The sequence below is a fragment of the Kerstersia gyiorum genome (assembly GCF_048595715.1).
In the GTDB taxonomy this organism is placed as follows: Bacteria; Pseudomonadota; Gammaproteobacteria; order Burkholderiales; family Burkholderiaceae_B; genus Kerstersia; species Kerstersia gyiorum.
The window spans coordinates 1,894,407-2,123,120 of the sequence record NZ_CP169556.1 but is presented as its reverse complement, the minus strand read 5'-3'; the positions used below and the strand labels follow the sequence as shown (position 1 = coordinate 2,123,120).

General features: G+C 61.6%; 201 protein-coding genes, 2 tRNA genes and 3 pseudogenes (1 of these 206 cut by a window edge). 99 read left to right on the top strand and 107 right to left on the bottom strand.

Features of this window, described 5'->3' with window-relative positions; all coding sequences use genetic code 11:
* Window positions 1–704, top strand: partial view of a glucose-6-phosphate isomerase gene (pgi, locus tag ACEW7X_RS09400; RefSeq protein WP_068369692.1) — the 3' portion only. Its footprint begins 913 nt before the window's first position; only the last 704 of its 1,617 coding nucleotides appear in the window; its start codon lies beyond the left edge, outside the window; its stop codon occupies window positions 702–704.
* A gap of 59 nt (window positions 705–763) precedes the next feature.
* On the opposite strand, the gene ACEW7X_RS09395 is transcribed toward pgi, so the two are convergent.
* On the bottom strand, window positions 764–2,368 hold the full coding sequence (locus ACEW7X_RS09395; protein ID WP_130487494.1) for a sensor domain-containing diguanylate cyclase: 1,605 nt from the start codon (window positions 2,366–2,368) through the stop codon (window positions 764–766).
* Between the two features lie 118 nt (window positions 2,369–2,486).
* Window positions 2,487–2,936: a Cd(II)/Pb(II)-responsive transcriptional regulator gene (gene cadR / locus ACEW7X_RS09390; protein ID WP_415358631.1), complete on the bottom strand. Its 450-nt coding sequence runs from the start codon at window positions 2,934–2,936 to the stop codon at window positions 2,487–2,489.
* Between the two features lie 184 nt (window positions 2,937–3,120).
* Here cadR and ACEW7X_RS09385 point away from each other — a divergent pair, with 184 nt between their 5' ends.
* Together ACEW7X_RS09385 and ACEW7X_RS09380 are read left to right on the top strand one after the other, a co-directional pair.
* Window positions 3,121–5,244, top strand: coding sequence for a heavy metal translocating P-type ATPase (locus tag ACEW7X_RS09385; protein ID WP_420177114.1), 2,124 nt, complete (start codon window positions 3,121–3,123; stop codon window positions 5,242–5,244).
* 465 nt (window positions 5,245–5,709) lie between these two features.
* Entirely contained in the window at window positions 5,710–6,180 is a 471-nt protein-coding gene (locus ACEW7X_RS09380; RefSeq protein WP_420177113.1) for a GNAT family N-acetyltransferase, read from the top strand.
* Window positions 6,181–6,245: 65 nt separating this feature from the next.
* Here ACEW7X_RS09380 and ACEW7X_RS09375 read toward each other — a convergent pair whose 3' ends face one another.
* The gene (locus ACEW7X_RS09375) at window positions 6,246–6,947 is read right to left on the bottom strand and encodes a DedA family protein (RefSeq protein WP_068369680.1); all 702 of its coding nucleotides are present in this window, start codon (window positions 6,945–6,947) and stop codon (window positions 6,246–6,248) included.
* A gap of 88 nt (window positions 6,948–7,035) precedes the next feature.
* Window positions 7,036–8,811 carry an NYN domain-containing protein gene (locus ACEW7X_RS09370; protein WP_420177112.1) on the bottom strand — a complete coding sequence of 592 codons (1,776 nt, stop codon included), beginning with the start codon at window positions 8,809–8,811 and terminating at the stop codon, window positions 7,036–7,038.
* A gap of 281 nt (window positions 8,812–9,092) precedes the next feature.
* On the opposite strand from ACEW7X_RS09370, the gene ACEW7X_RS09365 reads away from it, so the two are divergent.
* Window positions 9,093–11,342, top strand: a complete 2,250-nt coding sequence (locus tag ACEW7X_RS09365; protein ID WP_420177923.1) for an EAL domain-containing protein — start codon at window positions 9,093–9,095, stop codon at window positions 11,340–11,342.
* A gap of 186 nt (window positions 11,343–11,528) precedes the next feature.
* Here the strand turns inward: ACEW7X_RS09365 and ACEW7X_RS09360 are convergent, their stop codons facing one another.
* The 5 genes from ACEW7X_RS09360 to ACEW7X_RS09340 form a co-directional block, all read right to left on the bottom strand.
* Window positions 11,529–13,241: a Na+/H+ antiporter gene (locus ACEW7X_RS09360; RefSeq protein ID WP_068369666.1), complete on the bottom strand. Its 1,713-nt coding sequence runs from the start codon at window positions 13,239–13,241 to the stop codon at window positions 11,529–11,531.
* 216 nt (window positions 13,242–13,457) lie between these two features.
* A complete protein-coding gene (locus ACEW7X_RS09355; protein WP_420177111.1) occupies window positions 13,458–15,209 on the bottom strand; it encodes an ABC transporter ATP-binding protein in 1,752 nt (583 codons plus the stop codon).
* Window positions 15,206–17,077, bottom strand: a complete 1,872-nt coding sequence (locus tag ACEW7X_RS09350) for an ABC transporter ATP-binding protein (protein WP_420177110.1) — start codon at window positions 17,075–17,077, stop codon at window positions 15,206–15,208. The genes ACEW7X_RS09355 and ACEW7X_RS09350 overlap by 4 nt, the downstream gene beginning before the upstream one ends.
* A gap of 203 nt (window positions 17,078–17,280) precedes the next feature.
* Entirely contained in the window at window positions 17,281–18,240 is a 960-nt protein-coding gene (locus ACEW7X_RS09345; protein WP_420177109.1) for a helix-turn-helix transcriptional regulator, read from the bottom strand.
* A 280-nt stretch (window positions 18,241–18,520) separates the two neighbouring features.
* Window positions 18,521–19,066, bottom strand: coding sequence for a Dps family protein (locus ACEW7X_RS09340; RefSeq protein WP_068369659.1), 546 nt, complete (start codon window positions 19,064–19,066; stop codon window positions 18,521–18,523).
* A gap of 203 nt (window positions 19,067–19,269) precedes the next feature.
* Between ACEW7X_RS09340 and ACEW7X_RS09335 the strand changes: the two genes are divergently transcribed.
* Window positions 19,270–19,572 carry a hypothetical protein gene (locus ACEW7X_RS09335; RefSeq protein ID WP_420177108.1) on the top strand — a complete coding sequence of 101 codons (303 nt, stop codon included), beginning with the start codon at window positions 19,270–19,272 and terminating at the stop codon, window positions 19,570–19,572.
* Window positions 19,573–19,680: 108 nt separating this feature from the next.
* Here ACEW7X_RS09335 and ACEW7X_RS09330 read toward each other — a convergent pair whose 3' ends face one another.
* From ACEW7X_RS09330 to ACEW7X_RS09320, 3 genes are all read right to left on the bottom strand, one after another.
* Complete coding sequence (locus tag ACEW7X_RS09330; protein WP_068370047.1) at window positions 19,681–20,442, bottom strand: MipA/OmpV family protein; 762 nt, start codon at window positions 20,440–20,442, stop codon at window positions 19,681–19,683.
* 182 nt (window positions 20,443–20,624) lie between these two features.
* Window positions 20,625–21,641 carry an acyltransferase gene (locus ACEW7X_RS09325; protein WP_068369653.1) on the bottom strand — a complete coding sequence of 339 codons (1,017 nt, stop codon included), beginning with the start codon at window positions 21,639–21,641 and terminating at the stop codon, window positions 20,625–20,627.
* A gap of 189 nt (window positions 21,642–21,830) precedes the next feature.
* Window positions 21,831–21,915, bottom strand: a tRNA-Leu gene (locus ACEW7X_RS09320).
* Between the two features lie 262 nt (window positions 21,916–22,177).
* Here ACEW7X_RS09320 and rnr point away from each other — a divergent pair.
* From rnr to ACEW7X_RS09295, 5 genes are all read left to right on the top strand, one after another.
* On the top strand, window positions 22,178–24,592 hold the full coding sequence (rnr, locus tag ACEW7X_RS09315; RefSeq protein ID WP_420177922.1) for a ribonuclease R: 2,415 nt from the start codon (window positions 22,178–22,180) through the stop codon (window positions 24,590–24,592).
* A 1-nt stretch (window position 24,593) separates the two neighbouring features.
* Window positions 24,594–25,337, top strand: coding sequence for a 23S rRNA (guanosine(2251)-2'-O)-methyltransferase RlmB (rlmB, locus tag ACEW7X_RS09310; protein ID WP_068369651.1), 744 nt, complete (start codon window positions 24,594–24,596; stop codon window positions 25,335–25,337).
* Window positions 25,338–25,391: 54 nt separating this feature from the next.
* Complete coding sequence (locus ACEW7X_RS09305) at window positions 25,392–26,651, top strand: cystathionine gamma-synthase family protein (protein ID WP_420177107.1); 1,260 nt, start codon at window positions 25,392–25,394, stop codon at window positions 26,649–26,651.
* Between the two features lie 232 nt (window positions 26,652–26,883).
* On the top strand, window positions 26,884–27,156 hold the full coding sequence (locus ACEW7X_RS09300; RefSeq protein ID WP_068369645.1) for an HU family DNA-binding protein: 273 nt from the start codon (window positions 26,884–26,886) through the stop codon (window positions 27,154–27,156).
* A 105-nt stretch (window positions 27,157–27,261) separates the two neighbouring features.
* Window positions 27,262–27,337 (top strand) — tRNA-Val (locus ACEW7X_RS09295).
* A gap of 592 nt (window positions 27,338–27,929) precedes the next feature.
* On the opposite strand, the pseudogene ACEW7X_RS09290 reads toward ACEW7X_RS09295, so the two are convergent.
* Window positions 27,930–28,661 (bottom strand): annotated as a pseudogene (locus ACEW7X_RS09290) (LysR substrate-binding domain-containing protein); the annotation flags it as partial.
* 26 nt (window positions 28,662–28,687) lie between these two features.
* On the opposite strand from ACEW7X_RS09290, the gene ACEW7X_RS09285 reads away from it, so the two are divergent.
* A complete protein-coding gene (locus ACEW7X_RS09285) occupies window positions 28,688–29,077 on the top strand; it encodes a RidA family protein (protein ID WP_420177106.1) in 390 nt (129 codons plus the stop codon).
* Between the two features lie 39 nt (window positions 29,078–29,116).
* Here ACEW7X_RS09285 and ACEW7X_RS09280 read toward each other — a convergent pair whose 3' ends face one another.
* Window positions 29,117–29,530 carry a winged helix-turn-helix transcriptional regulator gene (locus tag ACEW7X_RS09280; protein ID WP_420177105.1) on the bottom strand — a complete coding sequence of 138 codons (414 nt, stop codon included), beginning with the start codon at window positions 29,528–29,530 and terminating at the stop codon, window positions 29,117–29,119.
* A 90-nt stretch (window positions 29,531–29,620) separates the two neighbouring features.
* Here ACEW7X_RS09280 and ACEW7X_RS09275 point away from each other — a divergent pair, with 90 nt between their 5' ends.
* Window positions 29,621–30,508 carry an NmrA/HSCARG family protein gene (locus ACEW7X_RS09275; protein WP_278858760.1) on the top strand — a complete coding sequence of 296 codons (888 nt, stop codon included), beginning with the start codon at window positions 29,621–29,623 and terminating at the stop codon, window positions 30,506–30,508.
* Window positions 30,509–30,660: 152 nt separating this feature from the next.
* On the opposite strand, the gene ACEW7X_RS09270 is transcribed toward ACEW7X_RS09275, so the two are convergent.
* From ACEW7X_RS09270 to ACEW7X_RS09260, 3 genes are all read right to left on the bottom strand, one after another.
* Window positions 30,661–31,209, bottom strand: coding sequence for a VOC family protein (locus ACEW7X_RS09270; RefSeq protein ID WP_420177104.1), 549 nt, complete (start codon window positions 31,207–31,209; stop codon window positions 30,661–30,663).
* A gap of 185 nt (window positions 31,210–31,394) precedes the next feature.
* Window positions 31,395–32,582: a sugar transporter gene (locus ACEW7X_RS09265; RefSeq protein WP_134838455.1), complete on the bottom strand. Its 1,188-nt coding sequence runs from the start codon at window positions 32,580–32,582 to the stop codon at window positions 31,395–31,397.
* 96 nt (window positions 32,583–32,678) lie between these two features.
* Complete coding sequence (locus tag ACEW7X_RS09260; protein ID WP_127774367.1) at window positions 32,679–33,596, bottom strand: LysR substrate-binding domain-containing protein; 918 nt, start codon at window positions 33,594–33,596, stop codon at window positions 32,679–32,681.
* 320 nt (window positions 33,597–33,916) lie between these two features.
* On the opposite strand from ACEW7X_RS09260, the gene ACEW7X_RS09255 reads away from it, so the two are divergent.
* Both ACEW7X_RS09255 and ACEW7X_RS09250 read left to right on the top strand, forming a co-directional pair.
* Entirely contained in the window at window positions 33,917–37,039 is a 3,123-nt protein-coding gene (locus tag ACEW7X_RS09255) for an FAD-binding and (Fe-S)-binding domain-containing protein (protein WP_420177103.1), read from the top strand.
* A gap of 134 nt (window positions 37,040–37,173) precedes the next feature.
* Window positions 37,174–37,491, top strand: coding sequence for an ArsR/SmtB family transcription factor (locus ACEW7X_RS09250; RefSeq protein WP_068370037.1), 318 nt, complete (start codon window positions 37,174–37,176; stop codon window positions 37,489–37,491).
* A gap of 33 nt (window positions 37,492–37,524) precedes the next feature.
* On the opposite strand, the gene ACEW7X_RS09245 is transcribed toward ACEW7X_RS09250, so the two are convergent.
* Both ACEW7X_RS09245 and ACEW7X_RS09240 read right to left on the bottom strand, forming a co-directional pair.
* Entirely contained in the window at window positions 37,525–38,886 is a 1,362-nt protein-coding gene (locus tag ACEW7X_RS09245) for a sigma-54-dependent transcriptional regulator (protein WP_420177102.1), read from the bottom strand.
* Window positions 38,883–40,742: a sensor histidine kinase gene (locus ACEW7X_RS09240; protein WP_420177101.1), complete on the bottom strand. Its 1,860-nt coding sequence runs from the start codon at window positions 40,740–40,742 to the stop codon at window positions 38,883–38,885. Before ACEW7X_RS09240 ends, ACEW7X_RS09245 begins: the two co-directional genes overlap by 4 nt.
* Before the next feature lie 345 nt (window positions 40,743–41,087).
* Between ACEW7X_RS09240 and ACEW7X_RS09235 the strand changes: the two genes are divergently transcribed.
* The 6 genes from ACEW7X_RS09235 to ACEW7X_RS09210 all read left to right on the top strand — a co-directional run bounded on the left by ACEW7X_RS09235 (window position 41,088) and on the right by ACEW7X_RS09210 (window position 47,322).
* The gene (locus ACEW7X_RS09235; RefSeq protein ID WP_068369602.1) at window positions 41,088–42,476 is read left to right on the top strand and encodes a dicarboxylate/amino acid:cation symporter; all 1,389 of its coding nucleotides are present in this window, start codon (window positions 41,088–41,090) and stop codon (window positions 42,474–42,476) included.
* Between the two features lie 336 nt (window positions 42,477–42,812).
* On the top strand, window positions 42,813–43,661 hold the full coding sequence (locus tag ACEW7X_RS09230) for an energy transducer TonB (protein WP_068369599.1): 849 nt from the start codon (window positions 42,813–42,815) through the stop codon (window positions 43,659–43,661).
* Window positions 43,662–43,822: 161 nt separating this feature from the next.
* Entirely contained in the window at window positions 43,823–44,890 is a 1,068-nt protein-coding gene (locus tag ACEW7X_RS09225; protein WP_415358763.1) for a MotA/TolQ/ExbB proton channel family protein, read from the top strand.
* Window positions 44,890–45,375, top strand: coding sequence for an ExbD/TolR family protein (locus ACEW7X_RS09220; protein ID WP_068369596.1), 486 nt, complete (start codon window positions 44,890–44,892; stop codon window positions 45,373–45,375). Before ACEW7X_RS09225 ends, ACEW7X_RS09220 begins: the two co-directional genes overlap by 1 nt.
* Before the next feature lie 160 nt (window positions 45,376–45,535).
* Window positions 45,536–46,207, top strand: coding sequence for a response regulator (locus ACEW7X_RS09215; protein ID WP_068369593.1), 672 nt, complete (start codon window positions 45,536–45,538; stop codon window positions 46,205–46,207).
* Window positions 46,195–47,322, top strand: a complete 1,128-nt coding sequence (locus ACEW7X_RS09210) for a sensor histidine kinase (protein WP_068369590.1) — start codon at window positions 46,195–46,197, stop codon at window positions 47,320–47,322. Before ACEW7X_RS09215 ends, ACEW7X_RS09210 begins: the two co-directional genes overlap by 13 nt.
* Window positions 47,323–47,393: 71 nt before the next feature.
* Here the strand turns inward: ACEW7X_RS09210 and argF are convergent, their stop codons facing one another.
* The gene (gene argF / locus ACEW7X_RS09205; protein WP_068369585.1) at window positions 47,394–48,332 is read right to left on the bottom strand and encodes an ornithine carbamoyltransferase; all 939 of its coding nucleotides are present in this window, start codon (window positions 48,330–48,332) and stop codon (window positions 47,394–47,396) included.
* Between the two features lie 343 nt (window positions 48,333–48,675).
* Between argF and ACEW7X_RS09200 the strand changes: the two genes are divergently transcribed.
* Window positions 48,676–48,966, top strand: coding sequence for a DUF3579 domain-containing protein (locus ACEW7X_RS09200; protein WP_068370031.1), 291 nt, complete (start codon window positions 48,676–48,678; stop codon window positions 48,964–48,966).
* 55 nt (window positions 48,967–49,021) lie between these two features.
* Here the strand turns inward: ACEW7X_RS09200 and ACEW7X_RS09195 are convergent, their stop codons facing one another.
* Together ACEW7X_RS09195 and ACEW7X_RS09190 are read right to left on the bottom strand one after the other, a co-directional pair.
* Window positions 49,022–49,975, bottom strand: a complete 954-nt coding sequence (locus tag ACEW7X_RS09195) for a 2-hydroxyacid dehydrogenase (protein ID WP_068370028.1) — start codon at window positions 49,973–49,975, stop codon at window positions 49,022–49,024.
* Between the two features lie 236 nt (window positions 49,976–50,211).
* Window positions 50,212–50,910, bottom strand: coding sequence for a PAS domain-containing protein (locus tag ACEW7X_RS09190; protein ID WP_167731879.1), 699 nt, complete (start codon window positions 50,908–50,910; stop codon window positions 50,212–50,214).
* 494 nt (window positions 50,911–51,404) lie between these two features.
* Between ACEW7X_RS09190 and ACEW7X_RS09185 the strand changes: the two genes are divergently transcribed.
* The 9 genes from ACEW7X_RS09185 (at window position 51,405) to ACEW7X_RS09145 (ending at window position 59,222) form a co-directional block, all read left to right on the top strand.
* Window positions 51,405–52,400: an LLM class flavin-dependent oxidoreductase gene (locus ACEW7X_RS09185; protein WP_068370025.1), complete on the top strand. Its 996-nt coding sequence runs from the start codon at window positions 51,405–51,407 to the stop codon at window positions 52,398–52,400.
* Between the two features lie 72 nt (window positions 52,401–52,472).
* Window positions 52,473–53,009 carry a serine protease inhibitor ecotin gene (eco, locus tag ACEW7X_RS09180; RefSeq protein WP_238591335.1) on the top strand — a complete coding sequence of 179 codons (537 nt, stop codon included), beginning with the start codon at window positions 52,473–52,475 and terminating at the stop codon, window positions 53,007–53,009.
* Window positions 53,010–53,011: 2 nt separating this feature from the next.
* Window positions 53,012–53,383, top strand: coding sequence for a CidA/LrgA family protein (locus ACEW7X_RS09175; protein WP_257740947.1), 372 nt, complete (start codon window positions 53,012–53,014; stop codon window positions 53,381–53,383).
* Window positions 53,376–54,110, top strand: a complete 735-nt coding sequence (locus ACEW7X_RS09170; RefSeq protein WP_068369572.1) for an LrgB family protein — start codon at window positions 53,376–53,378, stop codon at window positions 54,108–54,110. The genes ACEW7X_RS09175 and ACEW7X_RS09170 overlap by 8 nt, the downstream gene beginning before the upstream one ends.
* 74 nt (window positions 54,111–54,184) lie before the next feature.
* Window positions 54,185–54,646 (top strand): tRNA adenosine(34) deaminase TadA, encoded by a 462-nt coding sequence (tadA, locus tag ACEW7X_RS09165; RefSeq protein ID WP_420177921.1) that lies wholly within the window; start codon window positions 54,185–54,187, stop codon window positions 54,644–54,646.
* Complete coding sequence (locus ACEW7X_RS09160) at window positions 54,643–55,614, top strand: LD-carboxypeptidase (RefSeq protein ID WP_420177100.1); 972 nt, start codon at window positions 54,643–54,645, stop codon at window positions 55,612–55,614. The genes tadA and ACEW7X_RS09160 overlap by 4 nt, the downstream gene beginning before the upstream one ends.
* Window positions 55,615–55,849: 235 nt before the next feature.
* Window positions 55,850–57,451: an ABC-F family ATPase gene (locus tag ACEW7X_RS09155; protein WP_068369567.1), complete on the top strand. Its 1,602-nt coding sequence runs from the start codon at window positions 55,850–55,852 to the stop codon at window positions 57,449–57,451.
* A 14-nt stretch (window positions 57,452–57,465) separates the two neighbouring features.
* Entirely contained in the window at window positions 57,466–58,083 is a 618-nt protein-coding gene (locus tag ACEW7X_RS09150) for an IMPACT family protein (protein ID WP_240733214.1), read from the top strand.
* 365 nt (window positions 58,084–58,448) lie between these two features.
* A complete protein-coding gene (locus tag ACEW7X_RS09145) occupies window positions 58,449–59,222 on the top strand; it encodes a TorF family putative porin (protein ID WP_068369564.1) in 774 nt (257 codons plus the stop codon).
* A 106-nt stretch (window positions 59,223–59,328) separates the two neighbouring features.
* Here ACEW7X_RS09145 and ACEW7X_RS09140 read toward each other — a convergent pair whose 3' ends face one another.
* Window positions 59,329–60,621: an NCS2 family permease gene (locus ACEW7X_RS09140; protein ID WP_253102663.1), complete on the bottom strand. Its 1,293-nt coding sequence runs from the start codon at window positions 60,619–60,621 to the stop codon at window positions 59,329–59,331.
* A 223-nt stretch (window positions 60,622–60,844) separates the two neighbouring features.
* On the opposite strand from ACEW7X_RS09140, the gene tsaD reads away from it, so the two are divergent.
* A complete protein-coding gene (gene tsaD, locus ACEW7X_RS09135) occupies window positions 60,845–61,897 on the top strand; it encodes a tRNA (adenosine(37)-N6)-threonylcarbamoyltransferase complex transferase subunit TsaD (RefSeq protein WP_068370014.1) in 1,053 nt (350 codons plus the stop codon).
* Window positions 61,898–61,948: 51 nt separating this feature from the next.
* Here tsaD and plsY read toward each other — a convergent pair whose 3' ends face one another.
* Entirely contained in the window at window positions 61,949–62,656 is a 708-nt protein-coding gene (gene plsY, locus ACEW7X_RS09130) for a glycerol-3-phosphate 1-O-acyltransferase PlsY (RefSeq protein WP_068369558.1), read from the bottom strand.
* A 266-nt stretch (window positions 62,657–62,922) separates the two neighbouring features.
* Here plsY and surE point away from each other — a divergent pair, with 266 nt between their 5' ends.
* From surE to ACEW7X_RS09100, 6 genes and pseudogenes are all read left to right on the top strand, one after another.
* Complete coding sequence (gene surE / locus ACEW7X_RS09125) at window positions 62,923–63,663, top strand: 5'/3'-nucleotidase SurE (RefSeq protein WP_068369555.1); 741 nt, start codon at window positions 62,923–62,925, stop codon at window positions 63,661–63,663.
* 7 nt (window positions 63,664–63,670) lie between these two features.
* Entirely contained in the window at window positions 63,671–64,495 is an 825-nt protein-coding gene (locus tag ACEW7X_RS09120; protein WP_130487514.1) for a protein-L-isoaspartate(D-aspartate) O-methyltransferase, read from the top strand.
* Window positions 64,496–64,544: 49 nt separating this feature from the next.
* Window positions 64,545–65,408, top strand: coding sequence for a peptidoglycan DD-metalloendopeptidase family protein (locus ACEW7X_RS09115; RefSeq protein ID WP_068369551.1), 864 nt, complete (start codon window positions 64,545–64,547; stop codon window positions 65,406–65,408).
* Window positions 65,405–66,193 carry a 3'-5' exonuclease gene (locus tag ACEW7X_RS09110; RefSeq protein ID WP_068369550.1) on the top strand — a complete coding sequence of 263 codons (789 nt, stop codon included), beginning with the start codon at window positions 65,405–65,407 and terminating at the stop codon, window positions 66,191–66,193. Before ACEW7X_RS09115 ends, ACEW7X_RS09110 begins: the two co-directional genes overlap by 4 nt.
* Before the next feature lie 270 nt (window positions 66,194–66,463).
* Window positions 66,464–67,762 (top strand): annotated as a pseudogene (rlmD, locus tag ACEW7X_RS09105) (23S rRNA (uracil(1939)-C(5))-methyltransferase RlmD); the annotation flags it as partial.
* A 151-nt stretch (window positions 67,763–67,913) separates the two neighbouring features.
* Window positions 67,914–68,885 carry a DUF481 domain-containing protein gene (locus tag ACEW7X_RS09100; protein WP_420177099.1) on the top strand — a complete coding sequence of 324 codons (972 nt, stop codon included), beginning with the start codon at window positions 67,914–67,916 and terminating at the stop codon, window positions 68,883–68,885.
* 122 nt (window positions 68,886–69,007) lie between these two features.
* On the opposite strand, the gene argH is transcribed toward ACEW7X_RS09100, so the two are convergent.
* Window positions 69,008–70,432 (bottom strand): argininosuccinate lyase, encoded by a 1,425-nt coding sequence (gene argH / locus ACEW7X_RS09095; protein ID WP_420177098.1) that lies wholly within the window; start codon window positions 70,430–70,432, stop codon window positions 69,008–69,010.
* A gap of 64 nt (window positions 70,433–70,496) precedes the next feature.
* Between argH and ACEW7X_RS09090 the strand changes: the two genes are divergently transcribed.
* The 13 genes from ACEW7X_RS09090 to ACEW7X_RS09030 all read left to right on the top strand — a co-directional run bounded on the left by ACEW7X_RS09090 (window position 70,497) and on the right by ACEW7X_RS09030 (window position 81,258).
* Window positions 70,497–71,792 (top strand): mechanosensitive ion channel family protein, encoded by a 1,296-nt coding sequence (locus tag ACEW7X_RS09090; protein WP_130487515.1) that lies wholly within the window; start codon window positions 70,497–70,499, stop codon window positions 71,790–71,792.
* Between the two features lie 353 nt (window positions 71,793–72,145).
* The gene (locus tag ACEW7X_RS09085) at window positions 72,146–72,643 is read left to right on the top strand and encodes a cupin domain-containing protein (RefSeq protein WP_068369543.1); all 498 of its coding nucleotides are present in this window, start codon (window positions 72,146–72,148) and stop codon (window positions 72,641–72,643) included.
* Between the two features lie 126 nt (window positions 72,644–72,769).
* Window positions 72,770–73,084, top strand: coding sequence for an NIPSNAP family protein (locus ACEW7X_RS09080; RefSeq protein WP_068369540.1), 315 nt, complete (start codon window positions 72,770–72,772; stop codon window positions 73,082–73,084).
* 10 nt (window positions 73,085–73,094) lie between these two features.
* On the top strand, window positions 73,095–74,036 hold the full coding sequence (locus tag ACEW7X_RS09075) for a 3-hydroxyacyl-CoA dehydrogenase (RefSeq protein ID WP_134838446.1): 942 nt from the start codon (window positions 73,095–73,097) through the stop codon (window positions 74,034–74,036).
* Window positions 74,033–74,554 (top strand): TRAP transporter small permease, encoded by a 522-nt coding sequence (locus ACEW7X_RS09070; protein WP_068369530.1) that lies wholly within the window; start codon window positions 74,033–74,035, stop codon window positions 74,552–74,554. Before ACEW7X_RS09075 ends, ACEW7X_RS09070 begins: the two co-directional genes overlap by 4 nt.
* Window positions 74,555–74,560: 6 nt before the next feature.
* Window positions 74,561–75,829: a TRAP transporter large permease gene (locus tag ACEW7X_RS09065; RefSeq protein ID WP_420177097.1), complete on the top strand. Its 1,269-nt coding sequence runs from the start codon at window positions 74,561–74,563 to the stop codon at window positions 75,827–75,829.
* A gap of 35 nt (window positions 75,830–75,864) precedes the next feature.
* Window positions 75,865–76,848 carry a TRAP transporter substrate-binding protein gene (locus ACEW7X_RS09060; RefSeq protein WP_068369526.1) on the top strand — a complete coding sequence of 328 codons (984 nt, stop codon included), beginning with the start codon at window positions 75,865–75,867 and terminating at the stop codon, window positions 76,846–76,848.
* Window positions 76,848–77,663, top strand: coding sequence for an alpha/beta fold hydrolase (locus ACEW7X_RS09055; RefSeq protein ID WP_134838444.1), 816 nt, complete (start codon window positions 76,848–76,850; stop codon window positions 77,661–77,663). Before ACEW7X_RS09060 ends, ACEW7X_RS09055 begins: the two co-directional genes overlap by 1 nt.
* Complete coding sequence (locus ACEW7X_RS09050; protein WP_068369518.1) at window positions 77,660–78,460, top strand: aspartate dehydrogenase; 801 nt, start codon at window positions 77,660–77,662, stop codon at window positions 78,458–78,460. The genes ACEW7X_RS09055 and ACEW7X_RS09050 overlap by 4 nt, the downstream gene beginning before the upstream one ends.
* Window positions 78,461–78,545: 85 nt before the next feature.
* Entirely contained in the window at window positions 78,546–79,307 is a 762-nt protein-coding gene (locus ACEW7X_RS09045) for an SDR family oxidoreductase (RefSeq protein ID WP_068369515.1), read from the top strand.
* Between the two features lie 39 nt (window positions 79,308–79,346).
* Window positions 79,347–79,979, top strand: a complete 633-nt coding sequence (locus ACEW7X_RS09040) for a TetR/AcrR family transcriptional regulator (RefSeq protein ID WP_068369510.1) — start codon at window positions 79,347–79,349, stop codon at window positions 79,977–79,979.
* Window positions 79,980–80,161: 182 nt separating this feature from the next.
* On the top strand, window positions 80,162–80,500 hold the full coding sequence (locus tag ACEW7X_RS09035) for a P-II family nitrogen regulator (RefSeq protein WP_068369505.1): 339 nt from the start codon (window positions 80,162–80,164) through the stop codon (window positions 80,498–80,500).
* Window positions 80,501–80,502: 2 nt separating this feature from the next.
* Window positions 80,503–81,258 carry a pseudouridine synthase gene (locus tag ACEW7X_RS09030; RefSeq protein WP_068369504.1) on the top strand — a complete coding sequence of 252 codons (756 nt, stop codon included), beginning with the start codon at window positions 80,503–80,505 and terminating at the stop codon, window positions 81,256–81,258.
* A 143-nt stretch (window positions 81,259–81,401) separates the two neighbouring features.
* Here the strand turns inward: ACEW7X_RS09030 and ACEW7X_RS09025 are convergent, their stop codons facing one another.
* Window positions 81,402–82,262 carry a 23S rRNA (adenine(2030)-N(6))-methyltransferase RlmJ gene (locus ACEW7X_RS09025; protein ID WP_257740941.1) on the bottom strand — a complete coding sequence of 287 codons (861 nt, stop codon included), beginning with the start codon at window positions 82,260–82,262 and terminating at the stop codon, window positions 81,402–81,404.
* Between the two features lie 262 nt (window positions 82,263–82,524).
* Between ACEW7X_RS09025 and ACEW7X_RS09020 the strand changes: the two genes are divergently transcribed.
* Together ACEW7X_RS09020 and dinB are read left to right on the top strand one after the other, a co-directional pair.
* A complete protein-coding gene (locus tag ACEW7X_RS09020) occupies window positions 82,525–84,570 on the top strand; it encodes a SurA N-terminal domain-containing protein (protein WP_257740940.1) in 2,046 nt (681 codons plus the stop codon).
* Between the two features lie 7 nt (window positions 84,571–84,577).
* A complete protein-coding gene (gene dinB, locus ACEW7X_RS09015; protein WP_420177096.1) occupies window positions 84,578–85,795 on the top strand; it encodes a DNA polymerase IV in 1,218 nt (405 codons plus the stop codon).
* Window positions 85,796–85,861: 66 nt separating this feature from the next.
* Here dinB and ACEW7X_RS09010 read toward each other — a convergent pair whose 3' ends face one another.
* The 4 genes from ACEW7X_RS09010 to gmk form a co-directional block, all read right to left on the bottom strand.
* A complete protein-coding gene (locus tag ACEW7X_RS09010) occupies window positions 85,862–86,881 on the bottom strand; it encodes a C45 family autoproteolytic acyltransferase/hydolase (protein ID WP_068369489.1) in 1,020 nt (339 codons plus the stop codon).
* Between the two features lie 266 nt (window positions 86,882–87,147).
* Entirely contained in the window at window positions 87,148–89,427 is a 2,280-nt protein-coding gene (locus ACEW7X_RS09005) for a RelA/SpoT family protein (protein ID WP_068369486.1), read from the bottom strand.
* 18 nt (window positions 89,428–89,445) lie between these two features.
* The gene (rpoZ, locus tag ACEW7X_RS09000; RefSeq protein ID WP_068369484.1) at window positions 89,446–89,649 is read right to left on the bottom strand and encodes a DNA-directed RNA polymerase subunit omega; all 204 of its coding nucleotides are present in this window, start codon (window positions 89,647–89,649) and stop codon (window positions 89,446–89,448) included.
* 39 nt (window positions 89,650–89,688) lie between these two features.
* Window positions 89,689–90,321 (bottom strand): guanylate kinase, encoded by a 633-nt coding sequence (gmk, locus tag ACEW7X_RS08995; protein WP_068369479.1) that lies wholly within the window; start codon window positions 90,319–90,321, stop codon window positions 89,689–89,691.
* 240 nt (window positions 90,322–90,561) lie between these two features.
* On the opposite strand from gmk, the gene ACEW7X_RS08990 reads away from it, so the two are divergent.
* From ACEW7X_RS08990 to phnE (ACEW7X_RS08970), 5 genes are all read left to right on the top strand, one after another.
* Window positions 90,562–91,428, top strand: a complete 867-nt coding sequence (locus tag ACEW7X_RS08990; RefSeq protein WP_253102654.1) for a rhodanese-like domain-containing protein — start codon at window positions 90,562–90,564, stop codon at window positions 91,426–91,428.
* 142 nt (window positions 91,429–91,570) lie between these two features.
* Window positions 91,571–92,539, top strand: a complete 969-nt coding sequence (gene phnD / locus ACEW7X_RS08985; RefSeq protein ID WP_420177095.1) for a phosphate/phosphite/phosphonate ABC transporter substrate-binding protein — start codon at window positions 91,571–91,573, stop codon at window positions 92,537–92,539.
* A gap of 146 nt (window positions 92,540–92,685) precedes the next feature.
* Window positions 92,686–93,555 (top strand): phosphonate ABC transporter ATP-binding protein, encoded by an 870-nt coding sequence (gene phnC / locus ACEW7X_RS08980; RefSeq protein ID WP_083969516.1) that lies wholly within the window; start codon window positions 92,686–92,688, stop codon window positions 93,553–93,555.
* Window positions 93,552–94,394, top strand: coding sequence for a phosphonate ABC transporter, permease protein PhnE (gene phnE / locus ACEW7X_RS08975; protein WP_068369475.1), 843 nt, complete (start codon window positions 93,552–93,554; stop codon window positions 94,392–94,394). Before phnC ends, phnE (ACEW7X_RS08975) begins: the two co-directional genes overlap by 4 nt.
* On the top strand, window positions 94,391–95,224 hold the full coding sequence (gene phnE / locus ACEW7X_RS08970) for a phosphonate ABC transporter, permease protein PhnE (RefSeq protein WP_420177094.1): 834 nt from the start codon (window positions 94,391–94,393) through the stop codon (window positions 95,222–95,224). Before phnE (ACEW7X_RS08975) ends, phnE (ACEW7X_RS08970) begins: the two co-directional genes overlap by 4 nt.
* Window positions 95,225–95,325: 101 nt before the next feature.
* Here the strand turns inward: phnE (ACEW7X_RS08970) and ACEW7X_RS08965 are convergent, their stop codons facing one another.
* Window positions 95,326–96,774, bottom strand: coding sequence for a catalase (locus ACEW7X_RS08965; protein WP_420177093.1), 1,449 nt, complete (start codon window positions 96,772–96,774; stop codon window positions 95,326–95,328).
* Between the two features lie 469 nt (window positions 96,775–97,243).
* Between ACEW7X_RS08965 and ACEW7X_RS08960 the strand changes: the two genes are divergently transcribed.
* Window positions 97,244–98,359, top strand: coding sequence for a 5-methyltetrahydropteroyltriglutamate--homocysteine S-methyltransferase (locus tag ACEW7X_RS08960; RefSeq protein WP_420177920.1), 1,116 nt, complete (start codon window positions 97,244–97,246; stop codon window positions 98,357–98,359).
* A gap of 213 nt (window positions 98,360–98,572) precedes the next feature.
* Here ACEW7X_RS08960 and ACEW7X_RS08955 read toward each other — a convergent pair whose 3' ends face one another.
* Entirely contained in the window at window positions 98,573–99,061 is a 489-nt protein-coding gene (locus ACEW7X_RS08955) for a MarR family winged helix-turn-helix transcriptional regulator (protein WP_068372133.1), read from the bottom strand.
* A gap of 334 nt (window positions 99,062–99,395) precedes the next feature.
* On the opposite strand from ACEW7X_RS08955, the gene ACEW7X_RS08950 reads away from it, so the two are divergent.
* The 4 genes from ACEW7X_RS08950 (at window position 99,396) to ACEW7X_RS08935 (ending at window position 103,863) form a co-directional block, all read left to right on the top strand.
* A complete protein-coding gene (locus tag ACEW7X_RS08950; RefSeq protein ID WP_068372136.1) occupies window positions 99,396–100,349 on the top strand; it encodes a PDR/VanB family oxidoreductase in 954 nt (317 codons plus the stop codon).
* A 24-nt stretch (window positions 100,350–100,373) separates the two neighbouring features.
* Window positions 100,374–101,459, top strand: coding sequence for an aromatic ring-hydroxylating dioxygenase subunit alpha (locus tag ACEW7X_RS08945; protein ID WP_130487084.1), 1,086 nt, complete (start codon window positions 100,374–100,376; stop codon window positions 101,457–101,459).
* A gap of 171 nt (window positions 101,460–101,630) precedes the next feature.
* A complete protein-coding gene (locus ACEW7X_RS08940) occupies window positions 101,631–102,980 on the top strand; it encodes an MFS transporter (protein WP_068372144.1) in 1,350 nt (449 codons plus the stop codon).
* A gap of 277 nt (window positions 102,981–103,257) precedes the next feature.
* Entirely contained in the window at window positions 103,258–103,863 is a 606-nt protein-coding gene (locus ACEW7X_RS08935; RefSeq protein WP_083969644.1) for a nitroreductase family protein, read from the top strand.
* On the opposite strand, the gene cueR is transcribed toward ACEW7X_RS08935, so the two are convergent.
* Together cueR and ACEW7X_RS08925 are read right to left on the bottom strand one after the other, a co-directional pair.
* Window positions 103,832–104,230 carry a Cu(I)-responsive transcriptional regulator gene (cueR, locus tag ACEW7X_RS08930; RefSeq protein ID WP_068372150.1) on the bottom strand — a complete coding sequence of 133 codons (399 nt, stop codon included), beginning with the start codon at window positions 104,228–104,230 and terminating at the stop codon, window positions 103,832–103,834. The two genes, ACEW7X_RS08935 and cueR, sit on opposite strands and share 32 nt — an antisense overlap.
* Window positions 104,227–106,536, bottom strand: a complete 2,310-nt coding sequence (locus ACEW7X_RS08925; RefSeq protein WP_130487083.1) for a heavy metal translocating P-type ATPase — start codon at window positions 106,534–106,536, stop codon at window positions 104,227–104,229. Before ACEW7X_RS08925 ends, cueR begins: the two co-directional genes overlap by 4 nt.
* Window positions 106,537–106,781: 245 nt before the next feature.
* Between ACEW7X_RS08925 and ACEW7X_RS08920 the strand changes: the two genes are divergently transcribed.
* Together ACEW7X_RS08920 and ACEW7X_RS08915 are read left to right on the top strand one after the other, a co-directional pair.
* Window positions 106,782–106,991 carry a heavy-metal-associated domain-containing protein gene (locus tag ACEW7X_RS08920; protein WP_068372539.1) on the top strand — a complete coding sequence of 70 codons (210 nt, stop codon included), beginning with the start codon at window positions 106,782–106,784 and terminating at the stop codon, window positions 106,989–106,991.
* 2 nt (window positions 106,992–106,993) lie between these two features.
* Window positions 106,994–108,394 carry a dihydrolipoyl dehydrogenase gene (locus ACEW7X_RS08915; protein WP_130487082.1) on the top strand — a complete coding sequence of 467 codons (1,401 nt, stop codon included), beginning with the start codon at window positions 106,994–106,996 and terminating at the stop codon, window positions 108,392–108,394.
* Between the two features lie 134 nt (window positions 108,395–108,528).
* Here the strand turns inward: ACEW7X_RS08915 and ACEW7X_RS08910 are convergent, their stop codons facing one another.
* The 3 genes from ACEW7X_RS08910 to wrbA form a co-directional block, all read right to left on the bottom strand.
* On the bottom strand, window positions 108,529–108,777 hold the full coding sequence (locus ACEW7X_RS08910; protein ID WP_068372157.1) for a GlsB/YeaQ/YmgE family stress response membrane protein: 249 nt from the start codon (window positions 108,775–108,777) through the stop codon (window positions 108,529–108,531).
* A 136-nt stretch (window positions 108,778–108,913) separates the two neighbouring features.
* Entirely contained in the window at window positions 108,914–110,110 is a 1,197-nt protein-coding gene (locus tag ACEW7X_RS08905; RefSeq protein WP_420177092.1) for a CynX/NimT family MFS transporter, read from the bottom strand.
* On the bottom strand, window positions 110,107–110,736 hold the full coding sequence (gene wrbA / locus ACEW7X_RS08900) for an NAD(P)H:quinone oxidoreductase (RefSeq protein WP_420177091.1): 630 nt from the start codon (window positions 110,734–110,736) through the stop codon (window positions 110,107–110,109). The genes ACEW7X_RS08905 and wrbA overlap by 4 nt, the downstream gene beginning before the upstream one ends.
* 94 nt (window positions 110,737–110,830) lie before the next feature.
* On the opposite strand from wrbA, the gene ACEW7X_RS08895 reads away from it, so the two are divergent.
* The gene (locus tag ACEW7X_RS08895) at window positions 110,831–111,748 is read left to right on the top strand and encodes a LysR family transcriptional regulator (RefSeq protein WP_068372167.1); all 918 of its coding nucleotides are present in this window, start codon (window positions 110,831–110,833) and stop codon (window positions 111,746–111,748) included.
* 197 nt (window positions 111,749–111,945) lie between these two features.
* On the opposite strand, the gene ACEW7X_RS08890 is transcribed toward ACEW7X_RS08895, so the two are convergent.
* The 6 genes from ACEW7X_RS08890 to ACEW7X_RS08865 form a co-directional block, all read right to left on the bottom strand.
* On the bottom strand, window positions 111,946–112,410 hold the full coding sequence (locus ACEW7X_RS08890; RefSeq protein ID WP_068372170.1) for a carboxymuconolactone decarboxylase family protein: 465 nt from the start codon (window positions 112,408–112,410) through the stop codon (window positions 111,946–111,948).
* A gap of 30 nt (window positions 112,411–112,440) precedes the next feature.
* On the bottom strand, window positions 112,441–112,953 hold the full coding sequence (locus ACEW7X_RS08885; RefSeq protein WP_420177090.1) for an RrF2 family transcriptional regulator: 513 nt from the start codon (window positions 112,951–112,953) through the stop codon (window positions 112,441–112,443).
* Window positions 112,954–113,189: 236 nt separating this feature from the next.
* Window positions 113,190–115,259, bottom strand: a complete 2,070-nt coding sequence (locus ACEW7X_RS08880; RefSeq protein WP_134838434.1) for a M3 family metallopeptidase — start codon at window positions 115,257–115,259, stop codon at window positions 113,190–113,192.
* Window positions 115,256–116,122 carry a bifunctional methylenetetrahydrofolate dehydrogenase/methenyltetrahydrofolate cyclohydrolase FolD gene (gene folD / locus ACEW7X_RS08875; RefSeq protein WP_127774258.1) on the bottom strand — a complete coding sequence of 289 codons (867 nt, stop codon included), beginning with the start codon at window positions 116,120–116,122 and terminating at the stop codon, window positions 115,256–115,258. Before folD ends, ACEW7X_RS08880 begins: the two co-directional genes overlap by 4 nt.
* A 12-nt stretch (window positions 116,123–116,134) precedes the next feature.
* Entirely contained in the window at window positions 116,135–116,749 is a 615-nt protein-coding gene (locus ACEW7X_RS08870) for a response regulator transcription factor (protein WP_068372182.1), read from the bottom strand.
* Complete coding sequence (locus ACEW7X_RS08865; RefSeq protein WP_253103060.1) at window positions 116,746–118,500, bottom strand: PAS domain-containing sensor histidine kinase; 1,755 nt, start codon at window positions 118,498–118,500, stop codon at window positions 116,746–116,748. The genes ACEW7X_RS08870 and ACEW7X_RS08865 overlap by 4 nt, the downstream gene beginning before the upstream one ends.
* 571 nt (window positions 118,501–119,071) lie before the next feature.
* On the opposite strand from ACEW7X_RS08865, the gene aceE reads away from it, so the two are divergent.
* From aceE to lpdA, 3 genes are read left to right on the top strand one after another with little or no spacing between them, the layout of a single operon-like run.
* On the top strand, window positions 119,072–121,777 hold the full coding sequence (aceE, locus tag ACEW7X_RS08860; protein WP_253595770.1) for a pyruvate dehydrogenase (acetyl-transferring), homodimeric type: 2,706 nt from the start codon (window positions 119,072–119,074) through the stop codon (window positions 121,775–121,777).
* 14 nt (window positions 121,778–121,791) lie between these two features.
* Complete coding sequence (aceF, locus tag ACEW7X_RS08855) at window positions 121,792–123,135, top strand: dihydrolipoyllysine-residue acetyltransferase (protein WP_238591397.1); 1,344 nt, start codon at window positions 121,792–121,794, stop codon at window positions 123,133–123,135.
* A gap of 10 nt (window positions 123,136–123,145) precedes the next feature.
* Complete coding sequence (gene lpdA / locus ACEW7X_RS08850; RefSeq protein WP_068372542.1) at window positions 123,146–124,924, top strand: dihydrolipoyl dehydrogenase; 1,779 nt, start codon at window positions 123,146–123,148, stop codon at window positions 124,922–124,924.
* Window positions 124,925–125,135: 211 nt separating this feature from the next.
* Here lpdA and ACEW7X_RS08845 read toward each other — a convergent pair whose 3' ends face one another.
* Window positions 125,136–125,558 carry a hypothetical protein gene (locus ACEW7X_RS08845; RefSeq protein ID WP_420177089.1) on the bottom strand — a complete coding sequence of 141 codons (423 nt, stop codon included), beginning with the start codon at window positions 125,556–125,558 and terminating at the stop codon, window positions 125,136–125,138.
* 61 nt (window positions 125,559–125,619) lie between these two features.
* On the opposite strand from ACEW7X_RS08845, the gene folC reads away from it, so the two are divergent.
* From folC to ACEW7X_RS08820, 5 genes and pseudogenes are all read left to right on the top strand, one after another.
* A complete protein-coding gene (folC, locus tag ACEW7X_RS08840) occupies window positions 125,620–126,939 on the top strand; it encodes a bifunctional tetrahydrofolate synthase/dihydrofolate synthase (RefSeq protein ID WP_420177088.1) in 1,320 nt (439 codons plus the stop codon).
* Window positions 126,940–126,995: 56 nt separating this feature from the next.
* Window positions 126,996–127,856, top strand: a complete 861-nt coding sequence (locus ACEW7X_RS08835) for an SPOR domain-containing protein (protein WP_420177087.1) — start codon at window positions 126,996–126,998, stop codon at window positions 127,854–127,856.
* Between the two features lie 184 nt (window positions 127,857–128,040).
* A pseudogene (locus ACEW7X_RS08830) lies at window positions 128,041–128,523 on the top strand (CvpA family protein); the annotation flags it as partial.
* A 264-nt stretch (window positions 128,524–128,787) separates the two neighbouring features.
* On the top strand, window positions 128,788–130,302 hold the full coding sequence (gene purF, locus ACEW7X_RS08825; RefSeq protein ID WP_134838431.1) for an amidophosphoribosyltransferase: 1,515 nt from the start codon (window positions 128,788–128,790) through the stop codon (window positions 130,300–130,302).
* Between the two features lie 711 nt (window positions 130,303–131,013).
* Window positions 131,014–131,418: a DoxX family protein gene (locus ACEW7X_RS08820; protein ID WP_068372548.1), complete on the top strand. Its 405-nt coding sequence runs from the start codon at window positions 131,014–131,016 to the stop codon at window positions 131,416–131,418.
* Window positions 131,419–131,543: 125 nt separating this feature from the next.
* Here the strand turns inward: ACEW7X_RS08820 and arsC are convergent, their stop codons facing one another.
* Window positions 131,544–131,909, bottom strand: a complete 366-nt coding sequence (gene arsC / locus ACEW7X_RS08815) for an arsenate reductase (glutaredoxin) (protein ID WP_134838430.1) — start codon at window positions 131,907–131,909, stop codon at window positions 131,544–131,546.
* Window positions 131,906–132,232, bottom strand: a complete 327-nt coding sequence (locus ACEW7X_RS08810; protein ID WP_083969645.1) for a tetratricopeptide repeat protein — start codon at window positions 132,230–132,232, stop codon at window positions 131,906–131,908. The genes arsC and ACEW7X_RS08810 overlap by 4 nt, the downstream gene beginning before the upstream one ends.
* Before the next feature lie 159 nt (window positions 132,233–132,391).
* Between ACEW7X_RS08810 and ACEW7X_RS08805 the strand changes: the two genes are divergently transcribed.
* The 3 genes from ACEW7X_RS08805 to ACEW7X_RS08795 all read left to right on the top strand — a co-directional run bounded on the left by ACEW7X_RS08805 (window position 132,392) and on the right by ACEW7X_RS08795 (window position 135,065).
* Window positions 132,392–133,030, top strand: a complete 639-nt coding sequence (locus ACEW7X_RS08805; RefSeq protein WP_068372206.1) for a glutathione binding-like protein — start codon at window positions 132,392–132,394, stop codon at window positions 133,028–133,030.
* A gap of 72 nt (window positions 133,031–133,102) precedes the next feature.
* On the top strand, window positions 133,103–133,942 hold the full coding sequence (locus ACEW7X_RS08800; RefSeq protein ID WP_420177086.1) for an RsiV family protein: 840 nt from the start codon (window positions 133,103–133,105) through the stop codon (window positions 133,940–133,942).
* Window positions 133,943–134,252: 310 nt separating this feature from the next.
* Complete coding sequence (locus tag ACEW7X_RS08795) at window positions 134,253–135,065, top strand: alpha/beta fold hydrolase (RefSeq protein ID WP_167731876.1); 813 nt, start codon at window positions 134,253–134,255, stop codon at window positions 135,063–135,065.
* A 153-nt stretch (window positions 135,066–135,218) separates the two neighbouring features.
* Here ACEW7X_RS08795 and ACEW7X_RS08790 read toward each other — a convergent pair whose 3' ends face one another.
* The 6 genes from ACEW7X_RS08790 to mltG form a co-directional block, all read right to left on the bottom strand.
* Window positions 135,219–136,511: a Glu/Leu/Phe/Val family dehydrogenase gene (locus ACEW7X_RS08790; protein WP_068372212.1), complete on the bottom strand. Its 1,293-nt coding sequence runs from the start codon at window positions 136,509–136,511 to the stop codon at window positions 135,219–135,221.
* Window positions 136,512–136,794: 283 nt separating this feature from the next.
* Window positions 136,795–137,559: an ankyrin repeat domain-containing protein gene (locus ACEW7X_RS08785; protein ID WP_253103064.1), complete on the bottom strand. Its 765-nt coding sequence runs from the start codon at window positions 137,557–137,559 to the stop codon at window positions 136,795–136,797.
* Window positions 137,560–137,726: 167 nt separating this feature from the next.
* Window positions 137,727–138,497 (bottom strand): TatD family hydrolase, encoded by a 771-nt coding sequence (locus ACEW7X_RS08780; RefSeq protein WP_068372218.1) that lies wholly within the window; start codon window positions 138,495–138,497, stop codon window positions 137,727–137,729.
* Window positions 138,498–138,516: 19 nt separating this feature from the next.
* Window positions 138,517–139,581: a DNA polymerase III subunit delta' gene (holB, locus tag ACEW7X_RS08775; RefSeq protein WP_415358678.1), complete on the bottom strand. Its 1,065-nt coding sequence runs from the start codon at window positions 139,579–139,581 to the stop codon at window positions 138,517–138,519.
* Window positions 139,572–140,201, bottom strand: a complete 630-nt coding sequence (gene tmk, locus ACEW7X_RS08770; protein WP_415358680.1) for a dTMP kinase — start codon at window positions 140,199–140,201, stop codon at window positions 139,572–139,574. Before tmk ends, holB begins: the two co-directional genes overlap by 10 nt.
* A gap of 9 nt (window positions 140,202–140,210) precedes the next feature.
* Entirely contained in the window at window positions 140,211–141,215 is a 1,005-nt protein-coding gene (mltG, locus tag ACEW7X_RS08765) for an endolytic transglycosylase MltG (RefSeq protein WP_130487061.1), read from the bottom strand.
* Between the two features lie 258 nt (window positions 141,216–141,473).
* On the opposite strand from mltG, the gene ACEW7X_RS08760 reads away from it, so the two are divergent.
* Window positions 141,474–142,466 (top strand): YgfZ/GcvT domain-containing protein, encoded by a 993-nt coding sequence (locus tag ACEW7X_RS08760; protein WP_420177085.1) that lies wholly within the window; start codon window positions 141,474–141,476, stop codon window positions 142,464–142,466.
* A 93-nt stretch (window positions 142,467–142,559) separates the two neighbouring features.
* Here ACEW7X_RS08760 and ACEW7X_RS08755 read toward each other — a convergent pair whose 3' ends face one another.
* Window positions 142,560–142,904, bottom strand: coding sequence for an RnfH family protein (locus ACEW7X_RS08755; RefSeq protein WP_068372233.1), 345 nt, complete (start codon window positions 142,902–142,904; stop codon window positions 142,560–142,562).
* Entirely contained in the window at window positions 142,897–143,334 is a 438-nt protein-coding gene (locus ACEW7X_RS08750) for a type II toxin-antitoxin system RatA family toxin (protein WP_068372236.1), read from the bottom strand. Before ACEW7X_RS08750 ends, ACEW7X_RS08755 begins: the two co-directional genes overlap by 8 nt.
* A 79-nt stretch (window positions 143,335–143,413) precedes the next feature.
* Between ACEW7X_RS08750 and smpB the strand changes: the two genes are divergently transcribed.
* On the top strand, window positions 143,414–143,887 hold the full coding sequence (gene smpB, locus ACEW7X_RS08745) for an SsrA-binding protein SmpB (protein ID WP_068372239.1): 474 nt from the start codon (window positions 143,414–143,416) through the stop codon (window positions 143,885–143,887).
* A gap of 208 nt (window positions 143,888–144,095) precedes the next feature.
* Here the strand turns inward: smpB and ACEW7X_RS08740 are convergent, their stop codons facing one another.
* Both ACEW7X_RS08740 and ACEW7X_RS08735 read right to left on the bottom strand, forming a co-directional pair.
* Complete coding sequence (locus tag ACEW7X_RS08740; RefSeq protein WP_068372242.1) at window positions 144,096–145,037, bottom strand: SPFH domain-containing protein; 942 nt, start codon at window positions 145,035–145,037, stop codon at window positions 144,096–144,098.
* Between the two features lie 76 nt (window positions 145,038–145,113).
* Window positions 145,114–145,536, bottom strand: a complete 423-nt coding sequence (locus tag ACEW7X_RS08735; protein WP_068372245.1) for an NfeD family protein — start codon at window positions 145,534–145,536, stop codon at window positions 145,114–145,116.
* A 648-nt stretch (window positions 145,537–146,184) separates the two neighbouring features.
* Here ACEW7X_RS08735 and ACEW7X_RS08730 point away from each other — a divergent pair.
* Both ACEW7X_RS08730 and ACEW7X_RS08725 read left to right on the top strand, forming a co-directional pair.
* On the top strand, window positions 146,185–148,119 hold the full coding sequence (locus ACEW7X_RS08730) for a TonB-dependent receptor domain-containing protein (protein WP_420177084.1): 1,935 nt from the start codon (window positions 146,185–146,187) through the stop codon (window positions 148,117–148,119).
* Window positions 148,120–148,357: 238 nt separating this feature from the next.
* Window positions 148,358–149,743: a YncE family protein gene (locus tag ACEW7X_RS08725; protein WP_415358686.1), complete on the top strand. Its 1,386-nt coding sequence runs from the start codon at window positions 148,358–148,360 to the stop codon at window positions 149,741–149,743.
* A gap of 123 nt (window positions 149,744–149,866) precedes the next feature.
* On the opposite strand, the gene ACEW7X_RS08720 is transcribed toward ACEW7X_RS08725, so the two are convergent.
* The gene (locus tag ACEW7X_RS08720) at window positions 149,867–150,517 is read right to left on the bottom strand and encodes a TetR family transcriptional regulator (RefSeq protein ID WP_420177083.1); all 651 of its coding nucleotides are present in this window, start codon (window positions 150,515–150,517) and stop codon (window positions 149,867–149,869) included.
* A 455-nt stretch (window positions 150,518–150,972) separates the two neighbouring features.
* Between ACEW7X_RS08720 and ACEW7X_RS08715 the strand changes: the two genes are divergently transcribed.
* A complete protein-coding gene (locus ACEW7X_RS08715; RefSeq protein ID WP_127774223.1) occupies window positions 150,973–152,196 on the top strand; it encodes an arabinose transporter in 1,224 nt (407 codons plus the stop codon).
* A 127-nt stretch (window positions 152,197–152,323) separates the two neighbouring features.
* Here ACEW7X_RS08715 and ppsA read toward each other — a convergent pair whose 3' ends face one another.
* Window positions 152,324–154,696: a phosphoenolpyruvate synthase gene (gene ppsA, locus ACEW7X_RS08710; protein WP_068372257.1), complete on the bottom strand. Its 2,373-nt coding sequence runs from the start codon at window positions 154,694–154,696 to the stop codon at window positions 152,324–152,326.
* A 167-nt stretch (window positions 154,697–154,863) separates the two neighbouring features.
* On the opposite strand from ppsA, the gene ppsR reads away from it, so the two are divergent.
* Entirely contained in the window at window positions 154,864–155,700 is an 837-nt protein-coding gene (gene ppsR, locus ACEW7X_RS08705; protein ID WP_068372260.1) for a posphoenolpyruvate synthetase regulatory kinase/phosphorylase PpsR, read from the top strand.
* Between the two features lie 40 nt (window positions 155,701–155,740).
* Here the strand turns inward: ppsR and ACEW7X_RS08700 are convergent, their stop codons facing one another.
* The 22 genes from ACEW7X_RS08700 to ACEW7X_RS08595 all read right to left on the bottom strand — a co-directional run bounded on the left by ACEW7X_RS08700 (window position 155,741) and on the right by ACEW7X_RS08595 (window position 179,822).
* Window positions 155,741–156,205, bottom strand: coding sequence for a hypothetical protein (locus tag ACEW7X_RS08700; RefSeq protein WP_068372261.1), 465 nt, complete (start codon window positions 156,203–156,205; stop codon window positions 155,741–155,743).
* 78 nt (window positions 156,206–156,283) lie between these two features.
* Window positions 156,284–157,063: a TrmH family RNA methyltransferase gene (locus ACEW7X_RS08695; RefSeq protein ID WP_420177082.1), complete on the bottom strand. Its 780-nt coding sequence runs from the start codon at window positions 157,061–157,063 to the stop codon at window positions 156,284–156,286.
* A 53-nt stretch (window positions 157,064–157,116) separates the two neighbouring features.
* Window positions 157,117–157,725 carry a ribonuclease HII gene (rnhB, locus tag ACEW7X_RS08690; protein ID WP_068372267.1) on the bottom strand — a complete coding sequence of 203 codons (609 nt, stop codon included), beginning with the start codon at window positions 157,723–157,725 and terminating at the stop codon, window positions 157,117–157,119.
* Entirely contained in the window at window positions 157,712–158,947 is a 1,236-nt protein-coding gene (gene lpxB, locus ACEW7X_RS08685; RefSeq protein WP_068372270.1) for a lipid-A-disaccharide synthase, read from the bottom strand. The genes rnhB and lpxB overlap by 14 nt, the downstream gene beginning before the upstream one ends.
* On the bottom strand, window positions 158,944–159,738 hold the full coding sequence (lpxA, locus tag ACEW7X_RS08680) for an acyl-ACP--UDP-N-acetylglucosamine O-acyltransferase (protein ID WP_068372274.1): 795 nt from the start codon (window positions 159,736–159,738) through the stop codon (window positions 158,944–158,946). Before lpxA ends, lpxB begins: the two co-directional genes overlap by 4 nt.
* Before the next feature lie 2 nt (window positions 159,739–159,740).
* Window positions 159,741–160,202: a 3-hydroxyacyl-ACP dehydratase FabZ gene (gene fabZ / locus ACEW7X_RS08675; protein ID WP_068372276.1), complete on the bottom strand. Its 462-nt coding sequence runs from the start codon at window positions 160,200–160,202 to the stop codon at window positions 159,741–159,743.
* A 77-nt stretch (window positions 160,203–160,279) separates the two neighbouring features.
* Window positions 160,280–161,356 (bottom strand): UDP-3-O-(3-hydroxymyristoyl)glucosamine N-acyltransferase, encoded by a 1,077-nt coding sequence (lpxD, locus tag ACEW7X_RS08670; protein WP_420177081.1) that lies wholly within the window; start codon window positions 161,354–161,356, stop codon window positions 160,280–160,282.
* Window positions 161,357–161,365: 9 nt separating this feature from the next.
* Complete coding sequence (locus ACEW7X_RS08665) at window positions 161,366–161,932, bottom strand: OmpH family outer membrane protein (RefSeq protein WP_068372283.1); 567 nt, start codon at window positions 161,930–161,932, stop codon at window positions 161,366–161,368.
* Window positions 161,933–162,000: 68 nt separating this feature from the next.
* Window positions 162,001–164,316: an outer membrane protein assembly factor BamA gene (gene bamA / locus ACEW7X_RS08660; RefSeq protein ID WP_130487048.1), complete on the bottom strand. Its 2,316-nt coding sequence runs from the start codon at window positions 164,314–164,316 to the stop codon at window positions 162,001–162,003.
* Window positions 164,317–164,368: 52 nt separating this feature from the next.
* Window positions 164,369–165,718, bottom strand: a complete 1,350-nt coding sequence (gene rseP, locus ACEW7X_RS08655) for an RIP metalloprotease RseP (protein ID WP_068372289.1) — start codon at window positions 165,716–165,718, stop codon at window positions 164,369–164,371.
* Window positions 165,719–165,784: 66 nt separating this feature from the next.
* Window positions 165,785–167,071 (bottom strand): 1-deoxy-D-xylulose-5-phosphate reductoisomerase, encoded by a 1,287-nt coding sequence (locus ACEW7X_RS08650; protein ID WP_242611452.1) that lies wholly within the window; start codon window positions 167,069–167,071, stop codon window positions 165,785–165,787.
* Window positions 167,072–167,075: 4 nt separating this feature from the next.
* Window positions 167,076–167,972: a phosphatidate cytidylyltransferase gene (locus ACEW7X_RS08645; RefSeq protein WP_068372292.1), complete on the bottom strand. Its 897-nt coding sequence runs from the start codon at window positions 167,970–167,972 to the stop codon at window positions 167,076–167,078.
* A gap of 29 nt (window positions 167,973–168,001) precedes the next feature.
* Window positions 168,002–168,766, bottom strand: coding sequence for a polyprenyl diphosphate synthase (gene uppS / locus ACEW7X_RS08640; protein ID WP_420177080.1), 765 nt, complete (start codon window positions 168,764–168,766; stop codon window positions 168,002–168,004).
* Between the two features lie 114 nt (window positions 168,767–168,880).
* Window positions 168,881–169,441, bottom strand: coding sequence for a ribosome recycling factor (gene frr, locus ACEW7X_RS08635; RefSeq protein ID WP_068372298.1), 561 nt, complete (start codon window positions 169,439–169,441; stop codon window positions 168,881–168,883).
* Between the two features lie 147 nt (window positions 169,442–169,588).
* Complete coding sequence (pyrH, locus tag ACEW7X_RS08630) at window positions 169,589–170,305, bottom strand: UMP kinase (RefSeq protein WP_068372300.1); 717 nt, start codon at window positions 170,303–170,305, stop codon at window positions 169,589–169,591.
* A 237-nt stretch (window positions 170,306–170,542) separates the two neighbouring features.
* A complete protein-coding gene (gene tsf, locus ACEW7X_RS08625) occupies window positions 170,543–171,415 on the bottom strand; it encodes a translation elongation factor Ts (RefSeq protein WP_130487047.1) in 873 nt (290 codons plus the stop codon).
* A gap of 111 nt (window positions 171,416–171,526) precedes the next feature.
* A complete protein-coding gene (rpsB, locus tag ACEW7X_RS08620) occupies window positions 171,527–172,288 on the bottom strand; it encodes a 30S ribosomal protein S2 (RefSeq protein WP_068372306.1) in 762 nt (253 codons plus the stop codon).
* Window positions 172,289–172,534: 246 nt separating this feature from the next.
* Window positions 172,535–173,152 (bottom strand): hypothetical protein, encoded by a 618-nt coding sequence (locus ACEW7X_RS08615; protein WP_420177079.1) that lies wholly within the window; start codon window positions 173,150–173,152, stop codon window positions 172,535–172,537.
* The gene (locus ACEW7X_RS08610; protein WP_420177078.1) at window positions 173,113–173,688 is read right to left on the bottom strand and encodes a hypothetical protein; all 576 of its coding nucleotides are present in this window, start codon (window positions 173,686–173,688) and stop codon (window positions 173,113–173,115) included. The genes ACEW7X_RS08615 and ACEW7X_RS08610 overlap by 40 nt, the downstream gene beginning before the upstream one ends.
* Before the next feature lie 223 nt (window positions 173,689–173,911).
* Entirely contained in the window at window positions 173,912–175,426 is a 1,515-nt protein-coding gene (locus ACEW7X_RS08605) for a hypothetical protein (RefSeq protein ID WP_420177077.1), read from the bottom strand.
* A 312-nt stretch (window positions 175,427–175,738) separates the two neighbouring features.
* Entirely contained in the window at window positions 175,739–178,267 is a 2,529-nt protein-coding gene (locus ACEW7X_RS08600; RefSeq protein WP_420177076.1) for a hypothetical protein, read from the bottom strand.
* 289 nt (window positions 178,268–178,556) lie between these two features.
* Entirely contained in the window at window positions 178,557–179,822 is a 1,266-nt protein-coding gene (locus tag ACEW7X_RS08595; protein WP_420177075.1) for a hypothetical protein, read from the bottom strand.
* 318 nt (window positions 179,823–180,140) lie between these two features.
* Between ACEW7X_RS08595 and ACEW7X_RS08590 the strand changes: the two genes are divergently transcribed.
* Window positions 180,141–180,617 (top strand): hypothetical protein, encoded by a 477-nt coding sequence (locus ACEW7X_RS08590; protein ID WP_420177074.1) that lies wholly within the window; start codon window positions 180,141–180,143, stop codon window positions 180,615–180,617.
* 48 nt (window positions 180,618–180,665) lie between these two features.
* Here ACEW7X_RS08590 and ACEW7X_RS08585 read toward each other — a convergent pair whose 3' ends face one another.
* A complete protein-coding gene (locus ACEW7X_RS08585) occupies window positions 180,666–181,082 on the bottom strand; it encodes a helix-turn-helix domain-containing protein (RefSeq protein WP_420177902.1) in 417 nt (138 codons plus the stop codon).
* A gap of 140 nt (window positions 181,083–181,222) precedes the next feature.
* On the opposite strand from ACEW7X_RS08585, the gene ACEW7X_RS08580 reads away from it, so the two are divergent.
* The 3 genes from ACEW7X_RS08580 (at window position 181,223) to ACEW7X_RS08570 (ending at window position 187,242) form a co-directional block, all read left to right on the top strand.
* Window positions 181,223–183,877, top strand: a complete 2,655-nt coding sequence (locus ACEW7X_RS08580; protein ID WP_420177901.1) for a FepA family TonB-dependent siderophore receptor — start codon at window positions 181,223–181,225, stop codon at window positions 183,875–183,877.
* A gap of 154 nt (window positions 183,878–184,031) precedes the next feature.
* Window positions 184,032–186,668: a [protein-PII] uridylyltransferase gene (locus ACEW7X_RS08575; protein ID WP_420177900.1), complete on the top strand. Its 2,637-nt coding sequence runs from the start codon at window positions 184,032–184,034 to the stop codon at window positions 186,666–186,668.
* 94 nt (window positions 186,669–186,762) lie between these two features.
* On the top strand, window positions 186,763–187,242 hold the full coding sequence (locus tag ACEW7X_RS08570) for a disulfide bond formation protein B (protein WP_420177899.1): 480 nt from the start codon (window positions 186,763–186,765) through the stop codon (window positions 187,240–187,242).
* On the opposite strand, the gene ACEW7X_RS08565 is transcribed toward ACEW7X_RS08570, so the two are convergent.
* A complete protein-coding gene (locus tag ACEW7X_RS08565; RefSeq protein ID WP_134838415.1) occupies window positions 187,243–187,737 on the bottom strand; it encodes an Lrp/AsnC family transcriptional regulator in 495 nt (164 codons plus the stop codon).
* 129 nt (window positions 187,738–187,866) lie between these two features.
* Here ACEW7X_RS08565 and ACEW7X_RS08560 point away from each other — a divergent pair, with 129 nt between their 5' ends.
* On the top strand, window positions 187,867–188,784 hold the full coding sequence (locus ACEW7X_RS08560) for a DMT family transporter (protein WP_339137012.1): 918 nt from the start codon (window positions 187,867–187,869) through the stop codon (window positions 188,782–188,784).
* 67 nt (window positions 188,785–188,851) lie between these two features.
* Here the strand turns inward: ACEW7X_RS08560 and ACEW7X_RS08555 are convergent, their stop codons facing one another.
* From ACEW7X_RS08555 to ubiA, 8 genes are all read right to left on the bottom strand, one after another.
* Window positions 188,852–189,904 (bottom strand): hemin-degrading factor, encoded by a 1,053-nt coding sequence (locus tag ACEW7X_RS08555; RefSeq protein ID WP_130487040.1) that lies wholly within the window; start codon window positions 189,902–189,904, stop codon window positions 188,852–188,854.
* Window positions 189,905–190,070: 166 nt separating this feature from the next.
* The gene (epsC, locus tag ACEW7X_RS08550; RefSeq protein WP_068372345.1) at window positions 190,071–191,045 is read right to left on the bottom strand and encodes a serine O-acetyltransferase EpsC; all 975 of its coding nucleotides are present in this window, start codon (window positions 191,043–191,045) and stop codon (window positions 190,071–190,073) included.
* Window positions 191,046–191,258: 213 nt separating this feature from the next.
* Window positions 191,259–191,960, bottom strand: a complete 702-nt coding sequence (locus tag ACEW7X_RS08545) for an ABC transporter ATP-binding protein (protein ID WP_068372348.1) — start codon at window positions 191,958–191,960, stop codon at window positions 191,259–191,261.
* Window positions 191,960–192,727 (bottom strand): high-affinity branched-chain amino acid ABC transporter ATP-binding protein LivG, encoded by a 768-nt coding sequence (gene livG / locus ACEW7X_RS08540; RefSeq protein WP_420177898.1) that lies wholly within the window; start codon window positions 192,725–192,727, stop codon window positions 191,960–191,962. The genes ACEW7X_RS08545 and livG overlap by 1 nt, the downstream gene beginning before the upstream one ends.
* A complete protein-coding gene (locus ACEW7X_RS08535) occupies window positions 192,724–193,947 on the bottom strand; it encodes a high-affinity branched-chain amino acid ABC transporter permease LivM (protein ID WP_130487039.1) in 1,224 nt (407 codons plus the stop codon). Before ACEW7X_RS08535 ends, livG begins: the two co-directional genes overlap by 4 nt.
* The gene (livH, locus tag ACEW7X_RS08530; protein ID WP_420177897.1) at window positions 193,947–194,870 is read right to left on the bottom strand and encodes a high-affinity branched-chain amino acid ABC transporter permease LivH; all 924 of its coding nucleotides are present in this window, start codon (window positions 194,868–194,870) and stop codon (window positions 193,947–193,949) included. Before livH ends, ACEW7X_RS08535 begins: the two co-directional genes overlap by 1 nt.
* A 195-nt stretch (window positions 194,871–195,065) precedes the next feature.
* Window positions 195,066–195,893 (bottom strand): pyrroline-5-carboxylate reductase, encoded by an 828-nt coding sequence (gene proC / locus ACEW7X_RS08525; protein WP_130487114.1) that lies wholly within the window; start codon window positions 195,891–195,893, stop codon window positions 195,066–195,068.
* A 44-nt stretch (window positions 195,894–195,937) separates the two neighbouring features.
* Window positions 195,938–196,816 carry a 4-hydroxybenzoate octaprenyltransferase gene (gene ubiA, locus ACEW7X_RS08520; RefSeq protein WP_068372571.1) on the bottom strand — a complete coding sequence of 293 codons (879 nt, stop codon included), beginning with the start codon at window positions 196,814–196,816 and terminating at the stop codon, window positions 195,938–195,940.
* Window positions 196,817–197,094: 278 nt separating this feature from the next.
* On the opposite strand from ubiA, the gene ACEW7X_RS08515 reads away from it, so the two are divergent.
* Window positions 197,095–198,054, top strand: coding sequence for an NAD(P)H-dependent flavin oxidoreductase (locus ACEW7X_RS08515; RefSeq protein WP_130487037.1), 960 nt, complete (start codon window positions 197,095–197,097; stop codon window positions 198,052–198,054).
* A 206-nt stretch (window positions 198,055–198,260) separates the two neighbouring features.
* Here ACEW7X_RS08515 and ACEW7X_RS08510 read toward each other — a convergent pair whose 3' ends face one another.
* Window positions 198,261–199,373: a high-affinity branched-chain amino acid ABC transporter substrate-binding protein gene (locus ACEW7X_RS08510; RefSeq protein WP_068372366.1), complete on the bottom strand. Its 1,113-nt coding sequence runs from the start codon at window positions 199,371–199,373 to the stop codon at window positions 198,261–198,263.
* Between the two features lie 340 nt (window positions 199,374–199,713).
* On the opposite strand from ACEW7X_RS08510, the gene ACEW7X_RS08505 reads away from it, so the two are divergent.
* The 4 genes from ACEW7X_RS08505 (at window position 199,714) to cysW (ending at window position 203,156) form a co-directional block, all read left to right on the top strand.
* Window positions 199,714–200,313, top strand: a complete 600-nt coding sequence (locus ACEW7X_RS08505) for an RBBP9/YdeN family alpha/beta hydrolase (protein ID WP_068372370.1) — start codon at window positions 199,714–199,716, stop codon at window positions 200,311–200,313.
* A 78-nt stretch (window positions 200,314–200,391) separates the two neighbouring features.
* Window positions 200,392–201,408, top strand: a complete 1,017-nt coding sequence (gene cysP / locus ACEW7X_RS08500) for a thiosulfate ABC transporter substrate-binding protein CysP (RefSeq protein ID WP_127774190.1) — start codon at window positions 200,392–200,394, stop codon at window positions 201,406–201,408.
* Between the two features lie 65 nt (window positions 201,409–201,473).
* Window positions 201,474–202,316, top strand: a complete 843-nt coding sequence (gene cysT / locus ACEW7X_RS08495; RefSeq protein WP_068372376.1) for a sulfate ABC transporter permease subunit CysT — start codon at window positions 201,474–201,476, stop codon at window positions 202,314–202,316.
* 3 nt (window positions 202,317–202,319) lie between these two features.
* Entirely contained in the window at window positions 202,320–203,156 is an 837-nt protein-coding gene (gene cysW / locus ACEW7X_RS08490) for a sulfate ABC transporter permease subunit CysW (protein WP_068372379.1), read from the top strand.
* Between the two features lie 115 nt (window positions 203,157–203,271).
* On the opposite strand, the gene ACEW7X_RS08485 is transcribed toward cysW, so the two are convergent.
* From ACEW7X_RS08485 to ACEW7X_RS08465, 5 genes are all read right to left on the bottom strand, one after another.
* On the bottom strand, window positions 203,272–203,766 hold the full coding sequence (locus ACEW7X_RS08485) for a Dps family protein (protein WP_068372381.1): 495 nt from the start codon (window positions 203,764–203,766) through the stop codon (window positions 203,272–203,274).
* A 164-nt stretch (window positions 203,767–203,930) separates the two neighbouring features.
* A complete protein-coding gene (locus ACEW7X_RS08480) occupies window positions 203,931–204,878 on the bottom strand; it encodes a LysR substrate-binding domain-containing protein (protein ID WP_130487035.1) in 948 nt (315 codons plus the stop codon).
* Between the two features lie 253 nt (window positions 204,879–205,131).
* Entirely contained in the window at window positions 205,132–207,219 is a 2,088-nt protein-coding gene (gene recG, locus ACEW7X_RS08475; protein ID WP_420177896.1) for an ATP-dependent DNA helicase RecG, read from the bottom strand.
* Between the two features lie 21 nt (window positions 207,220–207,240).
* Window positions 207,241–207,627 carry a Rid family detoxifying hydrolase gene (locus ACEW7X_RS08470; RefSeq protein ID WP_068372391.1) on the bottom strand — a complete coding sequence of 129 codons (387 nt, stop codon included), beginning with the start codon at window positions 207,625–207,627 and terminating at the stop codon, window positions 207,241–207,243.
* A gap of 129 nt (window positions 207,628–207,756) precedes the next feature.
* Window positions 207,757–208,536, bottom strand: a complete 780-nt coding sequence (locus tag ACEW7X_RS08465; protein WP_068372394.1) for a ferredoxin--NADP reductase — start codon at window positions 208,534–208,536, stop codon at window positions 207,757–207,759.
* 235 nt (window positions 208,537–208,771) lie between these two features.
* On the opposite strand from ACEW7X_RS08465, the gene ACEW7X_RS08460 reads away from it, so the two are divergent.
* The 4 genes from ACEW7X_RS08460 to ACEW7X_RS08445 all read left to right on the top strand — a co-directional run bounded on the left by ACEW7X_RS08460 (window position 208,772) and on the right by ACEW7X_RS08445 (window position 213,881).
* Window positions 208,772–209,233, top strand: coding sequence for a GatB/YqeY domain-containing protein (locus ACEW7X_RS08460; RefSeq protein WP_130487033.1), 462 nt, complete (start codon window positions 208,772–208,774; stop codon window positions 209,231–209,233).
* A gap of 159 nt (window positions 209,234–209,392) precedes the next feature.
* Entirely contained in the window at window positions 209,393–209,905 is a 513-nt protein-coding gene (locus ACEW7X_RS08455) for a sigma-70 family RNA polymerase sigma factor (protein ID WP_130487032.1), read from the top strand.
* A gap of 18 nt (window positions 209,906–209,923) precedes the next feature.
* Window positions 209,924–210,901, top strand: a complete 978-nt coding sequence (locus ACEW7X_RS08450; protein WP_130487031.1) for a FecR domain-containing protein — start codon at window positions 209,924–209,926, stop codon at window positions 210,899–210,901.
* Between the two features lie 157 nt (window positions 210,902–211,058).
* Window positions 211,059–213,881, top strand: a complete 2,823-nt coding sequence (locus ACEW7X_RS08445) for a TonB-dependent siderophore receptor (RefSeq protein WP_420177895.1) — start codon at window positions 211,059–211,061, stop codon at window positions 213,879–213,881.
* 118 nt (window positions 213,882–213,999) lie between these two features.
* On the opposite strand, the gene ntrC is transcribed toward ACEW7X_RS08445, so the two are convergent.
* From ntrC to rph, 6 genes are all read right to left on the bottom strand, one after another.
* Window positions 214,000–215,520 (bottom strand): nitrogen regulation protein NR(I), encoded by a 1,521-nt coding sequence (gene ntrC, locus ACEW7X_RS08440; protein ID WP_130487112.1) that lies wholly within the window; start codon window positions 215,518–215,520, stop codon window positions 214,000–214,002.
* Window positions 215,520–216,578, bottom strand: a complete 1,059-nt coding sequence (glnL, locus tag ACEW7X_RS08435; protein ID WP_130487030.1) for a nitrogen regulation protein NR(II) — start codon at window positions 216,576–216,578, stop codon at window positions 215,520–215,522. Before glnL ends, ntrC begins: the two co-directional genes overlap by 1 nt.
* Before the next feature lie 58 nt (window positions 216,579–216,636).
* The gene (glnA, locus tag ACEW7X_RS08430; protein WP_068372402.1) at window positions 216,637–218,046 is read right to left on the bottom strand and encodes a type I glutamate--ammonia ligase; all 1,410 of its coding nucleotides are present in this window, start codon (window positions 218,044–218,046) and stop codon (window positions 216,637–216,639) included.
* 168 nt (window positions 218,047–218,214) lie between these two features.
* Complete coding sequence (gene hemW / locus ACEW7X_RS08425; RefSeq protein WP_068372405.1) at window positions 218,215–219,435, bottom strand: radical SAM family heme chaperone HemW; 1,221 nt, start codon at window positions 219,433–219,435, stop codon at window positions 218,215–218,217.
* A gap of 23 nt (window positions 219,436–219,458) precedes the next feature.
* Window positions 219,459–220,094: an RdgB/HAM1 family non-canonical purine NTP pyrophosphatase gene (rdgB, locus tag ACEW7X_RS08420; protein WP_068372408.1), complete on the bottom strand. Its 636-nt coding sequence runs from the start codon at window positions 220,092–220,094 to the stop codon at window positions 219,459–219,461.
* Complete coding sequence (rph, locus tag ACEW7X_RS08415) at window positions 220,091–220,831, bottom strand: ribonuclease PH (protein ID WP_068372577.1); 741 nt, start codon at window positions 220,829–220,831, stop codon at window positions 220,091–220,093. The genes rdgB and rph overlap by 4 nt, the downstream gene beginning before the upstream one ends.
* Before the next feature lie 110 nt (window positions 220,832–220,941).
* Between rph and ACEW7X_RS08410 the strand changes: the two genes are divergently transcribed.
* Entirely contained in the window at window positions 220,942–221,865 is a 924-nt protein-coding gene (locus ACEW7X_RS08410) for a YicC/YloC family endoribonuclease (RefSeq protein ID WP_068372411.1), read from the top strand.
* Window positions 221,866–222,241: 376 nt separating this feature from the next.
* Window positions 222,242–223,159, top strand: coding sequence for a lysine exporter LysO family protein (locus ACEW7X_RS08405; RefSeq protein ID WP_257740905.1), 918 nt, complete (start codon window positions 222,242–222,244; stop codon window positions 223,157–223,159).
* 65 nt (window positions 223,160–223,224) lie between these two features.
* Here the strand turns inward: ACEW7X_RS08405 and ACEW7X_RS08400 are convergent, their stop codons facing one another.
* Window positions 223,225–223,974, bottom strand: coding sequence for an SDR family oxidoreductase (locus tag ACEW7X_RS08400; protein ID WP_253102808.1), 750 nt, complete (start codon window positions 223,972–223,974; stop codon window positions 223,225–223,227).
* A 115-nt stretch (window positions 223,975–224,089) separates the two neighbouring features.
* On the opposite strand from ACEW7X_RS08400, the gene ACEW7X_RS08395 reads away from it, so the two are divergent.
* Window positions 224,090–224,476, top strand: a complete 387-nt coding sequence (locus ACEW7X_RS08395; RefSeq protein WP_068372420.1) for a winged helix-turn-helix transcriptional regulator — start codon at window positions 224,090–224,092, stop codon at window positions 224,474–224,476.
* 201 nt (window positions 224,477–224,677) lie between these two features.
* Here the strand turns inward: ACEW7X_RS08395 and ACEW7X_RS08390 are convergent, their stop codons facing one another.
* The 4 genes from ACEW7X_RS08390 to ACEW7X_RS08375 form a co-directional block, all read right to left on the bottom strand.
* Window positions 224,678–225,325, bottom strand: a complete 648-nt coding sequence (locus ACEW7X_RS08390) for an OmpA family protein (RefSeq protein WP_127774161.1) — start codon at window positions 225,323–225,325, stop codon at window positions 224,678–224,680.
* Between the two features lie 222 nt (window positions 225,326–225,547).
* Window positions 225,548–225,913, bottom strand: coding sequence for a pyrimidine dimer DNA glycosylase/endonuclease V (locus tag ACEW7X_RS08385; RefSeq protein ID WP_420177894.1), 366 nt, complete (start codon window positions 225,911–225,913; stop codon window positions 225,548–225,550).
* On the bottom strand, window positions 225,910–226,524 hold the full coding sequence (locus tag ACEW7X_RS08380; protein WP_240733345.1) for a response regulator transcription factor: 615 nt from the start codon (window positions 226,522–226,524) through the stop codon (window positions 225,910–225,912). The genes ACEW7X_RS08385 and ACEW7X_RS08380 overlap by 4 nt, the downstream gene beginning before the upstream one ends.
* 82 nt (window positions 226,525–226,606) lie before the next feature.
* Window positions 226,607–228,673, bottom strand: a complete 2,067-nt coding sequence (locus ACEW7X_RS08375) for a sensor histidine kinase (protein ID WP_339137036.1) — start codon at window positions 228,671–228,673, stop codon at window positions 226,607–226,609.
* Window positions 228,674–228,714 lie beyond the last annotated feature (41 nt).

Below are 228,714 nucleotides of genomic sequence, written 5' to 3'. Positions count from 1 at the left end.
ACCTGCCGGTGCTGATGGCCTTGATCGGTGTCTGGAATATCAATGCGCTGGGTGTGCATGCCCTGGCTGTCTTGCCTTACGACGGGCGTTTGCACCATTTGCCGGCTTATCTGGAACAGCTGGAAATGGAGTCCAACGGCAAGAGCATCGGCCGGGATGGCAAGCCCGTCAGCCGGGCGACTTGCCCCATTATCTGGGGGGGCGTGGGCCCCAATGCGCAGCACGCTTTTTATCAGCTGCTGCACCAGGGGACCGAAGCTGTGGCTTGCGATTTCATCGTGCCGGTAAGGCGCTATCGCGAACAGGCGTATACCGAGGCCATGCGCGAGCTGGTGGCGCAGCATGAGCTGGCACTGGCCAATTGCCTGGCACAGTCTCGCCTGCTGGCCCTGGGCGACGCCGCATTGCCGGGCGCGGTGACGGATTTGCCGGTGCACATGCGCTATCGCGGCAATCAGGCCTGCTCCACGCTGCTGCTCGATGAACTGTCGCCATACAGCCTCGGTGCACTGGTTGCCATGTATGAGCACAAGGTGTTCGTGCAATCAGTCATCTGGGGCATCAATCCGTTCGATCAGTGGGGCGTGGAAATGGGCAAGCGCATTGCCACTGAAACGCTGGCGCGCATCCGGGCCACGCAGGAAGATGCCAGTGGAACGGATGTTTCCACGGCGGGTCTGCTGCGGCAGATCCGTCAGGCCTGAAGGTCAGTCCCCACCTCCAGGTATCGGCGGCCCTTGCGGCGCAGGGCGGCCGGGCGGCCTCAGGAAACAATGCCTGTAGGATGCAATGCCGGCGCGGCCTGCCCATGCACTTCGACACGGTTGCGGCCATTGTGCTTGGCCTGATACAGCATGCGGTCGGCATACTTCAGGACTGCGCCGATATCGGCATCATCTTCCGGCCAACAGGCCACCCCCAGCGAAATCGTGATGTGGCCGACGGTGGTGAATTCAAGGGTTGCTATCCGCTGGCGCAGGCGCTCCGCCACCTGGCCCGCCAGCGCTTTGCTGGTATTGGGCAGGAAGATCAGGAATTCCTCACCGCCAACACGGCAGGGCAGGTCCATGTGCCGGGATGACTGCAGCATTTCGTGAGCCAGGGTTTGCAGCACGGCGTCGCCAGCATCGTGGCCATAGGTGTCATTGACCCGTTTGAAGTGGTCGATATCGACGGAAATGATGGAAAAACCCTGACCGGTCTGGCGGCTGCGCGCGAGCGCGGTATCGAGGCTGCGGCGATTGGGCAGCCGCGTCAGCGGGTCGGTTTCTGCATCTTCGCGCAACTTGTTGATTTTCTGGTTCAGCAGGGTGATGCCCAGCAGCATGACGCGTTTGAGTTCCTGGGCTTCGAAGTACCAGGATTGCACCCGCTTGATCTTGTTGCCGGTGTTCGGGTCTTCCATGTTCCCGGCTTCGTTGGCAAGCAGTTGCAGTGGCTGCGACACCTTGCTGGCGCACCACCAGATCACCAGGAAAATGATGATGGCGAAAGGAATGGTGCGAAACAGCATTTTGCGCATCAGCGCGTCGAGTGGAGCAAGCGTGGCCGTGAGCGGCCGCTGGGCGACGATCCCCCAATCGGTCAGCGGCATGACGGCGTAGCCGGTGATCATTTCCACGCCCCGGCTGTTGGTGATCACGGCGCTGCCGGATTGTTCCCGCAGCAGGTTTGCAACAGTGGCGTTGTGTTGGACGGTTTCGCCTACACGCACATTGTCCGGGTGATAAAGGATGGTGCCGTGCCGGTCAACGACATAGAGGTAGGAGCCATCCCGGTAATAATGCGTGCCCAGCAGGCGGTTCAGGATGCTGTCCTGTTTCAGGTAGATGGAGCCGCCCACGGTACCCAGGAAACTGCCGTCGCTTCCGAAAACCGGTTGTGATATGAAGACCAGGAAATTGCCGACAGTGGAAAGATAGGGTTCGCTGATGAGCGGTTGACGCAGTTCCAGGGCTTCGTGGATACCTGGTGTGTTGAGCCGGCGTCCGATGAGCCCCAGTGTGTTTGGCGAAGTCGCCAGTACATCGCCATCAGCGTCGGTAATGACGACGGAATTAAAGCTGTCGGTTTGCGTATGCAACCGGGTGGCTTCCACTCCCAGATAGGCGGGTTGTTCCATATGGGTGGCAAGCAGTTTGGCCGCGACATGCAATTGCTGCAGTGATGAAACCAGGAACTCATTGGTGCTGGTGGCCAGCTTGTTGGCGTACAGATAACTGCTTTCCAGCGTTTGGTCGATCAATTGCTGGCGCTGGACGGCATAACCGGAATGAAAGGTACTGACCAGTGCGGCAAAAGCGCTGATCAGGGAGAGAAACAGGATCAGGCGGCGAAGATTGATTCTGGGCGCAAGGGGATTGAGCATCCTTGGATTCCGGGCAAGGCGGGTTCAAGCGGCACTGGCACTGGGCTGGCGCGCAACGGTGGCATTATCCCGCGTATTGGCCGGGGCTGTCTGCGCAGACGAGGCAGCAACAGGGTATTTATGGATGTACGTGTACGGTTTGTTGACTATGCGCCCTTGGGTCGCCATCACATTGGGCGCAATGGGAAAGCCCTTGAATGATGGCGCATTCCTCTACCGGATGGTCGCCATTGCACTGACGCCGCAAACTGTCCAGGCGCGCGCGCAGATCACTCAGCGCCGCCATGCGCTGTTCGATTTCCTCTATGTGCCGGTCCAGTAGCGTGTTGACCTGCAGACACCCTTGGCGCGGCTCTTCGCGCAAATCCAGCAAGGCGCGGATTTCATCGAGCGACATATCCAGTGATCGGCAGTGGCGGATGAACAGCAGCCGTTCATGATGCTCCGCCCCATAGACCCGATAGTTGCTGCTGTTGCGCTGGGGCGGCGGCAGCAGACCGATTTGTTCGTAGTAGCGGATGGTTTCCACGCCACAGCCGGTGTGCTGGGCGAGCTGGCCGATTTTCATGACATCCTCCATGGCGTTAACACGCTTGGCAGTGGGGCTGCAGGGCAGCCGAGCGGCAGGCCGCCTGCATATATGGCCTGCTTTGCCGCCACCTTTTCCATGGTTCTCATTATAGCGCTTGACCCTGTAGCCACTACAGGGTTTGTAATGGGGGCAAGATCAAACTGCAAGCAGGATGCATGCTATGGACAAGATTCAAGCCCAGGCGGCCAGGCACGGCCAGCACGATCATTCTCACGATCATGGCCAAACCCATGAAGGGCATGCGCATGGCAAGGAGCAGCACGGCCACGGTGATGCCCATGCACACGCCGGTGCCTGCTGCGCGCCCGAGAGTGGCTTCGCAGGCGCGGCATGTGCAGCGGATGGCGGTGGCGATGCCTTGGCATGTTGCGACCATGGTGGCCACGGGCATGGCGCTGGTTTCGGCTGGCTGCTGTGGGTGGCCGGCGCGGCAGCGCTGGGTTCGGAAATCGCTCACTGGGCCTTGGGCGATGGCAACTGGCTGGTGTTGCTGCTGGCGGTAGTCGCCATCGTGTGCAGTGGTTTTTCAACTTACAAGGCAGGCCTGGCGGCACTGGTGCGCCTGGACCTGAACATGAACGCCCTGATGACAGTGGCCGTCACGGGCGCTGTTCTGATCGGCCAGTGGCCGGAAGCCGCCATGGTGATGTTCCTGTTCACATTGGCCGAACTGATCGAGGAACGTTCGCTGGAACGGGCCCGCAATGCCGTACGCACTTTGATGGATATTGCGCCGGAAACGGTGGATGTACAGCAGGCGGACGGCAGCTGGCTGTCGCGGGAGGCTGCGCAGGTGCCGGTGGGCAGCCTGGTGCGGGCCCGTCCGGGTGAGCGTATCGCGCTGGATGGCGAAATCGTCGAAGGCCAGGCCGCGCTGGATCAGTCACCCATTACCGGTGAGAGCCTGCCGGTGGAAAAAGGGCCGGGCGATAGCGTATTTGCCGGCAGCATCAATACATCAACGCTGGTGATCTACCGCAGCACGGCGCCCGCAGATGGCTCCAAGCTGGCACGCATTATCGCTGTGGTTGAAGGAGCACAGGCCAGCCGTGCGCCGACCCAGCGTTTTGTGGACCGCTTTGCCCGCATCTATACGCCGGCCGTGTTCGTCATTGCGCTGCTGGTTGCGATCCTGCCGCCCTTGCTGCTGGGCGGCGCCTGGATGGACTGGATCTACCGTGCGTTGGTGCTGCTGGTCATTGCCTGCCCGTGCGCGCTGGTGATTTCCACGCCGGTCACGATTGTCAGCGGCCTGGCGGCGGCGGCTCGCGTGGGGGTGCTGGTCAAGGGCGGCGTATTCCTGGAGCAGGGCCGCAAGCTGTCCTGGGTGGCGCTGGACAAGACCGGTACGCTGACCCACGGCAAGCCGGCGCTGACCGATATCCAGGTGCATGACGGCATGGCGATGTCTGCGCCTGCCGATGCTGCACAGAGTGATGGCATGTTGGCGCTGGCGGCCAGCCTGGCCAGCCTGTCGGATCACCCGGTGTCGCAGGCAGTGGCGCGTCATGCCGCGGAACGCGGCCTGGCGCTGCAACAGGTGGAAGGCTTTGAAGCGGTCAGCGGGCAAGGGACGCAAGGCATCATCGGTGGCCGGGGTTACCGACTGGGCAATTGGAAACTGATGGCTGCGGGCGGGGTGGTGGATATGGCGGCCCAGGGCGCCATGGATGCGCTGGCCAGCGAAGGCAAGACCGTTGTGGCGCTGGCCTCCGGCACGCAGATGCTGGCCCTGTTTGGCGTGGCCGATACCCTGCGCGCCACCAGCCGCGAGGCGATCGGGCAATTGCATGAATTGGGCGTTTCCACCCTGATGCTGAGCGGCGACAACCAGCATGTGGCGCAAGCCATCGCCCGGGAAGCCGGCATCGACGACGCCCGTGGCGACCAGCTGCCGGAAGATAAACTGAGCACGGTGCGCGGGTTGCAGGAACGTGGCATGGTGGTCGGCATGGTGGGCGACGGCATTAACGATGCGCCGGCCTTGGCCCAGGCAGACATCGGTTTCGCCATGGGGGCCGCAGGTTCCGATACCGCCATGGAAACGGCGGACGTGGCATTGATGGATGATGACTTGCGCAAATTGCCCTATTTCATCAGACTGGCACGCCGCACGGCCAGGGTGCTTTGGCAGAACATAGGCCTGGCCCTGGGCATCAAGGTGGTGTTCCTGGCGCTGGCCATTGCAGGTGAGGCCAGCATGTGGATGGCTGTCTTTGCCGACATGGGCGCCAGCCTGTTGGTGGTGTTCAACGGGCTGCGGCTGCTGCGTGCAACCCATTAAATACTGCGCCTTCCCGGCCCCGGGAGGCGCATGGCAGTGTCCTTGGCCTGGCCGTCATGTGCGGCTAGGCCAATTTGTTTGCTGGCCTGGCTTCATGGTGCTGCCGGCAGGTGGCAGCCAACTGGGCGCAATAGATAGAGGCAATGGCTGTCTATTTGGATGTTGATCCGTTTCTATTGCTTGTGTTTTGGCTGCGCGTTGGTTGCCAACAGAATGCCGATATGATGCCTATTGCTTGCGCATTGACGCTGTATTCTGCATGGGCCGCGATTCAGGCTTCTGCCAACAAGGTGGTCTGTATTAATCGTTGAAACTGGTACGGCTGCTCAGTCCGCTGCGACGTTATAAATCCTGTTCTTCATGTCGGCAAGCCGATAGCTGAAGAACACGGACAGGCACAGGCCGGTGCGATAGGGGTGCCGCCTGTTCCAGATGACAGCAAACAGCAACGAGGATTTTGCAGCGATGAGTGCAGCACAAACAGGGCTTACTGTCCGCCCGGCTACCCAGGACGACTACGAGCAGTGGCTTGCCTACTGGAACGGCTACCAGACTTTCTATGGTGTGCAGCTGGGCCTGGAAGTGACCCGAACGACCTGGAACCGGTTCTTTGACCCTGACGAGCCCGTGTACTGCGCCGTGGCTGCGCAAGGCGGGCGGATTCATGGCTTCGTCAACTTTCTTTATCACCGTTCGACCTGGGGGCAGAACGATTATTGCTACCTGGAAGACCTCTACGTCGATCCGAATGCTCGCGGACGGCAAATTGGCAAGGTGCTGATCGAGTATGTGCAAGCGCAAGCCAGGGCGCGGCAGTGTGAGCGGCTCTACTGGCATACGCAGGAAACCAACCGTACCGCGCAGCGTCTGTACGACTGGGTGGCCGATAAGCCAGGCATTATTGAGTACCGGATGGCGCTGGCCAACGCCGTCTGATCTCTTTGTCAGGAAATCAGGGTCTGCCTGCGAGCTGTTTGCCTGCAGGCAGCCTGTCCTGTGTTTCAGTCCGGCTGGTTGTTGGCCGCTTGCATCAGCTTGCGGCCGCGGCGGCGCTGGATCCAGACCTGGGCCATGGGCAGCAGGACGGAAATGGCGATGATGGCCAGTGCCAGCAAGGTCAGGTTGTCACGCACGATGGGCAAGTTGCCGAACAGGTAGCCCGCGTAGACGAACAGCACCACCCAGAGCACGGCGCCCAGCATGTTGAACAGCATGAAAGTGCGATAGTGCATGCGGCTCATGCCTGCCACGAAGGGGGCAAAGGTGCGCACGATGGGCGCGAAGCGCGCAATGATGATAGTGGAGCGGCCATGGCGCTGGTAGAACTGTTCTGCCAGCATGAGATGGCTGCGCTTGAACAGCCTGGAATCAGGGTTGCTGAACAGCTTGGCGCCGAAATATTTGCCGATGGTGTAGTTCACCGTATCGCCCAGGATGGCAGCGGCCAGTAGTAACAACGCAATACCGTGCACATTCAGCGGGGTATCCGGCAGTGCGGCGAAGGCGCCTGTCATGAACAACAGCGAATCGCCCGGCAGGAACGGGGTGACGACCAGGCCGGTTTCGCAAAAGATGATCAGGAACAGGATCAGGTAGACCCAAACACCGTAGTCGCGTATCAGCTCCGCCAGGTGTGCATCTATATGCAGGATGAAGTCGAAAAGATAGACGAAAAAATCGCTGATGTAGCTGAAGAATTCCATTACGGGTCGGATTCGGGTTCGGCGCCTGGCGCGGAGCTGAAAGCATAACGCGTCGCGTGATGCTGCGGGAGGACGAGAGGCCCAGGTTTCAATCCTGGGGGGTATGGCTGGCCGTCTTGGTAGCACGTGGCTTGCGCCGACTGGTTTTTTTCTCCGTGGCGGCCACAGCCGGGTCGCCTGCATTACCGGCGGTGGCGGCTGCCGCGTCTGCGGCCAGTGACACGCCCGCGCTTGTTCCCTGGGCAGGTTGCCTGGCTTCCTTCCCGGCGCCTGTGGCGCCGGAGGTCGCTGCCGTGGCATCCGTGCGGGTCCGGCTTGCCTGGGGCTTTTTGGCTGGCGCTTTTGATGTTCGATTGTCCGGTGCTGCCTCGGCCGCTTCTGTGGCAGCGCTTGCCTTGGCGGTTTTGGCGGCACTGCCTGCCCGGTGGGATCTGGCCGCAGGCCTGGACTTGACGGCATCGTCGGCCAGGCTTGCGGCCTGGGTTGCGTCGCTTGTGCGGCTGTCAGGGGCGGCGCCAGGTTCACTCAAACGTTGGGGGGTATCAGTGCCGCCAGGATGAGCACCAGCGCCCACGCTGCTGCTGTCACCAGGGTTCACGGCTGGCTGGCTGGCATGGTCGGGTGTCGGTTGGCCGACAAGGGAGGGGGCGACACCGCTGCTGGCCGTTGCCCTGTTAGCGGCATCTACCGCTGGGCTAGCCGATGCGCCTGCATCAGGCTGTGCCTCGTTGCCAGTCTTACCGCCGTTGCGGCGCCGGCCGGTTGCTTGGCGGCTGGACTGGCGGCCCGGTGCATGGGGGGGCGCCGGCTGTGGCGGGGTTTCCTGTGGAGCCGCGGTGGTGCTGGTCGAGCCTGCTGCAGACGTGCTTGCAGCGGGTGCCGGTATCGAGGCCTCTACCGTTGCCTGGGTGTCCGGATTGCCGGAATGGGCTGGGCGGTTTTTTGTCCGCGCTTGCTGGCGCTTGTCGCCTTCGTGTTTGCCTGTGTCGATGGCAGGCGCTTCCTCGCTGGCGGCATGGCGGTCAGTGCCGGCGGAACTGCCGTCACGCCAGATATAGGTGCCGGAGCGCTCGTCGCGGCCAACCCGCAGCAGGCCGCGCGCCTGCGCTTCTTCCAGCAGGTTGCCGAAGGCGCGGAAGCCATAATAGGATTCATTGAAATCCGGGCGGCGGCGCTTGATGGCGTCCTTCAGCACGGAAGCCCAGAGCTTGCTGCCGTCCCCGCGCTCCGAGGACAGCGCATCATAGGTTTCCATGGCGATTTCCAGCGCCTGGGCGCGCCGGGTTTCCAGGTCTTCGCGACGCGGGCGGGCGTCGTCCTGCCCGGTGCCGCGTTTGGCCTGGCTGCTGTCGCGTCCTCCCTGACGGCCGCTACGGCGTGCCTGTTCGCGCACCAGGTCGTCATAGAAAATGAATTCGTCGCAGTTGGCAATGAGCAGGTCGGAGGTGGATTGCTTCACGCCCACGCCGATTACCTGTTTGGCATTTTCCCGCAGCTTGGACACCAGTGGGGAAAAGTCAGAGTCGCCACTGATGATGACGAAGGTATCGACGTGCGATTTGGTATAGCAGAGGTCCAGGGCATCCACGACAAGCCGGATATCTGCCGAATTCTTGCCGGACTGGCGCACGTGGGGAATTTCGATCAATTCGAAATTGGCTTCGTGCATGGCGTTTTTGAAGCCCTTGTAGCGTTCCCAGTCACAGTAGGCCTTTTTCACCACGATGCTGCCTTTCACCAGCAGGCGCTCGAGCACCGGACGGATATCGAATTGCTCGTATTGGGCATCGCGCACGCCTAGGGCAACATTCTCGAAATCGCAGAAAACGGCCATGCTGATGCTGTCACTATTGCCTATAGCCATGCGTGAAAGTCCCGAAAAACTATACAAAAACTGCATATTAATGCGTTTCTATGCGAGAGACGTGCAAAAACTCGAATTGCTGCGATGGCTATCGCTGTAACACCTGGTGTATAAATCAGCCTAATCGCAGTACGGCTGAACCGCTAGGATGATTCTGGGTTCGCTCTAAGGTATTTCGCGGCTGGATTGCAAGAGAGAGCGTATCAATGGAAAAAGAAGAAGACTTTGGTACGTGCGATGAAAGACTTCCCCTGGCATGGCTGGAGGAGGCTGCGGTGTCCATGGTCTTCATAGACCAGGCGGGCCGTATTTATTTTTTCAATCGTGCGTCCGAGCGGCTCTGGGGCTATGAGCGCTCAGAAGTGATGGGGCGTGATGCCGGATTCCTGCTGCCGGGGGCATTGCGTTGTGGCAGCGCGGTGTTTAGCAGCCTGCAACCGGCGCAAATCGACAGCGAACAGGCCGATGCCATGTGCTCGGCACAAGGCCGGGATGTGCGTGTGGCGCGCAAGGACGGCAGCTACATCAATGCGGTGATGGCGCGCGTGCAGCTCGGTGACGGCAGCAGCCTGCTGATCAGCCTGTGCCGTGGCGTGCAGTGTGACGAAGCCAAACTGGAACCATGGAAAAAACTGCAAGGTGGCGACGGCTGCCAGCTCTGGTCGCCGCATGAGCAGGCGCGCCAGGCGCAGGAACAGAAGATCCGGGAACTTGAACGGGATATGCTGGCGGCGCTGACCAGCGGCATGTCCTTCGAAGAATTGGGGCGGTATCTGTGCCAGCTGGTGCATGGCATTGCGCCTGATGTCCTGCCGTCTTTGATGACCGTGGACCAGGAGGCTGGCACACTGCAGGACTGGTTCATGAGCTACCTGCCGCCAGGCTATACCGGCGCCATCGTCGGGCAAACCGTGGGAGAGGGCGCAGGCAGTTGCGGGACGGCCGCTGCCCGCGGCGTGCGGGTGCTGGCCTACGATATTTCCACGGATGCGCTCTGGAAGGAGTTCCGTGCAGTGGCGCTGGCTCATGGCCTGCATGCCTGCTGGTCGTATCCGATCAAGCGGCGCGACGGCAGCGTGGCGGCAGTGTTTTCGTTCTATTCGCGCGATGCACGCTGGCCTTCCGCATTGCACGAACGCATTATCAGTGCCTGCGTGCATTTGTGCGCGCTGGCTGTGGAGCGCGAGGAAAGCCGCCAGCAGATGGCCAGGCTGGTGCAGTCCGATTCACTGACGGGCCTGCCCAATCGCGGTCGGCTGCATGATTACGTCGATGCGCTGCTGCGCCGGTCGCCCGAGCAGGAAATGGGGTTCTTCTGCCTGGATATTGACCGCTTGCAGGATATCAACGGCACGCTGGGACATGTGGCCGGCGATCATGCCTTGATACAGATTGCCAATGCCCTGCAGCGCGTGTTGAAGTCAGGGGAGTTCCTGAGCCGTGCCGAAGGCGACCTGTTCGTTATCGTCATTCCCGGTTGCACCATCCGGCACGCGGCAGTGATGGCCGAGCGCCTGCTGGCCGCCGTGCGCGCACCCATCAATTTGGGCGGGCACCAGCTGAGCATGTCTGCCAGCATCGGCATTAGTCACTATCCGGACGGCAAGCTGGACCGCGATACGCTGTTCAATAATGCCAAGAATGCGATGTACCGCGCCAAGCAATCCGGCGGCGATGCTTATCAGTTCTTCAGCCCCGAAATGAATCAGCTGGCACGCAGCCGGTTGTTGCTGGGTGCCGCCTTGAAGCGGGCCATTGCCGATAACGCCCTGACGCTGGCGTATCAGCCGCAGGTTTATACCGCCAATGGCAAGCTGCATTGCATGGAAGCCCTGGCGCGCTGGCACGATCCCAAGCTAGGCGAAGTGCCACCAGGACGTTTCATCAATCTGGCCGAGGAAATCGGGCAGATTGATGCCATTGGCGCCTGGGCCTTGCGCGAAGCCTGCCGCCAACTGGCGCAGTGGCGCAGCGAGGGGTTGGCGGTGCCTGCGGTGGCTGTCAATCTGTCGCCATTCAATTTCCGCAATCGTGATCTGCCCGACATGCTGGCAGGTCTGTTGCACGAATACGGCCTGGCAGGCACGGACCTGACCATCGAAATCACCGAAAGCGCGATGATGGCGATGACGCCGGAGATGCAGGATCTGCTGCACCGTATCCGGCAGTTGGGCATCGGCTTGTCGGTGGACGATTTCGGCACCGGCTTTTCCAGCCTGTCCAACCTGGTCAACCTGCCGGTGACCGAGGTCAAAATAGACCGCAGTTTCATCAGCAAGAGCCAGGAGGATCCACGTTTCCAGGCGCTGGTTGCCGCAGTGATTGGTATTGGCCGCAGCCTGGGCCTGGCCGTGGTGGCCGAAGGGGTGGAAACCCGGGGCCAGTGCGAATTGTTGGTGGCGTACCGCTGTCCGGTATCGCAAGGTTATCTTTTCTCGCGCCCGTTGCCGCCGGCGCAGGTGCCGGTCTGGTTGAAGCAGCTGGAAAGCGATAGCGGCTTTATTTTCCAGCGCTGCCAGAACGGCGAGTGACGCAGGCGCCAGGCTTTCGGCTTGCCTGCCGGGAAAGCACTGACGACAAGCTCAGGGCATATTGTTTGCCCAGTGCCAGTGCAGAGTGATAACAGATGGATAGTGGCGCAGCCGCCGAATGCAGGATATGCATCCGGGGACTGCGAGGCAGATGCCGCCCAATACGTAGGGGGGGCTGCCCAGGCCTCAGGCGACCTGGCGGCGGTTGGCGGCAAGGCGCCGCTTCAGGCTGATTTCCGCCATGTCGATTTCCTGTACCAGGCCTCGCATGGTTTCATCGTTGATGAGGTTTTTGCGGCGTTGGGCATAGATGGCGCGCCGTTCCGCCTGCAGGCCACGCAGGCGCAGCTCCTGTTCGATGATGTAGCGTTGCTTGCGCTCGATGACCGCGCGCGAATCCGTCGTGCCGTCGGCATTGCTTTCGGCATCCTCCTCGCCTTCGGCCTGGTGGGCTTCCATCATTTCGATGCGGCGGCGGTATTCCTTGGTCAGCAGGCCGATGATTTCCTGGTGTTGCGTCAGCCATTTTTCATCGTGCGCCGCAATTTCGGCGTCGGTAATGGCCATGCTGCTGATGGCCTGCTGGCAGGCCTGGATACGAGCCAAGCGTTCTTCTTCTTCCGCATGGTCGGCGGTCGGCTTGGGCAGGCCGCGCAGTAGCAGCGGCAGGGCCACGCTGCCCAGAACCAGGGTGAAGAGGATGACGCCGGTAGAAAGAAATACCACCAGGTCACGCGCCGGGAACGGAGTCTTGGCGTTGAGCATCAAGGGGAAGGACAGCGCGGCCGCCAGCGTCACGGCGCCGCGGATGCCCGCGAACGTGGTCGCCACCAGCAAGCGTTGCGGCGGTTGCTCGGGCGGCTTGCCTGGCAAGTGGGTGCGGAAGAAGCGGCCATAAACCACGAAAGTCAGCCAAAGCCAGCGTACCAGCAACAGTGCGGCCCCGATGACGATGACAAAGCCGGTCAGTTCCCACCATGGGTAGTCACTGGACTCGATCATGGTGCGGGAAATCGTGGGCAATTGCAGGCCCAGCAGCAGGAAAATGGCACCGTTGAAAGCTGATTCCACCATGGACCAGGTACTGTCCGTCTGCAGGCGCTCATGGATGAATTCGCCGCGATCCAGGTCTGCCATATTGGTGGTGATGCCAGCCGCTACGGCGGCCAGGATGCCTGATGTGCCAATCACTTCCGCCAGCAGGTAGACGGCAAACGGCAGCAGCACCAGCAACAGGACCATCTGAGTGGCGGCCATGTCGCCCAGGCGGCGGGTGATGTTCTTGCGCGCCGTGCTGAAGCCCCAGCCCATCAGTGCGCCCAGCGTCAGGCCGCCTACGCACATCCAGACGAAGTCGCGTGCGGCGTCCAGGGCCGAGAACGAGCCGGTGATGGTCGCGGCCAGCGCAAATTTCAGTGCCACCAGGCCGGATGCATCGTTGAGCAGGGATTCGCCTTCCAGGATGTGCATGGTCTTGTGCGGCATGCCCAGATTGCGGGTAATGGCAGAGACCGCGACCGCATCGGTCGGCGAGACGACGGCAGCCAGGGCGAAGGCCACGGAAAGCGGGACGGAAGGCAGCAGCCAGTGGATCAGATAACCCAGGCCCAGCACGGTGATGAACACCAGGCCGAATGCCAGCAGCAGGACAGGACGATGCAGGCCGAACAACTCGCGCTTGGGAATGCGCCAGCCATCGGCGAACAGCAATGGCGGAATGAACAGCAGCAGGAACAGTTCAGGGTCGAATCCGATATGCAGGCCCGCCTGCGGCCATGATAGCAAGGCACCGATGGTGATCTGGATCAGGGGCAGGGGGATGGCCGTCAGGTAGCGCGAGGCTACGCCAGTGACGGCACCGAGCATCAATACCAGTAGGATGATCTCTACGGTGTGCATGGTGATATGGGCGTCGACAATAAGACAATGGGGAAATGCCAGGATGCCATTGTTACATGTCTGCTTTGTGCCGGCGCGCGAGATTGATTATTTTTGTCTGTCTAACGGTTTCTTTTTTCGGTGCGGGCCGTGGGCCAGTGTCCATTTGTGCCCATGCGGCGGGCGGCCGGCCGTGCCCGGCAGCGAAGCCGAGCACAGGCAGCAGCGTGGCTTGGGTCAGGCGGCCGGGCCCAGTGTCCAGCCCTGCGCCTGCTGTTGGCTGCGCCAGAGGCGGGCATAGATGCCATCCAGTGCCAGCAGCGAATCGTGCGTGCCTTGTTCCACCAGCCTGCCTGCGTCCACGACCAGAATATGGTCGGCATGGCGGATGCTGCGCAGCCGGTGTGCGATGGCGATGATGGTCCGTCCTCGTGCCAGCTCGGCAATGGCGCGCTGGATTTGTGCTTCCGCCGATGGGTCCACGCTTGCCGTTGCTTCATCCAGCAGCAGGACTGGCGCGTCTTTCAACAAGGCGCGGGCGATGGACAGCCGCTGACGCTCGCCGCCAGACAGCGAGGCGCCGCCTTCGTCCAGTTGCGTGTCGTAGCCCTGCGGCAGGGCCATGATGAAGTCATGGGCCTGCGCCCGGCGTGCCGCAGCGATTACCGTTTCGCGGGATGCGTCTGGCCGTCCGATGCGCAGATTGTCCAGCACGCTGCCCGAAAACAGGACGACATCCTGGAAAACCATGCCGATATGGCTGTGCAATTGTTCGGTGCCTATATCGCGCAGGTCCGTGCCGCCCATGCGGATGGCACCGGTATCGACATCCCAGAGCCGGCCGATCAGGTGCACCAGGGTGCTTTTCCCGGCGCCGCTGGGGCCGACGATGGCTGTCAGGCCATGCGCGGGAATGTGGCAGCTCAGCTGCACCAGGGCGGGCGTGGTTTCGCCGTCATAGGTAAAGCTTACCTGGTCGAAGGTGATGTCGCGCCCCGCAGGTTCCTGCGGAGCATCTGGTTCGGGCAGCGGTTGCTGTGCCATGATGTTCTCGATGCGCGCCAAGGCCCTGCTGGCAAAGCGCAGCAGCAGGGTCGAGAGGCCCAGCTCGTACAGCTGGCGGTAGACCGGCAGCGCCAGCACCAGAAATAGCACCAGAACGTCAGGGCGCAGGGTGTCGTCCAGCAGCAGCCAGGCGCCGGCCAGTATCAGCAGTGCGAAACCGGTTTCCAGAATGAACCCGTACAGCGCTATCCAGGGTGCGGGGCGGCATTCCACGGCCAGCGCAGCATCGAATTGCTGGTCCAGTGCACGACGCAGCTTGCGCCATGCGCTGCCAAAGCGGCCGAAGCCTCGGATGACAGCGATACCCTGGATGTAATCCAGCAGTTCGGATTGGGCCTGGGCATTGGCTGCCAGGAACTGCTCACCCGGACGGGCAGCGACACGCTGGCTCCACCACAGGGACACCAGGGCCAGTGGAATCATCGCCATCACCGCAATCGCCAGGCGCCAATCCAGCCAGAGCAAAAAGCCCAGCAGGAATGCCGGCATGGCCAGGCCAGCGATGAAAATCCCTAGAAAGTGCGACCACAGGTTTTCCACCAGTTCCAGGTCGGACGTCAGGCGGGCGCCCAGGTCGCCACCGCGCTGGCGGCCGAACCAGCCCATGGGCAAGCGCCGCAGGTGGTCGGCAATGCGCAGGCGCGCTTCGCCCATCATGGCGTAGGCGCCAGAAAAAATCAGCGGCATGCTGCGCGTGCCGGCAAAAATGCGCAGTGCGATACACAGCACCATGGCGGTTGCCTGCCAGGCGACGGACGCCGTGGTGGCGTTCCCGGCGAAAAGATCGCGCAGCAGCAGATAGAGAACAGGATAGGGGGCGGCAGCGAACAGCCCTTCCAGTACGGCCCAGGCTAGGCCCTGAGACAGGCGTGGGTCGCTGGTACCTGACAGGCGGAAACCGGATTGCACGAGTGCGCGAATCATGATTGCAGGCCTCCTTCAGCTTGCGGCAAGGCCGTGGCCAGCGTCCAGTCGCGGGCGGCTTCGTGGTCCAGCCAGAGCTGGTGATAAAGCGGGCATTCCCGCAGCAGCGCGGCATGGGTGCCCTGGCCGGCGATGCAGCCGTGATCCAGCACGACGATATGATCGGCATGCATGATGGTGTGCAGCCGATGAGCGATCATCAGCACCGTGCGTCCCTGGCACAGCGCGGCCATGGCTTCCTGCATCAGGACTTCGTTTTCCGCATCCGCGTAGGAAGTGGCTTCGTCCAGCACGAGGATGGGCGCGTCTTTCAGCAGGGCGCGGGCGATGGACAGCCGCTGGCGTTCCCCGCCAGACAGGCGCGCACCACGGTCGCCGAGCTGGGTATCGTAGCCCTGTGGCAGCGCCATGATGAAGTCATGTGCGCGCGCCGCCCTGGCGGCAGCGATCATGTCGGCGTCGCTGGCGCCGGGGCGTGCCAGCAGCAGGTTGTCGCGTACGCTGCCATGGAACAGGTACACCTCCTGGAAGACGATGGCGATGCGCGCCAGCAGTTCGTCCAGTGGCCAGTCGCGGATGCCCAGCCCGCCAACCTGGATCTGTCCCGATTCATATTCATACAACCGGGGCAGCAGGCGTGCGACGGTGCTTTTGCCGGAACCGCTGGGCCCTACCAGCGCGGTCAGGCCGCCGGCGGGCGCGGTGAAGCTGATGCCATCCAGGGCAAGGCGTGTTCCGTAGCGATGGTGTACATCGTGGAAGACCAGGGCCAGGGGGTTGCCGGGCAGCGGTGCGTCGCGGCTTGTATCCGCCAGGGCGGGGGCGCGCAGGATGGCGTCTATGCGGGCCAGGGCCTCGGCCCGCTGCATCTGTTCACCCATGGCGAACGTGAGCCGCAGTAGCGGCAGCAGCACCGACGGCGCCACCAGCAAGAACAGCAGATAGACCGGCATGCTGATGCTGCCGGCCAACAGCAGCCACGCGCCGACAGGCGCGACGACAGCGATATTGGCGGCCAGCAGGCCGGTGAACATCACCCAGCCTGTGGAACTGCTGCGGGAATAGTCGGCCACCCAATACACCGCGCCGCGTACGGCGTCGGCCAGTTCTGCGAACGAACGTGACGACAGGCCGAAGGATTTCACCACATGCACGCCGCGCACATATTCGCCCACGCGGTTGGCGATGCGTTTTTGCAGGGCGCTCCATTCGGCCATGCGTTCTCCGGCACGGCGCATCATCCAGGCCTGCGCCAGCACGGCCAGGGGCAGCGGTGCCAGCGCAGCCAGCGACAGGCGCCAGTCCACCGCGAAAAGCAGGGCCAGCGCAGCCAGGGGCGCAGCAGCAGCTGCTGCCGCGTCTGGCAGCATATGGGCAAGAAAGCCTTCCAGCGCGTTGACATCGTCGGACAAAGTGCGGCGCAGGCTGCCCGAGCCACGGTTGGCGAAAAATGAGAGCGGGACCTCCCCCAGGCGACGGGCCAGCGCAAGGCGCAACTGATGCTGGGCTGTGAAGGCGCCTTTATGGGCCAGCATGTGGCTGGCGGCCATCAAGGCCCAGCGCAGCGCCAGCAGCACCAGCATGCCGCCCAGGTTGAACCAGACTGTGCGCATGTCTGCAATGGGAGCCAGCAACTGTTCCAGTACGCGATACAGCAGCCAGAAGGGCAGGATGCTGAAGACGGCGGACAGGATGGCCAGTACAACTGCCACGCCCAGTGTGCCGGGTGCCATGCGGATCAATTGCTTGAAGCTCAGGGCTTCGCCGTCTGGGGTAAAGGGCTGGATTGCGCTGGCAGCGGGAGAAATTCCTGCGCCTGGCGTGTGGCCGACTGGATTGTCGGGGCGGGCACTGGGTTGCGTACTCATGAAGGCTTCTCTCGATCTTGAATGGATAGAGCAGCCTTTATTGTGATTGCGGCGGCTTGTCCGCGCCTGTGCGCGATGCCGGATAATCTTGGTGTGCTGCCAGAAATGACGGCTACAGGCGTTGCGCCCGTGTCGGAATGGGAAGAAACAGGGGTAATCTCAAGGGTTGGAATACGGCGGGTGCAGCGGTGTAGGCGGAACGCTCACCACAGGCTGGGCGCTACGCCGAAGCGGCGCCGGAAGGCGGCGGTAAAGCTGCTGGCATGGCGGTAGCCGGCACGTTCGGCTGCATACTCGATACTCCAGCCTTCCTGGCGCAGCCCCCGGCTGGCCAGCTGCAGCCGGCATTCGCGCAGGAAGCCGAAGACGGATTGCCCATAGGCAGCCTGGAATTTCTCGCGCAGGCTGCTGCTGCTCATGCAGGCCAGGCGCGCAAGTTCGGCCAGCGAGTGTTCTTGTTCGGGATAGGTCAGCAGATATTCTTTCACGCGTGCCAGGCGCTGCATATCACGGCTGGCGGGTACGGCGGGGGCGGCCAGCTCGCTGTCATCGGCGGCCAGTGCCGTGGCCAGGATCTGCAAGGCCACACCTTCCTGCCACAAGCGGCCCAGGCTGCCTTGCCAGCGTGGGTCGAACAGGCTGTTGGCGGCTTGCAGCAAGTTGGCGTCCGCCTGCCAGTGACGCAGCCGCAGGCGCGGGTCGTCGAGCCATTGTTCAAGCTCGGGAATGTGCGTAGCGGCCGAGTCGGCCAACTGCTCGCGCCGTGCCATCAGCGACACGCTGCGCAGGCGCTGGCCGGCGGGGTGGTGCCCGGTCATGGATTCGGTCTGGCAGTGGCTGGCGGTAATCGCGTGCTTGGCCGTGAGTGCAAGCGGCTTGCGGCCTGCACCCAGGTATGCTTCGGTACGTCCATCGAGCATCAACACGGCAGTGAACCCTGGCGATATGATGGAATTCGCGGTATAGCCGTAGTGATTGATGACGTCGGAGATAACCAGCGTGAAGCCGCTGCCGACTGGAATTTCCTCAATGAAGCCTTCCGCCAGGACGGTCGTTTCGAGCGGGCCCTCAGGTGTTTCCAGGGCTGGCCAATCATAGCGGAAGCCATGCCGCTCGCCGAAGCGGCGGTAGTCTGCCATGTTGAAGCGTTGGATCGCAGCCATAGTCCAGTAAAGACGGAAAGGAAACCTTCGGTCTGCCGTCGCTGGCTTGCGCGCGGGCCAGGCCAGCGTTGGGCGGTCAGGGACGCGGGCCCAAGGCCCGAGTCAGTCCCCAGGCCCTGGGCCGAAGGCATATAGTCATTATCGGCGGACAGGATATTCGCTACTGATAATCATTGTCAATACAGTGGCGTGCTGGATGCGGATTGACCACCGCCACGCAGGCGGCAGGCCGGCGTGGCGGTGGTCAATCCGGGGCGCCATCGGCGGCGCCGGAGGGATATCAGGCGGTCGGCGCCTGACGGCTGGCTTCGAACAGGAACCAGGTACGGCGTTCGGCTTCGTCGATCCAGTTTTCGATCAGGCTGGAGCTGGCGATGTCGTTGTACTCGTCGGTGACGGCGTGTGCGGCGCGCAGCGCAGCAGCCAGCGCCTTGTTGTCGTCGCGCAGTTCGGCCAGCATGTCTTGCGGATCGACGTAGTCGGCGTCGTTATCCAGCACGCGCTGGGTACGGGCAATGTGGCCGATGGAGCGCAGCGTGGTGCCGCCTACTTTGCGGATACGTTCGGCGATATCGTCGGTCATGGCAAACAGTTGTTCGCCTTGCTCGTCGAACATCAGGTGGTAGTCGCGGAAATGCGGGCCGCTGACATGCCAATGGAAATTCTTGGTCTTCAGGTACAGCGCGAAGACGTCTGCCAGGATCTGATTGAGTGCGCCGGAGATATCACGCGTGGCGTCTTTGCCCAGATCAGTGGGGGTGGCCAGGGGACGCTTGCGGCGTTGAGCTGCGGAACTAGCTTGCTTCGAATCCAGTTTTTTTGCCATGGCAAAACACTCCTGTTGGGTTAGGTTCTGTATGTACTGGCGCGCTCGGGCTGTTTTCCCGGGCGCGCTGCTATTCTCTGCACTGCTCACTATTGTTAGCCTAGCACTATTCAAATAACTTGGCAGTGCTGTGGATCAAGCAAAACTTAAAAATTCTTTTCCGCGCCGGGCGGCAGTGAGGTGACGCAAGGTGTGATGACGGCGTGGCATTCCGCCAGTGGCCATGGCGCTCGGTGGAAGCAGTCGCGGTGCAGGGACGCATCTTCGACGGGTTTTCTTTTTCCGGTCCAACCGGCCCCTTGCTGCGCAAACAAGTCACCCTTCAAGGCATAGGCGTAGGCCACAGGCGGGGCTTGGAAGATCTTGTGTACGCCATTGACAGCATAGGCATCAAGCCTGTTGTGGATAGCAGCTACCTGTTCGATGATCTGTATGGGGCGCTTGATCGCCTTGGGCGCGGCCTCTTTGGGAAAGTCGTGCTCGGATTGGCTTCCCACGGCGAGTGAGGCTGGGTGGCTATGTCACGTTGCGGTGGCGCCCGGCCTGTGCAGGCCGGGCGCCACCGCTGGCTGCCGATGATGCATAAGGCCGTGAATGCGCCCGAACGCTGGGTATCAGAAGCTGTAGATCGCGCCTATGCTGCCAAACAGATTGGTTTTCTGCGCGGTGAGGGGGCTGTCCTTGGCATCGCCGAACAGCCGGTTGACGCCGACTGTCGTCAAGGCGGACCAGTTGCTGCTCAGCCGGTAGCTCCAGACGGAAAACAGCGATGCTGATTTGAACCCTGCCGAGGGTGAGTAGGCCGGCAGGCCGGCCTGGCTACTCATGGCTTCTTCCTGGGTGACGCCGAACCAGGTCTTCATGGCGCTGCGGCTGCTCCATTGGGTATCGACGCCGATACGCACGCGGTGCGGACCGCTTTCCCAGGCAGCATAGGATGCGCGCAGTTCCACGACGCTGCCATAGCCGGTATGGGCCGCCTTGCGGAAGGCTGCACCCAGGGAGAGCGGGCCGGGTGTCCATTCCAGGTAGGCGCCATAGCTGGCATGGAAATGGATGTTGTCCAGACCTTTGGTGCGGGCGGTACGGCTGGCCTTGCGGCCGAGATCCAGCCCAAGGAACACGCCGGCTTCCAGGTCCTGGGCGAGGCTGGTCTTCAGGCCCAGGGCGGGCAGTCCAGCACGCGGGGTAATGAAGAAGTTGCCTGATTGATAGTTGATCAAGGGCAGCGGTACGGTCCGGTACGTGCTGGAGCCTTCATAGACGGGCACCACGGCGACGCCGGCGCCGATGAAATTTTGCGCCTGCGCAGCGGTGCTGGCCAGGGTGAAGCAGGCTAGAGTGCTGGCGCTCAGGGCCAGGCGGCGGAAATTCATGGGATGTCCTTCGATGCTGGGCCGGATGGCTGGGAAACCGGGCGATGGCCCATTGTATCCATGCCCAGGCGGCCTGTGCGCGCCAGCAGGCTGCCATTTGTGGCAGATGATGTCTGCCCGGCGCAAGGTGTTGCGCATCGGCCATGGCTCTGGGGGCGGGTGGCGGTACGGCGCGTGGCGCCTCAGGTGACTTGTCGTGCGGCAGGAATACGGCGCAGCAGCCAGGTGGCGGCCATGGAGAGGCCGAAGATGCCGGCCGTGGCCAGTGGAATTTGCCAGGCGGAATGTCTGCCGGGTGCATAGAGGCCCAGGGTTTTGGCCAGGTCGAGGAATACCGGATGCAGCAGGTAGATGCCGAAGGTCAGTGGTGCAAGCGCGCCCAGGCGGGGAATGGTGCGGGCTTGCAGCAGCCATTGGAAGGCCGCCAGGGACATCAGGATGACGGCAGGGTTGAAGGCATCGTAAAAATAGAAATCCAGGCTGGCCGGCTGCGACATGAGCGCAACCCCGAGGGTGGAGGCGGCGACGCTGGCGGCAAACAATCCGCCGGGCCAGGGCAGGCTCAGGGTGCGCTCATAAATCAGGCGGCCCGCCAGGAAGTAGCCGATATAGGGCAGGAAGGCGTTGAAGAAGAAGCCGGGGCGGCCGTCCGCGGAAAGGTGGCGGTGTGCGGCATCGGCAGCGGCGCAGGCCAGTATCGTGGCCAGTGCCAGCAGGCGGGCGCGTGGCGAGCATGCCTGGTACATGCGTTGCAGGAAAGGGGCGAACAGATACAGCCCGACAATCATGTACAGATACCAGAGATGGTAATAGGGGGCGCCTTTGAGCAGTTTGCCCAGCCACGCGCCCATGGCCAGCGGTTCCTGCTGCCAGGCGTGCATAAAGGCGCTCCAGCACAGGTAGAAGAGACTCCAGAAAACCAGCGCGGGCAGAATGCGCGCGGCACGGCGCTGGTAGAAAGCGGCAATGCCGCTGACCCGACCGGGTTCCAGCAGCAAGGCGCCGCTGATCATGACGAACACCGGTACGCACCAGCGTGCTGCGGCATCATAGAAATTCGACCAGTACCAGGCGGCGCTGCCGAACTCAGTTGTGCTTTGCAAAGGGTAGGCGGCGCAATGCACGAGTACCACGGCGACAGCAGCGGTCCAGCGGGCGCGGTCCAGGGATTGCAGGGAAAAACGGCGGTCGGCGGTCATGCGGCTCCTGATCTGCTTGCTTCTGGCCAAGATAACAGGAGGGCAGGGCGACAGACTGTTGCAGGCTGTGTCCTTTGCTGACTGGCGGGGGGATGAATGCGCGGCCAGAACAATCATGCGGGTGCTGATTGCGAGCCGGAAATGAAAAAGGCGGAAGATCTTGTGATCTTCCGCCTTTTGGGAATTAAGTGGTGCCCAGGAGAGGACTCGAACCTCCACACCCGAAGGCACTAGTACCTGAAACTAGCGCGTCTACCAATTCCGCCACCTGGGCACTGCATTGCTGTTATGCTTCCAGCAATTTCCTGCATGCTGCGCATATTACACTAGAAATCTTCCTAATGGAAGCCCGTCTAACCTTTTGCAGCTCGTTTAGCGACTGTCGTAGAACAGTGCGCTAAACTGCGGAAGCTGCGCATTATAGAAGAGAATTTTTTATTTTGGCAAATCGAACGCAAAAAAGTGGGCCAAGGCCCCGTAGAACGGCCGCGGATGCGGCGACACAGGCCGCTGTGCCGGCCACGACAGGCGTGCCGCTGCCTCCGGATTTCGATCCGGATGTACCCAGCCGCGAGAAATTATTGGCAGCGCTGCGCGCTGTCGGAGAACCCCTGACGCCGGATGAACTGGCGCGGCAAATGAACGTGGTGCGCGAAGCCACGCGCCGGGGTTTCGATCGTCGCCTGGCGGCGATGGAACGGGATGGCCAACTGCACACCAACCGCAAAGGGGTGCTGCTGCTGGCCAATAAATTGGATTTTGTTGCCGGGCGGGTGCAAGGCCATCGCGATGGCTTCGGCTTTCTGGTGCCTGACGCCGGCGGCCAGGACTTATTCCTCTCGCCGCGTGAAATGCGCAAGGTGCTGCATGGTGACCGTGTGCTGGTCAAACCCACGGGCGAATACCGGGGCAAGCCGGAAGGGGTGATTGTCGAGGTGCTCGAGCGCCGCACCAATCGCCTGGTGGGGCGCTTCCTGAATGAAAGCGGCGTGAATATCGTCGTGCCCGAGGATCAGCGCATCAAGCACGATATTCTCGTGCCGCCGGCGGAAACTGGGGGCGCGGAACCGGGCCAGGTGGTCACGGTTGAAATCATCGCGCAGCCCTCGCGCCACAGCCAGCCGCTGGGCCGGGTGGTGGAGGTGCTGGGGCAGGTGGACGATCCGGGCATGGAGATTGAAATTGCCGTGCGCAAGTTCGACGTACCTGTCGATTTTTCTGATGCCGGCGCGGCCCAGGCCGAGCGCACGCCGGACAGCGTGCGACGTACCGACTTGAAGGGACGCTTCGACCTGCGCGACGTGCCCTTCATTACGATTGACGGCGAAGACGCGCGCGACTTCGACGATGCTGTTTATGCGGAAGCCATAGAGCTGGGCACGGAAAAGCGCCGTCGTCCGGGCTGGCGGCTGCTGGTCGCGATTGCCGACGTCAGCCATTACGTGCGGGAAGGGGATGCGCTGGATGTGGACGCGCGTGAACGCGGTACCAGCGTGTATTTCCCGCGCCGCGTGATTCCCATGCTGCCCGAAGCGCTGTCCAACGGAATTTGCTCGCTGAACCCGGGCGTTGACCGCCTGGTGCTGGTTTGCGACATGGTGATTCCGGCCAGTGGCGCCAAGGCCGGCCAGGTGACGGCTTACCAGTTCTATAACGCGGTCATTCATTCGCACGCCCGTACGACCTATAACCAGGTCTGGGAAGGCTTGCAACATCCTGAAGGCCCGGCGGGCCGTGTGCTGGGCGATCGCCTGGCGGATGTCCAATCGCTGTATGAACTCTATCGCCTGCTGGCGCAGGCGCGCGTGAAGCGCGGCGCTATTGATTTCGATACTGTCGAAACCCGTATTGTCTGCAATGCACTGGGGCGTATCGAGCAAATCGTGCCGATGGTGCGCAATGATGCGCACAAGCTGATCGAAGAATGCATGCTGGCGGCCAATACCTGCGCGGCGGACTTCATGCAGCGCAGCAAGCATCCTGGGCTGTATCGTATCCACGAAGGCCCCAGCAACGAGCGCTTGCAGGCCCTGCGTGAATTCCTGCGCCTGCAGGGGCTGACACTGGGCGGTGGCGACGAACCACGTCCTGCGGATTATCTGGCCTTGCTGGAATCGGTGCGTTCGCGTCCTGATTATGGCCTGCTGCAGACCATGTGCCTGCGCTCCATGCAACAGGCGATCTACGGCCCGGACAACGTCGGGCACTTCGGTCTGGCGTATTCCTCGTATACCCACTTCACTTCGCCGATCCGGCGCTATCCCGACCTGCTGACGCACCGGGTGATCAAGAGCCTGCTGGAAGGCAAGCGCTACGTGCCGCATCTGGAAGGCAAGATGCCGGCAACCACGGTACGAGAGAAGCGTGCGCAAGAGCACGATACCTGGGAGCGCCTGGGGCTGATGCTGTCGGCGACGGAACGCCGCGCGGACGAAGCGTCACGCGACGTTGAGGCCTGGCTCAAGTGCTGGTTCGTCAAGGAGCGCGTCGGCGAAAGCTTCAGCGGCCGCGTGACGGGCGTGGCAAGCTTCGGCATCTTCGTAACGCTCGACGGCCTGCATGTGGAAGGGATGGTGCACGTATCGGAGCTGGGGACAGAGTACTTCCAGTTCAACGAAGCCCTGCACGAGTTGCGTGGCGAGCGCACCGGCATGCGCTACCGCCTGACGGATGCCGTGCAGGTTCAGGTGGCGCGGGTCGACCTGGAAGCCCGACGCATTGAGTTCCGCCTGGAAAAAAGCACCAGCTACGACGCCTTGCTCAAGGCGGCGCGCAAGAGTGGGGATGAAGAGCCCCGGCGCATCCGCAAGGCAGCGGCACCCAAGCCCGCAGAATTGAAAGGAACGGCTTCGCAACGCCGCGCCGCAGCCGCGAAAGCGCTGAGGGCGGAACGGGCGACGGGCCAGGCTAAGAAACAGTCCGCCAAACAGGCTGGACGCAAGAGGCGTTGATATGGCAGCAGATGTACAGGTTTTGGCAGGTTTCCATGCGGTGGCAGCGCGTCTGCGCCATGCGCCGGATTCGGTGAAAGAGGTGTATTACGACGCGCAGCGCCGCGACAAGCGGATGGCAGCGTTGCTGGAACAGGTGAAGCGGGCCGGCAGTGCCGCGCATGGCGTGCCGGCCGAACGGCTCGACGGCCTGGCCAAGGGCTTGCGTCACCAGGGCATCGTGGCCCTGGCTGACACTCGCGTGCTGGCCGTGGATATCGACGAAGTGCTGGACGAAATCGAAGGGCCGCCCTTGCTGCTGGTGCTCGATGGCGTCACTGATCCGCATAATCTGGGCGCTTGCCTGCGCACCGCAGATGCGGCGGGCGTGCATGCCGTGATCGCGCCCCGCGACCGCGCCGTTGGCCTGAATGCCACGGTCCAGCGCGTGGCCTGCGGCGCCGCCGATACGGTGCCGTACATCATGGTGACCAACCTGGCGCGCACCTTGCGAGGCCTGAAAGAGCGGGGCATCTGGGTCGTCGGCACCGATGACCAGGCCACGGATGCCATCCATGCTGTGGATGCGCGCCTGCCTACGGCCTGGGTCATGGGGGCGGAAGGCGAGGGTATGCGCCGCCTGACGCGTGAAACCTGCGATCATCTGGTGAACATTCCCATGCTGGGGGCGGTGGAAAGCCTGAATGTCAGCGTCGCCAGCGCGGTCTGCCTGTACGAGTCCGTGCGCCAGCGCCAGCAGGCGTAAACTATCGGCATATCTTCCCGTTTGACGGCCGCCGCAGGCGGCTCACTACCGAAAATGACCAAGCAGCAAGGCTTTACCACCACCATCCTGCATGCCGACAGGCGTTCCAATGTCGAGCATGGCGCGGTTCATAAACCCATGCATACGTCGTCGGAATATGCCTATGCCGACGCCAGGGAGCTGGCAGAGGTGTTCCAGGGCAAGTCCGGCTTTACGTATGCTCGCCAGGGGACGCCGACGACGCAGGCGCTGGAGGTGAAGCTCTCGGCCATGGAAGGCGGCCAGTCAACCGTGACGTTCTCGACCGGGATGGCGGCGCTGGCAGCCATCTTCACGACCTTGCTGCGCAAGGGTGACCATCTCGTTTCCAGCCGGCATATTTTTGGCAATACCAATAGCCTGTTCCTGACGCTCAACGAAATGGGCGTGGACGTGACTTTGGTGGATGCAACGGACGCTGCCAACGTGCAGGCGGCCTTGCGGCCGGAGACGCGCATGGTCTTCACGGAAACCATTGCCAACCCCGGTACGCAGATCGCCGACCTGCTGGCTATCGGTGAAATCTGCCGCGCACGCGGCCTGGTGTATGTCGTAGACAACACTTTGACTTCGCCCTGGCTGTTCCGTGGCAAGGATGCTGGCGCAGCGCTTGTGATGAATTCGTTGTCCAAGTACATCGGTGGCCACGGCCATGCGCTGGGCGGTTCAGTGACTGCCACGGGGTGCTACGACTGGAAGGATTACCCGAATATTTTCGACAGCTACCGCCAGGGAGATTCCCTGGGCTGGGGGCTGTTGCAGGTCAAGAAAAAAGGCCTGAGAGACATGGGCGGCACGCTGGCGGCCGAGCCGGCGCACCGCATCGCCGTGGGCGCGGAGACGCTCTCTCTGCGTATGGACAAGGCCTGCGCCAACGCACTGGCGTTGGCGCGCTTCCTTGAGCATCATCCGCTGGTGGCGCGGGTGCATTACCCTGGCCTGCCATCGCACCCGCAGCACGAACGCGCCCAGGCGCTGTTCAAGGGCCGTTTTGGGGCGCTGATGGGGGTCGAGCTGGCGCCGGGCCTGGATTGTTTTACATTCCTTAACCACTTGAGGGTTGTTGCCCTCTCGACTCACCTCGGTGATACCCGCACACTGGCACTACCGGCGGCCCATACCATTTATTATGAAATGGGCGCGGCGCGCCGTGCGGAGATGGGGATTGCGGACAGTTTGATCCGGGTTTCGGTCGGCATCGAGGAGGAAGAGGACCTGATTGCTGATTTCGACCAGGGGCTGGCGGCAGCACAAGCCGGTCTCCAGGACGTCTGAACGCAGTGCCGAAGGGCGTTGCGGGCCAGGGCTGGCGGCATTTTTTTTCTTGACAGTGCCGTCTGCCCCAAGGCCTAATACGCATCTGCGTCTGCGATAAGCTGGTATGCCGACTGGCGGCCCATCTAGACGGGACCGGCGGCCGGCTGCGCTGTAAAGGGAGCAGCTTCTGCCTACAGGATGCCTGCTTCGCGTAACGACAACTTCATACCTAATGAGGGGTAATTTCTAAATGAACAAGACCGAACTGATCGACCACATTGCCGGTGAAGCAGACATCTCCAAGGCTGCTGCCGGCCGTGCGCTTGACGCTTTCGTTGAGGCCGTGAAGGCTGCCCTCAAGCAAGGTGATTCGGTAACGCTGGTTGGCTTTGGCACGTTCGACGTGTCCGAGCGTTCCGAGCGTTCGGGCCGCAACCCGCGCACCGGCGAGGTCATCAAGATCGAATCCGCGAAGGTGCCCAAGTTCCGTCCGGGCAAGGCTCTGAAAGACGCCGTCAACTAAATCGCGCTTGGCGAGCACTATACTTACATGTATAATGCTCGCTTTCGCTGTGACGCGAAGGCTGTATGGAGTCACTACCTGCAAGCCATCGCATCCAGCGCGGATGGATGTTTAGCTCAGCTGGTAGAGCGGCGCCCTTACAAGGCGTAGGTCGGCGGTTCGAACCCGTCAACATCCACCAGAATTCAATACTGAAAGGCACCCGGAGTCTCCGGAGTGCCTTTTTTGTTTTATGCAGCAGGGGTGGCGTGGCAGCATGCGCTATGGCGGGGCTGCGGCAGGGGCTGGTGTGCTTTGCAGGTATGTGACTACGGCCATATTCCGTTGCAAGAACGTGGCGCAGAGCGGCGTCGTCCAACAAGACAATCTGCTATAAGTATCGCTGGTATCTTGTTGATGGAGTTGAATATGCATGTATCCCTGCGCTACGGCCGAGCCGCTGGATTGGCGTTTCTGGTCCTGTTGGCTTCCGGTTGCTCAGTCATCGGCCTGGGAAGCTCGGACCGCAGCAGCGATCGTGGTGGCAATTGCGAGGCGGACCCCAGCGCCTGCGCTTACGGGCCAGGCGAACGCGAATACGCGGAAAAAGAGGCCGCGCGCCTGAACAAGGAATCAGCTGCAAAGTTGCGCCGCGGTTCACGGCGATGACAGCGCGGGTTTTTTGCTGATAGCGCGGCAAATAGGACGGCAGCAAGGCGTTTCGCCGTAACAAGTCGGTGGCATTGCGACATGCGACAGATGCCGTTGCAGGAGGAGCGAATCAAGGGGCGAGGATACAGGGGCATGGGATTGAAACGCCATTGCTCAAATAACGGAATCAAGGCACCACGAGCTTGATGTGCGGCCGCCATATAGCGTGGCAGCGCAATCACGCCTAATCCAGCCAAGCCGGCTTCGAGGTAGGCATTGCCGTCATCCACTGCGAGTACATAGCTACTCTTGATTTCAATACGTTCACTCCCACAGTGCAGTGCCAGAGGGTCGACTCTTCCGGTACGTGAGGACAAGAATCCCACTATGCGATGGCCGGTGTTTTCCAGCTCTCGCGGATGCGCAGGGATGCCCAGGCGTTCGACATAACTCGGTGCCACGTAGGCGCCGATTGGCAAGTCGCCGACATGGCGTGCGATCAGCGATTGGTCCTTGATTTCGCCTCCGCGCAAGACACAGTCCACGTTGTCGCCGATCAGGTCCACGACACGGTCGCTCACGCCCATGTCGAACTGGATATCAGGGTAGCGTGTGTGGAAGGTCGGTAGCGCTGGCACCAAGACGAGGCGCGCCAGCGGGCTGGGCACATCCACGCGCAGCCGTCCTCTGGGCGTAATTGCTGCATTGGACAAACTGGTTTCAGCATCGTCCATGTCCGCCAGAAGGCGGATGACGCGCTCGTAGTAGACCGCTCCATCGGGAGTCACACCGAGCTTGCGGGTAGTGCGATGGAGCAACTTGACGCGCAGGCGAGCTTCCAGCTGCTGCACGAGTTGCGTCACTGTGGTTCTGGCCTGCCCCCCATTGCAGAGGTACAGACATGACAGCACGTGAAGCCGTTTTTCCCCCAGGTCGGCAGGCGCTCTATGAACGTAATCGGTATTCACCGGCCATCAAGTCCAACGGCTTCCTATTTGTCTCGGGGCAGGTTGGAAGCCGCGCGGGTGGCTCGTGTGAGCAAGATCTAAAAGCACAGGTCAGGTTGGCATTCGATAACCTTAATGCCGTTCTCATGGCTGCGGGCTGCACGTTCAGCGACGTGGTCGACGTGACCCTCTTTGTTGTCGATCCCGAGTCGAACCTTGAGGCTATCTGGAGTGTTTTTCCAGAATATTGGGGGGAGGCGCCTTACCCCGCTCTGACCGGGATCGGCGTGACGTGGCTTTACGGATTCCAGTTTGAGATCAAGGTGATTGCCAAGCTGCCCTAGCTACCCTGGTTCTCGTAAGGGCTGCCAGTCCGATATATATCAGCATTGGTTGGCATCGTAAGTTTGGCGTAATTGCTCGACACGAGGAAGGTTTTCTCTAACCCACGAGTTGATGCCTTCCAGCGCACGAAGCATGCTCTGGCCCAGCTCCGTGATTTCATACTCGACGCGTGGAGGCACTTCGGGAAAATAGTGGCGTTCTACCAAGCCATCTCGTTCAAGGTTCCTCAGGGTCAGCGTCAGCATGCGCTGGGTGATGCCTTCCACCTCACGCTTTATCTCGGAAAATCGCAGCCGATGATCGCCCGCGATGGCAAGGCGCCAGATGACCTGTACGGTCCATTTGTCACCGAGTCGCGTGCAGATTCCATTGGAGGGAATAGGCTGGAAGGATGAATAACCTGCGTGTTTCCCGTTGATGCCGTCTGATCCTGCGTGATTCCTAAGTTTCATTTTTGTGCCCGAGGTTCAAAAAAGTGCCGTCTTCCGCAATTCAGGGATAGGGGAAAGAATACGACATTCCCCTTTTTTGTGAACGGCATCATGAACGACGTCCATCGCCCCATCCTGGTTCTCGGCGCCACCGGTCGGCAAGGCGGATCAGTGGCCAAGGCGCTGCTGAAGGCCCGCTGGCCAGTGCGCGCTTTTGTGCAAGACCCATCCGAGCCTGCGTCAATCGCGTTGCGCGAAGCAGGAGCCGAACTCGTGCAAGGGGCATTGCAAGAGACAGATGTCATCGCGTCGGCAATGAAAGATATACATGGCGTCTTCTGCGTGATGCCAGCCAATCTGTCGGCAGAAGATGAAGTCCGTTATGGAACGCGTGTCGCGGATCTTGCGGCAAAGTTTCGCGTCGATCATTTCATCTACTCTTCAGGCGCTAGCGCTGGAGACGAACTGACAGGTGTGCCGCGCTTCGACGCCAAGCCTCGTATCGAAGCGCATGTCCGTAAACTGCCGCTCGCGGCAACCATCGTCCGCCCCATGATTTTCATGGAGATGCTGGTGCGTCCAGGCTTTGGCCTTGATGAAGGGCGGCTGGTTTCCTTGATCCAACGCGATCATTCGATCCAGCTGACCGCCGTGCAAGACATAGGGAAAATCGTTGCCGCCATGTTCGCGGACAAGGCCCGGTTTGCAAGGATGACGCTGAAGATCGCCAGCGACCGCGTGACAGGCCGCGAGCTGGAAGCTGCCTTTTCCGAGGCCGCTGGCCGGCCTATTAGCTATACCCGATTCCCTGATGAGGTGCTGGCAGCCAATGCCGATCTGGCGCACATGGCATCCAGCCTGGAAGATGGTCCTCTTGCGGAGCGGGTAGACCTGGATCTGATGCGAGAAATCAACCCTGAACTCGTCTCGTTGCGTTCGTGGTTGATGAATGGTGGACGTGAAAAACTTGAACAGGCGCTACGCAGGAAACAACCGTAGGTAGGATACGCAACGGAAGAACGGGCGAGGTGCGCACATGGCGTTTCGTCATTTCGCCGTTTCCTGGCTGCCGCCGAAGCGCCTATTTCGCCTGTGCCGCCGGGCGGCCACAGCGAAGTGACTGCCTGGCGAAGTGTCAGGACGATGCGGCGTCAGCGGTTGCGGGCGTACAAGGCAGCTGTCGTCGCGTCCATGAATGGCAGGTGCCCGTATTCGACCAATTCCAGCTGGTTGCCGAAGGGGTCCAGGAAATACTGCACGCGCAGGCCCGCGCACGGGCCGTCACTGATGACTATCGGTCCTTCCATGAGAGGCAACCCGCGTTGTCGCAGGAATTCAATGGCCGCATCCAGGTCACGGACCTTGAAGGCGATATGACCGAAACCTGGATCGCAGTTGCGCGGAAGGTGGGTGGCGCGGTCGTCGGGGCGAGTGAAGCTGAACAGCTCCAGCATCAGGTTGGGGCCCAGCGCCAGCATGGCGATCTGGAAGCGGGCATCGGCAACATTCTGATATGCCAGTGTCCAGTCCCGGCCGTCGGGCTGTCGGGGGAATTCACGCGCGTCGAAGGGACCGAGCCGGTAGAGTTCGATGCCACCGAAGGTGCTGCAATAAAAGGCAGAAGCGGCATCCATATCGGTCACGGTAAGGCTGACATGATCGACATGCTGCAAGCCTGGTAGGCTGTTCTGTGTGTTCATTCTCGGTTTGTCTCCTGGTGGCATTCGTGGTGGCCGGATTTATTTCTGTTTGGATAAATATAGTCCTTAATTATTTCGCCGGCCAGTTGGTCATGCCGTTCCTCGGCGCAGATGAATTCTCGCGGCAATGAAAATGCCGGCCAGGGCCGGCGTGTTGATGCTGCATCCGGCACCCGGCCAGGGGCTCAGGCGGGCTTGGTTTGCCAGTAGCGGCGCCAGACGAAAATCGTCATGGTCAGTGCAAAGGCAATGAACAGGCCGCCGACCGTGCCCAGGCTGTTGATGTCGTAGTGCAGCAATACCGTGCTGCCCATGAGCGCGCCACCGCCGATACCGATATTGAATATTCCGGAGTAGATCGAAGTGGCGACATCGGCGGAATCCGGTGCGCTGGCAAGCACTTTGGATTGCAGGCCCAGGTAAACGATGGTCATGGATGCGCCCCACACCATGCAGAGTAGCGTGGTGGTGACGGCCGTGGCAGCGGCGAAGTTCAGGGCAAGCAGGCAGAGCAGCAAGACGGCCAGGGGACCGGCAAAGGCTTCGAAGGGGTGGCGCGGCGCATGGCGCGTGAAGATCAGCGTGCCGAGAATACCGGCACCGCCGATAACTAGCAGCATGGATACCACGAAGTTTTCGCTGAACCCGCCGACACGGGTCATGAACGGTGTGAAATAGGTATAGGCGGTGAAGTGGCCGGTCACGATGATAAGCGTGAGCAGGTACGCTTGCAGCAGCGCCGGGCGCTTGAGCACGGTGGGCAGGTTTTTCAGCGGGGCCGGGTTGGTGCTGGGCAGTGGCGGCAGTAGGCGACGCAGCGTGAGCATGACAAGCAGGCTGATGCCGGCGATGCACATGAAGGTGATACGCCAGCCGGTCTGGTGGCCCAGCAGCGTGCCCAGGGGCACGCCCAGCACCGTGGCCAGCGAGCTTCCTGTCACGATGAGGCCCAGGCCTTTGGCCTGTTTGCCTTCAGGGGCAAGGCGCACCGCCAGTGGAATGGATATCGACCAGAAGATGGCGTGGCTACAGGCAATGCCGATGCGTGCCGCCATCAGCGAGGAAAAACTCCATGCAAAGCCTGCCAGGATATGGCTGGCGATGAAGATGGCAAACAGGACGAGCAGCAGGCGGCGCCGTTCCTGCGCGGCAGTCAGAAGTGTCAGCGGCAGCGACAGGATGGCGACCGTCCAGGCGTAGCCTGTCAGCAGCAGGCCTGTGTGGGCCACGTCCATGTCGAAGCTGCGTGCGATATCCGGCAGCAGGCCGATCGGGACGAATTCCGTGGTGTTGAAGATGAAAGCGGCCAAGGCCAGGCTGACGACCGGCAGCCAGTCACGCCAGCCGGGAGTTGGAGGAGAGGTGGTTTCCATATGTGCGCAAGGAGGAGGGAGCCTGGGAATTATAAAAGCGCCCAAGGGTTTTCACTGATATGGCCGCCATTATTCTATGAGTGCCTGGATTGCGGTCTATGCCGGATTCCGGTTGTCGTGGGCGGCGAAATCCTGCAACAGCCAATTGCGGAATGTCTGCAGCGAAGGCAGGTGTTCATTTCGCGGTGGGTACACAAGAAAGTAGTTGCGTTTGCTTTGCACCGGCTCGAACAGTTGCACGAGCTGTCCGCTGGCCAGTTCCTCGGTGACCAGCACCTGTGGCACCAGCCCGATACCCAGGCCAGCCGTCACGGCCTGTATCAAGTGTCCGGTCAGCTCAAAGCTCGGGCCCATGCGCATGCGCCGGTGCTCCAGGCCGTGCTTGTCGAACCATTCGCTCCAGGCTTCTGGTCGAGTAGTAATACTGAGCAAGGGATAGGCAACGATATCCTCAGGCCTGGCCTGGCCGGCAGAAGGAACGGTGTCAGGGCTGGCAATGACGACAAAGTGCTCGGCTTGCAGCGCATGGGCGCGCAGGTCGGGCCAGGGGGATGCGCCGCTACCGGCGCAGATGGCGGCGTCCAGCTCGCTGGCATTGAAGTCGGGCGGCGCAATGCGTGAATGCAGGTGGATCATGATGCCGGGATGCTGGGCATGGAAATCCGCCAGGCGCGGCATCAGCCACTTGGAGCCGAAGGTAGGCAGTACGGCCAGGTGCAGTGAGCCTTGCCCGGATTCGTGCGCGAGCGCCTGCAGGGTGGCGCTGCGGATGCGGCCAAGGCCGGCGGCCAGCTCGCGCAGGTAGAGGGCGCCGACGGCCGTCAATTCGATTTGCCGGCCATGGCGCGTCAGCAGGTTGATGCCCAGGGTTTGCTCGAGCGCCTGCACTTGCCGGCTGACGGCGCTTTGTGTCAGCCCCAATTCTTCGGCGGCGCGGGTGAAGCTCAGGTGGCGGCCGGATGCCTCAAAGGCCGTCAACAGCGACATGGATGGTGTCAGTTTACGAGGATTCATTCATAAAACTCATGCAAATCGGGCATAAAATCCATTTTGCATTCTATCCGCGACGCCGCACAATAGCGCGCATATCCCCTGTCTTGCCTGATGTTTTTCTCAGCGACCCAGTGGATGGCAAAGGATTGCGGCCGATGGCGGGGAATCCCTTCCGCTCAGTTGCGATTCATTCACATTTATCATTCATTATTGTCCGGATGCGCTGCCCAGGCACGCGCGCACGCCCCGCCCGGGCCGGTGTGCCGGTTGCGGAAGATTGCATCGTGGCGCCGGCGTCCGCCTGACGATGGCTGGGCTCGCGCATCCGGTAGGTCAAGCCCATGATTGCTACCCTCCCTGTAGAGCGCAAGCTCGCTCACCATTGCCATGCTTTCCTCGATGCGCTGGCTCGCAGCGGCTTCGAAGGGGATATTGCTCGTGATGACGCCATGCTGACGGTGCTGTCCACGGATAACTCCGTGTATCAGCGCTTTCCCCAGGCCGCCGTCTTCCCGCGCCATGCGGAGGATGTGCAGCGGCTGGCGCGCCTGGCGGACCAGGCGGAATTCCAGCAGGTGGTGCTGACGCCCCGTGGTGGCGGCACCGGCACCAACGGTCAGTCGCTGACGGACGGGATCGTGGTGGATATTTCGCGCCACATGAACCAGATCCTCGATATTGATGTCGCTAACCGGCGCGTGCGCGTGCAGGCCGGCGTTGTAAAAGACCAGTTGAACGCGGCGCTCAAGCCGCTGGGCTTTTTCTTTGCGCCGGAGCTGTCGACGTCGAACCGCGCCACGCTGGGCGGAATGATCAATACGGACGCCAGCGGGCAGGGCAGCTGCCGCTACGGCAAGACGCGCAATCACGTGCTGGAGCTGGATTACGTTCTGTTGGGCGGCCAGCGGATCGCCAGCCATGTGGTCGATGATGATGAGCTGGCAAGGCGTTGCGGCTTGCCGGGCCGTGCCGGGTTGGTGCACCGGGTGGCCAAGGATATCTTCGACCGTCATCGCGAACGGATCGTGGCGGGTTTTCCTCCGCTGAACCGCTGCCTTACCGGCTATGACCTGGCCCACCTGCGCGAGACGGATGGCCGTTTCAACCTCAATAGCGTGCTGTGCGGCGCCGAAGGGTCGCTGGGGTTTGTGGTGGAGGCGACGCTCAATATATTGCCTATCCCCAAGCATTCGGTACTGGTCAATGTGCAGTACGCCGGCTTCATGGATGCCTTGCGGGATGCGCGTGCACTGATGGCGACTGAGCCCCTTTCGATAGAAACGGTGGATTCCAAGGTGCTGGGCCTGGCGATGAAGGATATCGTCTGGCATGGCGTGGCTGAATTTTTCCCGGAACAGGAAAGCGGGCCGGCGCTGGGTATCAACCTGGTTGAGTTCAGCGATGACGACCCTGTAGCGCTGCAAACCATGGTGGATCGCTTCCTGGACGTGCTGCGTACCGATGACAGCGTGCAGCGCCTGGGTTATACGCTGGCCGAGGGGCGCGAGAATGTCACCAAGGTGTACGGCATGCGCAAACGCGCCGTCGGCCTGCTCGGCAACGCCCAGGGCGAAGCCCGGCCGCAACCGTTCGTGGAGGATGCGGCCGTGCCGCCGGAAAACCTGCCGGAATTCATTGCCGAATTCCGTGCGCTGCTCGATAGTCATGGCCTGCAATATGGCATGTTCGGCCACGTGGATGCAGGCGTGCTGCACGTGCGCCCGGCGCTGGACATGAAGGACCCAGCCCAGGCGGCCTTGCTGCGCCCGATTTCCGATGCAGTGGCGGCGCTGGCGCAGCGTTACGGCGGACTGCTCTGGGGCGAACACGGCAAGGGGGTGCGCTCGGAATACGCGCCCAAGTTCTTCGGCGAGCTCTATCCTTTGCTGCAATCGCTGAAAACGGCGTTCGACCCGCGCAACCAGTTGAATCCGGGCAAGATCGCCACGCCCACGGCGGCAACCAAGCCCTTGCTGCGCATCGACGGCGTGCCCCTGCGCGGCGAGCGGGACCGGGAAATCGACGAGCGCGTATGGAGCAGCTACGGCGCGGCCATGCATTGCAATGGCAATGGCGCCTGCTACAACTATGACCCGGACGATGCCATGTGCCCGTCGTGGAAGGCGACGCGCGACCGGGTGCAATCGCCCAAGGGCCGTGCATCGCTCATGCGCGAATGGCTCTGGCGCCAGCAGAAGGAGGGCGTGGATGTGCTGCAAAGCGCCGAAGTGGCGCGCCGCCAGCCGCTCTGGCGCAGCTTGCCGGCCAAGGCGGGCAATGCCTGGCGCCGCTGGCGCGGCGAGCAGGATTTTTCGCATGAGGTCTACGATGCCATGGCGGGTTGCCTGGCGTGCAAGTCCTGTAGCGGGCAGTGCCCCATCAAGGTGGATGTTCCTGCATTCCGCGCGCGTTTTCTGGAGCTTTACCACAGCCGCTACTTCCGTCCGATGAAGGATTACCTGGTCGGTTCTCTGGAATCCACCGTGCCGACCCTGGCGCGTTATCCCAAGGCCTACAACGCCGTCATGGGGGCAGGGCTGACCCGCAAGCTGCTGGCGCGCACCGCCGGCCTGTCGGATAGCCCCTTGCTCGACACCCGCGACTTTGGTGCCCTGAAACGGCAGTGGCGTGTGGCAATGGCCACGCCGCAGGCATTGGCGGCCCTGAGCCCGGCGGAACGCGCGCGCAGTGTGGTACTGGTGCAGGACGCTTTCACGCGCTATTTCGATACCGGTGTGCTGGCAGACTGGCTGGCGCTGGTGTCCCTGCTGGGCTTCAGGATCTTTTTGGCGCCTTTCATGCCCAATGGCAAGCCCATGCAGGTGCAAGGCTTTCTGAAGGGTTTTGAAAAAGCGGCGCGTCGCAATGCGGCCCGACTCAAGGCGTTGGCAGATACTGGCGTGCCGCTGGTGGGGTTGGACCCGGCCATGACGCTGACCTACCGGCAGGAGTACTTGCGCTTGCTGGGGGATGCCGCGCCTGATGTCCGCCTGCCACAGGAATGGTTGCTGGATGTGGTGCCGGAACCCCAGGCTGGCGCGGTGGTGGATGCACAGCCGTATCTGCTCATGGCGCACTGCACGGAAAAAACCAATGCCCCCGCAAGTGTGGCGGTATGGCAAAAAGTATTCGAGCGATTTGGGCTTATTCTGAAAGTGCAAGCAAGCGGATGTTGCGGAATGTCAGGAACTTATGGCCACGAAACGCGTAACCAGGAGACCTCGCGCGTCATTTTCTCGCAGTCCTGGGAACCTGTCTTAATTAGCAATGGCGCGACTTCAAGGGTGCTGGCCGATGGTTACTCCTGTCGCAGCCAGGTCAAGCGCTTCTCGCCCTACGAGACACGCCACCCGCTGCAGGCATTGCGCGATCATGTGCAGCAAAGGATGCACATAAGTTCAGGTGCAGCTATTATTGAGGCTCAGTTAAACACTACAGAATTGTCTGTCTCAATATCATCATGACGATCAGCCCACGTGAAGATCTCGTACAGCGTGAAGAAGCCGCTATTCCGGCCTCCCACTCCGCTGCAGAAGCCCAAGGCCGGAATGCGGACCCCAGTCCGCGCCCCGGCGCCGCCAAGGGCAAGGGCGGTAGCTTGGCAGCCAAAGCGCTGTGCCAGTTCCTGGATGCCGACGCCGAACAGGCCGCGGCGTTGTTGCGCGCCGCAGGCAACCCGCGCCGTTTGCTGGTGCTTTGCCTGTTGATAGAAAACGGGGAAATGTCGGTAGGCAGCCTGCTTGAACATCTGGATCTCAGCCAGTCAGCCCTGTCGCAGCACCTGGCGCGCATGCGCGAAGAAGGCCTGGTGACCTATCGCCGCGCTTCGCAAACCCTCTACTATCGTATCGACGATGAGCGCGTCCGCCAGTTGATTGCCGCGCTCAAGGATATCTACAGCCCGCAACAGGCTTGATCCCATACGCCGGGCGTGGCCTCATCGGCGGGTCTAGTCCGGTGTATCGCCAGCGTTGCCGTTGTCCGCAAAGCTGCTGCGCTGTATGCCATGGCGCTGCAGCTTGTCGTAGAAAGTCTTGCGCGGTATTCCCAGCGCGGCAATCGTGTCCTTGACACTGCCGCGACAGGCAAGCAGCGTTTGCCTGATCACCTGTGCTTCATAGCGTTCCATGCGTTCCGGCAGCGTCAGTCCTGCCGGCAGTGCAGGCATGGTCTCGTGCCGCGTCAGCCCCAGCACGTGACGCTCGGCGTAATGAGCCAGTTCCCGGACATTGCCTGGCCAGTCATGCATTTCCAGCTGGGCCAGGGTTTGCGCATCAGGCGGCGGAGCAGGGCGTGAAAACTTCCTGCCCGCCAGTGCACAGAAATGGGCAAATAGCAGCGGGATGTCCTCCCTGCGCTCGCGCAGCGGCGGCAGGCGCAGGGTAATGACATTCAAGCGGTAATACAGGTCCGCGCGAAAGTTCGCGCGCTGCGCAGGGTCGCCCAGGTCGACCTTGCTGGCTGCCACGACGCGCAGGTCCACGGCGCGTTCCTCGTTGCTGCCCAGCGGTTGCACTTTGCGGTTTTCCAGCACGCGCAGCAGGCGGGTCTGAGCCGCCAACGGCATGCTTTCGATTTCGTCCAGGAACAGCGTGCCCCGGCTGGCATGCTCGATCAAACCGGTGCGGCGTTTCTGCGCGCCGGTAAAGGCGCCGGCTTCGTGGCCGAACAGCTCGCTTTCGATGATGTTTTCAGGTAGTGCGCCACAATTGACTGCTACCAGATGATGTGGTGCGCGCTTGCTCCAGCGGTGTAGCAAGGTTGCCACGACTTCCTTGCCGCTGCCGGTTTCACCCTCGATCAGGACGTCGGCGTCGGCGTCGGCGATATGGCGTAGCGTGTTGCGCAGCCTGGCCATCACTGCGGAATCGCCCAGCAAGGGAGGGCCGCCCGCATCGGTTTGCAACGTTTGTTGCAAGGCGCGGTTTTCCATACAGAGGCGGCGTTGCGTGGCGGCGTGGCGCGCAGCCGTAAGCAACTGATCCGGCGCATAAGGCTTGGTGAGGAAATCGTAGGCGCCTTCCTGCATGGCCTGCACGGCCATGGCAATGGTGCCGTGGCCCGTAATGAGGATGACCGGCAATTCCGGGTCGCGGGTGCGTAGCAGGCGGAACAGGTCGATGCCGTTCATGCCGGGCATGCGGATGTCGCTGATGACAGCGCCGGGGTAGTCGGGTGGCAGCTGCTCCAGGGCTTCCTGGGCATTGTTGAATGCCGTGACCTCGAAACCGGCCAGTTCCAGGCTTTGGACCGTTGCCGCGAGCAGGTCGGGGTCGTCGTCGATGAAGGCGATGTGCAGGGGCGGAGTCATGACAGGCTGAGCGGCAGAGTGATAACGAAATGGGCGCCTGCGCCGGGCTGGGAACGTTCTTCCAGCTTGCCGCCGAAGGCGTGGATGATGTCGTGCGAGATCAACAGGCCCAGTCCGAGCCCTTCGCTGCGTCCCGAGGCAAAGGGCATGAACAGGCGGGCGCGCATTTCCGCAGAAATGCCTGGGCCGTTGTCCTGCAAATGAATTTCCGCCACACCATCGCTGGCACAGGCATGCATGACGATGCGGCCGCCGGGCTGCTCGCCGAGCGCATCCAGGGAGTTGCGTATCAGGTTGGTGAATACCTGTTCGAGCCGGACTTGCGCGGCTCGTACGCTGAGATTCGGCGGCACGCCATGGATATCCAGTTCTACACCCTGGCGTCTGGCGCGATGGGCCAGGAGCAACAAGGCATTGTCCAGCGCCTCGCGGACGCTGATGTCCGCGCTTTCCTCTTCAGTCTTGCGTGAATAGTGGCACAGCTGCGAGGTGATCAGCCCGATGCGGTCGGTAAGCTTGTCTATGGCGTCCAGGGTACGCGAGATGCCATCCGGGTCGCGGCGTTCCACGTAGGTGCGGCTGTTGGTCGCATACATGCGCAGGGCTGCCACAGGCTGATTGATTTCATGCGCCACGCCAGCGGCAATCTGGCCGAGAAAAGACAGTTTGTCTGCCTGCTCCAGCTGCTCGCGCAGTTCACGCGCCCGTGCCCGGGAAGCCTGCAGCGCCTTCATTTCATTTTCCAGCTGGCGGTTGGCATGACGCAGCGCTTCCGTGCGTTCCTCAACCAGGCGTTCGAGTTCGCGGCGCTGGTTGCTCTGCTGCGCGGCATGCTCCCGGGCCCGTTGGTTGCGTTGCAGCCACAGCGCAGCCAGCGCCAGCAGGGCAACGACTGCCAGTATCGCTGTTAGCCTCGCTGTCGTGGTGTGGCGGGCCAACTGGCTGCGGGTAGGGGCCAGTGCATGCAAGGTCCAGCGGCTGTCTTCGATGCCTGCCTGGTCTTCCAGATAGGTTTCGGCATTATCCAGCAGCAAAGCTGCGCCGCCCTGGTTCTGGCGGCGCAGCGGCAGCGCCTGCAAGGGGGCATCGCCGAAAGGCTGGGCCGACATGAGAGCCTGGCGGCGTGGCGCCGGCAGGGAGCCGTCCGTCATGAACAGCCATTCTGGCCGGCTGCTCAGGATGACCACGCCATCGGCATCCGTGACGAACAGGGCATCCTGGTAGCGTTGCCATTCCTCTTCCAGTTGCAGGAATTCCAGCTTGGCAATGATGACGCCGGCCGTGGCCGCCTGCGGCATTTCCAGGCGTCTTGAAAAATAAAGGCCGGGACGATGGCTGGACGTTCCCAGGGCAAAATATTCGGCCTGCCCGGTTTTCAATGCCTGGGTGACATATGGCCGGAACAGGAAATTCTGGCCGACAAAGTTTTCAGGCCGGTTCCAGTTGCTTGCAGCCAGGGTCTCGCCTTGTTCATTGACCAGGTACAACACGCTGGCGCCGGTTTCCTGCGCCAGGCGCTCGAGTTTGTGGTTGAGCGCCTGGACGGCATCGGCACCGGACTGGCCGGACAGCACGTGACGGAATTCCGGATCCTGTGCCAGCACGAACGGCAGCGCACGGTATTTCTTGCGGATGTTACTGATGACATCGGCCTGGCTGTGCGCCAGGCTGTCCAACCGTTCCTGCAATGCAGCCAGCGTCTGTGTCCGGCTGGCGTTGCCGGCCAGCCAGAAGGCCAGAACCAGCGCCACGCATGCAGCCACGCCCAGCACCAGCCATTCACGCCGCAAACGCCGGGCGAGCCCGGACATGTCCTGGGAAGAGGGCGGGTGCAGGCCCGCAGGTGGTTGAGACATGGTTGTGTGAAAAATCGCACTTTCTGAAATTTATTGTGTGGATTTTCGCACATATCTTCATGCTCCGGGTGTCGTGGGCGGCTTGCCGCTCGCGCTGTCGTTTTATCAAGACCCACTTCTGGCGCGGTTTTTCAGGTGCTGTTCGGATTTCCCTGCTGTTGGCACGGGAATTGCTTAAGTGCGCGTAAGCAAGTGCCAGGCCCTGGTCTTGCATGTACGCCATCAGGCGGAACACGGCGCAGCGGAAAAACCGTTCGCTGCGGACTAAGCATCCTTTGGGCAAGAGGCGCGCCGCTAAAAAACAGACGCGCCAGGACAGTCGAAACCAGAAAGGGGACAAACGACATGGCCGATATTTTCATCGGTGGCAGCGCGCCCGTGCGCAGGCCAAAAATCTATCAAATTCTTTATGTCCAGGTCATCGTGGCCATCACGATAGGCATTCTGCTGGGCCATTTCTGGCCCGATATCGGTGAGAAAATGCAGCCCCTGGGGGAGGCTTTCATCAAGCTGGTAAAGATGATCATCGCGCCGGTGATTTTCCTGACAGTGACGACGGGTATCGCCGCGATGAGCGACCTGCAGAAGGTTGGGCGGGTGGTAGGCAAGGCCATGATCTACTTCCTGACGTTCTCCACGCTGGCGCTGATCGTGGGCCTGATTGTCAGCAACCTGGTGCAGCCCGGCCATGGCATGCATATTGACCCGGTGTCACTGGACCCGGCCTCCGTGCAGGGCTATGTGGACAAGGCCCATGACAGCACCATCACCGCCTTTCTGATGGGTATCATTCCCGATACTTTGATCAGCCCATTCAATACCGGCAATATCCTGCAAGTCCTGTTCGTATCGGTGCTGTTCGGCATTTCGCTGGCCATGGTGGGCGAGCGTGGCAAGCCGGTACTGACCTTCATGCAATCGCTGATGAGCCCGGTGTTCCGCCTGGTGGCGATTCTGATGAAGGCGGCTCCGATCGGTGCCTTTGGTGCCATGGCCTTCACCATCGGCAAATATGGCATCGAATCCGTGTCCAGCCTGGCCTTGCTGGTCGTGACCTTTTACCTGACGTCGGTGTTTTTCGTATTGTTCGTGCTGGGCGCCGTGGCGCGCTACAACGGCTTTTCCATTGTGAAGCTGTTGCGCTACATCCGCGAAGAGCTGCTGCTGGTGTTGGGGACGAGTTCCTCTGAGGCGGCATTGCCAACCTTGATGCAGAAAATGGAGCGGGCAGGGTGTGCCAAATCGGTGGTGGGCCTGGTGGTTCCCACGGGCTATTCATTCAATCTGGATGGCACGAATATCTATATGACGATGGCGGCGCTTTTCATTGCGCAAGCCTGTGATATTCCGTTGACGCTACAGCAGCAATTGCTGCTCCTGCTGGTTGCCATGCTTAGCTCCAAGGGGGCGGCTGGTGTGACGGGGGCCGGTTTCATTACCCTGGCGGCAACGCTGTCGGTCGTGCCGAGTGTGCCGATTGCCGGCATGGCCCTGATTCTCGGTATCGACCGTTTCATGTCGGAATGCCGTGCGTTGACGAACCTGACCGGCAATGCCGTCGCAGCCATTGTCGTGGCCCGTTGGGAAGGTGAATTGGATCAGGAACGCCTGCATGCTGTGCTGGACGGCGAGCCGGTGCCGGATATCCTCGCCAGTGCACCGGTATCTGACCTGGACTCAGAGGCGGATCGCCGCGACGCGCCTGCGGGTGTCCTGCCGCAACACAGCGCCTGATGTACTGTTGCCCTGGCGCGCCGAAGGTGGCCAGGGCCAGGCAAAAAGCCACCCGTTGCCGGTCAATACTGGCAGTCGACGGGTGGCTTTTTTGATTTCGCGTATGAGAATCGGACTTGTCTATTAATCAAGATAGCCTCAGAATGTCCGGATTCTGCTTTTGTCGGGCCAGAGAAACTTTACGGAATTGACCACTTTTGTATTTCAAGTGGGATATCGAGTTGTGAATAAGTCCCATTTATTTTACAATTTTCACTTGCCTGATTGAATGTCTTTCTCAGGTTGTTTCTCTGTCATGGGGGCGGACAGCCGCCAGCTAAGCGATGTTTCCTTTTCATGCTTCATAACATAAACAACTGGTCCACGCAGCGCTACCCGATTGGCCTGCGTGTAGGTGCCGGTGTGGCTGTGGTTGCCTTGCATGCTGCCTTGTTCGGCGTGCTTTTCCTGGCTGAGGGGGAACCCCCGGTACAGGAAGAGCCCGAAGCCGTCATGGTGCGCTTCGTGGATATCAGCCCGGATCCACAATTGGCCAAGGCACCTCAGGCTGACACGCCGCCGGCGCCGCCGCCACCGCCCCCAGTCGAACCCGAACCCGAGCCTGAGCCCGAACCCGATGAGCCTGAGGTCGAACCCGACCCCGAGCCGGAACCCGTGGTCGAGCCCGAGCCTGACATCAAGCCGCCTGTCGTTGAGGAAGCGCCCAAGGTCAAGCCCCAACCGAAGCCGAAACCCAAACCCAAGCCCGTGGCACCGCCTGCCGTGACGCCGGTGCAGGAGCCGGTGGAAGACGCGCCGCCGTCGGATGCGCCGCCGTCGGATCTGCCGCCCAGCGGCGATCCCGATGCGAAAGGCACGCCCAGCGGCCCGCAAATGGGCACACCGCCAGACCAGCCGCGCATGATCGGTCACGTGGATTACCTCGGACGCCGGCCGCTGCCGGATTACCCGCAAGCGTCGCAGCAGCGCCGCGAGCAGGGTCGGGTGGTGATCCGCGTACTGATCAACACCAACGGTGAGGTCGAGGATGCGCAGGTGCAGCAATCGTCCGGATTCGAACGCCTGGATCGTTCGGCCTTGGCGGCAGCGCGCAAATCGCGTTTCAAGCCATACACCGAAAACGGTGTTCCGTACCCGGCGATGGCTGATATCCCGTTCGATTTCGTCCTGAGAAACAGGCGTTGAGTTCAGGCGTCCTTCCCTGTCGGGAGGGATGCCGCTGGTTTTTAATCCAATCGGATCGCAGCACGCCGCAGCGGCAAGCGACCAATAAGTATTTGTCATGAGGAAATAAGATGTCCGATACCTTGATTACGCCGACGACGTTGGCCCAAGTGTTGGCGCAGGTGTCGCCGGCGGCGGATGCGGCGAGCAATGCGGGTACAGCCGCTGCCGGCGCGACTGCCGTCCAGGGAGGCGCCAATGTCGCCGCGGCCCAGGCCGCCCAGGCGGGCGAGGCCCTGCAGGCAGGTGCCGATGCCACTGCTGCCCAGGCTGGTGCAGCCTTGCAATCTGGCGCTGACGCAGTCCAGCAAGCCGGTGCTGCCCTGCAGACCGGCGCCGATGCCGCGGCAGCCCAAGCCGGCACGGCGTTGCAGTCGGGCGCCGACATGGCCAGCTCGCTGGGCCAGCATGCCGCCAATGCTGGCGCTGCTGCTGCCGAGCAAAGCATGGGCTTCCTGCACTTCGTCGCCCAGAGCGACGTTGTGGGCAAGGCGCTGTTCATCATCCTGTTGGTGATGTCCCTGATCAGCTGGTACCTGATCGTCGTCAAGGCGATTTCCAACTACCGTACCCGCAAGCGCGCCCGTTCTTTCCTCGACAAGTTCTGGAATGCCAGCTCGCTGGAGCAGGTCGAAAATGAAATCATTACCCACGGCGCCAACGACCCGTTCTCGCACCTGACGAGTCACGCGGTCTATGCGCAGAAGCATCATGCCAAGTACGGCGCCACCAAGCTGGAAGAATCCGGCAGCAACGGCGATTTCGTCAGCCGCACCATGCGCAAGGTTATCGACGAAGAAACCGCCAAACTGGAAAATGGCCTGACGGTACTGGCATCGGTGGGTTCTACCGCACCGTTCGTCGGTCTGTTCGGTACGGTGTGGGGCGTGTATCACGCGCTGGTCGGCATTGGCATGTCCGATGGCATGACGATCAACCGCATCGCCGGTCCGGTCGGCGAGGCGCTGATCATGACCGGCCTGGGCCTGGCCGTCGCCATTCCCGCCGTGCTGGCGTTCAACGCCTTCGTGCGCAGCAACCGCGTGCTGTTGTCGCGCCTGGATGCCTTTGCCTACGATCTCTTCGCCTTCCTGAGCACCGGCCAGCAAGTTGAGCTCTCCGACGGCAAGCTGCGTGCACTGCAGCGCCGTGGCGGCCAGGCTGCGGCACAAACCAAAGGAGCCAACTGATGGCTTTCGGCAGCTTTGACAGCAAGCAGGGCAGCGGCCATGCCATGTCTGAAATCAACATGGTTCCGTTGATCGACGTGATGCTGGTCTTGCTGGTTATTTTCATCATCACCGCGCCTTTGCTGGCGCACTCGGTGCGCATCAACCTGCCGCAGGCCAGTTCCGAGCAGATCGAAGAAAATCCCAAGACCATCGACCTTGCGATTGATGCTGGCGGCGTGGTGTTCTGGAATGATGAGATCGTGTTGCTGGATGACTTGACTGGCCGCTTCGCGTCCATCTCGCACGAGCGTCCGCAACCGGAAGTGCGTATCCGCGCCGATCTGAACACCCGCTATGAAACCCTGGCGCGTGTGATGGCCAGCGCCCGCCGCTCCGGTATTGCCCGTATCGGTTTCATCACCCAGCCTGGTGCGCCAGGTTCGGCTGCTGCAGAAGCTGCCGAAGGCGCTCCGGCCGAGGCTGCGCCGCACGCGGCACACTGAGGCAGGCTCCATCGGGGCACTATGGGCGCCGGTCGGAACATGACAGCCGGGCAGCCCAGGCGGCCCGGCCTGCCGGAAAAACACCCCGGAAACGTTTTCCCGTTTCCGGGGTGTTTCGTTTTGATGTCCCGCCTGCAAGCCTTCGGATAGAATTCATCACATGAGAGTACTCCTGATAGAAGACGATGCCACGCTGGGCCATGCGCTGCGGGAATTCCTGCAGGACCAGGCCTATGCGGTTGATTGGCTGCAGAACGGTACCCAGGTGCAGAGTGCACTGGATGGGCATTCCTATGATTTGCTGGTGCTGGATCTCAACCTACCGGATGCCGATGGTTTGGATATCCTGCAACGCATACGCGCGGCGGGCGATGATGTACCGGTATTGATCCTGACGGCGCGCGACAGCCTGGGCGACCGAGTGCAGGGCCTGGATGCCGGGGCCGATGATTACGTGGTCAAGCCTTTCGAGCTGGCTGAACTGGCCGCTCGCGTGCGTGCGCTGGCACGCCGCCGCCTCGGTCAGGCGCAGCCCTTGCTGGAGGCTGGTCTGCTGTCCATGGATACCGTGGGCCGCGAAGTGCGGGCCCAGGGCGAACGCCTGGGGCTGTCGGCACGCGAGTTTTCCGTATTGGAAATGTTGATGACGCGTCTGGGCAAGGTCGTCACCAAGCGCCAGATCGTCAATTCCTTGTCTGCCTGGGATGCTGATTTCAGCGAGAACGCCGTCGAGGTCTATGTCTACCGCTTGCGCAAGCGCCTGGAAGGTTGCGGCGTCAGTATCCAGACGGTGCGCGGCTTTGGCTACGTGCTGGAGCCATGCAGCGAGTAAGCAGCAAACCGGACGCGCGCGGCAGCATCCTGCGCCGGGGCTCGTTGGCACGCCATCTGCTGGTGCGCCTGCTACCGCCCATCCTGGCGCTGGTCTGCGTGGATATCGGTGCTACCTGGGTACTGACACATAAGCTGGATGCTTCCAGCTGGGTGTTGGAAGACGTGTTCTGGTTCATGGTGGCGGGACAACTGGCGTCTTTGCTGCTGTTCGGCTGGGTGTTGGTTGTCGGTGTGCGCTCCGGCCTGAAAGGGGTGACCGACCTGTCTGAATCACTGGGTGAGCGCAGCGCCGAGGATCTTCAGCCCTTGCCGTCGAATCACCTGCCGCTGGAAATCGTGCCGTTGGTGGAGCGCACCAATGAATTGTTGGCGCGTCTGGATGCTTCCATGGCAGCGCAGCGGCGTTTCATCGGCCATGCGGCGCACCAGTTCCGCACCCCCCTGAGCGGCCTGAAACTGGAATCCGAGTTGATGCTGGCCCGCTCTTTACCTGAGGACATCGAGGCGCGGGCGCGGCGCATCAAGTCGGTGACTGACCGCATGATCCGGCTTGGGCAGCAATTGCTGGTGTTGGCGCGGGTGGACCCGGGCGTGCGGCCGCAGGACAGCTTCGTTTCCATGGATTTGTGCGAATGGGCCAGGCACAGTGGCGCCCGCTGGCTGGGCAAGGCCAGGGAAGCCGGACTGGAGCTGGACCTGAGCGCGCCCCCGCACCCGGTCTGGATAGATGGCGACCCGTTGCTGCTGGACGAACTTCTTGGCAACCTCATAGATAACGCACTGCGCTACGCGACGGGTGCGACCATGCTGCGGCTGCGCATCGGCAGCACGCCACCGGTGCTGGTGGTGGAGGATGACGGAGTCGGCCTGGCGCCCGAAGAACAGGAGAAAATCTTCGAGGCATTCTATCGTGGGCCGTCGGCGGTGCCGGGCGGGGCAGGGCTGGGCCTGGCCATCGTCAGGGAAATTGCAGAAGCGCATGGCGCCTGGTGGCGCCTGGAAAGCCGGCCGGCCCTGTCGGGCACGCGTTTCAGCGTAGTATTTCCCGGCCCGCGCAAGGGTGCAGTGCTGAATCGGCAGGAACGCCGCAAGTGGGAATCCGCCGGTAATTGAACCGCCAGGAACTGGCCTGGCAGGCCGGTGGCCGGCCTGCCAGCGACACGCCCGCAGCCCGGGCGGCCGGATCAGCGTTTGCCGATCAGCAGGAATTCCATCAGTGCTTTTTGCACGTGCATGCGGTTTTCCGCTTCATCCCAGACCACGCTTTGCGGTCCGTCTATGACTTCGGCTGTCACTTCTTCGCCGCGATGCGCGGGCAGACAGTGCATGAAGACGGCATCGGCGTTGGCTTGCGACATCAGGCGTTCGTCCACGCGCCAGCCGGCGAAGGCTGCGCGGCGTTCGGCATTTTCCGCTTCATAGCCCATGCTGGTCCAGACGTCCGTCGTGACGAGGTCTGCGCCACGGCAGGCTTCGGCGGGGTCGTCGAATTGCTTCAGCACGTGAGGCGCGGGCTGGCCAATGCGGGCCGGGTCCAGTGCATAGCCCGGCGGCGTTGAGACATGCAAGGTGAAACCCAGCATTTCGGCGGCCTGCAACCAGGTATAGGACATATTATTCGCGTCGCCGATCCAGGCTACCGTCTTGCCCGCGATGGGGCCGCGATGTTCGATGAACGTGAAGATGTCGGCCAGGATCTGGCAGGGATGGTATTCGTTGGTCAGGCCGTTGATGACCGGCACGCGAGAGTGGGACGCAAAGCGTTCGATGCGAGTCTGCTCGAAGGTGCGGATCATGACCAGGTCCACCATGCGCGAAACGACCCGGGCGGTATCTTCGATGGGTTCGGAGCGGCCCAGCTGGGAGTCGTTGGTGGTCAGGTGGATGACGGAACCGCCAAGCTGGTACATGCCTGCCTCGAAAGAGACGCGGGTACGCGTGCTGGCCTTCTCGAACACCATGGCCAGGGTGCGGTCATGCAGGGTCAGATGCGGGATGTAACGCTTGAAGTCATCCTTGATGATGCGGGCGCGGTCGAGCAGATACAGGATCTCATCGCGGGTCAGATCAGTGAATTGCAGGAAGTGACGCAAAGGGGCAGCTTGTTGGGGTGTCTGGGTCATGGTTGTCTGCGTGATGGTTCCTGCGCCGGGCAGTCTGTGCAGCGCAGCATATGAAGCACTCCGGCCCGGGGGCCAGCGCGATTCCGCCACTGCCCGGCATGCCTGGGGCGATGCCGGACATGCGCCTGGCCAGGCCGGCGCAAAACGGGCGCCGACAACAGCTCAGGCACGTGGCCGAGCTATCTATCATACCTGACGGGCGGCAATTGGCATGTGACATGGCGCGCCATGCGCGGCACATCTGGGTTCAATCATATACAATCCCTGCGCAGGCAAGTTGCAGCGCAGGACATTTGTCTTTGTCGGGCAGCTTGCCATGTCTGTTGATCCTGGTGCGTTTTCCATGACAGAACAAGTAAGCCAACACATTATCCACGGCGTGACAGAATCGGGGCAGCGCTTTCGCCCCAGTGACTGGGCCGAGCGCCTGGCGGGCGTGATGGCTCCCTTCCGACCGGTCGGTTCCCCGGCCAGTCACCTGACCTATTCCCCTTACGTCGTGCCTACCGTCATCGACGGCGTGCGTTGCGTGGTGGTGGACAACCGCTTGCGCGAGCTCGAACCGCTGGCCTGGAAGTTCGTCATCGGCTTTGCCCAGGACAACGGCCTGAAGATCAGCGAACGCAAGGGCTGATCTCTGCACAGTCCCTCGTCATTGTCATACCTGCCGCAGCAGGCATGGCAGCACGTCAGACCGGCGTAATGACCTTGCCCGTTTCCAGGAAGCTGTGCAGGTTGCGGAACAGCAGTTCCACCATGTCTGCACGTGTTTCCACGGTGGCGCTGCCGATGTGCGGCAGCAGCACGACCTTGTCGGATTGCTTGAGCGCTTCCGGCACCTGGGGTTCATTGGCGAATACATCCAGCCCGGCGGCGCCCAGGCTGCCATCCTCGAGTGCTTGCACCAGTGCGTTTTCGTCCACCACGGAGCCGCGTGCGATATTGATCAGCGTACCGTGCGGGCCAAGCGCGCGCAGGATGGTTTGATCAACGAGGTTGCGCGTTTCGGCGCCGCCTACAGCCGCAATGACCAGGAAGTCCGACCAGGCTGCCAGTTCTTCCAGCGTTTCGGCGTAAGCGTAAGGCACGTCGTTGCGCTGGTGGCGGTTGTGGTAGCGGATTTCCATGTCGAAGCCTGAGCCGCGTCGGGCAATGGCATTGCCTATGCGGCCCAGGCCGAGTATGCCCAGTTTGCGCCCGGTCACGCGGCGGCCCAGCGGAAAGCTGCCATGCACCGAGCCCCACTGGCCGGCACGGACGAAACGGTCGCCTTCGGCGACGCGCCGGGCGCAGGCCAGCAGCAGGGCCCAGGCCAGGTCGGCAACACAGTCGGTCAGGACATCGGGAGTATTGCTGACCTGAATGCCGCGCTGGTGAGCGGCCTTGACGTCAATGGCGTCAAAGCCCACGCCCCAGCTGCAGATGGCCTGAAGGTTGGGTAAGGCATCCATGGTGGCGGCATCGCAACCGCGCACGGCAGTGGTGACCAGGGCACGAATGTTGGGGCTTTCCTGCTTCAGCAGGGCAGCGCGGTCTTCGGCCTGCCAGAGCGGCACCACGTCATAGAGGGCTTCCAGGCGTTCCTGCGCGCCAGGTGAACCGGCCAGCGGTCCCAGTTGGAGAATGCGTTTTTTTTCGGTCATGTCCAAGAATTCCGGCAATCAATAGGAAACGAAAAAATCATGCCATGACCCCGTGCCGAGCGCAAATCGGCTCGTGTCGTGCAGGCGGGCCTGACGCCAGGTAACGTTGGCAGCATGGCATGGCGCATTCAGCATCGTGCCCTTTGCCTCCTTTGCATCAAGCCGGCCTTGCCTCTGCAGTCGAAAAAAAGCCCCGGAACGTGTCAGGGGCTGGATGCCATGCGGCAGATGATTGGTCAGGCAGCTACGCGGTTGCTGGTATCCACTTGTGTGTCAGTGGCAATTGACGGCAGTGGTGGATGGGCGGCGTCTGCCAGCGGTGCCGGTGCGTCGATGATGGTGCTGACTTCCAGTGCTTGCGGAAAGACCAGCAGCACAGCGCCGCCTTGTTTGTCGTCCACCAGTTGAGCCTGGATTTGTCCGGCAGGCAGTTGCAGTGTGATGCCTTCCTGCCAGTCGTCCTGTTTGCTGGCATAGGAAACGAAGGCAGGCGTACGCAGGATGTTGCTCAGCCGGAAGCCGAGATCTTCCGGCAGGTTGAGGCTCAGCAGGCGCTCTGCATTCTGGTTGCACCAGGTAAGCTGCAGTTCGCCATCCAGGCGCAGCACCCCGAAGGGTAAGGCATTGAGCATGGTCTGCCAGTCATCGAACACGGTGTGAGCCTGTTCGGTCTGTTTGCGCAGATGTCGATGCTGGCGGTAGATATTGGCGATCAGTTCGTCGTAGCCCCGAAGCGCAGCGGGTGGCGTGCTGTCAAGCTGAACCGACCAGTGCAGAAGCCGTTGCTGGCGCCGCCGGCTGCGCCAATACAGGGCGAGGACACCCAGCGCACAGACGATAAGGCCCGCGTAACCGCCCAGTGCCGTTTGCACGCCCACCGCGACAGCAAATACCAGCAGCAAGGGGAGAGGAATGGCGAAATTGGAGGGAGTCATTGGCACGTGCATGTAGCGTCGCGTGAAATAAAGACTAACGGAATATAACCCCTGAAACGGGATCGGCCGGAAACCATCGCTGCTATTGAACCGGTTGCACGCTGCATGAATGTGACTATTGGCCGAAATCCCATGCCGGAAGAATCGAGTTCAAGAGGCTGGCGGAGACTGTATTTGTTACATGTTGCGCTATTTTTTGTCGCCGGGTCGCCCCGAGACAAAAACGTTGCCTTGCGGAGGCACCGCATAGGAGGCCCTTTTCCGATGCAGCTGCAGCGTAGTAAATCAATATTGCATCAACCGCCGCCGCGGCGCAGGCCAGCGCACGGTATCGCAGGATTGATGCAGGCACTGCCATGCAAGAAGGCGTGCGTTACGATGTGAACTTCAGCTTGCCGCTTTTTTTCGCGCCCTTGGTGCCCTGGCACAGGGGGGCACCGCAAGGTGGAAAAATAGCAGGGCGGGCGACAGAATGGATGGATTTCGGAGACAACATGGCAGAGATTTCAATATTGGATCTGGCCCGCATCGGCGAGGATGCCGATGCCGGGGCCGCGCTGCGGCGCGCCAGGGACCTGGCGGCGCATGCGGAGCAGTGGGGCTATTCGCGCTTCTGGGTAGCGGAACACCACAATATGCGCGGCATTGCCAGTTCGGCGACAGCGGTGGTGATCGGCTACATCGCCGCCGGGACCCGTCGCATCCGCATCGGCGCGGGGGGTGTCATGCTGCCCAATCACTCGCCGCTGGTCATTGCCGAGCAGTTCGGTACGCTGGCCAGCCTGTATCCCGGCCGTATCGACCTGGGGCTGGGCCGCGCGCCAGGCACTGACCAGGCCACTCTGCGCGCCTTGCGTCGCCACCCGGCGGCGGCGGACCGTTTTCCGGAGGATGTGCTGGAATTACAGGCGTTGCTGGGGCCGGCACGTACCGGGCAGTCTCTGTTCGCAGTGCCGGGCGTGGGCACGGAGGTGCCGCTGTGGATTCTCGGTTCGAGCACCTTCGGCGCCCGGCTGGCCGCAGAATTGGGCCTGCCGTTCGGTTTCGCCTCGCATTTCGCGCCTGAATACCTGCTGATGGCGTTGGATATCTATCGCAGCAATTTCCGGCCCTCGCAACAACTGGCCCGCCCGCATGCCATGGTCGGCGTGAATATCATTGCGGCGGCCACCGATGAGCAGGCTCGCCGGCTGGCGACCACGCAGCAAATGTCGTCGACCAACCAATTGCGCGGCACGCGAGGCCTGAGCCAGCCGCCCATCGACGACATCGACACCTACTGGACCGCGGACGAAGCCCGTCGTGTGCGGCAGAAGCTGGCGCGCAGCATCGTCGGTACGCGGGACACCGTGGCCGAAGGCATCGCCCAGCTATTGAACGAAACCCTGGCCGACGAGCTGATGATCGTTTCCGATGTTTACGAGTTCGAGCACCGTTTGCGTTCCTATGAACTTATCAGCCAGGCGCATGCAATGGTGGCCGGCGTATAGTAGGCAGCCTCGTTTTAGGCAGTCCTGTCAGGGCGCTGCTTGTTTCATTTTTTCTCGATAAGGAGCTTCATCATGACCGAGATTTCCCGTTCCCCTGGCGCCGGCCTGTTCCTGCGCCGTCTGCTTGCGGTGGCAGGCCTGGGCCTGGGCGCCATGTTCGCGGCTGGATCCGTGGCAGCCAATCCGGCAACGGACCCAGCGACTGACCTGAAGCCGTTTCCTGCCCCGCAGGCTGGCCAGACGCGCTATGTGCTGAACCTGGAAAGCCGCCCGCTGGAAGAGGACTACGAAGTCCAGCTGATCGTCGGCAAAACCATCCCCACCGATTGCAACCGCCAGTGGTTCATGGGTAGCCTTTCCGAGGAAACCGTGCAGGGCTGGGGCTATGGCTATTACGTGCTGAATGATGTGAAGGGGCCTGCGAGCACTTTGATGGGTTGTCCGGAAGAGAGCCGGAAAGACCGCTTCGTGAGTGTTCAGGGCGAGGGGTTCAAGGTGCGCTATAACAGTCGCCTGCCACTCGTTGTTTATGTTCCGGAAGGCTTCCAGCTGCGCTACCGCCTGTGGCGCGCCAGCGATGAAACCTGGGAAGTCAGCGCTGCGGACTGAAAATGCTGGAAACTTTTGCCATTCTGATGCTGTGCCAAGGCATCGGAGAGCTGTTGGGCCGTCTCCTGCACCTGCCTGTTCCCGGGCCGGTGCTGGGGATGGTGCTGCTGTTCTGTTTGCTGCGGGCGCGCCCGCAGCTTTTGACCCGCATGGAAGCGACGGCCAATGCGCTGTTGCAACATCTTTCCATCCTGTTCGTGCCGGCAGGCGTCGGCATCATCGCCGCCTTTGGCATGTTGCGTGAACACTGGTTGGGCATTCTTTTATCGCTGGTGATCAGTACGATTCTCACTCTCGTGGTAACCGGCCTGGTTGCGCGCTGGATGGTGGATAGCGACCGCAAGCGTGCCGCGGGAGAGACACATCATGAGTGACGCCGCTACGGGCGGGTTGGTGGGCTATCTGGCCGCTTCTCCGTTGCCAGGGCTGACGCTGACCCTGTGCGCGTTTCTGGTTGCGCAATGGGCGCATGTACGTACCGGCCGAGCGCCCTGGGCCAATCCGGTTGCCATCGCCGTTTTTCTGGTGACGGGCATTCTGGCATTGGGGGGCATTCCCTACGATGTCTATTTTGATAGCGCGCAATTCATCCACTTCCTGCTCGGTCCCGCGACCGTGGCACTGGCAGTGCCGCTGGCACGGCTCTGGCCCAGGCTCAAGCTCGCCTGGCGCCCGTTGACAGCAGGCCTGCTGGCCGGATCGGTCATGGCAATCGTGTCGGGCACCACAATGGTATTGTTGATGGGTGGCGATAAGGTGCTGGCGATGTCCATGGTGCCTAAATCCGCCACGTCGCCGATTGCGATGAGCGTTGCGGAGCACCTGGGTGGCCTGCCGTCGCTGGCCGTATCCTTTACGCTGGTGGCGGGCATGGTGGGCGCCATCGTTGGGGTTTCCGTCCTGCGCCTGTTGCGCCTGGATACTTCGGTGTTGGGCGGCTTTGCCCTGGGTGTGGCATCGCACGGCATCGGGACGGCACGTGCTTTCCAGGTCTCCATGGACATGGGAGCGTTTGCCGGGCTGGGCATGGGGCTCAACGGGATTGTGACCGCCGTGTTGGCGCCCTGGATGGCACCGGTGATCATGTGGTTGTTTGGATGAGTGCAGAAAATACTTCCGGCGCTGCCGCCTTGCCCGACGCCGTTGCTGCGGCCAGCCTGACCGACGCCGCCCGCATGCGCCGCGCGATGGCGCAGGCTGCCGAGGCGGCAGCCCGGGGAGAGGTGCCGGTAGGCGCGTTGATCGTGGATGCCGAGGGCAACGAGATCGCCGTGGGCGGAAATCGTGTCATTGGTGACAGCGACCCCAGCGCGCATGCGGAAATCGTGGCGTTGCGCCGGGCTGCGGCCAACGCCGGTAATTACCGCCTGCCGGGCGCCACTTTGTATGTCACGCTGGAACCGTGCGCCATGTGCATGGGTGCCATGATGCATGCGCGCCTGGCGCGCGTCGTGTTCGGTGCCACAGACCCCAAGACCGGAGCGTGTGGCAGCGTGCTTGATCTATCGGCCTACAAGGTCTTGAACCACCATACGGCAGTGCAGGGCGGCGTGCTGGCGCAAGAATGTGGCGAGCAGTTGCGCGCGTTCTTTCGTGAGCGCCGCCTGCTCAAGAAAACGCAGCAGGAGCAGCAATGAGTTCTTCCAATGCACACGAGCCCGGCGGCGCAGTCACTCGCGGCGGGCAGGCGCGTGCCATTTATGTGATGTCGCCCGCAGGGGCAATCCGCGATCAGGCAGAGTTGTTGCGTGGCGCCGATTATCTGCGTTCGCTGGGTTTCGAGGTGACGCTGGACCCGGCGGCTGCTGGACGCTATCAGCGTTTTTCCGGTACTGACGACGAGCGCCTGGCGGCGTTCGAGCGCGCCATGGCCCAGCCCGCCGGCATTGTCATGGCGACGCGTGGCGGTTACGGCCTGAGCCGGCTGCTGCACCGCCTGGATTGGGCCGCCTGGGCGGGCTCCGGCAAGCGTTTCGTCGGGTATAGCGATTGCACGGCATTCAGCCTGGGTCTGCTGGCCAGTACTGGAGCAGGCAGTGATGCCGGGCCAATGGTATGCGGCGACTTCGGCGCGCTGACGCCCGATTCATCCATGGTGGCAAGTTTTCTTGCCGCCATGGATGAGTCACTCTTGCTGGCCGATTTTTCGCCGGTCTGGCCCGCATCGGCCGGGCTCGCCGATGGTATGGCGGGCAGGGCGGCCAGCGGGCAGGCCGAAGGCACGCTCTGGGGGGGCAATCTGGCGCTGCTGGTGTCTTTGATAGGAACGCCTTACCTGCCGCAGGTACAGGACGGCATCCTGTTCCTGGAGGATGTCGGCGAATCGCCATTCCGGGTGGAACGCATGCTTAGTCAGTTGCTGCATGCCGGTATCCTGGGGGGGCAGCGAGCCGTCCTGCTGGGCCGCTTTACCGATAGCGGCGCCCCCGAACGCCAGCAGGGCCATGATCTCGAGCAGGTTTTCGACTGGCTGGCGGGCCAGGTGCAGGTACCGCTGATTGGCGGCCTGCCGCATGGCCATGTACCAGGTATCCTGACGCTGCCGATAGGCGCACGGGTCTGCCTGCAATGGCAGGCCGGGCGTGCCCGGTTGTCGCGCCGCTGAACCTTGCTGCACGAGGCCTGGCACTGGCGGCCTGCAGGCCGGGAAAGCGGCTTTCCGGCAGCGCCGCCAACCGTGGCCGGTGCCGTGTGAAGGCCGTGCCCGGCGTGGCCGGGATGCGTTTGCCGTCGGCGCTTGGTACACTCGCTGTTTCTCCAGGCATTTCCCCCTGGCGCCCGGCGGCGTCTGCCTGGCCTGTCCTGCAGGCCGCCAATCTGTTTCTTCTCTTCCCCTTATCGTGATCTCTACAGCCAATCTCACAATTCAGTTCGGCCCGAAACCCCTGTTCGAAAACGTTTCGGTCAAGTTCGGCGATGGCAATCGCTACGGCCTGATCGGTGCCAATGGTTCCGGCAAGTCCACCTTCATGAAAATCATCGGTGGTGATCTGGAGCCGAGTGCGGGCAATGTGACGCTGGACCCGGGCCTGCGGCTGGGCAAGCTGCGCCAGGACCAGTTCGCTTTCGAGGATGTCCGCGTGCTGGACGTGGTCATGATGGGCCATGCGGAAATGTGGCAGGCCATGAGCGAGCGCGACGCCATCTACGCCAATGCGGATGCGACGGAAGAAGATTACATGCGCGCGGCCGACCTGGAGGCGCAGTTCGCCGAGTATGACGGCTATACCGCCGAGGCGCGTGCCGGTGAGCTGCTGCTGGGCCTGGAAATTCCGGTGGAGCAGCACAACCTGCCCATGCGTGAAGTCGCCCCTGGCTGGAAGTTGCGCGTGCTACTGGCGCAGGCGTTGTTTTCCGCGCCGGACGTACTGCTGCTCGACGAGCCGACCAATAACCTGGATATCCACACCATTCACTGGCTGGAAGAAGTGCTCAACGGCTACCAGAGCACCATGATCATCATCAGTCACGATCGCCACTTCCTGAACCAGGTCTGCACGCACATGGCCGACCTGGATTATCGCGAGTTGCGCATCTACCCCGGCAACTACGACGATTACATGCTGGCCTCGGCCCAGGCGCGCGAACGCGTCATGGCGGCCAACAGCAAGGCCAAGGAACGCATTACCGAACTGCAGGACTTCGTGCGGCGTTTCGCCGCCAACAAGTCGAAGTCGCGTCAGGCCACCTCGCGCCTGAAGCAGATCGACCGCATCAAGGCGGATACGGTGGAGGTCAAGCCGTCGTCGCGCCAGAACCCGTATATCCGTTTCGAGCAGAACAAGGTCATGCATCGCCTGGCGCTGACGGTCGAGGGCATTTCCAAGGCCTACGACCATCCGGTCATCCAGCCGTTCTCGGCCATGGTCGATGCCGGGGAAAAGATCGCCATTATTGGTGCCAACGGCGTGGGTAAAACGACGCTGCTGCGCATGCTGGCGGGCGACCTCGCGTCGGACAGCGGCATGGTGAAGTGGTCCGAGAATGCCGATATCGGCTATATGGCGCAGGACGTGTCTGACCAGTTCGATACGGACCAGCAGCTGTTCGACTGGATGAGCCGCTTCCGCCAGCCCGGCGACGAAGATCAGGCCATCCGTTCTGTACTGGGCCGCCTGCTGTTTTCCAGCGACGATCTGCCCAAGAAGGCGCGCGTGCTGTCCGGTGGCGAGAAGAATCGCATGACCTTCGGCCGCCTGATGCTGGGTCGGCATAATGTGCTGCTGATGGACGAACCGACCAACCACCTGGATATGGAATCCATCGAGTCGTTGCAGCTGGCGCTGGAGAAGTTCGAAGGCACACTGATTTTCGTGTCCCATGACCGTGAGTTCGTCAGCGGCCTGGCAACGCGTATTTTCGAGATCCAGGATGGCGGCAAGGTGAACGATTACCGTGGCACCTATGAAGAGCTGCTGGCCTCCAAGGGCGTGGCTGGCTGATTCTGGACGCCGCAGTGAGCAGCACGCCTATCTGCACCCTGGAAGGGCCGGCCAGTTACGAGGAAGACGTCAAGAAGAGCCGTTTCCTCGCACTGGCCTGGCCGGTGAGTGAGGTCGAGCAGGCCCTGGCCCATTTCGCCGCTGCCAGCGATCCGGAAGCCACGCACAATTGCTGGGCCTATCGGATTGGTGCGCAGTATCGCTTCAATGATGACGGCGAGCCCGGCGGGACTGCCGGGCGTCCCATCCTGCAGGCGATAGAGGGGCAGGGGCTGGATCAGGTGGCAGTATTGGTGATCCGCTGGTTCGGCGGTATCAAGCTGGGAGCCGGCGGGCTGGTGCGGGCCTATTCCGGCGCTGCGGCGCAATGCCTGCGCCTGGCGCCCAAGCGCGTCATTATTCCCAGCCGGCTGGTGGAAACGGCAGTGGTGTTTGCCGATCTGGCGCGCTGCCAGGCTTTCGTGCTGGGCCAGGGTGCCGAGGTTATGGCTGAGCATTATGACGGGGAAGGCGTGTCCTGGGTGCTGAAGGTGCCGGAGAGCGCACTCGATAGCGTGCGGCGCGGCCTGGTGGATATGACCCGCGGCAAGGCCCCCTGGAAGGTCCAGGATGAGGCTGGCGACGCGGGTTGAGTCGTGTCTTTGTCCTTGTGTTGTGGCGCGGGCGCCGAGGCTCAAGCACGCGCCCCCTTGTTTCCCCGCTGTTAACTATGGGCTCTGGAAGCTGCGGATAGCGTTTCACGCCGGCGGACTGGCCTGGTTTGCGTTGTTGGTGCGTCAGATGCCTGCTTTTGGCACACCGGTGTCGCTTGCAGTGCACCGTCTGGAGGCAAGACGTCCGTTCCGGGGCGATGATGGCGCGCCGGATCTGCGGCGGCAAGGTTGGCATGAAAAATGCTTGAGAGGCAGTGAAGCCTGCCACGCGGCCCGTTTTCCGGGCTGGCGGACAGGGTGTCATGGCCCCGAGCCATTCCTCTTGCCTATGCCTGGATCCCATCATGAAGAATACCTTGCTAGTCGCCTCGCTTGCCACTGCTGCGCTGGGTCTTGCCCTGGGCGCGCCGCCCGCCCGGGCCGAAACCGATCTGGGTTCCGGATTTACCCTGTCAGGCAATGCCACGTTGACCAATGACTACCGTTTCCGGGGCTATTCCCAGACCAATTTCCGTCCTGCCGTGCAATTGGGGGTGGATTTGACGCATACCTCCGGCTTTTACCTGGGGAACTGGAATTCGAACGTGGCCGATAACGTCTTCAACGAGGCGAACCTGGAAATGGATTTCTATGGCGGCTGGAGTGGCGAGCTGGGTCACGGCCTGGGGCTGGATATCGGCGTGCTGCAGTATTGGTATCCGGGTTCTGACAAAACCCCGGTGGCAGGCAAGGGCGGCAATTTCAGCAATACGGATCTGTACCTGGGCCTGAGCTATGAGGCGTTCAGCCTGAAGTATTCGTACTCGCCCAGTGATTTCTTCAATACGCCGGATAGCAAAGGCACCTGGTACCTGGATGCGTCGGCCAGCTTTGACCTGGGCGACGGCTGGGGGCTGGATGCCCATCTTGGCTATCAGAAGCTGAAGAACCAGGTGGATATGAATGGCGATGGCATCGGCCATTATGTGGATTATCGGCTGGGCGTCAGCAAGGATCTGAATGGCTGGGTGCTGGGGCTGGCGGCGGTTGGCGCGAGTGACAGCAATTGGCTGCCTACCCGCAGCGGCAAGGAGTCCGGCCGTCTGGGCGCGGTATTCTCGGTCTCCCGCGCATTCTGAAGCGGGCAGGCAGAAAAAAAATGGGTACCGCCATGGCGGTACCCATTTTTACATCGGCAAAAGGGACGCTGGTGCAGGACGGCAGCGGCCGCTCTGTATGACCGGGTCAGCCAGGGAAGCAGGCGTAGCGGATGATGAACAGCGCCGCCACGACCCAGGTGGCAGGGTGCACCTCGCGGATGCGGCCGGTGCCGGTCTTCAGGATCACGTAGCTGATGAAGCCGAAGGCCAGGCCGTTGGCGATGGAATAGGTGAAGGGCATCATCAGGACGGTGAGCGCTGCTGGCGTGGCTTCGGTGATGTCGCCCCAGTTGATATCCGTCATTTCACGCATCATCAGGCCGGCTACGTACAGCAGCGCGGGCGCTGTCGCGTACGCCGGCACGGAGCCGGCCAGCGGCGCGATGAAAAGGGCTGCCAGGAACAGGATGGCGACAACCAGCGCGGTCAGGCCGGTGCGGCCGCCAGCCTGCACGCCGGATGCGCTTTCAACGAATGCGGTCGTGCTGCTGGTGCCCAGCGCCGAACCCGCGATGATGGCCGTGCTGTCCGCAAACAGTGCGCGGCCCAGGCGGTTGGGCTTGCCTTCCGGCAGCAGGTTGGCGCGTTTGGCGACGCCCACCAGGGTGCCGGTGGCATCGAAGACTTCTACCAGGACGAATACCAGGATCACGCTGATGAATCCGGTCTGCAGCACGCCGACGACATCCAGTTGCATGAAGGTGGGCAGGATGCTGGGCGGCATGGAGAATACACCGGCAAAGTCGTTGTAGCCCAGCACCATCGACAGCACGGTAATGACCAGAATGCCGATGAGGATGGCGCCGCGCACGCGCAGGGCGTCCAGGATGGCAATCAGGAAAAAGCCGCCCAGCGTCATCAGCGGGGCGTGATGGTGCATGTCGCCCAGCGCCACTTTGGTTGCCTCGTTGGCGACGATGATGCCAGAGGTGCTGAGCGCGATGATCGCCAGGAACAGTCCGATGCCGGCAGCAATGGCGCTGCGCAAGGATTTGGGTATGCCGTCGATCAGCCAGGCTCGTATGCCGGTGGCCGTCAGGATGATGAAAATCAGCCCGGAAATGAAGACTGCCCCCAGCGCCTGTTGCCAGCTGTAGCCCATGACGCCGACCACGGTGAAGGCAAAGAACGCGTTCAGGCCCATGCCGGGTGCCATGCCGACCGGCCAGTTGGCCACCAGCGCCATGATGACCGAACCCAGTGCGGCGGCCAGGCAGGTGGCGACGAAGACGGCGCTGCGGTCCATGCCGGTTTTGGACAGGATGTCCGGGTTGACGAAGATGATGTAAGACATCGTCAGGAAGGTGGTGATTCCGGCGATGATCTCGGTGCGCGCGTCTGTGCCGTGCTCACGTAGTTTGAAGAGTTGCTCCAGCATGGGGGTTCCCAGAGAGAAAGTCGATAAAGGGCGTCCGGTGGGCATCCGGGGTTCGCATTGGCTTTTTGCAGGCCCAGGCCTGCGGCGGGCGCGGGAATGGGCCTGGCGTGCAATGGCCACGGCGGAAGTCCGCGCAGAAATTACCACTTTTCGCGGGGAAATGCAGCGTTTTCCGCCAGCGCCACTGCGAGAAACTCCGGGTTTGGATGTAAACTTCGGCCGCATGATCATCCTGGGATTCGAAAGCTCCTGCGACGAGACCGGCGTAGCCGTCGTCTGTACGGAGCGTGGGCTGTTGGCCCATGCATTGCACACACAAATCGCCATGCATGCCGATTATGGCGGCGTGGTGCCTGAACTTGCCTCGCGCGACCATATTCGCCGCGCCTTGCCCCTGACGACTGAAGTCCTGGCTCAGGCGGGCCTGGTGCTGGGTGACGTCGATGCCATCGCTTATACCGCCGGCCCTGGTCTGGCAGGCGCGCTGCTGGTGGGCGCCAGCGTGGCGCAATCCATGGCCTGGACGCTGGGCGTGCCGGCCATTCCTATTCATCACCTGGAAGGCCACTTGCTGTCGCCCAGGCTGGCCACGCCCCAGCCGGCGTTTCCTTTTGTCGCGCTGCTGGTCAGCGGCGGGCATACCCAGCTCATGCGTGTCGATGGTGTCGGGCGCTATGAATTGCTGGGTGAAACCCTGGACGATGCCGCTGGCGAAGCTTTTGACAAAAGTGCCAAACTGCTGGGCCTGGGTTATCCCGGCGGGCCGGCGCTATCGGCGCTGGCGGAACAGGGCGATGCCGACCGTTTCGAACTGCCACGCCCTATGCTGCATAGCGGCGACCTGGATTTCAGCTTCAGCGGCCTGAAGACCGCCGTGCTGACAAAAGTGAAGGCGGCCAATGCCAATGGTGCCATGGACGAGCAGACCCGCGCGGATCTGGCCGCTGCCACGCAGCGTGCGATTGTCGAGGTCTTGATTGCCAAGGCAGCGAAAGCCCTGCGCCAGACCGGGCTCAAGCGCCTGGTGGTGGCGGGGGGCGTTGGCGCCAATCGTCTGCTGCGCCAGAGGCTGGAAACCGCACTCAGGCCGCTCAAGGGCGAGGCGTTTTTCCCGCCACTGGCTTTGTGTACCGATAACGGCGCAATGATTGCCTTTGCGGCGGCCCAGCGCGTCCAGGCGGGGCTGTGGTCGCCAGAGGACGATCCCGCTACCAGTCTGCAGCATGCTTTTACGGTGCGCCCGCGCTGGGATCTGGCTGAGGTTTCCCGCGCCTAGCCATGGCTGTGCCGGGCGCTGCCGATAGCGGGCGCCTGGTGCTCTGGCAGATTAACGTTTGCGTTGCTTGCGGGCGTCGGTGTTGGGGTGCATTTTCCCGGAAAGCGAGGCATTGCCGCCATGCTGCGACTTTTTCTGGCCGATGCGGCTTTCCTTGCCTGCCAAGAGGCGTTCGATGTTGGCGCGGTGGCGGGTGAAGAGCAGCAGGCTCATGACGACGATGGCGGTACCGACTGCCATGCTTGAGCGCCAGGCAATGCCGGAACCGAGGATATAGAACAGCGGCGCGGCGGCGGCGGCAATCAGTGCAGCCAGCGAGGAATACCGCCAGATCAGCGCCGAGGCCAGCCAGGTGAGGGCCACCAGCAGCGCCAGCCAGGGCGCTAGACCCAGCAGCACACCCAAGGCCGTCGCCACGCCTTTGCCGCCCTTGAACCCCAGGAACAGGGGGAAGAGGTGGCCGAGGAAGACAGCAATGGCGGTCAGGGCCAGCACGCTGGTGCCCATGTCATATTCCGGCCCCCAGGTACGCAGCGTCCATACCGGCAGCCAGCCTTTGGCGGCATCGCCCAGCAAGGTCAGCGCTGCAGCCGTCTTGTTGCCGGTACGCAGGACATTGGTGGCGCCCGGGTTGCCCGACCCATACTGGCGCGGGTCCTGCAAGCCCATGATCTTGCTGACGATCACGGCAAAAGGCAGGGAGCCTATGAGATAGGCCAGGGGCACGATGATCCAGGGCAGCACGGCGTATTCGTTCATGGGGGAAATCTGGGCAAAAGGCAGTCAAGCGAGGCCGCCTATTGTAAGGTATGAGTCTGGCGATGCACGTATGCAATTGGCCGCGCGAGGGGGACAGACAGCCGGCCCTGCCGGGGTTGGTCCTCAGATAGTGCGCAGAATCTGGCTGTTTGACAATGTCGCGGTGGGCGGAAACGGTGCCGGCGGGTACAATCAGGCGCTGCCGGCCCGATGGGGATGAGTCTGAATCAGGCACGCCGGCAGCTTTACGAATGGACAGGAAAAATATGCGCATTTTGATTTCCAACGATGATGGTTACTCCGCTCCTGGACTGCAGGCGCTGGTTGATGCGCTGCATGGCCTGGGAGAGTTGACAGTCATCGCACCGGAAGCCAATCACAGCGGCGCATCCAATTCGCTGACCTTGTCCCGGCCACTGACCGTGCGCACCGCAAGCAATGGTTTTCTCTGCGTCAACGGTACGCCTTCCGATTGCGTGCATATCGCATTGACCGGCTTGCTCGACCAGATGCCGGATCTTGTCGTTTCGGGCATCAATAATGGCGCGAACATGGGGGACGACACCCTGTATTCGGGTACGGTGGCGGCGGCAATGGAAGGTTATCTGTTCGGCGTGCCCGCCATTGCCTTTTCGCTGGTGGAGAAGGGTTGGTCCAACCTGGACGCTGCCGCCGCCGTGGCGCGGCAGATCGTTGAACGCCAGGTGGCGCGCCCGCTGACGGCGCCGTCGCTGCTGAGCGTCAATATTCCGAACCTGCCGCTGCACGAAATCAAGCCACCGCGCGTGACGCGGCTCGGGCGTCGCCATCCTTCGTCGCCGGTCATCCGCTCGGCCAATCCGCAAGGTGAGGTCATCTACTGGATCGGTCCGTCTGGCGCCGCTGCCGATGCTGCGCCCGGCACGGATTTCCATGCCTTGTCCGAAGGCGCGGTGTCCGTGACGCCGCTGCAAACCGACCTGACCCATCACGGCCAGTTGCCGCGTTTGCACGATTGGCTGGCCTGAGCCACTTATGAGCAAGCAGCCTCCCGTCAACCCCGCTGATCCGCCGCCAGCGCGTCGCACCGGTATTTCCGCCGGCAGCAACGCGCTGCATGGTATTACGCCGGCAAACAGCAATACGCGGGTGTCGGCGGCGGTATTGCCGCCACGCAATAGTGCAGACGCGGGCGCGATTGGCAGGTCCGTGGGCAACCTTGGGCTCAATTCCGACCGCATGCGGGCCGCCATGGTGCAGCGCCTGGGCGCGCAGGGCATCACGGACGAAGCCGTGCTGCGTGCCATGAACGAAGTTCCGCGCCATCGCTTTGTGGACGAAGCCCTGGCAAGCCGGGCCTATGAGGATGCGGCGCTACCCATTGGTTTTGGCCAGACGATTTCGCAGCCGTGGGTCGTGGCGCATATGATTGCGCTGGGTATGGCGGACAAGGCGCCGCGTCGTGTGCTGGAAGTCGGTGCAGGTTGCGGCTACCAGGCCGCGGTCCTGTCGCGGTTGGTGCGCGAGGTGCATGCCATCGAGCGCATGCGCGGCCTGTATGATCTGGCCCGGGCCAATCTGGCCGACCCGATGTATCGCAATATTCGCCTGGTCTATGGCGACGGCATGGCGGGTTTGCCCAAAGCCGCGCCATTTGACATGATTATCGTTGCCGCAGCTGGGCTGTCTATTCCCGATGCCCTGTTGCAGCAATTGGCGCGTGGCGGCCGGCTGGTCGCCCCGGAAGGCGGCGCGCAGCAGCGCCTGGTGGTCATCGAGCGCACCGGCCCGCAGCAATGGCGGCGCCAGGAACTCGACGCGGTCCGTTTCGTTCCGCTCAAGCCCGGCATACAATCCTGATTATTGGCGCTTTGTGCAGAGCACAAGGCATGAACGTATTTTTATCGCTATGACGAATTTATCCTCGACGCGCAATTTCCGACTTCCCGTGCTGGCAGCCGCCCTGGTTCTGGCTGGCTGCGCTTCCCAGCAGCCAGCGCCTATCGTGGACGGCGCCGCGGCCAGGCCCGCGGCCGTCGACACGCCCGCACCGTCGGCCGGCATTCCCGGCGCGTCCTATACGGTGCAGCCGCGCGACACGCTGTACCAGATTGCCCGTAGCAACAATGTTTCGGTGGAAGATCTGCGCCGCTGGAACAACATCACCGACCCGACGCAACTGCGCATCGGCCAGGTGCTGCGCCTGTCTCCGGCCGGCAGCGCTGTCGCGGGCGGCGCTGCGTCGACGGGCACTGGCAGCACTCAGGTGGCAGCCATTGCCGACCCCAAGCCGGTGGCGGTGCAAACGCCCAAACCGGTGGAAACACCGGCTGCGACGCCTGCCACGGCAAAGCCGGGCAGCACCACTGCGCCGGATGAGAAGAGTGTCGTGCGTGCGGCTGACGCCAACCTGATCGACTGGGGCTGGCCGTCCAACGGCAAGCTGATCCAGGGCTTCAACTCCAATACCAAGGGTATAGACATCGACGGCCAGCCGGGCGATCCGGTCGCGGCTGCTGCTGCCGGCCAGGTCATGTATAGCGGCAATGGCGTGCGTGGCCTGGGCAACCTGATCATCATCAACCATACCGGCGGCTTCATTACCGCCTATGCGCATAACCGCAAGTTGCTGGTCAAGACCGGCGACAAGGTGACGCGCGGCCAGCGCATCGCTGAATTGGGCCAGACGGATACCACTTCGCCGCGCCTGCATTTCGAAGTGCGCCGCCAGGGAACGCCAGTTGATCCGCTCAAGTACCTGCCGCACCGATGACACCGACACTCGTCTTCGACCTTGAAACCCTGCCTGACGTCGAAGGGTTGCGGCGCCTGAACGGTTGGGGCGCGGACGTGTCCGACACCGAAGTCGCCGAGCGTGCCTTTGCGGCGCGGCGCGAAGCCACGGGCAGCGATTTCCTGCCGCTGCACCTGCAGCGCGTGGCAGTGATCGGCTGTACCTTCCGCGACGACAGCGGCTTTCGAGTGCGCACGCTGGGCAAGCCCGGTGATTCCGAAGCCTCGCTGATTGCCAGCTTTTTCAAGACCATAGAGCGCTATACGCCCACGCTGGTCAGCTGGAATGGTTCCGGCTTCGACCTGCCTGTGTTGCATTACCGCAGCCTCATCCATGGGTTGCAGGCGCCCCGGTACTGGGACATGGGCGAGGACGACCGGGATTTCCGCTTCAACAATTACATTTCCCGCTATCACCAGCGCCATACCGACCTCATGGACCTGCTGGCCAAGTACAACGGGCGCGCCAATGCTCCGCTGGATGAACTGGCCAAGCTGTGTGGCTTTCCCGGCAAGCTGGGCATGGATGGCAGCCAGGTCTGGCCCGCATGGCAGGCGGGCAAGGAAGATGAGGTCCGGGCCTACTGCGAGACTGACGTCGTCAATACCTGGCTGGTCTATTGCCGCTTCCGCATGCTGCGCGGCGAACTGGACCCGCAAAGCTATGAGGCCGAGGTCCAGCTGGTGCGCGATACCCTGGCGGCCAGCGGCGAACCGCACTGGCAGGAGTATCTGGCCGCCTGGGAGGCAGAGCGCGGCCTTTGAGCCTGCCTGCCCGATGGGCTTATTGCGAAGCAAGCAAAAGTAAACGCCGGCCAGTGCGCCGGCGTTGCTGATTCCGCTGCTGATGCTGCGTCGTGCCGTTCTGCGGGCAGGAAAATACCGTAGGACAGGCGCTGCGGATGGGCAGCAGTCGCAGTAAAACAGATTTATTTGGTCAAAAAACGAACATCTTGTGGTGCGGGCGAGACAATTTCTGGCGCCTGACCGTCAAGGATTGAAAACGAAATCGGGTGGCCTTTGGCCTGTTTCCCCATGCAAGAAACACTAGATATTGAATCGCTGGACATGGAGGCGCGCGGCGTCGCCCATCGTGAGGGCAAGGTCGTTTTCGTGGAGGGCGCGCTACCTGGCGAGCGCGTCGTGGCGCGGCCACTGAAAACCAGGCCGTCCTACGAAGTGGCTGAAGTCGAGCGCGTGCTCAGTGCGTCTACGCAGCGTGTGCTGCCCCGGTGCCGGCACTTTGGCGTCTGTGGCGGCTGTGCCATGCAGCACCTGGAGCCTGCGGCCCAGGTGGCCGTCAAGCAACGCGTACTCGAGGACGCTTTCGCGCATATCGGCAAGTTGAAGCCGGCCAGCATGCTGGCGCCTTTGCAGGGTCCGGCATGGGGTTACCGCTTCCGGGCGCGCTTGAGCGTGCGGGTGGTGCCCAGCCAGGGCGGGGTGTTGATCGGTTTTCGCGAACGCAAGAGCAGCTTTGTGGCCGATATCCGTGAGTGCCATGTTCTGCCTGCGCATGTGTCGCATCTGTTGGAGCCTTTGCATGTGCTGGTGGCTGGCTTGTCCGCCCCGGACCGCGTACCCCAGATTGAGCTGGCGGTCGGCGATCAGGTGACGGTGCTGGTCCTGCGCCACCTGACCCCTCTCAAGCGCCAGGACATCGAACTGTTGCGCGGGTTCGGCGAACAGCATGGCATTTCCTGGTGGCTGCAGCCTGGCGGTCCGGAGACCGCACATCCCCTGGTGCGGGGCGATGACGCCCGGTTGGCCTATCTCTTGCCGGCCTATGGCCTGCGCATGCCGTATCGCCCCACGGACTTCACCCAGGTCAACCATGCGCTCAACCGGGTGCTGGTCGTGCGGGCCTTGACGCTGCTGCAATGCCAGCCCCAGGACAGAGTGGCGGATCTCTTCTGTGGGCTGGGCAATTTCAGCCTGCCGCTGGCAAGCTGTAGCCGCGAAGTCGTAGGCGTGGAGGGCAGTTCCGCCCTGACCGAGCGTGCCCGTCTGGCGGCAGCACAGCATGGCCTGGCTGACAAAGCCCATTTCCAGACACTCAACCTGTTCGACATCGACGTGCACTGGTTGCGTTCACTGGGGTATTTCGATCGCATGCTGATAGACCCGCCGCGCGATGGCGCCCAGGCGCTGGCCGAAGCGCTGACGGCCTTGCTGCCGGCGGAACGGCCCCTTCGCATCGTCTATGTTTCCTGTAACCCGGCCACCCTGGCCAGGGACGTGGCCATCATGACACGCAAGGGTGGCTATCGCCTGGAGCAGGCAGGCGTCATCAATATGTTTCCTCACACTGCCCATGTGGAGTCCATCGCAGTGCTATCCTGACGCCTTTTGATCCTGCCGCCGGCCGCTGCGGCCGCTTGCAGGGCTATGTTTCATAAGGAATCTGCTTGTGGATGTCGCCGCCATCGGGGCCAACGTTTGTATGCGCGGCAGCGCCGCATTATTCCTGGGCCTGGCGTGCACCGTGAGCGCCGCCGATACGGTGCTCCTGGATAATGGCGATCGTCTGAGCGGCACGGTGCAATTGCTGGATGCCGGTACCTTGCTGCTGAAGACCAGCTACGCAGGGGAAATTCGCATCGGCTGGAAGCATGTGGTGCAGATAGAAACCGACGATCCGCTGGTGCTGCGGGCTCCGGGCCTGCCTGACGGCTACCAGGCTCGTCTGGTGGCCACACAGGGGCAGGGTGTGGTGCAGGTCGTGCCGGCGCCAGGCGAAGCTGCTGTTGCACCCTTGGCCATGGCCCAGGTGGAGCGCCTGGTACGGCCGCATCCTGTGCTGCGGGACTGGGTCTTCCAGGGCAGCCTGGACCTGGCGCTGGATGCCAACCATGCGGCCAGCAGCAATGAAAACTGGGCGGTCACGCTGCAATCGACCTGGCGCCGCTACAACTGGCGCCACGGCCTGAAGGCCGATTACACCCGCAAGTCGCAGGACAGCGTGGTGGGTACCCACAACTACATGGCCCTGTATACCGTGGACCGCTTCGTGACGGAAAAACTCTTCGTCCAGGGCAGGTTGCGCTATCGCCATGATTTCATCGACGACCCGGCACGCGACCAGAGCATAGCCGTCGGTCCCGGCTACCAGTTCTGGGACAATGAGCTGGGCGCTTTGTCGGTGTCGGCGCTGGCCAGCCATACACGCTACCGCTACCATGACGCAGCGCGCATCCATTTCCAGTCGCTGGGCGTCAGCTGGGACTATTCGCGCTATTTCGGCGGCAAGCAGTGGCAATTGTTTTCGCATGGCGAGGTTTACCAGGCCCTGAGCAACGACGCCGAGCAGAACATGGATATGTCGCTGGGCATGCGCTATAGCCTGACTCAATGGCTGTCGCTGTATGCCAAGGCCAGCTATACCAATGTTACGGCCAAGGGGCAGGACAATAGCAGCGAACGCAAGTATTCCGTGGGGTTGAGTACGCGCTGGTGATCGGGTTGGCGAAACAGCCCGATCATCCGTCCCGACGATAAGGCCAGCCCGCAAACGCCCAGTCCGCAAACAGAAACGCCGGCCATGAAACATCAGGCCGGCGTTGTCGGGAGCGGGGCAACTCAGGCTGCCTGGCCCAGTTGGTCAATGAGGCGCTGGGCTTCGATGCGCACGCGTTCCGGCGCAGTGCCGCCGATATGCGAGCGGGAAGCCACCGAGCCTTCCAGTGTCAGGACGTGGTGCACGTCTTCCTGGATGTCGGGGTGGAAGGCACGCAGTTCTTCCAGCGTCAGGTCCGACAGGTCGCAGCCACGTTCTTCGCAGGCGCGCACGGCCAGCGCCACGGTCTCGTGGGCATCGCGGAAGGGCAGGCCGCGCTTGACCAGGTAGTCTGCCAGGTCGGTGGCAGTGGCATAGCCTTGCAGTGCGGCGGCGCGCATGGCATCGGCCTTGACGCGGATGCCGCCCACCATGTCGACGAAGATGGTCAACGTGTCACGCAGCGTATCCGCCGTGTCGAACAGGCCTTCCTTGTCTTCCTGGTTGTCCTTGTTGTAGGTCAGCGGCTGGCCTTTCATCAGGGTCAGCAGTGCAATCAGGTTGCCGTTGACACGGCCGGCCTTGCCACGTGCCAGTTCCGGGACGTCCGGGTTTTTCTTCTGCGGCATGATGGAACTGCCGGTGCAGAAACGGTCAGCCAGGTCGATGAAGCCCACGCGCGGGCTCATCCACAGCACCAATTCTTCCGACAGGCGCGAGAAGTGCGTCATGATCAGCGAGCCGGCGGCGCAGAACTCGATGGCGAAATCGCGGTCGGAAACGGCGTCCAGCGAATTGCGGGCGACTTCGTCGAAGCCCAGCGTGCTGGCCACGCGTTCGCGGTCGATGGGGTAGCTGGTGCCGGCCAGGGCGGCAGCGCCCAGCGGCAGGCGGTTGACGCGGCGGCGGGTGTCGACCAGGCGCTCGGCATCACGGCCGAACATCTCGGCATAGGCCAGCAGGTGATGGCCGAAAGTGACGGGTTGGGCGACTTGCAGGTGGGTGAAGCCGGGCATGATGGTGCCGGCATGTTCCAGCGCCAGTTGCGCCAGCGCCAGGCGCAGCTGGCCCAGCAGATCGACCAGGATGTCGATTTCGCCGCGCAGCCAGAGGCGGATGTCGGTGGCGACCTGGTCATTGCGGGAGCGGCCGGTATGCAGGCGCTTGCCGGCATCGCCGACCAGCTCCACCAGGCGCTTTTCGATATTGAGGTGGACGTCTTCGAGGTCCAGCGACCATTCGAACTTGCCGGCTTCGATTTCGGTCAGTACCTGGGCCATGCCGCGCTGGATGTCGGCGTAGTCCTGGGCGCTGATGACGCCGACGGCGGACAGCATTTCGGCATGGGCCAGCGAGCCCTGGATATCGACATGCGCCAGGCGCTTATCGAAATCGACGGAGGCCGTGTAGCGCTTGACCAGATCGGAAACGGGTTCGGAGAAACGCGCCGACCAGGCCTTGGCCTTGTTGGCGAATTGATTGTGATGGGATGATGTGGTGTCTGACATGATGGCCGAATTATAAGATGCGCGATAATGCCGCAACCTCAATTGTCCCGAATAACTGGAAGCAATGGTAGAGCTGGTTCATTTTTATCAATCCTTGCTGGATACCTGGATGCCCAAAAGCGAATGGGCCCAGACCTTGTTCGGCCTGTGCGTGCTGGTCGTCGTGGCCTTGCTGGCGCAGGTCGTCATTGCGCATGTCGTGCTGAGGATCATCCGTCGCCTGCTGCATGTGAGCGGAAGGGAAAACTGGGACGAGGCGCTGCGCCGCCGCGGCGCCTATCGCAATCTCTGGCGTTCGGTGCCGCCGCTGGTGGTGTCGGTCAATGCGGATGTGGTGCCACACTTCGAGCGTATGGCAGGGCCGGTCAGTCGTCTGGCGCTGATTCTGGCGATTGTTTTCTTCTTCCAGGCGCTGCGCAATTTTCTCAGCGCGCTGCAGGATACCTACGCCGCCACCACACGGGCGCAGACCCGTTCGATCAAGGGCTATATCGAGCTGGGCAAGATCGCCTTGCTGGCCATTTGTTTCGTACTGGTGATATCCATCCTGGTGAACCGGTCGCCCGTCATCCTGATTTCCGGTCTGGGTGCGCTGTCTGCCGTGCTGCTGTTGGTGTTCAAGGACACCTTGCTGTCGCTGGTGGCAAGCACCCAGCTGACCAGCAACGACATGCTGCGCATTGGCGACTGGATCGAAATGCCGCAGGCCGGGGCCGATGGCTTTGTCATCGACATCGCGCTGCATACGGTCAAGGTGCAGAACTGGGACAAGACTGTCACCACCATTCCGACCTACAAGCTGTTTTCTGAAAGCTACCGCAATTGGCGCCAGATGTTCGAGTCCGGCGGCCGACGCATCAAGCGTACCTTGCGCATCAACGCCAGCAGTGTGCGCTTCCTGTCCGACGAGGAGCACCATCGCTTCCAGTCCTTCAATCTGCTGAAGGACTACCTGAAGGAAAAGGACAAGGAAATCAGCCGCTTCAACGAGCAGCTGGAAGAGGGAAGCGGCAATGCCGTCAACCGGCGCCGCCTGACCAACCTGGGGACTTTCCGGGCGTATGCCAAGGCCTACATCCAGGCCAACAAGGAAATCCGCAAGGACATGCTGTTGCTGGTACGCATGATGGAGCCCACGGCGGAAGGCATTCCGGTCGAGGTGTATTGCTTTACCAACAATACCGCCTGGGTGGAGTACGAGCGTATCCAGGGGGATATTTTCGATCACTTGCTGGCGATCCTCCCGGAATTCGACCTGCAGCTTTACCAGGCCCCGTCGGGCGCCGACCTGCTGCAACTGGGGCCGCGCGAGGCTGCCCGTGCGGCGGCCATGGCGGCCGCTAACCGAGGGACGTCCTGAGCGTTGGCGAGCCCGGAAATATTTTGAATCATTTGGTTTCAAAATAGTTATAAAAATTCTGCAGGCCCTGATGCCCCGAAGTGGTGCGGTTTCTGGAAAGACCGCACCACTTCGGGGCTTTTTACTTACATGCTTGTTAGTTTATGACCCTAGGGAAAGTCCTGATTTTTCCTGGGTCCGGCGTCAACGCGCGTGATTTTGGGCCAAGATGCAGGCGAAATGCAGCTCTCCCTCTCGTTTTCATGCACCAAAATGGCTGACATGAATGTCAGTTCTTGGGGTTGGCACTAGGTTTTCCTGAGGTGGTTTTTCACTGATACTGACATCAATGTCAGTTTTTATCAGGAAGAACCATGGAAGAGAAATCACGCGGGCGCTATGTCGTCATCGGTCCGGAAGATGGAAGCAGCTATTGGCAGCCCAAACCGGCTAACGGTTATGTCAGAACCCTGCTCAACAGCGATGCAGCGGGTTCAGCCATGCCATTCTGTGCCGGCACCCAGACCATAGACCCCGGTTGCTTCGTGCGCGAGCACTGCCACGACGCCCATGAGGAAATCATCTACATCTACGAAGGCGAAGGCGTGGCCCAGCTGGAGGGCGAGGAAATTGCCCTGGCCCCCGGCGCCTGCCTGTTCCTGGGCAAGAACCGCAAGCATCGGTTCGTCAATACAGGTACCGGCCCGCTGTCCTTCTTCTGGACCTTGATGCCAGGTGGACTGGATGGATTCTTCCGCCAGATCGGCCGCGAACGCCAGGCGGGGGAGCCGCAGCCCGAGCCATTCGAGCGGCCCGCCGATATTGCAGCCATCGAAGCCAGCACGGTATTCGGCTGGACCCAGAAAGCCTGAGCACGAGCCTGGACGCAAGCCCCGGCCTTCGGGCCGAAGTCCTTCACCCAGCCGACATCAGCCACGCCTGTAGCGCGGCGGCAGCCTGCCTGTAGCGGGCGCATCCGAAAACGAGAGGAATCAAGCATGTTCATCGAAGAACGAGACTACTGCATCAAGCCCGGCCTGGCCGGCAAGTTCGTGGCGCTGTACGAAGCTCACGGGCTGGCCTTGCAGAAACAGTACCTGGGGCGTTTCCTGGGGTATTTCATTACCGATATCGGCGAACTCAATCGGGTCGTGGCGCTGTGGGGCTACGACAGCCTGGATGCACGGGATGAGGCGCGCAGCCGCATGATGGCTGACCCCGCCTGGCAGAGCTATCTGGACAAAGTGCTGCCGCTCATAGATTCGCAACAGACCCGCATCATGAAGCCGGTCTCCTTTTCACCCATCCAGTAAAGCAGGCAGCATGAAACAGATAGCGGTAATCGGCAGCGGCATCATCGGCACATCCTGGGCAGTGGTGTTTGCCCGGGCGGGGTGCCAGGTGCGTCTGTATGACGGTGAGGCGGCCCAGCGGGAGCGTGCGGCAGCGGGGCTGCAAGAAGCCGTGCAGTCCAGTGCGGCCTTGCTGCGCGAGGGCGACGACGTGGCGGACGTGCTGGCTCGAGTGCGGCAGGAAACCTCGCTGGAAGCAGCGCTGGCCGGGGCGGACTATGTGCAGGAAGCGATATCGGAGCAGTTGCCGGCCAAGCGCGAACTGTTTGCCGCCATGGATGCGCAACTGCCCGCACATGTCATCCTGGCCAGTTCCAGTTCGACCTATGGCGTTTCGCGTTTTGCCGACGACTTGCCCGGACGCGCACGCTGCCTGGTGGTCCACCCCATGACGCCTCCGCACCTGATGCCCGTGGTGGAAATCGCTCCGGCACCATGGACCGATGCCGAGGTCACTCGGCAAGCCTTCGAGTTCATGGGCGAGCTGGGCCAGGTGCCGGTGCGCATCAACAAGGAAATCAGCGGCTTCGTGCTCAACCGTCTGCAGGGCGCGCTGCTGGCGGAGATGTTCCAGGTGATTGCCGATGGCGTGATCTCGGCCCGCGATGCAGACCTGCTGCTGAGCCAGGGGCTGGGGCTGCGTTGGGCGACCGTCGGTCCGCTGGAAGGTGTGGACTTGAATGCGCCTGGTGGCATTGCCGATTACCTGGGGCGCTATGGCCATATTTTCAACGGCATGGCTGCCGAGAAAGGTTTGCCCGCCCCGGTGGATGAGGCGTTGACCGCCAGGCTGGATGCAGAAATGCGCGCGTCGCTGGCGCTGGACGGGCTGGCGCGCAAGAGGAACTGGCGCGACCTTGCCGTGGTGCAGGTGCGCCAGGCGATGCAGCCCTTGTATGGGGAAAAACCATGAAATGGATACACCGTTTTGACCGTCTGAACCAGGCCATTTGCTGGTTGCTGGGCACGCTGATGCTGGTGATGGTGCTTTGCACGCTGTGGCAGGTGGTGGTGCGTTTCCTGCTGACCTCGCTGGGCCTGAATATTTCCGCGCCCTGGACCGAGGAAGTATCGCGCTACGCCATGATCTGGATCATTTTCCTGGGCGCGGGCGTGGCTTGCCGTCAGGCGCAGCTGATTTCGCTGGAAATCGTCGTGATGCGGCTGCCGCCGGCCTGGGGCAGGGGGGTGCGCTACATCGCGCTGCTGGGTTGTCTGGCCTTTTTCTGCCTGATGTTCGTGCTGGGCATGGAATTCATGGAATTCGGCGCGATCGAGACCAGTCCGGTGTTGTCCCTGCCCAAAACCTGGATCTACGTGGCGATGCCGGCGGGGTTTGCGCTGATGTTCGCCAATACCGTGGCCTTGTTGTTGAACTGCTGGCTGGTACAGGGCGATATCCGCCATGCAGGCCAGACCCCGACGGAGTAAGCCATCATGTTATCTGCCGTATTCATTCTGCTGATGCTCTTCGCCATCAGCATCCCTGTGGCGCTCAGCCTGGGTATTGCACCGTTGCCGGCGCTGATGGACAAGGGCATTCCGCTCGTTGCTGTGCCGCAGACCATGTTCGAGGCCATGGATTCGTTTGCCCTGATGGCGGTTCCGTTCTTCGTGCTGGCGGGGCGTCTGATGCAGACCGGCGGCATCGCCCGGCGCCTGATCGACCTGGGCCTGGCGCTGATCGGCTGGGTCAAGGGCGGCCTGGGCGGCGCGGCCGTGCTGACTACGATGTTCTTTTCCACGATCTGCGGCTCGTCCTCGGCGACGACCGCAGCCATCGGCTCGGTGATGATCCCGGAAATGGAGCGCAAGGGCTATCCACGGCCGTTCGCCGCCTCGGTGATCGCCTCCAGTGGCGAGCTGGGAGTGATCCTGCCCCCTTCGGTCCCCATGATCATTTATGCCATGCTGACCGGGACTTCCGTGGCCTCGCTGTTCGTGGGTGGCATCCTGCCCGGGCTGCTGATTGCCTCGTCGCTGATTATCACCATCCTGATTCTGTCGCGCATCCATGGCTATGGCGAAGCCGCCAGCGTCACGCCTGGCGAATGGCTGCGTGGTGTCTGGCGTGCCCTGTGCCAGGCGAGCCTGTCGCTGCTGATGCCGGTCATTATCCTGGGGGGCATCTATGGCGGTTTCTTCACGGCAACCGAAGCCGCCGTCGTGGCCGTGGCCTATGCCTTTCTCCTGGGGGTATTCGTCTACCGCGAAATTTCGCTGAAAGAACTGCCGGCGATTCTCTGGAGCTCGGCGGTGACCTCGGCCATTGTGCTGCTGATTGTCGGCTTTGCCTCTGTGTTCGCCTATGTGCTGTCGCTCTATCAGGCGCCGCAACAGGTCGCGCGCATGTTGCTGGGCGTGTCCGACAACCCGCTGGTCTTCCTGCTGCTGGTCAATATCGCACTACTGGTGATCGGCCTGTTCATGGAAACCTTCGCGGCCATTCTGATCCTGGCTCCGGTGCTGGCGCCGGTGGCGATCAGCCTGGGCATAGACCCGGTGCACTTCGGCGTGATCGTCATCGTCAATCTGGCCATTGGCATGGTGACGCCGCCGGTCGGGGTGAACCTGTTCCTGGTGTGCGGCATCGCCAAAGTCACCATGGAACGCCTGATGCGGCCGCTGTCGATATTCCTGGCCGTGCTGCTGTGCGATCTCATGATCATTACCTACGTACCGGTGCTCTGGCCGGCGCTGTTCTGAGTTTCCACCAACTACTTCCTTCAGGAAGGATCATCATGAAAACACTGAAAACCTTGTTGGCAGGTGCTGTATTCGCTGCAGCGTCCATGTCCGCCCATGCGGAAGACCCGATCCAGATCAATATCGGCCATGCCCTGGGCGAAACCAGTAGCTACCAGATCGCCGGCCTGCATTTTGCAGACCTGATGGATAAAAAAACCAATGGCCGCGTCAAGGTTACCCTGTTCCCCTCGGGCAGTCTGGGCGGCGAGCTCAAGCTGGTGCAGGGTGTGCGTACCGGCGTGGTGGATGCGCTGATCGTGGGCCAGCCGTCGCTGGAGAATACCGTCAAGGAATACCGCGTGCTGTCTTTGCCCTACCTGTTCGATGATTACGAGCAGGCCAACCAGATCATGCAGGGGCCGGTGGGTGACGAGCTGCTGGACGTGCTGTCCAAGTACAACATGAAGGGCCTGGGCTGGGGGGCGATCTACGCACGCAGTCTGGCGTCCATGAAACCGGTGGACAACCTGGACGGCATGAAAGGCCTGAAGGTACGTGTGATCCAGTCACCGGGTTACGTGGAAGCCTATCGCTCACTGGGGGCGCAGCCAACGCCCACGGCATACGCGGAACTGTTCCTCAGCCTGCAGAACGGCGTGGTGGATGCCGCCGAACTCAGCCCGGACCAGACCGTGGGTGACGGCTTTGTCGATGCCATCAAGCATTACTCCGTGACGGCGGTGCACCAGCTGCCCAGCCTGTTCATCATTTCCAAGAACAAGTTCGAGAAGCTGCCCACGGACATCCAGGACGCGATCGAGGAAGCAGGCAAGGAAGCCATGGGTGTGGCCGTGGCTTATCAGAACGACCAGATCGTCAAGGCTTTCGAAACGCTCAAGGCGCGTGGCGTCGTCATCCACGAGCCTGACCAGGCGCCCTTCCGTGCAGCAGCGCGTGCGTCCTGGCCCCGCATTACCAGCGAAGCGCCTGGCGGCGAAGAGTTTGTCGCCAAGATCGAGGCAGCGAAGGCGCAGTGATGACGGCTTCTGCATCCAAGCAAACATTCAGGGTGCAGCTGCCCGACGGCGCGGTGCTGTCGGGCAGCAGTACGGGCGAAGGTTCGCCCGTACTGCTGCTCAGCGGCCTGGGTGGCAGCGAGGCCTTCTGGCAGGACGTGCGGCAGGGCCTGCCGGGCTACCGCTGCATTGCCTTTGACCAGCGCGGCATAGGCGCCTCCACGCGAGGCAGCGCCGTGGTGACGGTGGCGCAGCTGGCACAGGATTGCCTGGCGGTGCTGGATGCCCTGGGCGTCGGGCCCGTGCATGCGGTCGGACACTCTACAGGCGGCTGCATCGTGCAGGAAATGGCGCTGATGCAGCCGGATCGCTTGCACTCGTTGTTCCTGGGGGGTACCTGGGCCGGGCCCGACGAGTACATGGCAGCGCTGTTCTCGCTGCGCGATGAAATCCTGCAGCGCTCGCCAGAATGCTACGAGCGTTTGGGGCTGCTGTTGTCCTACCCGGCGCAATGGCTGCGTGAGCATCCTGAAAAACTGGCGGCGGCCGCGCAGGTGTCCTGGACGCCGGCGCGTGTCGCTGTCGTGCGCGAGCGCATTGCCGCCTTGCTGGCGCACGACCGGCGCGGGCAACTGCAGGCCGTGCGTTCGCCCTGCCTGGTGGTGGGAGCGGCGGATGATCAGGTGGTGCCGCTGCATTTGCAGCGCGAACTGGCTCGCCTGCTGCCGGCCGCCCGGCTGGAAGTCCTGGAGACGGGCGCTCATTTCTTTCCAGTCGCGCGTCGCCTGAAGTACCTGGAAATCCTTCAATCCTGGCTCGGAGGGCAGGACTCATGACATATCGCATTGCATTCATCGGCATGGGCACGATCGCCCAGGACGTTGCCCGGACCTTGCTGCGCGGCGAGCGTGGCGCCGGTTTCGAACTGGGTGCGCTGAGCCGTTCACAACCGCCTGGAGGCGAGCTGGACATACTCACCTGTTTTGCCGGACTGGAGAGCCTGCTGGCCTGGCGCCCGGACCTGGTGATAGAGGCCGCGAGCCAGCAAGCTGTCTGGGAACTGGTGCCAGCCTGCCTGCGCGCCGGCATTCCGGTGCTGGTCACTTCGGTGGGGGCGTTGGCGGATACTGAAAAATTCCTTGCGCTGCAGCAGGCAGCAGCGCAAGGAGGCGTGGCTCTGCGCGTACCTGCCGGTGCGGTGGCGTCGCTGGATTACCTGCAGGCGCTACGAGGCGTGGAGGGCGTGAAAGTCGTGTATGAGTCGCGCAAGCCCGTCGATGCCTGGCTCGACGAACTCGCGCTGCGGGGCGTGGCGCCTGACGCTTTGCAGGAGCCGCTGGAACTGTTCCGTGGCAATGCGCGCGACGCGGCCTTGCGCTACCCCAAGAACCTGAATGTCGCGGCAACGGTGGCGCTGGCGTGCACCGGCATGGAAGCGACCGAAGTCAGCGTCGTGGTAGACCCCGCCGCCACCGGCAATACCCACACGATCTGCGTGAACAGTCCAATGGGAGAGCTGCGCACGACGTTGAAAAACGAACCGTCACCGACCAACCCCAAGACTTCCTGGGTGGTGGCGCAGAGCATCGTCAGTGCGGTAGAGCGCCAGTTCGCCAGTTTTGTCGTGGCATGACAGCGCCCCATGGCGGTGGGAGGACTGTTGCCGGAACCTCTGGCGGCAATCAATAGTCGGGCCTTCCGGGCCCAGGGAACAGAACATGAAGCTGCAAGGAAAAATCATCATCGTGACCGGCGCCGGTTCCGGTATTGGCGAGGCGTCGGCAGGCCTGATGGCTGAGGAAGGTGCGCACTTGTGCGTGGTTGACCGCAGTGCGGCGGCAGCGCAACGCGTGGCGGCAGCGATCCGGGAAGCTGGCGGCAGCGCTGATGCCTGGGAAGTCGATGTGGCGCAAGCGGAACAAGTCCGCCAGGCCTGGGAGCGGATCGTGGCACAACATGGCCGCATGGATGTGCTGGTCAATAACGCGGGCTATGGCATGGCGGGTACAGTCGCGGATACCAGCCTGGACGATTGGACGGCGTTGATGCGCGTGAACGTGGATGGCGTATTCCATGGTTGTAAGTATGCCGTGCCTGTCATGCAGAGGCAGGGGGGCGGAGTGATCGTGAATACCGCGTCCGTCGCCGCCATGGTCGGCTTGCGCCAGCGCGCGGCCTATTGCGCCTCCAAGGGTGCGGTGACGGCATTGACGCGCGCCATGGCAGTTGATCACGCCGCAGACGGTATACGGGTCAACTGCGTGGCGCCGGGCACGATCGAATCGCCGTACTTTGAACAGATCTTCGCGCAGGCCGAAGACCCGGCCGCCTTGCGCCGTTCGCTGGAACAGCGACAGTTGCTGGGTCGGCTGGGGCAGCCCGGCGAGGTGGCACGGGCGATCCTGTTTCTTGCCTGCGATGATGCTGCCTTCGCCACGGGCAGCACGCTGGTGCTCGATGGCGGGCTCAGCGCCGCTTGATAAAATGTGGATGAATGCTTAGAGAGAGACAAAACACGCATGACAAACGCAAACGATAAGCTGGCACAACTGAGCATGCGTGAGAAGATCAAGGAGGTGGCGACGGACCTGCTCATCATGCATGGCTGTCCGGGGCTGCGCTTTCAGCAGATCGCGGAAATCCTCGAATGTACGCGTGGCAATATCCACTATCACTACCGCCACAAGCATCTGCTGGTGGAGGAAGTGACGGTCGAATATTGCCAGCGCACCATTGGCCATTTCGATCAGATCTGGAGCTCCGACTTTTCGCTCAAGGAAAAAATCCGGCAAAGTATGCAGTTCAACCAGATGCGCTACCTGAAGCGCAATCCCCAGGGCAATACCAACAATCCCTGGAGTCTGATCGCGCGCATGCGTCTGGAGCGTGACATCATCACACCGGTGGCCAGGGAGGCGGTTGCGCGTTATTCCATGGAGCTGCAGCGCTGTGTCATCGGCGGTATGCGGCGCTCTATCGAACGCGGCGAGTTGCGTCCCGATACGCCGGTCGAGCTGGTCTCGCTGCCGCTGATCGAACTGGCCAACAGCGCCGACCCCATTACCCGGGACGCGGGTCAATTTGACCGCCTGAAGCAGATGTACGAGGCATTCGATTGCCTGATCCACGAGGCCTACGGCGTGCGATCCTAGCGCCGGGCGCAGCCCGGCCGTTGTATCAGCACATCATCGGAGCGGGTGGTCTGGCGGTCGGGGCAGTGCTTTCCGCCGCCGCATCCGTGCAATAATTCCAACTTATGGGCTGGCGTCGGGCGCGCGCCGCCGATTTTTCTCCGCCATCGCCGCCATTGCCTTTTGTCCCGGATAAACCAGCCGTGAAGCAAGTCACCGCCATCATCAAACCATTCAAGCTAGACGAAGTCCGCGAAGCCCTGGCCGAAGTCGGCGTCAACGGGCTGACCGTGACGGAGGTCAAGGGCTTTGGTCGCCAGAAAGGGCATACCGAGCTTTATCGTGGCGCGGAATACGTTGTCGATTTCCTGCCCAAAATCCGCGTGGACATCGTTTTGCCTGCGGAGCGGGTCGATGCGGCCATCGAAGCCATCCTGAAAGTCGCCCGCACCGGCAAGATCGGCGATGGCAAGATATTCGTCACGCCGGTAGAACAGGCCATCCGCATCCGGACCGGCGAAAGCGGCATCGACGCGTTGTGAGCATGCGTCAGTCCCAGGAAGCCGCAGGGCAGGAGAAGGTCAGGATTTCCAAGTTGTTGGCCGAGCGCGGCATCTGTTCGCGCCGTGAAGCCGATAGCTACATAGAGAAAGGCTGGGTCAAGGTCGATGGGCAGGTAGCGCAGTTGGGCGACAAGGCCTGGCCGCACCAGTCCATCACGTTGGAACGCGCGGCCCAATCCACGCAGACCAGCCGGGTTACCATCATTCTGCACAAGCCAGTCGGTTATGTGTCCGGCCAGGCAGAAAAAGGCTACCGGCCAGCTGCGACGCTGGTGCAGGCCCAGACGCGTTGGCGCGGCGATACCGGTCCGCAGCGCTTCCTGCCTGGCCATGTGCGCGGGCTGGCGGCGGCCGGGCGGCTGGATATTGATTCCACCGGCTTGCTGGTGCTGACCCAGGATGGCCGTGTGGCGCGCCACCTGATCGGCGAAGATTCCGATGTCGACAAGGAATACCTGGTGCGCGTGGCCGGACGCCTGAGCGAAGGCGGGCTGGCGCTGCTGAACCACGGCCTGTCGCTGGATGGGCAAAAGCTGCGTCCGGCGCAGGTGACCTGGCAAAACGAAGACCAATTGCGCTTTGTCCTGCGCGAAGGCCGCAAACGGCAAATCCGCCGCATGTGCGAACTGGTCGGGTTGAAGGTCATCGGACTCAAGCGTGTTCGTATCGGCAAGGTACGGCTGGGCGATCTGCCCGTCGGACAGTGGCGCTACCTGAAACCCGGCGAACGTTTCTGAGCGGGCGTGCCAGGACGGCAGCCAGATCCCTGGGCAGCCTGCACGCGGGGCAGGCGCCCTGCTGGGGCTGGCGTGACGGCGGCAGGCGCCGCAAGCCAGGCCGGAGCGTGAGCGCTGCCCGGCTCGCGGCCGTATGGCGGAAATTATTCCTGCTGGAAATCCAGGGTATAGCCGGCCTTGCCGTCCAGCGCCAGCTGGCGCGCCATCCAGGGCAGGGCGTCCTTGAGCGCCGCCGCCAGGTTCCAGGGCTGGTTGATGAGGAACATGCCGCTGCCATGCAGGCCTCGGCCGTCGGGCGCCGGTGAGCGTACCGTCAGGGTGGCGTTGAGCCAGTTGCGCACGGGCAGGCGCTGCAGCCTGCGGGGCAGTTCCTGGGCTTCGACCCGCGACACGATGGGATACCAGACCGCGATGGTGCCGGGCGCATAACGCTTGATGGCATCGTTGACCGCAGTCACGACCTTGCGGTAATCCGTCTTGTCTTCGTAGGGTGGGTCGATCAACACCAGGCTGCGGCGGCTGGGAACCGGGAGCAGGGCTTTCACGCCTTCGAAGCCGTCCTGGTTGAAAATCGTGGTCTGGCGCATGGCCCTGCGGCCGCTTTCTTCCAGGTTCGCCACCAGCACGTCCACTTCATTCGGATGCAGTTCGAACAGACGCAGGCGGTCCGAGGCGCGCAAGCGCGAGAGCGTCACCCAGGGGGAACCGGGATAGTGGCGCAGGAAACCATCCTCATTGAAGCTGCGGATCAGCTCGCGGTAATTGTCCACCAGCTCGGGCATGGGGCCCTGGTGCGACCAGACGCGGCCGATACCGTCTTCAAATTCCCCGCGTTTGTTGGCCCAGTCGCCATCCAGCGCGTAGAGTCCGGCGCCGGCATGGGTGTCTATCACCCAGAACGGTGTCTCTTTGCGGGCGAAATACTCGACGGTATGCAACAGGATGGAATGCTTGAGAACGTCGGCATGGTTGCCGGCATGAAAAGCGTGGCGATAACTGAACAAGGCGGGCCTTTGGCAAAGTGGGTCCGGCGTTGCAAGCGGACGCTCTGTGGCGCCCGCGTGACCACGGCGGACCGGGAATCGGGGAAAAGCTGAGGGAAGCCGGTGTTGATGCGAGCAATTCCCGAGAAGCGTCTTGCATGATGTTAAACTCGACGCCCGTGCCGTTCAGCAGGTATGCTGGGCGGTTGCAGGACGAATGGTATCGCATTCGTTTTTTGTGTCGCGTTTCCTGCGGTCGCGGGAAATTTTCGCCGGATGCCTCATGTTCGATTTTATTCGCAACCACAAGCGCTGGATGCAGTTCATCCTGTTGCTGTTGATTCTGCCTTCGTTTGTTTTCGTTGGCGTCCAGGGATATACCACTTATGTGTCCCAGGATCAGGACGTCGCCGTCGTTGATGGCGAGCCAGTCACTCGCCAGATGTTCGACCGGATGCTGGGCAATGCGCTCGAACAGGAACGCCAGCGCCTGGGCAGCAATTACGATCCCGCGCAAGTGGATACACCGGCCTTGCGTAGCGCCTTGCTCGACAGCCTGCTGCAGCAGGCCGTGATCGCCCAGGCCGCCAGCAACTACCGTTTCTCGGCATCCGACGAAGCCTTGCGCCGCCATATCGCGCAACAGCCTTATTTCCAGCAGGATGGTCGTTTCTCGCCGGAACGCTACCGCGACGTGCTGGCCTCGCAAGGTCTGTCGACCAGTGACTATGAAGCCAGCGTCCGTGGCCGTATTGCCATTGATCGCGTCGTTGGGCCTATCGGTGCTCGCATCGACCCGCAGCAGGCGGCGCAGAACCCCTGGAATCCGGTCAAGCCCATCGACGTTTCGGTGCGCGTGCCCGATAGCGTTGTGCGTGCGCTGTATGCGGCGCTGCGCGAAACGCGTGACATCCAGGTGCAGTCTTTCAAGGCAGCGGATTTCGCGCCTGCCATCGAAATCACGCAAGCGGATATCCAGCAGTGGTATGACGCCAATGGCGAAGCCCTGCGCTTGCCGGAATTCGTGGATGTTGAATATGTTGTCCTGGACGAAGCGGCCGCCCGCGCCGGCGTCGAGGTGAGTGACGACGATATCCAGAGCTACTACGACCAGAACAAGTCGCTGTACAGCACGCCGGAACGCCGCCGCGCCAGTCACATCCAGATTTCGGTGGATGAAAAGGCAAGCCAGGCCGAACGCGATGCCGCCCTGGCACGTGCCAAGGCGCTGGCCGAAGAAGCTCGCAAGGACCCCGCTGCATTTGCCAAGCTGGCCCGTGAAAATTCCCAGGACGTCGGTTCCGCTGCCAATGGCGGCGACCTCGGCTGGATTGATCGCGCCAGTTTCCCGGTGACCAGCATTGCCGAGGCGGTGTATGCCATTCCTGAGGCCGGCGGCGTCTCCGAACCGGTGCCCAGCCGTTTTGGCTACCACGTCGTGCAGCTCAGCACGCTTGAAAAAGCGCAGGTTCAGCCACTGGCCGACGTGCGCAGCACGATTGCGGAAGAAGTGCGTACGCAAAAAGCGGGTGCTCGTTTCGCCGAGCAGGCCGGCAAGCTGACCAGCCTGGTCTACGACCAGCGTGACAGCCTGCAACCGGTGACGGATACCCTGGGCCTGAAGATCCGTCGCGCCAGCGGCGTGAGCCGCAATGACCTGGTGGATGCCAAGGCTGCGGGCGCTGATGCGGCCATTTCCAGCCCGGATGCTGCCTGGCTCAATTCAGCCCGTGTGCGCCAGGCCGTTTTCGCCAATGATGTCCTGAAAGACGGCCACAATACTGGCCTGATCGAACTGGAGCCCAATAAGCTGATCGCGCTGCGCGTGGCCAAGGTACATCCTTCGGCCTTGCCTGAACTGGCTCTGGTCAGCGATGAAATCCGCGCCAAGCTGCGCAACGAGCGCGCCAGTGAAGCCGCTCGTGCGGCAGGCAAGGCGGCACTGGCCGGTTATCAGGCCGAGAAGCCCGCCACGCTGCCGCATGGGTTCGGGGAAAAGCTGGAAGTCAGCCGTGAGCGTGCGATGGGCTTGCAGCCTGCGCTGCTGGACGCCATTTCCGCTGTTCATGTCGAAGATGCGCCGGCATTCGTAGGCGTGGAAAACGGCCCGGATTATGAGGTGGTCTATGTGGCGGATGTGACGCCTGCCGGCACGCCGGATGCGGAAGACCTCAATACGCTGCGCGGCCAGTTGGACTTCATGCTGGGTGAAGGGGAGAAGGCGGCAACGCTGGAAGCCCTGAAACAGGTCTTGAATGCCAAGTTGCTGCCTGAAGCCCAGCGCGTGATCGCTGGCGAAGGCAACGATTCGCAGGGCAACGCCTCCTGATCGTTTTATGAACCAGCGCTGGATTGCGCACCTGGACATGGATGCGTTCTACGCATCCGTGGAGCTGTTGCGTTACCCTGATTTACGCGGCCAGCCCGTCGTCATTGGCGGTCGGGCCGCGCCTCCCGCTTTGCTGCCCGACGGCAGCCGGGATTACATGCGTCTGTCGGCCTATGCGGGGCGCGGCGTGGTGACGACCGCTACCTATGAAGCCCGGACCTATGGCGTGCATTCCGCCATGGGCTTGATGAAGGCCGCGCAGCTTGCGCCCGATGCCATCCTGCTCCCTGTCGATTTTTCCCGCTACCGCGATTTCTCTCGGCGTTTCAAGGCTGCCGTGGCCGAAGTCGCGCCACACATCGAGGACAGGGGCGTCGACGAAATCTACATAGACCTGAGCGAGCACGAAGACCTGCGGGAGTCCTGTCCTGACGAGGGTGCTCTCGTGCCTGCGGCTGTTCGGACCTTGGCGCTGCGACTGCAGCAGGCGGTCATGGATGCCACTGGCCTGAGCTGCTCCATCGGCGTGACGCCCAACAAGCTGCTCTCGAAGATGGCGTCGGAGTTCAACAAGCCGGGCGGGGTGACGGTGCTCGGCCTCGACGAAGTGCCCGCCCGCATCTGGCCCTTGCCTGCCAGCCGCATCAACGGCATAGGCCCCAAAACAACTGAACGCCTGCGGCAGTCGGGAATAGAAACCATCGGCGACCTGGCGCGTTGCGAGCTGCCCTGGCTCAAGACCGAGTTCGGCACCCGCATGGGCGCCTGGCTGTATCGGGCGGCGCGTGGCGAGGATGCCCGGGAAGTGCAGACGGAAAGCGAACCGAAGTCCGTCAGCCGTGAGTCTACCTTTGAGCGCGACCTGCATCCCCAGCGCGATAAGGTCCTGTTGGGCCAGATTTTCACGCGCCTGTGCGTGCAGCTATCGGAAGACCTGATGCGCAAGGGGGTGGCCGGCCGTACCGTAGGCATCAAGCTGCGCTACGAGGATTTCCAGACCGTCACGCGGGATTTCACGTTGCCGTACCCGACCCAGGACGCCCGGACCATCCGGCGCGCCGCCGGGAACTGCCTCAAGCGCGTGCCGCTGGATCGGCGCCTGCGCCTGCTGGGCGTCAAACTGACCGGGCTTGCTCCCATGACCGCGGGCGGGCTGCAACCTTCACCCAGCGGCGACCCTTATACCTTGCCCTTGTTCGAGGATGCCATGCCCCTGGGGGGCTAAAGGCAGCAAGACATCGCGCTGTCGCGCACCACAGGGCCACAATGCCGGTCTGCCGCTCCTGGGCGATTAGATTTCCTGCTGGTAGCAGGGCGTGCGCTCGCGGTTGTAGACGCTGACGCGGCACTGCTGCTCATCAATCCGGAAAATGACGCTGGCCAGCGTATTCTCGCCATCCGGATCACGCAGGTCGGTGCGCAGCATGGGCAGGGTGGCTTCCGTGTCGTACAGTATGTCCAGCAATTCGCTGGATTCGGCCTGTGCATGCAGCTCCAGCAGCAGAACATCCAGGCGTTCCAGCCGTTCGCGCGAAGACGTCGTGATCAGCTGGGTGGTCTGGCGTGCGCCGAAGTGGATGCAGTGGTTGGTGTGTCCGTACAGCGTGGTCACCGGCTGCGTGGAGCAGCGTTCCGGGGTGGCTTCGATGCTCAGCAGGCGTTCGTCGCCGACGGCGCCCAACATGTGGTGAAACCCGCCGGCACGTGGCATTTTGTTCAGCAGCGCTTGTGCTTCGTCGAGGCTGCGACAATCCAGTACGGCACGCGCCAGCATCATGCGGGGCACGCCTTTGCCGCCCCGCATGATGCGCAGGTTGTCGACGACTTGAACCAGGCCTGCGCGATTGGCGGCAAACGTGTGGCCGGGCAGGGAGCCGGGCAGATACAGGAAGAAAAAGCCGGGGCCGTCCTCGGACTGGATTTCCACCAGGCGGCCCAGTCCGGTCAGAAAGGGATCGCCGTCCTCATTGTGGGCGATCCAGCGGGAGCCGTCGGCATGGCGCAATGCGACGGTCATGCAGCCATCGTCGGTTTTGTGCAGCAGGTCGCCCCTGGCGTTCCAGAGCAGGACGTCTTCCAGGGGCATGTCCAGACCTTCGGCCATGCCGCAAAGTTCTTCCCATTGCTTGGGCAGGTATTCCCGGGCGGCAGCGCCCAGGGTGTCCAGCACAGCGTGCCCACGCCAGCGGCGCAAGGCAAACCAGGTCGGGCTTTGTTCCAGCAAGGCCGCCATATAAGGGCGAGCCAGATCGCCAAGCGCACGGCCAATGTCGCGGCGGCTGCCGCGCAATGAAATGGGTGTAGCATCCATAGGGCAGAAATCCTGGCTAGGCGCCGTAGCGCCAGCGGCCTGCTGTCCGCTGAGGGGGCCAGCAAGGCCGGTTCAACTCGGAGCCTGAGGCTCCCCCGGAGGCGGTCAGGCGCTCCTGCCGGATGGCGGAGATCTGGCCGCGCTGTGGTATCAGTGCCCGTCCGGTCGGCCCATGCCAGGCCGGGCGCGTACTGCATTTGATAATGATGATTGTAGGGCAGATGCGGCAAGGGTGCAGGGCGTCGAGCCGCACCTGCCCCGAACCGCTAGCCCTTGACGCGGACGATCTTCTGCACCTGGGGAACATGGCGCACGGCGCGGATGACACGCGCCAGTTGTACGCGGCTTTCCACCTGCAGCGTCAGTTGCAGCGAGACCGTGGCAACCGCATCGTCGTGCATGGTGACATGGATGATGTTGGCCTCGGCCGCCGTGACTTCCGCGGCAATGCGGCCCAGGGTGCCGCGTTCGTTGCGGGCGGTCACGTCCAGGCGGGTGGAGAAATGCTTGGCGGTTTTCTCGTCCCAGGCGACGGAGACCCAGCGCTCGGGTTCACGCACCTGGCCGCGCTTGGCGACCGGACAGTCCGCGACGTGCACGACCAGGCCGTGGCCAGCGCGCAGTTCCGCAATGATGGGATCCCCGGGCAAGGGGTGACAACAGGAGGCCAGCTGGACAGCCTGGCCTTCATTGCCCTGGATGAGGATGGGGGCCGAGCGCGCGCTGACGATGTCATCGACGGCGGCGGCAGTGGTCGCCACCAGATCGGAACCCGGCATGAAGCGGCGGGCCACGACGGCAGCCAGGCGCTTGCCCAGGCCGATGTCGGCCAGGATTTCCTCGCGGTTGCGTGCGCCGCTCACACGCACGAGCTTGTCCCAGGTCGGGTCGCTGGCATCAGGCAGTTCCGCCTTGATGCCCTGCATGGCCTGCTGCAGCAGGCGTTCGCCAAAGGCGACCGATTCTTCGTATTGCACGTTGCGCAGGTAATGGCGGATTTCCGAGCGGGCCCTGCCGGTACGCACGTAGTTCAGCCATTGCGCGCTGGGGCGGGCCGAAGGCGCAGTAATGATTTCGACGGTGTCGCCGCTGCTCAATTCGCTGTCGAGCGGCATGAATTCGCCGTTGATGCGGGCCGCGACGGCATGGTGTCCGATATCCGTGTGGATCGCGTAGGCGAAGTCCACCGGCTTGGCACCGCGAGGCAACGAAATGATGCGGCCACGCGGGGTGAAGACATACACCGCGTCCGGGAACAGGTCGACCTTGACGTGCTCCAGGAATTCGCCGGAATCGCCCGTCTGGCTCTGGATGTCCAGCAAGGATTGCAGCCACTGGTGCGTGCGTTTCTGCAGCTCGTTGAGCGGAACGTCGTCTTCCTTGTACAGCCAGTGCGAGGCGACGCCTTCTTCGGCGATATGGTGCATGTCGCGCGTGCGGAACTGGAATTCGACCGGCGTGCCGTACGGGCCGACCAGCATGGTGTGCAGGGACTGGTAGCCATTGAGCTTGGGAATGGCGATGTAGTCCTTGAACTTGCCGGGCACCGGGCGATACAGCTGGTGCAGCGTGCCCAGCGCCAGATAGCATTCCGGCACGGTGTGCACGATGATGCGGAAACCGTAGATATCCAGCACGTCGGAGAAGGATTTCTTCTGCGACACCATTTTCTGGTAAATGCCGTAGAGGGATTTCTCGCGGCTGGAAATATCGGCTTCGATGCCCGCGGCGGGCAGCGCAGCGGCGACCGCATCATGAATCTTGCCCAGCACCTCGCGACGATTGCCGCGTGCGGCCAGCACGGCCCTGCGCAGCACACGATAGCGATTGGGGTGGATGGCTTCGAAACAGAGGTCCTGCAATTCCCGGAACAAGGCATTGAGACCCAGCCGGTTGGCAATCGGTGCGTAGATTTCCAGTGTTTCGCTGGCAATGCGGCGGCGTTTTTCGGGGCTGACCGCATCCAGGGTGCGCATGTTGTGCAGGCGGTCGGCCAGCTTGACCAGGATGACGCGCACGTCACGGGCCATGGCAAGCAGCATCTTGCGGAAGCTTTCCGCCTGCTGCTGGGCCTTGCTGGCAAACTCCAGGCGGTCGAGCTTGGAGAGGCCGTCGACCAGTTCGGCGACATCGGGGCTGAAGCGCTCGGCCAGTTCCTGCTTGGCTACGCCCTGGTCTTCGATGACATCGTGGAGCAGGGCGGCCATCAGGGCTTCGGCATCCAGCTTCCAGCCGGCACAGATTTCCGTGACGGCGATGGGATGCGAAATATAAGGCGCGCCGCTCGCGCGGAACTGGCCCAGGTGGGCCTGATCGGCGAAACGGTAGGCTTCGCGGACCTTGGCGACTTCTTTTTCAGTCAGGTAGCCGCTGATGATTTCCGTCAGGCCGGCCAGCGAAGCCACAGGCTTGCTGGACGCGGCTTCGCCGGCGGCATGGCCGCCGGCGCCTTCGTGGGATTTGCTCTGACGCTTCCCCAGCCTGGAACCGGCCTTGATGGCAGCCAGCAGACCGGTTGATGCTTGTTTCAGGCCTGAGAAGTCCATCGCCAGCCTCCCAGGGGATCAGGTCGGAACTTTACGCAGCATTTCCAGGCCGGTGACACCCTCGGCGATTTCGCGCAGGGCCGTGACGGCGGGCTTGTTCTTGGATTCGATACGGGAACTATGGCCTTGGGCCAGTTCACGGGCACGATAGGCAGCCGCCAGCGCCAGCTGGAAACGGTTAGGAGACTTTTGCAGACAATCTTCGACGGTGATACGGGCCATGGCGAATCTTAAAAAAGGAAACAAAAACAGGATGATGCCTCAGCGGGCACCAAGCAGGCCGAACCGGGCAAACAATTCCGCATTGCGTTTGCTCTGGGACGGGTAACGCAGGCGGGCGCTGTGAATGATTTGTTCAAAGGCCTGCAATGCGTCGCTAAATTCTTGATTAATAATAACATATTCGCACTCTGAAGCATGCGAAATCTCGCTTTCGGCGGCGGCCAGCCGCTTGGCGATGACGGCTTCGGCATCCTGGCCACGGCGGCGCAGGCGCGCCTCGAGTTCCTCGATGGAGGGCGGCAGGATGAAAATGCCGATGGCGTGCGGGAAAAACTCACGTACCTGGCGCGCGCCTTGCCAGTCGATTTCCAGGATGATGTCGCGGCCGCCAGCAATGGCGGCATCAATGGCATCACGGGGCGTGCCATAGTAGTTGCCGTGGACTTCGGCCCATTCCAGCATCTCGCCCGCATCGCGGCGGCGCAGGAATTCGGGAATGTCGAGGAAACGGTAGTCGCGGCCGTCCACTTCGCCGTCTCGGGGCGAGCGGGTCGTGCAGGAAACGGAGAGCGCGATATCGGGATGCCGTTCGAGCAGGGCGCGAACCAGGCTGGATTTGCCGGCGCCGCTGGGCGCAACGACGATAAACAGATTACCGGAGTGGGCGGACATGGACAGAGGATACCTTAACGAAGGCGGCAAGCATAGCAAACTTGAGCGCCTCTGGCGCTGGTAAGCGCCCATTTTTTGCCGCCAAGCGCCCCAGGAAAAAACGGTCCTTCGAAGGAGGCAGCAAGCCGAAGGCGCAGTGTGGAGGTCCTTTTTTACCGGTCAGGCCGGCAGACTGGATTTACACTGCGGGGCAGGCGCGGCGCGGTCTGTCCGCGGTCCGTCGTTTTTTCGGAGATTCCCATGGCACATTCTTCCCCGCTTGTTACCGTCGCGCAGCTGCAGGATTGGCTGCAGCAGGAGCCCGCCAGCGTCCTGGTGCTGGATGCCAGCTTTGATCTGGCCGATGCCCAGGCTGGCCGGCAGGCATTCCGCCAGGCCCACTTGCCTGGCGCCGCGCATATCGACCTGGATATGCACCTGAGCTCCCAGCCGAATGGCAGCAATGGCCGCCATCCCTTGCCGGATTTCCCCGCGCTGGCCGAAACCCTGGCCCGCCTGGGTGCGGACAATACCACCCGTATCGTGGCCTACGACCGTCAGGGGGCCATGTACGCGGCCCGTGCCTGGTGGCTGTTGCGCCGCGCCGGGCATGCCCAGGCATTCGTCCTGGATGGCGGCCTGCCCGCGTGGCAGGCGGCGGGGCTGCCCGTCGAGGATGGCGAGGCGGCGCCACGCAAGCCGGGCAGCTTCCGGCTGCGCCCGGCGTTGGTGGAAATCGTGGATTACGAAACGCTGCGCCCGCTGGTAGAGGCTGGTACCGCTCCGCTGGTGGTCGATGCCCGTGCGCCGGATCGTTTCCGAGGCGAGAATGAAACGCTGGATCGCGTGGGTGGGCACATTCCCGGTGCGCGTAACCGGTTTTTCCGCGACAACCTGGATGCCCAGGGCCGTTTCCTGGAACCGGCGGCATTGCGTGCAGCATTCGAAACCGTGCTGGAAGGCCGACCGGCGGCCGAGGCCGTGATGCAGTGCGGCTCTGGCGTGACGGCCTGCCATAATTTGCTGGCGCTTGAAGTCGCGGGCCTGAGTGGCGCCCGCCTGTATCCCGGTTCCTGGAGCGAATGGTCGTCGCGTCCCGGGTCTCCGGTTGCTACCGGCACCGACTGAGTTCCAGTGATTGCGGCAGGCTGGTGGCGCCTGCCGCGCAATCTCCGGCAGTGTCATCAGGTTTTCATCGCCAGCCGTCAGACTGGCAAGCTGTTTCCGGTCCGCGACCCTGCTGCGGGCCATCTACCGGAGAAATCAGCTCGTGAAAAAGACACTGCTTTGCATCGCTCTCGGCATGACCTTCATGGGCGCGGCCCAGGCACAGGATGCCTGCCCGCGTGGGGAACTGGATAGCCGCTATTGCGACCGCGATGGCGACATGGTGGCAGATGCGCCTACGGACCCCAAGGAATGGGTGGACCCGGCGACGCTGGTATTCGCCTATACCCCGGTTGAAGACCCGGAAGTCTATCGTGGCGTCTGGGACGGCTTTCTGAAGCATCTTTCCACCGTGACGGGCAAGAAAGTCCAGTTCTTCCCGGTGCAATCCAATGCGGCCCAGATCGAAGCCATGCGTGCCGGACGCCTGCATGTGGCCGGCTTCAATACCGGCGGTAATCCCCTGGCGGTCAATTGCGCCGGCTTTGTGCCTTTCGCGATGATGGCGGACAAGCAGGGCGCCTACGGCTACGAGATGGAAATCATCGTTCCGGCCACGAGCGACGCCCAGAAAATCGAAGACCTGAAGGGCAAGACCATCGCCTTTACGTCGCAGACTTCCAATTCCGGCTACAAGGCACCCTCGGCGCTGCTGGCCAGCGAATATGGCATGCAGGCCGAACGCGACTACAAGCCCGCGTTTTCCGGCAAGCACGATAACTCGGTGCTGGGCGTGGCGAACAAGGATTATGACGGCGCGGCCGTGGCCAATTCGGTCATGAACCGGATGATCGGGCGTGGCACCGTGGATGGCGACAAGCTGCGCAGCATCTATAAATCCCAGTCGTTTCCGACCACCGGCTACGGCTACGTGTACAACCTGAAGCCGGAGCTGGCCGACAAAATCCGCGAGGCGTTCTTCTCGTATGACTGGACCGGCAGCGCGCTGCTGGAGGAATTCAGCAAGTCCAGCCCGCCGCAGGAAGCCTTCATCCCCATTACCTACAAGGAACATTGGGGCGTGGTGCGTGATATCGACCGTGCCATGAACGTCAGCTACAGCTGCAAGTAATCACTTTCGGCGCCGGACCTGGCCGCGTGTCTGCCTGAGCGCGGCCGGGCCGGACGCCACGGCCGGCCCTACGCTACCGGGTCGCAAGGTACGCGCATGCACGGCACTTGCCGTGCGCGCCAGGTTCCGGCCGCCATGGAGCCACCATGCTGCAACTCCAAGCTTTGAGCAAACGTTACGCTACCGGTGATCTGGCGCTGGACCAGGTTGAACTGAACCTGCCGGCAGGGCAGGTGATGGCCTTGATCGGGCCTTCCGGCGCGGGCAAGAGCACATTGATCCGCTGCGTCAATGGACTGGTGACGCCTTCGGCCGGCACCATTACCCTGGCGGGCGCAAGCCTGACCGGGCTGAGCGCGGCCCGGCTGCGGCGCGCGCGCCGCCATATCGGCATGATTTTCCAGGAATATGCACTGGTAGAGCGTCTGAGCGTCATGGAAAACGTGCTGTCCGGCAGGCTCGGCTATGTGGGATTCTGGGCAAGCTGGCTGCGCCGTTTTCCCCCGCAGGATATTGCCCGTGCCTTCGAACTGCTGGACCGGGTCGGCCTGGCAGGTTTTCAGGACAAGCGCGCCGACGCCCTGTCGGGCGGGCAGCGCCAGCGCGTCGGCATTGCCCGCGCGCTGATGCAGGAACCGCAGCTGTTGCTGATTGACGAGCCGACGGCCAGTCTGGATCCCCGCACCGCACGTCAGATCATGCGCCTGATATGTGAACTGTGTCGCGAGCGCAGCCTGTCGGCCATTATCAATATCCACGACGTGCCGCTGGCATTGCGCTATGCCGACCGCATCGTCGGCCTGCGCAAGGGGCGTGTGGTCTATGACGGCGCCCCCGCCGGTCTGGACGCGGCAGCCCTCACGGAAATCTATGGTGAAGAAGACTGGAACACGCCGGCACAGTCGCCGGACCCATCCATGCCGGACGAGATGACTGCCGAGGCCGCCCTTGATGGCGCCACCGCTACTCAGCCGGCTGCGTCGGCCGCCACTCGTTTGCAGGAGAGCCCGGCATGAGTGCGACGGAGTCTTCCGGCGTTCCAGTGCAAACCTTGGCCGCCCCAAGCTATCCCACGCGTTGGCGTCGCCCGCCGCGTTGGGGCAAGCCCTGGAAAACCCGTCTGATCGCGTTGCTGTGCCTGGCCTACCTGTTCTGGGCGCTGGGCAGTCTGCCGATCAACTGGGACCGCGCTGCAGAAGGCTTCGGCCGCGCGGCGCTGTTGTTTCGCCAGTTCCTGGTACCGGACTTCAGCTCACGCTGGACCGAGATTGCTGCCGGCCTGGTGGAGAGCCTGGCGATGACGATTACTGCGACGGTTCTGGGCATTGCGCTGAGTGTGCCTGTCGCACTGGGCGCGGCCCGCAATATGGCGCCGTGGCCCGTCTATGCGGCATGCCGCACCCTGGTGGCCGGGGCACGGGCCTTCCCGGAAATCATCATCGCCATCCTGTTCGTGAAGATGTTCGGGTTCGGGCCGCTGGCCGGCATGGTGACGCTGGTGATCGCCTCCATCGGTTTTCTGGCCAAGTTGCTGGCTGACGAAATCGAAACCATAGATCCATCCCAGTGGGAAGCGCTGCGCGCTACCGGTGCGAGCTGGTTGCAATGCGTGGCTTTTGCTGTCATGCCGCAGATCAAGCCGCGCCTGGCGGGGCTGTCCATGTACAGACTGGATATCAACTTTCGCGAATCGGCCGTGCTGGGCATTGTCGGGGCCGGTGGCATCGGGGCGACGCTCAACACCGCGCTGGATCGTTATGAATTCGATACGGCAGGCGCCATCCTGTTGTTGATCATCGTCATCGTCCTGTTGGCCGAATATGCCTCCGGGCTGGTAAGGCGACATTTCCAATGAAGAATACCGCTTCCCGCCAAACCTCCCGGGCGGTGCAGGCGCCGGTCTGGCGCCATCGCAGCCCGGCATCGCAACGCGCCAATTGGCTGTGCTGGCTGCTGGGCGCCTTGCTGTTTTATCTGGGTTGGCACGAGATCAGTGAAAATACCATATGGGTATTCGCTGCCGATGCTCCCAGTGCCGCCTGGGACATGATTTCCCGCATGTTCCCGCCGCGTTGGCACTATACCGGCGAGCTATGGCAACCCTTGCTTGACACCATCCATATCGCCACCCTGGGAACGGCGATAGGCGCCGCGCTTGCCATTCCGCTGGCTTTCCTGGCCGCCCGCAATACCACGCCCAGCCGCTGGCTGGCGCGTCCGGCAGCGCTGATTGTCATCGTGACATCGCGCTCCATCAATTCGCTGATCTGGGCCATGCTGCTGGTCATCATGCTGGGGCCGGGGCCGCTGGCAGGCACCATTGCCATCGCGCTGCGCTCCATTGGCTTCATTGGCAAGTTGATCTACGAGGCTATCGAAGAAACCGACAGCCGGCAGGTCGAAGCCATCCTGGCGACAGGCGCCAGCAGCCTGCAGGTTTTGGGCTACGGCATCGTGCCACAGGTCATGCCGGCGATTGTCGGCACCGTCGTGTATCGCTGGGATGTGAATATCCGGGAATCGACCATCCTTGGCATTGTCGGGGCGGGCGGGCTGGGCCTGCCGCTGGCCGCTTCCGTCGATACCCTGGCTTGGCCCCAGGTGACGCTGATATTCATCGCCATTCTGGTGATGGTCGGCATCGCCGAATGGCTCTCCAACCGCATACGCAGCCAGCTGATCTGAAGGGCTTGGTGCCTGCGCCCCCTTCAGGCTGGCAAAGGGCGGGGTGCCGCATCCTCCCGGATGCGGCACCCCGCTGTTTCGCCATGGGCGACTAGCGTGCCTTAAACCGTCTTGGCACGCTGCGCCAGGGCGGCGCGCACACCGGCGGCATAAGCCGGGTCGGCCAGGTGGAAATGCCCCAGCTGGCGTTCGACGATGGCCTCGGGTACGCCGTCCATAGCAGCGGCAATGTTGTCGAACAGCTGTTGCTGCTGCGACGCATCCATCAGGCGGAACAGGTTGCCGGGCTGGGTGTAGTCGTCATTGCCAGCACGGTGGTCGTAGCGATCGGCAGCGCCTTCCAGCGGCAGCGGCGGCTCCTTGAACGCCGGTGCTTCCTGGGGGCCGTTGAAGGAATTGGGCTCATAGTTGACCGAACCGCCGCCGTTATCGCCGAAACGCATGGCGCCATCACGGTAGTAGTTGTGCACCGGGCAGCGCGGTTGGTTCACCGGCAGTTGTTCGTGGTTGCCACCCAGGCGGTGGCGCGCTGCATCGGCGTACGAGAAGATGCGGAATTGCAGCATCTTGTCCGGGCTGTGGCTGATACCCGGCACTACGTTCGCAGGCGAAAAACTGGCCTGTTCGACTTGTGCGTGATAGTTATCGGGGTTGCGGTTCAGTTCCAGCGTGCCCACCTCGATCAATGGGAAGTCGCCATGCGGCCAGACCTTGGTGAGGTCGAAGGGGTTGTAGCTGGTCTGCCCGGCCTGTTCTTCGGTCATGACCTGGATGTAGAGCTTCCAGCGCGGGAAGTCCCCGTTTTCAACGGCGTTGAACAGGTCACGCTGATGCGACTCACGGTCGCCGCCAATGATTTGCGCAGCCTCACCGTTCGTCAGGTTCTTGATGCCTTGCTGGCTCTTGAAGTGAAACTTGACCCAATGGCGCACGCCCTGCGCGTTGATCATGCTGTATGTATGGCTGCCGAAGCCATGCATGTGACGCAGCGATACTGGCAGGCCGCGGTCACTCATCAGGATGGTGACCTGGTGCAGCGATTCAGGCGACAGGGACCAGAAATCCCATTGCGCGGTATTGCTGCGCATGTTGTTGCGCGGATCGCGCTTTTGCGTATGGATGAAGTCGGGGAATTTGTACGGGTCGCGGACGAAAAAGACCGGCGTATTGTTGCCGACCAGGTCCCAGTTGCCCTGGCGGGTGTAGAACTTGATGGCAAAGCCACGCACGTCGCGCTCGGCATCAGCGGCGCCACGCTCGCCCGCCACGGTGGAAAATCGCAGCAGCAGGTCGGTCTGCAGGCCGATGGACGAGAAAATGTCCGCACAGGTGTACTGCGTGATGTCGTGCGTGACGGTAAAGGTGCCGAACGCTGCCGAACCCTTGGCGTGTACCACGCGTTCGGGAATGCGCTCACGATTGAAATGCGCGTGTTTTTCGAAGAGCTGGTAATCCTGTACCAGCAGCGGGCCGCGCGGGCCTGCCGTGAGGCTGTTCTGGTTATCGGCTACAGGGGCGCCAGCGGCAGTCGTAAGAGTAGGGCGGGTCATTATGTAGTCCTCCTGTGAGTTGGTGTTGCGAAGTCAATGGATAGATCATAGGTAAACTCAATGACAAAATGAAATCAATTAATTGTATTGATGCGATAGGGGCAGGCTATGCGCCAACCCGTGGTCAGGCCCATAACTCAAGTCTCGCCTGTTTTCCCACGGGAATCCATGCCCGCGACGCTGCACCCGTATCCATATCCGTCATTAGTATGAAAAATACTCATTGATAATATGAACGGACATCTTGAATTGTATGCAAGGGACTGAAAATAACGGTGTTTTAAGGACTGAAAGAAAAGGCCTGTTGTCATGCCAAGGTTCGGTAAGTTGAAATAATCAAATAGAATTGGTGTTTGGAGACGATAGGCCACGGCTGGTAGGCTTATCGGCAAACGGGCTTTTATGTATACATATCGTTGCCATCAGCAACGATGACATTCTTCAAATCCATAGGGAGTCTTCAGTGAGCATTCCGCTTAATCCACCGTTCCGCGCCGAACACGTCGGCAGCTTCCTGCGTCCTGCCTACTTGCTGGAAGCACGCGCCCAGAAGGAAAAAGGCGAAATTTCCGCAGAACAGCTGCGTGAAGTGGAAGACAAGGCCATCCTTGAAATCATCCGCTTCCAGGAAGAGCTGGGTTTCAAGGGCATCACTGACGGCGAATTCCGCCGCACCTACTTTCACGTGGACTTCCTGCGCCAGCTGGGTGGTGTCGTCAGCGAAATTCCTGCGGTGATCGAACGGCCCAATGGCAAGATCGAACTTGCTCCGCCCATCATGAAGGTGGTCGACAAGGTGCGCCACGTGCGCGACATCCAGCTGGCCGATTTCCAGTTCCTGAAAGCCAACGTGGCTCAGGGATCGGTGCCCAAGGTCACCATTCCGTCGCCTACCATGCTGCATTTCCGTGGTGGCCGCGCCGGTATCAGCCAGGAACACTATCCTGTGCTGGACCCCGATTTCTATGATGATGTGGCGCAGGCCTATGCCGACGAGCTGCACTCGCTGGCTGCCGCTGGCTGCAACTACGTGCAGATGGATGACACCAATCTCGCCTATCTGTGCGATGAGCGCATGCGCGAAGCCGCTCGCCAGCGTGGCGACGACCCCAACGAATTGCCGCACCGTTATGCGGACTTCATCAACCGCGTGGTGGCGCGCAAGCCTGCTGGCATGCGCCTGGGCATCCACCTGTGCCGCGGCAACTTTCGCAGCACGCACGCCGCTGCTGGCAACTACGAACCGGTGGCCGAAGCCCTGCTGGCCGAAATGAACGTAGACGCCTATTTCCTTGAATATGATGACGACCGTTCCGGCGACTTCCGCCCGCTGCGCTTCCTGCCGAAAAACAAGGTGGCGGTGCTGGGCTTGATCACCACCAAGTTTGGCGAGATGGAGTCCAAGGATGATATCAAGCGCCGCATCGACGAAGCCGCCCAGTACGTGCCTTTGGAGCAACTGGCGCTGTCACCGCAGTGCGGTTTCAGCAGCACGGTGCACGGCAACGATATCGCAGTGGCCGCGCAGCGCCAGAAGATGCAGTTGGTGATGGAAGTGGCACGCGAAGTCTGGGGCGACGCCTGAGCATTTGCGCAAGACTGAGCTGGCAGCCCATGGTTTTTGCCGGTAAGAATTGAGCGTGCTCAAGGGCAGACCTGGGCCCCATCAGGCCCAGTTCATCTGCTAAAACCCGTCGGCCAAACTCCATCGGCCAGACACCTGAGGGTTCAAAAAACAGGCCAGAAAGCCATGCTTTCCGGCCTGTTTTTTTATCTTGGGCAACTGATCCCGGTCCGCTCAGGCGGATTTGCGTTTGCCCCGGCTGATGTAGGGGTGCGCATTGACCTTGTCCACCTGTTCATGCATCACATTCAGCAGGCGGATAAGCGTGTTTTGTTCTTCAGCCGTGAAGCGGCTGAGCAGCAGTTTTTCTCTGGCAGAGGCCACCTGGAAGACCTCATCATGCAGTGTGTGGCCCTTTTCCGTGAGATGGACCAGCAGGCGTCTTGCGTCTCTTTGGTCAACTTCGGTATGGACCAGGCCATCCTTCTGAAGCAAGGCCAGGGAACGGCTGACCACGCTTTTGTCCAGGCCGATCACTTGGCAAATGCGCTGAGCTGGGATGCCGTTTTCTACGGCCAGCATCGATAACACACGCCATTCCACGACGCCGATGCCGAAATTTTCCCGATAGAGCAGGGATGCGCCTGCTGACAGCTTGTTGGCGATAAAGGTGACCAATCCCGGCACATAACGGTCGAGATCAAGTTTCTTCGTGGAACTCATGCGTAGTCGTCGTCCTGAAGGGGCGTTGCGCGCCGGATCCTGCATCAGGCAGATCCAGAACCTGGCGCGCCGGTTGCTCCAATAGCCCCAATAGCCCTGGTAGCCAGCTGCTGCCGGTATGGCACATCATAAAGCGAGTGGCAAACAGCATACCCCGATTCGGGCTGCCGCCAAGCGCCAGGCCAGGGCGCCAGCGGCCCTGAGCAAGCGGGGGGAAGGGGATCTGACAGAAATTGGGCAGCACCGATATTAGGGCAAATATGGTTGTCTACACAACCAATTGGAATTTAAATATAGTTGTGTAGGCAACTAATATTTGTGTGTGGAATCCGACATGATGACCTTGACCGTCACGCAGAAAACGCGTGAAGCCGATGATGTGTTCAGCTTCCAGCTGGCCGCCAGTAACGGCCAGCCCTTGCCAGCCTATGAAGCTGGCGCCCATATAGATTTGCATCTGCCGCAAGGCCAGGTGCGGCAGTACTCTTTATGCATGCCCTCAGGGGCAGGGCAGCCCGGCAGTTATACCGTGGCAGTGCTGCGCGACCCGGCTTCCCGGGGCGGGTCGATTGCCCTGCACGATCAGATCCGTGTCGGCATGACGCTGATGGCCAGCCCGCCGCGCAATTTGTTCGCGCTGGTGCCGCACGCGCAGAAAACGCTGCTGTTTGCCGGCGGCATCGGCATTACTCCCATTCTTTGCATGGCTCAGGAACTGGCGGCCAGGCAGCAGGATTTCGAACTGCATTATTGCTGCCGCAGCCGCAGCAAAGCGGCATTCGCCGACTTCCTGGAGAGCAGTGCGTTCGCAGACCGCGCGCACCTGCATTTCGATGATGTTTCCCCGCTGGATGTGCAGGCCTGTCTTAAGCCGCCGCAAGCGGGGCAACATTTATACGTGTGCGGGCCCAATGGTTTTATGCAGCATGTGCTCACCTCAGCCAGTCTGTGCGGCTGGCCGGAAACACAGCTGCATCGCGAGCACTTTGCTGCCGTACCGGCGAACCGTCCGCAGGCGGATATCGCTTTCGAGGTAGAGATTGCCAGTACCGGCGCGGTCCACCTGATTCCGCCAGAGCGCTCTGTTTTCGAGGTGCTCGATGAGGCTGGCATCCCTTTGCCCGTGTCATGCGAACAAGGTGTCTGCGGCACCTGTGTCACGAAGCTCATTGCCGGCACGCCGGATCACCGCGATCAATACCTGACGGCAGCCGAACACGCGCGCAATGACTGTTTCACGCCTTGCTGTTCGCGGGCTTTGTCGCCGCGGCTGGTTCTTGATATCTAACACACACGACAGGAGAAAGTCCCCATGTCTTTGGCAACGCTTGCGCCCGCTGAGGCACCATCGCACACCGTTACGCTTCCCGCTTCCCCGTTTCCCTTGAACCAGTGGTACGTCGCCGCGCTATCTTCGGAACTGAAGGATAAGCCGCTGGGCCGCACGCTCTTGAACCGGCCAGTCGTCCTCTTTCGTCTGGGAGATCAGCGGGTGGCGGCGCTGGAAGACCGCTGCTGCCATCGCGCCTTGCCGCTTTCCGATGGCACTGTGGAGCACTGTGGCGTGCGCTGCGGCTACCATGGCCTGTTATATGACGCGACCGGCCAATGCATCGAGATTCCGGGCCAGGAAAAGATTCCGTCGCGCGCCAGGGTGAGCGCGTACCCGGTGCAGGAACGCGACGGCATTGTCTGGATGTGGTTTGGCGCGCCGGATCAGGCCGAACCGCTATTCGACGCGCCAGCCTATGACATCCATAGCTCTGGCAAATACGTCTATGGCGGCGACGTCTATCACTACCAGGCGCCGTATCAGCTGATCCACGATAACTTGCTGGATCTCAGCCATCTTGGATACGTCCACCTGAAGACGATAGGCGGCAACGCCAAGATACACATGAATGCCGAGATGAAAGTCGAGAGCGATGACGAGTCTGTCCGGGTGACGCGCTATATGCTGGATTCCGAACCTCCGCCCACTTATACGGCGGCTTATCCCTTCAAGGGGCGCGTGGACCGCTGGCAGGAAATCGAGTTCCGTTTGTCCCATATCCTGATCTGGACAGGGGCGGTGGACGTGGGCACCGCCAGCATGGACGACCCGCAGCGCGATGGTTTTCATATGCGCGGCTTTCATGGCATTACGCCCGAAACCGAGACGACCTGTCATTACTTCTGGACGATGGCGACCAATCCGGTGGGCGATGTGGAAGGCATACGCGCCAAAGTCCTGGAGCAAACCATCATGACGTTTGACGAAGATAAAGTCGTCATTGAGTCCCAGTACGCCAACATGCTGCGTTGCGGCAAGAAGCCGATGATAGACATTCATGTGGATGTGGGCGCCAACAAGGCGCGGCGCATCATCGAACTGGCCAAGTCCCGCAGCGGCGCTTAAGTCTTTCTGGCGCTGCCCGGCCATGTCTTCGCATGGCCGCATACGCCTGTATCCGTTCTTCCCGTTACTTCCGTTACTCCCGTCCCTGAGCCTGCGCTACGCCGTGATTCGGCAGCGCAGGACGACGCGTGCCTGACGCCTCAGCGCGCGAATGCTTATCGAGGTTCCAATATGAGCAAACCTATTCATGAGCTGATGGATGAGAAGTCCATGAGCCGCTTTCAGTGGGGCGTGATCTCCCTGTGCTTTCTCATCAATATGCTGGATGGCTTCGATGTGCTGGTGATGGCATTCACGGCTGCGTCAGTCGCGAGCCATTGGTCATTGAGCGGTATCCAGCTGGGCTATCTGCTGAGCGCCGGCCTGGTCGGCATGGCCTTGGGTTCCTTGTTTATCGCGCCCTGGGCCGATCGTTTCGGGCGCCGTCCGCTGATTATGTTTTGCATTGCCGTCGCCGGTAGCGGCATGGTGGCGTCGGCCTATGCGCAAAGCCCTGTGCAACTGGGCGCCTTGCGTTTGCTGACCGGGCTGGGCATAGGCGGCATTCTTGCCAGCAGCTATGTGATTGCCGGTGAATACGCGTCCAAGAAATGGCGTGGGCTGGCGATCAGCCTGCAGGCAACTGCGTATGCGCTGGGCGCCACGATAGGCGGTATTGTCGCGGCCTGGATTATTCCCGCCATGGGCTGGCCGTCCGTGTTCCTGTATGGCGGTCTGACGACATTGGCGACCTTGCCCATCATGGGCTTATGGCTGCCGGAATCGCTGGACTTCCTGCTGGGGCGGCAGCCGCGCGGCGCGCTGCTAGCGGTGAACCGTCTGCTGGGCAAGGTGGGCTTGCCCGGCATCAACACCTTGCCGGCGGCCGGCGCCAATCGGGCACAGGCCGCGCGTGCCGGGGTGGGCAGCCTGTTCGCGCCTGGTTTGCTGCCATCTACGCTCTTGATCTGGTGCGCCTTCTTCCTTGTCATGCTGGGCTTTTATTTCGTGATGAGCTGGACGCCCAAGCTCATGGTCAGTGCCGGTTTATCCAATCAGCAGGGCATTACCGGCGGCGTGCTGCTGAACGTAGGCGGCATCGTGGGCACATCGCTGATCGGCCTGCTTGCCGCGCGCTTCGCCTTGCCGCGCCTGCTGATGATCTACATGCTGGCAAACTTCTGTCTCATGTATGGGTTTGTCCGCTTGCTGGGCGAGCTGAATATGGCGTTTGCAGCGGCCTTGCTGATCGGTATCTTCGTCAATGGCTGCGTGGCCGGCTTGTATGCGCTGACGCCATCAATCTACCGCTCCACGCAACGGGTGACAGGTTTAGGCTGGGCCATCGGCATGGGCCGGGTCGGCGCTATCGTGTCTCCGCTGCTGGCGGGGCGCCTGATCGATGCGCAATGGGCGCCTGCCGAGCTGTTCAGCGTTTTTGGTTTGGCATTTGTGCTCGGCGCGCTGGCCATAGCGGCCTTGCCCTGGGCGCAACGGCGGTCACACCGTCAGCCCCAGCCACAGGGCCAACCTCAGGGCTAAAACCGCAGAGCCAGCCTTAAAACATGCCAGCGGAGCCGCTGCCCACCAGCCGCCAGGCGGGACAGGCCTCCTCTTAGGGGGGGCGCTGCTGCCGGGAAACCCGTCACTGGCAAGGGGTAAATCCGGTGCGCAGGAAGAACTGTGCGAGAATCGGTTTCATTCAAGACCATGCCATGAAAAGCGCGGCCACGCTGCCGCGCCGTTCACCATCGGGGCAGTTCCTTTTGGTTTTCTATTTGTGGTTCTCTATTTTTCTACCCAGCGAGACATTCCGATAATGAGCAATCCGTCTGATGTGGCTAGCGGCGCCCTGGAACTTCTGTTGTCCCGACGTTCGAATTCCTTGCTGACGGCGCCGGGGCCCAACGCCCGCGAACTGAATCTGATCCTGCAGGCAGCGGCCCGGGCGCCTGACCATGCTTCCTTGCGCCCCTGGCGTTTTCGCGTGATTGAAGGGGAGGCCATCGGCCGGCTGGCCGATTTTGCCATTGCCGCGGTAAAGGCCGCTGGTGATGCCCGCATGACCCCGGAAAAAGAACATGCGGTGCGGGCCTGGCTGGCCAAGGTGCCGCTGGTGGTCGCGCTGGGGCACGAAATTCATCACGACCACCCCAAGGCCCCGGAATGGGAACAACTGGCAGCCGCCAGCGCAGCCGTGATGAATATGCTGAATGCGGCCCACTTCCTGGGCTATGGCGCATTCTGGAGCACGGGTTTGGGAACCGCCGTCGAAGAGGTGCAGGAAGGCCTGGGCTTCGATCCACTGTCCTACCGTTTCATGGGCTATCTGGTAATAGGCACGTCTGCCGTGCCGGCGCAGGGCTCGGCCAGGCAGGCGCCTGATGCCTACGTCAGCCCTTGGACGGCGCCTGAAGGCCTGTAATGATAGGGCATTCCGGCCGCTGATCCCCGTGGCAGTTGCTGGCCAGATGGGCCAGCGTATCGGCCATCTGTTCCAGCGCCAGAGCCTTGGCGCGCAGCTCCTGGATATGCGCCAGCGCCAGTGTTTTGACATCGGCGCTGGCGCGGGACGTATCCTGCCAGAGCTGCACCAGGCTGCGCATTTGTTCGACGGAAAACCCGAGGTCGCGGGCGCGCCTGAGAAAACACAGGGTATGAACGTCCTGGTCCCGGTAATTGCGGTAGCCAGCAGGGCTGCGCTGTACTTCGGGCAATAAACCCGCATCCTCGTAATAACGGATCATTTTGGCGGAAATTCCGCTGGCTTTGGCTGCTGCGCCGATATTCATGCTTGTCCTCCGTTGGCAGGGGCGGGTTGGGGGCGCCAGGCCTTCAGGCGCAAGGCGTTCACCACCACGAAAACACTGGAAAGTGCCATGGCCGCTGCGGCAAACACGGGCGACATCAGCAGGCCGTAGGCCGGATACAGCACGCCAGCGGCCAGCGGAATGAGGGCGGCGTTATAGACAAAGGCCCAGAACAAGTTCTGGCGGATGTTGCGCATGGTGGCGCGTGAAAGCGCGATGGCATTTGCCACCCCGGCCAAAGAGCCGGACATCAGCACCACGCCGGCAGATTCCACCGCAATATCCGCGCCGGTGCCAATGGCGATGCCAACATGGGCAGCGGCCAGCGCCGGGGCGTCATTGATGCCGTCGCCCACGAACGCGCAGCGCTTGCCTGCGGCCTTGAGTTGGGCCAGCACCGCCACCTTGTCCGCCGGCAGCGCCTGGGCATGGACTTCGTCTATCCCCAGGCTGGCAGCAACCGCTTCAGCGGTACGCTGGTTATCTCCGGTCAGCATGACCAGGCGAATGCCCTGCGCATGCAAGGCCTGCAGGGCAGCCGGGGTGTCATCCTTGAGCGGATCGGCGACGGCAACCAGGGCAGCCATACGGCCATCTATGGCGACATAGAACGGCGTATTGCCTTTGGCGCCCCATTGATCCGCCAGCGCTGCCAGTTCAGGGTCCATGGCGACAGCGCGATCCTGCATCAGTTTGGCAGCGCCCGCGAGCACGGCATGGCCATCGACGCTTGCCGCCAGGCCTGCGCCGCTGATGGCTTCAAATCCGTCAACCTGGCCGAAGGTCATGCCGCGGGCCTGGGCCGCTTGCACAATGGCATGGGCAATGGGGTGTTCCGAATGGCTTTGGGCGCTGGCCAGCCATTGCAGGACTGCGGTTTCGTCAAAACCGGCGGCGACCTGCATATGCGTGAGCGCCGGTTTGCCTTGCGTCAGCGTGCCGGTTTTATCGAAAACCACCGTATCTATTTCGCGCAGGGTTTGCAGGGCATCCCCCTGGCGGAACAGAATGCCCAGATCGGCGGCGCGGCCTGTGCCGACCATAATGGACGTCGGCGTGGCCAGCCCCATGGCGCAAGGGCAAGCCACGATCAGGACCGCGACGGCATTGACCAGCGCGAAATCAAAGCCCAGGCCAGGGGCCAGCACCATCCACAGAACCAGCGTCAGAATGGCGATCGTCATCACAGCCGGGACGAACCAGCCTGTGACTTTATCCACCAATGCCTGCACCGGCAGGCGGGCGCCCTGAGCCTGTTCGACCATGCGGATGATTTGCGCCAGCGTGGTGTTTTCACCGGTGCGCGTGACTTCAATATCCAGGCTGCCATGGGTATTGAGCGTGGCGCCGGTCACGCTATCTCCCGCCTTGCGGGAAACCGGCAGGGGTTCACCCGTCAGCATGGATTCATCTATATGCGATTCGCCCTGGCGGATGACACCATCGAGCGGAATTTTTTCGCCGGGGCGCACGCGAAGCAGGTCGCCGGTATGGATGTTGGCAATATCCACATCTTCGATGGCGCCGTCAGGCAGAATGCGCCTTGCCGTGCGTACCTGCAGGCCAACCAAACGGCGGATGGCCGCGCCGGTGCGGCCCTTGGCGCGCGCTTCCAGCATCTTGCCCAGCAGAATCAAGGTCACAATGACGGCACTGGCTTCAAAGTAAATATGGCGCGAGGCCTCGGGCAGCCAATGCGGCGCCAGTGTCGCCACGACGGAATACAACCAGGCTGCGCCGGAACCGACCGCCACCAGGGAGTTCATATCAGGCGTGCGCTGCCAGAGCGCGCGCAGGCCATCGCGGAAGAAATGACGGCCAGGGCCGGCCAGCACCAAGGTCGTCAGAATGCCTTGGATCCATGCATTGCGTTGCGCGCCCAGCGTGTGCTGAACCAGATCGTGGATAGCGGGCACCATATGGCTGCCCATCTCCAGCAGGAACACAGGCAAGGTCAGAATGAGGGCGGTGAGAAAGGCGCGCTTAAGCCGTTGCCGCTCCTGCTCCTGGCGCGCGCTTTGCTCGGCGGCAACGCGTTCGCGGTCAACAATGACACTGGCGGGATAGCCGGCCGCGGTGACGACGGCCGCCAGCGCCTCGGGTGAAGCGCCGCTGGTTTGCATGCGTATGCTGGCGCGTTCAGTAGCCAGATTGACATTGGCTTCCAGGACGCCGGGTTGCGCGGCAAGTTTTTTCTGTACACGGTTGACGCAGGACGCGCAGGTCATGCCATCAATGGCAAGCTCGACGGCGAGTGTGGCGTCACGGTGATCGGCTTTCGTACTCATGACTTTCTCCGGGGCAGGAATCCAGGTAGTGCTGTGCGATGTTGGGGCAATGAAGAGCGTTGGCCTGAAGGCCGGAGCTTGCGCTGAGGCACGCGGCCAATACGATTGCCAGGCTTGCATTGTCAACCTTCCCATAATGATAAGGTCAAGCGCTTTATTGCGGCGGGCACGGCGGGCCAGGGGCTGGGATAGAATGAACCGATGCCCTGATGGAAGAGGGTGCTGCAAGCAACGGAGAAAATGACATGGCAATACTGCAATACCAGGTTCCCGATATGAGCTGCGACCACTGCGTGCGCGCCCTGACTGGCGCGATTCAGGAAGCGGTGCCGGGCGCGCAGGTGCAGGCTGACCTCGCCGCCCATACGCTGACGGTGACCGGCACGACGGATGCTGCCGCCGTGGAGCGCGGCATTGCTGCGGCAGATTACGACTTTACCCGCAAGGAGGCGTGAGCATGGCGCGAATGGTGGATGTCGCCGTGATCGGCGCTGGCACGGCCGGACTGGGCGCCTATCGCAGCGCGCGCGATCAGGGGGCCAGTGCCGTCCTGATTGAAAACGGCCCGTTTGGCACCACTTGCGCGCGCGTGGGCTGCATGCCGTCCAAATTGTTGATTGCAGCGGCAGAGGCCGCTCATGCGGCGCGGGATGGCGCTCCATTCGGGGTGCATGTGTCAGGGTTGCGGGTAAACGGTGCCGAAGTGCTGGCGCGTGTCCGGCGCGAGCGGGATCGTTTCGTGGGCTTTGTGCTCAAGGGGATGGAAAGTATTCCCGCAGCGGACGTATTGCGCGGCACGGCGCGATTCACCGCGCCTGGCGTTCTGGCGGTCAGCGGCCAGGAAGAGGAAATTCACGCCAGGGCCGTGGTCATCGCGACGGGCTCGGCGCCTTTTATCGCGGATGAGCTGAGCGGTCTGGGAGACCGTGTGCTGATTAATGACAGTCTGTTTGAATTGCCCGACCTGCCGCGCAGCATTGCCGTGTTCGGGCCAGGCGTCATCGGGCTGGAACTGGGGCAGGCCCTGCACAGGCTGGGTGTGCGTACCCGTCTCTTCGGAGCGCGCGGCAGTCTGGGCGGCATCAGTGATCCGGCGGTCAAGGCAGCTGCATTGGCCGCCTTCAAAACTGAAATGGCGCTTGATGTCCGTGCCCAGATGCAGGAAATCAGGCCGGACAATCATGGCGTCTTCATCCGTTTCCTGGATGACGAAGGCCACGAGCAGGAAGAACATTTCGAATATGTGCTGGCGGCGACGGGCCGGCGCCCGAATCTTGCCGCGCTGGATCTGCCCAAAGCAGGATTGGCGCTGGACGCGCGCGGCCGTCTGGCCTACGACCGCAACACCCTGCGTGCCGGTGATAGCGCCGTCTATATTGCTGGCGATGCCAATGGCGACTTGCCGCTATTGCATGAAGCCAGTGATGAGGGCCGCATAGCCGGGCGCAATGCGGCGCGCCACCCCCAGGTAGAACCGGGATTGCGGCGTGCCGGCCTGAGCGTCGTGTTTTCCGAGCCGCAGGTTGCCAGTGCCGGCAAGCGCTACAGCGAGCTGGAACAGGCAGGGGTCGAGTTCGTGATTGGCGAGGTCGATTTTGGCGACCAGGGGCGGGCACGCGTCATGCGGCGCAATGCCGGTTTGTTGCGGGTGTACGCGCAACGCAGCAGTGGCCGCCTGCTGGGCGCGGAACTGGCCGCGCCAGCGGCCGAGCATTTGGGGCATTTGCTGGCCTGGTCGGTACAGCAGCAGATGACCATCGGGCAAATGCTGGAGATGCCGTTTTACCATCCGGTAGTGGAGGAGGGCTTGCGCACGGCCCTGCGTGACGCGCAGGCCAAGCTGGCCCGGGCAAGCTGACCCACCCCCATGCGGAAACTTCAGCCTTGGGCTGGAGGCACAACGATCAAGGCCAGGGCGTGATGAGTGCCCTGGCCTTGATGATTTTTGGCTGCCGGAACGGTCTCCGGCAGCCTGAGCAGAGATGAACTGCTTTATTTGTTTTTGGTTACCAGACCGTAGATGAAGAGCACGATGATGGCGCCGATCACGGAAGCAATCCAGCCTGCTGCCTGCCCGGCTGCATAAAGCCCCAGGCTGCGGCCCAGGAACCCGCCGACGAGAGAGCCGACAATACCGAGAATGGCTGTCATGATAATGCCCATGTCCTGCCTGCCGGGCATGATGGCGCGGGCAATCAGGCCCACGATGAAACCGACCACAATCATGATGATGAAATCCATGCATTTCTCCTGTCTCGTGCGTGATGGTTTGCCAAGGGTGGCAACCCTGATGAGAATCATAACAGTCTAAAATCATCACTTTTATTAATGGCCGTCTTATCCTGGGATGGGCATGTAAGTGTGTGTGAACAGTGCATCATCGTGGCGGCAAATCCATGGCCGGCTTCGCAATGAGGACGATGACGACGGCTGCGCTGGCCGCTACGATGGCGGCAGCCGACCAGCTCCAGTATTGAATGACGCTGCCGACAAGCATCGGGCCGACGATTTGCCCCAGGTTGTTGCCCTGTATTGCCAAACCCATGACCAAGGGCACCAGGATGCTGTTCCTGGCAGCCAGGGGCGCAGCTGATAGCAGTGTTGCGGGAATCAGGCCGCCGACCGCGGCATAGACAATGCACAGCAGAAACGCGGGCGTGCCTGGCAAGACATCCACGAAAATGCCCAGTCCGCTGGCGCCCATGATCAAACTGGCGCCGGCCAGTATCAGCGCGCGCGGCACACCTTTCGACAACAACAGGCCTGCGGCCAGGTTGCCCAGAATATTGGCGGCGATGGCCAGAGCACTCAGTTCGCCTGCGCTCTGGTGCGTGACATTCATGCGTTCCATGAGCAGTACTGGCAGGAAACTGAATAGCGCGAAAAACATCAGGCTGTAGAGGCCGAAGATCGCGGCGATCAGCAGCGGCCCCCGGGCCGTCAGCGTTGCCATGGCATCGCCGGCCAGTTGACGCCAGGGTTGCAGACGGCGCATGCCAGCATCGGGCACAGCAATGAATACCGCACATAAGGCCAGCGCAACCATTGCCGCGCAGGCCCACCACAAGGCGCGCCAGCTCTCGAACCAAGGGCCTGCCAGCATCGCCAGCGCCATGCCGGCAGGCATGAAGCAGCTCCACAAGGCCATCACGAGGTTACGCCGGGACGGGGCGGCAAGGACGCCCAGGATGGATGGGGCGGCTACTGTAATCAGTAGGAATCCGGCACCTTCGATAACGCGGGTCCACAGCAGTTCCTCGTATTCTCGCGACAAGGCACCGAGGACACAGCCTGCCAGGACGATCAGCAGGCCCAGGCGCAGCACACGGCGTGCGCCCGTGCGGCCCGTCCAGGCGCCAGCGAACAGGCCGCCGATCAGGCCAAGAAGCGAAAAAACGCCCACCAGCCTGCCGATGGAAGCCAGGCCCAGGTGCAGATCCGCCTGCAATAGCGGCGCGGCGATGACGGCCTTGCCGACTTGCAGGGCGCCGATGATGCCTGCAGTTACGACGACGCCCACGGCCATCCAGGGTGTTGCCGGGGCGGCTGCCAACCGTTGTGCCGGTCGGGTCATGGCCGGACTCCGCCCTGGCGTCCTGCCGCAAGCGCCAGGGCAATCTGCGCAACGTGCCTGCCCTGGAAGCGGGCGCCGGCAAGTTCGTTTTCGCTAGGCTTGCGGTAATTGCCCTCAGCATCTTCGGCAAGCGTCGTGGCGCCATAGGGTGAGCCGCCAGTGATTTCGTCCATACGTAACTGCCCCTTGAAGCTGTATGGCAGGCCGACAACGAGCATGCCCAGGTGCAGCAGGACAGTATGGGTGGACTGCAAGGTGGTTTCTTGCCCGCCATGCTGACTGCCGGTGGAAGTAAAGGCACTGCCTACCTTGCCGACCAGTAGGTCTTGGGCCCAGAGTCTGCCGGTGCAGTCGAGGAAGTTTTTCATCTGCGCGGCCATGTTGCCAAAGCGTGTCGGCGTGCCGATGATGATGGCATCGTAGTCAGCCAGTTCGGCGACATCAGCGATTTCTTCATGCTGCGGTATCCGGTAGCCGGCGGCTTGCACCATTGCGGGCGGCGCCAGTTCAGGCACCCGCCGCAGGGTGACGGTGGCGGGTGTTTCGCTGACGCCCTGGGCGACGGCCTGCGCCATGGTTTCAATATGCCCGTAGGATGAGTAATAGAGAATGAGTACCTTGGCCATAATGGCTCCTTGTGGAAGGTTCCAAGTATTCTAGGTAGCTCATTCGATCTACCATAACGATATAAATTGATAGCCTTGATCGTTTATTCAGATAATGATAGATCCTCTCACCCTGGATCAAATCCGCACATTCGTGGCTGTGGCGGATTGCGGCGGGTTTCGGGCCGCCGCCCAGAACCTCGCTCGCGTGCAATCGGCGGTCAGCACGAGCATTGCCAACCTGGAAGCGCAGTTGGGCGTGCAGTTATTCGACCGTAGCGGACATCGACCGGTACTGACGCAAGAAGGGCAGGCCCTGCTGGCCGATGCCCAGGACCTGCTGCTCAGGGTGGACACCATGCGTGCCCGCGCGCGTGGTTTTGGCGCCGGGCTGGAGCACGAACTGGCGCTGGTGGTCGATACCCTGTTTCCATTGGATGTCGTGGGTGTCGCGCTTAGGGCCGTCCATGCCAGATATCCGACGGTGGCGCTACGCGTGGCTGTTGAACCCCTCGGCTATCCGGCCCAGGCGCTGATAGAGCGGCGCTGCAACCTGGCCATTATGGTGGGTGAGGATTTTCGCGAGCCACGTATCAGCCTGGAAGCGTTGGCCCCTGTCGCACAGGTGGCCGTGACCGCGGCAGATCACCCGTTGGCGATGGTGGAGACTGGCCGCCTGCTGGGTCTGGCGGAATTGGCCGAACATATGCAGATCGTGCTGGAAGATCCCACCTTGCTATCGGCTGGCCGGACTTTCGGTGTGTTGTCGCCAAGAACCTGCCGGGTGACGACCCAGGAAGCCAAACATGCCTTGATCAGGGCAGGCGTCGGCTGGGGAAGGTTGCCCCTCTGGCTGGTCGAACCGGAATTGCAGGAAGGCAAACTGGTGCGTATCAGGACCGATGCGCTGGGGCGGCAGGGCGAGGGGGTTCTGGAAAGCTATCTGGCGCGGCGGCTGGATCAACCCAACGGCCCGATAGCAAGATTCCTGGCTGACACCCTGCTCAGCCTGGTGCGGCAAGACAACGTTTGAATCCGCCGTATTGTCTGTCAGACCAGTCATGCGATAGCGCGAGACAGGCAGGCAGCGACACGGCCGGTTCTGTCGTGTGCGGCGGGGCGGAGACCGCAGTCATTGAATGGTGCGTGACGGATGGTCTCGACCCAGCGGGCCGGTTCATTGGCCCGCCGGTTCGATTCAAGGCCGTGCTTTGAGCCGACGCGGGATGATCAGGCCGGAGAGGCGCTGGCGTCGATGGCTGGCAGGGCGCGGAACCCTACGCACAGGCGATTCCAGGCATTGATGACACCAATCGCAAGCGTGAGTTTGGTCATCTCCGCCTCTGTAAAAAAGGCCCGCAATGCGTCATAGGCTGCATCCGGCGCATGGGTCTGCGATACCAGCGTCAAGGATTCCGTCCAGCCCAGTACGGCGCGTTCGCGCTCGTCGAAAACCGGCGATTCGCGCCAGACGCTGACCAGGTGGATTTTCTGCTCGCTGAAGCCGTCATGACGCGCTTCCTTGACGTGCATGTCCACGCAAAACGCGCATCCATTGATCTGGGACGCGCGCAGATTGATCAGGTGGATGAGATCGGGCGCCAGTCCGGATTCCTCGGTCAGGTATTGCGAAACGGAGGAAAGCGCCTGGTAGGCGTCGGGTGCGGCTTTGGCGAAATTGAAGCGGTTTTGCATGGCATGCTCCTGAGAATGGAAGGCAAGGGTTCAGGCTTTCTGGATGGGAATGCGCTCGTGCGCCTGTAGGAATGAGCCACTGCGTTTGGCGATGGAGCCGTCATCGAGCGCGCTGACGTCGGCAATAATGCTGGCGATGCTGACGGACCTGAGTTCGGCGCGATAGGCCTGTTCGGCGCGTTGCATGGCGGTGTTGATGCGGCAGGGGCCGGCAAGCATTGCGCAACCCGGCGGCAGGGGATTGGGGCCGCGGCGGCGTATTTCCTGGCAGCGAAAGGCCGGTCCGGCGCCTTCCACGGCCAGGACAATATCCAATAGTGAAATCTCAGTCGGGGCGCGGCCGAGCCGATATCCGCCCTTGGGGCCAGGCAGGGTCTGGAGAATACCGGCAGCGGACAGTGCCTGCAGATGCTTGAGCAGATAGCTGGGCGATACCCCATGGTATTCGGCCAGGGCCGCCGCCGAGAGCAAGCCTGCGGGGGAAAGTCCCGCCAGCAGCGTCACACTGTGGATGGCCTGTTCTACGCCGTCGCTGAGTTTCATGAAGTTTGCCCTTTAATCATGGATATATTTTATCCATGATTAAAGGGGATGAGCAAGACAATAGAATCCGGCCTTGCGGGCAGGCGCCGGCTGGCTTGGCACTGATAAAAAATGCCCCCACGCTGCGCCTGCGGCTTGCTGCCCCCCGAGGGGGCGTTTTTGTCTTGGGAGCGGCCCGGCGACAAAAAACGGCATGCAGGCTGGGCCGCATGCCGTTCATGGTCCGTCAGTATCGGTCAGGACTGGCCATCCATGCCGCTATGGCGCAGCAGGGCATCCATGCTGGGGTCCCGCGCACGGAACGCGCGGAAGGATTCGGCGGCCGGGCGCTCGCCGCCCACGGCCAGAATCTCCTTGCGGAAACGCGTGCCAGTGGCAGCATCCAGCGTTGAATTGCCGCTGGCGCCAGCGGCTTCTTCGAACGCGGCATAGGCATCGGCAGACAGAACTTCCGCCCATTTGTAGCTGTAATAGCCAGCGCCATAGCCGCCCGCGAACAGGTGCGAGAAGCTGTTGGGGAAGCGGTGCCAGGCGGGCGGGAACAATACCGCCACTTCCTTGCGCACAGCGTCCAGCACCGACAGCACGTCCGCCATGGCCATGGGCCGTACCTGTTGATGCAGCAGGATATCGAACAGCGAAAACTCGATCTGGCGCAGCATTTGCATGCCGCCCTGGAAGTTGCGCGCTGCCAGCAGCTTGTCGAATAGTTCGCGTGGTAAGGCTTCGCCGGTATCCACGTGGGACGACAGCGTTTGCACAACCTCCCATTCCCAGCAGAAGTTCTCCATGAACTGGGAAGGGAGTTCGATGGCGTCCCATTCCACCGCCGAAAACGCCGACAGGGCCGGTTCATCGACTTCGGACAGCAGCGCATGCAAGGCGTGGCCGCTTTCATGGAACAGGGTGATGACATCATCGTGCGTCAGCAGCGCCGGGCGGCCGTCCTGTGGACTGGCGAAATTGCAAATCAGGTAGGCAACCGGCGTTTGCACGCCAGGAGCTGCCAGGCGCCGGTTACGCTCACCATCGACCCAGGCGCCGCCTTGCTTGCCGGCGCGGGCATACAGGTCCATGTGCAGGTGGCCGAGCACCGCGCCATCGGCGTCGGTGACGGCGAAGCTGCGCACATCCGGATGCCAGCCCGGCAGGTTTGCCGGTTGCAAAGACACACCAAACAGAGAGCGGGCGACGCCGAACAGGCCTTCCAGCACGCGCGGCAAGGTGAAATAACGCTTTACCGTATCGTCAGAATAGGCGTAGCGGTTTTCGCGCAGGCGTTCTGCCGCGAAGGGCACGTCCCAGGGTTCCAGCGGATCCAGGGCGAGCTGTTCACTGGCATAGGCGCGCAAAGCTGCCAGGTCCTGTTCTGCATAAGGCCGGGCGCGGCGGGCCAGGGTTCGCAGGAAATCCGTTACCTGCGCCGCGCTGTCGGCCATGCGGGTTTCCAGGCGCAAGGCGGCATAATCCGCGTAGCCCAGCAACTGTGCTTCTTCAGTGCGCAAGGCCAGCAATTGTTCGATCTGCGGGCCGTTATCGTAGCGGGCATCACCGTTTTCCGAGGCGACGGTGGCATAGCCGCGATACAGCGCTTCGCGCAACGAGCGGTCGCGCGCATATTGCATGACCGGCAGGTAGCACGGCATTTTCAGCGTCAGTTTCCAGCCGCTCTTGCCGTCTTCCTGTGCCGCATTGCGAGCCGCCTGGCGCACGTCTTCGGGCAGGCCATCCAGACGCGCCTCGTCTTCGACATACAGCGCCCAGGCGTCGATGGCATCCAGCACGTTCTCGGAGAACTTTTGTGACACCTGCGCCTGTTGCTCGGAATTGCGTGCATATTGTTCGCGCGCCGCACCTTCCAGCGCTACGCCGCCGAGGCGGAAGTCGCGCAAGGCGAGGTCGAGCACGCGCTGGCGCGCCGGACTCCAGCCACCCGCCTGATGCAGGCGCAGATACTGCTTGTAGAGGCCTTCATGCAAACCGGTCCAGGTCGAGAACTCGCTGACCTTGGGCAGCATCTCGTTATAGGCTGCGCGCAGCTCAGGCGTGTTGACGACCGAGTTCAGGTGGCCGACCACCGACCACGCACGCCATAGCTGTTCCGACGCCAGTTCCAGCGGCAGGACGACCGCGTCCCAGGTGGCAGGCAATTCGGGCGAGGCGGCATGTTCGACGGCTTGCCGGGCGTTCTGCAGCAGCTGGTCGATGGCTGGGGCGATATGCGCCGGCTCGATGGCGGCATAGTCGATATGCGCCGCAACCGGCACCATCAGGGGGTTGTTATTCAACACGGCGTTCTCGGTCATGCCTTGCCTTGTTCCTGGAGCTGGCGTTCCGCAGCTTCCACGGTGTTGACCAGCAGCATGGCGATGGTCATGGGGCCCACGCCGCCTGGGACGGGAGTGATCGCGCCGGCCACTTCGCTGGCAGACGCGAAATCCACATCACCGCAGAGCTTGCCGTCCGCGCCGCGGTTGATGCCGACGTCGATGACGACGGCACCGGGCTTGACCATGTCGCCGGTGACGATGCCGGGGCGGCCGGTGGCCACGACCAGGACGTCGGCACGGCGCGTGTGCGCCGCCAGGTCGCGGGTTTTGGAGTTGCACAGCGTGACCGTCGCGCCTTCGGCCAGCAGCAGCATGGCCATGGGTTTGCCGACGATATTGCTGGCGCCCACGATGACTGCCTCGGCGCCGCGCAGCGCGACATTTTCATGGGCCAGCATCTTCATGACGCCGTAGGGCGTGCAGGGCCGGAACAGCGGCTTGCCCGTCATCAGCAGGCCGGCATTGGCAATATGGAAGCCATCGACATCCTTTTCGGGTGCGATGGTTTCGATCACCGTGTGGGCATCAATATGCTTGGGCAGCGGCAGCTGCACCAGGATGCCGTGGATGGCAGGGTCGGCATTCAGAGCACGCACGCGTTCCAGCAGGGCTGCCTGGCTCAGATCGGCCGGATAGCGCTCCATGACGGAATGGAAACCGGCTTTCTCGCAGGCAGCGACCTTGTTGCGGACATATACCTGGGAGGCAGGGTCCTCGCCTACCAGGACGACGGCCAGCCCGGGCTTGATGCCGGCGGCGGTCAGGCTGGCGGCGCGGACGGCGGCTTCTTCCCGGATTTGCTGGGCCAGGGCGGAGCCGTTGATAATGCGTGCGGTCATTGGGACTATCCGTTAATTGTTGTTCAGGGCCACCTTCATCAGGTCGGCCACAGTGGTTACTTGAAGTTTTTCCATGATGTTGGCGCGATGCGCCTCGACGGTCTTGATGCTGATGCCAAGATCGTCGGCAATCTGCTTGTTCAGGCGGCCGGCGACGATGCGCTCAAGCACTTGCTGTTCGCGCGCGGTCAGGCGGCCCAGCATGGCTTCACGGTTGCGGCGGGTCTGAACCTGGTCGTGGCGTTCCGCAGCCTGTTCCAGCATCCGGCCCACGATCTGGCGCAGGTCGGATTCATTGAAGGGTTTTTCCAGGAAGTCGGCTGCGCCTTTCTTCATGCTGGCCACGGCCATGGGCACGTCGCCGTGGCCCGTGATGAAGATGATGGGAATCGGGGCCTTGCGCGCCAGCAGTTGCTCCTGCAACTCCAGGCCGCTCATGCCGGGCATGCGCACATCGGCGATCAGTACCGCGAGTTGCCCCGGGTCGTACTGGGACAGGAAGACTTCGGCGTTATCGAAGGCTGTCACACGGTAGCCATTGGCTTCGAGCAACCAGCGCAGTGAGTCGCGTACTGCCTCGTCGTCATCAACGATATAAACCATGCCGGCGGACTGGGGGGTGCTCATGCGTGCTTCTCCTCGGACTTAGCCTCTGGCTGGACCGTTTCCGGCGCGGCGCAGGGCAGGGTGAACCTGAATATGGTACCTCCGGTAGGATTGGACTGTGCCCAAAGCCTGCCGTGGTGAGACTCTATTATTGTGCGACAGATATTCAGCCCCATGCCCAGGCCTTCGGACTTGGTGCTGAAAAATGGTTCGAACAGGCGCTGCGGGTCGGCCAGGCCGTGGCCGGCGTCGATGACCGACACCCCGACCAACGCACCTTCCCGGCGCAGTTCCACGCGCAGGATGTCTATCTCGCTGTTTTCCATGGCTTCCAGGCCATTCTTCAGCAGATTGAGCAATACCTGTTCGATCAGGATGGGGTCGGCCAGCACGTTGGGGAGATCTCTTTCGATATCCTGGACGATGCTGATCCGCCGTTTGCGGGCGTCGATATCGGCGAACGCCACGGCATTTTCCAGTATGCCCAGCATGGAAACGCTTTGGCGGCGAGGCTCGCTGCGTTTCACGAATTCGCGGATGCGGCTGATGATCTTGCCGGCGCGTTCGGCCTGCATGGCCGCTTTTTCCAGCGCGGGCAGCAGCGAATCGGGATCGGTGCGCCCAGCACGGACCATCGCGACGGCTCCCATACTATAGTTGGTGATGGCCGTGAGCGGCTGGTTCAGTTCGTGCGCCAGCGACGAAGCCATCTCGCCCATGGTGGTCAGGCGGCTGGTGAGCTGGATTTTCTCACGCTGTACGCGCGAGGCTTCTTCGTGGTCACGCCGTTCAGTGATGTCGCGAGCCACTTGCAGCCTGACTTTGCGGCCGTCCGTCCAGGCCAGGATGCGATGGCGAACTTCGAACCAGCGCTGCGCCGATTGCGAAAAAATTTCTATGGATTCATCGGTGTAGCGGCCGCGCCGGCCGCCCAGCAATTCTTCGTGGCCGTTGGCGTGGGCGCCGAAAACGCGGCGATAAGTGCGGTTGGCGAACAGCAGCTCCATGCCTTCCTGCTTGTCGGACGTCACGGAAATTGCGTCGTCCAGGCCTTCCAGCACCGTCATAAAGCGTTCGTGCGCAGCCGTCAGGGCCTCGCGGATGCGCTTGGGCTCGGTGATGTCCGTCATGGAGGTCATCCAGCCGATCTGCTTGCTATCCGGGTCCAGCAGCGGGGAAACATACATGCGGGCGGTAAAGCGCGAACCATCGCGGCGCTGGGCTTCGACTTCCAGGCCGCTGCTGGGCGTGTTGCCGGACAGAACCAGGTCCATCGTGTGCTGGTGGGCCTCGAAGCGGCCGGGCACCCAATAGGGGAAGGGGGGCCGCCGGCCGACGAGGTCCGCCTCGTTCCAGCCTATCATGCGACAGAAGGCGGGATTGACGTAGGCGATGCGGCCATCCATGTCGATCACTCGCATGCCGGTAGACATGGAGTTTTCCATGGCGCGACGGAAACTGGTTTCCGCAATCAGCGCGGCCTCGGCATTCCAGCGGTAACGGGTATAGCGCCACAGCGCCAGCAGGCTGATGACAATGACCACCGACAGGCCGATCACGACCCACAGCAGGCGTTGCTGGCGGATTTCCTGGTCGATGGTGACGAACATGACGCTGTCGTCGCGCAGGTGCTGCAACCAGAAGAAGGCGCCCATCACGCACAAGTAGAGTCCCAGCACCAGGACGGGGGTGAGCCAGTACCAGCCGCGCCGGCGGGTGCGCGCATGGTTGTGGAACTGAGTCGTGATGGAAGGTCTGGGCGTACTGGCCATTGTCTCTTTTGTTTCCGATTCGCCGGCATTTTAGAACACGAGCCTGCCGGCACGGCACGGAATATGCCATCAAATGAGGGATCGCGTCGCAATCTTGCTGCCGGCGCTGCGGCTGGCGGCGTCCGGGGCTTGCGCCGGAGGACCGGCAGGGGATTGCGCCGCGGTTGCCGACAGGCCGGCGTAACGCGCTGGAACAGCGCTTCGGCCGCGAGAGTCCATTTTTTATATTATGAAATATAATCTCGCTTCGTGAAAAATCGCTTGCTCCGCTACAGTGTCTTTCCTAGAATGCGTTTGCGATAACGATATGCTAGGTTACGAAAGGGAAGCCCCTGGTGTTCATGCCAGCGCTTGCCTGCCACGGTCCTGCGAGGGCTTTTTGCTCAAAGCTTGACGACTGCAAGTTTCGCCCGGTTTCGCATCCCCACGACGCGCAACGGGCGGCGCATGATAGGTAAAGTGGCCAAAATAGCCAGCTCAAGCTGGCAGCCTGGGCAAAGTAGCGCAGAAATCTGGATCAAGCCGGTAACTCCCGGCTTCGCCCGTCCATCCGAAGATAAGGAGACACCTTATGTCCGCACAAGAGAACGTCGATCAAAGCTCGACGGCGCAAGACATCGACAGCCTCGAAACCCAGGAATGGCTTGATGCCCTGGCCGCGGTACTGGAACAGGAGGGGCCGGAACGCGCCCACTTCCTGATTGAACGCCTGATCGACCAGGCACGCCGTTCGGGCGCCCATATTCCTTTCTCGCCCAACACCGCATACGTCAATACGATTCCGGAAGCGCTGCAGCCCGGCCATCCCGGCAACCTCGAACTGGAAGCCCGCATCCGCGCCTACGTGCGCTGGAACGCCATGGCCATGGTCGTGAAGGCCAATCGCCACACGCCGCCCGATGGCGGTGACCTCGGCGGCCACCTGGCTTCGTTCGCGTCGCTGGCTACCATGATTGGCACGGGCCAGAACCATTTCTGGCACGCGGATACCGAAGAGCATGGTGGCGACCTGGTGTACTTCCAGGGCCACTCGTCGCCCGGCATCTATGCTCGCGCCTACCTGGAAGGCCGCCTGAGCGACGAACAGCTGGACAATTTCCGCCAGGAAGTCGATGGCAAGGGCCTGTCGTCCTACCCGCACCCGAAGCTGATGCCGGAATTCTGGCAGTTCCCGACGGTGTCCATGGGCCTGGGCCCCTTGATGGCCATTTATCAGGCCCGTTTCCTGAAGTATCTGCATGCCCGTGGCATCGCCGACACCAGCAAGCGCAAGGTCTGGGTGTTCTGCGGCGACGGCGAAATGGACGAGCCGGAATCCAAGGGCGCAATCAGCCTGGCCGCACGCGAAAAGCTCGACAACCTGATCTTCGTCATCAATTGCAACCTGCAGCGCCTGGACGGCCCTGTGCGCGGCAACGGCAAGATCATCCAGGAATTGGAAGGCGACTTCCGTGGCGCTGGCTGGAACGTGATCAAGCTGATCTGGGGGGGGTACTGGGATCCGCTCCTGGCGCGCGACAAGGAAGGCATCCTGCGCAAGATCATGGAAGACACCGTCGATGGTGAATACCAGGCCTACAAGGCCAACGACGGCAAGTTCGTGCGCGAAAACTTCTTCGCCAAGCATCCCAAGCTGCTGGAAATGGTCGCCCGCATGAGCGACAACGACGTCTGGCGCCTGAACCGTGGCGGCCATGACCCCCATAAGGTCTATGCTGCGTTCAAGTCGGCCACCGAACACGGCGGCCAGCCCACCGTCATCCTGGCCAAGACCATCAAGGGCTATGGCCTGGGCCATGACGGCCAGGCCAAGAACCCGACGCACCAGAAGAAGAAGCTGGATCTGGACGCCATCCGCGAATTCCGCGACCGCTTCAATATCCCGGTGCCGGACGACAAGCTCGAAGAGCTGCCGTACTTCAAGCCTGCCGAAGAATCGGCGGAAATGAAGTACCTGCGCGAACGCCGCGAAGCCCTGGGCGGCTACCTGCCCAAGCGTCGCCGCGTTTCCGACGAAAAGTTGCCCGTGCCCGCGCTGGATACCTTCAAAGCCGTGCTGGAGCCGACCGCCGAAGGCCGCGAGATCTCGACCACGCAGGCGTTCGTGCGCATCCTGAACCAGATTCTGCGCGACAAGAACCTGGGCCCCCGCGTCGTACCTATCCTGGCAGACGAATCCCGTACCTTCGGTATGGAAGGCCTGTTCCGCCAGATCGGCATCTACGCGCCGGAAGGCCAGAAGTACGTGCCGGTCGATAAAGACCAGGTCATGTACTACAAGGAAGCCGCCAACGGCCAGCTGTTGCAGGAAGGGATCAACGAAGCGGGCGCGTTCAGCTCCTGGATCGCCGCGGCAACGTCGTACTCGACGAACAACCGCGTCATGATCCCGTTCTACATCTATTACTCGATGTTCGGGTTCCAGCGCATCGGCGATCTGGCCTGGGCGGCGGGCGACATGCAGGCACGCGGCTTCCTGCTGGGCGGCACTGCCGGCCGTACCACGCTGAACGGCGAAGGCCTGCAGCACGAAGACGGCCACAGCCACATCCAGTCGGCCCTGATCCCGAACTGCGTGTCCTATGACCCGACCTTCGGCCACGAACTGGCCGTCATCATCCAGCGCGGTCTCAAGCGCATGGTGGAAGACCAAGAAAACGTCTTCTACTACATCACGGTGATGAACGAAAACTATGCCCAGCCCGGCCTGAACGAAGGCGACGAGGAAGGCATCATCCGCGGTATGTACAAGCTGAAGGCTGGCGGCGAAGGCAAGCTGCGCGTGCAGTTGCTGGGTTCAGGCACCATCCTGCGCGAATCGCTGGCTGCACAGGACCTGCTGAGCGAAGACTGGGGCGTTGCCGCCGACGTCTGGAGCGTGACCAGCTTCACCGAGCTGCGCCGCGACGGCCTGGATGCCGAGCGCCAGGCCCTGCTGAACCCGGAAGCCGAAGCGCCCAAGCCCTATGTGACCCAGGTGCTGGAGCAAAGCGAAGGCCCGATCGTCGCGTCGACCGACTACATCAAGATGTTCGCCGACCAGATCCGTCCGTTTGTTCCGGAAGGCCGCCGCTACCACGTGCTGGGCACCGACGGCTATGGCCGTTCGGACTACCGCTACAAGCTGCGCGAGCACTTCGAGGTTGATCGTCACTTCATCGTCCTGGCCGCGCTCAAGTTGTTGGCAGACGAAGGCAAGCTGCCGCGCGCCAAGGTGGCCGAAGCCATCAAGAAGTACGGCATCAACCCGAACAAGGCCAATCCGCACTACGCGTAAAGGGGACATAAGACATGAGCAATCTCGTTGAGATCAAAGTGCCGGATATTGGCGACTTCGACAGCGTCGAAGTGATCGAAGTGATGGTCGCCGTTGGCGACACGATCGAAGCCGAGCAAAGCCTGATTACGGTGGAGTCGGACAAGGCCTCGATGGAAATCCCGGCGTCGCAAGGCGGTGTGGTGAAGTCGGTCAAGGTCAATGTCGGCGACAAGGTCAAGGAAGGTTCGGTGATCCTGGAAGTGGAGGCAGGCGCTTCCGCCCAGGCCGCGCCTGCCAAGGCTGAGGCAGCGGCCGCACCGGCCAAGGCCGAAGCCGCGCCAGCCCAAGCGCCTGCCGCAGCCCCCAAGGCTGAAACGGCACCTGCGCCTGTTCCAGCCAGCACCGAAAAGCCGGTGCCTACCGCGGCGCTGGCCCCGGCCGATCTGTCTGGCAACAAGCTGGCCCATGCTTCGCCGTCGGTGCGCAAGTTCGCCCGCGAGCTGGGCGTGGACTTGCTCAAGGTACAAGGCAGCGGCCCCAAGAGCCGTGTCACGCACGACGACGTCCGCAAGTTCGTCAAGCAGGCGCTGTCTGCCGGTGCTGCACCGCAGGCCGGAGCCGTTGCGAGTGCCGATGGCGCTGCGCTGGGCTTGTTGCCCTGGCCGAAGGTGGACTTCACCAAGTTTGGCCCGATCGAAGCCAAGCCGCTGTCGCGCATCAAGAAGATTTCCGGTGCCAACCTGCATCGCAACTGGGTCATGATCCCGCACGTCACCAATAATGACGAAGCGGACATCACGGAACTGGAAGCGCTGCGCGTGACCTTGAACAAGGAATACGAAAAGGCAGGGGTGAAGTTCACTATGCTGGCATTCCTGATCAAGGCCGTGGTTGCTGCACTGAAAAAATTCCCCGAGTTCAACGCCTCCCTGGATGGCGACACCCTGGTGCTCAAGCAGTACTACCACATCGGCTTTGCCGCCGATACGCCCAATGGGCTGGTGGTGCCGGTGATCCGCGATGCCGACCAGAAGGGTATTGTCGAACTGGCCAAGGAAATGTCCGAGCTGGCCAAGAAGGCTCGTGACGGCAAACTGTCGCCATCCGAAATGCAGGGCGGCTGCTTCTCCATTTCGTCGCTGGGTGGTATTGGCGGCACGCACTTCACGCCCATCATCAATGCGCCTGAAGTCGCGATCCTGGGGGCTTCCCGTTCGTATCAGAAGCCTGTCTGGGACGGCAAGCAATTCGTGCCGCGCCTGACGCTGCCGCTGTCGCTGTCCTACGACCACCGCGTCATCGACGGCGCCGCCGCCGCCCGCTTCAATGCGTACCTGGGCGCGCTGCTGGCCGATTTCCGCCGCATCGCACTGTGAGGACTGGGATATGAGCAATCTTGTTGAGATCAAGGTACCGGATATCGGTGACTTCGACAGCGTCGAAGTGATCGAAGTCCTGGTCGCGGTCGGCGACACGATCGAAGCCGAGCAAAGCCTGATTACGGTGGAGTCGGACAAGGCCTCGATGGAAATCCCGGCGTCGCAAGGCGGTGTGGTGAAGTCGGTCAAGGTCAATGTCGGCGACAAGGTCAAGGAAGGTTCGGTGATCCTGGAAGTGGAGGCAGGCGCCTCTGCCCAGGCCGCGCCTGCCAAGGCTGAGGCAGCGGCCGCACCGGCCAAGGCCGAAGCCACCTCGCCAGCAGCGGCCAGTGCCGAGCCGGCGCCGAAGGCAGCCAGCTTTGCCGGTTCCGCTGACATCGACGTCGATGTCGTGGTGCTGGGCGCGGGCCCCGGCGGCTACTCCGCTGCGTTCCGCGCAGCGGATCTCGGCCTGAAGGTCGCGCTGGTCGAACGCTACAGCACGCTGGGCGGTGTCTGCCTTAACGTGGGCTGCATTCCGTCCAAGGCGTTGCTGCACAGCGCTTCCATCATCGACGAGGCTCGCGCCCAGGCCGCTCACGGCATCAGCTTCGGCGAACCCGTGATCGACCTGGACAAGCTGCGCAGCTTCAAGGAAGGCGTCATCGCCAAGCTGACTGGCGGTCTGGCCGGCATGGCCAAGGCCCGCAAGGTTGAAGTGGTGCAGGGCACCGGGCTGTTTGCCGACCCGCACCACATCAGGGTGGCGTTGGCGGCAGGCGGTGAAAAAGTGGTGCGATTCAAGCACGCCATTATTGCCGCAGGCAGTCAGTCGGTGAAACTGCCGTTCCTACCGGATGACCCGCGCGTGGTGGATTCCACCGGCGCGCTGGAACTGCGCAGCCAGCCGAAGAAGATGCTCATCGTCGGCGGCGGCATCATCGGCCTGGAAATGGGCACGGTGTACTCCGCGCTGGGCGCACGCCTGGATGTCGTCGAAATGCAGGATGGCCTGATGCAAGGCGCGGACCGCGATATGGTCAAGGTCTGGCAGAAACACAATGCTGCGCGTTTCGATAATATCTGGCTGAAGACCAAGACGGTGGGTGCCGAAGCCCGCGAAGATGGCATCTATGTCAGTTTCGAAGGCGAGGGCGCGCCGACCGAGCCGCAACGCTACGACCTGGTACTGCAAGCCGTAGGCCGTCGGCCCAATGGCAACCGCATCGACGCCGACAAGGCCGGCGTGCGTGTCGACGAACGCGGCTTCATCGCCGTGGATGAACAGCTGCGTACCAACGTGCCGCATATCTTCGCCATCGGCGACATCGTCGGCCAGCCCATGCTGGCGCACAAGGCGGTGCATGAGGCGCACGTGGCAGCCGAAGTCATTGCAGGCGAAAAGGCGGCTTTCGAACCGCGCGTCATCCCGTCGGTGGCTTACACCGATCCGGAAGTGGCGTGGGTCGGCCTGACCGAAGATGATGCCAAGAAGCAGGGCGTAAAGATCACCAAGGGCGTGTTCCCCTGGGCCGCTTCCGGCCGTGCGATTGCCAACGGCCGCGACGAGGGCTTCACCAAGCTGATTTTCGACGCCGAGACGCATCGCGTGCTGGGCGGCGGCATCGTCGGCACGCATGCCGGCGACTTGATCAGCGAAGTGGCCCTGGCCGTGGAAATGGGCGCGGACAGCGTGGACATCGGCAAGACCATCCACCCGCACCCGACGTTGGGCGAATCGGTGGGCATGGCGGCCGAAGCGGCCGAAGGCCATTGCACCGATCTGCCGCCGGTACGAAAGAAATAAACCTGCGCGGTTAGTCGCTCGGCGCCGCCATTACCGGGGCGCCGGCCTGAATGCCTCCCGCAAGGGAGGCATTTTTCGTTGCTGGCAAGACCTGCTTGCACGGGATGGCGCCGAAGCCAGGAAGACAATAGGTTCGGTCGTTGCACGCGCGAGTCGCGTAGAGGCCCGTGCATTCCGCCAGCAGCACAGGTTTTCCTGTGTCGGGCCTGCTTCAGACCGTCATTCGGCGGCCAGGCCGAAACCCATGGTGACTGGCCGACCAGGCGACGGCCAGCGCGAGTAACGCCAGCGTGACCAATGCCCAAGGCAGCGAGGCCGCCCCCTGGCGCTCCAGCAAGATGCCGCCGAGCACGCCTCCACCGGCAACGGCCAGATTGAATATCGTCACCAACATGGATTGCGCTACGTCCGCTGCGTCTCCTGACACATCCGCCAGCGCGGTTTGCAGCAGCGTCGGCGCACCGCCGAAGGTCAGGCCCCAGGCGACTACGCCCATGAGAACGGCGCCAACGGACGCGCCCGCCAAACCCAGAACCAGCGCCGCAACAACGAACACCGCCAGGCTCGACAGGGTCAGCATGCTGCGGCTTGGGGCGGAAGCGAGATAGAATAGAGGATTGATCGCCGCGGTCATGCTGGATAGCGCCGCGCCGAGTGTCTATCTTTTTTGCGCGTCTGCCGCGCCGTGTTCCGCCATGCCTTCCATACTTGATGATGCACAAGCCACTTTGACACAGTGGCTGTCATACCTTGAATCCATCCATGCCAAGCCCATAGACATGGGGCTGGAACGGGTCAAGGAAGTGGCGAAGCGCCTGGATCTGCATTTCGATGCGGTGATATTCACCGTCGCCGGAACCAATGGCAAGGGCTCGACCTGCACCATGCTCGAGGCCATTCTGCAGTCGGCGGGCTATCGGGTGGGCCTGTATACCTCGCCGCATCTGATGGTGTTCAACGAGCGGGCGCGCGTCGACGGGGAGTACGCCACCGACGCCCAGTTGATAGAACACTTTCGCAAGGTCGAGGCCGCACGTGGCGACGTTTCGCTGACCTATTTTGAGTTCACCACGCTGGCGATCCTGAGCCTGTTTGCCGCGTCGCGCCTGGATGCGGTCGTTCTGGAAGTCGGCCTGGGCGGCCGCCTGGACGCCGTCAACATCCTGGACACCGATTGCGCGATCCTGACCAGCGTGGATATCGACCATACGGAATGGCTGGGTGATACGCGCGAGGTCATCGGCTGGGAGAAGGCGCACATCTTCCGCAAGGACAAACCTGCCATTTGCAGCGACCCGATGCCGCCCGAAAGCGTGGCACGCTACGCCGAAGAAATCGGCGCCGACCTTTGGCAGTTTGGCCGTGATTTCAATTATTCCGGCGACCGCCAGCAGTGGGGATATGGCGGCCGCAGCCAGCGCCGCCGCGCACTGGCTTATCCGGCGCTGCGGGGCGCGAATCAATTGCTCAATGCATCGGCCGCGCTGGCCGCGCTGGAGGCGGTACAGGAACGGTTGCCTGTGCCGCAGCAGGCCGTGCGCGTCGGGCTGTCCCAGGCGTCGCTGCCTGGCCGCTTCCAGATCCTGCCCGGGCAGCCGGCCGTGATCCTGGATGTTGCGCACAATCCGCATGCGGCGGCAGTGCTGGCGCAGAACCTCGACAACATGGGCTACCACCCCTACACCTATGCGGTGCTGGGCATGCTTTCCGACAAGGATCGCGAAGCCGTCATCCGGACCATGGGGCGCCGCATCGACGGCTGGTATTGCGCCACGCTGCAAGGCCCGCGCGGCACGACGGGCGAAGAACTCGCAGCCAAGGTAAGGCAGACGCTGGAAATTCAGGAAGGCAAGGAGGGCGAGCCGGCCGTCCATGCATGTCAGGATGTCCGCACTGCCTTTGCGGCTGCTCGCGAGGCGGCTCAGGACAATGATAGAATCGTTGTGTTCGGATCATTCCTGACGGTCGCCGGGGCACTGGAAGCCCTGGGCCGTACGGCCGGTGTGCGGGCCTGATCCCGCGCACCACCCGATTCCGATTCCTTTTACGACGGACACGACGGACGCATTTCATGGGTTTGTTTTCTCGCCAGAACAAAGACGGCCAGACAGCTTCTTCTGCACGGCGGCAGCGGACAGGTGCGTCCAGTGAATCCCAGGCCAGGTCATTGCGCGTGAAGGCGCGCCGTCGGCTGGCTGGCGCACTGGCGCTGGTACTGGCCGCAGTGGTTGTCCTGCCGATGGTGCTGGACTCCGAGCCGGTACCCGTCGCCACCGACGTTGCCGTCTCCATCCCCGAATTGATCGCACGTCCGGCGGCACCCACCGTTGTGGCCGATGCTTCCGATGCCACGGCGACACCTGGCTCGGAAGAGACCGAGACCGCCGCGCCGCCCGCTGCGCCGGAAGCGCCTCTGAATCTTCCCCCGGTGACGCCGCCGGCTCGCGTTCCGGCACCGCCCGCGCCGCCGCCCGCCGTCGATACTCAGCGACCGGCAACGCCTCCGGCCGAAACCCGTCCGCCCGCACGAACCCCCGCACCAGCGCCCACGCCGGCGCCAGCCACCACGCCCAGCCGCGATTCGCAACGTACCGATGACGGCGCTGTTGCCCTGGCATTGCTGGAAGGGCGCAACGTGCAGTCGTCCAATCGTGCGCCAGCGGCACGTCCGAGCACCAGCCAGGGCGCCGCCCAGCAAGGACGCTTCGTCCTGCAGGTAGCTGCCTATACGACAGAGGCCTCGGCTGCGGCACGTCGCAATGAATTGCATGCCGCTGGCATAACCAACGCCTATGTCGAACCGGTCACCGCTGGCGGCAAACGGCAGTTCCGCTTGCGCGTTGGTCCTTTCCCTTCGCGTGATGCGGCACAGGCCGCCCAGGCCCGCATGCGTACCCTGGGCTACGATAACGGCTTCATCGCACCGCAATAAACACGGCCGCTTACGGTACTAAAGATATCGCAATGATTTCTGCGCTCCTGCTCCTAGGCATGGCGAATATTGCTCCGGCTTCTTCCAAAGACCGCAGCGGGTTCCCGGCCAACCTGGAGCAGGGCTGTCTCCATTTGTTGCCAGCGCATTTTTTCCCTGTCACGCGGGGCTCCAGGAGTTCAACATGACAGCCTATGACATCGTCGTGCTGGTCGTGCTGGGAGCCTCCTGTTTGCTGGGCCTGATACGCGGGCTGCTGAAAGAGGTGCTTTCGCTGGTGGCATTCGCCGCGGCCACCCTTGCTGCCATCTGGTGGGGGCCGCTGATGTACGAATGGCTGGCGCCATACATCGAAGCGCCCATGTTGCGCATGGGATTGGGCTATCTCATTGTTTTCATTGCTGCCTTGCTGCTGGTCGGTCTGTTGAACATGACGCTGGCGGCCTTGGTGCGCACCACCGGCTTGACGCCGGCCGACCACGGCCTGGGTGGCCTGTTCGGCTTGCTGCGTGGCCTGGTGCTGGTGCTTGCCGGTACCGCTATCGCGGGCTACACCCCGATGCCGGAGCAGCCCTGGTGGAAGGACGCCATGTTTTCCGGGACGGCGCAGAATGCCGTGGCCGAAATCACGGCCTGGCTGGGGGTCCATGGGCCGGACTGGTTGCCTGAATGGAAGGAACCGGTACAGCCGCCCGATGCAGGCAAGGGTGCCCTCGAAGCGCTTTCCGGAAGTGTGATATCTGTGCAGGGTATGCAAGGAGGTGCCGCTCAGGGCGCGGGCCTGTGATGGCCTGCCCGAAGCGCGAGCCTCGCTGACTGACACGAGGCGCGGCGGAAAGAATTAATCCGGAGCCTCAGGCTCCAGCAAGTAGTGACGGGAAGGACCCGGCTGTCTGGCGGGAATTTCACGATATATCAACAGGAACCAAGCATGTGTGGAATCGTCGGGGTTGTCGGGCGCAGTCCGGTCAATCAATTGATCTATGACAGTCTGCTGCTTTTGCAGCACCGTGGACAGGATGCCGCCGGCATCGTCACGGTGCACGAAGGCCGCTTCAATATGCACAAGGCCCACGGCCTGGTACGTGATGTTTTCCGAACCCGCAACATGCGTTCGCTGCCCGGCAATGCCGGCCTGGGCCATGTGCGTTATCCGACGGCAGGTTCCAGCGAAAGCGTGGAAGAAGCACAACCGTTCTATGTGAATGCGCCGTTCGGCATCGCGTTTGCGCACAACGGCAACCTGACCAACTGGCGCGAACTGCGTGAATCCCTGTTCCGCATCGACCGTCGCCACATCAATACCAACTCCGATTCCGAAGTGCTGCTCAATGTGCTGGCGCACGAGCTGCAACAGGCTGCCCAGGGCGTATCGCTGGATACCGATGCGATCTTCGCAGCCGTCAAGTCCATGCACCATCGGGTGAAGGGCGCCTATGCCGTCGTGGCCCATATCTCCGGCTATGGCTTGCTGGCATTCCGCGACCCCAACGGCATTCGTCCGCTGTGCCTGGGCCGTCGCAACGAAGGGAAGGGCGATGAGTGGATGGTGGCATCGGAATCCGTGGCCCTGGTTGGCTGTGGTTTCACGTTCGTACGCGATGTGCAGCCGGGCGAAGCAATCTTCATTGATCTTGACGGCAATGTGTCGCAACAGGGCTTTGATGGTGATGCCGTGCATGCGCCATGCGTATTCGAGTATGTCTATTTTGCACGCCCGGATTCCCTGATGGACGGCGTGTCGGTCTACGATGCACGCCTGCGCATGGGCGAGCACCTGGCCGAAAAAGTGGCGCGTCAACTGCGCCTGGGCGATATCGACGTGGTCATGCCGGTGCCGGATTCCTCGCGCCCCGCAGCCATGCAGCTGGCAGCACGCCTGAGCCTGAGCTATCGCGAAGGCCTGATCAAGAACCGCTACGTGGGCCGTACCTTCATCATGCCTGGACAAGCGGTGCGCAAGAAATCCGTGCGCCAGAAGCTCAATGCCATTGACATGGAATTCCGTGGCAAGAACGTGCTGCTGGTGGATGATTCCATCGTGCGCGGTACCACCAGCCACGAAATCGTGGAGATGGCGCGGGCGGCAGGGGCCAACAAGGTATATATGGCTTCCGCTGCGCCGCCCGTCAGGTTCCCCAACGTCTATGGCATCGACATGCCGACGCAGACAGAATTGATTGCCTACGGCCGCAACGAAGACGAGATTGCCCGCCGTATCGGCGTCGATGCGCTGGTGTACCAGGACCTGGATGCCTTGCACACCTCGATCTCCAGCATCAATCCCGCCTTGCAGGTTTTTGAAGACTCTTGCTTCAGCGGCCGCTACATTACCGGTGATATCGACGAAGCCTATCTGCAGCGTCTGGCATCCGGACGCGAGGCGGCTCCGGAAGGGGTCGGATTGACATCGGGCAGCAATGACGACGAAAACAGCAACGACTGATTTTTCCTGAAGTCGCCCAGCGAGGCTCTGGGCGTTTTCCGAAACAGCTTTCTGCCGGCATGGGGGGAAGCTGTTTTTATTTTGGCAGCACAGGCAAGCGGCAGATTATGTCGCCGCGCAACGTGTTCCTGCTCACAGCAACAGAAGAACCCGCGACACAGAAAATAGTTGATCTGGTGTCGACGGATAGACATCCGCGAATGTTTCCGGGAGTTGAGCGTTGGATGGAGGCTTGGATGAAAGGACGGACTGCCGAGGTAGCGGGGATGCTTGCCATGAAGGCTGTAAAAGTATCCCCATCCAATACTTTACATAATATACATTATGCGTCGAATGGATACGGGAGAAGCCAGGCCAGAATGCTGTGTTTGTTTGGCACACGCACAGCATTTTCATGCCTCTGCGTTGTCGTCCCAAGTGCTGATGACTGATGCATTGATTCGCAAACCTGCGTACCGTATCCTACGCCGCGCATTCGTGGTTTTCACATCGGCTTTCACGGCCTGCGGCAGCGCATTCTGGACCTGGGTTTGGAGCTGTTTGAATCCACGACGTGTCGAACCTGATCTGCTTCATCGCCTGCCAGCTTGCTGGTTCAGTGGTCTTGCCAGGACCGTCTGCAAATATTCAAAAACCGGCACTGTCTCCGCCGTGGCCTATCCTCTATGATCATGGTTGCCTTCCAAAACCAATCAATCAAGAACGATGAATATGCTGAAATCCGATGACTTGGGAAAACTGGTACTCAGGCTTGCCGTGGGAATCCTTGTGCTGCTGCACGGCCTGCTGAAAGTCGTCAACGGCGTTGGCGGCCCCGAATCCATGCTGGTGGCCAAAGGATTACCGGGCTGGCTGGCCTATGGCGCCTATCTGGGCGAAGTCCTGGGCCCTATTCTGATCGTCATGGGCACTTATACCCGGGTCGGCGCCCTGCTGGTGATCGTCAACATGCTGTTTGCCTTTTTCCTGGCTCACGGCGGCGAGCTGACGCATCTGACGCGTAGCGGCGGCTGGGCTCCGGAATTGCCCGGCATGTTCCTGTTCGGGGCCCTGGCCATTTTCTTCCTGGGGGCCGGACGGTTCAGCCTGTCAGGGGCCGGCGGGCGCTATAACTAATATTATTATTAATATTTTTTATTAAAATCATATGGTTGTATTAAATACCTCATCTTGTTAATGAGGTATTTTCGCAGCGTTCATGCAGGGCATTGGCCTGCATGAACGCTGTTTTTGCCAAACGATCAGGCCGGCAGGATTTCTTCCACGACATCGGCGGGACGGCATAGGCGCGTGCCGCGTTCGGTCACCACGATGGGCCGGTTGATCAGGATGGGATGTGCGGCCATGGCGTCGAGTAAGGCCGATTCCTCGAGCGTGGCATCATCGAGTTTCAGTTCCGTAAACAGCGCTTCCTTGCTGCGTATGGCTTCGCGCACGCTCAGTCCGGTCGCATGAATCAGTGCTTCCAGTCGGTCCCGCGCCGGCGGCGTTTTGAGATACTCGATGATTTCCACCTCAAGGCCGGCGTCCTGTAAACGCTGCAATACGGTACGGGACGTGCCGCAACGCGGGTTGTGATAAATCGTCGCTGTTGCCATGGTTTTCATGCTCCTGCTTTGTCCAGGCGTTTGATAAATACCTGCATTTCCTTCACCAGCTGCTTGTCGCCGCGGGCTTCGGCCCGTATGACGCCCTCTTCCCAGGCCATGCGCGCGCCGCTGGTATCGCCCAGCGCCAGCCGGGCGCGGCCCAACCATTTCCACGCAGCGCCGTAATCCGGGTCATGTACCAGTGCGGCTTCCAGTTCCGTCGCGGCTTCCTGGTTGCGTTCCTGCTCCGCATAGGCCTTGCCCAGGCTGAAACGCAGCAAAAGGTTGTCCTGGCCGCCCTTGCGCATGGCTTCGAGACGGGTGAGCAAATCGTTCTGCATCTGTTTTCCTCCCATAGCCATGCGTTCACATTTGCTGAAAATTCAGAGATTTGAACGCATGGACTTGAATGCCTGTCTATACGATACTGTCGAGCAGTCTCGCCCTGGGCGAAACCGGTCATGAGACCGGTGTACTGCCGACTTTATCCTGGATGAACGATGATTGAACTGTTCTATTGGCCGACTCCGAATGGCCAGAAAATTGCCATTTTCCTGGAAGAAGCAGGCCTGGAATACCGCCTGCAGCCCATCAATATTTCGAAGAACGAACAGTTCCAGCCGCATTTCCTGGCCGTTTCGCCGAATAATCGCATTCCCGCCATTATCGACCACGATCCGGCCGATGGGAAAGCCGCGATTCCTGTGTTCGAGTCGGGCGCCATCCTGGTCTACCTGGCCGAGAAAACCGGGAAATTCCTGTCTCCTGATTTGCGTGAGCGCATGGATGCCTTGCAATGGCTGTTCTGGCAGATGGGCGGGCTTGGCCCGATGGCAGGCCAGAATCATCATTTTTCGGTGTTCGCGCCAGAGAAAGTGCCATATGCCATTGAGCGCTACGTCAAGGAAACCACGCGCCTGTATGGTGTGCTGGAAAAACGCCTGGCTGATCGGCCGTTTGTCGCCGGCGAATACTCTATTGCCGATATGGCGATCTACCCCTGGATCGTGCCTTACGAACGCCAGCAGCAGAATATCGAAAATTTCCCCCGCATCAAGGACTGGATGGCGCGTATTGCCGCCCGTCCTGCCGTGCGCCGTGCGTATGAAATCGGTGAAAAGGTGCGCAACGCGGCCTGATCTGTCTGCTTGGGCAGTCTGTACTGCCCCGCTTGCGCGTGACTCATTTTTTTCCCTGGAAGGTCTGCAACAATGAAACAAAATTTCCCGTCTCTGAACCGTTCCTCCCGAAGCCACGCGCTGCTGGCGGCGCCTGCGTTCGCGACCGCACTGTTGCTTGCTGCCTGCGGCAGCACCCCGCCTGCGGATATCGGCGTGACCCCGGTGAAAAGTAGCGCGGCGCTGCCTTACAGCATGGAAAGCTGGAAGGAATTGCCTGAAAGCTGCGACCGCACCCTGAAGAGCTCGGAAGAGCTGTGCGGCAATATCAGCGTGAACATTGCGCGCTACGCCACGCAGCCGGCCCTTAACCGCAGCATAGAAAGCCAGCTGTTGGGCATGCTGGACGGTGGCCAGAACCCATTCCCGTCGATCAAGGCCTTGCGTGCTGCATTCCTGCAAAGCGCCACGCCGCGCGACATGCTGACGCTGAGCGCCAAGCCCTACCGCGAAACGCCTGCGCTGCTGGTCCTGGAGCTGGAAACTGAAGAGTATTCCGGCGGTGCCAATGGCATGTACCAGACCGAATACCTGAATTGGTCTATCCCGCAGCAGCGGGCCTTGACGCTGGATGACGTGCTCGAGCCTGGCGCCAAGCCGCGCTTCGACACCCTGTTGCGCACGGCTTTCGACAATTGGATGGCGGCCAAGAATTTGAGCGAAACCGAATACGCTGAATACGTAAAGACCTGGCCCTACCAGCCCAGCAGTATTTTTGCGCTGGATACGGATGGTGTACGCATCCTTTATCCGCTCTATTCAATCGCGCCGCGTTCTGACGGCATGCCAGTATTCAATCTGCCTTATTCGGCGCTGGACGGTATCCTGCGCCCCGAGTACCTGCCCACGCCAGCAGCACGCGCAGCGAAGTAAGCCCTGCATCGGCCCTGTGCTGAAATACCGCACAGGGCCGATTCTCATGCACCGCCTGGGCGCCGTCTGCGACGTAAGGTTGAGACGCAAGGTTGAGACGCAACTGTCCGGCTGCCGTCGCGGCATGAGCTCAGTGCGTGAAGTTCAATGATCGCCCAGGCTGCATTACCGGGCATGCGTCCCGGCCAGGCGTGAATATGGGCCGGTGTTGCCTGATGACCGGAATGGTCGCGTGCAGCACCCGACGTTGTGGCCGCAGGACGGTTAAACTGGCGGATTCCAGGCCCTGATGGCCTTTGCTTCATTTTCCATGTCTGCCGATTTCACCCATTTCAATCTGCCCGACACGCTGTCCTGGGCAGGCTTGCGCGCCGGGCACGGCGCGCCGCTGCTGTTTATCCATGGTTCCCTGTGTGATGCGCGCTATTGGCGGGCCCAGGTCACGGAATTTGCCCAACATGGCCGGGATGCCATCGCACCCAGCTTGCGCGCTTATTTTCCGGACAAAGTCCTGCCTGCCCTGTCCTGGGAGCAGGATGTGGAAGACCTGATGCAGCTGATAGGTGCCCTGCCCGGCAAGGTAGATGTCGTCGCCCATTCCCGTGGCGGCTTGCTGGCGGCCCATCTGGCGCTGAGGATGCCCGAAAAGCTGGGGAAGCTGGTGCTGGTAGAGCCAGCAGGACGCCTGGAAGGCGAAGATAGCGAGGCGCTGCGCCTGGACAAGGCCTTTCGAGACGAGCTTGCCGGGCAATTGCGCGCCGGCATTACCGAGGCCGCAGTGGCAGAATTCGTCGATAGCGTCAGCCGCGCAGGAAGCTGGCGCTACAGTCCAGCCAGTTTTCGCAGGATGGCGCTGGATAACGCTCATACGCTGCCCAGTCAGCTGACGACGGATTTATTGCCGCATTATCAGCCCGCCGATCTGGCAGCGCTGAGCTTGCCCATCCTGCTGATACAGGGGCAGCGCAGTCCGGAGCGTTTCCACCAGACGGTGGCTGCGTTGGCAGCACACTTGCCGAATGCCCGGGTGGTGCAGGTTGACGGTGCTTCCCACGCTGTCAATCTGGCGCATCCGCGCCGTTTCAACGACATCGTACGTGCTTTTCTGGACGGCACGGCCTGAGCAGGCAACAACGCGTCCACCGCAATTTGCTTCATCGCAGTTTCAGCAGCACTGAACTGCCTGTGCTGCCGGTGGCGCAGCCCCAAGCTGGGGCAGCTTGCTGGCCCGGGGCGGCCGTGAGGCCGGCCCCGGTGCCCGGGGCTCTGGGCAGGCTTAGGGATACAGGCCGCGCAGCTGGCGTGCTTCAAGAATGCGTGAGCACGCAACGATGAACGCAGCCGTTCGCAGGGACACGCCATGTTCCTGTGCCACACCCGAAATAGACGAATAGGCGGCGCGCATGATGCGCTCGAGCCGCTGGTTGATTTCGTCTTCCGTCCAGAAGAAGCTGGAAAAGTCCTGTACCCATTCGAAGTAGCTGACGGCCACGCCACCGGCATTGGCCAGGACGTCTGGTACAACCTGAATGCCCTTGTCGCGCAGAATGTCGTCCGCTTGCGGGGTGGTCGGGCCATTGGCGCCTTCCACCACGATGCGGGCGCGCACGCACGGCGCGTTTTCTTCGGTCAGTTGCCCTTCCAGCGCGGCCGGCACCAGGAATTCGGCTTCCAGTGTCCAGAAATCGTCATTGGCAAGGTCTTCACCGCCGGGGAAGCCCGCCACGCCACCATGGGTTTGCACATGCTGGCGCAAGGCCGGTACATCCAGGCCTTTGTCATTGCGTACGCTGCCAGTATGGTCCTGCACGGCGATGACCTTGGCACCGGCTTCCTGGAACAGCTTGGCCGCGATGCCACCCACGTTGCCAAAGCCCTGCACCAGAACGCGCGCGCCTTCCAGCGGCACGCCGAGATCCCGGGCTGCTTCGCAGGCAACCACGAACACGCCGCGGCCGGTAGCTTCGTTGCGGCCCAGGCTGCCACCCAGCGTAATCGGCTTGCCGGTCACCACGCCGGTGGCGGTAGCGCCCTCGTTCATCGAATACGTGTCCATCATCCAGGCCATGACCTGGGCATTGGTATTGACGTCAGGCGCGGGGATGTCCTTGTTCGGCCCGATGATGATGCCGATTTCGCTGGTATAGCGACGTGTCAGTCGTTCCAGTTCGCCCATGCTGAGTTGCCTGGGATCGACACGGATGCCGCCCTTGGCGCCGCCATAAGGCAGGTTGATCGCCGCGTTCTTGACCGACATCCAGGCGGAAAGCGCCATGACTTCAGACAAGGTCACGTCCTGGTGATAACGCACCCCGCCCTTGCCGGGGCCACGGGAGGTGTTGTGCTGGACGCGATAGCCTTCGAAGTGGGCGATTTTGCCGTTGTCCAGTTCAATGGGTACGTCTACAACCAGAATGCGCTTGGGACGCTTCAGGGTTTCCAGCCATCGTGCGAGGTCGCCCAGATAAGGCGCCACGCGGTCTATCTGTTGCAGGTAAATGCCCCAGGGACCGAGGTGATTGGTATCGAGATAAGACGGCAGGTTATGCGTGGGGTGCTGCGCAATCATTCCGGGTGTCTCCGTATTGTCCGGTGATTTACAAAGTTGCGCCCCAAATTCTATTCGAGAATGCAATGCAAAAAATGATTATCCCTAATTGTTTTTTGGCGCGCCTGCAACAGCCAGTGCAGCAGAAACAATATGACCGGCCAGCCGGTCTAAATATAGATAATGCTTAATGAAATGAAGGGCCTGCGGTCAAGGCAGGTGTAAGGCGGCAGGTCGCCACACTGCCATGTACCGGCCTGCCCCGAATCTGGCGGCCCGTGGCTGCAGCCCCCAGACCCGTCAATCAGCGGTTGGCAGGCCGGCGAGCCATCAGGGTACGCAGCTCCTCTGCCATCCGGGTATGCCCCTTGGATTCGGCAAAATCCACGGCATTGCGGCCATCGGTGGTTTGTTGCGCCAGATGAGCACCGGCCCGCAGCAGGCGTTCGACAGCCGGCCGGCTATTGGCCTGTGCCGCCATCATGAGCGGGCTGGTGCCGTCCGGCGCCGGCGCGTTGACCATCGCGCCGTTGGCCAGCAGTAGGTCCACGGTATCTTCATGGCCGCCAGCTGCGGCATAGTGCAGTGCCGTCCAGCCCAGCTTGTTGATCTCGGCACCTCGCCGCAGCAACTGCTCTACCCTGCCAGTCTGCCCCATGAGCGCGGCATACATCAGTACATTCTCGTCCCAGCGGTTGCGGGCCTCCAGATTCAGCCCAGGGGCCGCCGCCAGCACATCGAATGCATTCCAGGCACTTTTCCGTACTGCGTACATGACGGACGGCATGCCTTCTTCATTGCGCAAGTTGGGGTCCGCCCCTGCCCGCAATGCGCTGGCGATGGAGGCTGCCCGGTCATTGTCCAGATTCACCCACCAATCCCTGGGCACCGCCACGCGGGCTTCCTGGCTGGCCCAGGCCGCACCGCAGCACAGGCTCAACACGCTCGCCAGGCAGGAACGGCGGCCCGGCATGAAACGCTGCTTGCCAGTGAACGGATGCTGCCAGCTCGGGTTGGATGACGGGCTGACAGGCTGGCGGCGCGATGGCGTGATGATGCGGTCGGTCATGCGGGCTCCTAGGAATGAATAATTTACTTTAAATAAATCACTTTAAATAATTTACTTTAAATAAAACGCTTTATGTATATTATGTAAATATATGATTTTATTGGTATTTTTTATTGTTCGGCTTGCGGTCTTGCTGGACGCAAGAAAATCCTATAAATAGATTTAAGTTATCTAGCTATCTTATTGAAAAGATTGTAGAAGTTATCTCTGGTTGCCTTGCCTATCAGTGCTGGATCGACATTTCTCAGTGCTGCGATTTTCTCAGCCACGTAACGAACCTTCGACGGGTCGTTGAGCTTGCCCCGGAAGGGAACGGGAGCCAAATAAGGGGAGTCCGTTTCGATCAGAAGACGGTCCAGCGGCACTTTGCTGGCGACATCATGAATGACAGGTGCATTCTTGAAGGTCACGATGCCCGAAATGGAAATATAGAAGCCGAGGTCCAGGGCCTTGCGGGCGTTATCCCAGTCTTCGGTAAAACAGTGCATGACGCCACGGACCTCTCCCCGGCCTTCGCTGGCAATCATGTCAATGGTATCGGCAGCGGATGCGCGGGTATGAATAATCAGGGGTAGATCCGCCTGGCGCGCTGCCTGGATATGATCGCGGAAGCGCTGTTTTTGCCATTCCGGCTGATCATCACGGCGGTAATAGTCCAGGCCGGTTTCCCCGATGGCGACGACTTTCGGGTGACTTGCCATGTCAACCAGCATTTCGGGGCTTGCTTCCGGCGTGTCCTCATAATCAGGGTGCACGCCAACGGAGGCCCACAAGCGCGGCGAGGATTCCACCAGCGACAGCATTTCCGGCCAATCTGGCAGATTCACGCTGACGCAAAGCGCATGGGTTACCTGGTTGGCATCCATGTCGCTGAATATCTGCGGCAGGTTGTCCTTGAGTTGCGGGAAATTCAGGTGGCAGTGTGAGTCGATGTACATGATGCGGCAGGCGCGGCGCTCATGCTCGCGTAGAAAGCATGATGCGCTGCAATGCGCTGTGTATGAAAAGTTTCGGGTTGAGCGGATGGGTGGCTAGCGCCTGCTGGCGCTTGAGCCATTGTGCCGTATCACTCAGGCCAACCGGCTCGGCGCGCCTGGCTATGGCGGATATATCGCCCGCCAGGGCGGGAAAATAACGCGGCGGCAGGCCCGCCAGCGCCAGTTGCAAGTCGAAATAATAGCGCTGCAAGCCATCCAGCCACTCCGTAGCGGCAATTTTTTCCAGCATGTCCGCCACGGAGCCGATATCGGCCTGACCGGGCTGGGCAAGCAAGGCGGACAACTGCTGCAGCCAGTCCGGGCATGGGCGTTCGCGGCTGGCGGCCAGCCGCGTGGCCAGCACCGGTGCGCCACCGGCTGCAGCCAGCCAGGCATCGGCGTCGCGCACGCCCTGCGCGTCCATCCAGGCCTGGGTGGCTTCCGGCGCAGGCACCGGCAGCGGCAGCCTGCGGCACCGCGAAACGATGGTCGGCAGGAGTTTATCCGGCGCATCGGCCACCAGCAGGAAGACCGTATTGGCTGGAGGTTCTTCCAGTATCTTCAGTAGCGCGTTGGCCGTAATGTGGTTCAGCGCCTCGGCGGGATACAGTACCGCCACGCGCCAGCCGCCCCGGTGGGTGGCGGTGTTGAACCAGTTGCCCAGGCGCCGTATCTGCTCGGCACGGATTTCACGGGACGGCGCCTTTTTGGCGCTTGTGCCCTCGCCGCCCGCTCCTTCGGCATCTTCTTCGCCTTCGCCCTCTTCCTGCGCCACGCTGTCAGGGCGCAGTAGACGCAGGTCGGGATGATTGCCTGCGGCCACCCAGCCACAGGCTTCGCAGTGCCCGCAGGCCAGGCCTTGCACAGGCTGCTCGCACAAGAGGCTGGCTGCTGCCGCCCGGGCGAAGTGGGTTTTGCCTATGCCGGCCAGGCCATGGATCAGCCAGGCATGGGCGAAGCGTTCACGTTGCGCCAGCCAATCCATGGCAATTTTTTTCTGCCATGGCAGAAAATCGTAGCCGGACTTGATCGGATTCACTGCCATGCTTGCAACCGTTCGGCCATGACTGCCGCGACCGAGGCCCGTACTGCTTCGATCGGGCGAGAGGCATCTATGATACGGATACGTCCGGGCGCCGCCGCTGCGCGGCGCAAATAGGCCTGGCGGGTACGCTCAAAAAAGGCTTCGGCTTCCGCCTCGAAACGGTCGGGCTCACGTGCGCCGCTACGCCGGGCGCGCGCCACTTCCAGCGGCACGTCAAACAGCAGTGTCAGGTCGGGCTGAACGCCCTGCTGCACCCAGTCTTCCAGCGTGCCGATCCGGCCATCGTCCAGGCCCCGGCCGCCGCCCTGGTAGGCATACGTGGCATCGGTAAAACGGTCGCACAGCACCCAGGCGCCACGCGCCAGGGCCGGGCTGATGCATTCGCGCAGGTGCTCGCAACGCGCGGCGAACATCAACAGCAACTCCGTATCCTGGTGCATGGGCTGGTGCAACAGCATTTCCCTCAGCTGTTCGCCTGCAGGCGTGCCGCCAGGTTCCCGGGTCACGATCAGTTCCGGGGCATATTGGTGCAGGCTGGCAGCCAACCATTCGATATGGCTGCTCTTGCCGGCGCCATCCACGCCTTCCAGGGTAATGAAATAGCCTTGCCTAGCGGCCATGAGGTACCTTCAACGATTCAGAATGAAACGGGCGACATTGCGATTATGCTCTGCCAGCGTAGCGGCAAAGGCGCTGCTGCCGTCGCCCCGTGAGACGAAATAGTAATAGCCATGCTCATCCGGCGCCACGGCTGCCCGCAGCGAGGCGCGCCCAGGGCTGGCGATGGGCGTTGGCGGCAGACCACGCCGGGTATAGGTATTCCAGGGCGTATCGGCTTCCAGGTCACGCTTGCGGATACGGCCCTGGTAACGGTCACCCATGCCGTAGATCACGGTGGGATCGGTCTGCAGCGGCATGTTCACCCGCAAACGGTTGACGAACACCCCGCCGACCTTGCCCCGGTCTTCGTGGTGCCCGGTTTCCTTTTCGATAATGGATGCCAGGATCAGCAGCTCATAGGGGCTCTTGATGGGCAGGCCGGCGCTGCGCTGCGCCCATGCCTGCTCAAGTTCACGGATCTGGGCGCGATAGGCCTGGGCCAGGATATCGAAATCGGTGGTGCCTGGAGAAAAGATATAAGTATCGGGAAAGAACAGGCCTTCCGGCGCCTCGAAATTGCTGCCCAGGCGTTCCAGCAGCTCCTTGTCGCTGACGCCGTCCAGCGTTTGCCGCACATCCGGATGAGCGCGCAGCGCGGCGCGAATCTGCGCATAGTTCCAACCTTCGACAAAGGTAAGCTGGCGCTGGCTCATCACGCCACCGGCCAGCCGCTCCAGCAGCGTTAGCGGTGTGTCACCGCGCAGTGCCTCATAGCCTCCGGCTTTGATGCGCACGTCATCGCCGCGATAGCGGGCCAGCCAGGCGAAGGCGCGCGGGTCTATTTCCACCCCCTGCTCCTGCAATGTCATGGCAATGGCTCTGGGCGTGCTGCCCGGCGAGACGACAAAATCCGTTTTGTCCTGCTGCATCGTTATCGGGTGTGTCGTCCAGTACCAGGCCGTACCGCCGGCCAAGGCCGCCAGCAGCACTGCTGGCAAGAGCACCCAGAGAAGAAACAGACGCAGGTATTTCATAGCAAGAAGAGTGTAATGGATGATGCCGCGCAGCGCAGGCGCAAGCCACGGCGGCGCAGACAAGGTAGGGCACGGCGAGGCGACGATGGTACACGTAAAACGTTATGATGAAGCCGATATTCGCCCATTGGGCGAGTACTCGCCTGGAACGCCTGCGCAAGGCCGCGAAACATTGCGGGCGGGCATGGCGCCCGCAGCCTTGCGGCAACGCCTGCAGGCCGTTCCAGGTCATGTTTCATTGCACCGGATTTGACCAGAATGACGACCATAGATTCCCCGACCGGTATCAGCCCTGCCTTGCTGTCCCTGGCTCTGTTGCCTGAGTTTTCCGTGTTTCGCGCCAGCGGCGCCGATGCGGCCAGCTTTTTGCATGGACAACTGACCCAGGATATCGAACACCTGGGTCCGACAGACGCCCGGCTGGCCGGCTATTGCAGCCCCAAGGGACGCCTGTTGGCTACCGTGCTGGCCTGGCGCGACAGCGCGCCTGCCGGCGATGGCGAGCCGGCCTCCGGCAACGGCGATATCCTGCTGCTGGCACGCGCCGATGCCGCCGAGGCCCTGACACGCCGCCTCGCCATGTTCATTTTGCGCGCCAAGGCGAAAATCAGCCTTGCCCAGCAGGTCGTTTATGGCGCGAGCGTCCCCGCCGGGCACGAGGCCATCGCCGAGGCAGCCGCTGGCGGCAGCCTGCCGCACCACCCCTGGCACAAGGCTCATTTGCCCAGCGGGACATGGATTGCCCTGCCCCCGGCCGACGGACTCGTGCAATGGTTTTTCCTGCCGACCAGTACGGAATTGCCTGCCGGCGCGCACGCGGGCCGGCCCGAGGATTGGCAGCGCGCCCATCTGGCCGCCGGCATTCCCTGGATTGGCGGCGTAACGGCAGACTTGTTCGTGCCGCAGAACGTCAATTTCGATTGCATAGGCGGAATTAACTTCCGCAAGGGTTGCTATCCCGGCCAGGAAGTGGTGGCACGCAGCCACTATCGCGGCACGCTCAAGCGCCGCATGGGCTTTGGCACCCTCCCGGATGCGCCCGAGCTGATCGCGGACCCTGGCGCTGATGTGTTTGCCCCCGAGCGGCCGCAAGAGCCCGCTGGCCGCATCGTGGCCAGCGCTCCTGGTGTCGTCTTGCTCGAAGCACTGCTGGATACACTGGCAGCCGGCACATTACGCTACGGCGCCGTAGACGGGCCGGTGATTACCGTGGGAAGCCTGCCCTATCCTCTGGAAAAGCCGGAAAACTGATTGATTGCCGGCAGCCGTGCCCTGGGCCTGCCGGCAATTTGCACGGCCATCCGGCATCGACAACACCCGGATGACCGGAGAAGCCATACAGGATCAGGCGTGCCGGCGACGGCGGCGCTGCATGCCGGGCATGCCCTGGGCCTTGAGTTCCGCGCGGCGGCGGCGTGATTCCATGGGATCAAAGACCAGCGGCCGGTAAATTTCCACTCGATCGCCGTCGCGCAGAAGCGTTTCCAGTGTGCAGCGCTTGCCGAAAATACCCAGGTCCAGCGCATCGATGCGCTGGCCTGGCGCCCGCCCCTCATATTCGATGGCCAACAGCGCATCCTTCACCGTGGCGCCAGGCGCCAACCAGCACTCTTCCTGCCAGGCATGCCCGGCCTCGGCATAGCAGACCAGCACCCTCAAGTCCGCGGCCGCCAGGCCCGTCTCAGCCATTGCCGTAACAGGCTTGCGCCCGTTTGGTGAAGGAGTCGATAAAGCTAGATGCAATGCGGTTGAACACGGGGCCGACCACCGCCTCCAGCGCACGGCTGGAAAACGCGTAATCCAGCGTGAACAGCACTTTGCAGGCATCCTCGCCCAGCGGCAGGAACTCCCAGCGGCCCGTCAGTGCGGAGAACGGACCATCAACCAATTGCAAAGTGATACTGCGCGGATAATCATGCGTGTTCTGCGTGGTGAACTTCTGCCGCAACCCGGCGAATGAGATCGTCACCGAGGCACGCATACCGTGTTCATCGCTTTGCAGCACCTCTGTTGCCCCACACCAGGGCATGAATTCGGGATAGCGGGCGACATCCGCGACCAGGTCGAACATCTGTTCAGGGCGGTGCGGGACCAGGACGGAGCGTTGTACTTTATGCATTACCTGTCGCAAATAGATAGAATAGATGGATTTTAACGGTTCGGGCGAAGCCGGTTAACCAAAACCGGCCCAGGCATCTATGAGCATCATCGACAATCGCAAAGCCTTCCATGATTATTTCATCGAAGACCGCTTTGAAGCCGGGCTGGTCCTGCAGGGGTGGGAAGTCAAGGCCATACGCGCAGGACGCGCGCAACTGAAGGAAAGCTACGTCGTCGTCCTGAATGGCGAAATATGGCTGCTGGGCATGCACATCAGCCCTCTTTCCACGGTGTCCACGCATATCCACCCCGACGCCACGCGCACGCGCAAGTTGCTGCTGAAAAAGGAAGAAATCGACAAACTGATCGGCAAGGTCGAGCAACGTGGCTATGCGCTCGTTCCGCTGAACCTGCACTATGCCAAGGGCCGCATCAAGCTGGAAATCGGCCTGGGCCGCGGCAAGAAACTGCATGACAAGCGCGACACCCTGCGCGACAAGGACTGGCAGCGAGAGCGTGAACGTGTCATGAAGCACGATACCCGCAATCGCGCCGGCCGCTCGGACGGCTGACGCCACTACTGAACGGAACGCGGGTCGTGCGCCCGCAGCCGGCGCGACGAAAAAATGGCTGGTACGGCAATGCCGTACCAGCCATTTTGCTTGGGCTATCAGGACACCAGGACAGCAGCGCCCAGTTCCCTGATGCTTGCTTGCCGACCTAGCAGGCAGCCGGCAAGCGGTGGCGCCAAACGCGCCGGCCTATATCCCAGCCAATGCTTCAGGCGTCGGTGTTTTTCACACCTTTGACCACCGACAGTGCAGATGCCACCAGGCCGCCCATGTCTGCCATATTGGACGGCAGGATGAGCGTATTGCCCTTCTTGGCCAGTTCGCCAAAGGCATCCACGTAGCGTTCGGCCACTTTCAGGTTCACGGCTTCCTGCCCGCCGGGCTGACGGACAGCCTGCGCAACCTGGGTAATGGCCGAGGCAGTCGCTTCGGCAATAGCCAGGACTGCAGCGGCTTCCCCTTGCGCCTTGTTGATCTGGGCCTGCTTTTCGCCTTCGGAACGGGCGATGAAGGCTTCACGTTCACCGGTAGCGATATTGATCTGTTCCTGGCGGCGGCCTTCGGAGGCAGCGATCAGCGCGCGCTTGTCGCGTTCCGCGGTGATCTGCGCCTGCATGGCGCGCAGGATTTCGTTGGGCGGCGTGAGATCCTTGATTTCATAGCGCAGGACCTTGACCCCCCAGTTCAGAGCGGCTTCATCCAGCGCAGAAACCACAGTGCTGTTGATGATCTCGCGTTCCTCGAAGGTACGGTCCAGCTCCATCTTGCCGATGACGGAACGCAGCGTCGTCTGCGCCAGCTGGGTGATGGCGAGAATGTAGTTGGAAGCGCCGTAGGACGCCCGCATCGGGTCCGTGACCTGGAAATACAGCACGCCATCCACCTGCAGCTGGGTATTGTCGCGCGTGATGCAAACCTGGCTGGGGACGTCCAGCGGGATTTCCTTGAGCAGGTGCTTGTAGGCCACGCGCTCGATGAAGGGGATGACGAAGCCAGCGCCGGGCGTCAGCACCCGGTCAAACTTACCCAGGCGTTCGACCACCCAGGCATTTTGCTGCGGCACGATGGCAACGGCCTTGAAGAGGATCAGCAGCACCAGCACTGCCAGGATGATGAAAAACAGCGAAGAGTCGCTCAGGTTCCACTGCATGGTTCCGTCCAGCCTTTCAAAACGGGTTTGGAGAAAAGTCGCCTGGCAACAATCAGAGCCGGTGGGCGATGGGGCTTCAGGTCAGCGCCGCGAGCACGAGACGGGTACCGTCCACTGCCACGATGCGATGCGAACCTGACACGAGGGGTGCGGATGCATCGACCGGGACGGCATCCCATTGCGCACCGCGATGAGTGACACGGGAAGTCCCTTGCGGGCTCCAGCTGCCGACTTCGACAATCTGGCCTATGTCCAGATTGAGGTTGATGCTGCGGGCCGGGTCCCCCCGCTTGCGGCGCAGAATGCCGAAGCGGCGCAGAACCATCAGGCCAGCCAGGGAAACCAGCGCGAACGTCAGCAATTGCCATGCGAATCCGGCGCCAAGCAGCGTGACCAGGCCAGCCCCCAAAAGGCCCAATGTGGCCAGCAGCAAATAGAAGGTGCCGGACATTACCTCGCCGATCAAGGTCAACGCGGCCAACCCGAACCAATACCACATGGTGTGCTCCTGAAACTTCCGCAACAGACGGCGCTTGCAGGCGTGTGCCTGCTCAGGCAGCCAATCGCGGCGAAAGAAGCCCTATTTTATCGTGAAGAAACACGGATCATGCGGCAAGCCTTCCAAAACCGGGAAGACCGCCAGCTTGCCGAGGCCCGCGCCGGAAGAACCACAGCGAAACAGGCCGGCAAAGGTGCTTAAGGCTCTGTCCAGCCTTGCTTTGCCCTGCCGAATGCAAGGCCTTTCGCCGGCGTGCTGACTTAGTCCTTTGAAATCAAATACTTTAGAAAATAAAGAATTTTTAATGATGCAAATGATAATAATTATTTGTCGTTTTGCTACCACAAAAAGAAAAAGTTCCGGTTAGTTTTCCAAAGTAGTCCAAAGATAAATGGTTCTTTCATGGTGCGACTAGGAACTATCTGAAACAGAACTTAAGATGCGAATCGTTTCTCTTAACGAAACTGCATTACCAACAAGTATCCCGCAACATCTAAAGATATCTACAGGACACACCCAGCAATGCCTATCCAGCGGAACAGTCTGCGTCTCGCACCGACATACTTGGCCATTTGCGCCGCACTCGCCTGCACGGCGGCCTCAGCTCAGCAGACTGACGAAAATAATGCCCCTGCCATTGAACAAGGTGTGGCACAACTCAGTCAGATCGTTGTGACGGCTACCGGGTCCGGCGTGGATGTGCGTGATGCACCCGCCAGCATTACCGTCATCACCCGCGAAGATATCGAACGCCAACCGGTCTATGACCTCAACCAGCTGCTGCGTCGGGTACCGGGTGTCAGCGGCGGCCTGAACAGCTATGGTCCGCAATCCAAGATCAGCATCCGTGGCCTACCGGAACAGTACACGCTGATCCTGGTCGATGGCAAACGCATGGGACGTTCGGCCGATACCAATTATCGTGCCGATCTCGGCCGCCAGGATTTGAACTGGCTGACGCCCGACATGATCGAACGTATCGAAGTGGTGCGTGGACCGATGTCTTCCCTGTATGGTTCCGATGCCATGGGCGGTGTGATCAACATTATTACGCGCAAGATCGCTCCGGTCTGGGGCGGCCAGGTTACGACCAACTACACCCGGCCGGGAGATTCCGACCGCGGCGACAGCTTCCAGGCAGGCTTCATGATTTCCGGCCCGGTCACCGACAAGGTTGGCCTGCGCCTGACAGGAGGCATCGACAAGGTGGACCCGGATGAGGTCGACCTGAAGGACGGCTATGCGGACGGTTCCGGCGGCGTGAAAGACGAGAACCTCGATGCCAAGCTGACTTGGGCCCTGACCAGTCACCAGGATCTGACTGTCGAAGTCGGCTATGGCTTGCAGCGCCGCAAAAATCCTTCGTCACTCGACGAGGATGGCAAAAACCAGGAATCCTGGGGCCCCGAGCGCCTGCGGCGCAACAGCTATGCCATTGCTCATGAAGGACGCTGGGGGTTCGGTACTTCCAAGGTGCGTGTGTACCAGAACAAGTACGATAGCCATATTGTCAATGGAGAGCAAAGCTCGGAAGAAACCATTGCTGATGCAAGTCTGGATATGCCGTTCACGCTGGGCGTGAAGCAGATGCTGACGGTCGGCGGGCAGTGGAAGCACGAAAAGCTGGTGAATACGGACACTATCGGTGTATCCGGCCTGCCTATCGACGTGGATGGCAATCCGATGAGCGACAGCCCCAAGGTATCGGGTAACACCAGCGCCCTCTTCCTCGAAGACCAATTGACGCTGCGCGAGAACCTGTTGCTGACGCTGGGCCTGCGTGCTGACCATCACAAGGATTACGGCACTCACTACAGCCCCAGGGGCTACCTGGTCTGGCACCCGGTTTCCGACTGGACGATCCGTGGTGGCGTGTCGCGTGGCTTCCGCGCGCCCAGCTTCAAGGAAAGCTCGCCCGGCGCAACCACCTGGTCGCGCGGACGCGGTTGCAGCAGCCTGATTCCTCTCGGTTATACGACTGGGGGGTGCTACATGGCCGGCAACCCCGACCTGAAACCGGAAACCAGCACCAGTTCGGAAATCGGCTTCGAGTATGACACGGCCCGCCTGGGTGCCGGACTGACCTACTTCCATACCAATTTCCGCAACAAGATCCAGTATGAAGCATTGGGCAAGTACTACGATATCTGGTGGACGCGCCAGGCCAATATCGAGCGCGCCCGCACGCAGGGCCTGGAAGGGTCGCTGCGCGTGGCGCTGACCAAGGATCTCGAGTGGAACACGACCGGTACCTACATGATCGAGGCGAAAAACCTGACGACGGACGAAACCCTGATCGACACGCCCAAGCTGTCCATGTATTCCGCCCTGGACTGGTTTGCCACGGAATCCCTGAGCTTGCGTCTGGCAGCGAACTTTACCGGCAAGCAGTTGGGCGCCAAGGATACCTTCGTCAAGGCCTATACCACGGCAGATCTGTCGGCCAACTACACTGCCGCTGACAACATCACTTTGCGCGCCGGCGTGACCAACCTGTTCAACAAGCATGTGGATAGCGATAGCGGCTATGGTTATTACATTCCACGCCGCGAATTCTTCGTCGGCATGACGGCACGTTTCTAATTCCAGCGGAATCCTGGACGCCGTCTTTTGCCCTCGCCTGACGGAAAGACACCCAGCACTGGCGCAGGGTGTCTTTCCCGATAGCGGCCAGCACGCGCAACCGTGCTGGCCGTCAGCCTTTTAATGGTATCCCTTCCATGCCTGGTTTTCTTTCCTGTTGTTGGTACGTGTGCAGCCTCGCCTGTTCGGGCGATCACGCAAACCATCCCCTACTTCTTCAGACTTAAAGGTAAGAGACATGACTGCTAGCTCTCCTTGCGCCGCACGGCGCTGGCGCATTTCCTGCTTCGCCCTGGCCTTGATGTGCGCTATGCCGGTCGCTGGCGCCGCTTCGGTGTTCAGCCAGCCCGATGCCGATTTCAAGGGCCGGCTCTGGGCCAAGGATGTTGTCGTTCCTGGCGGAAAAGCAGTGTTGGAAGGATTTTCTTTCGTGCCTGGACAGAAAATCACGCTGACACGCGGGCAGACGGTACTGAATCCCAAGACGCCGTACCAGGCCAATGAGAAAGGTGAATTCGAAGCCAGCATAGACATCCCGGCCGATGCAGCACCGGGCATTCATGCCATCGTCGTGAATGCCAGCGAGCCCAACGCCACTGCACTGCATAATCTGAAAATCTCGCCCGTCCTGCCGCTCAGTGGCGCCGACAAGTTCCAGGTGGATAGCCAGAAGTTGGTGCCTGGCCTCTACCAGGTCGTATTCAGCCCGGCCAACAACGCCTTGTATGTCACCTCGGCGGTCGGGCGCCCGCCAGTCAAGGCTTCCAAACTGCTGAAGATCAACCCCGAGACGCTGGCCATTGAGGCGCAGGTCGATGCCCTGCCCGTCGCGGGCCGGGATGACGGCCATCTTTACGCCGTGTATGGCGTAGGCGTCGACGAGGCCAACGGCAACGTGTGGACCACCAATACGCGTGACAATACCGTTGCGGTATATCGTGCCAGCGACCTCAAGCTGGTCAAGCAATTCGAACCGGGCGTGTTGCCCCACGGCCGCGATATCGTGGTCGACACTGCGCGCGGCAAGGTCTTTGCCTCCGGTTCGGGGCAAATCGCCGTATTCGATGCCAAGACCCTGGCGCCACTGGCCACCATAGAGCCGCAAAGCAAGGTGCGCGGCGAAGACTTCGCCCCGGCCAGCCTGGCGCTGGATGCCGCCAACGGCAAGCTCTATACCGTCAGCATGAGCACGCCCGAGGCCGCCGTCATCGACACGGCCACCGGCACGGTGGACCGCATCATCGACATCCCCGGCGCCCGTTCGGCGATCGGCGTGGCGGTGAACCCGCAAGGCCAGCGCCTGTACGTCACGGCGCAAGGCAGCGATAACCTCCTGATCGTGGATCTGAGCGACGGCAAGGTGCTGCACGACGTCAAAACGGGCGCAGGTCCGCTCAACGTCAGCTACGACGCAGTCAGCGGCCTGGCCTATGTCGCCAACCGCGGCGCCGGCAGCATTAGCGTAGTCGATGCAGATGGCAAGATCGTCGCCAACCTCGATGGCGGCACCTATCCCAACCACCTGGGTACGGATGGCAAGGGACATGTGTTTGTCGTGAACAAGTCCAAGGGCGCCGAAGACCCCAACGGCGATCACATCCGCCGCGTGTCGCCCAAGCGTTGAGTGACCGCCTGCTGGCCTGCCCAAGCTTCGGGCCAGCCTTTCTCGGAAGCCAAAGGCAGCCTGGCACTAGCCATGTCCGCCGGGGTGGCCTGCCACATTGATGGCAGATCGCCCCGGCATTTTTCATGCCGGGGCCGGGCCTGCGTAGCGGGATGCGAGCGCATCCATGTAGGCAATGAACATATCCGCCATGGCCTCCGCATAGCGCAAGGTTTCTTCCTGGCTACGAGGCGATTCGGAATAGCGCTTGCCGGCCGACGTCAGTGTCAGGCGCAGAATCTCCGCCGCCGTATCCTGCGCTTCGGCAGGGACATTCGCCGGCAAGGCATCCTTTACATATTGCCGGATGATCTCCCGGCCCGAATGGCGGAACTTGCTGGTTTCCTGGGTATCGCGATATAGCGGCGCCGCGTCGCTGAGCGCCACCCGCATTGCGGCCTCTTCACACTCGGAGCGGAAGAAAACACGCACCAGTTCCCGGATGCGTTCATGCGGCAGCTTGCTGGCGTCTTCGACAATTTCTCGCATCATGCTGCTGGTACGCTGCCATTCATCCACCTGCAGGCGAAACAGGATGGCCGCCTTGTTAGGAAAATACTGGTAGAGCGAACCCACGCTGACGCCCGCACGCTCGGCGACCCTGGCAGTCGTGAACCGAGTGGCGCCCGCTTCGGCCAGAACCTGGGCTGCTGCCTCCAGAATGGCCGCAACCAAGCCTTCCGACCTGGCCTGGCGGGGCTTTTTCCTGGGATTCAGAGGCAGGCTGGAAGCCATGGCAGATCACCCTAGCGCGCAATGCGCGATGCAGATAGACAGAAGATGGACGCATTCTATCGGCTGCCAGCAAGCACGCCTAGACGATGTTTCAACGCCATGCAACGTCCTGGCGATGATGCGTTCCCGCAATCTGCCAATCGGTATGCGGCGCAGTGCGGCGTATGCCATGCCAGGTGGTTTCTGAGTACATATGTGAACATCAAAGGCATCCGAGTGATGCAATAAATCGCCTCCAAAGGATATTTGCGCTGATTTATGCCGTGAAGGCTACCTTTTGGCCATGGTTTCGCGTCTATTCAATACATTGTTCGCAAGACAAAAATGCGAATCCGCATGCGAATAGAAAATTTCAAGGCCAGGACGTATTCTGAATGCGACGAATCATTCGTGTTTTGTCGCATTTCAAGTACGTCCCTGAGCGTACTGGCCCATTTTTCATACAGGTTGCTTTCATGCATAAAGAAAATACTGGGGGCAAAGTGCTCCCAGCAACAGGTGGCCGCCAGGCTGACAATGTGTTCCTTGTCCTGCTACCGATCACTTTTGCAGTCTTCATCAGTTTCTTCAATATGGGTATGCAGCTGGCGGTCTTGCCGCTGCATTTGCACGACCGCCTGGGCATGGGCCCGCTGGTCATAGGCATAGTGGTGGGGGCGCAGTTCGTCGGCGCCTTGCTGTCCCGGCCGTGGGCCGGGAATCATGCCGATGTGCAAGGCACCGGCCGCGCCGTCACCCTGGGCTTCCTGGTCGCCTCGGCCTCCGGCGTGGCCTACCTGCTATCCATGCTGTGCATCGATGCACCCGTGGCCTCGACCTTGCTGGTCCTGGTTGGGCGCGTCATGCTGGCCGTCGGTGAAAGCCTGATCGTGACTGGCGCCCTGGGTTGGGGGATTGCCCTGGTCGGTGCCGGTAGCGCCGGCAAGGTCATGGCCTGGACCGGCATGGCCATGTTCGCCGCCTATGCGCTGGGCGCGCCCGCAGGCGGCTGGGTGTATGCCCGCCAGGGGTTTACCGGCATAGGCGTGGCGACCATACTGCTGCCGCTGCTGGCGCTGGCTTGCATCGCCCGCATGAGGCAGGTGCCCCCTTCGGCCACGCGCCGCGCATCGTTCTACAAGGTGTTGGGGACAGTCTGGCTGCCCGGCCTGGGGCTGGCGCTGTGCAGCATCGGTTTCGGCGTGATTACTGCCTTTATCGCGCTGCTGTTTGCGAGCAAGGGCTGGGATAATGCTCCGCTGGCATTTACCGCTTTCGGTGTCGCCTTCATCGTGGCGCGCATCTTCTTCGGGCACTTGCCGGATCGTATCGGCGGCGCTTGGGTGGCCCTGGTATGCGTCATTGTGGAGATGGTCGGCCAGATCATGATCTGGATGGCGGATTCCGCAGGCATGGCCTATTTCGGCGCGGCGCTGAGCGGCTTCGGCTACTCGCTGGCGTTTCCCGGCTTTGGCGTGGAAGCTGTCCGCCGCGCCCCGCCGCAGAGCCGCAGCCTGGCCATGGGCGCGTATGTGGCGTGCCTGGATATTTCCATGGGCATTACCAGTCCCCTGGCAGGCCTGGTTGCACGCAATTGGGGAATGTCGGCGGTTTACCTGGCATCGTCTGTCCTGGTCGGCGCATCGGTACTGGTAGCCTTCGCGCTGCTGGGCACGCGTCCGGCAGCGCAGCAACCCTGAACGTCGCCTACATCACATTGAAACAACGCTTCGGCAAAGAAAAAATGCCTCCGGAAAAATTCCGGAGGCATTTTTGATGGGTTCGAGGCCCCGGCTACCTTCACAGGCAGCCGGGAACAGAACCGGATCAACGGCTGGTGGTAGCCAGCTTCTGCCAGGTATCAACCACGGTATCTGGGTTCAGCGAGATCGACAGGATGCCTTCATCCTTCAGCCATTGGGCGAAATCCAGGTGATCGCTGGGCCCCTGGCCGCAGATGCCGACGTACTTGCCAGCCTTCAGGCAAGCCTGGATGGCGCGGCTCAGCATGAACTTGATGGCGTCGTCGCGCTCGTCGAAGTCGGCAGCCAGCAGTTCCATGCCGGAATCGCGATCCAGGCCCAGGGTCAGCTGGGTCATGTCGTTGGAACCGATCGAGAAGCCGTCGAAGTGCTCCAGGAACTGCTCGGCCAGAATGGCGTTGGACGGCACTTCGCACATCATCACGACGCGCAGGCCGTTTTCGCCCCGAACCAGGCCGTTCTCGCCCAGCAGGCTGATGACCTTCTCTGCCTGTTTCACGGTACGCACGAAAGGTACCATGATTTCGACGTTGGTCAGGCCCATTTCTTCGCGCACCTTCTTCAGCGCTTCGCATTCCATGCGGAAGCACTCCGCGAAGTCTTCGGCGATATAACGCGATGCGCCGCGGAAGCCCAGCATGGGGTTCTCTTCCTCGGGCTCATAGCGCGAACCACCAACCAGCTTGCGGTACTCGTTCGACTTGAAGTCGGACATGCGCAGGATGACGGGCTTCGGATAGAAGGCGGCGCCGATGGTGGCAATGCCTTCGGCCAGCTTTTCAACGAAGAAGGCACGCGGGCTGGCGTAGCCACGGGCGGCCGATTCCACGGCTTTCTTCAGCTCGCTGTCCACATTCGGATAATCCAGCACAGCCTTCGGGTGGATACCGATGTTGTTGTTGATGATGAATTCCAGACGGGCCAGGCCCACACCGGCGTTCGGGACCTGCGCGAAATCGAAGGCCAGTTGCGGGTTACCGACGTTCATCATGATCTTGACGTCGATTTCCGGCATGGCGCCACGGCGCACTTCCTCGACTTCGGTCTCGATCAGGCCGTCATAGATGCGGCCTTCGTCGCCTTCGGCGCACGAAACCGTCACTTGCTGGCCTTCCTTCAGGATGTCGGTGGCTTCGCCGCAACCCACGACAGCCGGGATACCCAGTTCGCGGGCAATGATGGCCGCGTGGCAGGTACGGCCGCCACGGTTGGTCACGATAGCCGAAGCACGCTTCATCACCGGTTCCCAGTTGGGGTCGGTCATGTCGGTCACCAGCACGTCGCCAGGCTGGACCTTATCCATTTCAGCGATGTCAGCCACGATACGCACGGGGCCTGCGCCGATCTTCTGGCCGATGGCACGGCCAGTCACCAGCACGTCACCGGTTGCCTTCAGGCGGAAACGCTGCTGCACATCGTTTTCGCCTTGTTGCGACTTCACGGTCTCCGGGCGAGCCTGGAGGATGTAGAGCTTGCCATCGACACCGTCACGGCCCCACTCGATATCCATCGGACGGCCGTAGTGCTTTTCGATGATGACGGCATAGCGCGCCAGCTCGATCACTTCTTCGTCGGTCAGCGAGTAGCGGTTGCGTTCGGAAACCGGCACGTCCACGGTACGCACGGCGTGGCCGTCGGTACGCTCGGGGTTGAATTCCATCTTGATCAGCTTGGAACCAATGCGGCGGCTGATGATGGGATATTTGCCAGCGGCCAGCGCGGGCTTGAAGACGTAGAACTCGTCAGGGTTGACGGCGCCCTGCACCACCGTTTCGCCCAGGCCGTAGGACGAGGTGATGAACACCACTTCCTGGAAACCGGATTCGGTGTCGATGGTGAACATGACGCCAGCGCTGCCCTTGTCGGAACGCACCATGCGCTGCACGCCGGCCGACAGTGCCACGTCAGCGTGGGCATAGCCCTTGTGCACGCGATAGGAGATGGCGCGGTCGTTGTACAGCGACGCGAACACGTGATGGATTTTTTCGAGCACGTCGTCGATACCGACCACGTTCAGGTAGGTTTCCTGCTGCCCAGCGAACGAAGCGTCGGGCAAGTCTTCGGCGGTGGCCGACGAACGCACGGCGAAGGAACCCTTGCCATCCGCATCCAGTTCGGCGAAGGCCGTACGGATAGCGCTTTCCAGCTGCTCGGGCAGCGGCGTGTCGATGATCCACTGGCGGATCTGCGCGCCGGCATCAGCCAGCTCGCGCACATCTTCCGGATTCAGCGTCGACAGGCGCTCGGCGATACGGTCACCCAGGCCCGAAAGCTTGAGGAAATCGCGGAACGCTTCAGCGGTCGTGGCAAAGCCGCCAGGCACCCGGACACCGGCGCTGGACAGCTGGCTGATCATTTCCCCTAGCGATGCGTTTTTTCCTCCTACCGAGTCCACATCCGTCATGCGGAGCTGCTCGAACGAAACGACATAAGACATGAAGTCACCTTTACAATGGATAGAAAGCGAGTTGGGTCAACGTACCTGCATGCGGCTGTACCGCAGGTGCCCTGACCCAACCAGCCTGACAGGCCTGATCGTGTGACTTCTGAAGGCTCGGAATTGTACCGCCCCTGCCGCCGTTTTGGCGCTTAAAACGAAAAAATATGACTAATCAACAACTTGAACGTACCGTCTTTATCGTCTCGGATGGCACCGGTATTACCGCCGAAACATTCAGCCATTCCGTTTTGTCCCAGTTCGAGACCGTAAAGTTCAATAGTACGCGTATCCCGTTCATCAATACACTGGAGAAAGCTGATCAGGCCATCGCCCGGATCGAGCAATCCTTCGCCGAGCAAAAGGGGCTGCAGCCCATCGTTTTCAGCACGCTGGTGGACCCTGCCATCAAGGCCCGCGTCAGCAATGCACCTTGCGTATTCCTAGACCTTTTCGGCGCATTCGTCTCGCCGGTGGAACAAGCGCTGGGGGTGAAATCCAGCCATTCCATTGGCCGTTCGCACATGGGTGCCACGTCTGAACAGTATCTGCGCCGTATCAATGCGATCAACTTCAGCCTGGCGCACGACGACGGACAATTTGTCCATGGGCTTGAGCAGGCCGATGTGATCCTCGTGGGCGTTTCGCGCTGCGGCAAGACGCCCACCAGCCTGTACCTGGCCATGCAATATGCCATCAAGGCCGCCAATTTCCCGCTGATCCCGGAAGATTTCGATCGCGGCCAGCTGCCGGCCACGCTGCAACCCTACCGCAAGAAGCTGTTCGGCCTGACCATCCAGCCCGAGCGCCTGTCCGAAGTCCGCAATGAGCGCCGGCCCGGCAGCCAATATGCTTCGCTGGAGCAATGCCGTGATGAAGTTGCTGCTGCCGAGCGCATGATGCGCCGCGAAGGGATTTCCTGGCTTTCCACCACGACCAAGTCGATCGAGGAAATCTCAACCACCATCATGGAGGAAGTCGGGCTGAGCACCCGCTCCTATTGAGCCAAAAAAACCAGTTCATTGTGAACTGGTTTTTTTTTGCTTATCCGCACACTTCACTGGGGCCCATGATCGTCGGGCTGCCGGCCTTGAAATCGCTGCCCGTCCATTCGAGGGAGTTGTGCAGGCAGTCGTCGCCTTCTATCCACTTCATGGATACATGGTTGCTTTTGACACTGTAATTCAGCTGCAACGAGTAATAGTTTTCACCGCCATACGGGAATCCGAATACCTGCCCTGTGGCGACATCAGCGACGAATGCAAAGCGGCAGCTGGTTCCGCAACCGATTTCCACGATGGCATAGTGCCCCGCGAAGTTGGGGCCACTACGCATTTCATTGGTGATGCGGGTACGGTAATTCGCATAGGCGCGGTCCCGCCCGGAAAAATCCGGTAGCCGGATGGAGCCTTGATATACCCTGTCCATGGGCACGGCGTCCGCCGCAACAGCGGGCGCGCCCAGGCCCAGCGACACCATCACCATGAATACCGCAATGGGATTCTTCAAAACGTCACCTCTTGAAAAACTGGGGTCGCGCCCCTAGCCGGCGCAGGAGCCTACGTTCTGCGACGGGCCAGCACGGTATCAGGCGCAACGGAAGCGGCGCCGCTGCTCGAACAGACAGATGGCCGCAGCCGCAGCGACATTCAGGGATTCTACGGCCGGCGCATGTGCAATGCGCACGCGTTTATCTGCCAGCTGCAACAGTTCTTCGCAGACGCCACGGCCTTCATGGCCGAACAGCCAAACGCATGTGCGTGGCAATTCGGTGTCGAACAAGTCTTCCGAGCCATCCAGCGCGGTCGCCAGCAAGGGAACGCTTAATGTCGGCCGCAAGGCCGCCAAGTCGGCCTTTTCGATAATCTGCAAGGAAAAATGGGCGCCCTGGGCACTGCGCAACACCTTGGGCGACCAGGCATGAGCGCAACCGTTGGACAGAACGACCTGTTGCAAACCAGCGGCTGCAGCCAGGCGCAGCAAGGTGCCTACGTTGCCCGGGTCCTGCACCCGGTCCAGCCAGAGCGCGGCCACATCGCCACGGGGGCTGGGCAGCGCCGGCGGTTTGACCACGAACATGACGCCCTGGCCATGCTCGGCATCTTCCAGCGCGTCCATCATGCCGGATGCCAGCGCAATGCGCGCGGCTGGCGCCAGGCCGCGCACGGCATCGGCCAAAGATGCCAATTCCGGGCGCGCAAGGCGGGCTTCATCAAAGACCGCAATGGCTGGCAAACCGTAAGTGTCCAGCCAGGCCTGGCAAAGATGCGGGCCTTCGATCAGCAACTGCCCACCCTTGCGGCTACCACCTGCCAAGGCACGCAATTGGCGGTACAGCGGGTTGTCCCGCGATGCGATGTGCTTCATGTCGTATAAATTCTGTTTCGATACTGGCCATGCAAGACCCTGCCGGGCCGGGCTCAGGACTCGAGGCTTTTGCGTACCGGCGCGAAGCTGCGGCGGTGTTCCGGACATGGGCCATGGGTGCGCAGGGCCTCCAGGTGTTGCGCCGTACCATAACCTTTGTGCTGGTCGAAACCGTATAGGGGATAGCGTTCGTGCAAGACCAGCAATTCAGCGTCGCGCGCCGTCTTGGCGAGAATGGAGGCCGCAGAAATGGCGGGCTCGGTCGCATCGCCCTTGACGATGGCGCGCGCCTGGCACGGCAGCCCGGGCGGCACGCGATTGCCGTCTATCAGCGCCAGCGCAGGATGCACGCCCAGTCCTTCAACCGCGCGGCGCATGGCCAGCATGGTCGCGTGCAGGATATTCAAGGTGTCGATTTCCGCGACGGTAGCACAGGCGATATGCCAGGCCAGGGCTTGCTCGCGAATCTGCAGCGCCAGTTTGTCGCGCTGTCTGGCAGACAAGACTTTGGAATCTGCCAGGCCGGCAATGTCATGCCGTTCCGGCAGGATGACCGCAGCAGCATAGACGGCCCCGGCCAGCGGTCCCCTGCCCGCTTCGTCAACGCCAGCGATCTCCACGACCGACGGCGCAGCAATCGCGAATAGATCAGCCTGCTCCATGCTCGGCAGTCTCCAGTATGGCATCGGCGGCCAGCCGAGCCGTGTCCTGCCGCAGGACAGCATGCATTTCGGCAAACCGTTCTTCGATGCGGGCCGTCCCGGGTGCATCATTCCATTGCGCCCTGACGGCTTGAGCCAATTTCTCGGGCGTAGCGTCTTCCTGCAACAATTCCGGCACAGCGAAATCGCGCAACAGGACATTGGGAAGGCCGACCCAGGGTACATAGGGACGTTGCTGGCCTGATTTCCAGGACATCAGGCGCCGCATCCAGGGCGACAGCACATAGGAGATCACCATCGGGCGCTTGAACAGCGCCGTTTCCAGCGTAGCGGTACCGCTGGTTACCAGAGCCGTATCGCAGGCTTCCATGACATGCCAGGCTACAGGCCAGTTGTCACGCTCCTGCCCTTCCAGCGCAATATCTTCCTGGGTGACGCAGCGCAATCCTGGCACAGGGTGTTGCCGCAGCACGGCTTCGAACTGAGCCTTGCGCTCGGCATTGACCATGGGCACCAGGCAAACCAGTCCGGGCTCGTCCCGGCACAGTTGTTGTGCAGCCTGCAAAAAGCGCGGCGCCATCAATTCGATTTCGGAACGCCGGCTGCCCGGCAGGACTGCCAGGATACGTTCATTGCCCGACAGGCCCAGGCGCCTGCGCGCCGCCGCGCGATCGGGTTGCATAGGGATATTGCCGGCCAAGGGATGGCCGACATAGGTCACCGGTACGCCTTCCTTGCGATACAGCTCCTCTTCGAAGGGGAACAGCACCAGCATGTGCGAGACAGCTTCACGTATTTTGTGGATACGTTCATAGCGCCAGGCCCAAATGGATGGGCCGACGAAATGCACGGTGGGGATGCCGGCCTGGCGCAAGGCCAGTTCCAGCTTGAGATTGAAGTCAGGCGCATCGATGCCCACAAAGACGCCGGGCGGCTGCGCCAGCCAGCGACGCTTGACGTCGCCGTAGGTACGCAGCAGCGAAGGCAGCCGCTTGAGCGCATCGACATAACCGAAGACGGTCAGCGCATGCATGGAGTGCCAGATTTCCTGGCCTTGCGCCTGCAGGCGCGGGCCGCCTATGCCCTGGCAACGCAGGTTCGGTACCTGCTGCTGCAAACCTGCCAGGACGCGTGCGGCGATCAGGTCGCCCGAGGGTTCCCCGGCGACCATGCCGATCACAGGCTCGCCCGCGTCCCTGGCCAGTCCCACACCTGAAATCATGAACGGATAACCCCGCGCGTGACGCCCGAAAGGAACTCCTGCATGACGGCCAGTGCCGCAGCGGCAGCCGGACGCTCAACGGCCAGTGCTGCGATGGCTGCCACTGCCTGATCCAGCGTCAGGCCGCGGCGATAAACCAGCTTATAGGCTTCGCGCAGTGCAGAGATGGACTCCGCATCGAAACCACGGCGACGCAGGCCTTCGGTATTGACGCCATGCGGCTTGCAGGGGTTGCCCGCTGCCAGCACATAGGGCGGCGCATCCTGCATCAGCGAGCTGTTGCCGCCTATCATGGCGTGCGCGCCAATCTTGCTGAACTGGTGCACGCCGCTCAGCCCGCCCAGAATGGCCCAGTCGCCGATGTGCACGTGGCCGCCGAGCTGCACGCCATTGGCGAGGATGGTGTGATCGCCAATGATGCAGTCATGCGCGACGTGAACGTACGCCATGATCCAGTTGTCACTGCCGATGCGCGTAACACCGTTGTCCTGTACCGTACCGGTATTGAAGGTCACATATTCGCGCACCGTGTTGCCATCGCCAATTTCCAGGCGGGTCGGTTCGTTGGCGTACTTTTTGTCCTGAGGCTCGCCGCCAATGGAGCAAAACCGGTAAAAACGGTTGTTGCGGCCGATGGTCGTCAACCCATCCACGACGCAGTGAGGGCCGACGGAGGTTCCTTCCCCAATGCGCACATTGGGGCCGATGATGCTGAAAGCACCGATGCTGACGCCGTCAGCAAGTTCCGCACGGCTGTCTACCTGCGCGGTGGGATGGATTTCTACGCTCATGTTCAGCTGTTCCGTTGGCGAATGGCGCACATGAATTCAGCTTCGGCAGCCACGTTGCCATCAACCAGGCTGCGTCCCTTGTACTTACAGATGACGCGGCTCAGGCGCACGGCCTCAACTTCGATGCGCAGCTGGTCGCCTGGCACGACGGGGCGGCGGAAGCGCGCATTGTCGATGCCGACGTAGTAGTAGACATTGCCATTGCTGGCGCCGATGCCGGAATCATCACCGGAATCATTCGAGAACGAGAACAGCGCGGCAGCCTGGGCCATTGCTTCCAGGATCAGCACGCCAGGCATGACCGGCAGATCAGGGAAATGCCCGGTGAAATACGGCTCGTTGATACTGACATTCTTGATCGCGACGATGGATTTGCCCGGCGTCATTTCGATCACGCGGTCAATCAGCAGCATGGGATAGCGATGCGGCAGCCGATCCAGAATTCCCTTGATATCCAATTCCATAAATGCAGTACCTAAGTCATGACGGTCGCCGGCCTGCAGGGCTGTTCTGCGTGCTGCCGCCGGCGCCGGAGTGGCGATTAATCTTTTTCCAGAGCGCGCACGCGACGGCGCAGGGAGCCCAACTGCTGTATCACGGCAGCATTGCGCTGCCACTCCCCATGCTCGGCATAGGGATAGACACCGGTGTAACGGCCAGGCTTGGTGATGCTGGATGTCACTGCCGTACCGCCGGAGACATGTACGTCGTCTCCCAGCACCAGATGGCCGGAGATCATCGAGGCACCACCAATGGTGCAGCGCGCACCGATGTGGGTGGAGCCAGCGATACCGACGCAGGCAGCAATGGCGGTGTGCATGCCGATATGGACGTTATGGGCAACCATGATCTGGTTGTCCAGTTTCACGCCATCGGCGATGACGGTATCGTCCAGCGCCCCACGGTCTATGGTGGTGTTCGCGCCGATTTCGACATCATTGCCCACCACCACGCCGCCGAATTGGGGAATCTTGCTCCAGCCGCCACGCGTGGGATCTGGCGCAAAGCCGAAGCCATCAGCGCCCAGCACCGCACCGCTATGCACAATGGCGCGTGCGCCCAGGCGCACTTCGCTATAGAGCACGACACGCGGATACAGCAGGGAATCCTCGCCCACGACGCTACGGGCGCCGATGACGCAGCCAGCACCGATGATGCTGCCGCGCTTCACGACCGCGCCACTCTCGACCACGCAGAACGGGCCCAGATCGACATCGGCTTCGATAACGGCGTCCTCGGCCACAATTGCGGAAGGATGCACGCACGGCGCATTGCCTGCGCGGCGGGCACGATCAAACCACTGTGCCACCCGCGCATACAGCAGGTACGGCTGTTCGCAGATGACACGGGCGAAAGGCACGCTGGCCGGAAGGCCGGCCGCAGCGGCAGCTGGCAGGATGACTGCCCCTGCCCCGCTCTGCGACAGTTGTTCCAGATAGCGATGATTGGAAAGAAAGGATAGTTCGTTGGCGCCAGCATGCGTCAACGGCGCCAAGCCGGCGATGCGGGGTTCTTCCGCACCACCGGTTTCCAGGCGCCAAGGCAGGCCATGCGCATCGACTTCCGCAAACAGTGCGGACAGGGACGGAGCCCTGACCTCATCCAGCAACAAAGGCATGAGGCAACCTTACTTGCCCATGGCCTGGATCACCTGGTCGGTGATGTCGACGCGCGGATTGACCGTGACTGCGTTTTGCAGGACCAGATCATAGTTCTGCTGTTCGGCGATACGCTGAATGGCAGCATTGGTGTTGTCGATGATCGCACCGAACTCTTCGTTGCGACGACGGTTCAGGTCTTCCTGGAACTCACGCTGCTTGCGCTGCAGGTCGACATCCATATTGGAGATGTTGCGCTCGCGCTTGACGCGGTCGCTCTCGGACAGCACGGGGCCGTCCTTGTCGAGCTTCTGGTACTCGCTACGCAGGGCATTCGCCAGGCGTTGGATTTCGTCGTCGCGCGACTTGAATTCGGATTCAAGCTTGATTTGCGCAGCCTTGGCAGGCGCCGAATCACGCAGGATGCGATCCAGGTTGACGAAACCAACCTTGGAGCCCTGGGCTTGAGCCTGCACCGGAGCAGCCATCATGCCGGCAACCAGGCACGCCGACAGACCGAGGGAAACACGCCGAGCTACGCTCGCATACTTGCTGCGAGCCGAGGCAAACGGTTTGATCGCGGAAACAGACGTCATAGAAATCCCTGAATGAAAGGAAATTTTAGCAAAAGGTTATTGTGCCACCAGCATCATAGACCGGGAAATCAGAAAGCGGTTCCGATCTGGAACTGGAAGCTTTGCTTTTCGTCACCCGGCTTGTCACGGAGCGCCCGGCCATAGGAAATTTGCAGCGGACCCATCGGCGAGTTCCACGACAGGCCAACACCGACAGAATAACGCAGATCGCCGAAGTCGATATCCTGGTTATCGCTGTAGATTTGACCCGCATCACCAAACAGGAACCAGCGCAGGCTGCGGTCACGCTGCGCACCGGGGAACGGCAGATACAGCTGCACGTTGCCGACCACGCGCTTGGAGCCGCCCAGGTAGTTGCCGGTACGGGTATCCTTCGGGCCGAGCGACGAGCCTTCGTAGCCGCGCACGGTGCCGAGGCCACCCGCATAGATGTTCTTGATAAGCGGATAACCCTTGCCGCCGTAGCCCTTGCCGTAGTCCACCATGCCGTTGAAGGCCAACGTGAAGCTGCGGTTAAGGGGGATGAAGTATTGGTGCTGTGCACTGAGCATGTAGTACTTCAGGTCCAGCGTCGAGAAATCGGCCTTCAGGCGCGTATAGCTGCCCGAATTGGGCGCCAGGGCGCTGTCGCGGCTGTCCTTGGCCCAGCCTATGGAGAAGATCAGGGCATTGGTCTTGGAGCCGTAGTCTTGCACGAACTCTTCATAGGCCAGCGGTGAATTGTCGTAGAGCGACAGTTCGTTGCGTTCGTAGTTGACGCCCAGGAAAATCCGGTCGAGTTCCGAAATGGGAACGCCGAAGTTCAGGCCCAGGCCCATGGCGCGCACGCGATAGTCACCGTCGTTGTTGTAGAACGGCTTGATCGAGCGGTAGTAGAGCGACGTGGAGCGGCTGATGCCGTCGCGCGTCCAGTAGGGGTCAGTGTGCGACAGAACGGCCGACCGGTTGGAACGGCTGGTATTGACGTTGAAAGTCAGGTTGGTACCGCTGCCGAAAACGTTGTCTTCGCTGATGCCCGCCGACAGGATCGCCTTCTCAGTGGAGCCGTAGCCGATACCGAGGTTGATCATGCCGGTGGGTTTTTCCTTCACGTCGACCGAGACATCGACCTGGTCGATGGTGCCCGGCACCGGATGCGTGTTGACGTTGACCTCATTGAAGTAGCCCAGGCGGTCCACGCGGTCGCGCGACATGCGTATATTGCTGGCGTCGTACCAGGCCGCTTCCTGCTGGCGCAGTTCGCGGCGGATCACGGCATCACGGGTACGTGTGTTGCCGCCGATCTCGATGCGGCGCACGTATACGCGGCGGCTCGGGTCGACATAGAACGTCAGCTCGGTTTCACCGGTTTCGCGGTTCAGGATCGGGTTCGGGTTGACGTTGGCAAACGCATAGCCAAGGTCGCCCAGGTAATCAGTGATGGCTTTCGCCGTCGCGTTGGTTTCACTGGCAGAGAACGTATCGCCGGCCTTGACCGTGACGAGTTTCTGCAACTGGTCGTCCAGGCCCAGCAGGTCGCCCGCCAGTTTCACATTGGAAACCTTGTACGGCTTGCCTTCATGCACAGTGATGGTGATGAAGATGTCCTTGCGGTCGGGGGAGATCGTGACCTGGGGCGGCTCGACGGAGAATTCGAGATAGCCGCGATCCATGTAGTAAGAACGCAGCGCTTCGATATCGCCTTCCAGCTTTTCGCGCGAGTATTTGTCCGTACCGGTGTACCAGGTCATCCAGCCCGGCGTCGTCAGCTGCATTTCATCCTGCAGCGTGCTGCTGGAGAACGCTTCGTTGCCCACGATGTGAATGTCGCGGATGCGGGCCACCTGCCCTTCGAATACCTCGAAGTTGATGCCCACGCGGTTGCGCGGCAGCGGCGTGATAGTGGCGGTGATCTCGACGCCGTACTTGCCCTTGGCCAGGTATTGCTGCTTGAGCTCGAACTCCGCCTGCTCCAGCATGGAACGGTCGAAGATCCGGCCTTCACCGAAGCCGACTTCGCGCAGGGACTTCTTGATGGCGTCGGCGTCGAATTCACGCATGCCATTGAAGTTGATGGCAGCGATGGTCGGGCGTTCCTGCACGACTACGACCACGACATTGTTGTCGGTTTCGATGCGCACATCATTGAAGTAGCCGGTGGCGTACAGCCGGCGGATCGCGGCCGAGGCATCGCTTTCCGTGAATGTTTCCCCGACTTTCACCGGCAGGTAGCCGAACACGGTGCCGGCGTCGGTGCGTTGCAGGCCATCCACGCGGATATCGCGCACGACGAAGGGATCGAAAGCACTAGCGGCGGACGGCCAGATCAAGGCGGCCAGCAAGCCGGGCAGAACAAGGCGCTTGAGCTTGAGGCCGCTGCGCTGAAAACTCCGAGAAACAGACATCCTGGACGATCCTTGATCGGACAAATGGCGAAGGATTTTAAATGACACGCAATTAGCTGAAAAGACGGGTGACAATACGCCCGATATCGTTGAACAGGGCCAATCCCATCAGCGCCGCCAGCAATATCATGCCAAAACGCTGGCCGATTTCCAGCCAATTGTCCGGCAACGGGCGACCGCGGACGATTTCTGCGAAATAGTACAGCAGATGACCGCCATCAAGTGTGGGGATAGGAAGAAGATTCAGTACGCCAAGACTCACGCTCAGCAGCGCCAGGAAGCCGATATAGGCATCCAGGCCGACGCGTGCGCTCTGCCCGGCATAGTCAGCAATGGCGACCGGGCCATTGATATTGCGCCAGGAAACCGTGCCGGTCAGCATGCGGCCCATCATGCGCAAAGTGAACAAGGAGGTCTCCCAGGTACGCACGACGCCATGGGAAATGGCTTCCAGCGGGCCGTAACGGCGATCCACCATGGGAAGATCGGCTGCCAGCTGGGCACCAATGCGCCCGACTACCCGGCCATCTTCCAGGCGCGCCTCAGCAGGCACCAGAGTCAGGTCCAGCTCGGTATTGCCACGCCGCACACGCAGTTCCAGCGGCTGTCCACCGTGCGCCTGGATCTCGGCCAGCAAACGCGGCACATCGGGAGATTCCTGGCTGCCCGCGCGCAACACCTTGTCACCATCTTTCAGGCCCGCCGCCTCGCCCGCCCCGCCACTGATCACGCTGCGGATATACGGATTGGCCGCCTGCAAGGCCAGGCCCGCGCCGACCAGCGGATCGGCGTCATGCTCCAGTCTGTCGCCCTGCAAAACCAACAGGCGCTGGCGCGGCTGCCCGGCGCGGTCGGTAACGTCCATGCGCAAGGTACCGCCCGCTGTCAGCTTGTCGAGCAGCAGCCAGCGCGCATCGCTCCAGGTTTCGACCTTGCGGCCATCTATGGCCTGGATCCTGTCGCCGCTGGCTACACCCGCCAGCGCGGCCGCGCTGCCTTCCTGCGGATCGGCCAGCACGGGCTGCGGTTCGCGGCTGCCCATCATGCCCAGAATGGCGTAGAGCACCGCCGCCAGCAAAAGATTGCAAACCGGGCCGGCGAGCACAACGGCAATGCGCCGATAGACGTTCAACCGATTGAACGGCACGCCCTTGCCGGAACCGATGCCAACATCGCCGCCCAGGCCGTCATCTGCCATCTTGACATAGCCGCCCAGCGGAATCATGGAGACCGCCCACTCGGTACCCCGGGCATCACGTTTTTGCCAGAGTACGCGGCCGAAACCCACCGAAAAACGGAGGATGCGGACGTTGAAAAAACGCGCAACGCTATAGTGGCCCAGTTCGTGGATGGTGACCAGGATACCCAGCGCGACAAGAAAAGTGATTAAGGTATAAAGCACATAAATTCCATTGCATGCCAGCAAAAACTGGCGGAACCGCAGGCCTGTGCCGCAATCGGCCCAGCGTCAGGCAGCCAGTCCCAGGTTGGCGACATAGCGGCGTGCACGCAAATCATAATCGAGTACGGCATCCAGGCTATCGAGAGCCTGTTCTGCCTGTCCGCCATGCCATTCAAGGGCCGCCTCGATTACCCGGGATATCCAGGTGTAAGGCAGGCGCCCCTCCAGGAACGCGGCCACTGCCACCTCATTGGCGGCATTGAGCGCGATACAGGCGCCCTGGCCATCACGCAGGGCAGCATAGGCCAGCGCCAGGCAGGGAAAGCGCTCGTAGTCAGGCGGTTCGAAATCCAGGCGGCCGTGGCGTGCCAGATCCAGCGGACCCACGCCGTTGGCGAGACGATCGGGAAAGCCCAGCGCGTGTGCAATGGGAATGCGCATATCGGGCTGGCCCAACTGCGCCAGCATGGAACCATCCTCGTATTCGACCAGGGAGTGAATAATGCTCTGGGGATGCACCAGGACTTCTATCCGTTCCGGCGACATACCGAATAGCCAGTAGGCTTCGATGACCTCCAGGCCCTTATTGACCATCGTCGCAGAATCTACGGAAATCTTGCGTCCCATGCTCCAGTTGGGATGCGCGCATGCCTGCGCCGGCGTGACGGCTTCCAGGTCTTTCCAGTGGCAACGCCGGAATGGGCCGCCAGAGGCGGTCAGCACCAGGCGGCGGACGCCGGATGCTGCGCAGGCGGTCGCCGCATCCGTCTTGACAGGCAAGCACTGGAAAATGGCATTGTGCTCGCTGTCTATGGGCAGCAACTGGGCACCGTGGTTGCGGGCCGCGCTCATGAACAGGCCGCCGGCAGCCACCAGGGCCTCCTTGTTGGCCAGCAGGATGCGTTTACCGGCATTGGCCGCGGCCAATGCCGCCGGCAAGCCTGCGGCGCCGACAATGGCAGCCACAACAGTATGGCCGCCGGGGTCGGCGGCTGTTTCCGCCAATGCAGTATCCCCTACCCTGATTTCAGGCAATGGCAGGTCGGTGCCGTAGGCGCGCTCGAAGCGTTCGCGCGCGGCATCGTCCGGCACCACCACGACATGGGCACGGTGCTGGCGCGCCTGCGCAGCGAGACGTTCCATGCGTGTGCGCGCACTCAGCGCATACACCTGGAAGCGCCCGGCGTGCCGGCCCAGGACATCGAGCGTGCTTTCCCCTACCGATCCCGTCGCGCCAAGAATGATCACGGTTTCCCGTTGTGGCGACGCACCGGCGGCAGGCAGGCCTTCACGGTCCGGAACCGATTCCGTTTCGCCGCGAACCGCACGGCCTGCATTAGGGGACATAGTCACAGCATCAGACTCCAAAAATTAGCAGCAATAAGGCCAGCGGAGCAGTCGGCAGGATAGCATCAATGCGATCGAGCACACCGCCATGGCCAGGCAGCAGCCCGCTGGAATCCTTCATTCCGGCGCGACGCTTGAGCAATGATTCGAACAAATCGCCGACTATGGAGAGCATGGCCAGGAATGCAATCCAGGGCAATGCCGCATATGACCAGAGACGGAACATATGGTTCGCAAAACTGCCTTCCCAGTTCATGGTGGCGGCGCCCCACACTACCGCTGCGACCACGCCTGCGATAGCGCCCTCCCAGGATTTCCCGGGACTGACACGCGGCGCCAGCTTGCGCTTGCCCACCGCACGGCCGGCAAAATAGGCACCGATATCGGCGCACCAGATGATTGCCAGGAAGCTCAGCAGCAGCCCGCGCCCCATCATGAACATGAGCGCAAGCGAAGCCCAGGCGGCAATCAGCGCCAGGATGCCAAAGAGACTCATGAAAGGGTTTGCCGCTGGCGCATGCACGTCGCCGCGCACGACCTGATAGGTGCCGATCAGCACCCACAGCGCCACAGCCAGTGGAATGACTACGCGTGTGGCGATTTCGTAGGTGACGGCAACGGGGCCTATGCTGGCCGCGTTATTGGACAGCCAGAGCCAGGTCAGCATGATGGTCAGCGCGCCGGCGGCAATGCCCGCAACCATCGGGCCACCAGCCGTTTTCGGGGTGTCGCCCAGGGATGCACCCGCAGCCGCCGGAACGGGGCTGGTCAGGCGCAACCATTCCCACAAGCCCAGGCCAGTCAGCACGGACAGCAGCAGCATGAACGGCCACGGCGTACCCAAGGCCAGTGCACCTCCCAGCACGATCAGCAAAGCAACTGCAGTGACGATACGGGTTCCCAGCATGGGTGCTTCTCCTGTCGCCTAGGCGGCGGTTATGGCTGCTTGGCCCCTGTCTCGGCAAGCTGGGCACTCGTGCGGCCAAAGCGCCGTTCCCGGGTGGCATACCAGTGGAACGCCTGTTCCAGGGATGCCCGGTCAAAATCGGGCCAATACTGATCGGTGAAATACAGCTCTGTGTAGGCGAGCTGCCAGATGAGGAAATTCGAGATACGCTGTTCTCCGCCGGTGCGGATGAACAGGTCGGGCTCGGGGGCCCATGCCATGCAGAGATGCCTGGAAATGTCGTCTTCGGACAAAGGCTGTGCCGGATCACGCCCGGCTTCCGCCAGCAGCTTCTGGGTCGCCTGGAGGATATCCCAGCGTCCGCCATAATTCGCCGCCACGGTCAGCGTGAGTTTTTCATTATGGGCGGTGCGTGCCTGGGCTGCGTCGATCAGGGCGCGCAGCTTGGGGTCGAACGGAGAAATATCGCCGACGATGCGTAGCCGGACGCCCTGCTCCTGCAGTTTGTCGACCTCGCGCTCCAGGGCCTGCATGAACAGGCGCATCAACAACGAGACCTCTTCGGCCGGGCGGCGCCAGTTTTCGGAGCTGAATGCAAACAGCGTGAGGTACTCCACCCCCGCCTGCCCGCAGGCTTCCACTGCCCTGCGCACGGCACGCACGCCCTTGGCGTGGCCAGCAGTGCGGGGCAAATGGCGCTTGGTGGCCCAGCGCCCATTGCCGTCCATGATGATGGCAACGTGCCGGGGAATGGCACCGACAACGGGTATGGCCTTGGTAGAACTAATTGTCATGACGGAATCTTAACAGCGCCCTGCGAGCGCGTCCCTGGCTTATGAAAAAATGGCAAAGCCGATGCGCAGCATGCCATAGGCAGCGCGGCAGGCTGCGCGCTCGCGGGCGGAACTTCAGACTGTCATGATTTCCGCTTCTTTCTGGCTGACCAGTTTATCGACTTCAGCGACAAAGCGGTCCGTCAGTTTTTGGATATCATCCTGGGCGCGACGCTCGTCGTCTTCGGAAATTTCCTTATCCTTGACCAGGCGCTTGAGCGCTTCGTTGGCTTCGCGGCGCAGGTTGCGGATGGCAACCTTGGCGTCTTCCGATTCGCCCTTGACGACCTTGGCCAGGTCGCGGCGACGTTCTTCGGTCAGCGCCGGCATCGGCACGCGCATGCCTTCGCCCAGCGTCTGGGGGTTAAGACCCAGGTCCGACTCGCGAATGGCCTTTTCCACCACGGAAACCATGCTTTTTTCCCAGACCTGCACATTCAGGTTGCGCGCATCGACAACCGTGACGTTTGCAACCTGGCTGACGGGAACCATCGAACCGTAGTACTCCACCTGCACGTGATCCAGAATGGCTGCAGTGGCGCGGCCGGTACGGATCTTGGACAGATTGGTCTTCAAAGCCTCGATGGACTTCTGCATGCGAGTATCGGCAGATTTGCGAATCTCGGAAACACTCATGTCTTTATTCCTCTATTGAAGAGCGCCTGCTCATGGCCAGTTGCGGCATAACCGCATCCGGCAGCGGAGCTTGATTGGCTCCAGTATTGAAATCGGCCTGGTGGCAGCGCCCTCCTCTGCAGGAGCAGCGCCGCGCCAGGCCGGTGATCAGACGTGTACCAGGGTACCTTCGTCCGCGCCGCTGACAGCGCGTTTCAGGGCGCCCGGCTTGTTGATGGAGAACACCTTGATGGGCAGCTTCTGGTCGCGGCACAGCGCGAAAGCCGTCGCGTCCATCACCTCCAGGCGCCGGACGATCGCTTCGTCGAAGCTGATCGTCGCATAGCGAGTGGCGTTCGGGTCCTTGTTGGGGTCTGCCGTGTAGATGCCGTCGACCTTGGTGGCCTTGAGCACGGCTTCCGCTCCGATTTCGGCACCGCGCAAGGCGGCGGCGGTATCGGTCGTAAAGAATGGGTTGCCCGTACCGGCCGCGAAAATGACGACCTTGCCTTCCTCAAGGTAGCGCAGCGCCTTGGGACGAATGTACGGCTCGACGATTTGGTCGATGCGCAACGCGGATTGCACGCGGGCGTCGATGCCACGGTTCTTGATGGCATCCTGCAGGGCCAATGCATTGATCAGCGTGGCCATCATGCCCATGTAATCGGCAGTTGCACGATCCATGCCCTGGGCGCCCGGCGCCACGCCTCGGAAAATATTGCCGCCACCGATCACGATCGCCAGCTCGACCCCCATGGAAACCAGTTCGGCGATTTCCTCGGTCATGCGAACAATGGTGGCGCGATTGATGCCGTAGGCGTCTTCGCCCATCAAGGCTTCGCCGGAAAGCTTAAGAAGAACCCGTTTATATGCTGTACTGCTCATCACTATGACTCCCTGGAAGCGGCTCGGCGGAATTTTAGCTTTGTTTGTGCAAACGCTGCCCTGGGGCAGCGTGGAATTTTACGGCTGGCGACAAATTCGAGCGCAGCGACAGAGGCAGCGCGCTGAATGTGCCTGGTGATTCACTGGAACCGCCGTCCGGCCCAGGCTTGGCAACATACCAAGAAAACAGGCTGTCGCCCGGCGCGCGAGCACCGGAGCGACAGCCTGTCAGCACACTTAACCCTGACGGGCAGCGGCAACTTCAGCGGCGAAGTCAGTCGTCTTCTTCTCGATGCCTTCACCGACGATGAACAGCGTGAAGCTGTTCACAGCAGCGTTCTTTTCTTTCAGCATCTGAGCAACGGTCTGCTTGTCGTTCTTGACGAAAACTTGCGACAGCAGCGCAACTTCCTTCAGGTACTTCTGGATCGAGCCCTCAACCATCTTGGCAACGATTTCAGCCGGCTTGCCGGATTCGGCAGCCTTCTGCTCGGCCACGGCACGTTCCTTGGCAACCAGCTCGGCGGGTACGCCATCGGCGTCCAGCGCTTGCGGACGGGTAGCGGCGATGTGCATGGCAACGTCCTTGCCCACTTCGTCGGCACCGTCGAACTCAACCAGAACGCCGATACGGCCGCTGTGCACATAGCTGGCCAGCTTGTTCGGGGTTTCCTTGCGGATGAAACGGCGAATGGTGATGTTCTCGCCGATCTTGCCGATCAGGGCGGTACGCACGCTATCAACCGTTTCGCCGTTCAGTTCCAGCGCGGACAGCGCCTCGACGTCGGCGGGATTCTTGTCGGCAACCAGTTCGGCAACCTTGGCAACGAAGGCGACGAAATCGTCATTCTTGGCCACGAAGTCGGTTTCGCAGTTGACTTCCACCAGCGCACCGCGCTTGGCATCAGCCGAGATGTTCAAGCCCAGCAGGCCTTCGGCGGTCACGCGCGACGCAGCCTTGCCAGCCTTGCTACCCAGCTTGACGCGCAGAATCTCTTCGGCGCGAGCCATGTCGCCAGCCGCTTCCGTCAGCGCCTTCTTGCATTCCATCATCGGGGCGTCGGTCTTTTCACGCAATTCCTTGACCATCGCAGCGGTAATTTCAGCCATTTCTACTCCAGATTCGATTGATTGATCCAGCTCTCGTGGAACTGGTGTCAGCCGTGCCCGACAGGCCGACTACCCGCCTCCCTCAGGACAAGGGAGGCGGCGTGACAGCAATTAGGCCTCTTCCGAGCCTTCTTCCTGCACTTCGACGAATTCTTCGTCAGCCTGGGCCACTTCCTCGACCAGGCCGCTCAGGCGCTGTTCGCGGCCAGCCAGCACGGCGTCGGCGATGACTTGCGAGTACAGGGCGATGGCGCGGGCGGAGTCGTCGTTGCCAGGAATGACGTAGTCCACACCGTCCGGCGAGTGGTTGGTATCGACCACGGCCACCACCGGGATGCCCAGGGCGCGCGCTTCGGCGATGGCAATCTTATGGTAGCCAACGTCGATGACAAACAGAGCATCGGGCAGGCCGCCCATGTCCTTGATGCCGCCGATGGACTTGTTCAGCTTATCCAGTTCGCGTTGGAACAGCAGGCCTTCCTTCTTGCTCAGACGCTCCAGGCCGCCGTCGGCTGCCAGGGCTTCCATTTCTTTCAGGCGCTTGATCGAGGTCTTGACGGTCTTGAAGTTCGTCAGCATGCCACCCAGCCAGCGGCTGTCGACAAACGGCGAACCGCTGCGCTCGGCGGCCTCAGCCACCAATTCACGAGCAGCGCGCTTGGTGCCGACGAACAGCAGCGTGCCGCCCTTGGCGGACAGCTGACGCACGAACTTTTCGGCTTCCTGGAACTTTTCGACCGTCTTTTCCAGGTTGATGATGTGAATCTTGTTACGATGACCGAAGATGTACGGAGCCATCTTGGGGTTCCAGTAACGGGTCTGGTGGCCGAAGTGGACACCGGCTTCGAGCATATCGCGCATGCTGATGGACATATGAATCTCCTAGGGTTTGGACTGGCGCCGCACCTGCACCACGCACCTCATGGCGAATTCGCCGTTCTGAGGACTACGCAGCACCCTGGTGGCACGACACGCGATTTCAGAACACATCATGGCAGCTGCAAGGCAACGGCCATCGCCCGTTCTGATGGAAAAAATTGGGCAAGCCCGCTATTCTACTATTTTTTAGGGCATCGCTTCAAGCAGCAAAGCAGAAGGCATCGCAAACGTGGAACAGCATCAATGCCGTCGCAGCAACTCTTCGAGAGAGCGGGTATTGAGAACATGGATCAGGCAGTCTTGCAGAGCGGCCTGATCCAGGGCCCCCAGCTGCTCAAGGTCATTTTCAGACAAACTGCCAAAACGTTGTTCCAGCAGGCAACGCACGGCCTCCCGCATACCTTCGACCCTGCCCTCAACCTTGCCTTCCACTCTACCGGCAGCCCGGCCTTCCAAACGCCCACGCCCTATCGCCACTCGCTCAACGCTGGTCATATATGCCATGTCTGATACTCCCTGGGTTTCGATTTGATTGGACACCTGAACAAACTGCAGTTCCAGCACAGGCGGCAACGCCATGGCGTTATCCAGAAAAGCGAACAGCCTATGAAAATCAGCTTTGTCATAGCCGTGCGCGTATAGCTGACGCAATAAACGCACTTTACGTTGCAGGCGATCCGCTGGTGCAGCTTGCCGGGCAGCTTCCAGTTCGACCTGCATGAACAAAGCAAATGGGTTCTGCCGTGCCTGTGCTGCCAACTCGTCTTCGCGCCCGAGCCAGCTTTGCAAATGTAGCATTGGCAACGAATAGTTCAGGCTCAGAAAATTCCCTCCAAGCGGGGCATACTGGTAATGCAAACGCTCCGTAAGCGGACGGCCAATAACTTGTCCACGTAGCGGCGATTACGTCGCCTCCCCGGCATCAGGCCTTTCAACTCTTTATCCAGAAATACCGGAGCCTGAGTCCAATCTATCAACGCGTGCAGGGCAGGCCAAAGCAGGGAGACACAATGCTGGAAATACACATCCAGTACATCCTTCCAGCGGCCATCAGCATCGGCGCGTGTTGCGACCGGAATCTCTTGCAGCAGCCGCTCCGTATCCCGATGCAAATGATCAGGCACCCCTGCACCGTCGATGAAGCCGCCAGTCTCACCCACCAAAGGCGCCAACCCTGCATCCACGCCATACGGCAACGGATCTGGCACGCGGCAGAATGACAAGGGAACGGGATCATGCGCCAAATAAAAACACGGACCCTGCCTTTTCCGAGCGCTTCCCTGACCCGCCCTTTCCGACAATTGCCCGAATTGTTCAAACCGATATTTCTGGATATCCGACCATAATCCATGGCGATCCAGAAATATCGGGTTCGACATTCCAACAGCATACATGGCAAGCTCCCTGAGAGATCGCTTGCAGCCTAATCTCGCATCATGCTTTTGCCCATCCTGGAGAGTGACCAAATCAGCACATCTGGCGCCTGCGGCCCCATTGCATGGACGCCACCACTGCCGTACGGAATGGGCCTGCGCCCAACCGTACGACATACACATGGTGGTCGAGCAACAACACCAACTGGCTACCTTATTGGTAACCAGTTGGGGCATGTCAACATCAGTTAGTGGTGTAGCTGTACTTCTCAACGGCGTTGCATGCGGCGCCACTGAGCGTACCGCCGACGCTGTACAGTTGCTCTGACCAGATCGAGGTCAGGTACAAGGTATTGCCCGCCCCTTTGATCAGATTGCTGCTCAGGCATTCCGTTGCCAGCGCACCGACCCTGGCAGGCATGGTCAGAGAGACATCCACTTCCACTATCTCCTGCCCGATACGGTCATTGAAGAACAGGCGGTTGCCATCAAGTACCAGTTCTACCGGCTGCACGGCAGGAATATCCGTCACTTTGGTCAGGACATATTCTTGATTGACCGGGTCGTAGGCGCTGACATCATAGATGTACAAGCCGGCACCGAATGCCGCCGCAGCCGTTGCAAAAGCACTTTGGTAGGCAGCCAGCGTACTTGCATCGGGATCATCCGGAACCGTCATCAATTCGTCCGGGTCCCAATCGCGGCTGTTCAAGGCATAGATGCGCGTCGGTTCACCGCTGGCATTTTCCTGCACCACCATATTCAGGAAGCTGACGGGCTTGATCGGCGCGCTGCCCGATGCGAAGCTGAAATCCACGATATCGTCAGGCGTTCCGTTATTCAGCGTAATGCGCCGGAAGCCACTGCCCCCGGTGTAAGTGGCATGAGGCGTGACATAGATCGCGTGACCGCTGGTCGCATTGGGAATGACCGGGGCGACGCTGGAGTTCAACAAATTCGTCGCGCCATCGACCAGATCTGGGCTGAATTTTTTGAGTTCAAGCAATGCGTTGGGATCATGAATATCCTCTTCATTACCACGCAAGGCAGCAATGACCTTGGCGCTATCCGGACTGTATTTGATCAGCCGGCTGCGGGTGATCTGCCCGACGGCCAGGGAGTCCGGGTTGCATACGCCGCTGGCGCTGGCCATCGTTCCGGGCGAGTTCAAGTTCCAGCGCAGGACTTTGCCCAGGAAGGTCAGGCCGCCAACCAGTTCGCCACGGCTGGCGGAGTAGTCCAAGCCGTGCAGTGGCTGGAGAAAGGCTGTCCAGGTGCTGGCATCCCAATTTGAGCTGATAGGGCCTTCGTCCTCCAGCTCACTGACGGCAGTCAGGAAGTCCTGCCGTTCCTCGCTGCTTGGCAATGTATACGGCGCGCATGCCGGAAATGCCCATAGCTGCGTCTGGCTGGCATCGTTGGCGCTGTCCGGAATGCGCAAGAAGGCGGGATAGCCGGTAATGTCATACGCAAAGCCCTCCTCCGTATTCGGCGCTGGCTGAAGAACATTGGTCCGGTCCAGCCGCGGAGCCGTATTTCCCGGATCATCCGCGCGCGTCGCAAAAAACGCGACATAGACGGCATTCCCCATGCCATTTCCTACTTCACTGCCCACGTGCACCATTTGGTAAGGCTTATCCGCCGGCTTGGCACCAGAATAGACCTTGCCTACTTTGGTAATGCCCGCCTGGGCGCCACCTGCCGCCAGCAAGCCTGCCAATACGGAAAGAACCACTGCCTTGTAATTCACGACCTTCATGATGACTGCTCCATAGAGAGATAACACCATGCCGGGAAACAGGCGGGCCTGACTCCGTCCGCCGACGGGACTGCGGCTACTGCCATGGCATCCGACTGATATCCGTCAGGCGGGGGGATGCCGATATAGATAAAAATAACAATGAGTCGTATTTTTATCATTTTATAAACCTGAAATATTCGAAGACACTGATACAAGGCAGGTTATTAAAGAATTTACTTTAATAAGATGGCCTTGCCGTCAGAAGCAGGCTTGGCAGTCGCAAGCCTGCTTCCATGTGCACCAGGTTTGCTGGAGATGCCCAACAGGCGGTCAGTCCGATCCCACCACAGGCGCATCCCTGGCGTCAGAACCGAACATCAGACCATACGCGATCCCTTTTGATTCATCGTTCGAATCCAGGTAATAGCGATACGCCAGGACAGCTTCGTTGGTATCGGTCAGGAACAAGGCGGAATCGGCATGTCCGCCCTCGCCCCAGCCACTGGCGAAGGAAAAGCCGCGATTGCCGCCCGCTTGAACCCCCTGATGGTTACGGGCATAAAACGCACCGTTCTCATAGCCGTAGGCCTGGACACCTGCATCCGCAGCCAGGTGTTCTTCATGCCGGCAGGCTTGCACCGAGCGCGTCAATTCAAAATCGTTGAATGTCAAATCGGCGAGTCTGTAATTCTGGACCTCGCCCGTCACGATCAGCCCGCGCACGACCAGATGTGGCCTGTTCCGACGAAACTCAGCGGCATTGTCCATGTTGTAACCAGGATGAAAGTCTCCGGTATATCTATTGCGGTATGCCCCATCTACATAGAAATAGTCTTCACATAGAAAGTAGCCCTGTCCTGCAACTCCTTGCCATGCGATGACGTCCCGCGGCAAATACGCATATCGGTTGATGCGCGTTGGCCATCCGGTACGAGTTTTCAGCGGCGCAGCATCACTGGCATGCGCCAGCGCAACATAACTATTTCCAGACGTTAGCGTCCTGGCCCACGGGCCATCTGCCTGCTGCCAGACGGCATTCTGTTGTCCATGGGCGGCCGCCGGGCTTTCCAGGGCGATGCCCCGGCCGGATTTACCGCCTGCCTTGTCATTCAGATGAAAGGCATAGGCGATCACCAGGCTGTTGTCGTCATCCAGATAAAAATCTGCGTGGCCCGAAAGCCCATTGCGATTGAAATTGCCCTGGGCATCTATGGGGCTTTTCAGTTTGGAGCCTAGGCCGCTCAGCACGGCATATACCGCACCATCTGCGACCTCAAAGGTCAAATCCAGGTTGGTCGTTATCCGGTTGCAGGTATTCATCACATGCTGGACATCCTTGGTGCTACGCCCCAGCCGCCCAGCCGCGTCCAGTTTGCGCAAGCTATCGTGCAGCAGAAAGGTGGTATTGGCATCCAGCAGGCCGTCGGTTTCAAGCGGCCAGTCACTCATCATGGTGTCCATGTCGCATACAGCGAAAGCCACATCCTTGTAGGCCACGCTGCGTGTCACCCGGCGGAACTGACCTGTCTCATCCTCGGGCCGGAACCAGGCCAGCTTGTTGAAGCGCCGTGCCGCCGCGTAAGGCTTGCTGCTGCCGTCTGCCTCCACGGAATGCCAATGAGGCGTCCGGGTGAAATCGGTGGACACGATTTCACCGGGTGCATTGGTACGCAGCCCCACATGGCTGCCTGAAGCATCACGGTAGCGGTATAGAGCCAGCAAATGGCCTTGCCGGTTATGGAAAAGGCGCACTTTGCCAGACGCAGCGGCATCTCCGAAGCTGCCGTCCTCAGCAACGTCATAGCTTTTTTGCTGACCAATGAGGACTTGCGTACGCTGGTTGCTTACCTTCACCTGCAATGCCATCTCATTGCCGGGCTGGCAGCCATCCAGCGCACGCGCCAGGGTTGCATCAGCGACAGCTGCCGCTTGTGGCGCCAGTGCCTGAGCATGGCGCAGATAGAACACCTGGTTATCCGCCAGCGCAGGCTGGCCAGGGTCCGCCACCAAATGATTGGCCGGCTGGCTGCAGGCCACATACGCGATATCAGCAATTCCCTGGGCATAGCTGGCATCGCTCCCTACGAGCAACAGCGTGGGCGACAAGGGTTCCATGGCGTGTTCCAGCATATAACCCAATGGTTGCCGGTCAGCATCCAGCACCGGGTGATAATCCAGCAAGGTGCGTTGCAGCTGTGCATTCCAGGATTGATAGCCGCTGGTATAGCGATTACTGACACCGGCGCTGTGCGCGCCCTGCCCCTGGTCGAACAGCACGACACGCCCGAATTTGCTGCTGCCCCTGTCCAGATAATGCATGGAGATGACGGCTGCCAGCTGGCCGCTTTGCGGATGGCGGTAAAACTGCACATGCCCACTGTTCTGGCCGCGGTTTTCATAACCGTAGCTGCCTGAATAACGGCCATCCGCATCTATGGCATAACTGCCGAATTTCAATACGCCGGCAACATTGGTAATGCGGCGGCCGAGGTAGCCACTGTCTTCGGTGCTCAAGGCCGCCGCATCGTCGCAACTGACCAGCAAAGGGTCGGCCAAGGTAAAGTCCGGCGGCAAATCACCCGTGGCAATCGGCGGACCATAGGCCAATATGGCGTTCTGCTTGGCAGTTGTCGAGTTGACGCGGGTACTGGATCCGCACAGCGTATAGACCAATCCCGGCAGCCCGGCATATTCCCGGACGCCTTCTACCTTGCCGCTGCCAGCCTTTGAAAATTCGATGGGACGGCCTGCATCTTCTTCATCGAAGCTGAGTTCGTAAGCGCGCGCCACACCCTGGGCATCGTAAAGATCCCTGGGCTCAAAGACGCTGTGCCAACCCTCATACTGCGAGCTCTCCATGGCCAGATCGTTATTCTCTGGATCGCTGACGCTGCACGCTTGCAGCATGCAAACAATCAGCAGTGCGCCCAAGGGTAATTTGACGCCTGACAGCAAGCGATCATTGACGCTCAAGCAAGGTGATGGAGAAATCTCTACGGACGCGCCAAGCCGTCGGGCGTGCGACGGCGCAAGCCCAGACTGGGGAAACTGAAACATGTGTATTCTCCGTGCGCCGCGTCGCCCAGATTAGCAAGCGGCGCCTGACACCGAAAGGCCAATGCCCTTCGGCCTGGGTCTGCGTATCTACTTAGTGCGTCCGCGGCACCAGCCGGCCTTGCGCCAGGCTCAGTTCGGGGTCATAGCGTTGATTCAGCTCATTGGTTACAGACCACATCCAGTGTCTGGCTGTACCTGTGACACCAATGTAATTTGCTAAATCCCAGTGATAATATTTTGCAAAGTGCTCCAGAGAAGCCAGATTATGCTGATCCACGTTCGCGATGGATTCGTAGTAATCCGCTGCATCGGTATACTTTGCTACGAATGCAAAATAACGATCAGTATTGGGGTCGTTTGCTGCATTCTCAATATATTCTTTCAATATTGATACGCCAGCAGCAACATCGGCATTATTGATGGTAGTACTTGTCGGAACATTAATAGCAAACCAATCATTGCGCTTCCATTGAACCAGGCATTGCATGGTGTCATCATGCACTGTCGTAGCAGCTGACTTACCAATTGTATATCGGTTCTGGCACATGAGAGGGGTCGATTCGTTGACAGCCTCGATAATATCCGAACCAAAAATCATGAACCCCGAATAATTTTTGTGGGATGAAAAATTCAGCGTATCCTTGATTCTCCCCCACTTGCCCTGGGAAAACTTTCGCAAAAACATAGGATAACCGTCTGGATAACCTGCAATGGCGCCTTTCAAGATCATGGCTTCATCTACTGCAAATCCATCCTTGTAACGGCGGGGATTCGTATTTAAGTGACGGTGCGTCTGAGTCAAGACTACGAAAGGAATCGTCAGGTAGATACGATCCACACCTTCTTCTTCCTGATACTCTTTCATGGCCCGTGGATACCCGATCAGAATCCCGCCGTATTCAATGATTTCCCGCTTTCCGTCCGCATCCTGATTATTATAAGAATTTTCTACGGCATAAAAATAGTCTGCCCCTGCTTCCTGAAGTGCAGGGTGCGGCATGGCGAAATAGCCATCCGAATAATGATGGGACGATTTTGGCATGAACTCATTGTTGGATGAAGAAAATGCCACACGTGTGCAATCATCCTCACACTTGGAAATCTTCGGCGGATTAATATAGGAATCCAACGTCCAATCCCCCAGCTTGCTGAGATCCCCCACCCCCAGCTGTTCGACACAATTCCCAACGACATTCTTGCAGGCACCGACACTGACAGGTGCTTCTGGTTCCGGTTTTCCCGGTTCCTCCGTACCAGGCCCGATAGGATTGGCAGTATCACTATCGCCACCGCCTCCGCAGCCATATAGAGCCACTGCCGCCACACTGGCAAGCGCCAACCGGGTGAAATAAGACATTTCGAGTTCTCCAAAAGGATTTCCAGCCGCAGGCGGACCCGGCCTACGGACGTCACAACGAAATGCATTATCATTATTACGATTGATTAATCCAATCGTAAAAACGATGACCAACAAAAAACGGGAAAACTCGCCGCTTCAACGCAAATACGAGGTGAGAAAACTCCGGGCTTTTAGGGGCGGCGTTGGCCGACGGCCAAACATAAATATACTGGACATAAACACAGTTATAGAGCCTGAACCATGCCGCCGTCCATGCAGCCATCCACTCGCGCCGCTCTGCGGCAAGCCTATCTTCCTTCCGGCAAAGAAACCCTCATGATCAAGCCCTCTTCGCCCTCCTTGCGTCCCTGCCAGCGCAAAGTCTTACCAGCGAAAGCGCTGGACATGCCTGTTGCCAGTCGCCAGATACGTAGCCGGGATGACCTGTCCTTTACCCGCCGCGATGCCGGCGGGCGGCTGATCAACTGGATGGTGCCCCAACGCGCCGGCGAGTGGCATGTGCACTACGGCATAGGGGAAAGCTGGTTCGACGAAATCGTGCAACTGGCACGCCACGACCCGGAAGAAGCCTATACCGCGCTGCGCATGGCCGGGCCATTGCTGCTGCCATACATGAATTTCGGCCACGCCGAAGGTTTCTTCAATGGCATGGCTCAGTGGGCGGTTGCAGGCATACTGAGGGCACAGGGCCAAGATCCAGCCCTGCCTTTCGAATTGCCGTCGCTGGGAGATGCCGTGCATCCTGGCATGTCCTTCTATCGCCAGTCGTCGCCTGACACGCCGGCGCCATAGCGCACCGGGCGGGCAATCACCTGCCCGGCCACGACCATCGGTTTGCGATTATTCCGTCTTGCCCGTGGATGTACGCTCAACTGCAGCAACCAAGCCATCCACGATACCAGCCAACGGCTCGGCCCATTCGGGCACAGGTTCTTTTGAACGGCGCAGTACCAATTGTGCAAGCCTGCGCTGCGCCTCACTCGCACTGTCATAGTGATCCAGCAGGTCATCCTGCTCCGGTGTCAGAGGCAAACGGCTGCTGGCGCCCTCTTCCTCGTTCCTGACACCATCGAGCAGCCAGCGTATGGGAACGCGATACAGCGTTGCCAGGCGCGGAATGAAGGTCGAGGTCGGCTGCTCGCCGGTTTCCAGCGCAGACAACGTGGACTGCGCCATGCCAGCACGATCGGCCGCCTGTTTTTGCGAATAGCCCGCTTCCAGCCTGGCGTCGCGCAGGCATTGTCCAAACTTGGTCATATCGGAATCCTGATCGAAATTTCCGAAATCATTGATATCGGGATTCTGATAGGAACAAAAGCCGCAATGGCGATTGGATGATAATCATTATTCCGATAGCATGAAGAACGCAATCCAGTTGAGAAACGTTCCGGTCCATCATGCCATCCACCACGCCTTCGCTCCCTCCTGCCCTTCCCCTGTTCAAGTCCTTCGCCGCACTGGCTGCCGTTACTGCGATGATCGGGAGTGCGCCTCCGGCGCGGGCTCAGCCCACAACCGGTACGCACGAAAACGCCAGACCTGCCCCCCTGCCGAATGCAGACGCCAGACCGGCTGACGCCGCGACCACAACCTCGCCTGCCAACGGCAGCCCGGTTAGCGAGCTTGAAAGCGTCACCGTGGAAGGCCTGTACGAACGGCGCCAGACCACCGGGCAGTCGGTCATATCCGCGCAGGACATACGCAAAATGCCGGTGACCAACGACCTGGCCGAAATCATCCGCAAGCAACCCGGGGCGGCGCTGACGACAGCCTCCACCTCGGGCCAGTACGGCAACAAGCGGCAGATATCGCTGCGCGGCATGGGGCCGGAAAATACCCTGATCCTGATCGACGGACGCCCGGTCCTGAGCCGCAACGCCGTCCGCATGGGCTGGCGCGGGGACCGCAATACGCGCGGCGACACCAATTGGATACCGGCAGAGATGGTGGACTCCATACGCGTGATACGCGGGCCTGCCGCCGCCATCTACGGCAATGGTGCCGCCGGCGGCGTCGTGAACATCATTACAAAGAAAGCCGGCGAAACCTGGAGTACCGCGCTTTCCACGACCCAGACACGGCCACAGGATGGCAAGGAAGGCGATGGACAGCGCTACAACTTCAGCCTGATGGGCCCCCTTACCGACTCCCTGTCCCTGCGTCTTTATGGCAATTACAACCGCATTGAGGAAGACGCCTGGGACATCAACCGCGAACACGAAGGCGATCGCAGCGAGCTGCTCAAGGGAACGCATTGCGATGTTTACGGCAACCACTGCCGCACCGGCTATTACTCCTACGTGAAAACCTTTACCGCCGGGCGCGAAGGCCTGGTCAACAAGGATGGCGACATCCTGTTGAGCTGGCGTCCGTCCGCGCGCCAAACGCTCAGCGCCGGATTCAGCTACGGCCGGCAGGACAACCTCTACTCGGGGGAAGCCGCCTACAACAATATCCAGAACGGACAGATTGTCATCGACGGCTTCAAGGACCCGCGCTACAGCCAGTACGGTGGCAAGCAGGTCTATTACATGGGCACGGACGTATCCGAACTGCTGGGTACGACCACAAACAGCACGACGCGCAAAGCCTATGCCCTGAGCCACGATCTCCAGTGGGAGCGCGCCAGCGTGCGCAGCTTCCTGCAAGTGGAAGAAACCGATATCGACCGGCTCGTCGAAGGCCTGGCCGGCGGTGGCGCCGGTTCGCTGCTTTCCAGCACGACCAGCATCAGTCAGAAGGCAATGACCTCCAGAACCCGCAGCAACTTGCGCACAACGACACTGAAAAGCGAATGGGCACTGCCGTTTTCCCTGTTGGGTACTGGGCATTTTCTGACAGCCGGCGTTGAATATCAGCATAGCCGCCTCAACGACCCGGAATCCATGTCCCAGAGCCTGGCGAACCTGAAGTTCAGTTTCAATGTCCCGGGGTTTGACCCCGATATCGAACGCAGCCCGCAGACCTCGGCATCGATATGGTCGGTCTTTCTTGCCGATGAAATCGAACCCTGGGCCGGCATGCTGATTACGCCTGCCATTCGTTACGACCACCACAGCCTGATAGAAAGCGCCATCAGCCCTTCCCTGAACCTGCAACAGGCGGTTGGCGGCGGCATGACGCTGCATGCCGGCATCGGCCAGACATACAAGGCGCCCAACCTGTACCAGCTCAATCCCAATTACCTGCTGTATAGCAATGGCAATGGCTGCTTCCACTTGCAGCGCCGCTCGTATTCCGGTCAGGAGCAGGTATTCCGTTCACCCTGCTTCCTTCAAGGCAATGACAGGCTCAAGCCAGAGGCCAGCATCAACATGGAACTAGGGATCGAATATCAGGGGGAACGCCTGTCCGGCACGCTGACCTATTTCCGCAATGATTACCGTAACCGCATCGAAGCCGGTACCAACCGGCGCCATTCCGAGAATACCTATACGCAGGACGGCCTGCTGGATCTACTGAGCATTGATATCTATCGCTGGGTCAATGTCCGCAAGACACTGCTTGAAGGCCTGGAAGGTTCCGTGCAATGGGACATCACCGACAGCCTGCAATGGACCAATGCCTTCAGCTACATGCATCGCTTCGAAACCTACGACAAGGACCTGAGCAACGCCTACTACACGGCCGCGCTGGATAACACCATCAACGCGGCGCGTGCCGCCGACCTGATTGCCGTGTTGCCCCGCTATACATTGGTCAGCAATCTGAACTGGCAGGCTACACCGGCGCTGATGCTGTCCCTGACCGGCAGTTTCTACGGCACGCAAAAGCCAGCGCAACTCAATGAGCACAACATATCGGAAGGTTTTTATGCCCGTGATCTGGTCAGCGACGAGCGCAAGGCCTACATGATCCTGGATTTCGCCAGCTCATTTGAATGGAACCGGCACATCACGCTCTCCGCGGGCATCAAGAATGTGCTGGACCGGCGCCTGTATCGTCTCGGCAATGCCACCAGCTACAACACCGCAGCCGTCCGGGGGGCTGGCGCCAATACCTATAATGAACCGGGACGCGCCTTCTATCTGGGCCTGAATGCACAATTTTGAGGCAACGCGTGCACCGTATTGGTGAGGGGCCGTGGATGGCGTCCTCGGACCTGACAATTTGTCACGCCCGCGCCAAATAAGGCCTACCGAGGATCGGCGCTAGCCACCACACTGCTTTATGATGGCAGTCATGTCGCGCCCGGAACCTGCCATCATGCCAGCCCAGCCAGACCTTTCCCAGATCAAGGAGCGGCTGCTCACGCGCCGCGCCGCCGCCATCGCGTCCTATCGTGAACACCGCCGTCCTGATGACTTGCTGCACGAACTGCGGCGTATCGTGGACCAAGGCTTGCGGCAACTCGCAAAGGTTTGCCCCCTGCCCGCCGATGCCGCTCTGGCTGCCGTCGGCGGTTACGGCCGCGGCGAGCTTTACCCATTTTCCGATGTCGACCTGCTATTGCTGCTACCCCATGCGGCAAGCGCTGAAGACGAGGAAAAACTGTCGCACTGGGTGGCTGCACTCTGGGACATTGGCCTGGAACCCGGGCATAGCGTGCGCACCGTGGAAGAATGCTGCAAGGAAGCTGCCAGCGACATCACGATCGAAACCTCTCTGCTGGAGTCCCGTTTTCTTTTGGGCAACCGCAGCCTGATGCGGCGCTTTGAAGAAGCCATTCAGCAGCAACTGGACCCGCGCCGCTTTTTCCAGGACAAACAGCTTGAAATGGAGCAGCGCCACAGCCGTTATCAGGACACGCCCTACTCGCTGGAACCGAATTGCAAGGAATCCCCTGGCGGCCTGCGTGATCTGCAAGTCATTCTCTGGATGGCCAAGGCCGGCGGCTTCGGCGACAACTGGCGCGCCATTGCCCGCAACGGCCTGTTGACGGACACAGAAGCCCGCGACCTGCGCCGCGCCGAGCTCGCCTTCAAGGAACTGCGCATCGAACTGCACCTGATCGCAGGGCGCCGTGAAGACCGGGTGCTGTTCGATTACCAGGCCAGGCTGGCGGAAGTCTATAACATCGGGCCCAATGGCATGCGGCGCGGCAGCGAAGTCCTGATGCAGCGTTATTACTGGGCAGCGCGCCTGGTGACGCAGCTCAACACCATCCTGGTGCTGAATATCGAGCAGCGGCTGTTTCCGCCCGCCTCGCATGTCTCCGTGCCCATCGACGAGGACTTCGACAACGAGAATGGCCGCCTGGCTATCCACCGCCACGATGCTTTCGAGCGCAAGCCGGCCCTGCTGCTGCGCGCCTTCCTGTGCCTGCAGCAGCACCCTGAACTCAACGGCATGACGGCCGCCACCCTGCGCGCCATCTGGCACAACCGGGACCGTATAGACGCCCAGTACCGCCGCAATCCCGTGAATCGGCGCCTGTTCCTGCAAATCCTGCAGCAGCCCAGGGGCATCGTGCATGCCTTGCGAGCCATGACCATGCTGAACATCTTGCCGCGATACCTGCCGGTGTTCCGGCGTATCGTCGGGCAGATGCAGCATGACCTGTTCCACGTCTATACCGTCGATCAGCATACGTTGGCTGTCATCCGATATCTGCGGCGCTTTACGATGGCAGAACATGCCCAGGAATATCCGTTGGCCAGCCAACTGATCGCCACCCTGGACCGTCATTGGCTGCTGTATGTTGCCGCGCTCTTCCATGACATTGCCAAAGGGCGCGGTGGCGACCACTCAGAATTGGGCGCACGTGACGTCAGGCGGTTTGCCATCGAGCACGGCCTGGACGCCGAAGATGCCGACCTGGTCGAATTCCTGGTCCGGCAGCATTTGCTGATGTCCACCGTCGCCCAGAAGCGCGACCTGTCAGATCCTGACGTCATCCGCGATTTTGCGCAGCAAGTCGGTACTGTCCGGCGCCTGAAGGCCTTGTACCTGCTGACGGTGGCAGATATCCGGGGCACCAGCCCCAAAGTCTGGAACGCCTGGAAAGGCAAGTTGCTTGAAGACTTGTACTACCGTACCCGCGAAGCGCTGGGCGGCAAGGACCCGGGAGATATAGATGCCGCGCTGGCCCGCCGGCGCCAAGCGGCGATCTCCATGACGCAGGCGGCCGGTCTCGCAGAAGAAGCCAGGGAAAATTTCTGGAAACAACTGGACGTGGCCTATTTCCTGCGTCACGATGCCGATGAAATCGCCTGGCATGCCATCCAGTTGCATGACCATATCGCCGACGCCCAAAGCATTGTGCGTGCACGCCCCGCCACCGGGGACGAAGGCTTGCAGATACTGGTCTACACACCGGACAGCAATGATCTGTTCATGGCGCTTTGCGCCTATTTCGACGCAAGCAACTTCAGCATCCAGGATGCTCGCATCCATACCACACGCCAGGGGTGGGCGCTGGATAGCTTCATCGTCCTGTCCGCCTTTCCGGAACACGATCTGCAGGCCCAGGCTCGCCATGTCGAGAAAGAACTGACGGCCTGGCTATCCCGACGCCGCCACGAGGACTTGGCCGCGCCGTCATGCGCGTTGCGGGGCAACCTGCGGCAATCGCGCCGTTCGCAGGCATTCCCGCTACGCCCGCATATCGAACTGCAACCCGACGAGCGCAGCCAGTCCTGGCGCCTGAGCCTGGTCGCAACCGACCGTCCCGGCCTGCTGCATGACCTGGCCCAGGTATTCAGCCGACATGAAATCAACCTTCAGACTGCGAAAATCATGACGCTGGGGGAACGCGTGGAAGATATTTTTGTCATTGATGGGCCTGCGCTGGAAAGCCCTCGCAGCCAAATGCGTTTCGAGCGAGATTTGCTGGACATGCTGGGAGGACGGTCCCAGCCGCCCAGGCAGGACAGTTCGGAAAGCCTGCCCGTGGCGGTCTGACATACCATCATGGGCCCTCCCGTCTTGAGCCTTGGGACAGTTCTCCAGGCCACTCGTTTCCCGCACCACTGATTCATCCACCTTCTTGCTTGATATGAAACCGACCTCCCGCTGTCTCCTGCTTCTCGTGGCATTCCTGTCGTTCGCCGCCGTTGGCGTCGCCTTGATCTCACAGTATGCCTTCAGCCTGCAGCCCTGCGCCTGGTGCTCCATGCAGCGCCTGATTTACCTGGTGCTGGGTGCATTCGCGCTGGTCGGCGCGCTGATGCCTGGCCAGGGCGTGTCGCGTCGTATTGCCGCGGCCATTGCCGCGTTGCTGGGTATTGCGGGCGTTATCGCAGCCTGGTACCAGCATTCCGTCGCGGCGCAAATGTTCTCTTGCGACAGAACGTTTGCCGACCGCCTGATGGTTGATTCCGGCCTGGAAGAAGGCATTACCTGGCTCTTCGGCATCTACGCGTCATGCATGGACGCGACTGCCTACATCTTTGGCATCGAGTATGCGATCTGGAGCCTGGTGCTGTTTGCCCTGATGACGCTTGCGCTGGTCTGGTCGATATTCAAACGCCATTGATCAGCGTGCCAGCGGTACCTGCAGGCCCAGCTTCAGGCACCCCAGCGCAACTGATGTCCGGAAGCGGCGCACGTTATCGTCGCCACCAAACAGGCGCTCGGTGATGGCTTCGAAATCCGCCATGGTCGCGGCGGTCAGCACCAGCAGGTAGTCGGCTTCGCCGGTAATGCTGTAGCACTGCTGTACCGCAGGCTCCGCCTGAATGCGCGCGCGCAGGCCTGCCGTGCGGGCCGGCTGCTCGTCATGCACATGCACTTCCACCATGATGGTCAACGGACGCCCCAGCCGGCTGGCGTCCAGAACGGCGGTCTCGGCCAGGATGATCCCGCTTTCTCGCAAACGCCTGATGCGCCGTTGCACCGCGGGTGCAGACAAGTGCACGGCCTGCGCGATTTCACGCTGGGAAATGGTGTTGTCGCGTTGCAGGATGTCGAGAATCGCCAGGTCGAAGTCATCCAGCGCTGCGGCCGCAGGACTGTGCGGCGGGCTGGACATAACAGGTACAGCCCTGCCGGGCATGGCATTTTTTGGGATGGAATCAGTGGCGCTCATATCGAGTGGAAGTTGCGTCAATGGACATTAATTAGAGCCGATATTTCCAGCACGGCGCAATAAAATTGCGGCATGTCACGCTCACGCTATGCCTCGTTCCTGCCATTGCTGGCCATCCTCGGTTCCGTCGCCTGCCTCGCCATAGGCACGTCGTTCGCCAAGCGCCTGCTGTTTCCCCTGGTCGGGGCCCAGGGCACCACAGCCGTGCGCGTCGGGTTTGCCGCTTTGTTGCTGCTTTTGTTCTGGCGCCCCTGGCGTTGGCAGATCACGCGCCGCGATGCCCAGGCCATCGTGTTCTATGGCCTTGCGCTGGGTGCGATGAATCTTTGCTTCTACATGGCCTTGCGCACCATTCCCTTCGGCATTGCCGTGGCCATCGAGTTTTCCGGGCCCTTGTCCATCGCATTGCTGGCTTCGCGACGCCTGCAGGATTTTCTGTGGGTGGCATTGGCAGTGGGCGGGCTCTGGCTGTTGCTGCCGCTGGGCCATGATGTCAGCACGCTGGACACAACCGGGGTGATGTTTGCACTGGCCGCCGCCCTTTTCTGGGCCACCTATATTCTGTTCGGCAAACGCGTAGGCCACCTGCATGCCGGCTTATCCGTGCCATTCGGCCTGGCGGTCGCTACCCTGCTTGTTGTCCCGGTTGGCATTGCGCACGCTGGCAGCGCGCTGCTGTCACCATGGGTGCTGCTGGTCGGGCTGGGCGTGGCGCTGGTATCTAGCGCCATACCCATGATGCTGGAGATGGTTGCGCTCAAACGGCTGCCACCCCAGGCTTTCGGCATCATGATCAGCATGGAGCCCGCTGTCGCTGCGCTGCTGGCTTTGGTGCTGCTGGATGAATACCTGAGCCCCGCCCAATGGTTGGCCATCAGCATGATCATGGCGGCCTCCATGGGCAGCGCCTATTCCGCGCATCAGCAACGGCGCAAGCTGCCCCCGGCCGATCACATGGCGACGCCGCTACCGGCCGCGCCCGACAAATAAAAAACCTGGAAAGCCCGACAGGCCTTCCAGGTTCAGCCAGCAACCGCCCGAAGCGGGCGGACAACCATCAGGCAGCCAGGGGTTCAGGCGCCAGGGACACCAGCAAATCGCGCCAGGCGGCCAGCTCAGGCTTGCCTGGTTTGCGGGCGCCGAAGAACTGGGCAATGATCTCGCCGTTGTCGGCATAGAGCTCCAGTGAGGTCACCCAGCCGTCGCTGGTGGGCTTGTTGACGATCCATGCCGAGGCAATCGCCGAGGTCTTCAGGTGCAGGTTGAAGTCAGGGTCCAGCACGTTGTACCAGTCGCCCATGGCCTTCAGGTTTTTCACCGGACCGCTGTGGATCTGGATCATGCCATGGTTGCCAACGAAGCACATGATTTCCGTACCCGCTGCGGCCGAACCTTCCAGCACGCGTTGCAACGTGTCGGCCGGCACTTCCTGGGCCAGGTCCTTGCCCGCTGCACGCAGCGCGCCCAGGCGGCTGACCTTGAAGCGCTTGAGCAGCGGGAAGAATTCGTGCGTGTCCTTCATTGCCAGCCAGTCGGTGCGCAGGGCAGCGGGATCGCTCACGGTTTCCGGTTCCACCGGCTTTTCGATGGTGGAAATCGCAGGCCAGACCGGCTCGGCGGCGCGGAACTTGGCAACCAGTGCCTCATAGGCCTGAACGTCGCTTTGCGGCTGCAGGTAGACTTTATGCACGGCGACGCCGGCGCGGTCGAAGAACTGCAGGCTGCGCAACTCGCCCTGCTTGACGTCCCAGGCCGAAGCCCAGTCCTTGAAGAACACGCGCAGGTCAATGTCCGGTCCGAGCACCAGGCCAACCGGGCCTTCGGCCTTGACGTCCAGATAGCTGCCCTTGCGCTCGTGCACGCACCAATCGTTGCGCGTCAGCGCCATCACGCGGCCCAGGCTGCCCAGTTCACGGAACACATCCTGGGGACGTTCATAGGACAGCATGGTGCTTTCGACACCGCCTGCGCCCGCTGCCACCAGCTCGACTTCGGTCACGCCAAGTTCTGCCGCCATGTCGCGGGCGCGGAGTTGCGGACGCGCCTGCTTGAGTTCGTCGTAACGGGCGCGCAGAGCCTGCGCGCGAGAGGAAAAATCAGTATTGGTCATAGGATTTCCTGAAACAAACATGGCTGGGATGGCCCGGAATGTGCCTACCCCGGTCTAGCAATGGGCAAGCTGGCATGCCAGCCCTGCCCGTCAGATGGAATGGCAGCATTCTACCCAAGTAATCGTTGCCGGCGGCCCGATCACGGAAGGCCGGCAACATCAAGCCTCATTCCTTGCGCGCGTTTTCGGCTTCTGCGTTGATCGCGCTGGCTTGGGTAATGTTGCTGCCTGGCGGCACGCTGTGCGTCAGCCAGACATTGCCGCCGATGATGGACGCCCGCCCCACGGTAATGCGTCCCAGCACGGTCGCGCCGGCATAGACCACCACGTCGTCCTCGAGGATGGGATGGCGCGGCAGGCCTTTCTTCAGAGCGCCGTCCGGCGTTGCCGGGAAGCGTTTGGCACCCAGCGTAACCGTCTGGTAGAGCCGGACACGTTCACCGATGATCGTCGTTTCGCCGATGACCACGCCCGTGCCATGGTCGATGAAGAAGCTGCCGCCGATACGGGCACCGGGATGGATGTCTATACCGGTATCGGCATGGGCGATTTCGGCAATGATGCGGGCCACCAGAGGCGCATCCAGTACATAGAGCACATGTGCCAGGCGATGATGGATGATGGCCTTGACGCCAGGGTAACTCAGCAATACTTCGTCCACGCTGCGTGCGGCCGGGTCACCCTGGAACGCGGCGATGACATCGGTGTCTATCATGCGCCGCACATTCGGCAGGCTGGCCGCGAATTCACGCGCCACGTGATGGGCTCGGTGGGCGAGCTCTTCACAGGGTGCGTTGCGCTGCCGAGCCAGATAGCTCAACTCAAGAAAGACCTGGCGTTCCAGCTGGCGCATGGCATTGGCCAAGGTCAGTTGAACGTAGGCGTCCTCGTTGTCTTCATGCAGGTCCAACGGACCCAGGCGCATAGGGAACAAGGCGCCGCACAGCATGTTGACGATGCCGCGAATTTCTTCCACCGAGGGGAACTCACGCGCCCCGCCCGCTTCGCGCAGGCGTCCGCTACGGCTGCGCCAATCGCGGCGCGCATCGCGCAGGCTGGAAACGATGCCCTGCAAGTCCCAGCCCGATTCTTCCAGGCATGGCGATTGCCGGATTTCCTGTTTGTCAGTCGATACACTCATGGGTATATCGCACTCCCTTTCTGCCCTTCCGGCCATGCGGCCGTCGTGGTCGTGTTGGCCATGTCGGCCATGATTGAACATTACCCCTCCAGCCTAACCGGGCCGGACGGACAAAATACCCATCGTAATGACAAGCCTGCCCCGCAAGGGCTGAAACCCTGCCGCGGGCAAGGGCAAACACAGCGGAATCAGACTGGCCTGGCCACAGGCGCATCACGCGCCAAGATAGGCCTTGCGGACTTCGTCGTTGGCCAGCAGGTTCGCGCCAGTATCGGCCAGGACAATGCGCCCATTCTCCAGCACGTAGCCACGGTCGGCCACCTGCAGCGCCTTATTGGCATTCTGCTCGACCAGGAACACGGTAATGCCCTCATCCCGTATGGTACGAATAATGTCGAATATCTGCGCAATGATCAACGGCGCCAGGCCCAGCGTGGGCTCGTCGAGCAGCAACAGCCTGGGCCGCGACATCAGTGCCCGGCCGATCGCCAGCATCTGCTGCTCGCCGCCGGACATGGTCCCCGCGCGCTGGGAGGCCCGTTCTTTCAAGCGCGGGAAGAGTTTGAAAGCATGTTCTATGCCTTCAAGCATTTCATCGCGGTTCGAGAAGAACCCGCCCATTTTCAGGTTATCAAGCACCGTCAGGTCGGGAAACACCCGCCGGCCCTCCGGCGAAATCGCAATACCGCCCCGCATGATGCGATGCGTGGGTTCCTTGCTGATGTCCCGCCCTTCGAACAGCACCTTGCCCGATGTGGCCCGGGGCGTGCCGCAGATCGTCATCAGCAGCGTGGTCTTGCCGGCGCCGTTGCTGCCGATCAGGGTGACGATTTCCCCTTTGGCCACTTCCACGCTGACACCGTCCAGCGCCTGTATGGCACCGTAATGGGTATGAATATTTTCGAGCTTGAGCATTATTCCTCGCCCAGGTAAGCCTTGATGACGCGCGGATCGTTGCGCACTTCGTCGGGCAGGCCCGTGATGATGGGCTTGCCGTGTTCCATGACCAGAATCCGGTCGGATACGCCCATCACCAGCTTCATGTCGTGTTCGATCAGCAGCACCGCCACATTGAACTCACGCCGCAAGCGGTCCACCAGGCCTTGCAATTCCACCTTTTCCTGGGGATTCAGCCCCGCGGCAGGCTCGTCGAGCATCAGCAGGCGCGGCCGCGTAATCATGCAGCGAGCAATCTCCAGGCGGCGCTGATGGCCATAGGCCAGGTTGCCGGCTTCACGGTTGGCATACTGCAGCAAGCCCATGAATTCCAGCCAGTACACAGCACGTTCCTGCGCCTGCTGCTCGGCCCGGCGGTAGGATGGCAGCTTGAGCAGGCCGCGCAGCAAGCCGTTTTCAACCTGTGTATGCTGGGCCACCAGCAGGTTTTCCAGCACGGTCAGCTGCTTGAACAGGCGGACGTTCTGGAACGTGCGCACCAGCCCGTGGCGGGCCACCTTGTGGCTGGGCAGGCCAGCGATTTCCTGGCCCAGCATGCGCACGCTGCCGCCGGACGGCCGGTAGAAGCCGCCAACGCAATTGAATACAGTCGTCTTGCCGGCGCCGTTGGGGCCGATGATGGCGAAAACTTCGTCGTGCTGGACATCGAAGGCCACGGAATCCACGGCCAGCAGACCGCCAAAACGCATGCTCAGGTTCTGGACACTCAACAGGGGCGTGCTCATTTCTGCAACTCCACGTGCGGACGTTTCACCGGCAGCAGTCCCTGCGGGCGCCAGACCATCATCAGAACCATGACCAGACCGAACAGCAACATGCGGTACTCGGCGAACTCGCGGGCGATTTCCGGCAGGATGGTCAGGATGATGGCGGCCAGAATGACGCCGATCTGCGAGCCCATGCCACCCAGCACCACCACCGCGAGGATCAGCGCCGATTCAATGAAGGTGAAGGACTCGGGATTGACCATGCCCTGCCGCGCGGCATAGAAAGCACCGCCGAAACCGGCAAACGCCGCACCCAGCGTAAAGGCGGACAATTTGATACGGGTGGGGTTAAGGCCCAGCGAGCGGCAAGCGATCTCGTCTTCCCGCAGCGCTTCCCATGCGCGTCCCACCGGCATGCGCACCAGACGGTTGGACACATACAGGGTGATCAACGCCAGTACCAGCGCCATCAGGTACAGATAGATCATCATGTGCTGGGAATCGAAGTCCCAACCCATCATCTGGTGAAAGGTCTGTCCTTCGCCCTTGATGCGGCGCGCCATCTCGTAACCGAACACCGTAGGCTTGGGTATGCCGGAAATGCCGTCAGGGCCGCCAGTCAGCGTGGTCATGTTGACCAGCAATAGGCGGATGATTTCACCGAAGCCCAGGGTGACGATGGCAAGGTAATCGCCACGCAGGCGCAGCACCGGGAACCCGAGGACGAAACCGAACAGGGCCGCCATCACCCCGGACAGCGGCAGCGCTTCCCAGAAACCCCAGCCATAGAAGTGATACAGCAAGGCGTAGGTATAGGCGCCTACGGCATAGAAGCCGACGAAACCCAGGTCCAGCAGGCCGGCAAAGCCGACGACGATATTCAGCCCCAGGCCGAGCATGATATAGATCATGACGACGGTGCCGATATCCACCTGGCTGCGGTTGCCGAAGAATGGCCAGACGATGGCCAGGAGGATCAGCAGGATGCCCAGCCAGCGTTGGCCGTTGGCCGGCAACGCCGGCATGCTGGGCGTCTTGACGCCACCGAACAAGCGGCCCAGCAGCGGCTTGAACAGGTGGAAAACGAAGACGATGCCGCAGCCCAGCAATACCAGGTCCCATTGCGGGTCCAGCGTCATGGAGGAGCCCTGGCGCACCAGTTTCAGGCCAAAGACGGGCGTGATGATCACCGCCGTCATCAACGCCGCGATGATTGCGTTCTTGAAGGAGTTTGCCATCAGACTTTTTCCACTTCCGGTTTACCCAGCAGTCCGGTAGGCCGGAACAGCAGCACCAACACCAGCAGCCCGAAAGCCACGATGTCCTTGTATTGGGAGGACAGGAATGCCGCCGCGAAGGTTTCCGCCAGCCCCAGGACCACACCCCCCAGCATCGCGCCGGGGATGCTGCCTATGCCCCCCAGCACGGCAGCCGTAAAGGCCTTGATGCCGGCGATGAAGCCGATGTAGGGATTGAGCTTGCCGATGGTGATGGCGATCAGCACGCCGCCGACCGCAGCCAGCATGGCGCCAAGCACGAAGGTGAAGGAAATGACGCGATTGGTATCAATGCCCAGCAGATTGGCCATGCGCATGTCCTGAGAGCAGGCGCGCGACGCGCGGCCCATGCGCGAATGCCGGATGAACAGCGTGAGCCCCACCATCATCACCACCGTCACGAAGATGATCAGGATGCGGGAATACGGCAGCATGACGTCGAAGCCCGACAGATGGAACTGTAAACCGCCGGAAATCAACGACGGCACAGCCATGTCGCGTGAGCCCTGGCCCAGCGCCACCCAGTTCTGCAGAAAAATGGACATACCGATCGCGGAGATCAGGGCAACCAGGCGCGGGCCGCCGCGTACCGGCCGGTATGCGATGCGTTCGACCGCAAAACCGTAGGCGCCGGTGACCGCCACCGAGACGATGAGCATGATGGCGATGATCATGTACAGCGGCATGCCGGTCTGCGTGCCGATGGCCGTCAATGTGACCAGGCCGACATAGGCACCGATCATGTAGATTTCGCCATGGGCGAAATTGATCATGCCAATGATGCCGTAGACCATGGTATAGCCAATGGCGATCAATGCGTAGATCGCGCCCAGCGACAAGCCGTTGAACAGCTGCTGGACAATTTGTGGAAGAAGGTCGGACATAGGAAAACACTCAGCCTGCGCAAGCCATCCACGCCATGCGGCGGGCGGCTTGCGTGCGGGTGGAAACGGTTGAAGGCAACGCTGGCCGCGATGCCAAAACGGCAATTCTACATTCCCCTACTGCCGTTGCCGTCTTTCAGGACACAGCTGGGCAGCAGGTTTAGTAGAAACCCTTAAACAAACGTTCCTGAAGCGCTATGAGCCGGTGCCCTGGCTGAGTTCAGCGGCACGTCGGGCGGCAGCCTGCATCGCTTCGCCAACGATGGCCGCCCATTCGCGCTGCTCGAACACCTGCAGCGCGGCGGCAGTCGTGCCGCCAGGGGACGTCACTCGCTGGCGCAGGACAGCCGGGGATTCCGTGGAGTTTGCGGCCAGTTGTGCGGCCCCCAGCACGGTCTGGATCGCCAGCGTCTGCGCATCTGCCTGTGCCAGCCCCAATTGCTCGCCACCGGCGGTCAGGGCTTCGATCAGCAGGAAGATATATGCAGGACCGCTGCCCGACAGCGCCGTCACGGCATCAAGCTGCTCTTCGCGTTCGACCCAAGTGACCGTGCCCACTGCCGCCAGAATGGAAGCAGCCAGTTCGCGCTGTTCCTGCGGCACCTCGGCTGCGGCATACAGGCCCGAGGCACCCGCGCCGACCAGCGCCGGGGTATTGGGCATGCAGCGCACCAGGCGCGGCGATTCTGCGCCCGCCAGCCATTCCTCGAAACGCGCCAGCGTGATGCCGGCGGCGATGCTGATAACCAGCGTGCCTGGCGCCATCCACGGGCGGGTGGCCTGCACGACCTGGTCCATGACCTGCGGCTTGACGGCGTAGATCCAGACATTGCAGGCGCGCAGCGCCTCGTCCGCGCTGGCCGCTACCGTGCTGCCCTGCCCTTGCCAACGCGCCCGGATATCCTCATTGATATCGACGACATGTATGTTTCCCGCCGGACACAGCTTGCCCGACAGGCCTGCGCCCAGCGCAGCGGCCATATTCCCGCCGCCTATGAAGGCAATTCGCAAATCCTTAGACATCTCAGACACTCCCCCTCTCTCCTGCCCCCGGGCAGGTGCTGGTGTTATCCCAGCATGGTTTCCAGGAAAATCCCGGCAAAAACGGAAAAACCGAACCAGGTGTTATTGAGAAACGCACGGAAACATGCTGCGCGGTCCCGTTCGCGTATCCATAGCAAATGGCGCAGGGCGATGATGGCGGCAACGGCCAGCCCAACCCAGAACCAGCTTTGGTAGCCCTTCATGCCGCCAAAAACAGCCAGCAGCGACAGCGTCGCGGCATAGAAGAATGCCACCATCGTCACATCCCATGAGCCGAAGGTGACTGCCGAAGTCTTGAGCCCGAGCTTGATGTCGTCTTCACGGTCCACCATGGCATATTCGGTGTCGTACGCAATGGCCCAGCAGATGTTGGCGGCCAGCATGATCCAGGCTTCCAGCGGCAGTGCATTCTGGACCGCAGCGTAGCCCATCGGAATGCCGAAGCCGAAAGCAATGCCCAGATAGGCTTGCGGGATCGCAAAAAAGCGCTTCATCAGCGGATAAGTAATGGCCAGGAAGATAGCGGGCAGCGATAGCCACAGCGTCAGCTGGTTGAGCGGCAAGATCAGCAGCAGCGACACCAGCGCCAGCGCCGCCGCAACCAGCAGCGCTTCCTTGCCACTGATCTGGCCGGTCGTCAGGACGCGGGCCTGGGTCCGGTCTACGTGCCGATCGAAGTCGCGATCGAAATAGTCGTTGATCGCACACCCGGCCGAACGCATCAGCACTGTGCCTATGATGAAGACAATCAGGATGTACCAGGACGGCCAGCCGCCGGTCGCGGCCCAGAGCGCCCAGAGCGTGGGCCACAGCAGCAACAGTGAACCAATAGGCTTGTCCAGCCGCGTCAGGCGGGCATACAGTCCCAGGCGCTGGAAAAAATCAGGCTTCAAGGCTTCCATGGTCATCGAATCAAATCCCCTTCGGCACACCTCGGCCCGCATCGGTCAAACGCTGTCCGCTGCGGCCCGCATTGGCGAAGCGAACATTGTAGCGGCTGCCCGGCGATCGATCAGCGCGACAACAAATTGACGCGACGGCAGTCATGCCGACCCCGAGGGCAATCCCTGGCTTGCCCGGCTTCTTGCTTCATAATCGCTGGCAGGCCCCAGACCGGATGACAGGCCAGGCGCCGCCGCAACATAACGTGGCGCCCGGCCCATAACAAGGAGAGAGATAGATGTCCAAACTGCCCCGAATCCTCACGCAGTTGCGCCTGCCCGTGATTGCCTCGCCGATGTTCATCGTCAGCACGCCCAGTCTCGTCATCGCGCAATGCAAGGCCGGCATCGTCGGCTCCATGCCCGCGCTCAATGCCCGCCCGGCGGAACAGCTGGAAGATTGGCTGGCTGAGATCACCGAGAGCCTCGCGGCCCACAACCGGGCGCACCCGGACCGTCCAGCGGCCCCCTTCGCCATCAATCAGATCGTCCATCGCAGCAACCAGCGCCTGGAACACGATATGGCGCTGTGCGCCAAGTACAAAGTGCCGATCATCATTACTTCGCTCGGGGCACAGCCCGAGATCAACCAGGCTGCCCACGAATATGGCGGCATTGTGTTGCATGACGTCATCAACGACACCTTTGCCCGCAAGGCCATCGCCAAAGGCGCGGACGGCCTGATTGCAGTCGCCAGCGGTGCGGGCGGACATGCCGGCACCAAACATCCCTTCGCCCTGGTGCAGGAAATCCGCGCCTGGTTCGACGGGCCGCTGGCCTTGTCGGGCGCCATTGCCACCGGCAACGGCATTCTTGCCGCCCAGGCCATAGGCGCAGATTTCGCCTACATCGGGTCTGCCTTCATCGCCACGGAAGAAGCCCGTGCTTCGGCTGCCTACAAGCAGGCCATCGTGGACGGCAGCTCCGACGATATCGTCTATACCAACTTCTTTACCGGCATCCACGGCAACTATCTCAAGCCATCCATCGTGGCGGCCGGCCTGGACCCGGACAACCTGCCGGTCAGTGATCCGACGCAGATGAATTTCGGCGGGGACCGCGCCGCCAAGGCCTGGAAAGACATCTGGGGCTGCGGCCAAGGCATAGGCGCCGTCGGCCAGGTGCAAGCTGCCGCCGATTACATCGAGCAGCTGGCGCAGCAATACGCGGCGGCACGCCGCCGGCTGATGCTGGACTAGGCCCCCCACGCTTGTCCGGTTGCGGCCGGCTGCTGTCGGCCGCAACCGGACAAGAAAGAAACAAGCCCTGGCACCGCGAAAGGTGCCAGGGCTTTGGACGGACAAGCTGGGCGCCAGCCCGCCAAGGATGGCCATGGCTAGAAGCCACGCCTGCCACCAACCATCAGCCGGCGGCGCCTTGCCTGCCGGCTGGGTTGAACAGGGACTTACTGCACCAGTTTCTGGCTGCCATCCGCATGCCAGGAATAGACCGAGAACTTGAAGTCGTTCAGGTCGCCCTGCTTGTTCCAGGAAATTTCGCCAATGGGCGTCTTGAAGCTGTTGGCATGCAGGTATTCGGCGATCACTTCCGGGTCTTCGCTCTTCGTGGCATTGATCGCGTCGAACAGCACCTGCGTTGCCGCATAGGCCTGCAACTGGAAGGCGCCGCTGGCGTTGCGGCCCTTTTCCTTGAAGAGACGCACCACTTCCGCATTGGCAGGGTCAGAGCTGAAATCGGCCGGCAGGGTCAGCAGCATACCTTCGACCGCGGGACCGGCAATGGCGTTGATGTCAGGATTGCCTGCGCCTTCCGGGCCCATGAAGCGAGCTTTCAGGCCCTGCTCCGCCGCCTGGCGCAGCAACAGGCCCAGTTCGGGGTGGTAGCCGCCGAAATAGACGAAATCGACGCCGGCCGACTTCAGCTTGGTGATCACGGCGGAATAATCGGTGTCTCCGGCATTGATGCCTTCGAAGACAGCGACGTCGATACCGCCGGCCTTGACCGTATCGCGCACGGCCGTGGCGATGCCCTGGCCATAGGATTGCTTGTCGTGCAGCACGGCCACCTTGGCCGGCTTGAGGGTTTCCACAATGAACTTGCCAGCTGCCGGACCTTGCTGGTCGTCACGGCCAATGGTGCGGAAGATGAACTCGTAATCCTTGCCGTCGGTCAGCGCGGGCGCCGTGGCCGAGGGAGAAATCATCACTACGCCTTCGCTGTCATAGATATCCGCGGCAGCGATGGTTGCGCCCGAGCAGACATGACCGACGACGAAGCCGATACCGGCATTGACGACATTATTGGCTGCCACCGGGCCTTGCTTGGGCTCGCATGCATCGTCTATCACCTGCAGTTCCACCTGCTTGCCGTTGACGCCGCCCTTGGCATTGTATTGTTCGACAGCAGTGAAGACGCCTTCGCGCACCATATCGCCATACTGCGTCACGGCTCCGGTTACCGGGCCGACAACGGCGATTTTCAGCGTGTCCGCATTCGCGGCAGCCGCCAGGCCAAGCAGGGAGAACGCAATCGGGGCCAGTTTGAATACAGCTTTCATGTAACGGTTCCTCTTGTGACGCGATATAGATGCAATGAACGGAGCTGGCCGCCATCACGGAAAAGCTCGCCATGCGGCGTCCGGCCTTATTCCTTGAGCATACACGATGCAATACCCATGCGGGCGTCCGGCCTAACCCTAATACTGTCCCTTTCATGTGAATCAATGTTCACGCAGCACTGCTTTTCCTGCGGTGGAGAGGACCGGAGCATGCCTCACAACTGCCACAGAAAACCCACGGATTTAGCTATGCACAACCCGTCTTCATATTTCTTTGAAGAATATACAAAGGGCGAATTATTCGTTTGAGTTGCGTTCGCCGGCCTGCATCATGAGCGCCATGCGACTTCAGACCATCATCATCCCCGGCTGGCGCAACTCCGACGCCGGCCACTGGCAAAGCCTCTGGGAAAGCCGACTTTCGAACGTCGTGCGCTTGCAGCAGGAAGACTGGGACACGCCCTCACCGGCCGCCTGGGTGGATACGCTGGCGCGCGCCATCAGCGAGTCGCCGACGCCCGCGCTGCTGGTGGCCCATAGCCTGGGCTGCGTTACCGTGGCCCACCTGCCCGCCAGCCTGCAACGCCGTGTTGCAGGGGCGCTGCTGGTGGCGCCCGCCGACATCGAACGGCCCGGCGCTCATGAGGCCCTGCGCAGTTTCGGTCCGATCCCGTTGAACCCGCTGCCCTTTCAAAGCGTGGTAGTGGCCAGCGACAACGACCCGTATTGCGCGCTGGACCGCGCCCGGCTTTTCGCCGATGCCTGGGGCAGCCGCCTGAACATCCTTTCCGAGGCAGGCCATATCAACAGCGCCTCGGGGTTCGGTGCCTGGCCACAAGGCCTGAAGATCCTCACTGCGCTGCGGCGCCGCGCCAGTTGGCGCCTGGTACCGCCTGCGCCCCGCATTCCTCCGGTGCCGGAACGCACCGTCCGTACCTGAGCCACTTTTCCCGGCAATGGCCTTGGCAGTTACCCCTACCTGATTTTTTGAATCCGCCTTCCAGACAGGACACACAACATGCTGAAACGATTCCTGACCCGCAGCCTTGCCATCGCCCTGCTGGGCGCAACGGCCGCCGCCGGTGCCCAGACCAAACTGGGCACGGCTTCCTATGATATTTCCCGTGAGCTCTTCGGCGCGATCAATCCGCTGTTCGTGGCGCACTGGAAAGAAGCCAAGGGCGAAGACCTGACCATCGAACCGTCTTTTGGCGGCACCACCGCCCAGGCCAATGCCATTCTGCAGGGGTTGGCGATCAGCGCCGTCAGCTTCAACCAGGTCACGGACATCAACCTGCTGGCCAACCGCGGTTTCGTTGCCAAGAACTGGCAGCAGCAATTTGCCAACAACAGTTCGCCCTACTACAGCACCATTGCCTTCCTGGTGCGCAAGGACAACCCGAAGAACATCAAGAACTGGGATGACCTGGTCCGCGAAGACGTCAAGCTGGTCTTCCCCAACCCCAAGACCTCCGGCAATGCTCGCTATACCTACCTGGGCGCCTGGCTCTACGCCAATGAGAAATTCGGCGGCGACGAAGCCAAGACCCGCGACTTCGTTACCAAGCTCCTGGGCAACGTCGAAACTTTCCCCACGGGCGGCCGCGGCGCCACCACGGCCTTCGCCAATGAACAGGGCGATGTGCTGCTGACCTTCGAATCCGAAGTGAACAATATCGCGAAGGCAGATGAATTCAAGGACAAGGGCTTTGAAATCGTAGTGCCGCCCGTCAGCGTCCTGGCCGAATTCCCGGTAGCGGTGGTGGAGCGTGTTGCCAAGCGTGAAAAGACCGAAGACGTCGCCCGCGAGTTCCTGCAATTCCAGTACAGTCCGGAAATCCAGGCCCTGCTGGCAAGCTACAATTACCGCGTGCATGACCCGGAAGTCATCAAGGCCAATGCCGAACGTTTCCCGAACGTCCGCCTGCTCAATCCGCAGGACGTGCTGGGTGACTGGGACAGCATCCAGGCCAAGCATTTCGCTTCTGGCGGCGTGCTCGATGAATTGCTCGCCAAGGCAGCCAGCCAACGCTGATCGCCTCACCGTCTGAAAGCTGATACTCACAAGGCGCCGCGTCATGCGGCGCCTTTGCGCCTTACATGCTGCCAAAATTCTTCAACCGCCCGCCCTCGCTGCCAGGCTTCGGCCTGAGCTTCGGCATCAGTGTCCTCTACCTGTCCCTGATCATCCTGCTGCCCATCGCGGGCCTGCTGATCTATGCCTCCGGCATGAGCTGGGCGGAATACTGGCGCGCCATCAGTGACCCGCGTGTCGTTGCCAGCTACCGCGTCACGCTCTACGGTGCCTTCCTCTCCACGGTTTTCGCGACCATCCTGGGTTTGCTGCTCAGCTGGATCATCGTGCGCTACGAGTTTCCCGGCAAGCGCGTGCTGGACGCCCTGGTTGACCTGCCCTTCGCGCTGCCGACCGCCGTCGCCGGGCTGACGCTGGCGCTGCTGTTGTCGCCGCCGGGCTGGCTGGGACAGTATTTTTCGGCATGGGGCATCAAGGTGGCCTATGCTTTTCCGGGCCTTGTCATAGCCATGGTCTTTACCAGCCTGCCATTCGTGGTGCGCTCGGTTCAGCCGGTGCTGGCTGATGTCGGGCCAGAATATGAAGAAGCCGCCAGGACCCTGGGCGCCCGAGACGGGCAGATCCTGTTGCGTGTCATCCTGCCGGCACTGCTGCCTGCGGTCATGACAGGCGCGTCCCAGGCATTCATCCGCAGCCTGGGCGAATTCGGCGCGGTGGTGATGATTGCCGGCAATCTGCCCTTCCGCACCGAGATAACCTCGTTGATGATTTTCATGCGGCAGGCAGAAAACAACTACCCTGCCGCAGCCGCCATCGCAACGGTCGTTCTGTTCGCTTCGCTGCTGTTGCTGTTCGGCTTGCGCATGGCGCAGAAGTGGCTGCTGCCCTGGTACCGGACGGAGGTTTGAGCCATGCAACACAAGCACCAAGGCTGGAAGGCCTGGACACTGATCGCCCTGGGCGTCACCGGCGCAGTGCTGCTGCTGGTACTGCCCCTGCTGCTGATTTTTACGCAGGCCTTGTCACTGGGCTGGAACACATTCGTCAGCAATGTTCTTGCTCCCGACACCGTGCATGCCATCAAGCTGACGCTGCTGATAGCCGCGATCACCGTGCCCGTGAACCTCGTGTTCGGCATCATGCTGGCCTGGTGTGTGACGCAGTACCGTTTCCGCGGCCGCCAGTTCCTCATTACGCTGACCGACATTCCCTATGCCATTTCTCCCGTCGTGGCCGGTCTGTGCTATCTGCTGGTCTACGGGCTGGAAGGCCTGTTCGGAGAGTGGCTGTACGAACACGACATCCAGCTGATATTCGCCTGGCCCGGCATGGTCATGGCCACCATGTTCGTCACCGCGCCCTTCGTGGCGCGCATCCTGATTCCGCTGATGCAGGCGCAGGGCAACGACGAAGAACATGCAGCCTTGACGCTGGGTGCCAGCGGGTGGCAGATTTTCCGCCGCATCACGCTGCCTAAAATCAAGTGGGGGCTGCTTTACGGCGTGGCCATCACCAATGCCCGCGCCGTGGGCGAGTTCGGCGCCGTATCGGTCGTATCCGGCGTCATTCGCGGCAAAACCCTGACGCTGCCGCTTTTGATCCAGCAGCTCAATGACGACAACAAGGCCGTGGCCGCCTTCACCGCCGCGGCATTGCTGACGACGATTGCCCTGGTAACGCTGGCGGCAAAGATCGTCATGGAACGCAAAGACGTACTGTTGCAAGCCCGCAGCCCGGGCAGCAAATAGACACAGAGACAGGCAAGAAAAAACGCCCTGGGCGCGGGAGCTTCCCGGCGCCCAGGGCGTTTTTCGTGGCACCGGCAGTCGCACCCTGCGGGCAAGCGACGCCAGCGGCTCAGGTTTATTGCAACAGGCTGCGCAGCATCCACGCGTTCTTTTCGTGGATATCCAGGCGCTGGGTCAGCAGATCGGCGGTGGGCTGGTCATTGGCCTCGTCGGCCACGCTGAAAGCCTTGCGTGCCGTCTTGGCGACGGATTCATTGCCCTTGACCAGCAAGCGCACCATTTCCAGCGCTTCCGGCACGTCTTCCGGCTCGGCGATGGAGGCCAGTTTGGAAAACTCGCGATAGGTACCGGGCGCGTAAACACCCAGTGCGCGGATGCGTTCGGCGATATCGTCCAGCGCATTCCACTGCTCGGTGTACTGGTCCATGAACATCGCGTGCAGCGTATTGAACAAGGGACCGGTCACGTTCCAGTGGAAATTGTGCGTCATCAGGTACAGCGCGTGGGCATCGGCCAGCACCTTGGACAATTCCTGGGCAACTTCCAGACGGTTTTTTTCAGAGATGCCGATATCAATGCTGGGCGCAGCGACTTTCTTGGAACTGGACATACGTTTCTCCTGGTTCAGATGGCGGGTTCCCCGCCGTTGGGCGCCTGCCCGGCAGACTGCCAGCCAGGCGCTCTGATGACTGGGATAGCATAGCAGAAAGCCCGTAAGGCTTGCTCGCAGCCTGACTGCCGGATCTGCCTGGCGGTGTCCTGGGCAGGCGGCGTTCAGACCTGTTCGATCTCACTTTCTTCGAGCATTTTCACATTGGGCATGCCGCACTCATACACGGTATGCGCCAGCGCATCGACGGCAGCCTGGCGCGGAAAGCTGCGACGCCAGGCCAGAACCACCCGGCGGTCCGGGACGGGCGAGCGGAACGGAATGTAGCGCAGCAGCGGCGTGCTGGACGCATCCTTGGGTACGGATGTGATCGGCAGCACGGTGATGCCTATCCCCGACGCCACCATGTGCCGGATGGTTTCCAGCGAAGACCCCTCGAACGAACGCTGGATGCCATCGGCGGCGGCGGAAAACCGCGACATTTCCGGACAGACCCCGAGTACCTGGTCGCGGAAGCAGTGGCCATGCCCGAGCAGCAGCATGGTTTCCTGTTTCAGGTCATTGGCGTCAATGGCTTCCAGGCTGGCCCAGGGATGATTGACCGGCACGGCGACCACGAACGGTTCGTCGTACAGGGGTCGGGTCATCAAACCGGTTTCCGGCAGCGGCAAGGCCATGATGGCGCAGTCGATTTCCCCCTGACGCAGCAGTTCGACCAGGCGCACCGTGAAATTCTCCTGCAGCAGCAGCGGCATCTGAGGGATGCTGGCGATGTGGCGCGGCACAAGGTAAGGCAGCAGGTACGGCCCAATGGTGTGAATGACGCCCACGCGCAATGGCCCGGACAAGGGGTCGTGGCCTTGCTGGGCGATTTCCTTCAGGTAGGCGCTTTCTTCCAGAACCTTCTGCGCCTGCGCCACGATGCGTTCACCCAGGGCCGTGACGCCGACCTCGGAACTGCCGCGCTCGAAAATCGCCACGCCCAGCTCATCTTCCAGCTTGCGTATGGCGACGGACAGCGTCGGCTGGCTGACGAAGCACGCCTCGGCAGCCCGCCCGAAATGACGCTCCCTGGCAACTGCGACGATGTACTTCAACTCGGTCAAAGTCATTAAAGAATTCCGCTATTTTTTTCTTGGAAAACCGGCAGCCTGGAAGCTGCCGTGTCTTTACCACGTTTTCTGAGAGCCCCCGGCCCCCTGTGAATACCACTACGCCAGCACACCCTGACGGGCAAAGGCCCGGCTGCGCCATGCCGACAGCCCTGCGCTGCCCCATGAGCGCGCCTGGAATACCCAAGCCTGAGTACATGATATGGCATCTGGCACGCCCCGCCGCATGATTGATGTTTCGTTTACATGGGTGTCACGTTCTCAGGAAATCTTCCCGGCCGGCCATCCAGCGGTCCAGGTGGTCGCTTGCCACTGCTGGCGCATCGCGCAGCAGTTGCCGCGCGGCATCACGCGCTTGCTCGGCCAGTTCGGGGAACTGTTCCGGGTCGCCATAGCGCAACATGGCCATGCCGGATTGACGCGTTCCCAGGAATTCGCCCGGGCCGCGTTGCGCCAGGTCGCGCCGGGCAATTTCGAAACCATCATTGGTTTCGTACATGGCCTTGAGACGGTCGCGGGCATGAGCCGACAGCGGGCCCTGGTACAGCAGGACGCAAACCGACTGCGCGGCGCCCCGCCCTACGCGTCCGCGCAATTGATGCAACTGCGCCAGGCCGAAGCGTTCGGCATGCTCTATCACCATCAGGGAGGCATTGGGCACATCCACCCCGACCTCAATGACGGTGGTTGCCACCAGCAGGTCTATTTCACCGGCACGGAAGGCATCCATGACAACCGCCTTTTCCGTGGCGTTCAAGCGTCCATGCACGAGCCCGAGCGCCAGATCGGGCAAGGCGCTGCTCAAGGCAGCATGGGTATCGACCGCCGTCTGCAAGGCCAGCGCCTCGCTTTCTTCCACCAGCGGACAGACCCAGTAGGCCTGCCGCCCTTCGCGCACGGCCTGGGCCACCAGCGCGATGACCTCCTCGCGGCGTCCTTCTTCCACCAGTTTGGTGCGCACGGGCGTGCGTCCCGGCGGCAGTTCGTCGATCACCGAGACATCGAGATCGGCAAAATGCGTCATGGCCAGCGTGCGGGGAATCGGCGTCGCGCTCATATTGAGCAAGTGTGGCACTTCCGCGGCAGCGTCGTCTTCCCCTTTGCGGCTTAATGCCAGGCGTTGGCCCACGCCGAAACGGTGCTGTTCATCGACGATGACCAGCCCCAGGCAATCAAAATCCACATGGTCCTGCACCAAGGCCTGGGTGCCCACCACCAGCGGCGCCTGCCCCTGCGCCACGGCCTGCAAGGCCTCGCGGCGGGCCTTGGCCTTCTGGCTGCCGCTCAACCAGGCAACCGGCACGCCCAGCGGCTCCAGCCAGTCCACCAGCTTGCGAAAGTGCTGTTCGGCCAGCAGTTCGGTTGGCGCCATCAACGCCACCTGTGCGCCGGCATCTATTGCCTGGGCCGCTGCCAGCGCTGCCACCACCGTCTTGCCGCTGCCGACATCGCCCTGCAGCAGGCGGTGCATGGGGTGGGCCCGGCCCAGGTCTGCAGAGATTTCAGCAACCACGCGCTGCTGCGCGCCGGTCAGCGCGAATGGCAGGCGTGCCAGCAAACGTTTGGTCAGGGAGTCTTCATCAGTACGCAGCGCCAACGGGCGGGCGCGCTTGGCCAACCGGGCAGCCCTGGCTGCTGCCATGGACAGCTGGTGTGCCAGCATTTCGTCGAACATGACGCGCCGCCAGGCCGGATGCGTGCGAAATTCCAACGTGTGCAGCGGCGTTCCTGGCTCAGGGGCATGCAGAAACGTGACGGCTTCATGCAAGTCCATCAGGCCCAGCCGTTCGCGCAGCGGCGCCGGCAGGATGTCGTCCAGGTGCGCGCGCGGCAACGCATCTGCAATCGCCTTGCGCAGCACTGGCTGCGACAAGCCTTCCGTGGTGGGGTAAACCGGTGTCAGCGCCTGCGGCAAGTCGCGACCCGCCGGCACGATGCGCGGATGGATGATTTCCTTGCCGAACAGGTTGCCCCGGACTTCCCCGATGGCGCGGACTTCCGCACCCTCTTCAACCTGTTTGCGCTGATTCGGATAGAAGTTCAGCCAGCGCAAGGTCATGGTGCCGCTGTCGTCAGCCAGCGTCACGCTCAATTGGCGGCGCGGCCGCAACAGCACCTCATTGCGCGTCACATGGCCGGACACTTGCGCCACGCTACCAGGACGTGCCTGGGCAATGGGAACGACCTGGGTTTCGTCTTCGTAGCGCAGCGGTAAATGCAGCGCGAAGTCTTCCGGGCGGCGCAGGCCCAGGCGTTCCAGCCGTGCGGCAACAGTCGCCGCCGACGGGCGCCCGCGGGCGCCTTGACGGCCTTTTTTGCCAGACGGTGCTTCTGTCTGCATGAAAGAGGCGGCGACTCCCGTTCAGATGACGAGAATGGCCTCGACTTCGAACTGTGCGCCCTTGGGCAGGCTGGCCACGCCGATCGTGGAACGTGCCGGGAACGGTTGCGGGATCAGTTCCGCCATGATGGCGTTGGCTGCCGCGAAACGGCTGAGATCCGTCAGGTACAAGGTCAGTTTGACGACGTTGTCCAGCGTGCCGCCGGCTGCTTCGATAACCGCCGCCATATTGGCAAACGCCTGGCGCACCTGGGCTTCGAAGTTTTCCGACACCAGTTCACCGGTACCGGGTTCCAGGCCGATCTGGCCGGAGAGGAACACTGTGCGCGCGCCACTGGCGGCAACAGCCTGGGAATACGGACCGACCGCTGCCGGGGCGGCATCGGTATGAATGATTTGCTTGCTCATGTTGTTCTCTCGCTTGGCCGCAGTCTCCCCCCGGGAGCCTGACAGATTGGACGCCGCCGGGCACCCCGGCGGCGTAACGATTATATATAAGACCGGCGCAAGGGCCAGCGCGCAAGCGGGCTGGCGGGCTTATTTCTCGACAAAGGCCCGTTCCACGACGTAATCGCCAGGCTGGCCTACCCCCGGGGAAATCACGAACCCCCGGCTGTCCAGCATGGCGCTGACGTCCTGCAGCATGGAAGGACTGCCGCAAATCATGGCGCGATCCACGGCCGGGTCCAGCGGCGGCAGGCCGATCGTTTCGAACAGCTTGCCGTTCTCGACGACTTCGGTCACCCGGCCCTGGTTGCGGAAAGGCTCGCGCGTCACCGTCGGGTAGTAAATCAGCTTTTCACGGACGATATCGCCGAAAAATTCATTTTCCGGCAGTTCCTTCTGGATATAGTCGGCATAGGCCAGTTCACTGACCCAGCGCACGCCGTGCAGCAACACGACCTTCTCGAAGCGTTCGTACACTTCCGGGTCCTTGATGATGCTCATGAACGGCGCCAGGCCGGTGCCTGTGCCGAACAGGTAGAGATTGCGGCCATTGGGGCGCAGATCATCGGCCACCAGCGTGCCCACGGGTTTCTTGCTGACCAGCAGGGTATCGCCGGGCTGCAGGTGCTGCAGGCGGGAAGTCAGCGGACCGTTCTGCACCTTGATGCTGAAGAACTCCAGGTGTTCCTCGTAGTTCGCGCTGGCAATACTGTAGGCACGCAGCAGCGGCTTGCCTTCGACTTCCAGGCCGATCATGACGAAGTGGCCGTTATGGAAACGCAAGGCGGGGTCGCGGGTGGTCCTGAAGGAAAACAGGGTGTCGTTCCAGTGATGCACGCTGAGCACACGCTCGTTGTAGAAGGCTGCCATGTTGTTGACGAATGACCTTTGCTGCCATACAGCGGATTGATGAAAGTGCGGGCATTTTATCAACTTACGCGTGCCCGGTTGGGAATAAGAATGGTGCGCAATAAGCATATACCCGTTCCATCTAATGACATTGCGGCCCCTGCCTGCCGAAAAGCCGGCACCGGGCTGCCGCAGCACGGCGGGCGCCAGTAGTATGATGCTGGCTGTAATCAACACAGACACGACAAAGATCATCATGTCAGCATCGCTCAAAGCCCGGATCATGGATGAAATCAAGGCGGCCATGCGCGCGAAGGATAGCGCCCGCCTCGGCACCCTGCGTTTCCTGCAGGCCGCCATCAAACAGGTTGAAATCGACACCCGCGAAGAACTGGACGACGCTGCGATACAGCGCATCGTGGAAAAGCAGGTGAAGCAGCGCCGTGAGTCCATCACGGCATTCGCCCAGGCGGGCCGCACCGAAACCGCCGCCCAGGAAGAAGCCGAATTGGTCATCCTGCAGGAATTCCTGCCGCAGCAGGCCGATGCCGCCGAAATCGAAGCGGCCGTCGATGCCGCCGTCAAGGAAGCCTTGGCGCAAGGCGCCAGCGGCCCGGCTGCCATGGGGAAGATTATGGGCACATTGAAAGCCAAGCTGGCCGGACGCGCCGATATGTCGCAACTCTCGGCATTGGTGAAAAGCAAGCTGGCCTCATGATTTGAGCCCCGTCGGCAGTGGCCGGCGACAGGCATGCGGCAAAGGCGACTCCGGTCGCCTTTGCCGTTTTCATCTTGTCGTGGCAGCCATGGATTCGCAGAGAGACAAAAAAAAGATACAATAATAAGAAACATTTCCATCATCTTCCGCTATTGTCCAATGAAAAACTGCCCGGCTTCCCCGACGGCTGAAGTTGGCGTCTGGTATCGAGAACATCATGGTTGGCTGCGCAACTGGCTGCGCGCCAAGGTTGGCCGCCCGGAAGACGCCGATGAACTGGCGCAGGACACCTTTGTCCGGGTGCTGTGCGCCCATTTGCGCCAACAGGACGAACTGCGCGAGCCCCGTGCCTACCTGGTAACGGTGGCAGGCCGTCTGGTCTCCAATTTTTATCGACGCCAATCCATTGAACGGGCCTATCTCGAAGTACTGGCTGCCCTGCCACCCCAATCCCAACCCAGCCTGGAAACCCAGGCGCTGATGCGGGAATCTCTGTTCGAATTCGATAGCATGCTGGATGGTCTGGGCTCAAAGGTAAAACAAGCCTTTATCATGGCTCAATTCCAGGGCCTGCCTTATGTGGAAATTGCTGCCAGGCTGAACATTTCCTTACGCAGCGTCTCCACCTATGTGGCCCGCGCCATGGCGCATTGCTGCCTGATGCTGCCCTGAATATCGGCCTGCTCACCCATGCACACGCAGCATCCATCCCGCTATAGTGCGGCTGAAACACAGGCCATCCGCGAAGCCGCTGATTGGTATGCACGACTGCTTGCAGAAACCGCGACCCCTCGGGATCAACATGATTGGCAAAGCTGGCTCGCATCCAGCCCTGCCCACCAACAGGCATGGAACCGCCTGCAGGATGTACGTTCGCGCTTCGGGCAGATTCCAGGAGACATTGCCAGCACAGTACTGGGTCGCAACCGGCGTCGTGAAGTCCTGCGCAGCCTGGGCCTGCCGCTTGCCGCCGGTGGCCTGCTGGCAGCGGGCGCCTACCGCTATTTGCCCGACATTCTGGCACATCCTGATCAACTGCGTACAGGCACAGCAGAACGCCGCCAATTCCAGCTGGACGATGGTTCGGAAATTTTCCTGAATGCAGCCACCGATGTCTCTATTGCGTTCGATGCCCTATTTCGCCGCATCCAGCTGCGCGAAGGCGAAATTCTGGTACAGACCCATCCTGACCGCGCCTTCAACAATAAGCGCCCATTCATTGTAGAAACGCCGCATGGCAGCATACAGGCGTTGGGAACGCGTTTTCTGGTGCAGGTGGATCCGCAGACAACTCAAGTGCAAGTCATGGAGCATGCTGTCGCCATTCGCCCCATGCAAAGCGCAACACCGCCGCTGCGCTTGGCAGCAGGCCAGCAAACCCTGTTTGATAGTCAGCGAACCCACGCCATACAAGCGGCCACGCCTGGCTCCGACGCCTGGCAGCATGGCATGCTGAGCATCGTGGATACACCGTTGAGCCAGGTGGCGGCGTCACTGTCCCGCTACCATCACGGCCATCTCGGGTACGACCCTTCGATTGCCGATATGCGTATTTCCGGTGTGTTCCCGCTGGACAACATTGAGCAGGCCCTCGGCGCAATGACAGATACCTTTCCGATACGCGTCAGGCAGCGTACCAAGTACTGGATCACCCTGATGCCGCGATAAGCGGCAAGTCATTTTGCGTTGTGCTGAAGCGCCACAGCACCAACAAAAAAATTCGTCGGATTTGCATGTTGAGACTGGCTTGCGTGTCTTTACGGTCATCAGCAGGCTCTTTGGGTCTGCGTTTACCAAGCTCCCCCACGACTGACCATCGCAAGACATGTCTCCGCACACTGCCACTCACACCCGTACGGCCCCTGCCGCCTGCTTCACGCTGAATATGACACTGGTTTGCCTCTTGATGGCATTCCACCCGTCCCAACCCGCCTATGCGCAGACAGCAGGCGTTCAAGAGACAGGTACACCTCGCTCAGGCGAGCAGCATAATCTGGATATCGCTGCAGGCCCTCTGGCTCTCGTTCTGACCCAATTTGCGCAAGCGACAGGGGCAACACTCTCCTTCGACGCCGATAGCCTGGCAGGCTTGAATTCAGACGGACTGAAAGGTTCATTTACCGTCCCGGCAGGTTTTCAACGCATTCTGAAAGGTAGCGGCTACGAAGCAGCCGTCCGCGGGGCAGGACGATACATTCTGCAGCGTCGCGACGATGGCGGGAGTGATGCCGATAATGTGGCTGCGCTGGACAGCATTACAGTCGCTGGAAGCTACCTGGAAGGAGAAGCCCCAAACACCAGCTACACCGTCGGTTCGACGGCAAGCGCCACCAAGCTGGACCTTGCCCTGAAAGAAACACCACAGAGTGTCACGACTTTCACTGCCCAGCAAATCCAGGACCAGGGGTTGCTGTCGCTAGGTGAAGTCCTGGATCAAACCCCCGGCATCACGCTGGTGACGGCAGGCGTTGCTGGCGCAGGAAGCCAGCCGATCTACTCTCGCACATTCCCCGTCACCTCGGTGCAAATGGATGGCGTCATGGCCAGCACCTATATTCTGTCGGGTTCGGCCAGCGGCGATATCGGTATGCAAGACCCCTTCCTGTATGAACGCATTGATATCATTCGCGGATCCAACAGCCTGACTGGCGGCGCGGGCGATGCCTCGGCCAGCCTGAACTTCGTTCGCAAACATCCTTATGCTGAGCGTCATATCGAAGCCAATGTCAAATATGGCAGCTGGAATAACCGACGTGCGGAATTGGATTTTTCCACTCCCATCAACGATAGGCTGCGTGTCCGGCTGGCGACTGCCGCGCAGCAAGGCGATCATTGGGTCGATGGCGCCAGCACTGACAGAAAAGCTTTATCCCTGATCGGGGCGCTGGACGTCACTGGCAGCGACCGCCTGAGCCTTGGCGTGACGCATTACGACTTTCGCCTGAAAGGCGCATCTCCACACGGCATTACTCGCTATTCGGAGGTACAGGACTATACCGATGGTTCCGGCCTGCATGCGGAACCGACGCAGGCGGTTGACCGCAACTTCAATAACGCCACGCCATGGTCGCGCACTGACCGAAAGTACACCAACCTGTTTGCCAGCTGGGAACACGCCTTCGAGAACGATTGGCTGCTCAAGGCCAGCTATAACTATGCCCACAACAGGGATGACAAACTTTATGGCGAAATCGGGACGACTTATTACGTGCCTTCAGCCGACCGCGCCTCTTATTCCGCCCGCCGTGACAACCGTGAAAATGAAGTCAATGCAGTAGACCTGCACCTGAAAGGCAGCTTCGAACTGGCCGGAAGGCAGCAAGATTTCGTTGTCGGCGCAAACTACTATGCCGTGCACCGCAAGCTGCATTGGGGCTATGCGTCGGAAGATACGAGCCTGCTTGATAGTGGCGTGCTGCAGGTCGGCTCAGGGCCGCAGCATCAAAGTTTATGCTCGGATGAAGCATTTGCCGACCTCAACAATCAACGTGAAACCTATCTACCCTATGCCGAGTTGATTTGGGGGTCTATGGAGGCATTCAATGCGCATTTTGATGAGCAAATTCAAACACGCACTGAGGCATGTGAATACAAATCCGGCATCTCGATTGACGAATGGAACACCAGCGGCGGCGACAAAGCACCGACCATTGATGCCAATGGCAACACCCTTTTCGACAGACGCATCACCACCCACACCAAGACCCGCCAAACCGGGGTCTACTTTGCCAGTCATCTGCGGCCTTTCTCGCGCACGCACCTGATCCTGGGGGGGCGGTGGGCCAAAGACCGCAACGATGATCCTTATTTCAGTTGCAGCGCGGATGCGGGCACATACCAAGCCTACTGCGATGGGAATTATGACGGCCGCGCCGCCACACAACACAAACTGTCACCCAAGTTCCTGCCCTACGCCGGACTGATCTATGAAATTACGCCGCAGATCAACGCCTACGCCAGCTACACCACCACCTATGTTCGTGACATCAACTCGAACAATACCACCAATCTGGCAACCGGAGACTGGCTGCCGCCCGTCCGCTCCATCACCTACGAAGGCGGCCTGAAAGGCGCCTTCTTCGACGATCGCCTGAACGTCGCCGCGTCGTACTTCAAAATGCGGCAAAAGGATTTTCCCTACCAGACCTATGACGTCAATACATCAGGCACGACAGACAATGGCTGGCGCGTCTATGGCTGGGAATTCAACGTGGCCGGCGCTGTGACGCCCCAGTGGAATATCGCGGCTGGCTTCGTCAAGCAAAAGCAAGTCGTCCCCATGAACCCGGGTGAAGTGCTGTTGGGCGCACGTGACGACTTCACGGCTTCGTATCGAGCGCCGGAAAAATCCTTCAAGCTGTTCACCACCTACCGCTTCGACCGATTGATGCTGGGCCTGGGCTGGCGCTGGCAGAGCAGCACGCAATCTGCCTGGATTCCCACGAACAAAACCCAGGTTGAACAGCAGATGATGAAGCAGGATGGGTACCACATTGTCGATCTGATGGCGCGCTATCGCCTCAACAAGAATTTCAGCATGCAGCTGAATGTCAACAACGTGTTCGACAAGGTCTACTACCAGCACGAACGCTCGTATATCTCGGGTGCACCGCGCAACTTCTTGCTGACGGCAAACTACCGGTATTGAAGCAACCCGCGACAGGACGGGCGCATGCGCTGCGGCAACATTGCCCGCAGCGCAGCGCCATTAGGCGGCGCCGCATGATTTGATTCCGCCGTGACGCGCTGACAAGCCAAGCTGGCCATCAGGCGCCGTCGTCTTCTTCCCAATCCTTGAGCTTGCGCGTCAGCGTATTGCGCCCGATGCCTAGCCGCGCAGCAGCTTCTATGCGGCGGCCACGGCACGCATCCAGCGCGGCCTGCAGGAGAATTTCTTCAAACTGACGCGTCAGCACCGTCATGATGTCGAACTCCCCGCGAGCCAGCCTGCGCTTGACATCCTGGCGCAGATTGTCATGCCATTCGTTCTGGATCAGTTCATCGGTCGCCGGCACGTGCCCTTCGACCACGCTCACCGGAACGGCCATGCTACCACCGCCGGCGTAGGCCTGCCCTGGCATCCCCGCCGACGCCGGGGATGTCTGCTGCTGAACCCGCGCCGCAGCGATTTCGGGCGGCAGATCGCTCAGCCCGACCGTCTGGCCAGGTGCCATGACGGTAATCCAATGACAAAAATTCTCCAGCTGGCGCACATTGCCCGGGAAATCGAAGCGACAAAACGCCTGCATGGCCTCTGGCGTCAGAGCTTTGGACGCCACTCCCAGCGTGCGGGCGCTCTGCGCCAGGAAATGCTCGGTCAGCGCCGGAATGTCTTCCCGCCGCTCGCGCAGGGGCGGCAGGCGCAGGCGAATGACATTGAGGCGATGGAACAAATCTTCACGGAAGCGCCCCTGGGCAACCTGCTGCTCCAGCGGCTGGTGCGTGGCGGCGATGATGCGCACATCCACCATCACAGGCTGGGAACCGCCCACACGGTAGAAGCTGCCTTCGGCCAGGACCCGCAGCAGACGCGTCTGCAACTCCAGCGGCATGTCGCCAATTTCATCCAGGAACAAAGTGCCGCCGTCTGCTTCCTCGAAACGGCCGCGCCGCAACTGGCTGGCACCCGTGAACGCGCCACGCTCGTGCCCGAACAATTCCGCTTCCAGCAAGTCGCGCGGGATGGCGGCGGCATTCAGTGCAATGAAGGGCGCGGAAGCCCGCGAACCGTGGCTGTGTAAAGCGCGCGCGATCAACTCCTTGCCTGTGCCGGATTCACCAGTGATCAGCACGGTGGCACGAGATTGCGCCAGGCGGCCGATGGCGCGAAAGACTTCCTGCATCGCCGTGGACGAGGAACGCATCATCATGACGCGCTGGTCCACCGGCATGGTGGCGGCCTCGCCATGGGCAGGCGGCGTGCGCCTGGCATCCTGGGTGGCACGCTGGATCAAGGCCACGGCATCGTTGACGTCGAACGGCTTGGCCAGATAATCGAAAGCCCCATGCTGAAAGGCCGATACCGTGCTTTCCAGATCCGCGTAGGCCGTCATGACGATCACCGGCAAGGCCGGATAGTGTGCCTTGATCTCGCCCAGCAATTCCAGCCCGCCGCCGCCAGGCATACGAATGTCCGACACCAGCGCGTCGGGCTGTTCCTGCTCCAGTGCCTGCAGCACTTTTTCCGGACCAGGAAAGCTGCGCGTGGCAACGCCGGCGCGCGCCAGCGCCTTTTCCAGTACCCAGCGGATGGCCTGGTCATCATCAACTATCCAAACCGATTTCATCAAGCGAGCTCCATGGGTAGTACCAGGCTGAATTCAGTGTTGCCAGGTTCCGAACGGAACTCGATCACACCGTCATGCTGCTGGAGAAAATCCTGCGCCAGACTCAGGCCCAGGCCGGTGCCGCTGGCGCGTCCAGTCACCAACGGGTGGAAAACGCGATCCTGGATACCTTCCGGTACCCCAGGACCGTTGTCGATGACGGATACCGCCAGGGCCATGCGCTCCTGCCTGCCGCCGATAATGACGCGCCGCATGACCCGGGTGCGCAGGGTAATGCGCGCATTGGGCGTCCGGGTGGGCTGCGTCAGCGCCTGGGCTGCGTTACGCATGACGTTGAGCAAGGCCTGGATCAGGCGCTCGGCATCGGCCATGATTTCCGGCACGGATGCGTCGTAATCCCGCTGCAGCACGACGTCATCGCGAAACTCCGCGCGGATCAGCGCGCAGACACGTTCACAGACCTCGTGAATATTGGTCGGCGCCCGGCGCACCGCCGCAATGCGCTGCGAAGCCGCCAGGCGGTCGACCAGCGCCTGCAGGCGATCTGCCTCGGAAATAATGACTTGCGTGTATTCCTTGAGCGCAGGATCGGGCAGTTCCGATTCCAGCAATTGCGCTGCTCCGCGCAATCCGCCCAGGGGATTCTTGATTTCATGCGCCAGGTTGCGCAGCAGCTCGCGCTGCCCTTGCAGGCTGGCATAGATCTGGCTGTTGCGGTCGGCCAGCTGCGCCTGCGTCACCTCGCGCACTTCAATAAGCGTGGGCCAGGCTTGCGCCGTCAGCGTCAAGACCGTCACTGCAACTGCGGGAGTCTCCGACAGCCCGCGCCGCGCCTGCAGGTGCAGGCGCAAGTCGGCAAAACCATCCGCCTGCGATGCAGCCACGGCAGCACGGATATCCGCCGCTTCCACGAAAAGGCGTTCAACGGAAACCCCTGCCAGGCGCCGGCGGGCGCGGCCGAATACGTCTTCGGCCGCGCTGTTGGCGTGCGCCACCCGCCCCTGCTCGTCAACCAGCAGCACCGAGCAGGCCAACAGATCCAATGCGTCGAGATTCATGATGGACGGCTCCCGGGGCGGTGGCGCAGCGGCGTGGCAAGCACGCCGCTGGCCGGTTTTAAAGGCTGTAGTACATATCGAATTCGACCGGGTGCGCCACCATGCGCAGACGATTGACCTCGTTTTGCTTCAGGCCCAGGTACGCGTCGATCATTGCGTTGCTGAACACGCCGCCACGGGTCAGGAACTCGCGATCGTTATCCAGCGATTCCAGCGCTTGCTCCAGCGACGAACACACCGTCGGGATCTTTGCATCTTCTTCCGGCGGCAGATCGTACAGGTTCTTGTCGGCGGGATCGCCAGGATGAATCTTGTTCTGCACGCCATCCAGGCCAGCCATCATCAGTGCCGAAAACGCCAGGTACGGGTTGGCCAGAGGGTCCGGGAAGCGCGCTTCGATGCGGCGGCCCTTGGGGTTGGCCACGTACGGAATGCGGATCGAGGCCGAACGGTTGCGGGCCGAATATGCCAGTTTGACCGGTGCTTCGAAGTGCGGAACCAGGCGCTTGTACGAGTTCGTGCCGGGATTGGTGAAGGCGTTGAGCGCACGGGCATGCTTGATAATGCCGCCGATGTAGTACAGCGCGAACTCCGACAGGCCAGCGTAGGCATTGCCCGAGAACAGGTTCTGGCCATCTTTCCAGATGGACTGGTGCACGTGCATGCCGGAACCGTTGTCGCCAACGATGGGCTTGGGCATGAAGGTTGCCGTCTTGCCGTAGTTGTGCGCCACGTTGTGAATGACGTACTTCATGATCTGCGTCCAGTCGGCGCGCTGCACCAGCGTGCTGAACTTAGTGCCGATTTCCAGCTGGCCAGGGCCTGCCACTTCATGGTGGTGCACTTCGACAGGCACGCCCAGCTCTTCCATCAACAAGCACATTTCAGCGCGCATGTCGTTGAAGGAATCGACCGGGGCAACCGGGAAATAGCCGCCCTTCACGCGCGGGCGATGGCCGGAATTGCTGCTGGCGTCGTTGGCACGCGACCAGGCGCCTTCGTCGGAAGCGATCTTGTAGAACGCGCCCGAAGGGCCGTCATCCCAGGACACGCCGTCAAACACGAAGAATTCGGGTTCCGGGCCAAAATAGGCGGTGTCGCCCAGGCCGCTGGACTTCAGGTAGGCCTCGGCGCGGCGAGCCAGCGAACGCGGGTCGCGGTCATAGCCCTTCATGTCGGCCGGGTCGATCACGTCGCAGGTCAGGATCAGTGTCGACTGTTCCGTGAACGGATCGAGGTGGGCAGTGGAGGCATCCGGGATCAGCACCATGTCGGAGGCTTCGATACCTTTCCAGCCGGCGATGGACGAGCCGTCGAAAGCCTGGCCGGTTTCAAAGGTTTCTTCTTCTACACGATGCGCCGGCACCGAAACGTGTTGTTCCTTGCCCAGCGTATCGGTGAAGCGGAAGTCCACGAACTTGACGTCGTTTTCCGCAATAGTCTTGAGCACATCTTGAGGCGTAGCCATGTTATCTCCAGTAAGGTGAGTACCGCGCGCCGCCACGCTGCGCGTTCGTTCCCTATCAAGCAATTAGCGTGCCAGCTTTTCCCCGGCTGGCAGGACACGAAAGTAAGATATTAATGCACCATATTGGTGCCATCCTGGCACCAATATGGATCACTGCACCGGATTGGATCACTCCGGCAAAAACATTTCCAGTAAATCGTTCAAAAACTGCCATCCCAGGGGGGTAGCGCGCAATACTGCTGGATCTGCATCCAGCAAACCTTTGTTCATGGCGCGCCGCAATTGCGCATGAATGGCCGCCAGGGGCAAACCGGTGCGCGCACTGAAGCTCGCACTGGGCACCCCGGCGCGCAGGCGCAGTGCATTGAGCATGAATTCGAAAGGCAGGTCCGCAGGCGTCAGGACATCGCTGCTGGCGATATGAGAGCCGTCACCCGCCAGGGCACGCTGCATCCACTGTTCAGGACTGCGGGTGCGTGCTTCCCGCAGGATGCGGTCATGGAAGGATATCTTGGCATGAGCGCCGGGCCCTATGCCCAGGTAGTCGCCGAATTCCCAATAGTTGGTATTGTGCTGGCAACGCTGCCCGGCCCGCGCATAGGCGGAAACCTCATATTGTTCGTAGCCGGCCTCTGCCGCACGCTGCTGCAGCATTTCCTGGATCGCCGCAGCGGCATCGTCGTCGGGCAAAGGCGGCGGATACTTCGCGAAAACAGTATTCGGTTCCAGTGTCAGGTGATACAGGGACAAATGGCCCGTGCCGAAAGACAGCGCCGTATCGATGTCGCGGCGCGCACCGGCTTCGTCCTGGCCAGGCAAGGCAAACATCAGGTCCAGATTGACGCGCGGCACGGCATCCAGCGCCAGCGCAATCGCGTCGCGTGCCTGCCTGCCATCGTGGATGCGCCCGAGGGCGCGCAAACAGGCGTCATCGAAACTTTGCACACCGAGAGACAGGCGGTTCACCCCGCTGCGTGCATAGGCCTGGAAGCGCCCGGCCTCCACCGTGCCCGGATTCGCTTCCATTGTGATTTCAGCATCCGGCAGCAATTTCAGGTAGGCACGCACCATGCCCAGCATTTCATCGACGGCGCCGGCCGACAACAGGCTGGGAGTGCCGCCGCCGATGAATACGGAAATGACCTGGCGTCCCCAGACCTGAGGCAGGGTCTGTTCCAGGTCGCTGCGCAGCGCGGCCAGGAACTCGGCCTCGGGCAGCGTGGCGGGAGCATTGTGCGAATTGAAATCGCAGTACGGGCATTTGCGCACGCACCACGGCACGTGAATATAGAGCGCCAGCGGCGGCAAGGCCTGCAGGACGGTCGCCTGCGCCTGCCGCAGCTCGCGCCGCGACAGGCCTGCAGGCATGATGGGAATGACAGTAGCCATGGAGAGCCGGAGTCCCTTGCCGCTCAGGCCTGCGCCAGGCGTGCCGCCAGCGCCTGCCAGGCCAGCGCCCGGTGACTGATGCGGTTTTTCAGCTCGGGGGCCATTTCCGCTGCCGTCAGGTTTTCCTGCGGCAAAAAGAAATGCGGGTCGTAGCCGAAGCCGTGCTCGCCACGCGGACTATCCACGACCTCGCCGTGCCACACGCCATCGGCCACCAGCGGATGCGGATCATCCGCATGCCTGACCAGGACCAGGACAGCCACGTAAAACGCCCGGCGGTCTTCTTTACCAGCCAATGCCTGAACCAGGCAGGCATTGTTGGCTGCATCGCTTTTCTCGCCACCCTGCATTTGCGCATAGCGCGCCGAATAGACGCCTGGTGCGCCACCCAACGCCGGCACGCACAGCCCGGAATCATCCGCCAGCGCCGGCAGGCCGGTCAGCCTGCTGGCATGACGCGCCTTGGCCAGAGCATTCTCGATAAAGGTGCAATGCGGCTCCGGCGCTTCGGGCACGCCCAACTCGCCCTGCGGCACCAGTTCCGTGCCATAGGCTTCGAACAAGCGGCGGAACTCACGGATCTTGCCGGCATTGCCGGACGCCAGAACAATGCGTTCCAGCCCGGCCGGGGCCTGCGCATTCAACCCGCCCGCGCTCATGCCGCGCTCCGCGACTGGCGCTGGATATCGAACAACTGGCCGATACCGAGTTCGGCCAGGTCCAGCAGTTCATTGAATTCGCGCCGGTCAAACGCCTGGCGTTCCGCGGTGCCCTGCACTTCGACCAGATGGCCTGCCCCCGTCATCACGACGTTGACATCCGCATCGCAGCCGGAGTCTTCGGGATAATCGAGGTCCAGCAAGGCGGCTCCCGCCACCCGGCCGACGGAAACGGCAGCAACCTGGCTGGTCACAGCCTGGCGCGTGATGCGCCCTTCGCGCAACAGCCAATCGACCGCATCGGCCGCCGCGATCCAGGCGCCCGTGATGCTGGCACAACGTGTGCCGCCATCGGCCTGGAGCACGTCGCAATCCAGATGCAGCGTGCGTTCACCCAGCGCTTCGAGATCGAACACGGCGCGCAGGCTGCGGCCGATGAGGCGCTGGATTTCCTGCGTACGGCCGCTTTGCTTGCCGCGCGCCGCCTCGCGGTCGCCACGCGTATGAGTCGCGCGGGGCAGCATGCCGTATTCCGCCGTCACCCAGCCACGCCCCTGCCCTTTCAGGAAGGGCGGCACTTTTTCCAGGACGCTGGCTGTGCACAATACATGCGTGCCGCCCATGCGTATCAGCGCCGAGCCTTCCGCATAGGGAGAAAAACCACGCTCGACCGAAACCGGACGCAGGCTGTTTGCCTCGCGGCCAGCAGGACGGCGCGCCAACAGGGAAGACGATATCTCTGACACCAGAACACTCCAACAGATAGAATTCCCTACATTGTAGAAGCCCCTGCTGCCACTGGCACCCAGCCAGTGCGACAGGCCATGCATTTTTTCAAGGTAGTCGCATGATCCAAAGCATGACCGCCTTCGGCAGCGCCAACGCCGAAGCCAGCACCGCCACCCTGTCGGTCGAACTCCGTAGCGTCAACAGCCGTTTTCTCGACCTGCATTTCCGCATGCCGGACGAGTTGCGCCAGATAGAAGCGCCGCTGCGCGAACAGATAGGCAAGGCATTGCAGCGCGGCAAGGTCGAAATCCGCGTGGCCTACGCCCGCCGCAGCACCAGCCGCAGCAGTACGCTGGACGCAGATTTCCTGGCCCAGGCGGCAGCCCAGCAGGCGCTGGCGCGGGAATACTTCCCCAACCTGCGCGAACCCGGCCTCAATGAGCTGTACGCGCTGCAAAGCCAGTTGCAGGCGCCTGCGGCCCCTGACGAACAGGACTGGCCTGCCGCAGCGCTGGCTGCAGCCTCTGATGCCCTGGCCCAGCTGCGCCAGAACCGCCAGCGTGAAGGCGAACGCCTGCGCGCGATCATGCAGCAGAATGCTGCCGCCATCCACGCCACCGTGGTGCAGGTGGAAGCCGCCATGCCGGCCATCCTCGAGCACTATCGCCAACGCCTGGCCGACAAGCTGCGCGAAACCCTGGAACAAGCCGCGCCCGGCGGCTTCGCGCAGATCAGCGGCACCGAACTCAGCGAACGCCTGGCGCAGGAAACCACGTTGTTCAGCCTGCGCGTGGACGTGGCCGAAGAACTTGCCCGCCTGAAAACCCATCTGGCGGAACTGGAAGAAATGCTTTCCGGCCGCCAGGATGCCAGCACCAAGCGTGGCAGCCTGGGCAAGCGCCTGGACTTCCTGTTCCAGGAAATGAACCGCGAAGCCAACACCCTGGGTTCCAAGGCCGGCGACATCAGCGTGACGCAGGCCGCAATGGACCTGAAACTGCTGATCGAACAACTGCGCGAACAGGCCGCCAATCTGGAATAATCCCGCGCTGCCTGACCGGTGCGGCGGCAAGCGTCCCTAAAAAATGCCCCCACCGGTTGTTGCCCGCCGCCGTTGCCTGCATTGCTGGCCGCACCGGCCTTTTTACCTGCACCGGAGCGCCGTTCATGCATCGCTTGTCACCGCTTGCGCCTGGCTGAGGCCTGACGCACTCACGCCTGTCTTTTTCTTCTGTTATTTTGATGGCCCGCCACATTTGCGCTGGCCTTATCCGCCATTCTGCTACCTTGCCTGTACTGACTTTCGACTTCCGCCTGACTGCTGCTGTCCGCCCACACGCTACCGTGTCCGAGCCAACGGCTTTATCGCATGCCACAACCGGCCAGATGGCTACATCCCCTTTCACGGCGGCCCTGCCATGACCGCCCTCTCCTCTCTGATGCCGATTGTCGGCGCGCTCGCCGGCGGCTGGGCCGCCAGCCATGTCTTGCCGCGCACGCTGCGGCACTGGCTGATACGGTTGATCGGCCCGCTGGTCTGGCTGCTGCTGTTTCTGATCGGCATGGAATTCGGCGCCGTGCTCTCGTCGGCCGAAGCGCTGGGCAGCGCGCTCTACACAGCCGGCGTACTGGCCTTGTTCACCACCCTGGTGCCATGCCTGCTGATCTGGCTGCTGATACGGCGCACCCGAGGCAGCTCAACGGCGCCGCGCCGCGAAGCCAATACCGCCACGTTCTGGCAACCAGTGAAAGAATGCGGCATTGCCTTGTCCATGGTGGTGCTCGGGGGGCTGGCCTTTACCTGGATGCCCGCCAGCATTGCGCACGCCCATCCGTTGCCATCGAGCTGGACGCTGCTGTTGGTTCTGATCGTACTGGTCGGCATCGACCTGGGTCAGGTCGACCTGAAAGGCCGGCTTTGGTCATTCAAGGCCTTCGCCATCCCGCTGCTGGTCGTGCTCGGCTCGTTGCTGGGCGCCTGCGCTGCCGCCTGGGCGACCGGTGAAAATCTTCAGGTCGCGCTTGCGCTGGCGTCGGGCTTCGGCTGGTTTTCGCTGTCCAGCGTCATGATTGGCGAGGCCCTGGGCCAGAACTACGGCACCATCGCCCTGATGACCGACTTGCTGCGTGAGCTGCTGGCCATTGTCATCCTCTATATGGCCGGCATGCATTATCCGCTGCCCGCCGTCGGCAGCGCGGGCGCTACCGCCCTGGACACCACCTTGCCCATCGTCAAGCAGACCTGCGCGCCGGATATTGTTCCCCTGGCACTGGTGAGCGGTTTCATCCTGACCGTGCTTGCGCCCTTCATGATCATGGTATTCCTGGCGCACTGAACTCATGTCAGCCGGGGCGCCGCCGGTCGAGGACGGCACAGCCCGGTATCGCCGGCTTGCCTGGACTACAGGTTCGCCACCCCGCCATCGACCAACAATTCGGTCCCGACCATAAAGCGCGATTCATCGGCTGCCAGGAACACTGCCGCCTGCGCCAACTCCCAGGGCGTGCCCATGCGGCCGATGGGCACCAGCCGCCGGATCTCTTCCTGCATCGCGCTTTGCTGGCCGGCCGAAAGCCCCAGCTTTCCCAGCGCCGGGGTTTCCGTCGGCCCCGGGCTCAGCCCGTTTACCCGGATACCGCGCGGCGCCAGCTCCGCCGAAAGCGTGCGGGCCAAGGACAACAGGCCGGCCTTGCTGGCAGCGTACGCGCTGCTTTGCGGCAAACCGATATGAGCGCTGGTCGAGCCGCACAGGATGACGGAAGCCGGATCGGCCAGCAAAGGCAGCAAAGCCTGGATCAGGAAAAACGGCCCCTTGAGATTGGTCGCCATCAGGCGCTCCCAAGCCGTCTCATCCCAATCCGCCAGCGGCCGGTGAGTGACGTCCCCTGCGTTGGCGTAGACCACATCCAGACGCGGCCAGTGCTGCGCCAGGATGCCTGCCAGCGCCTGCTGGCTGCGGACGTCCCCTGCGTCGGAAACCAGCGCCAACACCTCTTCTCCCAACACCTGCTGCGCCTGTGCCAGCGCCTGGGCGTTACGCCCGGTAATGGCAACCTGCGCGCCTTCGGCCATGAACTGTCTTGCCGTTTCCAGGCCGATACCGCTGCTGCCCCCGGTGATCAGGGCATATTTCCCTTGCAACCTATTCATTTGCGCTTCCTTTTTCAAAGAGTGGAAGGCCTATTTTTCCTTCTATAGTATCCTTTGCATAGTAGGCACCAATTTGATACTAAAATACCAACCAGCTACTTATGGAACATTCGCCATGCCCATGAACCCAGAAATCCGCACGCCAGCGAAGGCTGCCAGCGATGGCTTGCCAGCTCCCTGCCCCATGGTGAGTTTCGTCAAGCTGGTCTCCGGCAAATGGGCCATTCCCATTCTCTACCGGCTCATCATCATCGGCGGCGCAGTCCGCTTCAGCGAACTGCAACGCGCCGTGGCCCCCATCACCCAGAAGGAACTGACCCGGCAATTGCGCTTGTTCGAACAACGAGGCCTGGTAAGCCGTCGTATTTATGCCGAAGTGCCGCCCCGGGTCGAATACAGCATTACCGAACTAGGCCTGTCGCTGCGCCCCACGCTGGACTCCCTGGCCGGCTGGATGCGCGAAAACGGCATGAAGCTCGCCGCGCAGGACCACCACGATTAAGGCCTGTTGTGATACCGGCGAAGCCGCGCAACCGGCGGCGCACGAACGACTCAGCACAGAGCCCCCACACTGCTCCTTCGGCTTGCTGCCCCCCAAGGGGACGTTCTTGTCTTGAAGTCGGGCAAAAAAAACGGCCCTGCAAGGGCCGTTTCCCATGGTTTTCCCACGCCGACCCGAATATGCCCAGGCCAGCGCGCCGATTTATTGCTGCACGGCGTACAGGTAGATTTCCACGCGGCGGTTCGCAGCGCGGCCTTCTGCCGTGTCATTGCTGGCGACCGGGTCGCTGAAGCCACGGCCTTCGATGGTGAGATCGCCCGGCGCCACGCCACGTTGCTGCAAATAGGTCGAAACGCTCTGGGCACGTTCCACCGACAGCTTCTGGTTATAGGCGGCGGAACCGGTGTTGTCCGTATTGCCGATGACCTTGGCGCGCACTTCCGGATGTTGAACCAGTGCACGGGCGACGCTGTCGAGCACCGGCAGCAAGGCAGGCTGCAGGGCCGCGCTGCTGGACGTAAAGCCGGCGCTGGCGGGAATATTGACCTTCAAGGTGCCATTGGGCTGCTCGGTAACATCAATACCCAGGCCGGTGGCGCCCGACTGCTCGACGTCCTGCTTGATGCCCCCCCAGTTGTAGCCCACCACGCCGCCTGCCACGGCACCGATACCGGCGCCGATCAGCGCAGCCTTGCTGCTGTCGCCGATCAGCGCGCCGACGCCGGCGCCCAATGCGGCACCTGCACCACTGCCCAGCAGCGTATTGTTCTGCTGCTGTGACGCGCAGCCAGCCAGCAGGATCGCAGCGAGCGCTGCGGCAGCGAGTTTACCGTTATGACCTTGTTGCATAGCGTGGATCTCCTTAGCCAGTGGGGCCAGCGGGCGGATTGCTCGCCGGCAGCAGATAAGCCGTTCAAGGATAACCTGATATGCACGGATGCTGTCACTCGGGGGCAAGCAGCATTCACCAAGTTTCACATTCCGCCAAAGCGAAAGCCACGCCGCTACGCATATGGACCAGTGCCAGGCGCGATACCGCAAGTACGACGCCTGGCCATGGCAACCGCGCTCTCAGCCGCCGCGCTCCTTGATACGCTGACGATTCAATGCCAGCGCCTCGGCATCGGGGCTCCAGGTGCCCCAGCAATCGGCGGGAATATCCGCATGCGCCTCACGCAGGCTGGCAGTGAAGTTGGGCTTGTAGCCACGCGCCTGCATTTCACGCACCAAGGCATCGTAGCGATCTGCCAGGTAACCCAGGCGGCGGTAGAAGAACAGCACATGGCCGGTCCCCAGTACATACTGGTCCTGGCGCCGTGGGTCGCCCCGCTCGCGCGCCTTGCGCGCCAGGCCGAAGACCCGGGGCAGTTCGCGGTATTCGGCTACCAGGTGCTGCTGGCTGAGTTCTTCCACCGGTACGCAATTGATACGTGTCATGCGCCAGGCTCCCGGTCCTGCCAATCGTCGGCACCAAACAGGCGGGCCAATTCCACGACATTGCGCGCACCCATTTTTTCCAGGATGCGGGCGCGATGCACTTCCACCGTGCGCATGGAGACGCCCAGCTCATCCGCGACCTGCTTGTTGAGCAGGCCAGCCAGGATTTTCTCCAGCACTTCCCGTTCACGCATGGACAAGGTAGCGACCTTCTGGTCGCGGTCCAGGGTGCGCAGGCGTTGCTCGCGCTGGCGCCGGCCATGCCTGATGGCGTCCAGCACGCGGTCTACCAGATCGTTATCATTGAACGGCTTTTCGATGAAATCGACGGCACCGCGCTTGAGCGCATCCACGGCCATGGGCAAGTCGCCATGGCCGGTCAGGAACACCACGGGCTGCAAGGCGCCACGGGCCTGGAGATGGTCAAACATTTCCAGGCCCGACATGTTCTGCATGCGAATGTCCAGCAGGATACAGCCCTCCAGCGCCGCGGACCACGCTTCCAGGAAAGATTCGCCCGAGCTCCATGTCTGCGTCGCGATGCCGCGCGAATAGAACAGCCAGGCCAGCGAATCCCTGATGGCCGCATCATCGTCCACGATATGTACCAGCACGTCCTTATCCTCTGGCTGGGGTGCCGGGACGGTTGTGCCGCCTGGCTCTTCCCGCATGCCCTTGTCCTGCCCCCTGACTTCACTCATCCCTATCGTCCCTTGTGTCGCTGCTGCCGCCGGCGTCCTGCTCCGCCAGTGTTGCGGATGCACCTTCTGCACCATGCCATGCGGGCAGGGAAAACAGGAATACCGCGCCACCGCCGGCCCGGGCCTCGAACCAGAGCTGGCCATGATGTTGTTCCAGGATGGAGCGGCAGATATTCAGCCCCATCCCCATGCCTGCCTTCTTGGTTGTTGCAAACGGCGTGAAAATTCTTTCCATCATTTCAGGGGCAACGCCAGCGCCGTGGTCTGCGACCGATACGATACAACAGTCGTCCTGGTACTCCAGGCCAATATCGACCACGCCATCCGGCACGCCGTTTTCCAGCGTCGCCTCGATTGCGTTGCGGATCAGGTTCAGCAGCACCTGCTCGATCAGGACCGGGTCCACCCGCACTGGCATGCTCGCCACCGGCGCCGGCTGGCAGCGCAGCAGCACGCCCTGGCGCCTGGCATCGGCCTCGGCAAAGCCGACGGTGTCGCGGACCAGCCGTGCCAGGTCACCCTGTTCGCGTACTGGCTCGCGCTTGCGCACGAAGTCATGGATACGTCGGATGATCAAGCCGGCCCGACGGTTCTGCGCCGCCAGGTTTTCCAGCAAAGTGGCCAGTACCTGGCGGTCAGCCCCTCCCTTGGCCAGCAGGTTCTGGCAACTGGCGCAGTAGCTTGCGATGGCCGCCAGCGGCTGGTTCAGTTCATGCGCCAGCGTCGATGCCATTTCACCCATGGTGATCAGGCGGCCGGTCTGCTGCAGGCGGTCCGCCTGGCGGCTGGCCTGGGCCTCCGCCTGACGCCGGTCGGAAATATCAAGGATGGAGGCCATCCAGCCCACGTGCACTCCTTTGTCGTCGATCAGGGGGGCTTCATAAACCATCACCTGAATGGACACGCCGTCGCGGCGCTGGAACACTGTCTCGAAACTGTGCGCCCTGGGCACGCTGTGCTGCGCCAGGTGGCGCTGCTGGATTTCATTGAGCATGTCCGGACGCCACCATGGCATGGGCGGCATCATGCCTATGATTTCCTCGGCGGGCCAGCCAACCATGCGGCAAAACGCCGGGTTGGCGAACAGCAACTTGCCATCGAGCGCACGCGCCCGCAGGCCGACGGTCACAGAGTCCTGCATGGCCTGCCGGAACAGCTGTTCATTGCGCAAGGCCTGCTCGGCCTGGCGCCGCCGCTTGAAATGCAGCGCCAGCAAGCCCAGGTTCACGACTGTCAGCAAAGCCAGCCCGACAATACCGGCAATCAACAGCATATGCAGCGGATTGCGGGGCGCCCGGTAAGGCGCCAAGGTGAGGAAAATGCCATGGAACGGCGGGTCGAAGGACATCGAATGCTGCTGGCTGCCAGTCGGCTCGCCAACCGCATTGGATTTCTTGACGAGGGGTTCACCATCCAGTCCCGTCAGGGATACCTGATAATGCTCGGCGATCCACCAGGGCACTTGCGTGGCCAACAGCTCATCGAGCGCCAGCGTGGCTTCAAGCAGCCCAGTGCTGCCATCTTCGCGATTGACCGGCAAGCGCAGGAAAGACAGCAACCTGCCCTCCTGCTTGCGGGGCGGACTCCAGGCCGGTGACGCCACGCCCAGCAAGGACCAGGCGTCACGCGGCGGCCGGTCCAGGGCCGCCCCGGCATCGGCCAGGCCATGAGGCGGCACGGCCGCACGAACCTCACCTTGCTCATCGAACCAGGTAATCTGCAGCAGTTCCGCGTGATTGGCAACCAGATGACGCATGCGCGACAGGGAGTCCTTGTCGATGGCCTGCGGCTGCACGGCCAGGTCCGCCGCAAGGCGCAGCAGATTATCCTGATGCGTGCCCAGCTGGAACCGCAGCGCCTGCTCTACCCACAGGGTGTCCCGCAAGAGATTCACATGCAGTTCCTGGCGCCGTTCTTTTTCCGTCATCCACAGAAAAAGCCCGATCAGCACGCTGATCATCAGGATGGCAACCAGCGGCGCCGCCGACGCCAGCCCGTCCAGGGGCCGCCGCCACAGCCCGCCAGACTGCGAAGGAAACAGGGGGTCTTCTTTAGACACTTCGGAAATCCACAATAGCGACCGGGAAATGATCCTTTTAT

Excerpts from the sequence above, each read along its gene's own strand:
- ACEW7X_RS09395 (WP_130487494.1), bottom strand. The coding sequence starts at position 2,368 with ATGCTCAATCCCCTTGCGCCCAGAATCAATCTTCGCCGCCTGATCCTG.
- cadR (WP_415358631.1), bottom strand. The coding sequence starts at position 2,936 with ATGAAAATCGGCCAGCTCGCCCAGCACACCGGCTGTGGCGTGGAAACC.
- ACEW7X_RS09385 (WP_420177114.1), top strand. The coding sequence starts at position 3,121 with ATGGACAAGATTCAAGCCCAGGCGGCCAGGCACGGCCAGCACGATCAT.
- ACEW7X_RS09380 (WP_420177113.1), top strand. The coding sequence starts at position 5,710 with ATGAGTGCAGCACAAACAGGGCTTACTGTCCGCCCGGCTACCCAGGAC.
- ACEW7X_RS09375 (WP_068369680.1), bottom strand. The coding sequence starts at position 6,947 with ATGGAATTCTTCAGCTACATCAGCGATTTTTTCGTCTATCTTTTCGAC.
- ACEW7X_RS09370 (WP_420177112.1), bottom strand. The coding sequence starts at position 8,811 with ATGGCTATAGGCAATAGTGACAGCATCAGCATGGCCGTTTTCTGCGAT.
- ACEW7X_RS09365 (WP_420177923.1), top strand. The coding sequence starts at position 9,093 with ATGGTCTTCATAGACCAGGCGGGCCGTATTTATTTTTTCAATCGTGCG.
- ACEW7X_RS09360 (WP_068369666.1), bottom strand. The coding sequence starts at position 13,241 with ATGCACACCGTAGAGATCATCCTACTGGTATTGATGCTCGGTGCCGTC.
- ACEW7X_RS09355 (WP_420177111.1), bottom strand. The coding sequence starts at position 15,209 with ATGATTCGCGCACTCGTGCAATCCGGTTTCCGCCTGTCAGGTACCAGC.
- ACEW7X_RS09350 (WP_420177110.1), bottom strand. The coding sequence starts at position 17,077 with ATGAGTACGCAACCCAGTGCCCGCCCCGACAATCCAGTCGGCCACACG.
- ACEW7X_RS09345 (WP_420177109.1), bottom strand. The coding sequence starts at position 18,240 with ATGGCTGCGATCCAACGCTTCAACATGGCAGACTACCGCCGCTTCGGC.
- ACEW7X_RS09340 (WP_068369659.1), bottom strand. The coding sequence starts at position 19,066 with ATGGCAAAAAAACTGGATTCGAAGCAAGCTAGTTCCGCAGCTCAACGC.
- ACEW7X_RS09330 (WP_068370047.1), bottom strand. The coding sequence starts at position 20,442 with ATGAATTTCCGCCGCCTGGCCCTGAGCGCCAGCACTCTAGCCTGCTTC.
- ACEW7X_RS09325 (WP_068369653.1), bottom strand. The coding sequence starts at position 21,641 with ATGACCGCCGACCGCCGTTTTTCCCTGCAATCCCTGGACCGCGCCCGC.
- rlmB (WP_068369651.1), top strand. The coding sequence starts at position 24,594 with ATGGCAGCAGATGTACAGGTTTTGGCAGGTTTCCATGCGGTGGCAGCG.
- ACEW7X_RS09305 (WP_420177107.1), top strand. The coding sequence starts at position 25,392 with ATGACCAAGCAGCAAGGCTTTACCACCACCATCCTGCATGCCGACAGG.
- ACEW7X_RS09300 (WP_068369645.1), top strand. The coding sequence starts at position 26,884 with ATGAACAAGACCGAACTGATCGACCACATTGCCGGTGAAGCAGACATC.
- ACEW7X_RS09285 (WP_420177106.1), top strand. The coding sequence starts at position 28,688 with ATGACAGCACGTGAAGCCGTTTTTCCCCCAGGTCGGCAGGCGCTCTAT.
- ACEW7X_RS09280 (WP_420177105.1), bottom strand. The coding sequence starts at position 29,530 with ATGAAACTTAGGAATCACGCAGGATCAGACGGCATCAACGGGAAACAC.
- ACEW7X_RS09275 (WP_278858760.1), top strand. The coding sequence starts at position 29,621 with ATGAACGACGTCCATCGCCCCATCCTGGTTCTCGGCGCCACCGGTCGG.
- ACEW7X_RS09270 (WP_420177104.1), bottom strand. The coding sequence starts at position 31,209 with ATGAACACACAGAACAGCCTACCAGGCTTGCAGCATGTCGATCATGTC.
- ACEW7X_RS09265 (WP_134838455.1), bottom strand. The coding sequence starts at position 32,582 with ATGGAAACCACCTCTCCTCCAACTCCCGGCTGGCGTGACTGGCTGCCG.
- ACEW7X_RS09260 (WP_127774367.1), bottom strand. The coding sequence starts at position 33,596 with ATGAATCCTCGTAAACTGACACCATCCATGTCGCTGTTGACGGCCTTT.
- ACEW7X_RS09255 (WP_420177103.1), top strand. The coding sequence starts at position 33,917 with ATGATTGCTACCCTCCCTGTAGAGCGCAAGCTCGCTCACCATTGCCAT.
- ACEW7X_RS09245 (WP_420177102.1), bottom strand. The coding sequence starts at position 38,886 with ATGACTCCGCCCCTGCACATCGCCTTCATCGACGACGACCCCGACCTG.
- ACEW7X_RS09240 (WP_420177101.1), bottom strand. The coding sequence starts at position 40,742 with ATGTCTCAACCACCTGCGGGCCTGCACCCGCCCTCTTCCCAGGACATG.
- ACEW7X_RS09235 (WP_068369602.1), top strand. The coding sequence starts at position 41,088 with ATGGCCGATATTTTCATCGGTGGCAGCGCGCCCGTGCGCAGGCCAAAA.
- ACEW7X_RS09230 (WP_068369599.1), top strand. The coding sequence starts at position 42,813 with ATGCTTCATAACATAAACAACTGGTCCACGCAGCGCTACCCGATTGGC.
- ACEW7X_RS09220 (WP_068369596.1), top strand. The coding sequence starts at position 44,890 with ATGGCTTTCGGCAGCTTTGACAGCAAGCAGGGCAGCGGCCATGCCATG.
- ACEW7X_RS09215 (WP_068369593.1), top strand. The coding sequence starts at position 45,536 with ATGAGAGTACTCCTGATAGAAGACGATGCCACGCTGGGCCATGCGCTG.
- ACEW7X_RS09210 (WP_068369590.1), top strand. The coding sequence starts at position 46,195 with ATGCAGCGAGTAAGCAGCAAACCGGACGCGCGCGGCAGCATCCTGCGC.
- argF (WP_068369585.1), bottom strand. The coding sequence starts at position 48,332 with ATGACCCAGACACCCCAACAAGCTGCCCCTTTGCGTCACTTCCTGCAA.
- ACEW7X_RS09200 (WP_068370031.1), top strand. The coding sequence starts at position 48,676 with ATGACAGAACAAGTAAGCCAACACATTATCCACGGCGTGACAGAATCG.
- ACEW7X_RS09195 (WP_068370028.1), bottom strand. The coding sequence starts at position 49,975 with ATGACCGAAAAAAAACGCATTCTCCAACTGGGACCGCTGGCCGGTTCA.
- ACEW7X_RS09190 (WP_167731879.1), bottom strand. The coding sequence starts at position 50,910 with ATGACTCCCTCCAATTTCGCCATTCCTCTCCCCTTGCTGCTGGTATTT.
- ACEW7X_RS09185 (WP_068370025.1), top strand. The coding sequence starts at position 51,405 with ATGGCAGAGATTTCAATATTGGATCTGGCCCGCATCGGCGAGGATGCC.
- eco (WP_238591335.1), top strand. The coding sequence starts at position 52,473 with ATGACCGAGATTTCCCGTTCCCCTGGCGCCGGCCTGTTCCTGCGCCGT.
- ACEW7X_RS09175 (WP_257740947.1), top strand. The coding sequence starts at position 53,012 with ATGCTGGAAACTTTTGCCATTCTGATGCTGTGCCAAGGCATCGGAGAG.
- ACEW7X_RS09170 (WP_068369572.1), top strand. The coding sequence starts at position 53,376 with ATGAGTGACGCCGCTACGGGCGGGTTGGTGGGCTATCTGGCCGCTTCT.
- tadA (WP_420177921.1), top strand. The coding sequence starts at position 54,185 with ATGCGCCGCGCGATGGCGCAGGCTGCCGAGGCGGCAGCCCGGGGAGAG.
- ACEW7X_RS09160 (WP_420177100.1), top strand. The coding sequence starts at position 54,643 with ATGAGTTCTTCCAATGCACACGAGCCCGGCGGCGCAGTCACTCGCGGC.
- ACEW7X_RS09145 (WP_068369564.1), top strand. The coding sequence starts at position 58,449 with ATGAAGAATACCTTGCTAGTCGCCTCGCTTGCCACTGCTGCGCTGGGT.
- ACEW7X_RS09140 (WP_253102663.1), bottom strand. The coding sequence starts at position 60,621 with ATGCTGGAGCAACTCTTCAAACTACGTGAGCACGGCACAGACGCGCGC.
- tsaD (WP_068370014.1), top strand. The coding sequence starts at position 60,845 with ATGATCATCCTGGGATTCGAAAGCTCCTGCGACGAGACCGGCGTAGCC.
- plsY (WP_068369558.1), bottom strand. The coding sequence starts at position 62,656 with ATGAACGAATACGCCGTGCTGCCCTGGATCATCGTGCCCCTGGCCTAT.
- surE (WP_068369555.1), top strand. The coding sequence starts at position 62,923 with ATGCGCATTTTGATTTCCAACGATGATGGTTACTCCGCTCCTGGACTG.
- ACEW7X_RS09120 (WP_130487514.1), top strand. The coding sequence starts at position 63,671 with ATGAGCAAGCAGCCTCCCGTCAACCCCGCTGATCCGCCGCCAGCGCGT.
- ACEW7X_RS09115 (WP_068369551.1), top strand. The coding sequence starts at position 64,545 with ATGACGAATTTATCCTCGACGCGCAATTTCCGACTTCCCGTGCTGGCA.
- ACEW7X_RS09110 (WP_068369550.1), top strand. The coding sequence starts at position 65,405 with ATGACACCGACACTCGTCTTCGACCTTGAAACCCTGCCTGACGTCGAA.
- argH (WP_420177098.1), bottom strand. The coding sequence starts at position 70,432 with ATGTCAGACACCACATCATCCCATCACAATCAATTCGCCAACAAGGCC.
- ACEW7X_RS09090 (WP_130487515.1), top strand. The coding sequence starts at position 70,497 with ATGGTAGAGCTGGTTCATTTTTATCAATCCTTGCTGGATACCTGGATG.
- ACEW7X_RS09085 (WP_068369543.1), top strand. The coding sequence starts at position 72,146 with ATGGAAGAGAAATCACGCGGGCGCTATGTCGTCATCGGTCCGGAAGAT.
- ACEW7X_RS09080 (WP_068369540.1), top strand. The coding sequence starts at position 72,770 with ATGTTCATCGAAGAACGAGACTACTGCATCAAGCCCGGCCTGGCCGGC.
- ACEW7X_RS09075 (WP_134838446.1), top strand. The coding sequence starts at position 73,095 with ATGAAACAGATAGCGGTAATCGGCAGCGGCATCATCGGCACATCCTGG.
- ACEW7X_RS09070 (WP_068369530.1), top strand. The coding sequence starts at position 74,033 with ATGAAATGGATACACCGTTTTGACCGTCTGAACCAGGCCATTTGCTGG.
- ACEW7X_RS09065 (WP_420177097.1), top strand. The coding sequence starts at position 74,561 with ATGTTATCTGCCGTATTCATTCTGCTGATGCTCTTCGCCATCAGCATC.
- ACEW7X_RS09060 (WP_068369526.1), top strand. The coding sequence starts at position 75,865 with ATGAAAACACTGAAAACCTTGTTGGCAGGTGCTGTATTCGCTGCAGCG.
- ACEW7X_RS09055 (WP_134838444.1), top strand. The coding sequence starts at position 76,848 with ATGACGGCTTCTGCATCCAAGCAAACATTCAGGGTGCAGCTGCCCGAC.
- ACEW7X_RS09050 (WP_068369518.1), top strand. The coding sequence starts at position 77,660 with ATGACATATCGCATTGCATTCATCGGCATGGGCACGATCGCCCAGGAC.
- ACEW7X_RS09045 (WP_068369515.1), top strand. The coding sequence starts at position 78,546 with ATGAAGCTGCAAGGAAAAATCATCATCGTGACCGGCGCCGGTTCCGGT.
- ACEW7X_RS09040 (WP_068369510.1), top strand. The coding sequence starts at position 79,347 with ATGACAAACGCAAACGATAAGCTGGCACAACTGAGCATGCGTGAGAAG.
- ACEW7X_RS09030 (WP_068369504.1), top strand. The coding sequence starts at position 80,503 with ATGCGTCAGTCCCAGGAAGCCGCAGGGCAGGAGAAGGTCAGGATTTCC.
- ACEW7X_RS09020 (WP_257740940.1), top strand. The coding sequence starts at position 82,525 with ATGTTCGATTTTATTCGCAACCACAAGCGCTGGATGCAGTTCATCCTG.
- dinB (WP_420177096.1), top strand. The coding sequence starts at position 84,578 with ATGAACCAGCGCTGGATTGCGCACCTGGACATGGATGCGTTCTACGCA.
- ACEW7X_RS09010 (WP_068369489.1), bottom strand. The coding sequence starts at position 86,881 with ATGGATGCTACACCCATTTCATTGCGCGGCAGCCGCCGCGACATTGGC.
- ACEW7X_RS09005 (WP_068369486.1), bottom strand. The coding sequence starts at position 89,427 with ATGGACTTCTCAGGCCTGAAACAAGCATCAACCGGTCTGCTGGCTGCC.
- rpoZ (WP_068369484.1), bottom strand. The coding sequence starts at position 89,649 with ATGGCCCGTATCACCGTCGAAGATTGTCTGCAAAAGTCTCCTAACCGT.
- gmk (WP_068369479.1), bottom strand. The coding sequence starts at position 90,321 with ATGTCCGCCCACTCCGGTAATCTGTTTATCGTCGTTGCGCCCAGCGGC.
- ACEW7X_RS08990 (WP_253102654.1), top strand. The coding sequence starts at position 90,562 with ATGGCACATTCTTCCCCGCTTGTTACCGTCGCGCAGCTGCAGGATTGG.
- phnC (WP_083969516.1), top strand. The coding sequence starts at position 92,686 with ATGCTGCAACTCCAAGCTTTGAGCAAACGTTACGCTACCGGTGATCTG.
- phnE (WP_068369475.1), top strand. The coding sequence starts at position 93,552 with ATGAGTGCGACGGAGTCTTCCGGCGTTCCAGTGCAAACCTTGGCCGCC.
- phnE (WP_420177094.1), top strand. The coding sequence starts at position 94,391 with ATGAAGAATACCGCTTCCCGCCAAACCTCCCGGGCGGTGCAGGCGCCG.
- ACEW7X_RS08965 (WP_420177093.1), bottom strand. The coding sequence starts at position 96,774 with ATGACCCGCCCTACTCTTACGACTGCCGCTGGCGCCCCTGTAGCCGAT.
- ACEW7X_RS08955 (WP_068372133.1), bottom strand. The coding sequence starts at position 99,061 with ATGAGTTCCACGAAGAAACTTGATCTCGACCGTTATGTGCCGGGATTG.
- ACEW7X_RS08950 (WP_068372136.1), top strand. The coding sequence starts at position 99,396 with ATGATGACCTTGACCGTCACGCAGAAAACGCGTGAAGCCGATGATGTG.
- ACEW7X_RS08945 (WP_130487084.1), top strand. The coding sequence starts at position 100,374 with ATGTCTTTGGCAACGCTTGCGCCCGCTGAGGCACCATCGCACACCGTT.
- ACEW7X_RS08940 (WP_068372144.1), top strand. The coding sequence starts at position 101,631 with ATGAGCAAACCTATTCATGAGCTGATGGATGAGAAGTCCATGAGCCGC.
- ACEW7X_RS08935 (WP_083969644.1), top strand. The coding sequence starts at position 103,258 with ATGAGCAATCCGTCTGATGTGGCTAGCGGCGCCCTGGAACTTCTGTTG.
- cueR (WP_068372150.1), bottom strand. The coding sequence starts at position 104,230 with ATGAATATCGGCGCAGCAGCCAAAGCCAGCGGAATTTCCGCCAAAATG.
- ACEW7X_RS08925 (WP_130487083.1), bottom strand. The coding sequence starts at position 106,536 with ATGAGTACGAAAGCCGATCACCGTGACGCCACACTCGCCGTCGAGCTT.
- ACEW7X_RS08920 (WP_068372539.1), top strand. The coding sequence starts at position 106,782 with ATGGCAATACTGCAATACCAGGTTCCCGATATGAGCTGCGACCACTGC.
- ACEW7X_RS08915 (WP_130487082.1), top strand. The coding sequence starts at position 106,994 with ATGGCGCGAATGGTGGATGTCGCCGTGATCGGCGCTGGCACGGCCGGA.
- ACEW7X_RS08910 (WP_068372157.1), bottom strand. The coding sequence starts at position 108,777 with ATGGATTTCATCATCATGATTGTGGTCGGTTTCATCGTGGGCCTGATT.
- ACEW7X_RS08905 (WP_420177092.1), bottom strand. The coding sequence starts at position 110,110 with ATGACCCGACCGGCACAACGGTTGGCAGCCGCCCCGGCAACACCCTGG.
- wrbA (WP_420177091.1), bottom strand. The coding sequence starts at position 110,736 with ATGGCCAAGGTACTCATTCTCTATTACTCATCCTACGGGCATATTGAA.
- ACEW7X_RS08895 (WP_068372167.1), top strand. The coding sequence starts at position 110,831 with ATGATAGATCCTCTCACCCTGGATCAAATCCGCACATTCGTGGCTGTG.
- ACEW7X_RS08890 (WP_068372170.1), bottom strand. The coding sequence starts at position 112,410 with ATGCAAAACCGCTTCAATTTCGCCAAAGCCGCACCCGACGCCTACCAG.
- ACEW7X_RS08885 (WP_420177090.1), bottom strand. The coding sequence starts at position 112,953 with ATGAAACTCAGCGACGGCGTAGAACAGGCCATCCACAGTGTGACGCTG.
- ACEW7X_RS08880 (WP_134838434.1), bottom strand. The coding sequence starts at position 115,259 with ATGACCGAGAACGCCGTGTTGAATAACAACCCCCTGATGGTGCCGGTT.
- folD (WP_127774258.1), bottom strand. The coding sequence starts at position 116,122 with ATGACCGCACGCATTATCAACGGCTCCGCCCTGGCCCAGCAAATCCGG.
- ACEW7X_RS08870 (WP_068372182.1), bottom strand. The coding sequence starts at position 116,749 with ATGAGCACCCCCCAGTCCGCCGGCATGGTTTATATCGTTGATGACGAC.
- ACEW7X_RS08865 (WP_253103060.1), bottom strand. The coding sequence starts at position 118,500 with ATGGCCAGTACGCCCAGACCTTCCATCACGACTCAGTTCCACAACCAT.
- aceE (WP_253595770.1), top strand. The coding sequence starts at position 119,072 with ATGTCCGCACAAGAGAACGTCGATCAAAGCTCGACGGCGCAAGACATC.
- aceF (WP_238591397.1), top strand. The coding sequence starts at position 121,792 with ATGAGCAATCTCGTTGAGATCAAAGTGCCGGATATTGGCGACTTCGAC.
- lpdA (WP_068372542.1), top strand. The coding sequence starts at position 123,146 with ATGAGCAATCTTGTTGAGATCAAGGTACCGGATATCGGTGACTTCGAC.
- ACEW7X_RS08845 (WP_420177089.1), bottom strand. The coding sequence starts at position 125,558 with ATGACCGCGGCGATCAATCCTCTATTCTATCTCGCTTCCGCCCCAAGC.
- folC (WP_420177088.1), top strand. The coding sequence starts at position 125,620 with ATGCCTTCCATACTTGATGATGCACAAGCCACTTTGACACAGTGGCTG.
- ACEW7X_RS08835 (WP_420177087.1), top strand. The coding sequence starts at position 126,996 with ATGGGTTTGTTTTCTCGCCAGAACAAAGACGGCCAGACAGCTTCTTCT.
- purF (WP_134838431.1), top strand. The coding sequence starts at position 128,788 with ATGTGTGGAATCGTCGGGGTTGTCGGGCGCAGTCCGGTCAATCAATTG.
- ACEW7X_RS08820 (WP_068372548.1), top strand. The coding sequence starts at position 131,014 with ATGCTGAAATCCGATGACTTGGGAAAACTGGTACTCAGGCTTGCCGTG.
- arsC (WP_134838430.1), bottom strand. The coding sequence starts at position 131,909 with ATGAAAACCATGGCAACAGCGACGATTTATCACAACCCGCGTTGCGGC.
- ACEW7X_RS08810 (WP_083969645.1), bottom strand. The coding sequence starts at position 132,232 with ATGCAGAACGATTTGCTCACCCGTCTCGAAGCCATGCGCAAGGGCGGC.
- ACEW7X_RS08805 (WP_068372206.1), top strand. The coding sequence starts at position 132,392 with ATGATTGAACTGTTCTATTGGCCGACTCCGAATGGCCAGAAAATTGCC.
- ACEW7X_RS08800 (WP_420177086.1), top strand. The coding sequence starts at position 133,103 with ATGAAACAAAATTTCCCGTCTCTGAACCGTTCCTCCCGAAGCCACGCG.
- ACEW7X_RS08795 (WP_167731876.1), top strand. The coding sequence starts at position 134,253 with ATGTCTGCCGATTTCACCCATTTCAATCTGCCCGACACGCTGTCCTGG.
- ACEW7X_RS08790 (WP_068372212.1), bottom strand. The coding sequence starts at position 136,511 with ATGATTGCGCAGCACCCCACGCATAACCTGCCGTCTTATCTCGATACC.
- ACEW7X_RS08785 (WP_253103064.1), bottom strand. The coding sequence starts at position 137,559 with ATGACCGACCGCATCATCACGCCATCGCGCCGCCAGCCTGTCAGCCCG.
- ACEW7X_RS08780 (WP_068372218.1), bottom strand. The coding sequence starts at position 138,497 with ATGTACATCGACTCACACTGCCACCTGAATTTCCCGCAACTCAAGGAC.
- holB (WP_415358678.1), bottom strand. The coding sequence starts at position 139,581 with ATGGCAGTGAATCCGATCAAGTCCGGCTACGATTTTCTGCCATGGCAG.
- tmk (WP_415358680.1), bottom strand. The coding sequence starts at position 140,201 with ATGGCCGCTAGGCAAGGCTATTTCATTACCCTGGAAGGCGTGGATGGC.
- mltG (WP_130487061.1), bottom strand. The coding sequence starts at position 141,215 with ATGAAATACCTGCGTCTGTTTCTTCTCTGGGTGCTCTTGCCAGCAGTG.
- ACEW7X_RS08760 (WP_420177085.1), top strand. The coding sequence starts at position 141,474 with ATGACGACCATAGATTCCCCGACCGGTATCAGCCCTGCCTTGCTGTCC.
- ACEW7X_RS08755 (WP_068372233.1), bottom strand. The coding sequence starts at position 142,904 with ATGGCTGAGACGGGCCTGGCGGCCGCGGACTTGAGGGTGCTGGTCTGC.
- ACEW7X_RS08750 (WP_068372236.1), bottom strand. The coding sequence starts at position 143,334 with ATGCATAAAGTACAACGCTCCGTCCTGGTCCCGCACCGCCCTGAACAG.
- smpB (WP_068372239.1), top strand. The coding sequence starts at position 143,414 with ATGAGCATCATCGACAATCGCAAAGCCTTCCATGATTATTTCATCGAA.
- ACEW7X_RS08740 (WP_068372242.1), bottom strand. The coding sequence starts at position 145,037 with ATGCAGTGGAACCTGAGCGACTCTTCGCTGTTTTTCATCATCCTGGCA.
- ACEW7X_RS08735 (WP_068372245.1), bottom strand. The coding sequence starts at position 145,536 with ATGTGGTATTGGTTCGGGTTGGCCGCGTTGACCTTGATCGGCGAGGTA.
- ACEW7X_RS08725 (WP_415358686.1), top strand. The coding sequence starts at position 148,358 with ATGACTGCTAGCTCTCCTTGCGCCGCACGGCGCTGGCGCATTTCCTGC.
- ACEW7X_RS08720 (WP_420177083.1), bottom strand. The coding sequence starts at position 150,517 with ATGGCTTCCAGCCTGCCTCTGAATCCCAGGAAAAAGCCCCGCCAGGCC.
- ACEW7X_RS08715 (WP_127774223.1), top strand. The coding sequence starts at position 150,973 with ATGCATAAAGAAAATACTGGGGGCAAAGTGCTCCCAGCAACAGGTGGC.
- ppsA (WP_068372257.1), bottom strand. The coding sequence starts at position 154,696 with ATGTCTTATGTCGTTTCGTTCGAGCAGCTCCGCATGACGGATGTGGAC.
- ppsR (WP_068372260.1), top strand. The coding sequence starts at position 154,864 with ATGACTAATCAACAACTTGAACGTACCGTCTTTATCGTCTCGGATGGC.
- ACEW7X_RS08695 (WP_420177082.1), bottom strand. The coding sequence starts at position 157,063 with ATGAAGCACATCGCATCGCGGGACAACCCGCTGTACCGCCAATTGCGT.
- rnhB (WP_068372267.1), bottom strand. The coding sequence starts at position 157,725 with ATGGAGCAGGCTGATCTATTCGCGATTGCTGCGCCGTCGGTCGTGGAG.
- lpxB (WP_068372270.1), bottom strand. The coding sequence starts at position 158,947 with ATGATTTCAGGTGTGGGACTGGCCAGGGACGCGGGCGAGCCTGTGATC.
- lpxA (WP_068372274.1), bottom strand. The coding sequence starts at position 159,738 with ATGAGCGTAGAAATCCATCCCACCGCGCAGGTAGACAGCCGTGCGGAA.
- fabZ (WP_068372276.1), bottom strand. The coding sequence starts at position 160,202 with ATGGAATTGGATATCAAGGGAATTCTGGATCGGCTGCCGCATCGCTAT.
- lpxD (WP_420177081.1), bottom strand. The coding sequence starts at position 161,356 with ATGCCTTTGTTGCTGGATGAGGTCAGGGCTCCGTCCCTGTCCGCACTG.
- ACEW7X_RS08665 (WP_068372283.1), bottom strand. The coding sequence starts at position 161,932 with ATGACGTCTGTTTCCGCGATCAAACCGTTTGCCTCGGCTCGCAGCAAG.
- bamA (WP_130487048.1), bottom strand. The coding sequence starts at position 164,316 with ATGTCTGTTTCTCGGAGTTTTCAGCGCAGCGGCCTCAAGCTCAAGCGC.
- ACEW7X_RS08645 (WP_068372292.1), bottom strand. The coding sequence starts at position 167,972 with ATGCTGGGAACCCGTATCGTCACTGCAGTTGCTTTGCTGATCGTGCTG.
- uppS (WP_420177080.1), bottom strand. The coding sequence starts at position 168,766 with ATGACAATTAGTTCTACCAAGGCCATACCCGTTGTCGGTGCCATTCCC.
- frr (WP_068372298.1), bottom strand. The coding sequence starts at position 169,441 with ATGAGTGTTTCCGAGATTCGCAAATCTGCCGATACTCGCATGCAGAAG.
- pyrH (WP_068372300.1), bottom strand. The coding sequence starts at position 170,305 with ATGAGCAGTACAGCATATAAACGGGTTCTTCTTAAGCTTTCCGGCGAA.
- tsf (WP_130487047.1), bottom strand. The coding sequence starts at position 171,415 with ATGGCTGAAATTACCGCTGCGATGGTCAAGGAATTGCGTGAAAAGACC.
- rpsB (WP_068372306.1), bottom strand. The coding sequence starts at position 172,288 with ATGTCCATCAGCATGCGCGATATGCTCGAAGCCGGTGTCCACTTCGGC.
- ACEW7X_RS08610 (WP_420177078.1), bottom strand. The coding sequence starts at position 173,688 with ATGTATGCTGTTGGAATGTCGAACCCGATATTTCTGGATCGCCATGGA.
- ACEW7X_RS08605 (WP_420177077.1), bottom strand. The coding sequence starts at position 175,426 with ATGAAGGTCGTGAATTACAAGGCAGTGGTTCTTTCCGTATTGGCAGGC.
- ACEW7X_RS08600 (WP_420177076.1), bottom strand. The coding sequence starts at position 178,267 with ATGGAGAGCTCGCAGTATGAGGGTTGGCACAGCGTCTTTGAGCCCAGG.
- ACEW7X_RS08595 (WP_420177075.1), bottom strand. The coding sequence starts at position 179,822 with ATGTCTTATTTCACCCGGTTGGCGCTTGCCAGTGTGGCGGCAGTGGCT.
- ACEW7X_RS08590 (WP_420177074.1), top strand. The coding sequence starts at position 180,141 with ATGATCAAGCCCTCTTCGCCCTCCTTGCGTCCCTGCCAGCGCAAAGTC.
- ACEW7X_RS08585 (WP_420177902.1), bottom strand. The coding sequence starts at position 181,082 with ATGACCAAGTTTGGACAATGCCTGCGCGACGCCAGGCTGGAAGCGGGC.
- ACEW7X_RS08580 (WP_420177901.1), top strand. The coding sequence starts at position 181,223 with ATGCCATCCACCACGCCTTCGCTCCCTCCTGCCCTTCCCCTGTTCAAG.
- ACEW7X_RS08575 (WP_420177900.1), top strand. The coding sequence starts at position 184,032 with ATGCCAGCCCAGCCAGACCTTTCCCAGATCAAGGAGCGGCTGCTCACG.
- ACEW7X_RS08570 (WP_420177899.1), top strand. The coding sequence starts at position 186,763 with ATGAAACCGACCTCCCGCTGTCTCCTGCTTCTCGTGGCATTCCTGTCG.
- ACEW7X_RS08565 (WP_134838415.1), bottom strand. The coding sequence starts at position 187,737 with ATGTCCAGCCCGCCGCACAGTCCTGCGGCCGCAGCGCTGGATGACTTC.
- ACEW7X_RS08560 (WP_339137012.1), top strand. The coding sequence starts at position 187,867 with ATGTCACGCTCACGCTATGCCTCGTTCCTGCCATTGCTGGCCATCCTC.
- ACEW7X_RS08555 (WP_130487040.1), bottom strand. The coding sequence starts at position 189,904 with ATGACCAATACTGATTTTTCCTCTCGCGCGCAGGCTCTGCGCGCCCGT.
- epsC (WP_068372345.1), bottom strand. The coding sequence starts at position 191,045 with ATGAGTGTATCGACTGACAAACAGGAAATCCGGCAATCGCCATGCCTG.
- ACEW7X_RS08545 (WP_068372348.1), bottom strand. The coding sequence starts at position 191,960 with ATGCTCAAGCTCGAAAATATTCATACCCATTACGGTGCCATACAGGCG.
- livG (WP_420177898.1), bottom strand. The coding sequence starts at position 192,727 with ATGAGCACGCCCCTGTTGAGTGTCCAGAACCTGAGCATGCGTTTTGGC.
- ACEW7X_RS08535 (WP_130487039.1), bottom strand. The coding sequence starts at position 193,947 with ATGGCAAACTCCTTCAAGAACGCAATCATCGCGGCGTTGATGACGGCG.
- livH (WP_420177897.1), bottom strand. The coding sequence starts at position 194,870 with ATGTCCGACCTTCTTCCACAAATTGTCCAGCAGCTGTTCAACGGCTTG.
- proC (WP_130487114.1), bottom strand. The coding sequence starts at position 195,893 with ATGTCTAAGGATTTGCGAATTGCCTTCATAGGCGGCGGGAATATGGCC.
- ubiA (WP_068372571.1), bottom strand. The coding sequence starts at position 196,816 with ATGGAAGCCTTGAAGCCTGATTTTTTCCAGCGCCTGGGACTGTATGCC.
- ACEW7X_RS08515 (WP_130487037.1), top strand. The coding sequence starts at position 197,095 with ATGTCCAAACTGCCCCGAATCCTCACGCAGTTGCGCCTGCCCGTGATT.
- ACEW7X_RS08510 (WP_068372366.1), bottom strand. The coding sequence starts at position 199,373 with ATGAAAGCTGTATTCAAACTGGCCCCGATTGCGTTCTCCCTGCTTGGC.
- ACEW7X_RS08505 (WP_068372370.1), top strand. The coding sequence starts at position 199,714 with ATGCGACTTCAGACCATCATCATCCCCGGCTGGCGCAACTCCGACGCC.
- cysP (WP_127774190.1), top strand. The coding sequence starts at position 200,392 with ATGCTGAAACGATTCCTGACCCGCAGCCTTGCCATCGCCCTGCTGGGC.
- cysT (WP_068372376.1), top strand. The coding sequence starts at position 201,474 with ATGCTGCCAAAATTCTTCAACCGCCCGCCCTCGCTGCCAGGCTTCGGC.
- cysW (WP_068372379.1), top strand. The coding sequence starts at position 202,320 with ATGCAACACAAGCACCAAGGCTGGAAGGCCTGGACACTGATCGCCCTG.
- ACEW7X_RS08485 (WP_068372381.1), bottom strand. The coding sequence starts at position 203,766 with ATGTCCAGTTCCAAGAAAGTCGCTGCGCCCAGCATTGATATCGGCATC.
- ACEW7X_RS08480 (WP_130487035.1), bottom strand. The coding sequence starts at position 204,878 with ATGACTTTGACCGAGTTGAAGTACATCGTCGCAGTTGCCAGGGAGCGT.
- recG (WP_420177896.1), bottom strand. The coding sequence starts at position 207,219 with ATGCAGACAGAAGCACCGTCTGGCAAAAAAGGCCGTCAAGGCGCCCGC.
- ACEW7X_RS08470 (WP_068372391.1), bottom strand. The coding sequence starts at position 207,627 with ATGAGCAAGCAAATCATTCATACCGATGCCGCCCCGGCAGCGGTCGGT.
- ACEW7X_RS08465 (WP_068372394.1), bottom strand. The coding sequence starts at position 208,536 with ATGGCAGCCTTCTACAACGAGCGTGTGCTCAGCGTGCATCACTGGAAC.
- ACEW7X_RS08460 (WP_130487033.1), top strand. The coding sequence starts at position 208,772 with ATGTCAGCATCGCTCAAAGCCCGGATCATGGATGAAATCAAGGCGGCC.
- ACEW7X_RS08455 (WP_130487032.1), top strand. The coding sequence starts at position 209,393 with ATGAAAAACTGCCCGGCTTCCCCGACGGCTGAAGTTGGCGTCTGGTAT.
- ACEW7X_RS08450 (WP_130487031.1), top strand. The coding sequence starts at position 209,924 with ATGCACACGCAGCATCCATCCCGCTATAGTGCGGCTGAAACACAGGCC.
- ACEW7X_RS08445 (WP_420177895.1), top strand. The coding sequence starts at position 211,059 with ATGTCTCCGCACACTGCCACTCACACCCGTACGGCCCCTGCCGCCTGC.
- ntrC (WP_130487112.1), bottom strand. The coding sequence starts at position 215,520 with ATGAAATCGGTTTGGATAGTTGATGATGACCAGGCCATCCGCTGGGTA.
- glnL (WP_130487030.1), bottom strand. The coding sequence starts at position 216,578 with ATGAATCTCGACGCATTGGATCTGTTGGCCTGCTCGGTGCTGCTGGTT.
- glnA (WP_068372402.1), bottom strand. The coding sequence starts at position 218,046 with ATGGCTACGCCTCAAGATGTGCTCAAGACTATTGCGGAAAACGACGTC.
- hemW (WP_068372405.1), bottom strand. The coding sequence starts at position 219,435 with ATGGCTACTGTCATTCCCATCATGCCTGCAGGCCTGTCGCGGCGCGAG.
- rdgB (WP_068372408.1), bottom strand. The coding sequence starts at position 220,094 with ATGAGCGCGGGCGGGTTGAATGCGCAGGCCCCGGCCGGGCTGGAACGC.
- ACEW7X_RS08410 (WP_068372411.1), top strand. The coding sequence starts at position 220,942 with ATGATCCAAAGCATGACCGCCTTCGGCAGCGCCAACGCCGAAGCCAGC.
- ACEW7X_RS08405 (WP_257740905.1), top strand. The coding sequence starts at position 222,242 with ATGACCGCCCTCTCCTCTCTGATGCCGATTGTCGGCGCGCTCGCCGGC.
- ACEW7X_RS08400 (WP_253102808.1), bottom strand. The coding sequence starts at position 223,974 with ATGAATAGGTTGCAAGGGAAATATGCCCTGATCACCGGGGGCAGCAGC.
- ACEW7X_RS08395 (WP_068372420.1), top strand. The coding sequence starts at position 224,090 with ATGCCCATGAACCCAGAAATCCGCACGCCAGCGAAGGCTGCCAGCGAT.
- ACEW7X_RS08390 (WP_127774161.1), bottom strand. The coding sequence starts at position 225,325 with ATGCAACAAGGTCATAACGGTAAACTCGCTGCCGCAGCGCTCGCTGCG.
- ACEW7X_RS08385 (WP_420177894.1), bottom strand. The coding sequence starts at position 225,913 with ATGACACGTATCAATTGCGTACCGGTGGAAGAACTCAGCCAGCAGCAC.